Source organism: Streptomyces sp. LZ34 (assembly GCF_053890475.1).
In genome coordinates, this window is the sequence record NZ_CM132680.1 from 3,438,666 (window position 1) to 3,667,579 (window position 228,914).

At 71.2% G+C, this 228,914-nt stretch carries 192 protein-coding genes and 12 pseudogenes (2 of these 204 cut by a window edge); 88 read left to right on the top strand and 116 right to left on the bottom strand.

All coding sequences use genetic code 11. From position 1 onward, the window contains the following. On the top strand, positions 1-2,485 hold the 3' portion of the coding sequence (locus tag ACWY4P_RS13140) for an alpha-mannosidase (protein WP_456210723.1). 695 nt of this gene lie to the left of the window's left edge; only the last 2,485 of its 3,180 coding nucleotides appear in the window; its start codon lies beyond the left edge, outside the window; its stop codon occupies positions 2,483-2,485. A 28-nt stretch (positions 2,486-2,513) separates the two neighbouring features. On the opposite strand, the gene ACWY4P_RS13145 is transcribed toward ACWY4P_RS13140, so the two are convergent. The 5 genes and pseudogenes from ACWY4P_RS13145 to ACWY4P_RS13165 all read right to left on the bottom strand — a co-directional run bounded on the left by ACWY4P_RS13145 (position 2,514) and on the right by ACWY4P_RS13165 (position 8,475). Next, a complete protein-coding gene (locus tag ACWY4P_RS13145; RefSeq protein ID WP_456210724.1) occupies positions 2,514-4,256 on the bottom strand; it encodes a pyruvate dehydrogenase in 1,743 nt (580 codons plus the stop codon). Between the two features lie 87 nt (positions 4,257-4,343). After that, entirely contained in the window at positions 4,344-5,819 is a 1,476-nt protein-coding gene (locus ACWY4P_RS13150) for a protein phosphatase 2C domain-containing protein (RefSeq protein ID WP_456210725.1), read from the bottom strand. A gap of 90 nt (positions 5,820-5,909) precedes the next feature. Continuing rightward, positions 5,910-7,376, bottom strand: a complete 1,467-nt coding sequence (locus ACWY4P_RS13155; protein ID WP_456210726.1) for a dihydrolipoyl dehydrogenase family protein — start codon at positions 7,374-7,376, stop codon at positions 5,910-5,912. 214 nt (positions 7,377-7,590) lie between these two features. Next, a pseudogene (locus tag ACWY4P_RS13160) lies at positions 7,591-7,758 on the bottom strand (ribosome small subunit-dependent GTPase A); the annotation flags it as partial. 495 nt (positions 7,759-8,253) lie between these two features. After that, a complete protein-coding gene (locus ACWY4P_RS13165) occupies positions 8,254-8,475 on the bottom strand; it encodes a hypothetical protein (protein WP_456210727.1) in 222 nt (73 codons plus the stop codon). Between the two features lie 163 nt (positions 8,476-8,638). On the opposite strand from ACWY4P_RS13165, the gene ACWY4P_RS13170 reads away from it, so the two are divergent. Continuing rightward, positions 8,639-9,655, top strand: a complete 1,017-nt coding sequence (locus ACWY4P_RS13170; RefSeq protein WP_456210728.1) for a DNA-directed RNA polymerase subunit alpha — start codon at positions 8,639-8,641, stop codon at positions 9,653-9,655. Between the two features lie 202 nt (positions 9,656-9,857). Here ACWY4P_RS13170 and ACWY4P_RS13175 read toward each other — a convergent pair whose 3' ends face one another. Continuing rightward, positions 9,858-10,655 (bottom strand): AraC family transcriptional regulator, encoded by a 798-nt coding sequence (locus ACWY4P_RS13175; RefSeq protein ID WP_456212910.1) that lies wholly within the window; start codon positions 10,653-10,655, stop codon positions 9,858-9,860. A 199-nt stretch (positions 10,656-10,854) separates the two neighbouring features. Here ACWY4P_RS13175 and ACWY4P_RS13180 point away from each other — a divergent pair, with 199 nt between their 5' ends. After that, entirely contained in the window at positions 10,855-11,565 is a 711-nt protein-coding gene (locus ACWY4P_RS13180) for an alpha/beta fold hydrolase (RefSeq protein WP_456210729.1), read from the top strand. A 243-nt stretch (positions 11,566-11,808) separates the two neighbouring features. Here the strand turns inward: ACWY4P_RS13180 and ACWY4P_RS13185 are convergent, their stop codons facing one another. The 16 genes from ACWY4P_RS13185 to ACWY4P_RS13260 all read right to left on the bottom strand — a co-directional run bounded on the left by ACWY4P_RS13185 (position 11,809) and on the right by ACWY4P_RS13260 (position 30,540). Next, on the bottom strand, positions 11,809-12,948 hold the full coding sequence (locus ACWY4P_RS13185; protein ID WP_456210730.1) for a sugar phosphate isomerase/epimerase family protein: 1,140 nt from the start codon (positions 12,946-12,948) through the stop codon (positions 11,809-11,811). Then, positions 12,932-14,371, bottom strand: a complete 1,440-nt coding sequence (locus ACWY4P_RS13190; protein ID WP_456210731.1) for an alkaline phosphatase family protein — start codon at positions 14,369-14,371, stop codon at positions 12,932-12,934. The genes ACWY4P_RS13185 and ACWY4P_RS13190 overlap by 17 nt, the downstream gene beginning before the upstream one ends. Next, positions 14,368-15,537, bottom strand: a complete 1,170-nt coding sequence (gene eboE / locus ACWY4P_RS13195; RefSeq protein WP_456210732.1) for a metabolite traffic protein EboE — start codon at positions 15,535-15,537, stop codon at positions 14,368-14,370. Before eboE ends, ACWY4P_RS13190 begins: the two co-directional genes overlap by 4 nt. 3 nt (positions 15,538-15,540) lie before the next feature. Then, positions 15,541-16,389 (bottom strand): TatD family hydrolase, encoded by an 849-nt coding sequence (locus ACWY4P_RS13200; RefSeq protein ID WP_456210733.1) that lies wholly within the window; start codon positions 16,387-16,389, stop codon positions 15,541-15,543. Then, positions 16,389-17,042, bottom strand: coding sequence for an EboA domain-containing protein (locus ACWY4P_RS13205; RefSeq protein ID WP_456210734.1), 654 nt, complete (start codon positions 17,040-17,042; stop codon positions 16,389-16,391). The genes ACWY4P_RS13200 and ACWY4P_RS13205 overlap by 1 nt, the downstream gene beginning before the upstream one ends. Then, positions 17,039-17,929 (bottom strand): sugar phosphate isomerase/epimerase family protein, encoded by an 891-nt coding sequence (locus tag ACWY4P_RS13210; protein WP_456210735.1) that lies wholly within the window; start codon positions 17,927-17,929, stop codon positions 17,039-17,041. Before ACWY4P_RS13210 ends, ACWY4P_RS13205 begins: the two co-directional genes overlap by 4 nt. Further along, entirely contained in the window at positions 17,926-18,951 is a 1,026-nt protein-coding gene (locus ACWY4P_RS13215) for an SCO3242 family prenyltransferase (RefSeq protein ID WP_456210736.1), read from the bottom strand. Before ACWY4P_RS13215 ends, ACWY4P_RS13210 begins: the two co-directional genes overlap by 4 nt. After that, positions 18,948-20,075: an inositol-3-phosphate synthase gene (locus ACWY4P_RS13220; protein ID WP_456210737.1), complete on the bottom strand. Its 1,128-nt coding sequence runs from the start codon at positions 20,073-20,075 to the stop codon at positions 18,948-18,950. The genes ACWY4P_RS13215 and ACWY4P_RS13220 overlap by 4 nt, the downstream gene beginning before the upstream one ends. Before the next feature lie 149 nt (positions 20,076-20,224). Then, the gene (locus ACWY4P_RS13225) at positions 20,225-22,711 is read right to left on the bottom strand and encodes a PQQ-dependent sugar dehydrogenase (protein WP_456210738.1); all 2,487 of its coding nucleotides are present in this window, start codon (positions 22,709-22,711) and stop codon (positions 20,225-20,227) included. 336 nt (positions 22,712-23,047) lie between these two features. After that, positions 23,048-24,229: an ROK family protein gene (locus ACWY4P_RS13230; protein ID WP_456210739.1), complete on the bottom strand. Its 1,182-nt coding sequence runs from the start codon at positions 24,227-24,229 to the stop codon at positions 23,048-23,050. 242 nt (positions 24,230-24,471) lie between these two features. Next, on the bottom strand, positions 24,472-25,560 hold the full coding sequence (gene rsgA, locus ACWY4P_RS13235; protein ID WP_456210740.1) for a ribosome small subunit-dependent GTPase A: 1,089 nt from the start codon (positions 25,558-25,560) through the stop codon (positions 24,472-24,474). Positions 25,561-25,832: 272 nt separating this feature from the next. Then, the gene (locus ACWY4P_RS13240) at positions 25,833-26,786 is read right to left on the bottom strand and encodes a quinone oxidoreductase family protein (protein WP_456210741.1); all 954 of its coding nucleotides are present in this window, start codon (positions 26,784-26,786) and stop codon (positions 25,833-25,835) included. Next, entirely contained in the window at positions 26,783-27,601 is an 819-nt protein-coding gene (locus ACWY4P_RS13245) for an ABC transporter permease (protein WP_456210742.1), read from the bottom strand. Before ACWY4P_RS13245 ends, ACWY4P_RS13240 begins: the two co-directional genes overlap by 4 nt. Next, positions 27,598-28,446 (bottom strand): ABC transporter ATP-binding protein, encoded by an 849-nt coding sequence (locus ACWY4P_RS13250; RefSeq protein WP_456210743.1) that lies wholly within the window; start codon positions 28,444-28,446, stop codon positions 27,598-27,600. Before ACWY4P_RS13250 ends, ACWY4P_RS13245 begins: the two co-directional genes overlap by 4 nt. Beyond that, positions 28,443-29,444, bottom strand: a complete 1,002-nt coding sequence (locus tag ACWY4P_RS13255; RefSeq protein ID WP_456210744.1) for an ABC transporter substrate-binding protein — start codon at positions 29,442-29,444, stop codon at positions 28,443-28,445. Before ACWY4P_RS13255 ends, ACWY4P_RS13250 begins: the two co-directional genes overlap by 4 nt. 118 nt (positions 29,445-29,562) lie before the next feature. Continuing rightward, positions 29,563-30,540 (bottom strand): ABC transporter substrate-binding protein, encoded by a 978-nt coding sequence (locus ACWY4P_RS13260; protein WP_456210745.1) that lies wholly within the window; start codon positions 30,538-30,540, stop codon positions 29,563-29,565. 138 nt (positions 30,541-30,678) lie between these two features. On the opposite strand from ACWY4P_RS13260, the gene ACWY4P_RS13265 reads away from it, so the two are divergent. Then, complete coding sequence (locus ACWY4P_RS13265) at positions 30,679-31,728, top strand: LLM class flavin-dependent oxidoreductase (protein ID WP_456210746.1); 1,050 nt, start codon at positions 30,679-30,681, stop codon at positions 31,726-31,728. 85 nt (positions 31,729-31,813) lie between these two features. Here the strand turns inward: ACWY4P_RS13265 and ACWY4P_RS13270 are convergent, their stop codons facing one another. Beyond that, positions 31,814-33,385, bottom strand: a complete 1,572-nt coding sequence (locus tag ACWY4P_RS13270) for an AbgT family transporter (protein ID WP_456210747.1) — start codon at positions 33,383-33,385, stop codon at positions 31,814-31,816. After that, the gene (locus tag ACWY4P_RS13275; RefSeq protein ID WP_456210748.1) at positions 33,385-34,674 is read right to left on the bottom strand and encodes an amidohydrolase family protein; all 1,290 of its coding nucleotides are present in this window, start codon (positions 34,672-34,674) and stop codon (positions 33,385-33,387) included. Before ACWY4P_RS13275 ends, ACWY4P_RS13270 begins: the two co-directional genes overlap by 1 nt. Before the next feature lie 122 nt (positions 34,675-34,796). Between ACWY4P_RS13275 and ACWY4P_RS13280 the strand changes: the two genes are divergently transcribed. Continuing rightward, positions 34,797-35,882: an Lrp/AsnC family transcriptional regulator gene (locus ACWY4P_RS13280; RefSeq protein ID WP_456210749.1), complete on the top strand. Its 1,086-nt coding sequence runs from the start codon at positions 34,797-34,799 to the stop codon at positions 35,880-35,882. 212 nt (positions 35,883-36,094) lie between these two features. On the opposite strand, the pseudogene ACWY4P_RS13285 reads toward ACWY4P_RS13280, so the two are convergent. The 4 genes and pseudogenes from ACWY4P_RS13285 to ACWY4P_RS13300 form a co-directional block, all read right to left on the bottom strand. Then, positions 36,095-37,513, bottom strand: a pseudogene (locus ACWY4P_RS13285) (nSTAND1 domain-containing NTPase); the annotation flags it as partial. 121 nt (positions 37,514-37,634) lie between these two features. Next, a complete protein-coding gene (locus tag ACWY4P_RS13290) occupies positions 37,635-40,445 on the bottom strand; it encodes a family 78 glycoside hydrolase catalytic domain (protein WP_456210750.1) in 2,811 nt (936 codons plus the stop codon). Between the two features lie 146 nt (positions 40,446-40,591). Then, positions 40,592-42,634 (bottom strand): spermidine synthase, encoded by a 2,043-nt coding sequence (locus tag ACWY4P_RS13295; protein ID WP_456210751.1) that lies wholly within the window; start codon positions 42,632-42,634, stop codon positions 40,592-40,594. Positions 42,635-42,769: 135 nt separating this feature from the next. After that, the gene (locus ACWY4P_RS13300; RefSeq protein ID WP_456210752.1) at positions 42,770-44,059 is read right to left on the bottom strand and encodes a YihY/virulence factor BrkB family protein; all 1,290 of its coding nucleotides are present in this window, start codon (positions 44,057-44,059) and stop codon (positions 42,770-42,772) included. A 261-nt stretch (positions 44,060-44,320) separates the two neighbouring features. Between ACWY4P_RS13300 and ACWY4P_RS13305 the strand changes: the two genes are divergently transcribed. From ACWY4P_RS13305 to ACWY4P_RS13370, 14 genes are all read left to right on the top strand, one after another. Next, complete coding sequence (locus tag ACWY4P_RS13305; RefSeq protein ID WP_456210753.1) at positions 44,321-44,857, top strand: GNAT family N-acetyltransferase; 537 nt, start codon at positions 44,321-44,323, stop codon at positions 44,855-44,857. A gap of 138 nt (positions 44,858-44,995) precedes the next feature. Then, positions 44,996-45,079, top strand: a complete 84-nt coding sequence (locus ACWY4P_RS13310) for a putative leader peptide (RefSeq protein WP_456212911.1) — start codon at positions 44,996-44,998, stop codon at positions 45,077-45,079. Between the two features lie 226 nt (positions 45,080-45,305). Then, a complete protein-coding gene (locus tag ACWY4P_RS13315) occupies positions 45,306-47,003 on the top strand; it encodes a nitrite/sulfite reductase (RefSeq protein ID WP_456210754.1) in 1,698 nt (565 codons plus the stop codon). Positions 47,004-47,187: 184 nt separating this feature from the next. After that, positions 47,188-47,370, top strand: coding sequence for a hypothetical protein (locus ACWY4P_RS13320; protein WP_319694816.1), 183 nt, complete (start codon positions 47,188-47,190; stop codon positions 47,368-47,370). Continuing rightward, complete coding sequence (locus tag ACWY4P_RS13325) at positions 47,367-48,071, top strand: phosphoadenylyl-sulfate reductase (RefSeq protein ID WP_456210755.1); 705 nt, start codon at positions 47,367-47,369, stop codon at positions 48,069-48,071. The genes ACWY4P_RS13320 and ACWY4P_RS13325 overlap by 4 nt, the downstream gene beginning before the upstream one ends. 20 nt (positions 48,072-48,091) lie before the next feature. Then, positions 48,092-48,637 (top strand): adenylyl-sulfate kinase, encoded by a 546-nt coding sequence (gene cysC, locus ACWY4P_RS13330; RefSeq protein ID WP_456210756.1) that lies wholly within the window; start codon positions 48,092-48,094, stop codon positions 48,635-48,637. A 5-nt stretch (positions 48,638-48,642) separates the two neighbouring features. Then, complete coding sequence (cysD, locus tag ACWY4P_RS13335) at positions 48,643-49,596, top strand: sulfate adenylyltransferase subunit CysD (RefSeq protein WP_456212912.1); 954 nt, start codon at positions 48,643-48,645, stop codon at positions 49,594-49,596. Between the two features lie 2 nt (positions 49,597-49,598). Next, on the top strand, positions 49,599-50,942 hold the full coding sequence (locus tag ACWY4P_RS13340) for a sulfate adenylyltransferase subunit 1 (protein WP_456210757.1): 1,344 nt from the start codon (positions 49,599-49,601) through the stop codon (positions 50,940-50,942). Further along, the gene (locus ACWY4P_RS13345; RefSeq protein WP_456213387.1) at positions 50,930-51,061 is read left to right on the top strand and encodes a hypothetical protein; all 132 of its coding nucleotides are present in this window, start codon (positions 50,930-50,932) and stop codon (positions 51,059-51,061) included. Before ACWY4P_RS13340 ends, ACWY4P_RS13345 begins: the two co-directional genes overlap by 13 nt. Positions 51,062-51,187: 126 nt before the next feature. After that, complete coding sequence (locus tag ACWY4P_RS13350; protein WP_456210758.1) at positions 51,188-52,330, top strand: ABC transporter substrate-binding protein; 1,143 nt, start codon at positions 51,188-51,190, stop codon at positions 52,328-52,330. Positions 52,331-52,421: 91 nt separating this feature from the next. Further along, entirely contained in the window at positions 52,422-53,240 is an 819-nt protein-coding gene (locus ACWY4P_RS13355) for an ABC transporter ATP-binding protein (RefSeq protein ID WP_456210759.1), read from the top strand. Beyond that, a complete protein-coding gene (locus ACWY4P_RS13360; RefSeq protein WP_456210760.1) occupies positions 53,227-54,168 on the top strand; it encodes an ABC transporter permease in 942 nt (313 codons plus the stop codon). Before ACWY4P_RS13355 ends, ACWY4P_RS13360 begins: the two co-directional genes overlap by 14 nt. 75 nt (positions 54,169-54,243) lie before the next feature. Then, complete coding sequence (locus tag ACWY4P_RS13365; RefSeq protein WP_456210761.1) at positions 54,244-55,014, top strand: sirohydrochlorin chelatase; 771 nt, start codon at positions 54,244-54,246, stop codon at positions 55,012-55,014. 293 nt (positions 55,015-55,307) lie between these two features. Continuing rightward, positions 55,308-56,864 (top strand): phosphodiester glycosidase family protein, encoded by a 1,557-nt coding sequence (locus ACWY4P_RS13370; RefSeq protein WP_456210762.1) that lies wholly within the window; start codon positions 55,308-55,310, stop codon positions 56,862-56,864. A gap of 81 nt (positions 56,865-56,945) precedes the next feature. Here the strand turns inward: ACWY4P_RS13370 and ACWY4P_RS13375 are convergent, their stop codons facing one another. Beyond that, positions 56,946-57,671 carry a hypothetical protein gene (locus ACWY4P_RS13375; protein ID WP_456210763.1) on the bottom strand — a complete coding sequence of 242 codons (726 nt, stop codon included), beginning with the start codon at positions 57,669-57,671 and terminating at the stop codon, positions 56,946-56,948. A gap of 65 nt (positions 57,672-57,736) precedes the next feature. Here ACWY4P_RS13375 and ACWY4P_RS13380 point away from each other — a divergent pair, with 65 nt between their 5' ends. From ACWY4P_RS13380 to ACWY4P_RS13395, 4 genes are read left to right on the top strand one after another with little or no spacing between them, the layout of a single operon-like run. Then, a complete protein-coding gene (locus ACWY4P_RS13380; protein WP_456210764.1) occupies positions 57,737-58,264 on the top strand; it encodes a hypothetical protein in 528 nt (175 codons plus the stop codon). A gap of 47 nt (positions 58,265-58,311) precedes the next feature. Then, positions 58,312-58,902, top strand: coding sequence for an exonuclease domain-containing protein (locus ACWY4P_RS13385; RefSeq protein WP_456210765.1), 591 nt, complete (start codon positions 58,312-58,314; stop codon positions 58,900-58,902). A gap of 57 nt (positions 58,903-58,959) precedes the next feature. Further along, complete coding sequence (locus ACWY4P_RS13390; RefSeq protein ID WP_456210766.1) at positions 58,960-60,045, top strand: hypothetical protein; 1,086 nt, start codon at positions 58,960-58,962, stop codon at positions 60,043-60,045. Positions 60,046-60,075: 30 nt separating this feature from the next. Then, positions 60,076-60,663 carry a Uma2 family endonuclease gene (locus ACWY4P_RS13395; protein WP_456210767.1) on the top strand — a complete coding sequence of 196 codons (588 nt, stop codon included), beginning with the start codon at positions 60,076-60,078 and terminating at the stop codon, positions 60,661-60,663. A gap of 10 nt (positions 60,664-60,673) precedes the next feature. On the opposite strand, the gene ACWY4P_RS13400 is transcribed toward ACWY4P_RS13395, so the two are convergent. From ACWY4P_RS13400 to ACWY4P_RS13410, 3 genes are all read right to left on the bottom strand, one after another. Continuing rightward, positions 60,674-61,681 (bottom strand): hypothetical protein, encoded by a 1,008-nt coding sequence (locus ACWY4P_RS13400; RefSeq protein WP_456210768.1) that lies wholly within the window; start codon positions 61,679-61,681, stop codon positions 60,674-60,676. Positions 61,682-61,691: 10 nt separating this feature from the next. Further along, positions 61,692-62,327, bottom strand: coding sequence for an HNH endonuclease (locus ACWY4P_RS13405; protein WP_456210769.1), 636 nt, complete (start codon positions 62,325-62,327; stop codon positions 61,692-61,694). Between the two features lie 158 nt (positions 62,328-62,485). Next, positions 62,486-63,565, bottom strand: a complete 1,080-nt coding sequence (locus ACWY4P_RS13410; protein ID WP_456210770.1) for an AAA family ATPase — start codon at positions 63,563-63,565, stop codon at positions 62,486-62,488. A 238-nt stretch (positions 63,566-63,803) separates the two neighbouring features. Between ACWY4P_RS13410 and ACWY4P_RS13415 the strand changes: the two genes are divergently transcribed. Both ACWY4P_RS13415 and ACWY4P_RS13420 read left to right on the top strand, forming a co-directional pair. Continuing rightward, complete coding sequence (locus ACWY4P_RS13415; protein ID WP_456210771.1) at positions 63,804-64,655, top strand: helix-turn-helix domain-containing protein; 852 nt, start codon at positions 63,804-63,806, stop codon at positions 64,653-64,655. A gap of 12 nt (positions 64,656-64,667) precedes the next feature. Continuing rightward, positions 64,668-64,868, top strand: a complete 201-nt coding sequence (locus ACWY4P_RS13420; protein ID WP_456210772.1) for a DUF397 domain-containing protein — start codon at positions 64,668-64,670, stop codon at positions 64,866-64,868. On the opposite strand, the gene ACWY4P_RS13425 is transcribed toward ACWY4P_RS13420, so the two are convergent. Both ACWY4P_RS13425 and ACWY4P_RS13430 read right to left on the bottom strand, forming a co-directional pair. Further along, entirely contained in the window at positions 64,861-65,502 is a 642-nt protein-coding gene (locus ACWY4P_RS13425; RefSeq protein WP_456210773.1) for a mycothiol-dependent nitroreductase Rv2466c family protein, read from the bottom strand. The genes ACWY4P_RS13420 and ACWY4P_RS13425 overlap by 8 nt on opposite strands. 151 nt (positions 65,503-65,653) lie before the next feature. Next, positions 65,654-66,874 carry a S8 family peptidase gene (locus tag ACWY4P_RS13430; protein WP_456210774.1) on the bottom strand — a complete coding sequence of 407 codons (1,221 nt, stop codon included), beginning with the start codon at positions 66,872-66,874 and terminating at the stop codon, positions 65,654-65,656. Between the two features lie 430 nt (positions 66,875-67,304). Between ACWY4P_RS13430 and ACWY4P_RS13435 the strand changes: the two genes are divergently transcribed. The 3 genes from ACWY4P_RS13435 (at position 67,305) to erm (ending at position 70,821) form a co-directional block, all read left to right on the top strand. Further along, positions 67,305-69,518: an MMPL family transporter gene (locus ACWY4P_RS13435; protein WP_456212913.1), complete on the top strand. Its 2,214-nt coding sequence runs from the start codon at positions 67,305-67,307 to the stop codon at positions 69,516-69,518. Positions 69,519-69,639: 121 nt separating this feature from the next. Beyond that, positions 69,640-69,795, top strand: coding sequence for a hypothetical protein (locus ACWY4P_RS13440; RefSeq protein ID WP_456210775.1), 156 nt, complete (start codon positions 69,640-69,642; stop codon positions 69,793-69,795). Between the two features lie 192 nt (positions 69,796-69,987). Beyond that, positions 69,988-70,821: an ErmE/ErmH/ErmO/ErmR family 23S rRNA (adenine(2058)-N(6))-methyltransferase gene (gene erm, locus ACWY4P_RS13445; RefSeq protein ID WP_456210776.1), complete on the top strand. Its 834-nt coding sequence runs from the start codon at positions 69,988-69,990 to the stop codon at positions 70,819-70,821. 7 nt (positions 70,822-70,828) lie between these two features. Here the strand turns inward: erm and ACWY4P_RS13450 are convergent, their stop codons facing one another. The 5 genes from ACWY4P_RS13450 to ACWY4P_RS13470 all read right to left on the bottom strand — a co-directional run bounded on the left by ACWY4P_RS13450 (position 70,829) and on the right by ACWY4P_RS13470 (position 75,971). After that, a complete protein-coding gene (locus ACWY4P_RS13450; protein ID WP_456210777.1) occupies positions 70,829-71,824 on the bottom strand; it encodes a CDP-alcohol phosphatidyltransferase family protein in 996 nt (331 codons plus the stop codon). A gap of 136 nt (positions 71,825-71,960) precedes the next feature. Beyond that, positions 71,961-72,794 (bottom strand): putative RNA methyltransferase, encoded by an 834-nt coding sequence (locus tag ACWY4P_RS13455; protein ID WP_456210778.1) that lies wholly within the window; start codon positions 72,792-72,794, stop codon positions 71,961-71,963. Between the two features lie 71 nt (positions 72,795-72,865). Beyond that, positions 72,866-74,167 (bottom strand): ABC transporter substrate-binding protein, encoded by a 1,302-nt coding sequence (locus ACWY4P_RS13460; protein WP_456210779.1) that lies wholly within the window; start codon positions 74,165-74,167, stop codon positions 72,866-72,868. Further along, positions 74,167-75,012: a carbohydrate ABC transporter permease gene (locus ACWY4P_RS13465; RefSeq protein ID WP_456212914.1), complete on the bottom strand. Its 846-nt coding sequence runs from the start codon at positions 75,010-75,012 to the stop codon at positions 74,167-74,169. The genes ACWY4P_RS13460 and ACWY4P_RS13465 overlap by 1 nt, the downstream gene beginning before the upstream one ends. 65 nt (positions 75,013-75,077) lie before the next feature. Beyond that, positions 75,078-75,971: a carbohydrate ABC transporter permease gene (locus tag ACWY4P_RS13470; protein WP_456212915.1), complete on the bottom strand. Its 894-nt coding sequence runs from the start codon at positions 75,969-75,971 to the stop codon at positions 75,078-75,080. A gap of 313 nt (positions 75,972-76,284) precedes the next feature. Between ACWY4P_RS13470 and ACWY4P_RS13475 the strand changes: the two genes are divergently transcribed. Further along, positions 76,285-77,184, top strand: a complete 900-nt coding sequence (locus tag ACWY4P_RS13475; protein WP_456210780.1) for an aminoglycoside phosphotransferase family protein — start codon at positions 76,285-76,287, stop codon at positions 77,182-77,184. A gap of 81 nt (positions 77,185-77,265) precedes the next feature. On the opposite strand, the gene ACWY4P_RS13480 is transcribed toward ACWY4P_RS13475, so the two are convergent. Continuing rightward, complete coding sequence (locus ACWY4P_RS13480; protein WP_456210781.1) at positions 77,266-78,000, bottom strand: exonuclease domain-containing protein; 735 nt, start codon at positions 77,998-78,000, stop codon at positions 77,266-77,268. Between the two features lie 166 nt (positions 78,001-78,166). Here ACWY4P_RS13480 and ACWY4P_RS13485 point away from each other — a divergent pair, with 166 nt between their 5' ends. Both ACWY4P_RS13485 and ACWY4P_RS13490 read left to right on the top strand, forming a co-directional pair. Next, positions 78,167-78,901, top strand: a complete 735-nt coding sequence (locus ACWY4P_RS13485; protein ID WP_456210782.1) for a FadR/GntR family transcriptional regulator — start codon at positions 78,167-78,169, stop codon at positions 78,899-78,901. Continuing rightward, entirely contained in the window at positions 78,898-79,812 is a 915-nt protein-coding gene (locus tag ACWY4P_RS13490; protein WP_456210783.1) for an ABC transporter ATP-binding protein, read from the top strand. The genes ACWY4P_RS13485 and ACWY4P_RS13490 overlap by 4 nt, the downstream gene beginning before the upstream one ends. Here the strand turns inward: ACWY4P_RS13490 and ACWY4P_RS13495 are convergent. From ACWY4P_RS13495 to ACWY4P_RS13505, 3 genes are all read right to left on the bottom strand, one after another. Then, on the bottom strand, positions 79,761-81,038 hold the full coding sequence (locus ACWY4P_RS13495; RefSeq protein ID WP_456210784.1) for an SAV2148 family HEPN domain-containing protein: 1,278 nt from the start codon (positions 81,036-81,038) through the stop codon (positions 79,761-79,763). The two genes, ACWY4P_RS13490 and ACWY4P_RS13495, sit on opposite strands and share 52 nt — an antisense overlap. A gap of 65 nt (positions 81,039-81,103) precedes the next feature. Further along, the gene (locus tag ACWY4P_RS13500; protein ID WP_456210785.1) at positions 81,104-82,441 is read right to left on the bottom strand and encodes a copper amine oxidase; all 1,338 of its coding nucleotides are present in this window, start codon (positions 82,439-82,441) and stop codon (positions 81,104-81,106) included. Between the two features lie 55 nt (positions 82,442-82,496). Next, positions 82,497-83,303: a Tat pathway signal sequence domain protein gene (locus ACWY4P_RS13505; protein WP_456212916.1), complete on the bottom strand. Its 807-nt coding sequence runs from the start codon at positions 83,301-83,303 to the stop codon at positions 82,497-82,499. Between the two features lie 233 nt (positions 83,304-83,536). On the opposite strand from ACWY4P_RS13505, the gene glgX reads away from it, so the two are divergent. The 3 genes from glgX to ACWY4P_RS13520 all read left to right on the top strand — a co-directional run bounded on the left by glgX (position 83,537) and on the right by ACWY4P_RS13520 (position 89,552). Continuing rightward, a complete protein-coding gene (gene glgX, locus ACWY4P_RS13510) occupies positions 83,537-85,702 on the top strand; it encodes a glycogen debranching protein GlgX (RefSeq protein WP_456210786.1) in 2,166 nt (721 codons plus the stop codon). An 88-nt stretch (positions 85,703-85,790) separates the two neighbouring features. After that, on the top strand, positions 85,791-88,313 hold the full coding sequence (gene treY / locus ACWY4P_RS13515) for a malto-oligosyltrehalose synthase (protein ID WP_456210787.1): 2,523 nt from the start codon (positions 85,791-85,793) through the stop codon (positions 88,311-88,313). Positions 88,314-88,454: 141 nt separating this feature from the next. Next, a complete protein-coding gene (locus ACWY4P_RS13520) occupies positions 88,455-89,552 on the top strand; it encodes a lytic polysaccharide monooxygenase auxiliary activity family 9 protein (protein WP_456210788.1) in 1,098 nt (365 codons plus the stop codon). 197 nt (positions 89,553-89,749) lie between these two features. Here ACWY4P_RS13520 and ACWY4P_RS13525 read toward each other — a convergent pair whose 3' ends face one another. Further along, the gene (locus tag ACWY4P_RS13525; RefSeq protein ID WP_456210789.1) at positions 89,750-90,001 is read right to left on the bottom strand and encodes a hypothetical protein; all 252 of its coding nucleotides are present in this window, start codon (positions 89,999-90,001) and stop codon (positions 89,750-89,752) included. 125 nt (positions 90,002-90,126) lie between these two features. Here ACWY4P_RS13525 and ACWY4P_RS13530 point away from each other — a divergent pair, with 125 nt between their 5' ends. Together ACWY4P_RS13530 and ACWY4P_RS13535 are read left to right on the top strand one after the other, a co-directional pair. Further along, positions 90,127-91,407, top strand: a complete 1,281-nt coding sequence (locus ACWY4P_RS13530) for a sensor histidine kinase (protein ID WP_456210790.1) — start codon at positions 90,127-90,129, stop codon at positions 91,405-91,407. Next, complete coding sequence (locus ACWY4P_RS13535) at positions 91,404-92,162, top strand: response regulator transcription factor (RefSeq protein ID WP_456210791.1); 759 nt, start codon at positions 91,404-91,406, stop codon at positions 92,160-92,162. The genes ACWY4P_RS13530 and ACWY4P_RS13535 overlap by 4 nt, the downstream gene beginning before the upstream one ends. A 14-nt stretch (positions 92,163-92,176) precedes the next feature. Here ACWY4P_RS13535 and ACWY4P_RS13540 read toward each other — a convergent pair whose 3' ends face one another. After that, positions 92,177-92,980, bottom strand: a complete 804-nt coding sequence (locus tag ACWY4P_RS13540; protein ID WP_456210792.1) for an aminotransferase class IV family protein — start codon at positions 92,978-92,980, stop codon at positions 92,177-92,179. Between the two features lie 161 nt (positions 92,981-93,141). Here ACWY4P_RS13540 and ACWY4P_RS13545 point away from each other — a divergent pair, with 161 nt between their 5' ends. From ACWY4P_RS13545 to ACWY4P_RS13560, 4 genes are all read left to right on the top strand, one after another. After that, positions 93,142-93,486, top strand: coding sequence for a MerR family transcriptional regulator (locus tag ACWY4P_RS13545; RefSeq protein ID WP_456210793.1), 345 nt, complete (start codon positions 93,142-93,144; stop codon positions 93,484-93,486). A 192-nt stretch (positions 93,487-93,678) separates the two neighbouring features. Continuing rightward, positions 93,679-94,587 (top strand): GNAT family N-acetyltransferase, encoded by a 909-nt coding sequence (locus ACWY4P_RS13550; protein ID WP_456210794.1) that lies wholly within the window; start codon positions 93,679-93,681, stop codon positions 94,585-94,587. Positions 94,588-94,675: 88 nt separating this feature from the next. Further along, the gene (gene treZ, locus ACWY4P_RS13555; protein ID WP_456210795.1) at positions 94,676-96,421 is read left to right on the top strand and encodes a malto-oligosyltrehalose trehalohydrolase; all 1,746 of its coding nucleotides are present in this window, start codon (positions 94,676-94,678) and stop codon (positions 96,419-96,421) included. Between the two features lie 19 nt (positions 96,422-96,440). Then, entirely contained in the window at positions 96,441-96,599 is a 159-nt protein-coding gene (locus tag ACWY4P_RS13560; protein ID WP_456210796.1) for a hypothetical protein, read from the top strand. A 197-nt stretch (positions 96,600-96,796) separates the two neighbouring features. On the opposite strand, the gene ACWY4P_RS13565 is transcribed toward ACWY4P_RS13560, so the two are convergent. From ACWY4P_RS13565 to ACWY4P_RS13585, 5 genes are all read right to left on the bottom strand, one after another. Continuing rightward, complete coding sequence (locus ACWY4P_RS13565; RefSeq protein WP_456212917.1) at positions 96,797-97,057, bottom strand: helix-turn-helix transcriptional regulator; 261 nt, start codon at positions 97,055-97,057, stop codon at positions 96,797-96,799. Then, a complete protein-coding gene (gene msrB / locus ACWY4P_RS13570; RefSeq protein WP_456210797.1) occupies positions 97,054-97,461 on the bottom strand; it encodes a peptide-methionine (R)-S-oxide reductase MsrB in 408 nt (135 codons plus the stop codon). The genes ACWY4P_RS13565 and msrB overlap by 4 nt, the downstream gene beginning before the upstream one ends. 26 nt (positions 97,462-97,487) lie before the next feature. Further along, the gene (gene murC, locus ACWY4P_RS13575) at positions 97,488-98,918 is read right to left on the bottom strand and encodes a UDP-N-acetylmuramate--L-alanine ligase (RefSeq protein ID WP_456210798.1); all 1,431 of its coding nucleotides are present in this window, start codon (positions 98,916-98,918) and stop codon (positions 97,488-97,490) included. 194 nt (positions 98,919-99,112) lie between these two features. Next, positions 99,113-99,589, bottom strand: coding sequence for an indole-3-glycerol phosphate synthase (locus tag ACWY4P_RS13580; protein ID WP_456210799.1), 477 nt, complete (start codon positions 99,587-99,589; stop codon positions 99,113-99,115). 93 nt (positions 99,590-99,682) lie between these two features. Then, a complete protein-coding gene (locus ACWY4P_RS13585) occupies positions 99,683-100,558 on the bottom strand; it encodes a pyrimidine reductase family protein (protein WP_456210800.1) in 876 nt (291 codons plus the stop codon). 109 nt (positions 100,559-100,667) lie between these two features. Between ACWY4P_RS13585 and zapE the strand changes: the two genes are divergently transcribed. Together zapE and ACWY4P_RS13595 are read left to right on the top strand one after the other, a co-directional pair. After that, positions 100,668-101,747, top strand: coding sequence for a cell division protein ZapE (gene zapE / locus ACWY4P_RS13590; protein WP_456212918.1), 1,080 nt, complete (start codon positions 100,668-100,670; stop codon positions 101,745-101,747). 228 nt (positions 101,748-101,975) lie between these two features. After that, positions 101,976-103,370 carry a PhoX family protein gene (locus ACWY4P_RS13595; protein ID WP_456210801.1) on the top strand — a complete coding sequence of 465 codons (1,395 nt, stop codon included), beginning with the start codon at positions 101,976-101,978 and terminating at the stop codon, positions 103,368-103,370. 36 nt (positions 103,371-103,406) lie between these two features. Here the strand turns inward: ACWY4P_RS13595 and ACWY4P_RS13600 are convergent, their stop codons facing one another. Both ACWY4P_RS13600 and ACWY4P_RS13605 read right to left on the bottom strand, forming a co-directional pair. After that, positions 103,407-103,598, bottom strand: a complete 192-nt coding sequence (locus ACWY4P_RS13600; protein WP_456210802.1) for a hypothetical protein — start codon at positions 103,596-103,598, stop codon at positions 103,407-103,409. 1,507 nt (positions 103,599-105,105) lie between these two features. After that, positions 105,106-105,664 (bottom strand): annotated as a pseudogene (locus ACWY4P_RS13605) (ATP-binding cassette domain-containing protein); the annotation flags it as partial. Between the two features lie 68 nt (positions 105,665-105,732). Here ACWY4P_RS13605 and ACWY4P_RS13610 point away from each other — a divergent pair. Next, positions 105,733-106,539 (top strand): peptidyl-tRNA hydrolase, encoded by an 807-nt coding sequence (locus tag ACWY4P_RS13610; RefSeq protein ID WP_456210803.1) that lies wholly within the window; start codon positions 105,733-105,735, stop codon positions 106,537-106,539. 112 nt (positions 106,540-106,651) lie between these two features. On the opposite strand, the gene ACWY4P_RS13615 is transcribed toward ACWY4P_RS13610, so the two are convergent. Beyond that, complete coding sequence (locus ACWY4P_RS13615; RefSeq protein ID WP_456210804.1) at positions 106,652-107,947, bottom strand: MFS transporter; 1,296 nt, start codon at positions 107,945-107,947, stop codon at positions 106,652-106,654. Positions 107,948-107,973: 26 nt separating this feature from the next. Here ACWY4P_RS13615 and ACWY4P_RS13620 point away from each other — a divergent pair, with 26 nt between their 5' ends. Continuing rightward, positions 107,974-108,498 carry a CGNR zinc finger domain-containing protein gene (locus ACWY4P_RS13620; RefSeq protein WP_456210805.1) on the top strand — a complete coding sequence of 175 codons (525 nt, stop codon included), beginning with the start codon at positions 107,974-107,976 and terminating at the stop codon, positions 108,496-108,498. A 17-nt stretch (positions 108,499-108,515) separates the two neighbouring features. Here the strand turns inward: ACWY4P_RS13620 and ACWY4P_RS13625 are convergent, their stop codons facing one another. Beyond that, on the bottom strand, positions 108,516-109,460 hold the full coding sequence (locus ACWY4P_RS13625; protein ID WP_456210806.1) for a class I SAM-dependent methyltransferase: 945 nt from the start codon (positions 109,458-109,460) through the stop codon (positions 108,516-108,518). Positions 109,461-109,580: 120 nt separating this feature from the next. Beyond that, positions 109,581-110,705 (bottom strand): baeRF3 domain-containing protein, encoded by a 1,125-nt coding sequence (locus ACWY4P_RS13630; RefSeq protein ID WP_456210807.1) that lies wholly within the window; start codon positions 110,703-110,705, stop codon positions 109,581-109,583. A 175-nt stretch (positions 110,706-110,880) separates the two neighbouring features. On the opposite strand from ACWY4P_RS13630, the gene ACWY4P_RS13635 reads away from it, so the two are divergent. The 3 genes from ACWY4P_RS13635 (at position 110,881) to ACWY4P_RS13645 (ending at position 113,475) form a co-directional block, all read left to right on the top strand. Then, positions 110,881-110,937, top strand: coding sequence for a putative leader peptide (locus tag ACWY4P_RS13635; protein ID WP_456212919.1), 57 nt, complete (start codon positions 110,881-110,883; stop codon positions 110,935-110,937). Between the two features lie 237 nt (positions 110,938-111,174). Beyond that, the gene (locus ACWY4P_RS13640; RefSeq protein WP_456210808.1) at positions 111,175-112,050 is read left to right on the top strand and encodes a TauD/TfdA dioxygenase family protein; all 876 of its coding nucleotides are present in this window, start codon (positions 111,175-111,177) and stop codon (positions 112,048-112,050) included. Between the two features lie 162 nt (positions 112,051-112,212). Beyond that, a complete protein-coding gene (locus ACWY4P_RS13645; RefSeq protein WP_456210809.1) occupies positions 112,213-113,475 on the top strand; it encodes a hypothetical protein in 1,263 nt (420 codons plus the stop codon). On the opposite strand, the gene ACWY4P_RS13650 is transcribed toward ACWY4P_RS13645, so the two are convergent. Next, entirely contained in the window at positions 113,459-115,498 is a 2,040-nt protein-coding gene (locus ACWY4P_RS13650) for a transglycosylase domain-containing protein (protein ID WP_456210810.1), read from the bottom strand. The two genes, ACWY4P_RS13645 and ACWY4P_RS13650, sit on opposite strands and share 17 nt — an antisense overlap. Positions 115,499-115,873: 375 nt before the next feature. Between ACWY4P_RS13650 and ACWY4P_RS13655 the strand changes: the two genes are divergently transcribed. From ACWY4P_RS13655 to ACWY4P_RS13670, 4 genes are all read left to right on the top strand, one after another. Next, positions 115,874-117,208: a multinuclear nonheme iron-dependent oxidase gene (locus ACWY4P_RS13655; RefSeq protein WP_456210811.1), complete on the top strand. Its 1,335-nt coding sequence runs from the start codon at positions 115,874-115,876 to the stop codon at positions 117,206-117,208. 5 nt (positions 117,209-117,213) lie between these two features. Beyond that, positions 117,214-118,305 (top strand): TIGR04222 domain-containing membrane protein, encoded by a 1,092-nt coding sequence (locus ACWY4P_RS13660; protein ID WP_456210812.1) that lies wholly within the window; start codon positions 117,214-117,216, stop codon positions 118,303-118,305. 146 nt (positions 118,306-118,451) lie between these two features. Then, positions 118,452-119,315, top strand: a complete 864-nt coding sequence (locus ACWY4P_RS13665; protein ID WP_456210813.1) for a TIGR04222 domain-containing membrane protein — start codon at positions 118,452-118,454, stop codon at positions 119,313-119,315. A 135-nt stretch (positions 119,316-119,450) separates the two neighbouring features. Beyond that, positions 119,451-121,130, top strand: coding sequence for an alpha/beta hydrolase (locus tag ACWY4P_RS13670; protein ID WP_456210814.1), 1,680 nt, complete (start codon positions 119,451-119,453; stop codon positions 121,128-121,130). Between the two features lie 36 nt (positions 121,131-121,166). On the opposite strand, the gene hemQ is transcribed toward ACWY4P_RS13670, so the two are convergent. Genes hemQ through ACWY4P_RS13685 form a run of 3 tightly spaced genes read right to left on the bottom strand, consistent with a single transcriptional unit; the run spans position 121,167 to position 125,258 of the window. Continuing rightward, a complete protein-coding gene (gene hemQ / locus ACWY4P_RS13675; protein WP_456210815.1) occupies positions 121,167-121,904 on the bottom strand; it encodes a hydrogen peroxide-dependent heme synthase in 738 nt (245 codons plus the stop codon). Positions 121,905-121,909: 5 nt separating this feature from the next. After that, positions 121,910-123,433, bottom strand: a complete 1,524-nt coding sequence (gene hemG, locus ACWY4P_RS13680) for a protoporphyrinogen oxidase (protein WP_456210816.1) — start codon at positions 123,431-123,433, stop codon at positions 121,910-121,912. Between the two features lie 22 nt (positions 123,434-123,455). Further along, the gene (locus tag ACWY4P_RS13685; RefSeq protein WP_456210817.1) at positions 123,456-125,258 is read right to left on the bottom strand and encodes an IclR family transcriptional regulator domain-containing protein; all 1,803 of its coding nucleotides are present in this window, start codon (positions 125,256-125,258) and stop codon (positions 123,456-123,458) included. 122 nt (positions 125,259-125,380) lie between these two features. On the opposite strand from ACWY4P_RS13685, the gene ACWY4P_RS13690 reads away from it, so the two are divergent. After that, entirely contained in the window at positions 125,381-126,832 is a 1,452-nt protein-coding gene (locus tag ACWY4P_RS13690; protein ID WP_456210818.1) for an MFS transporter, read from the top strand. Between the two features lie 2 nt (positions 126,833-126,834). On the opposite strand, the gene ACWY4P_RS13695 is transcribed toward ACWY4P_RS13690, so the two are convergent. Further along, positions 126,835-128,379, bottom strand: a complete 1,545-nt coding sequence (locus tag ACWY4P_RS13695; RefSeq protein WP_456210819.1) for a hypothetical protein — start codon at positions 128,377-128,379, stop codon at positions 126,835-126,837. Between the two features lie 55 nt (positions 128,380-128,434). After that, a complete protein-coding gene (hemE, locus tag ACWY4P_RS13700) occupies positions 128,435-129,520 on the bottom strand; it encodes a uroporphyrinogen decarboxylase (protein ID WP_456210820.1) in 1,086 nt (361 codons plus the stop codon). Between the two features lie 91 nt (positions 129,521-129,611). Between hemE and ACWY4P_RS13705 the strand changes: the two genes are divergently transcribed. The 5 genes from ACWY4P_RS13705 (at position 129,612) to ACWY4P_RS13725 (ending at position 136,218) form a co-directional block, all read left to right on the top strand. After that, positions 129,612-130,367 (top strand): DUF3000 domain-containing protein, encoded by a 756-nt coding sequence (locus ACWY4P_RS13705; RefSeq protein WP_456210821.1) that lies wholly within the window; start codon positions 129,612-129,614, stop codon positions 130,365-130,367. Positions 130,368-130,511: 144 nt separating this feature from the next. Further along, complete coding sequence (locus ACWY4P_RS13710; protein WP_014175686.1) at positions 130,512-131,171, top strand: response regulator transcription factor; 660 nt, start codon at positions 130,512-130,514, stop codon at positions 131,169-131,171. A 268-nt stretch (positions 131,172-131,439) separates the two neighbouring features. Then, a complete protein-coding gene (locus tag ACWY4P_RS13715) occupies positions 131,440-132,714 on the top strand; it encodes an HRDC domain-containing protein (RefSeq protein WP_456210822.1) in 1,275 nt (424 codons plus the stop codon). A gap of 160 nt (positions 132,715-132,874) precedes the next feature. Beyond that, positions 132,875-134,092 (top strand): thiolase family protein, encoded by a 1,218-nt coding sequence (locus ACWY4P_RS13720; protein ID WP_456210823.1) that lies wholly within the window; start codon positions 132,875-132,877, stop codon positions 134,090-134,092. After that, on the top strand, positions 134,089-136,218 hold the full coding sequence (locus ACWY4P_RS13725) for a 3-hydroxyacyl-CoA dehydrogenase NAD-binding domain-containing protein (protein ID WP_456210824.1): 2,130 nt from the start codon (positions 134,089-134,091) through the stop codon (positions 136,216-136,218). Before ACWY4P_RS13720 ends, ACWY4P_RS13725 begins: the two co-directional genes overlap by 4 nt. Positions 136,219-136,272: 54 nt before the next feature. Here the strand turns inward: ACWY4P_RS13725 and ACWY4P_RS13730 are convergent, their stop codons facing one another. Then, the gene (locus ACWY4P_RS13730; RefSeq protein WP_456210825.1) at positions 136,273-136,581 is read right to left on the bottom strand and encodes a hypothetical protein; all 309 of its coding nucleotides are present in this window, start codon (positions 136,579-136,581) and stop codon (positions 136,273-136,275) included. A 292-nt stretch (positions 136,582-136,873) separates the two neighbouring features. On the opposite strand from ACWY4P_RS13730, the gene ACWY4P_RS13735 reads away from it, so the two are divergent. From ACWY4P_RS13735 to ACWY4P_RS13755, 5 genes and pseudogenes are all read left to right on the top strand, one after another. Further along, positions 136,874-137,680 carry a helix-turn-helix domain-containing protein gene (locus ACWY4P_RS13735; RefSeq protein WP_456210826.1) on the top strand — a complete coding sequence of 269 codons (807 nt, stop codon included), beginning with the start codon at positions 136,874-136,876 and terminating at the stop codon, positions 137,678-137,680. Positions 137,681-137,707: 27 nt separating this feature from the next. After that, entirely contained in the window at positions 137,708-137,920 is a 213-nt protein-coding gene (locus ACWY4P_RS13740; protein WP_456210827.1) for a DUF397 domain-containing protein, read from the top strand. Between the two features lie 332 nt (positions 137,921-138,252). Continuing rightward, positions 138,253-138,750: pseudogene (locus ACWY4P_RS13745) on the top strand (M55 family metallopeptidase); the annotation flags it as partial. 97 nt (positions 138,751-138,847) lie between these two features. Continuing rightward, positions 138,848-139,637 (top strand): annotated as a pseudogene (locus ACWY4P_RS13750) (IS5 family transposase). Positions 139,638-139,777: 140 nt separating this feature from the next. Then, positions 139,778-140,413, top strand: a complete 636-nt coding sequence (locus tag ACWY4P_RS13755; protein WP_456210828.1) for a DUF4352 domain-containing protein — start codon at positions 139,778-139,780, stop codon at positions 140,411-140,413. On the opposite strand, the pseudogene ACWY4P_RS13760 reads toward ACWY4P_RS13755, so the two are convergent. Continuing rightward, a pseudogene (locus tag ACWY4P_RS13760) lies at positions 140,340-141,132 on the bottom strand (IS5 family transposase). The gene ACWY4P_RS13755 and the pseudogene ACWY4P_RS13760 overlap by 74 nt on opposite strands. A 36-nt stretch (positions 141,133-141,168) precedes the next feature. Between ACWY4P_RS13760 and ACWY4P_RS13765 the strand changes: the two are divergent. Continuing rightward, positions 141,169-141,501 (top strand): annotated as a pseudogene (locus ACWY4P_RS13765) (M55 family metallopeptidase); the annotation flags it as partial. 97 nt (positions 141,502-141,598) lie between these two features. Further along, positions 141,599-142,291: pseudogene (locus ACWY4P_RS13770) on the top strand (phosphotransferase); the annotation flags it as partial. Positions 142,292-142,391: 100 nt separating this feature from the next. Here ACWY4P_RS13770 and ACWY4P_RS13775 read toward each other — a convergent pair. Continuing rightward, positions 142,392-142,487, bottom strand: a pseudogene (locus ACWY4P_RS13775) (IS5/IS1182 family transposase); the annotation flags it as partial. 140 nt (positions 142,488-142,627) lie between these two features. Here ACWY4P_RS13775 and ACWY4P_RS13780 point away from each other — a divergent pair. Continuing rightward, a complete protein-coding gene (locus tag ACWY4P_RS13780; protein ID WP_456210829.1) occupies positions 142,628-143,050 on the top strand; it encodes a hypothetical protein in 423 nt (140 codons plus the stop codon). Here the strand turns inward: ACWY4P_RS13780 and ACWY4P_RS13785 are convergent. Next, on the bottom strand, positions 143,029-143,808 hold the full coding sequence (locus ACWY4P_RS13785; protein ID WP_456210830.1) for a helix-turn-helix domain-containing protein: 780 nt from the start codon (positions 143,806-143,808) through the stop codon (positions 143,029-143,031). The two genes, ACWY4P_RS13780 and ACWY4P_RS13785, sit on opposite strands and share 22 nt — an antisense overlap. A gap of 86 nt (positions 143,809-143,894) precedes the next feature. On the opposite strand from ACWY4P_RS13785, the gene ACWY4P_RS13790 reads away from it, so the two are divergent. After that, positions 143,895-144,869, top strand: a complete 975-nt coding sequence (locus ACWY4P_RS13790; RefSeq protein WP_456210831.1) for an LLM class flavin-dependent oxidoreductase — start codon at positions 143,895-143,897, stop codon at positions 144,867-144,869. A gap of 106 nt (positions 144,870-144,975) precedes the next feature. On the opposite strand, the gene ACWY4P_RS13795 is transcribed toward ACWY4P_RS13790, so the two are convergent. Continuing rightward, a complete protein-coding gene (locus ACWY4P_RS13795; RefSeq protein WP_456210832.1) occupies positions 144,976-145,992 on the bottom strand; it encodes a hypothetical protein in 1,017 nt (338 codons plus the stop codon). Between the two features lie 17 nt (positions 145,993-146,009). On the opposite strand from ACWY4P_RS13795, the gene ACWY4P_RS13800 reads away from it, so the two are divergent. Continuing rightward, the gene (locus tag ACWY4P_RS13800) at positions 146,010-146,666 is read left to right on the top strand and encodes a hypothetical protein (protein WP_456210833.1); all 657 of its coding nucleotides are present in this window, start codon (positions 146,010-146,012) and stop codon (positions 146,664-146,666) included. 9 nt (positions 146,667-146,675) lie between these two features. Here ACWY4P_RS13800 and ACWY4P_RS13805 read toward each other — a convergent pair whose 3' ends face one another. After that, positions 146,676-147,719 carry a hypothetical protein gene (locus tag ACWY4P_RS13805; RefSeq protein ID WP_456210834.1) on the bottom strand — a complete coding sequence of 348 codons (1,044 nt, stop codon included), beginning with the start codon at positions 147,717-147,719 and terminating at the stop codon, positions 146,676-146,678. A 106-nt stretch (positions 147,720-147,825) separates the two neighbouring features. Between ACWY4P_RS13805 and ACWY4P_RS13810 the strand changes: the two genes are divergently transcribed. The 5 genes from ACWY4P_RS13810 to ACWY4P_RS13830 all read left to right on the top strand — a co-directional run bounded on the left by ACWY4P_RS13810 (position 147,826) and on the right by ACWY4P_RS13830 (position 152,418). Continuing rightward, on the top strand, positions 147,826-148,227 hold the full coding sequence (locus ACWY4P_RS13810; protein ID WP_456210835.1) for an NTP pyrophosphohydrolase: 402 nt from the start codon (positions 147,826-147,828) through the stop codon (positions 148,225-148,227). Positions 148,228-148,292: 65 nt separating this feature from the next. Then, complete coding sequence (locus ACWY4P_RS13815; protein WP_456210836.1) at positions 148,293-149,294, top strand: FecCD family ABC transporter permease; 1,002 nt, start codon at positions 148,293-148,295, stop codon at positions 149,292-149,294. Positions 149,295-149,412: 118 nt separating this feature from the next. Then, a complete protein-coding gene (locus ACWY4P_RS13820) occupies positions 149,413-150,468 on the top strand; it encodes a FecCD family ABC transporter permease (RefSeq protein WP_456210837.1) in 1,056 nt (351 codons plus the stop codon). Continuing rightward, positions 150,465-151,328: an ABC transporter ATP-binding protein gene (locus ACWY4P_RS13825; protein ID WP_456210838.1), complete on the top strand. Its 864-nt coding sequence runs from the start codon at positions 150,465-150,467 to the stop codon at positions 151,326-151,328. The genes ACWY4P_RS13820 and ACWY4P_RS13825 overlap by 4 nt, the downstream gene beginning before the upstream one ends. A 43-nt stretch (positions 151,329-151,371) precedes the next feature. After that, positions 151,372-152,418, top strand: a complete 1,047-nt coding sequence (locus ACWY4P_RS13830; protein ID WP_456210839.1) for an ABC transporter substrate-binding protein — start codon at positions 151,372-151,374, stop codon at positions 152,416-152,418. Between the two features lie 33 nt (positions 152,419-152,451). On the opposite strand, the gene ACWY4P_RS13835 is transcribed toward ACWY4P_RS13830, so the two are convergent. The 12 genes from ACWY4P_RS13835 to ACWY4P_RS13890 form a co-directional block, all read right to left on the bottom strand. Next, positions 152,452-153,912, bottom strand: coding sequence for an amino acid permease (locus tag ACWY4P_RS13835; RefSeq protein ID WP_456210840.1), 1,461 nt, complete (start codon positions 153,910-153,912; stop codon positions 152,452-152,454). 277 nt (positions 153,913-154,189) lie between these two features. Beyond that, positions 154,190-156,172 carry a 1-deoxy-D-xylulose-5-phosphate synthase gene (dxs, locus tag ACWY4P_RS13840; RefSeq protein ID WP_456210841.1) on the bottom strand — a complete coding sequence of 661 codons (1,983 nt, stop codon included), beginning with the start codon at positions 156,170-156,172 and terminating at the stop codon, positions 154,190-154,192. A gap of 224 nt (positions 156,173-156,396) precedes the next feature. Continuing rightward, a complete protein-coding gene (locus tag ACWY4P_RS13845; RefSeq protein WP_456210842.1) occupies positions 156,397-157,689 on the bottom strand; it encodes a sugar ABC transporter permease in 1,293 nt (430 codons plus the stop codon). After that, positions 157,686-158,474 (bottom strand): ATP-binding cassette domain-containing protein, encoded by a 789-nt coding sequence (locus ACWY4P_RS13850; protein WP_456210843.1) that lies wholly within the window; start codon positions 158,472-158,474, stop codon positions 157,686-157,688. Before ACWY4P_RS13850 ends, ACWY4P_RS13845 begins: the two co-directional genes overlap by 4 nt. Before the next feature lie 131 nt (positions 158,475-158,605). Further along, positions 158,606-159,706, bottom strand: coding sequence for a substrate-binding domain-containing protein (locus ACWY4P_RS13855; RefSeq protein ID WP_456210844.1), 1,101 nt, complete (start codon positions 159,704-159,706; stop codon positions 158,606-158,608). A gap of 237 nt (positions 159,707-159,943) precedes the next feature. Beyond that, the gene (locus ACWY4P_RS13860) at positions 159,944-161,143 is read right to left on the bottom strand and encodes an ROK family transcriptional regulator (protein ID WP_456210845.1); all 1,200 of its coding nucleotides are present in this window, start codon (positions 161,141-161,143) and stop codon (positions 159,944-159,946) included. Between the two features lie 390 nt (positions 161,144-161,533). Beyond that, on the bottom strand, positions 161,534-162,259 hold the full coding sequence (locus ACWY4P_RS13865) for a hypothetical protein (protein WP_456210846.1): 726 nt from the start codon (positions 162,257-162,259) through the stop codon (positions 161,534-161,536). A gap of 3 nt (positions 162,260-162,262) precedes the next feature. Beyond that, a complete protein-coding gene (locus tag ACWY4P_RS13870; RefSeq protein ID WP_456210847.1) occupies positions 162,263-162,520 on the bottom strand; it encodes an acyl carrier protein in 258 nt (85 codons plus the stop codon). Positions 162,521-162,537: 17 nt separating this feature from the next. Further along, positions 162,538-163,809, bottom strand: a complete 1,272-nt coding sequence (locus ACWY4P_RS13875) for a type III PLP-dependent enzyme (protein WP_456210848.1) — start codon at positions 163,807-163,809, stop codon at positions 162,538-162,540. Continuing rightward, positions 163,796-164,800, bottom strand: coding sequence for a 3-oxoacyl-[acyl-carrier-protein] synthase III C-terminal domain-containing protein (locus ACWY4P_RS13880; protein WP_456210849.1), 1,005 nt, complete (start codon positions 164,798-164,800; stop codon positions 163,796-163,798). The genes ACWY4P_RS13875 and ACWY4P_RS13880 overlap by 14 nt, the downstream gene beginning before the upstream one ends. A gap of 5 nt (positions 164,801-164,805) precedes the next feature. Continuing rightward, positions 164,806-166,032 (bottom strand): acyl-CoA dehydrogenase family protein, encoded by a 1,227-nt coding sequence (locus ACWY4P_RS13885; protein WP_456210850.1) that lies wholly within the window; start codon positions 166,030-166,032, stop codon positions 164,806-164,808. Then, a complete protein-coding gene (locus ACWY4P_RS13890; protein WP_456210851.1) occupies positions 166,029-166,877 on the bottom strand; it encodes an acyl-CoA dehydrogenase family protein in 849 nt (282 codons plus the stop codon). Before ACWY4P_RS13890 ends, ACWY4P_RS13885 begins: the two co-directional genes overlap by 4 nt. Here ACWY4P_RS13890 and ACWY4P_RS13895 point away from each other — a divergent pair. The 3 genes from ACWY4P_RS13895 to ACWY4P_RS13905 are packed head-to-tail and all read left to right on the top strand — an operon-like array spanning position 166,876 to position 170,228. Further along, positions 166,876-167,124: an acyl carrier protein gene (locus ACWY4P_RS13895; protein ID WP_456210852.1), complete on the top strand. Its 249-nt coding sequence runs from the start codon at positions 166,876-166,878 to the stop codon at positions 167,122-167,124. The two genes, ACWY4P_RS13890 and ACWY4P_RS13895, sit on opposite strands and share 2 nt — an antisense overlap. After that, a complete protein-coding gene (locus ACWY4P_RS13900; RefSeq protein ID WP_456210853.1) occupies positions 167,117-168,727 on the top strand; it encodes an AMP-binding protein in 1,611 nt (536 codons plus the stop codon). Before ACWY4P_RS13895 ends, ACWY4P_RS13900 begins: the two co-directional genes overlap by 8 nt. Continuing rightward, on the top strand, positions 168,714-170,228 hold the full coding sequence (locus tag ACWY4P_RS13905; protein WP_456210854.1) for a class I adenylate-forming enzyme family protein: 1,515 nt from the start codon (positions 168,714-168,716) through the stop codon (positions 170,226-170,228). Before ACWY4P_RS13900 ends, ACWY4P_RS13905 begins: the two co-directional genes overlap by 14 nt. Here ACWY4P_RS13905 and ACWY4P_RS13910 read toward each other — a convergent pair. The 8 genes from ACWY4P_RS13910 to ngcE form a co-directional block, all read right to left on the bottom strand. After that, positions 170,203-171,138: a hypothetical protein gene (locus ACWY4P_RS13910; protein ID WP_456210855.1), complete on the bottom strand. Its 936-nt coding sequence runs from the start codon at positions 171,136-171,138 to the stop codon at positions 170,203-170,205. The genes ACWY4P_RS13905 and ACWY4P_RS13910 overlap by 26 nt on opposite strands. Continuing rightward, a complete protein-coding gene (locus ACWY4P_RS13915) occupies positions 171,135-172,184 on the bottom strand; it encodes a glycosyltransferase family 2 protein (RefSeq protein ID WP_456210856.1) in 1,050 nt (349 codons plus the stop codon). The genes ACWY4P_RS13910 and ACWY4P_RS13915 overlap by 4 nt, the downstream gene beginning before the upstream one ends. Further along, positions 172,174-173,715 carry a condensation domain-containing protein gene (locus tag ACWY4P_RS13920; RefSeq protein ID WP_456210857.1) on the bottom strand — a complete coding sequence of 514 codons (1,542 nt, stop codon included), beginning with the start codon at positions 173,713-173,715 and terminating at the stop codon, positions 172,174-172,176. Before ACWY4P_RS13920 ends, ACWY4P_RS13915 begins: the two co-directional genes overlap by 11 nt. 50 nt (positions 173,716-173,765) lie before the next feature. After that, complete coding sequence (locus ACWY4P_RS13925) at positions 173,766-174,014, bottom strand: acyl carrier protein (protein ID WP_456210858.1); 249 nt, start codon at positions 174,012-174,014, stop codon at positions 173,766-173,768. After that, positions 174,014-175,522, bottom strand: a complete 1,509-nt coding sequence (locus tag ACWY4P_RS13930; protein WP_456210859.1) for a class I adenylate-forming enzyme family protein — start codon at positions 175,520-175,522, stop codon at positions 174,014-174,016. Before ACWY4P_RS13930 ends, ACWY4P_RS13925 begins: the two co-directional genes overlap by 1 nt. A gap of 488 nt (positions 175,523-176,010) precedes the next feature. Next, positions 176,011-176,970, bottom strand: coding sequence for a carbohydrate ABC transporter permease (locus ACWY4P_RS13935; protein ID WP_456210860.1), 960 nt, complete (start codon positions 176,968-176,970; stop codon positions 176,011-176,013). A gap of 61 nt (positions 176,971-177,031) precedes the next feature. Then, positions 177,032-178,063: a carbohydrate ABC transporter permease gene (locus ACWY4P_RS13940; protein WP_456210861.1), complete on the bottom strand. Its 1,032-nt coding sequence runs from the start codon at positions 178,061-178,063 to the stop codon at positions 177,032-177,034. A 58-nt stretch (positions 178,064-178,121) separates the two neighbouring features. Next, positions 178,122-179,558 carry an N-acetylglucosamine/diacetylchitobiose ABC transporter substrate-binding protein gene (gene ngcE, locus ACWY4P_RS13945; RefSeq protein ID WP_456210862.1) on the bottom strand — a complete coding sequence of 479 codons (1,437 nt, stop codon included), beginning with the start codon at positions 179,556-179,558 and terminating at the stop codon, positions 178,122-178,124. 344 nt (positions 179,559-179,902) lie between these two features. On the opposite strand from ngcE, the gene ACWY4P_RS13950 reads away from it, so the two are divergent. Both ACWY4P_RS13950 and ACWY4P_RS13955 read left to right on the top strand, forming a co-directional pair. Further along, complete coding sequence (locus ACWY4P_RS13950) at positions 179,903-180,430, top strand: hypothetical protein (protein ID WP_456210863.1); 528 nt, start codon at positions 179,903-179,905, stop codon at positions 180,428-180,430. Between the two features lie 232 nt (positions 180,431-180,662). After that, positions 180,663-184,550 (top strand): GH92 family glycosyl hydrolase, encoded by a 3,888-nt coding sequence (locus tag ACWY4P_RS13955; RefSeq protein WP_456210864.1) that lies wholly within the window; start codon positions 180,663-180,665, stop codon positions 184,548-184,550. Positions 184,551-184,611: 61 nt separating this feature from the next. Here the strand turns inward: ACWY4P_RS13955 and ACWY4P_RS13960 are convergent, their stop codons facing one another. Beyond that, a complete protein-coding gene (locus ACWY4P_RS13960; protein WP_456210865.1) occupies positions 184,612-184,947 on the bottom strand; it encodes a hypothetical protein in 336 nt (111 codons plus the stop codon). A 199-nt stretch (positions 184,948-185,146) separates the two neighbouring features. Here ACWY4P_RS13960 and ACWY4P_RS13965 point away from each other — a divergent pair, with 199 nt between their 5' ends. Both ACWY4P_RS13965 and ACWY4P_RS13970 read left to right on the top strand, forming a co-directional pair. Then, positions 185,147-186,001 (top strand): helix-turn-helix domain-containing protein, encoded by an 855-nt coding sequence (locus ACWY4P_RS13965; protein WP_456210866.1) that lies wholly within the window; start codon positions 185,147-185,149, stop codon positions 185,999-186,001. Between the two features lie 13 nt (positions 186,002-186,014). Next, entirely contained in the window at positions 186,015-186,281 is a 267-nt protein-coding gene (locus tag ACWY4P_RS13970) for a DUF397 domain-containing protein (protein ID WP_456210867.1), read from the top strand. 794 nt (positions 186,282-187,075) lie between these two features. Here ACWY4P_RS13970 and ACWY4P_RS13975 read toward each other — a convergent pair. From ACWY4P_RS13975 to ACWY4P_RS13995, 5 genes and pseudogenes are all read right to left on the bottom strand, one after another. Beyond that, positions 187,076-188,048, bottom strand: a pseudogene (locus tag ACWY4P_RS13975) (IS5 family transposase). A gap of 115 nt (positions 188,049-188,163) precedes the next feature. Beyond that, positions 188,164-189,414 carry a DUF6777 domain-containing protein gene (locus ACWY4P_RS13980; protein ID WP_456210868.1) on the bottom strand — a complete coding sequence of 417 codons (1,251 nt, stop codon included), beginning with the start codon at positions 189,412-189,414 and terminating at the stop codon, positions 188,164-188,166. Between the two features lie 1,400 nt (positions 189,415-190,814). Continuing rightward, positions 190,815-195,488 carry a putative T7SS-secreted protein gene (locus tag ACWY4P_RS13985; protein WP_456210869.1) on the bottom strand — a complete coding sequence of 1,558 codons (4,674 nt, stop codon included), beginning with the start codon at positions 195,486-195,488 and terminating at the stop codon, positions 190,815-190,817. Then, entirely contained in the window at positions 195,488-196,075 is a 588-nt protein-coding gene (locus ACWY4P_RS13990) for a hypothetical protein (protein ID WP_456210870.1), read from the bottom strand. Before ACWY4P_RS13990 ends, ACWY4P_RS13985 begins: the two co-directional genes overlap by 1 nt. Before the next feature lie 255 nt (positions 196,076-196,330). Next, the gene (locus ACWY4P_RS13995) at positions 196,331-196,924 is read right to left on the bottom strand and encodes a CGNR zinc finger domain-containing protein (protein WP_456210871.1); all 594 of its coding nucleotides are present in this window, start codon (positions 196,922-196,924) and stop codon (positions 196,331-196,333) included. 78 nt (positions 196,925-197,002) lie between these two features. On the opposite strand from ACWY4P_RS13995, the gene ACWY4P_RS14000 reads away from it, so the two are divergent. From ACWY4P_RS14000 to ACWY4P_RS14015, 4 genes are all read left to right on the top strand, one after another. Then, a complete protein-coding gene (locus ACWY4P_RS14000; protein ID WP_456210872.1) occupies positions 197,003-197,872 on the top strand; it encodes an alpha/beta fold hydrolase in 870 nt (289 codons plus the stop codon). A gap of 225 nt (positions 197,873-198,097) precedes the next feature. Then, a complete protein-coding gene (locus ACWY4P_RS14005) occupies positions 198,098-198,559 on the top strand; it encodes a peptidoglycan-binding domain-containing protein (protein WP_456210873.1) in 462 nt (153 codons plus the stop codon). Positions 198,560-198,747: 188 nt separating this feature from the next. Further along, positions 198,748-200,697: a peptidoglycan-binding domain-containing protein gene (locus ACWY4P_RS14010; RefSeq protein ID WP_456210874.1), complete on the top strand. Its 1,950-nt coding sequence runs from the start codon at positions 198,748-198,750 to the stop codon at positions 200,695-200,697. 314 nt (positions 200,698-201,011) lie between these two features. Further along, a complete protein-coding gene (locus ACWY4P_RS14015) occupies positions 201,012-202,037 on the top strand; it encodes an ArsR family transcriptional regulator (RefSeq protein ID WP_456210875.1) in 1,026 nt (341 codons plus the stop codon). Positions 202,038-202,133: 96 nt separating this feature from the next. Here the strand turns inward: ACWY4P_RS14015 and ACWY4P_RS14020 are convergent, their stop codons facing one another. The 3 genes and pseudogenes from ACWY4P_RS14020 to ACWY4P_RS14030 form a co-directional block, all read right to left on the bottom strand. Further along, positions 202,134-202,568 (bottom strand): S1 RNA-binding domain-containing protein, encoded by a 435-nt coding sequence (locus ACWY4P_RS14020; RefSeq protein ID WP_456210876.1) that lies wholly within the window; start codon positions 202,566-202,568, stop codon positions 202,134-202,136. 259 nt (positions 202,569-202,827) lie between these two features. Beyond that, a pseudogene (locus tag ACWY4P_RS14025) lies at positions 202,828-203,589 on the bottom strand (RHS domain-containing protein); the annotation flags it as partial. 83 nt (positions 203,590-203,672) lie between these two features. Next, positions 203,673-203,849 (bottom strand): putative T7SS-secreted protein, encoded by a 177-nt coding sequence (locus ACWY4P_RS14030; protein ID WP_456210877.1) that lies wholly within the window; start codon positions 203,847-203,849, stop codon positions 203,673-203,675. 248 nt (positions 203,850-204,097) lie between these two features. On the opposite strand from ACWY4P_RS14030, the gene ACWY4P_RS14035 reads away from it, so the two are divergent. From ACWY4P_RS14035 to ACWY4P_RS14050, 4 genes are all read left to right on the top strand, one after another. Beyond that, a complete protein-coding gene (locus ACWY4P_RS14035) occupies positions 204,098-204,619 on the top strand; it encodes a hypothetical protein (protein WP_456210878.1) in 522 nt (173 codons plus the stop codon). A gap of 8 nt (positions 204,620-204,627) precedes the next feature. Next, the gene (locus ACWY4P_RS14040; RefSeq protein WP_456210879.1) at positions 204,628-206,382 is read left to right on the top strand and encodes an alpha/beta hydrolase; all 1,755 of its coding nucleotides are present in this window, start codon (positions 204,628-204,630) and stop codon (positions 206,380-206,382) included. 14 nt (positions 206,383-206,396) lie between these two features. After that, complete coding sequence (locus ACWY4P_RS14045) at positions 206,397-206,885, top strand: hypothetical protein (protein WP_456210880.1); 489 nt, start codon at positions 206,397-206,399, stop codon at positions 206,883-206,885. A gap of 148 nt (positions 206,886-207,033) precedes the next feature. Then, positions 207,034-207,252 (top strand): hypothetical protein, encoded by a 219-nt coding sequence (locus tag ACWY4P_RS14050; protein WP_456210881.1) that lies wholly within the window; start codon positions 207,034-207,036, stop codon positions 207,250-207,252. Here the strand turns inward: ACWY4P_RS14050 and ACWY4P_RS14055 are convergent. Further along, entirely contained in the window at positions 207,234-208,463 is a 1,230-nt protein-coding gene (locus tag ACWY4P_RS14055) for an MFS transporter (protein WP_456210882.1), read from the bottom strand. The two genes, ACWY4P_RS14050 and ACWY4P_RS14055, sit on opposite strands and share 19 nt — an antisense overlap. Positions 208,464-208,528: 65 nt before the next feature. Between ACWY4P_RS14055 and ACWY4P_RS14060 the strand changes: the two genes are divergently transcribed. Continuing rightward, positions 208,529-208,939 (top strand): MerR family transcriptional regulator, encoded by a 411-nt coding sequence (locus ACWY4P_RS14060; RefSeq protein WP_456210883.1) that lies wholly within the window; start codon positions 208,529-208,531, stop codon positions 208,937-208,939. Positions 208,940-208,963: 24 nt separating this feature from the next. Here the strand turns inward: ACWY4P_RS14060 and ACWY4P_RS14065 are convergent, their stop codons facing one another. The 19 genes and pseudogenes from ACWY4P_RS14065 to ACWY4P_RS14155 all read right to left on the bottom strand — a co-directional run. After that, positions 208,964-210,418, bottom strand: coding sequence for an FAD-dependent oxidoreductase (locus tag ACWY4P_RS14065; protein WP_456210884.1), 1,455 nt, complete (start codon positions 210,416-210,418; stop codon positions 208,964-208,966). Beyond that, positions 210,402-210,716 (bottom strand): (2Fe-2S)-binding protein, encoded by a 315-nt coding sequence (locus tag ACWY4P_RS14070; protein ID WP_456210885.1) that lies wholly within the window; start codon positions 210,714-210,716, stop codon positions 210,402-210,404. The genes ACWY4P_RS14065 and ACWY4P_RS14070 overlap by 17 nt, the downstream gene beginning before the upstream one ends. After that, positions 210,706-211,929, bottom strand: coding sequence for an NAD(P)/FAD-dependent oxidoreductase (locus ACWY4P_RS14075; protein ID WP_456210886.1), 1,224 nt, complete (start codon positions 211,927-211,929; stop codon positions 210,706-210,708). The genes ACWY4P_RS14070 and ACWY4P_RS14075 overlap by 11 nt, the downstream gene beginning before the upstream one ends. After that, complete coding sequence (locus ACWY4P_RS14080) at positions 211,926-212,615, bottom strand: GntR family transcriptional regulator (protein ID WP_456210887.1); 690 nt, start codon at positions 212,613-212,615, stop codon at positions 211,926-211,928. The genes ACWY4P_RS14075 and ACWY4P_RS14080 overlap by 4 nt, the downstream gene beginning before the upstream one ends. 15 nt (positions 212,616-212,630) lie before the next feature. Beyond that, positions 212,631-213,632, bottom strand: a complete 1,002-nt coding sequence (locus tag ACWY4P_RS14085; RefSeq protein ID WP_456210888.1) for a proline racemase family protein — start codon at positions 213,630-213,632, stop codon at positions 212,631-212,633. Continuing rightward, positions 213,629-214,537, bottom strand: a complete 909-nt coding sequence (locus ACWY4P_RS14090) for a dihydrodipicolinate synthase family protein (RefSeq protein ID WP_456210889.1) — start codon at positions 214,535-214,537, stop codon at positions 213,629-213,631. The genes ACWY4P_RS14085 and ACWY4P_RS14090 overlap by 4 nt, the downstream gene beginning before the upstream one ends. Positions 214,538-214,664: 127 nt before the next feature. Further along, positions 214,665-216,194, bottom strand: coding sequence for an aminopeptidase P family protein (locus ACWY4P_RS14095; protein WP_456210890.1), 1,530 nt, complete (start codon positions 216,192-216,194; stop codon positions 214,665-214,667). Further along, a complete protein-coding gene (locus tag ACWY4P_RS14100) occupies positions 216,191-217,084 on the bottom strand; it encodes an ATP-binding cassette domain-containing protein (protein WP_456210891.1) in 894 nt (297 codons plus the stop codon). The genes ACWY4P_RS14095 and ACWY4P_RS14100 overlap by 4 nt, the downstream gene beginning before the upstream one ends. Continuing rightward, complete coding sequence (locus ACWY4P_RS14105; RefSeq protein WP_456210892.1) at positions 217,081-218,010, bottom strand: ABC transporter ATP-binding protein; 930 nt, start codon at positions 218,008-218,010, stop codon at positions 217,081-217,083. The genes ACWY4P_RS14100 and ACWY4P_RS14105 overlap by 4 nt, the downstream gene beginning before the upstream one ends. Further along, positions 218,007-219,002: an ABC transporter permease gene (locus ACWY4P_RS14110; protein ID WP_456210893.1), complete on the bottom strand. Its 996-nt coding sequence runs from the start codon at positions 219,000-219,002 to the stop codon at positions 218,007-218,009. The genes ACWY4P_RS14105 and ACWY4P_RS14110 overlap by 4 nt, the downstream gene beginning before the upstream one ends. After that, the gene (locus ACWY4P_RS14115) at positions 219,002-219,961 is read right to left on the bottom strand and encodes an ABC transporter permease (RefSeq protein WP_456210894.1); all 960 of its coding nucleotides are present in this window, start codon (positions 219,959-219,961) and stop codon (positions 219,002-219,004) included. The genes ACWY4P_RS14110 and ACWY4P_RS14115 overlap by 1 nt, the downstream gene beginning before the upstream one ends. 5 nt (positions 219,962-219,966) lie before the next feature. Further along, positions 219,967-221,664, bottom strand: a complete 1,698-nt coding sequence (locus ACWY4P_RS14120; RefSeq protein WP_456210895.1) for an ABC transporter substrate-binding protein — start codon at positions 221,662-221,664, stop codon at positions 219,967-219,969. A gap of 99 nt (positions 221,665-221,763) precedes the next feature. Next, complete coding sequence (locus ACWY4P_RS14125; protein ID WP_456210896.1) at positions 221,764-223,692, bottom strand: glycoside hydrolase family 127 protein; 1,929 nt, start codon at positions 223,690-223,692, stop codon at positions 221,764-221,766. A 149-nt stretch (positions 223,693-223,841) separates the two neighbouring features. Beyond that, positions 223,842-224,893 (bottom strand): annotated as a pseudogene (locus ACWY4P_RS14130) (LamG-like jellyroll fold domain-containing protein); the annotation flags it as partial. Positions 224,894-224,960: 67 nt separating this feature from the next. Beyond that, positions 224,961-225,173, bottom strand: a complete 213-nt coding sequence (locus ACWY4P_RS14135; protein ID WP_456210897.1) for a hypothetical protein — start codon at positions 225,171-225,173, stop codon at positions 224,961-224,963. A gap of 33 nt (positions 225,174-225,206) precedes the next feature. Then, positions 225,207-226,262 carry an alpha/beta fold hydrolase gene (locus ACWY4P_RS14140; RefSeq protein WP_456210898.1) on the bottom strand — a complete coding sequence of 352 codons (1,056 nt, stop codon included), beginning with the start codon at positions 226,260-226,262 and terminating at the stop codon, positions 225,207-225,209. 157 nt (positions 226,263-226,419) lie between these two features. Beyond that, positions 226,420-226,881: a cupin domain-containing protein gene (locus tag ACWY4P_RS14145; protein WP_456212920.1), complete on the bottom strand. Its 462-nt coding sequence runs from the start codon at positions 226,879-226,881 to the stop codon at positions 226,420-226,422. 329 nt (positions 226,882-227,210) lie between these two features. Next, complete coding sequence (locus ACWY4P_RS14150) at positions 227,211-227,990, bottom strand: class I SAM-dependent DNA methyltransferase (RefSeq protein WP_456210899.1); 780 nt, start codon at positions 227,988-227,990, stop codon at positions 227,211-227,213. Positions 227,991-228,076: 86 nt separating this feature from the next. Beyond that, positions 228,077-228,914, bottom strand: partial view of an LLM class flavin-dependent oxidoreductase gene (locus ACWY4P_RS14155; RefSeq protein ID WP_456210900.1) — the 3' portion only. 125 nt of this gene lie beyond the right edge of the window; 838 of the gene's 963 nt are visible here — the last part of the coding sequence; its start codon lies beyond the right edge, outside the window; its stop codon occupies positions 228,077-228,079.

The following is a 228,914-nucleotide window of genomic DNA, read 5'->3' on the forward strand; positions in this document are numbered from 1 at the left end:
CGCGGCCGGGCGCGCCGCGCTGGCCGAGGTGCTCAGCCGCCCGGCCAACGCCAGCGCACACCGCGTGTCGGCGACCGGACACGCCCATATCGACTCGGCGTGGCTGTGGCCGCTGCGCGAGACCGTGCGCAAGGCGTCCCGTACCTTCGCCAATGTCACCGCGCTCGCGGGCGACTACCCGGAGCTGGTCTTCGCCTGTTCGCAGGCGCAGCAGTACGCGTGGGTGAAGGAGCACCAGCCGCACATCTGGGAGCGGATCAAGAAGGCGGTGGCGGACGGCAACTGGGCCCCGGTCGGCTCGATGTGGGTCGAGTCGGACGCCAACATGCCCGGCGGCGAGGCGCTGGCCCGGCAGATCGTGCACGGCAAGCGGTTCTTCCTCGAGGAGCTGGGGGTGGACACCGAGGAGATCTGGCTGCCGGACTCCTTCGGCTACACGGCCGCCTTCCCGCAGCTGGCGAAGCTCGCGGGGGTGCGGTGGTTCCTCACCCAGAAGCTGTCCTGGAACCAGTCGAACAAGATGCCGCACCACACCTTCTGGTGGGAGGGCATCGACGGCACCCGGGTGTTCACCCACTTCCCGCCGGTGGACACCTACAACGCCCAGTTCCATGCGAGCGAACTCGCCCACGCCGAGAAGAACTTCGCCGACAAGGGGCTGGCCACCCGCTCCCTCGTCCCCTTCGGCTGGGGCGACGGCGGGGGCGGCCCCACCCGCGAGATGCTGGAGAAGGCGCGGCGGCTCAAGTCGCTGGAGGGCTCGCCGCGGGTCGAGATCGAGCGGCCGTCGGCCTTCTTCACAGAGGCGGAGCGGGAGTACGGGGCCAAGGCGCCGGTGTGGTCGGGCGAAATGTATCTGGAGCTGCACCGGGCGACGTACACCACCCAGGCCAAGACCAAGCAGGGCAACCGGCGCAGCGAGCATCTGCTGCGGGAGGCGGAGCTGTGGGCGACGGCCGCCGCGCTGCGGGCCCCCGGGTACGCCTATCCGTACGACGAGCTGGACCGGATCTGGAAGACGGTGCTGCTGCACCAGTTCCATGACATCCTGCCGGGCTCCTCGATCGCCTGGGTGCACCGCGAGGCGCGCGACACCTACGAGCGGGTCCGCACCGAGCTGGAGCAGATCGTCGCGGCGGCGGTCGGCGCGCTGGGCGGCGCGCAGGACGGGCCGGTGGTGCTGAACGCGTCCCCGTACGAGCGCGGCGAAGTCGTCACGCTCGACGCGCCGACGGCGGCGGCGCTGGCAGCCTCGGCGGCCCTGGCAGCCTTGTCGGGGGGTACGCCCGTCCAGCCGCTGGAGGGCGGGCGCGCCGCGGTCGCGGTGCGGCTGCCCGCGCTGGGCGCGGCGGCCGTGCACACCGGCACGCCGGACTCGAGCGTGTCCGAGGCACCGGTCAGCGCGCTGAGCGACGGGCGCACGATCGTCCTGGACAACGATCTGCTGCGGGTGGCCATCGACGGCGACGGGCTGCTCACCTCCGTACGGGACCTCACGGCCGACCGCGAGCTGATCGCGCCCGGCGCCCGCGGCAACCTCCTCCAGCTGCACCCCGACCACCCCAACGAGTGGGACGCCTGGGACATCGACCGGCACTATCGCCGGGTCCACACCGACCTCACCGACGCCGAGTCCGTCGAGCTGGTCGAGTCCGGGCCGCTGCGCGCCGCGGTCCGGGTGGTGCGCGCCTTCGGCGCGTCGGGGGCCTCCCGCGTCACCCAGGAGATCCGGCTCGGCCGCGGCAGCCGCCGGCTGGACATCACCACCGAGGTGGACTGGCAGGAGTCGGAGAAGGTCCTCAAGGCGGCGTTCCCGCTGGACATCCACGCCAAGGTATCCACCTCCGAGATCCAGTTCGGGCATGTGGACCGCGCCACGCACACCAACACCAGCTGGGACGCGGCCCGGTTCGAGATCTGCGCCCACCGCTGGCTGCGGGTCGCCGAGCCCGGCTACGGCGCGGCGCTGCTCAACGACTCGACGTACGGCCACGATGTGACCCGTACGGAACACACGGTGAATGAGGGCGGGAAGGTGCTGGGCACCACCGTCCGGCTGACCCTGCTGCGCGCCCCGCACAGCCCCGACCCCGAGACCGACCTCGGAGCCCACCGCTTCAGCTACGCGCTGCTGCCCGGCGCCGAGGTGGGCGACGCGGTCGCCGAGGGCCTGGCGCTCAACCTGCCGCCGCGCGCCCTCCCCGCCGGCCCGGTGCTGCCCTCCCTGATCAGCGTCGACGACCCGGCGATCACCGTCGAGTCGGTCAAGCTGGCGGAGGACCGCGGCGGCGATGTGGTGGTGCGGCTGTACGAGTCGCGCGGCGGGCGGGCATCCGCCACGCTCACCACCGGGTTCCCGGTGGTGAGCGCCCAGGTGACGGACCTGCTGGAGCGGCCGCTGCACGAGGCGGCCACCGGCGAGGGCGGGCTGGCCCTGAGCCTGCGCCCGCACGAGATCCTCACCCTGAGGCTCACGCCCGCGTAGGCCCGTAGGACCCGTCCGGGCGGCGGGGTCAGGGCCGGGGCAGGTTCCGCAGATTCGAGCGGGCCAGCTGCACCATCCGGCCCACCCCGCCGTCCAGCACGATCTTGCTCGCGGACAGCGCGAAGCCGGTCACCATCTCCGCGCGGATCTTCGGCGGGATGGACAGCGCGTTCGGATCGGTGACCACGTCCACCAGCGCGGGCCCCTTGTAGCGCAGGGCGGCCCGCAGCGCGGCCCGCAGATGCTTGGGCTTCTCCACGCGCTCGCCGTACGCCCCGGCGGCCCGGGCGATCTCCGCGAAGTCGGGGTTGAGGTTGGTGGTGCCGTACGCGGGCAGGCCCGAGACCATCATCTCCAGCTCGACCATGCCGAGCGAGGAGTTGTTGAAGAGCACCACCTTCACCGGCAGGTCGTACTGGACGAGGGTGAGGAAGTCGCCCATCAGCATGGCGAAACCGCCGTCGCCGGACATCGTGACGACCTGGCGGCGGCGGTCGAGGAACTGGGCGCCGATCGCCTGCGGCACCGCGTTGGCCATCGAGCCGTGGGTGAACGAGCCGATCACGCGGCGGCGGCCGTTGGGGGTCAGATAGCGGGCCGCCCACACATTGCACATGCCGGTGTCGACGGTGAAGACCGCGTCCGGGGACGCCTCCTCGTCCAGCACCGCCGCCACATACTCCGGGTGGATCGGGATGTGCTTGTCCACCCGGCGGGTGTACGCCTTGACCACGCCCTCCAGCGCGTCCGCGTGCTTCTTCAGCATCCGCTCCAGGAATCTGCGGTCGGTCTTGGCGCGCACCTTCGGCGTCAGACAGCGCAGTGTCTCGCGCACATCGCCCCACACGGCCAGGGCGAGCTTGGAGCGGCGGCCCAGGTGCTCGGGGCGGACGTCGACCTGCACGGTCTTCACGTCATCGGGCAGGAAGGCGTTGTACGGGAAGTCGGTGCCCAGCAGGATCAGCAGATCGCACTCGTGGGTGGCCTCGTACGCCGCGCCGTAGCCGAGCAGCCCGCTCATGCCGACGTCGTACGGATTGTCGTACTGGATCCACTCCTTGCCGCGCAGCGCGTGCCCCACCGGGGCCTTCACCCGCTCGGCGAAGGCCATCACCTCGGCGTGCGCCCCGGCGGTGCCGCTGCCGCAGAACAGCGTCACCCGGTCGGCCGCGTCCACCATTTGGGCGAGCGCGTCGATCTCCTCGTCGCCGGGGCGCACCGAGGGGCGGGTGGTGACCAGGGCGTGCTCCTCGGCCCGCTCGGGCGCCGGGAGCGCCGCGATGTCGCCGGGCAGCGCCACCACGCTGACGCCGCCGCGGCCGACGGCGTGCTGGATCGCGGTCTGCGGCACACGCGGCATCTGCCGCGGGCTGGAGATCAGCTCGCAGTAGTGGCTGCAGTCGCCGAACAGCCGGTCGGGGTGGGTCTCCTGGAAGTAGCCGGTGCCGATCTCGCTGCTGGGGATGTGCGAGGCCAGGGCGAGGACCGGGGCCATCGAGCGGTGGGCGTCGTACAGGCCGTTGATCAGATGCAGATTGCCGGGGCCGCAGGAGCCGGCGCAGGCCGCGAGGCGGCCGGTGAGCTGGGCCTCGGCCCCGGCGGCGAAGGCGGCGGACTCCTCGTGGCGGACCTGGACCCAGTCGATGGCCGCGTTGCGGCGGACCGCGTCCACGACCGGGTTGAGGCTGTCCCCGACGACCCCGTACAGCCGGCGCACCCCGGCGCGGGCCAGGAGGTCCACGAACTGCTCGGCCACGGTCTGCTTGCCCATCGCGCGCGCCCTTCCGTCCGGGTCATGGCTATGTATGCCGGTACGCCGGTGTGGATACGTAGCTCCATCAACCCATGGACCGCGCGCTCACGCCTCCCAGACGGCGGCCGCCGTACGGTCGTCGGCGTACCCGTTCACCCGCGTCCGGGTGTCCGCGAGGAACGCGGCGAGCCCCGGCGGCTCCCCCTCCGCCCAGCGTGCCGCCAGGTGTCCGGCGAGCTCGGGCCGGCCGCGCAGCGGCTCGGCGAGCCCGCCGCCGCACATCAGCAGCACATCGCCCGGCCGGGCTACGGAGGCCCGGAAGCGGAACGGGGCGGCGGGGACCGGGGCCGGGCCCGGGGCGGGGCCGGTGCCCGGCGTGGCGATCCCGAGGCTCATCGTCGGAGGCGCCACTGCTGCCTGTGCCGGGGGCTGTGGCGCGGGCTGTGCCGCGGGCTGTGCCGTGCCGCCGAACCCGACCACGGGGCCGCCCACGGTGTCCTGTTCCGGCCCGGCCGGCTCCAGGTCCTGCCAGGCACCCGCGCGCAACCGGAAGACGCCGCCGTCGCCCGCGCCGAAGAACACCCGGATACGGCAGGCCGGATCGGCGGGCAGCAGCAGACAGCGCAGCGCGACGGTGTACTGGGCCGGGTCCGCGCCCAGCTCGGCCGCGCGGGCCCGCAGGCGCCCCAGGCCGCGGTCGGTGAGCCGGTGCAGCCCGGACTTGAGCGCGCCGCGGTTTCCGGTGCGTATGTCGTCCACTAACCGCGCGTGGCTGCGGCCGACCGCGCCGCCGATCCACTCGCACAGCTCACGCGCCGCCCCGTGCGCCCCCTCGGCGGCCCCCGCACTGCCAGGGCCGGTCGTCAGCGCCACCAGCACCAGCGCGCCGGGCCCGGCCCCGAACCGCGCCGTGAGCAGCGCGTCCCGCCGCGGCTCCCCGCGCCGGCGGGCCGACTCGCCGCGGGAGGAGACGGCGCGCAGCGTGGCGGCTCCGCAGCGGGCGCCGTCCAGCACGGTGTCGGGCACGAGGTCGGCCAGCTCGTACGGATCGGCGAGGGGCAGCTCGACCGGCTCGTCGCCGTACGCGGAGGGCTGCGGCGCGGGCGGCGGTGGTGCGGAGGGGTACGGCGCGGACGGCTTCGGCGCGGAGGGGCGCTCCGTGGACGGACGCGGCACGTACGGCCGCGGCAGGGACGGCCGTTCGGCGGATCGCGGATCGGCCGCGGCGGGTCCGGCGCCGGGTCCCGCGAGGGGCTCCGGCCCCGGGGCCCGCTGGCCGGAAAACCACCCGAAGGGCCCATCTGGGGCAGGCCCGGCCGACCTGACCGGCTCGTCCGGCTCACCCGGCTCACCCGGCTCGTCCAGCCCTGGCCCCGGCCCCCAGGGGGCTCCGGCGGCAGGTACGGAGCCGGGCGGGGCCCCGGCCGGCGGCGGGCCGCCGCCGACCGTGCGAGAGACGGAGTCGAACCGGTCGTCGACGGAGTCCGCCGCGGAGGCGGGTCCCACGTCGCCCGTGTCCCGGCGGTACAACTCGCCCCACCAGTCGTCCTCGTGACGGTGCGCATCCCCCTGCTGGCTCATGCCGTTCATTGTTTCCCCAGCGCGCCCCGCACGGAACACCGCCTGCGGCGGCCACGCGGCAGAGCCGCAATCCGACAGCCCTGGACCGGCCTAGCCGCGGAAGGTCTCCAGCAGTCGCAGCCACACCTCGCTGATCGTCGGGAACGAGGGGACCGCGTGCCACAGCCGGTCCACGGGGACCTCGCCGGCGACCGCCACGGTGGCCGAGTGCAGCAGCTCGCCGACGCCGGGGCCGACGAAGGTCACGCCGATCAGGTGGCCCCGGTCCAGGTCGACGACCATGCGGGCCTGGCCGCGGTAGCCGTCGGCGTACAGCCCGGCGCCGGAGACCCGCGCGAGGTCGTGGTCGACGACCCGGACCCGGCGGCCCTCGGCCTCCGCCCGCGCCGCGGTGAGGCCGACCGCGGCGACCTCGGGGTCGGTGAACACCACCTGCGGCACGGCCGCGATATCGGCGGTGGCCGCATGGGCGCCCCACGGGTCCGTCTCCAGGAGCGGCACGCCCTGGGCCCGGGCGCCGATCGCGGCGCCCGCGATGCGCGCCTGGTACTTGCCCTGGTGGGTCATCAGCGCGCGGTGGTTGACGTCGCCGACGGCGTACAGCCAGCCGCCCTCCACGTCCTCCACCCGGCAGCTGTCGTCCACCCGCAGCCAGCGGCCCGGTTCGAGGCCGACCGTCTCCAGGCCGATGTCGTCGGTGCGCGGGGCACGGCCGGTGGCGAACAGCACCTCGTCGGCCTCCAACTGCTCGCCGCCCGCGAGGGTCAGCGTCACCGGCCCGGCGCCCGAGCCTGAGCCGGGCGGGCCGCCCGGCTCGGCCCGCCGTACGCCGGTCACGGAGGTGCCGGTGCGGACCTGTGCCCCGGCCTCGGCCAGCGACTCGGCGACGAGCTCGCCCACGAACGGCTCCATGCGCTCCAGCAGGCCGGAGCCCCGGACCAGCACGGTGACCTCCGAGCCGAGCGCCTGATAGGCGGTGGCCATCTCGGTGGCGACCACGCCGCCGCCCACCACGGCCAGCCGCCTGGGGACGGCGGACGCGCTGGTCGCCTCGCGGCTGGTCCAGGGGCGGACGTCGGCCAGGCCGGGCAGGCCGGGCAGCGCGGCGCTGCTCCCGGTGCACACGGCGACCGCGTGCCGGGCGGTGAGGTAGCGCTCCTGCCCGTCCGCGTCCGACACCGCGACCCGCTTCTCACCCACCAGCCGCCCGTGCCCGCGGACGAGGTCGATGCCCGCCGACTCCAGCCAGGCGACCTGGCCGTCGTCCTTCCAGTGCGAGACGTATTCGTCGCGGCGCGCGAAGACGGCCGGGGCCTCCAGCGGCCCGCCCACCGCTTGGCGCAGCCCGGGCAGGCGCCGCGCGTCGGCGCGCGCGATGGCCGGGCGCAGCAGCGCCTTGCTGGGGATGCAGGCCCAGTACGAGCAGTCGCCGCCGACCAGTTCGCTCTCCACGATCACCGCGGAGAGCCCGGAGGCGCGGACCCGGTCCGCGACGTTCTCTCCTACGGGACCCGCGCCCAGGACGACGACGTCGTACTCCTGCGTGGCGGCCATCATCGCAACTCGCTCTCTGCCCGGCTCCGGCGTGTGGCCGGGCTTTCGGTTCCTTGGGCCATCCTGGCCCCAAGGAACCGGTGCAGGCCACACGAGTCACGGAGCCGGAGCGGCGTCACGGCTTGCGCATCGGCCCCCGCTTGCGTGGTCCAGCACCACGGCCGAGTTCGTCGTTCCCCGTGATCCGACGAAGGTCGTGTGCACGGGGGACTGGGTTGCGCACGGTGCCGACCGGGGTGACGACGTCGCACTGGCCGCGGTCGACCCGTACGACGCGGCCGGGCAGGAGGCCCTGCTCGGCGTACGGGGCGAATTCCGGCTGCCGGCCCTCGTCCCATCCGTACGGGGCCAGAAGGTCCGAAGAAGCCGAAAGCCGCCACGCGATTGGCGACTGTGACGTCACGACGGCCAGACGGATGTGGCGCCGTAGCTGAGGTCCTGGTCTCTGCCGCCCACCCAGGGCCGGACAGGTGCATCCTCCGGCTCGACGTTCCTACGGGAAGGGCCCGGCACATGCTCTCGGCTGAACGCCGATGACCGTCGCTGAATGAGACGGGAACTGAGACGGCTGCACTCCTCACCGCAGCGCCGGAGACGGCCCGCGGCCAGCTGTCGAAACCACCGCACGCGTGGGAGCTAAGCCGCCTTGGGTTGTGCCGCACGCATGCCCGGGGCGGGCGCCTGTACCTCCTCGAGCAGGAAGGCCTCGTCTTCCCCGAAGTCCGGGGCCTGGAAGGGGTTTGTCGTCGGCGGCGGCGATGCTGGAGTGGCACAGCGGGGTTGCCCTTCCAGGGCGGAGAACAGCGACGTCAGTTCGATGAGAGGTCTCGCTTTCGTTACAGATCCTTGGCCTGGCGTGCCGTGACCGGGCACAGCGGTCCTACAGCCTGATCATTTTGGCGTACGGGCTCAAGATCCGCATTTGCCCCGAACTGAAATCCACGAGCGCTGCGATTCCATCCTCGATGCCGATCACCCGGCCGAGGCCGTACACGTCGTGTGTGACCTGGTCGCCCACGGCGAAGTGCTTGGGAGCCGGCGTGACCGGGGCCTTGAAGGGGCTGGTGGGCAAATGACGCTTCGGTGCAGCAGGCTTTGTCATTGCCCCTAGTATGCGCCTAAGAACTGCGCTGGTGGGCGCCTCGCTGATTGTTGGACTCCACTCCAGCAAGAGCTGAGCCTGCCGACCGGCCAGCAGACGCCCGTATCCTTCGTGGTGTCTACGGCGTCACATAGCGGGCGCCAAACACTGGAGGCAATACCTCGTGCTGATTGCTCAGCGTCCGTCACTGACCGAAGAGGTCGTCGACGAGTTCCGCTCCCGGTTCGTGATCGAGCCGCTGGAGCCGGGCTTCGGCTACACCCTCGGCAACTCCCTCCGCCGCACCCTCCTGTCGTCGATCCCCGGCGCTGCTGTCACCAGCATCCGCGTCGACGGCATCCTGCACGAGTTCACCACCGTGCCGGGCGTCAAGGAGGACGTCACCGACCTCATCCTCAACATCAAGCAGCTGGTCGTCTCCTCGGAGCACGACGAGCCGGTCGTGATGTACCTGCGCAAGCACGGCCCCGACCTGGTCACCGCCGCCGACATCGCGCCCCCGGCCGGTGTCGAGGTGCACAACCCCGACCTCGTCCTCGCCACGCTCAACGGCAAGGGCAAGCTGGAGATGGAGCTGACCGTCGAGCGCGGTCGCGGCTATGTCTCCGCCGTCCAGAACAAGCAGGTGGGCCAGGAGATCGGCCGGATCCCGGTCGACTCGATCTACTCGCCGGTTCTGAAGGTCACCTACAAGGTCGAGGCGACCCGTGTCGAGCAGCGCACCGACTTCGACAAACTGATCGTCGACGTCGAGACCAAGCAGGCCATGCGTCCGCGTGACGCCATGGCGTCCGCCGGCAAGACCCTGGTCGAGCTGTTCGGTCTCGCCCGCGAGCTGAACATCGACGCCGAGGGCATCGACATGGGCCCGTCCCCCACGGACGCCGCCCTGGCCGCCGACCTCGCGCTGCCGATCGAGGAGCTGGAACTCACCGTCCGCTCCTACAACTGCCTCAAGCGTGAGGGCGTCCACTCGGTGGGTGAGCTCCTGGCGCGCTCCGAGGCCGACCTGCTCGACATCCGCAACTTTGGCGCGAAGTCGATCGACGAGGTCAAGGCGAAGCTGGCCGGCCTGGGCTTGGCACTCAAGGACAGCCCGCCCGGATTCGACCCGACCGCCGCTGCCTTCGACGCGGACGACAACGCGAGCACGGGTTTCATGGAGACCGAGCAGTACTGAACGCTGCAACGCTCGGCCTGCATGGCATCCGTGCTTGGCACGAGGTGCGGCGGGCGCTTCAGGCGGGTCCAGGTGATCGCGCCGAGGAGCATGCCTCGCCGATGGTTGGTGCCGCCGCTGTAGTTGTGCGGGAATCGCGAGGCACACGGGGGTCATCTCTCGTCCGATCGCGGACCACATCGGCCCGGGGTGCGAGTACGAATCAATCCGAGAACCTGACCACCGTCGGGAGTTGAGATGCGCCGGCGGTGGTCTGGCGACTGGTTCGGTAGCGGCCCGGGGTCGTTCCGATGATGTTGGTGAACGCTGCGATGAAGCCGCTGGGGTTGGCCCATCCGCAGGCGTAGGCGGTTTGGGTGGTGTCGTGGCCGTCGGCGAGGAGCACGAGTGCGTGGTAGATGCGTAGCTGCGTGCGCCATTCATAGAAGGTCATGCCGAGTTCGTTGCGGAGCAGTCGGCTGAGGGTGCGGGTGCTGGCTCCGATCGTCTTCCCGAGTTCGGCGAGTGTGGTGTTGTCTGCCGGCTTCTCGTACAGCATCCGGGCAATTGCTTGCAGTCGGTCGTCCCGTGGCTCCGGCAGGTGCAGTGGCTGTTCGTGTGCTTCGCGGAGTTCATCGACGAGGACTCGAAGGAGGCGAGAGCGCGCGGAGCGGCTGTAGTCAGGCGCGGCGTCGTCGTAGTTGCGGGGGCCGGTCAGGGCGAGCAGGACCTCGCGGGCGAGGTCGGAGGCCAGGAACACGGCGGGATGGTCTGGTATGAGCCGGGCGAGGGGTGGCGCGAGAAAGACGATCCGCATGTCGGTGTCGCCGTGGGCGCGGTGGTAGTGCGTGAACTCGGCAGGGGTCCAGGCGACCCGGTTGGCGGGAACGATCGACGTGCCGCGCTCGGTGTGAACTGTCAAGACGCCGCTGGCTGCGTATACCAGGTGTCCCCGTGCGTGCGACTGCGCTGCGCTTGTTTCGCCGGATGGCCAGAGGTGGCGCCCGCCAGACGGCCACATATGTGACGTCACACCGGTGATCCGGCGAGGTTGGCGGCGAACAGGCATCAGTTGGCATTCTACCGGTAGCAAGCCACACCTTGATCTGGTGACACTGACTCCATGCGGAGTGGTCTTCAGTCGCGCAGAGCGCCCGAGCGAACCACATGTCATCGAGGCAGCGTGCCTCGATGCCGCGGCTTGAGAGAGGGAGATACGCATGGCGACGTTCGTTCTTGTGCCCGGCGGCTGGAAGGGCTCCTGGTCGTTCGAGGCGGTGGTTCCGCTGCTGGAGCGTGCCGGTCATGCCGTTCACGCCCTGACCCTGACCGGTCTGCGGCCGGACGACGACAACGCGACGGTGGCGACCGCCAACCTCGACACGCACGCCGAGGACGTATTGCGGCTCCTCGATCGCGCCCACCTCACCAACGCGACGCTGGTCGGCCACAGCTACGGCGGGATGGTGACCGCCGCCGCGGCCGATCGCGCCGGCGGGCGGATCTCACGGCTGGTGCAGCTCGACGCCTACGTGCCGCGCGACGGCGAGTCGTGCTGGTCGTCAACGAACGAGCGCTTCCGGGAAGTGTTCGCTGCCGGCGCTGCGGCCACCGGCTACGCCGTCCGGCCGCCGGACGGCGGCGATCCCCGCCGCCGTCCCCATCCCCTCGCCTCGTTCCTGCAAACGATCCGGCTCACAGGCACGCTCGCCCAGGTTCCCCGTCGGGAGTTCATCTACTGCTCGGGGTGGGAAGACCGGACGCCGTTCGCTGAACTCCGCACCCGACTCCAAGCCGATCCCGAGTGGCAGGTCCACGACCTCCCAACCGGCCACGACGCAATGCATGAGGCCCCGGAGGCGGTCGCTGCACTACTGCTCGGCGAATGCATCGCGGATGCATCGACGCTCAGACGACACGCTTGCCATTGAGGGCCACACAAGCCCAGTTCATCCGGCCTCCAATCATTCACGCCGATCAAGCTTCTCCGTGCGTAGCCGACCGGCGGCCATACCGCTGGGACCGTGCCATTCCTCGTCCCAGCCGTACGAGACCAGAGGGTGCGGGGAAGCCGAAGAAGCCGAAGAGGCAGCCGGAGACCGCGGGGACGGTGGCCGCCCGCACGGGCGGAGGGCGCCCGGGTTACCCGGAAACCCCTCCGCCCATGCCTGCTGCTAGCGGCGCAGGGCGGCCAGGTTGCGGTAGCCGATCGCCGCGTGTTCCAGGGACTGGCCCGGGTTGGTGGTGCTCGGCGCGTTGTCCTGCTCGACCATCGGGTTGTGGTAGTTGCGGTGGCCCACGCGGGAGAAGAACGTGGTGTAGTCGATGACGCCGGTGCCGAACGGGACCATGTCGTAGCCCATCCCGTTGGTGGTGTTGACGACGCCGTCCTTGGCGTGGAACAGCGGGTAGCGCTTGTTGTGGCGGGTGACGAGGCCGGCCGGGTCGAAGACGTCCGTCTGCGTGGAGCCGTCGTGGGCGGTGTAGGTGCGGAACTTGTACTGGGCGACATGCGCCCAGAAGACGTCCATCTCCAGCCAGATCAGCTTGGGGTCGGTGATGGACAGGAAGTACTCCAGCTTGCGGATGCCGGAGCTGCGGGTGGGGCGGCCCTGGTCGTCCAGCGGGCCGCCGTCGAGGAGGAAGCCGTAGGCCGCGTCGTGGTTGTGCGTGTAGAGCTTGAGGCCGGCGCGGCGGGCGATCGCGCCGAGGGCGTGCCACTTGTCGGCGGCCACGTCCCAGTCGGCCTGGTAGGAACTTCCGGTGGGGTCGCCACCGGTGCCCATGTGGGCCAGGCCGAGGATGTTCGCGATCTCCACATGCTTCTTGAAGGTGTCCAGGTCGGCGCTGGTCAGGGGCCAGGAGCCGGGGATGAAGCCGTGGTTGCCCTGGGCGCGCAGCCCGTTGTCGTCCAGCCAGCGGCGCAGCAGCTTGGCGCCCTCGACGGACTCCAGGCTCGCGCCGCCGGGTGCGTTGGCGTGCTGGCCGTAGCCGGCGAACTCGACCTGGCGGTAGCCGAAGCGGGCGAGCTGTTCGAAGACGGCGCGGAAGCCGGACGGGAGGGAGGTGGAGAGCGGGTCGCGGCCGATGGCGTCGCGGACCGTGTAGAGGATGATGCCGCGCTTGTCCTCGGGGACGAGCGCGTGCCCTCTGCCGGTGTCGGCGGAGCGGGGTGCGGCCTGCACGGGGCTCGCGCCGAGGACGGGCGCGGCGATCGCCCCGGCGGTGACGGCGGTGCAGGTGCTCAGGAAGCGGCGGCGGCCGATGCCGAGGCTGTGGCGCAGCTGGTTGTCGGTGTCAGGCGTGTGGTCCACGGGTGCCTTCTTTCGTTTCGTATGGGGCGTCGGTGCCGAGGCCGGCGAGGTGGAGCAGCAGGGACTTCACGTCGGTGGCCGCGATGCGGTCGCCGACGGCGCGGGGGGTGGAGCACAGCAGGAGCGGACCGTCGTCGTCGCTCGTGGGCAGGCGGCCGTGGCTGCCTCGGATCGGTGCGGGGTCGAGGGGGACGACCGCCATGCGGTAGCGCATCCCGAGCTTCTTGCGGGCGAGCGCGGTGGCGGCCTTGACCTTCACATAGGGGTCGAGCGGGTCCATGAACAGCTCGACCGGGTCGTAGCCGGGCTTGCGGTGGATCTCGACCAGGCGCGCGAAGTCGGGCGCGCGGGCGTCGTCGAGCCAGTAGTAGTACGTGAACCAGGCGTCCGGTTCCGCGACGGCGACCAGTTCGCCGGAGCGCGGATGGTCGAGGTGGTGGGCCTTCTTGCCCTCGTCGTCGAGGAGCCGCTCGATGCCGGGCAGTCCGTCGAGGGCGGCACGGGTGGCGGCCATGTCCTCGGGGCGACGGACGTACACATGGGCGATCTGGTGGTCGGCGACGGCGAAGGCGCGCGACGCCATCGGGTCGAGGTACTCCATGCCCTCCTGGGTATGCACCTCCAGCAGGCCGGCGCGGCGCAGGGCGCGGTTGATGTCGACGGGCCGGCTCACGCGGGTGATGCCGTACTCGGACAGCGCGACGACCGTACGGCCCTCCGCGCGGGCGTCGTCCAGCAGCGGGGCCATGACCGCGTCCAGGTCGGCGGCCGCCTTGAGGGAGCGGGGGTCGTCGGGGCCGTAACGCTGGAGGTCGTAGTCGAGGTGCGGGAGGTAGCAGAGCGCCAGGTCGGGTCGGCGGGTGCGGAGGATGTGGCGGGTGGCGTCGATGATCCACCGGCTGGAGACCAGATCGGCTCCGGGTCCCCAGAAGTGGAAGAGCGGGAACGTGCCGAATTTTTCCGTGAGTTCGTCGTGCAGGGCGGGCGGCCGGGTGTAGCAGTCCGGTTCCTTGCGGCCGTCGGCGTAGTAGACGGGGCGCGGGGTCACGGTGAGGTCGGTGTCGGCGCCCATGGCGTACCACCAGCAGATGTTGGCGACCGTGTAGCCGGGGTGGGCGCGGCGGGCCGCGTCCCACAGCTTGTCCCCGGCGACCAGGCCGTTGTGCTGTCGCCACAGCAGGACGTCGCCGAGCTCGCGGAAGTACCAGCCGTTGGCGACGATGCCGTGTTCGGAGGGCAGGGTGCCGGTGAGGAAGGTGGACTGGGCGGCGCAGGTGACGGCGGGCAGAACGGTGCCGAGGTGGGCCCGGGAGCCGGCTTCGGCGAGGGCCTTGAGGCGGGGCATGTGGGCGAGGAGCCGGGGGGTGAGTCCGACCACGTCGAGGACGAGGAGCGGGGTGGGGCGGCCGTCCGGCCCGGTCATGGCAGCTCCTTCAGGCCGAGGTCGGTCAGCGCGTCGCGGGCGAGGGCGAGTTCGGCGGCTATGCCGTCGGCGAGCCGGTCCCGGCCGCGGGGCCGCAGGTCGGGCGGGAGCGTCTGCCAGGTGTAGGTCTCGACCTCCAGGTGGCGGGTCATCGGGTGCGGGCCGCCGACGAGGCGGGCCAGGGCGGCCCGCAGGACCGGGAGTGTGGAGGTGAGAGGTGCGGCGGGGGCCGCGTGCAGCGGGACGTGGAAGTGGGCCCGCCAGGGGGCGGTGGCGGGCAGGGCCGAACCGCCTAGGGCCTCGTCGAGGTCGTCGGTGCCGCGCAGGCCGGTCGGGGTGAGCGTGCGGGTCTGGTGCAGGAAGCGGGGTTCGGCGAAGGCGGCGAGGGCCGCGCGGACCTCCGGCCGGTCGGGGTGTTCGGCGTGCAGGGCGGCCGACAGCTGGGACTTGACGACGGGGACGCGGGCGGTGGCGAGCGCGTCCAGGGCCGCCGTCGGGTCCTCGAAGGAGGTGGCGAGATGGCAGGTGTCGACACAGACACCGATGCGGGGGTGGCCGACGGCGGTGAGCGGGGCGAGTGCGTCGCCGGTGGTCTCCACGGTGCAGCCGGGCTCCGGTTCCAGGCCCACCCGCACGCTCCGGCCGGTCAGTTCCGCCAGGGCGTCCAGGCGCTCCGCGAGGGTCGACAGCGCCCGCTGCCCCGCGCGGGCGCGGTCGGCGCTCCACGTGGTGCGCCAGCCGAGCGGCAGGGTGGAGATGCTGCCCTCGGTGACATCGTCGGGCAGCAGGCCGGTGAGGATCCGGGCCAGTGCGGTGGTGTACTCCAGTCGCTCGGGATCGGCCCAGTCCGGCTTGTACACGCGGTACTTGACCTCGGCGGCGCCGAAGCCCTCGTACGGGAAGCCGTTGAGGGTGACGACCTCCAGGCCGCCCCGGTCGAGTTCGCGGCGCAGGGCGCGCAGCGCGGACGGGTCGGTGTCGAGGGCGCGGGCGGCGTCGCGGGCGAGCCAGAGGCCGATGCCGAGGCGGTCGCGGCCGAGGCGGCGGCGGACGGGTGCGCAGTGGTCGCGGAGCTGGGCGAGGACGCCGTCGAGGGTCTCGGCGGGGTGCACGTTGGTGCAGTAGGCGAGGTGGACGGTGGTGCCGTCCGGGTGGCGGAAGCGCATCGCTCACTCCCCTCCGCGCAGCAGGGAGTTGCCCTGGTGGGTGGCGTCCGGCACGGTGACCTCGAGTTCCAGGCGGCCGCTGAGCCCGTAGAAGGCGACGGGGTTGCGCCACAGCACCCGGTCGACGTCGTCCTCGGTGAAGCCCTCTGTGAGCATCAGGTCGGCCACCCGCCGGGTCTTCAGCGGATCGCTTCTGCCCCAGTCGGCGGCGGAGTTCACCAGGACCTTCTCCGGCCCGTACGCGCGCAGGATCGCCACCATGCGGCGCTCGTCCATCTTGGTGTCGGGGTAGACGGAGAAGCCCAGCCAGCAGCCGCTGTCCTTGGCCTCCTTGACCGTCGTCTCGTTGAGGTGGTCCATCAGCACCCGGTCCATGGGCAGTGCGGACTCACAGACGACGTCGAGGGTGCGGCGCAGGCCGGTGAGCTTGTCGCGGTGCGGGGTGTGCACGAGCGCGGGCAGGCCGTGGTCGGCGGCGAGCTGGAGCTGTGCGGCGAGGGCGGTGTCCTCGGCGGGGGTCATGGAGTCGTAGCCGATCTCGCCGACGGCCACGACCTGGTCCTTGACGAGGTAGCGGGGCAACGCGTCGAGGACGGGGACGCAGCGGGGGTCGTTCGCCTCCTTGGGGTTGAGGGCGAGCGTGCAGTGGTGGGCGATGCCGTACTGGGCGGCGCGGAAGGGCTCCCAGCCGAGCAGGGAGTCGAAGTAGTCGAGGAAGGAGGCGGGCGAGGTGCGGGGCTGGCCGAGCCAGAACGACGGCTCGACCACGGCGCGGATCCCGGCGGTGCGCATGGCCGCGTAGTCGTCGGTGGTGCGGGAGGTCATGTGGATGTGGGGGTCGAACAGGCGCATCAGGACTCCTTTCCGTGCGGGTCTTCGGTGGCCAGGGCCAGGACGCGGTGCAGGTCGGCGGGCACGGGCCGGTCGGCGGCGGTGCGCTCGGCCGCGTAGTCGGCGAGCATGCGGGCGAGTTCGGCGTCGCCGCGTCCGCGCGCCGTGAGGCCGGCCACCGCGTCCACGGGGACACCGGTGAACAGGCACTTCAGTACGGCGTGCCGCCAGCTGTGGGCGTCGAGGTGGCGGGCCGCGTAGGGGCCGAGGGCGGCGCCGAGGAGCCGGGTGTCGTTGGTGCGCAGGGCGTCCTCGACCAGGGGAACCGCGTCGGGGCCGGGCACGAGGTGCGGCAGGGCGGACAGGACGGCGCGGCGTTCGGCGGCCGTGCCCTGGTGGTAGACGCGGGCGAGGGCGGCGGGGTCGGCGCGGGCCGCGTACAGGATGAGGACGCGGGCGGCGTCGGCGTGCCGGCTGCCGCAGCGGCGGCCGGCCTCGGCCACGCGCAGCTCCCACGCGGAGGCCGACCCGTGCCCGCCGGGGTGTGCGGCGGCCTCGTCCAGGGCCTGCCGGAGCCAGGCGCGGGCGGCCGGATCGAGGTGGGTGTCGAGGTGGTCGCGGAGGGCGCCCGGGATGGTGTCCGGGCCTGTTCCCGTGGCGGGCGAGTGGGTCATGGGGTGCTCCCTTCCGGCACGGCGGCCGGGGCGGCGGTGGCCGCGCGGCGGAGGAACGGCAGAGAGGTCCCGGCGTGGTGGGGGCCGGCATGGGAGTGGCGGGGCAGCTCGACGACGGTCAGGCCCCGGTAGCCGGTCGCGGCGAGCGCCTCGAGGACGGGCGGGAAGTCGATCTCGCCCTCCCCGAACGGGAGGTGGTCGTGGACGCCGCGCCGCATGTCCTCGATCTGGACGTGCCGCAGCCAGGGCGCGGCGGCGCGCACACAGTCGGCGGGCGGCAGGGGTTCGAGGCACTGGCAGTGGCCGATGTCGAGGGTGAGGCCCAGCGCGGGAGGGTCGCCGAGGAGGCGGCGGAGGTGGTGGAAGCCGGCGAGGTCGGCGAGGAGGTGGCCGGGTTCGGGTTCGATGGCGAGCGGGATCCCGGCGGTGGTGGCGGCTTCCAGGACCGGGGTGAGGGATGCGGTGAGCCGCTGCCAGGCGGTGGCGGCGTCGCCGGCGGGCGGAACGGTTCCGCTGAAGCAGTGCACGGCGTGCGCGCCGAGGTCGGCGGCCACCCGGACCGCGCGCAGGAGGAGGTCCACGCGGCGGGCGCGGGCTTCCGGGTCCGGGTCGAGGAGCGAGGGGCCGTGCTTGCGGCGGGGGTCGAGGACGTAGCGGGCGCCGGTTTCCACGGTGACGTCGAGTCCGAGGGCGGCCAGGCGGTGGGCGACCCGCCGGGTACGGGCGGCGAGGTCGGGGGCGAGCGGGTCGAGGTGCATGTGGTCGAGGGTCAGGCCGACGCCGTCGTAGCCGAGGTCGGCGAGGAGAGCGAGGGCGTCGTCCAGGCGGAGGTCGGCGAGGCCGTTGGTGCCGTAGCCGAACCGGAGGGCTGTCCCCTGGGAGGTCATGTGACGCTCACCCGCCTGGAGAACCGCCGGGCCAGTGTGGTGAGGGCGGCCGTGCCCAGCGCGGTGGCGCCGGCTCCGGCGCGGGCGGCGAGGGCCGCCTGAAGCGGGATGGTGGCGCGGATGCCGGCCCCTACGGCGCGCTGGGTGAGCGGGGGTGAGGGATTGAGGGCGGCCTCGAGGTAGGGGCGGGCCGTGGCGGTGGCGTAGCTGAGGGCGAGGGCGGCGGTGAGGAAGGCGGGCGGCCGGTTGCTGCCCGGGGTGCCATAGGGAGTGGGCCGAGGAGCGGCGTCCGGTGCGGTCGGTCGCAAGGCGCCGGAAGGTCCTCGGGTGGGGTATCCCCTGCTCGAGCGAAGCCGAGAGCTTGGGGAATCGGCTACCAGGGCATGTCGGCGACGCCGCTCCCGCTCGCGCCCCGGGTCGTTCGACAACAGCCGGGTGAGGGTGGCCGTGGCGGCCAGCGCCGCGAGCGGGGCCAGAGGTGTGCCGTCGCGGGTCTCCTGGCGGGAGACGGCGGTGACCGCGAGGGTGTGGGTGGAGAGCAGGGCCGCCGAGGGCAGGGCCGGGCGGACGTGGCCGGCGGTGGCCGCGGCGCCGAGGAGCAGGTCGAGGCCGCGGGCGACGGCCATGGCGCCGGGCCCGGCGGGCGTGCGCTTCAGGACCAGGTCGTACGACCAGACGGTGGCCGCCAGCGGCACCGCGACCGCCAGCGCCGGGCGCCCCGCGCGGGCGGCCAGGGCGAGGCCCGCGGCCGTGAGGGCGCAGGCCGCGGCGAGGGCGGCGGCGGGACGGACCCGGCCGGACGGGAGCGGGCGGTGCGGGCGTTCGACGGCGTCCTCCGCACGGTCCGCCCAGTCGTTGAGGGCCATCCCGGCCTCGTACAGGCACAGGGAACAGCCGATGGCGAGCGCGGTACGGCGGTCGGGGCGGGCGGCGACGGCGGCGGCTCCGGCCAGCCCGTCACCGGGGACGGTGAACAGGGCGGGCAGGCGCAGCAGTTCGGCCCAGGCGCGCAGTCGGTTCACTCGCCCTCCCCCAGCCCTCGGGCGAACCGCACCAGTTCCGCGTACTGCTCCCCCAGCGCCGATGGCGCGTCGCCGACCGGATCCTTGAAGAAGAAGGCCAGTTCGGCGAGAGGGCCGCGCAGACCGGTCTCGTGGGCGCGGGCGACGAGCCGGGCCAGGTCGAGGACCAGGGGCGCGGCGAGTGCCGAGTCGCAGCCCTGCCAGATGGTCTGGAGGACCATGCGGGTGCCGAGGAAGCCGTCGAAGGCCACGTGGTCCCAGGCGGTCTTCCAGTCGCCGAGCGCGGGCACGTCGTCGATGTGGACCTCGCCCTCGGGGGTGGTGCCGAGGGTGTCCGCGAGGACGCGTTCCTTGCCGGCGTTCTTCGCCGCCGCGGCGGCCGGGTCGGCGAGGGAGGCGCCGTCGCCCCCGCCGAGGAGGTTGGTGCCGGACCAGGCCCGGACGTCCAGCGCCCGCTGGGCGAACATGGGGCCGAGAACGGAGCGCAGCAGGGTCTGTCCCGTCTTGCCGTCGCGGCCCGCGTACGGCAGTCCGCTGGACGCGGCGAGCGGGGCGAGCGCCGGGTGGTGCAGGCCCGTGGACGGGGTGAAGTTGACGTAGGGGCAGCCGGTGCGCAGGGCGGCGGCCGCGTAGAGCGAGCTGGGCGGGAGAGGGGGTCCTGGTGGCGGGGCCGGTTCGGTGGAGGCGACGTTCACGACCACCGCGCGCTCCAGGCCGTGCCGTCGTACGAAGTCCTGGAGGTCGGCGGCGAAGGCGGCGATCAGTGCTTCCTCGTCCCGGGTGTCGCCGGGGAGCGGGCCGCCTGGCCTGATCTCCTCGTCGGCTGCGGCGAGTTCGGCCGCGACGGCGGCGGGGAGGCCGGGCGGGAGGACGCCGCCCGCGGCCAGTTGCTCGGCACGTTTGGGCAGGGGGCAGTCCGTGGTGTCGTGGCCGCCGAAGACCAGGGAGGACAGGGCGGGCAGGCCGCTGCCGGCGAAGGCGGGCGCCTCGGTGACCAGGCCGGTCGGCGGGCGCAGCCCCGCGGTCACGGCGGCGCATCCGGCGACGACGGTGGTGGCGACGGAGCCGCGGGCCCCGACCAGCCAGACGCCGGTACGAGAGGGACGGGAGAGGGACGCGGACATGGGCAGCCTCCTTGTCCCGGGCACGAACTCCCGGAAGGTGTGTGGGGTGGTGACGGCGGGCGGGAGTCCGGCGTCTCCCGCCCGCCGCCGTTCAGTGGCCCTTGGCGGGCAGTTCCTTGCTCCGGACGTCGCGGAAGGACACTTCGGATCTAGCCGGTCGTGAAGGTGAAGTCGTCGATCTCATAGAGGTCACCGCTGCCGCCCTTGAAGACGAGGTAGAGCGTGGTGGTGCCGCGCGGTGCGCCGGACAGGTCGGCGGTGACGTCCTGGTAGGTCTCCCAGCCGCCGGTCACGGGCACGGTGGCCTTGCCGAGCAGGGTGCCGTTGGCCGAGCCGGCGCGGACCTCCAGGGTTCCGCCCGTACCGCCGGAGGCGACGCGCGCGGTGATCTTCTTGGCATCGCTCAGGACGTACGGCTTGAAGGCGATCCAGTCGCCGTTGTCGATGTCGCCGACCGCCTTGGCGCCATTGGCGGTGTCGTGGGCGACGACCGACACGCCGGAGTTGGTGCCGAAGTGCTCGGCCTGGCGGTGGCGGGGCTGCAGCACGCTCTGGTCGTGCGAGGTGAGCGGGGCCTGGCCGCCGCCTCCGGCGTCGGTGTACTCGGCGTCCAGGACGCCGAAGATGTTGGCGTCCTCGTCGTGGCCGCCGTCGGCGCTGGACTGGATGGTGCCGGAGCAGCCGTTGGCCGAGGTGAGCGGGTGGCCGTGGGTGTCATGGCCGAGGATCAGAGTGACCTTGACCTTGGAGCAGTCGATCGCCCGGCCGTCCTCGGGGTCGGTGACCGTCACCTTGAACGGGACGTCGTCACCGAAGCTGAACAGCTGCCCGTCCTTGGGTGTGTTGAGGACGACCTTGGGTGCGGTGTTGCCGACGACGATCTGCACACTGGCGCTGCCGGTGCGGCCGGAGGGGTCCTTGGCGGTGACGGTGGCGGTGTAGGTGCCGTTCTTCTTGTACTTGTGGGCCGGGTTGGCGGCCGTGGAGGTGGTGCCGTCGCCGAAGTCCCAGCTGTACGTGAGGGTGTCACCGTCCTGGTCGGTCGTGCCCGCCGAGGAGAACTGGACCTTCATCGGGGCGTGGCCGGAGGTGCGGTCCGCGGCGGCCTGTGGCGACGGGGAGTGGCCGTCGGTCGCGTTCTCGATGCGGTACAGCCCCGAGTGCTCGTCGCCGCCGAACCAGGCGGTGCCGTAGTCGAGGACGTACAGCGCCCCGTCCGGGCCGAAGGCCATGTCCATCACCTGGGTACCGCTCCAGGGGATGTCGTTGATCGCCTGCACCTTGCCGTCGGCGTCGCTGGAGACGCGCTTGATCCAGCGGCGGCCGAACTCACCGGCGAAGAAGTCGCCGTCGTAGGCCTCGGGGAACTTCACGGGCGAGTCGAGGGAAGGGTCGTAGTGGTAGACCGGGCCGCCCATCGGGGACTCGGAGCCGTCGCCGAACTCCGGCACGGACGGGCCGTTGTACGGGATCCAGGCGGCCTGCGCCGGGGGCAGGTCGGTCAGGCCGGTGTTGTGCGGCGAGGTGTTCTTCGGGGCGGAGCAGTCGAAGGCGGCGCCGGAGTCGCGGGTGGCGAAGTCGAAGTCGACGTAGGCCTCGTTGACGCCGGTGCAGTACGGCCAGCCGAAGTTGCCGGGGCCGGTGACGCGGGCGAACTCGACCTGTCCGGCCGGGCCGCGCTTCGGGTCGGCGGCGCCGGCGTCGGGGCCGTAGTCGCCGACGTAGAGGATGCCGGTCTTCTTGTCGACGCTGAACCGGAACGGGTTGCGGAAGCCCATCGCGTAGATCTCGGGCCGCGTCTTGTCGGTGCCGGGCGGGAAGAGGTTGCCGTCGGGGATGGCGTAGGAGCCGTCGGCCCCGACCTTGATGCGCAGGATCTTGCCGCGCAGGTCGTTGGTGTTGCCCGCGCTGCGCCGGGCGTCGAAGCCGGGGTTACGGTTCGCGCGTTCGTCGATCGGGGTGTAGCCGTCCGACTGGAAGGGGTTGGTGTCGTCGCCGGTCGACAGGTACAGGTTGCCGGCCGCGTCGAAGTCGATGTCGCCGCCGACGTGGCAGCACAGGCCGCGCGTGGCGGGGATGTCGAGGATCTGCTTCTCGCTGGCGGTGTCGAGGGTGCCGTCGGTCTTCAGCACGAAGCGGGAGAGGCGGTTGACGCCGTCGAAGGGTGCGAAGTCGGCGGCGGTGCCCGTCTCCGGGGCATCGCCCGCCGGGGTGTTCAGCGGGGGCGCGTAGTAGAGGTAGATGAACCGGTTGTCGGTGAAGCCCGGGTCGACGCCGACGCCTTGCAGGCCCTCCTCGTCATGGGAGTAGACGTCGAGCTTGCCCGCGAGCTTGGTGTTGCCCGCGGCGTCGGTCAGGCGCAGTTCGCCGTCGCGGGAGGTGTGCAGGACCGAGCGGTCGGGGAGGACGGCCAGCGACATGGGCTCGCCGACCTCCGCCTCCCCCTTGGCGAGGGTGACCTGCTGGAAGTCCTCGGCCGCGGCGGCCGTCTTCTGACCGGCGACGGCTGCGCCGGCCTGGGGGGTGGTGAGGGTCAGGCCGGCGCCGGCGAGGAGTGCGCCGCTCAGCAGCGCGATCGCCTTGCGCAGACGTGATCTGTGGGTTCGGGTGCGGGTGGTGCGGTCGGTCCCGTGCACGGAATGCCTCCAGTAATGGGGCTGCTTGTACGGTCGGGCTCGTACGCCGGGATGCGCCGTCATCCCGGAGCTGTGTCGACTGGCGCTCTATGCGTCAGCTGGTGAGTGCCGCGTCTGGGTAGGGGGGGTTGGTTCCCCTCGGCAAACGCGTGGGCCGGTGTCAGGGCGTGCTGCGCCCGCGTCCGGCGCGGCGCCGGGCGGGCAGTTCCTCGGGCTGGGCGGGCGTTGGGGGTGCACGGCAGAGCTGAGCGCCGTACTGGTCGAGCGGTCACGGAGGTGAGGTCTGCGGGGACGAGCAGGCTGTGATCGCTTGCGCAGGTGAGAAGAGGTGGTCGCTCAGGCGGGCGAGAAGAGGTGGTCGCTGATCAGCCGGGCCGCGCCGGTCACACCGGCGACGGGGCCCAACTCTCCCAGGACGATGGGTAGATTGCCGGTCGCAAGGGGCAGCGACTGGCGGTAGACCTGGGTGCGGATCGCGGCGAGCAGGGTATGGCCCAGGCCGGTCACCCCGCCGCCGATCACTAACAGGCCGGGGTTGAAGAAGGAGACGAGGCCGGCGACGACCTGGCCGACGCGGGTGCCGCCCTCGCGGATCAGCTCCAGCGCGGTGGCGTCGCCCGCGGTGGCCGCGGCCGCGACATCGACAGCGGTGAGGGTGCCCTTCGCCTCCAGCCGGGCCGCGAGTTCGGTGGACAGGCCCTGTTGGGCCGCCTGCACCGCGTCGCGGGCCAGTGCCGCGCCGCTGAAGTGGGCTTCCAGGCAGCCCCGGTTGCCGCAGGCGCAGGGCCTGCCGCCGGGCACGGCCTGGATATGGCCGACGTCGCCCGCGCTGCCGGTGGTGCCGCGGTAGACGTGACCGCCGACGACGATGCCACAGCCGATGCCGGTGCCGATCTTGACGAAGAGGAAGTCGGCGACGGTGCGGGCGACTCCGGCGTGCTGTTCCCCCATCGCCATGAGGTTCACGTCGTTGTCGACCATGATCGGGCAGCCGAGTTCCTGGCTGAGCACCTCCCGCACGGGGAAGCCGTCCCAGCCCGGCATGATCGGCGGGGCTACCGGCACGCCCTCGGGGAAGCGGACCGGTCCGGGGACGCCGATACCGGCGCCGTCGAAGCCCTCGGCGAGCCCGGTGGCCTTCAACTTTCCGACCATGTCCAGGACTTGCTCGAAGACCGCGACGGGGCCCTCACGGACGTCCGTCGGCTGGTTGAGGTGGCCGAGGACCTCCAGCTCCGCGTTGGTGACGGCGACGTCGACCGACGTCGCGCCGATGTCGACGCCGAGGAACCTCAGGCCCGGATTGAGCCGGATGTTGTGGGAGCGGCGGCCGCCGCGCGAGGCGGCCAGTCCGTCGGCCACCACCAGGCCCGTCTCCAGCAGCCGGTCCACCTCGACGGCCAGCTTGGACCGGGACAGGTCGACCTGGTCCCCCAGCCGGGCACGGGAGTTGGGGCCGCCGTCACGCAACAGCTTGAGCAGACGGGCCTGGTGCGGGTTCGCCGGTCGCGCCGTCATGCGTCTCACGATCCCCTCCCCACCCAGATTCGGCCATCAGCGTCGGGCTTTCGTAGGGAACGTAGCAGCGGCTGCCGAACCTGGGAAGAAGTTGTGCGCGGATTGCCACCAACTTTCTCCACTCACAGGACAAAGATCGGTGCAGCGCCTTGCCGGGGACGCAGGCCGTCTGCCCGGCTCCGGCGTGTGGCCGAGCATTCGGTTCCTTGGGGCGCCATCGCCCCAAGGAACCGATGTCAGCGTCACGGCTTGCGCTGCGGCCCCCGCTTGCGTTCCATCATGTGCCGGCCGAGGGCCTGCCGCTGCTTGAAGGTCCGCCGCAGCTCGGCCCGCAGCCGGTCGTCGGTGCGCGCGGCGAGGCGCTCGTTCTCGCGCAGCAGCTTGCGGTAGCTGTCGAGGCGGCGTTCGGGCAGCGTGCCGCCCTCGACCGCGGCGAGCACCGCGCAGCCCGGCTCGGCCTGGTGTGCGCAGTCGTGGAACCGGCACTCCTCGGCCAGCGCCTCGATCTCGGAGAACGCCTGCGCGACGCCTTCTCCGGCGTCCCACAGCCCGACCCCGCGCACGCCGGGCGTGTCGATGAGGACCCCGCCCCACGGCAGCCGCAGCAGGTCACGGGTGGTCGTGGTGTGCCGCCCCTTGCCGTCGCTGTCCCGGACCTCGTGCACGTTCTGCGCGGCCTCGCCCAGCAGGGCGTTGGCGAGCGTCGACTTGCCCGCACCGGACTGCCCGAGCAGCACCGAGGTGCCCGAGGAGAGCACGGCGCCGAGCACGTCCAGGCCCTCGCCGGTCGCGGAGCTGACGGTCAGCACCTGAACGCCGGGCGCGGCGGTCTCGGCATCCGTCAGGAGGTGACCCAGCACCACGGGGTCGGGCACCAGGTCCGCCTTGGTCAGGACGACCAGCGGCTGGGCGCCGCTCTCCCAGGCCAGCGCCAGGAACCGCTCCAGGCGGCCCAGGTCCAACTCGACGGCGAGGGAGACGGCCACGACGGCGTGGTCGACGTTCGCGGCCAGCACCTGTCCTTCGGAACGCTTGGACGACGTCGACCGCACGAAGGCGGTGCGGCGCGGCAGCAGCGTCTGGACGTACCGCGGGTCGCTGCCTTCAGGGTCGACGGCGGCCCAGTCACCCGTGCACACGACCTTCATCGGGTCGCGGGGGACGACGAACTCGGTGTCGGCGCGCACGCCGCCCTCGGGGGTGACGAGGTCGCACAGACCCCGGTCGACCCGCACGACACGCCCGGGCACCAGGCCCTGTTCGGCGTACGGGGCGAACTCGGCCTGCCATTCTTCGTCCCAGCCGTAAGCGAGGAGAGAAGAGAAATTCAAGGGGAACCCTTCACAAGGGCGGCCCCGGCGGTGCGCACAGCAGGCGCAAGGAAGGTGAAGAGGTCAGCCGGAGACCGCGGAGGTGGAGTGGATGAACTTCCGAATGCGGGCAGCGCCCATCGCGGAGACAGCCATCGGTCACACCTCCTGTTCCTCTTCCTCATACGGCCGAACGCGGTTGAATACGGCCGACGGCGGTGGCCGACAGCCACCGCCTGATGCGGGCTCAGCATAGAGGGGCACGCGCTCGGGCGCACCCGGTTATTTTCCGCTCAGCCGAAGTCGAGGACGACCTTGCCGATCGCCTCCCCGGAGCGCAACCGGCCCACCGCTTCCTCCAGCGCCTCCGGCGGGTGGCGCTCGATCGACATCGTCAGGTTTCCCGCCGTCAGGTCGGCCAGCAGCCGCTTCGCGTCGGCGGCGACCTCCGCGCCCCGCGACATGAGGTTGACGGGCTGGAGGGTGACGTCGGCGAGCAGGAAGTCCGCGAGATCCACGGTGAACTCCCGGCCCGCGGTGTAGCCGACGAGCGCGGCGCGTCCGCGTGGGCGGACGAGTCGCAGCGCGCCCTTCAGCACGGGGCCGCCCACGGTGTCGATGAGTACGTCGACCGGTCCGCCTACCGCCTCGGCGGACAGCTCGGCCGCCAGGACGGGTGTGGCGGGTGCCGGGACGTGGCCGAGCTTGGTGGCGCGTCCGACGACACCGACCACCTCGGCTCCGGCCCGCGCCGCCACCTGCACCGCCAGCGCGCCGACCGCGCCCGCCGCCCCGGTCACCAGGACGCGCTCCCCGGGCCGGACGCCGGCGACCGCGTGCACGGCGGCCCAGGCCGTACCCGCCGGGGAGAAGTAGCCGCAGGCGAGTGCGGGGTCCGTGCCCTCGGGCACCGGTTCGACGGCGGCGTCCGGCACCAGGACGTGATCGGCCCAGCAGCCGTCCCGCCGCAGACCGAGACCCTGGCCGCCGACGCGCACGGGGCTGCCCTCGGGAAGGGTGTCCGAGGCGAGGACGACACCGGCTCCCGTGGTGCCCGGGACCGTGGGCAGCTCCGGCAGGATGCCGAACTCGCCGTCGATGACGTTGAGGTCGAGGTGGGCCAGCTGCGCCGCCTGGATCCGTACCAGGGTGTGCCCGGGCCGCGACTCGGGCACCGCCCCGGCCACCAGCCGGGGCAGCGCGCCGAACCGGTCCAGGACCAGGGCGCGGGCTGACGTACCGCTCACAGTTTCACTCCGTATCGGCGCAGGACTCGGGACGCGACGATACGCAGGACGCGGTCGAAGACGAACCCGAGGATGCCCAGGGTGATGATGCCGACGAAGACCCAGTCGATCCGCCCGTAGTTGCGGGAGGTCCAGATCAGCGCCCCGAGGCCCACCTGCGCGGCGACGATCTCGGCGGAGACGATGGTCAGGAAGCTGTTGCCCATGGCCAGCCGGGCGCCGGTGACGATGTACGGGACCGTCGACGGAAGCACGATCCCCAGCAGGATCTGCCGTCTGCTCGCGCCCAGGCTGGCGGCCGCGCGCAGCTTCGACTCGTTGACCGCCATCACCCCGGCGCTCGTGTTCAGGGTGACGATGAAGACGGCCGTGTAGAAGATCAGGACCACCTTCGAGGACTCGCCGATGCCCAGCCACACGACCACCAGGGTCACGAAGGCGACCGGTGGGATGAACCGGAAGAACTCGATGTAGGGCTCCAGGAGTTGCCGCACGACCCTGCTCTGTCCCACGAGCAGCCCCACCGGCACCCCGACCAGGAGGCCGAGTCCCCAGCCGATCAGAATTCTGCGGCCGGAGGCGATGACGGAGTTGGTCAGCGTGCCGTCCCGGGCGAGATCGGCCGCGGCCGTCAGGGTCTCCTTCGGGGAGGCGACCAGGGAGGGGCCGTAGTGCACCGCCAGTAGCTGCCAGACGGCCAGGCCCGTGAGCACGGACAGTGTGTACAGGCCGGCCGCGCGCAGCCCGCGGGCCCCGGCGCGGGCCGGGCGGCGGGTACGGGCCTTGGCGGCGGTGCCGGTGGTCACGACGGTCATCGCGGGTCCTCCTCGGTGTCGAGGCCCTGGTCGCGCAGGGCCTTGCGGACTTCCTCGCCGATGTCCTGGCGCAGCCTGCGGCGGAGTTCGACGACGGCCGGGTCCGTCTCGTCTCGGGGCCGGGGCAGATCCACCGGGTAGAGGGACTTGATCGAGGCGGCGGGGCCGGCGGTCATCACCGCGATGCGGTCGCCGAGGAGGACGGCCTCGTCGATGTCGTGGGTGACGAAGACGACGGTGCAGCCGGACGCGCGCCAGATGCGTTCCGTCTCCTCCTGGAGCACCTGCCGCGTCTGGGCGTCGAGCGCGCCGAAGGGCTCGTCCATGAGAACGACGCTCGGTTCGTTCGCCAGTACGCGGGCGATCTGGACGCGCTGCCGCATGCCTCCGCTCAGCTGCCCCGGGAAGCGGTCCGCGCAGTGCCGCAGGCCCACCAGACCCAGGTACTCGTCGGCCAGCCGCGCCTGCTGGGCCCGCGGCACACCGCGCATCCGCGGGCCGAAGGCCACGTTCTGGCGGACGGTCATCCAGTCGAAGAGCGCCTCGCTGCTCTGGAAGACCATCCCGAGCCCGGGATTTGGGCCGGTGACGGGCGCGCCCTGGGCCGTGAGACTCCCCTCGCTCACGGCGACGAACCCCGCCATGGCCGACAGCAGCGTGGACTTGCCGCAGCCGCTCGGACCGAGCAGACAGAGGAACTCACCGGCCGCGATGTCGAGGGAGATGCCCTGGACGGCCTGGAAGGAGCCGAACCGGATGCCCGCGTCGTCGAGGCGCAGTGCGGCGCCACGGCCGGTCACCGGATCGCCCGGTCGTCGATCGCGCTTCTCGACAGCCCTGGTCATCGGGATCCCTTCGTGTGCTGGGACAGCCATCCGCGCAGGACGGCCCGGGTCACGTCCGGCTCGGCCTCGACCTTGCCGGTGTCGCGGTAGAACTCGGCGGCCCTGGCGTAGGAGTCGAGGTCCTTGTCGGTGATGTCGCGTGCGCCGAAGTCGATTTCCCTGATCGCGGCAGCGGTCTGGGCGGCCGGGATCTTCACGGCCTTCTGAGTCGCCCGCGCGGCCGCGTCCGGGTCGCTCTCGGTTTCCGCGGCGGCCTCCTGCAACGCCTTGGCGACCTTGGCCGCGGTCGGTGTGTTGCTCTTGAGCCAGGTGTCGGTGGAGAGCAGCCAGTGGGAGTACGTCACGCCGTAGTCGCCGGTCGTCTCCAGGACCTTCTCGCCCAGCTCGGCGCCCTTCTTGGGCCAGGGCTCCCACAGTACGTAGGCGTCGGCGTCGCCCTTCTGCGTCAGCGCGGGGATCTCGGGGGGATCGGCGGTGATGAACTCGACCGACTTGGTGGAGATGCCCTTCGACTCCAGGAAGCGCGTGGCCGCGTACTCGGAGAGGCCGGGCACGACGGCCATCTTCTTGATCTGCGAGGCGCTCTTCACCTTGGGGCCGAGGACCACCTTGAGGTAGCTGCCCGACTGCTCATAGACGAGCAGGGACCTGAGTCTGGGCCCCTGCGGAAGCACACCGATGGTGGTGGTGTCCGAATTGCCCGCCATCTGTACCTGGCCCGCGTTGAGGGCGTCGACGCCGTCGCCGCCCTTGCCGAACTGGACGAGCTGGACCTTCACCCCGTGCTTCGCCCACAGTCCCTTGGCGTCCGCCAGGAAGAACGGGGTGAAGGACGGGTCGATGCCGACAGCGATGCGGACCGTCGGGCCGGAGCCCCCGCCGCCGGAGCCGGCGGCGGAGTCGGTGGTCCCGGCGCCGCACGCCGTCAGGCCGAGCAGCGCGGCGGTGAGAAGGGCGGAGCCTGCGAGAGGTTGTCTCGGACTGAACGGTGTCTGCATGAGCACCTCGAAGGTTGATGCATGGACTGCAGGTCGTCGGGGTGCGGGCCCGCGAGTTGCCGAACCGTAGACCGCCTGTCGGTCGCGCCGCACCGTCGGGGGTCCGCTGAGCGGGACGTCAGCCGGCGTGTTTCTCGTACCAGCCCCGCAGCAGCGTCGTGTCCAGGTCCGGCGCCTTCTTGATCAGTCCCTGCTGGGTGAGGAAGTCGGCGATCCGGCGGGACGAGGCGACATCGGCGGCGGTCAGGCCACGGCTGCGGAAGGTGATGTCGCCCAGCGCCTTTCTGGTCTGCGCGACCGGCAGCTTGACCTGCTTGTTGGTCGCTTCCGCCGCCGCCTGCGGGTCGGCCGTGACCAGCTTGTCCGCCTCGGCCACCACCTTGAAGACCTTGCCCGCCACGGACTCGTGGTCCTTGAGCCAGCTCTGGTCGGCCAGCAGCCACTGCTGGTAGGTCACGCCGAAGTCCCCGCTGCGCCCGGCGAGGTGTCCCCCCGCCGCGACACCCCTGCTCACCCACGGGTCGAAGAGGACATAGCCGTCGACGTAGCCCCGCTGGAGCACGCCGGGAATCTCCGGCGGCGCGCTCAGCTTGATTTTCACGGACTTCGGATCGACGCCGTTGTGGCGCAGGTATTCGTGGGTCGCGTACAGGCCGAGGCCCTGGATCGACGCCATGGTCCGGATCCGCTTCGGGGTGTCGATTCCCTTGCGGAGTACGACCTTGAGGTAGCGGTCGGAGTACTGGAAGGCGCCCAGGGCCCGCAGGTCGGGGTTGCTCACCATCTGCGGCAGGGCGGTGGCGTCCGCGTTGGCCGAGATCTGGGCGGTGCCGGCGGTCACCGCCTCGGCGGCGGCCGGGCCGCCCTCGACCTTCATGAGCTGGACGTCGAGGCCCGCCTTGGCGAACATCCCGCGCTCCTCGGCCAGATAGAACGGGGCGTAGGAGGCGTCGACGCCGAGGGCGATGCGGACGACGGGTCCGCCCGCCGACCCCGAACCGTCGGAGTCCACCGTTCCCGCCATACAGGCGGACGACATCAGGAGGGCGAGGAGGGCGGCCGGAAGCCGCCCCGTTCCGAGGTGCAACCGGGCCATGAGATATGTCCTCCTCATGCTGAGCCATCGTGGTCCCGGTACGTTCCCACCCCCCGGTCCGGCTCCCAAAGGGGCGCGTCCCGGTGGGCGGACCGGTTCCGTTGGGCCAGGTCACGGCCCTGCCTACCCTCCGCGGGCATGAGCGCTATCACTGATGGGCCAAGCACACCCCTGCGCGTGGGCGTCCGGGTCCCGCCCTGCGACCGGGCGGACCGGGTACTCGACAGCGTCCGCGAGGCCGAGCGGCTGGGCTTCGACGCCGTGTGGTTTCCGGACTCCCAGCTGCTGTGGCGGGATGTGTTCACCACCCTCACCGCCGCCGCGCTGGGCACCGAACGCATCGGACTCGGGACCGCGGTGACCAACCTGGCAACCCGCCACCCCGCGGTCGTCGCGTCCGCGGCGCGCAGCGTGGCCGAGCTCGCGCCGGGCAGATTCGTCCTCGGCCTCGGCGTGGGGAACAGCTCCGTCGGCCCGGTCGGTCTGCGGCAGACCACCACCGCCGCCATGCGGGAGGGGCTCGCCATGCTCCGGGCCCTGCTGGACGGCCGGGAGTGGGACTTCGAGGGGAAGGTCCGCTCCCGGCTGCGCGACCCCCGTCCCGAGGTGCCGATCCATCTGGCGGCGAGCGGGCCGAAGAATCTGCGTCTCGCCGGTGAGGTCGCCGACGGCGTCATCCTCCTCAGCGGCGTCTCGCCCCGCACCCTGGCCGGCGCCACCGCCCGGGTACGGGAGGGCGCGCGGGCCGCGGGCCGGGCGGCGGACACGATTCCGCTCACCGTCTCCGCCTTCTGCGCCGTGACCGACGACATCGAGGCGGAGGCCCGGAAGCTCAAGCCGATCTGTGCCTCGATCGCCCAGAACGGCGGTGCGCCCTTCCTCGCGCTGGCCGGGATCGAGGTCGAGGTGCCGAAGACCGTCGAGGGCGTCTATCCGGACCTGGTCCACGCCGAGGACTGGGACGCCGCCGTCGATCTGTGCTCAGCGTGGATCAGCGATGCGGCGGCGCTGCGGTTCGCGGAGGAGTTCTGTCTGATCGGTTCCGCGGCGCACATCGCGGAGCGGCTGCGCGGCCTGCGGGCCGGCGGTGTCACCGGAGTCTTCCTCCAGCATGTGGGCTCCTACGACCCGCCGACCGAGCTGATCGAGGCGGTCGGCTCCGCGGTGCTGCCGACGCTCTCCCGCTGAGCCCCCCGTGCCCTCGCGACCCGCCCCCGCACCGGGCCGACCCCACCGGAATCCACCGGTGGGGTCGGCCCGTGGGGGGCGGGCGTCACTTCAGACCGATATGGGCACCCGGTCCGAGGGGCAGGTCGAAGCCGTAGAAGATCGCGACGATCATCAGCCACACCACGAGGAACGGCACGACGAAGATCGACAGCCGGGCGATAAGGGTGCCGAGGCGGGCCTCGGGCTCGTAGTTGCGCAGCAGCGCGAGCATCAGGAACAGGTAGGGATTCATCGGCGTGATGATTCCGGTGGCCGAATCCCCGATGCGGAACGCGGCCTGGCTGAGGGCCGGACTCATGCCCAGGAGCGCGAACGCCGGGACGAACACGGGCCCGACCAGCGCCCACAGGGCGGATCCGGAGACGATGAAGAGGTTGAGCACGGACGCCATGAGCACGAACGCGACGAGGGCCCAGTAGCCGGTCAGGCCGATGGAGTCGAGCCCCGCCGCGGCCTTCACCGCCATCAGGATCCCCACGTTGGACCAGTTGAACAGGGCGATCACCTGTGCGGCGACGAACATCAGCACGACGTAGCCGGCCATGTTCCTGACGGAGTCGGTCATGGCCGCCACCACGCCCTCCGTGTCCGTCAGCGTCTTGACCGTGAATCCGTAGGTGAGCCCGCCGAGCAGAAACGCGCCGAACAGGACGGGGACGATCCCGCTCAGCAGCGGGGACGGCACCAGGGCCCCGCCCTCGCCCCGCAGCGGGGCCCCGTCGGGCAGCCACAGTGCCAGGACCGCGCCCGCGTAGACCACGACGACCGCTCCGGTCAGCGCCAGCCCGCGGCGCTGGACCGGGGTCAGGGTGAGGTCCTGCTGCTCGGGCTCGCCCGCGGGGGCCTCGTACTCCCCGAGGCGGGGTTCGAGGACCCGGCTGATGAGCAGGCCGCCCAGCAGGCCCAGCACGATGCTGCTGGACGCGGTGAAGAAGTAGTTGACGAGCAGGTTCAGGTCGAGATGCGCGGAGGCCGGCAGGACGGAGGCCGCCTGCTGGGTGATGCCGATGTACAGGGCATCCAGCGAGCCGACGGTGAACCCCGCGGCGTAGCCCGCGGTGACGCAGGCGAAGCCGCCGATCAGGCCGGCGACGGGGTGCCGTCCGGCACTCTTGAAGACCACGGCGGCCAGCGGCGGCAGCACGATGGCGGCCGCGTCGCTCATCATGTGCGCCTGGCAGGCGACCAGGGCCACCAGATAGGGCAGGACCGCTCGCGGCGCGCGGGCCAGGGTGGCCCGCATCACGGTCTCCAGGAGCCCGGCCTTCTCGGCGAGGCCCACGGCCATGATCATGAGCAGTACGGCGGCGATGGGCGGGAACGTGGCGAAGTTGGGGACGAAGTTCTCCACCAGCCAGCGCACGCCGTCGCCCGTGAACAGCCCGCCGATCTGCTTGGTCTCGTCGGTGCCCGGGACGTCGACGGACACGTCCGCCATCGACAGCGCGGTCGAGACGACGGCCAGGAGCAGGAAGAGCCCGGTGAACAGGACGATCGGGTTGGGCAGCGCGTTGCCCGCCCGCTCGATCAGCGCCAGCGCCCGGTCGACGCCCCGTGGTTCGCCGGGGGCGTCGGGCGCGCGGTCGGGGGCCGGGAGGCCGGTCGATGACGCCATCAGCACGGCCCTCCCGTCGGGCTCTCCTGCGGCAGCAGGTCCTTGCGGACCACGCCGCCCTGGACCACACAGACGACGTTGGCGGGGTCGCCGAGGGTCCCGATGTCCGCGAGCGGATCCCCGTCGCAGACGATCAGGTCCGCGATACGGCCCGCCGTCAGGGTGCCCAGCCGGTCGTCCACGCCGAGGAGCTCGGCCGACGTACGGGTGCCGGCGACGATGGCGGCCATGGGGTCCATGCCCAGATCCACCAGGTAGGTGAGCTCCATCAGGTTCACCCCGTGCGGTCCGACGGCGGCGTCGGTGCCCATCGCGATGCGGGCGCCGCGCTCGATGGCGTGGGAGATGTTCTCCTTGGTGATGCCGGACCAGCGGATCTTCTTCTGGTAGTGGTAGTCGGGCATCGTGTCCTTGTTGATGCCCGCGTACACGGTGGACAGCGTCGGGACGACGAAGACGCCGCGCTCCCCCGCCATGTCCAGCGCGCGGTCGTCGAGCCCGTAGCCGTGCTCGATGCTGGTGACCCCGCCGCGGATGGCGTTGAGGATGCCGGCGTTGCCCTGGGCGTGCGCCGCGACGGGCTTGCCGCCGTGGCGCCGCGCCTCGTCCACGACGGCGCGGATCTCCTCCTCCAGCAGCCCCTCGTCGTCGGGCTGGTCGTAGGGGCTGCCCATGCCTCCGGTGGCGCAGACCTTCACCAGGTCCGCGCCCTCGCGCAGCACCCGGCGCACGGCGAGGCGCGCCTCGTCGGCGGTGTCGGCGATCTCGGACATGCCGGCGCTCAGATCCGTGCCGTCGGGCAGGCGTACGTCGGCGTGGCCGCCGGTGTGGCTGAGGATCCGCACGGCGGTGTGCAGCCGGGGGCCCACGATCCGTCCGGTCTCCACGGCCGTACGGTAACCCGCCGACAGACCGCCCAGGTCGCGTGCGCTGGTGATGCCCGCGTCGAGCGTCTGCCGCATGCGCGTGGCGGTGTCCAGTGTGACGAGGACCGGGTCGAGCTCGGCTCGCCGTCCGGGCGGCGAGCCGTGCGCGTACGCCAGGTGGACATGGCAGTCGAAGAAGCCGGGCAGCACGGTGCGTCCGCCGGCGTCCACGACCTGGGCCGGGGAGACGGCGTCCGGCGCTTGCGGCGCCGTCGCGGCGGCACCCGCGTAGGTGATGATCCCTTCGGCGTCGACCGTGACAACAGCGTCGTTGACGGGGGACGATCCGGTTCCGTCGATGAGTCGGGCGTTCTCGATCCGCAACGCGGTCCGGGTCGGCTCCGGGGTGATGGGGTGTGTCATGGGGCGCGGTCACTCCTCCGGTTGGGGCCAGGCGAAGGGAGTGTGGAATGCACAAGAAAACCAGGTGTCACCGTGCAGATATCTCGCGGGATCGCCCTGAGGCGCGCAGGGAAGAGCCGCCCATGGATGTGCAGGATTCTGCCGGAGTCGAGCTGGACGAGCTCGACCGCGCCGTCGTCCACGCGCTGCAGATCCATCCCCGGGCCCCGTGGACGCTGGTGGGCGAGGTGGTCGGGGTCAACCCGGTCACGGCGGCACGGCGCTGGCACCGCCTCGAGGAGTCCGGTCTGGCCTGGGTGACGGCCTATCCCCGGCTGTCCAACTCCCGGATGTGGGTGACGGCCGTGGTGGAGGTGGACACCGAGCCGGGCGTGGCCGAGGAGGTGGCGCTGGCCCTCTCGGCGGATCCCGCCGTACCGAACATCAAGCTCACCGCCGGCGGCCGGGACCTGGTGGCCTCCGTCCAGGCCAGAACCCTGGACCAGCTCTCCCGCATCACCACGGCCCTGTTCCAGAAGACGCCGGGGGTACGGGCGACGCGCACCCACGTCTCGACGGGCCTTCCGACCGAAGGCAGCCGATGGCGGCTGCGCAGCCTGGACGCGGCACAGAGCGCGCGCGTCGAGGCGGCGGCGGTCGCTTCGGCGGGCCCGCCCCCGCCCGTGGGCGAGACCCGCTGGGACGCGCTGGACGCGCACCTCCTGGAACTGCTGAGCGTGGACGGGCGCAGGTCTCTGCGCGATCTGTCGGTGGCGACCGGCACCAGCCTGACCACCGTCCGCCGCAGGCTGCAATCGCTGCTCGCCTCCCGGCTGAGCCTGCGCTGCGATCTGGCCCGTCCGCTGTCGGGGTGGCCGCTGTCGGCCGTGTACTTCGCCTCCGTGCCGGGCCAGTATCTGGAAGAGACCAGCCGGGTGCTGTCGAACGTGCGCGAGGTCCGCTCGTGCGCCATCACGGCGGGCCCGCACAACCTCGTGGTCGACGTCTGGCTGCGCGCTCTGGGTGATGTGCATACCTTTGAAGCACATCTGTCCCGGCACCTGCCCCGTCTCGTCATCACCGACCGTTCGGTCGTGCTGCGGACCATCAAACACATGGGGCGGATGCTCGACGACGACGGCCGGTGCAGGGACGTCGTGCCCCTCCGGTACCCGGAAGAGCAGGACCGGGAGAGCGGGCGGGCGGCCCGCGTAAGATCGCTAGGATGACGGGCGTCACCCCGTGTCGCACGTCCTGCGATAGGGCTTCTCCGGGATCAACTGCTTCCACTCCTCGCGGGTCAGATCGCGGGAGAGCGCCGTGCACAGTTGCGTCGCGGTGCGCCCAGGGCCGGTGTTCCACAGCCACGGTGCGGTCGTCCCCCGTGGTGGCCAGCGTGCGGCCGTCGGGGCTGGTCGAGGGCGCCGTCGCGCGCCGCCCACTCGCGCGCCACCGCCAGCCTCGTCCCCCGGTACAGCGCACCCGTGTCGCGCCGCAGCTCCTCCCAGGTGCGCGCGGCCTCGGTCAGCTGCCGGTGCAGACGCAGCCGCTCCCGGTCCTCCGCCACCCAGCCGCGCAGCCTCGGCCACGCCGTGATCAGGGCCTCATGGGCCAGCTCGACCGTGTCCTTGTGCAGGGTGATCAGCCGGGCGCGGGCCAGCCGGTCCAGGACGGCGGTGGTGTCGGCGGGGTCGCCCCAGTCGAGTTCGGCGCGGTCGGCGCCGCGGCGGGTGTCCTGCGCCCCCTCCCCCGGTGTGATCAGCCGGAGCAGGACACGGCGGGCGAGCACCGCCCGGGCGGGGGTGAGGCGGGCGTGGACGTCCTCGGCGGTACGGGCGACGGCCCCGCGCACCCCGCCGACCGCGTCGTACGCGGTCTCCGTCAGCGTCCGGCCCTTGCGCCGCCGCCAGGCCTCCAGCAGGACGTGGGACAGCAGCGGCAGCCCGCCCGGCTCGCCGGTGACCTCGGCCATCAGGCGTGCGGTCAGGGAGCGTTCGACGACCAGGCCCGCCGCCGTGGCCGGTTTGACGATGACGTCGCGCAGCTCGTCCGGGGCCATCGGGCCGATGAGCAAGGTGGCGTCGCGGCAGGCCTCGGCGAGCTCGCGGTGTTCGGCACAGTGCCCGAAGAAGTCCGCCCGCACCGCGACGACGACCCGCAACCCGCTCCCGGCGCGGCGGGCGTCCAGCAGCCGGTCGAGGAACGCCGTTCGCTCGTCCGGGTCGCGGCAGAGGGTGAAGACCTCCTCGAACTGGTCGACGACGACCACCGTGTCGCCCTCGCCGCCCTTCGGCGCGAGCGCTCGGGCGTGTGTGCGGGCGGGGTGTTCGCCCGGGGCGAGGATCCGGACGGTGGCCGGCCGCTCGTACGGCTCCTCGACGCGCCGCAGTCGGGGGATCAGGCCGGCCCGCAGCAGCGAGGACTTCCCGCTGCCGGAGGCCCCGACCAGCACCACGAACCGGCGCGTACGGACCAGGCCGGCGAGGTCGTCGACGAGCCGGTCCCGGCCGAAGAACCGCTCGTGGTCCCCCGGTTCGAACCGCGCGAGGCCCTGGTAGGGCGGCTCGGCGTCGTCGTCCTCGACGGGCCGCAGCGCCATCTCCTCGGACGTCTGCCGCCAGTGCCTCTCCCACTCCTCGCGGTCCCCGTCGCACGCGGCCACATACGCGAGGGTGACCTCCAGCGAGGGCAGTTGCTCCCCGCCGGCGGCCCGCGACAGGGTCGAGACCGTGTACGGCGTCCGCCGCGCCATCGCCCGGTACGTCGGTCCGCCGGCCTCGGTCCTCAGCTTGCGCAGCGCGTACGCGAACCGCTGCACCGGGCCCGCGCCGGGATCGAGCGGCCTCTCCTGACGGCCCATGACTCCCCCTCAGGTGGCCTGCCTGAGGGGGAACGTAGGCACATGGGACGGGTGGGACAAGGGTGGTTGACGCCATCTCGCGGCGCCGTGTCCGGCCCCCGCCGACGCGTGGCGGACCGCGTCAGGCGGCCGGGGTGAACGTGGAGTGTCCGGAGCCCACCGTATAGATGGCGTAGCCGTTACGGACGCCCTCGAAGCGCGGCGCGGACGCGCCGTCCGGGCCCGCGCCATGGGCCCCCGGGGCCCGGCCGCCGGCGAGCGGAACCTCCACTTCAGCGGTGACGTTGACCGGGATGTCGACCTTGACCGCGGTGCCGTGCGCGCTGGTGTTCCAGCGGACCCCGACGGTCCCGGCCTGGGTCCACACCGTGCCCTCGGCGTGGGTCAGGTCGGTGTCGCGCGGTGGCCGGATCCGCAGCGTGGTGGCGGCCGTGCCGGTGACGTTCAGGCCGAGCAGGTCCTGCTGAAGGTCCACCAGGGCGGTCGCGCCCCACCCGTGGGAGAGGCTCTGGCCGTCGTCCGGCGCCTCCCAGGACTCCCAGGTGAAGGTGCCGCCCCGGGCGAGGATGTTGGCCCAGCCGAGCGAGGTGCGGTCGGTGAGCCGGGCCAGCACCTGGTCGTCGCGGCCGGCCCGGTGCAGGGCGGTGAGCAGCCAGTTGGCGGTCATCGGGCCCATTTGCAGCTTCAGCGAGGCGAGGTGGTCGGCGACGGTGTCCACGGTCGCCTCGGGGGCGATCCCGAAGGCGACCGCGTAGGCGTTCGCGATCTGGGAGGCGTGTGCGCTCCGGGAGCCGTCCGCCTTCAGCCCGTCGGTGTAGATGCCGTCCGGGCGGCGCAGCCGGTCGTTGACGGCCTCGGCCAGCTTCGCGGCGTCGGCGCGCAGCGCGTCACTCTCGGCCTTCGGCCGGCCGAGGGCGGCGGCCTGGTCGGCGGTGCGCCGCAGGGCGTCCACGGCGAGGATGTTGACGGTGGTGCGGACCGTGGTGTCGGTGTCGTAGCCGTAGCGGTTGGGCCAGTCGATGATGCCGTACTCGTAGGCGCCGGAGCCCCCGGCGAGCTTGGTGACCAGCCCGGTCGCGGGGTCGATGTAGCGGCGGATGTAGTCGGCGACGGCGGCCGAGGCGGGGTAGGCGGCGGCGAGCGTGGCGCGGTCGCCGGAGTTCTGGTAGTACTCCCAGACCCAGCCCGCGAACATCTCGGTGTAGTCGGGGATGTCCCGCTTGCCGTCGCCGTTGGGGTAGACGGCGTTCAGCCGGCCGTCGGGCCAGTACCGCTTCTGCGACTCGGCGAACTCCCGGATCGCCCTGGCGGTGAGCGCGCGGTCGCCCGAGCCGGCCATCAGGGCGCGGGAGATGTCCACGGAGTCGCCGAGGAACTGCCCCTTCTCCCGGGTCGGAGTGTCCAGGAACTGCTCCTGCGAGTCGTACAGCGCGGAGCGCCGCATCAGCTCGGCCACCGCGTCCAGGGTGGGGTCGGAGCTGCGGAAGGTGGCGGTGCGGGCCGGGTCGGCGTCGGTGTGCTGGACCACGGCGGCGATCGACGACGCGCTCAGCGGCTCACCGGGGTCGTCGATCTGCAGATAGCGGAACCCCTCGTAGGTGTAGGCCTGGAAACTCTGCGCGCCGTCGTGCTGGATGTACTGGTACGACAGGTCGGTCTTCTGGTTGTCGTGGGCGGAGTCGGACACGGTGCCGTCCGCGTTGCGCACATACCCCGCCCGCATGTCGATCGTCCGGCCGGAGACGCCGTGGGCGAACCGCACCCGTGGCACCGCTGGGATGATCTTGCCGAAGTCGGCGACCATCGCGCCCGAGGCGAGCCGGGTCACCGCGACCGGGCGCACCGTCCGGTAGGCCAGCCGCGTCTGCTGGCCGCGCAGATGGGCGAAGACCCCGGCCGGGTGCGCGCCGACCACCTGCGGCGACTGCCAGGAGGCGGCGTCGAAGCCGGGCCGGTTCCAGCCCTGCTGGCGCTGGGCGATCCGGCCGTCGACGCCCTCGATGTAGTCACGGCCGTCGTTGTTGCGGTAGGGCATGGACAGCCACGGGCCGCGCGCGACGCGCCAGCTGCCGTCGGACACCACCACCTGCCGGGAGCCGTCGGCGTGTTCGACGACCAGCCGGGCCAGCAGTCCCGGCTCGCCGGCGGGGCGCCCCTGGCCCGGGCCGTACCAGTGGGCCAGCACGCCGATCGCGGCCGGGCGGCCCGCCTTCAGGTCCCGGGTCACATCGCTCGCCTGGTAGTAGCCCTCGTCGGGGTACGCGTAGGCGGCGCCCCGGTCCACCAGCCGGCCGTTGACGTACGCCCGGTACTGCTGGGACGCCGCTACGTAGAGCCGGGCGCGCACCACGGGGCTCGCGCCGACGCTGAACTCCTTGCGGGCCAGGGTGTAGTCGTCCTTGTCGTCCGTGGTGCGCCGGATCCAGCTCGCCTGCCACTGGGCGTCGGAGATGCCGGTGTCGAAGGCGGCCCGCGGGGCCCATGGCGAGGCGGCGCCGGTCCGGTCCCAGGTGCGCACGGTCCAGCTGTAGCCGGCACCGGCGGCCAGCTCCGGCCCGTCGTAGGCCACATAGGCCTGCCGGGCTGAGGCGACCTTGCCGCTGTCCCACACCTGGCGGGAGCCGCCCGGCCCGGCGCCGGTCCGGGTCACCCGGATCCGGTACGCGGCCTGGGTCTCCCCGGGGTCGACGTCGCGCGGCCGCCACCCGAACAGCGGGGCGCCCTCGACGTCGAGCGGCCGGGCGCGGTCGCCGACGGTGAGGTCCGCGGGGGCGAGGGGGGCGTGGCCACCGCGTGGTCCGGCGGCCACCGCATGGCCCGGGGCGGCCGCCGACACCACCGGGAGCAGGGCGGCGGCCAGCAGGACGCCGATCCGCCGCAGGCCGCTTCCGGTCTCCCGGCGTCTGGGGACTCTCCGTGTCGCCTTTGACAAGGTCGCCAATGCCGTCAACGTCGCCTCCGCGATTGAATCGATTCAACAGCGGGGATCATTCTTCCAGCGGGGATATGCGGATGAGAACCCTCCGGCACCCGGAAATCTGTCAGGTGCAGCTCAGGGCGCTCAGGGCCAGGTGCGGCTCAGGGACGTACGGTGGGCTCGATCGTGAGCCGTTCGACCGGCTCCGCCGGGCCCTGGGCACGGCGGGTGAAGCGCATCGCGACACACGCGCCCGCGTACAGCCCGGCGACCACGAGAAGCAGCGCATGGTAGCCGGTGACGAGGGCGAGGTATTCGAGCGTGCCGCCGGTGAGGGCGCCCAAAAGGTTCGCTCCGAAGGCGGCCGTCGGGTCGGAGGCCGCCGCCAGGCGGTCGGAGAAGATGAGATTGGCGCAGAAGATCGGGGCGAAGGCCAGGGCGATCGCCGCGGCCAGGCGCGCCGCGAAGGGCAGCCCGAGCACCAGGTGGGTCGGGACGAGCCAGGACACGGCCAGGGTGGCGAACAGCAGCAGCTGCAGAACGGCCTGGTTGACGCGGCGCATCCGGCGCCGGGTCTCGACGGCGCCGAGGACGGCCAGCATGACGCCGGCGAAGACGATGGCGTTGACCAGCCAGGTGGTGCCGAAGTAGAGGGCGAACCCGATCACGTTCTTGGTCTCGAGCAACATGAAGGCGGCGCCGAGCAGGAACATGTCGGCGTACCTGACGGTGCGCCGGACCCGGACCCCGGTCAGCCGCACCGACACCACGGTCACCAGCAGGATCGCGCCCAGCACCCCGAGGTAGAGGGAGGGGATGGTGCGGTGCAGCAGGTACGGGAAGGGGTGGTCGTCGGTGGCGGCCGCGGGCACCGGGCCCGAGGCCCGCCAGGCGGTGGCGCACCGCTGGTCGCCCGGGGTGACACCGGCGACGAGGATGGCGGCCTTCTTGCCGCCGTAGCGGGTGATGCAGGGCGCGTGTCCGAAGACGCTGGTGAGGGTGGAGCCGTAGCGGTCGATGAGCCAGTTCTGCCGGTAGTAGTTGTACATCGCGAACGCGCCGCCGGGAGCCAGGTGGCGGTGCGCCGCCTGGAACGCCTGCCGGGTGAACAGATAGCTCTCCAGACGGAGGTTGCTGGCGCCGGACACCAGGGTCAGGGAGTCCGGCAGCGCGAGGACCACCAGGTCGTAGCGCCCGTCCGTGCGCTCCAGGAAGGCCCGCCCGTCGTCGATGTGGACATGCACCCGGGGGTCGTCGTAGGGCCGGGCGGGGTGCAGGTCGGCGCCGATCTGCCGGAGCCTGGGGTCGATCTCGACGGCGTCCACCCGCCGGGCGCCGTGGGCGAGCGCCACGGCGACGTCATTGCCGTTGCCGGCGCCGATGACCAGGACACGGCGGTGCGGATTGGCCGGGGTCTCCCGGTAGGGCTCCTCGTACGGGGAGTCGGCGCGCCGCAGCACCTTCAGCGGTGCGATGCTCTGGTGCGGAACCCCATTGGCGGAGATCTTGTAGTCCCGGCTGCCCGAGGTCGCACGCTTGAGCTCGATCTTGTAATACGGGGACCAGGAGATGCCGCTCGCCAGCGACTCCAGCGTCAGCGCCGCCACCACCACGGCCAGCGGCACCGCGTACCGGACGGTGTTACGGCGCCCGCCCAGCGCCAGCAGCGCCATCGCGGCGAGGACCCCCCACACCACCGACGGGGCGCGCAGCCAGGACAGCGCGGCGAACGAGAGCGAGCCGGCCAGCGAGCCCAGCAGGTCATAGCGGTAGGCGTCCAGCGACGGCAGCTGCCGGAACAGGTCCGCCGTCATCTTGCCGATCGCCATCATGATGAGCGCGGCGAGGCCGAACAGGACGGGGAGGGTCACCCACTGGGGCAGTCCGGTGGTCTTCACGGCCGTGAAGTAGATGACCTCGCCGCTGGTCTGCCGCACCTGTACGGGGAACTCCCGCACCAGGACCACGAGGAGGGCGAGCGGCACGGGCGCCCAGCGGGTGAGCCACTGCCCGCGCCCGGCCGGGATCAGGAACCCCAGGCCGATCCCGAGGAACGAGCCCAGCAGGATGAAGTTCGAGAAGTAACTCAGGTGGACGATGTTGGCGCCGGTCCACCTGATCAGCGCCAGCTCCACGAAGAGCATGGTGGCGCTGGCGAGCACCAGCCTCGGGCGCAGGTTCCGCGTTCGAGCGCTGTGGTCCATGTCTGGACGGTGTCATCTGAGCAGGGGCAGGTCGAGCACCCCCGGCGGCACATGCGCCACCTGGCAGGCGCCTGTCACCTGATGGGCCCAACCGGGCGGTCGGTGGGCCATGACGCCGCCGAGGCCGGGCTGGGGCTACTGGCCTCCCGCATCTGGCACCGAGTCCTTGGGCCGGGAGTCCTGTGACGCGCCGTTCTCCGCCGCGAGTTTCTTCGACCCGCCGTTCTCCGGCGCTCTGGGCTCCGGCGCCCTCGTCTCCGGCGCCCTCGTCTCCGGCGCCCTCGTCTCCGGCGTCCTCGTCTCCGGCGTTCTCGGTTCCTGCCGCGGGGCGCGCCTGTGATGCAGCCGGGAGCGTACGTCGGCGTGCGGCAGGAACTGCGCCCAGCGCTCGGGGAACTCCGAGGGCGGGGTGATCTCCGCCGCCCCGTCGTCCGCGGTGCGCTGCTCCCAGGCCCGCCTCCTGGCCGACTCCTCCCGGGCCCGGGCGGCCGACTCGGCGCGCCCGGCGGCGGTGGCGACCGACGGCCAGACCCGGTCGATCGCGGCATTGACGGCCGCGCCGACGAGCACCGCGAAGGCGGACACACCGATCCACAGCAGCACGGCGACGGGCGCGGCCAGCGAGCCGTAGATCGTCGGCCCCTCGACGGTGTGGAGCAGGTAGATACGCAGCAGGAAGCTGCCGAGCACCCACATCGTCAGGGCGACGAGCGCGCCGGGGATGTCCTCCCGCCAGGGCGAGCGCACCGGTACGGAGACGTGGTACAGGGTGGTGAGGAAGGCGACGGACAGCACGATCACCACGGGCCAGTACAGGATCCGTACGAGGTCCCCGCTCGCGGGCACCAGGTCCACGACGGTCTCCGGGCCGATCACCATCAGGGGCAGCGCCACCGCCCCGATGATCAGCGCGACCAGATAGAGGAGGAAGGCCAGCAGCCGGGTCCTGACGATCCCGCGGCGGCCTTCGAGCCCGTACATGATGGTGATGGTGTCGACGAAGACGTTGACCGCGCGGGACCCGGACCACAGGGCGATGCCGAAGCCGAGCGAGATGACGTCCGGGCGGCCGCCCTTGATGACGTCGTCCAGGAGCGGCCGGGCGATCTCCCTGACCCCCTTGTCGGACAGCACAGTCCCCGAGGCGTCGAGGATGTTCTGCCGGATGGTGGCCACGGTGTCGGTGCTGGTCCACACGTCGAAGTAGCCGAGGAGCCCGATCAGGCCGAGCAGCAGCGGCGGCAGCGACAACAGGGTGAAGAAGGCGGCCTCGGCGGCCAGGCCGGTGACCCGGTACTCCATGCAGGAGTGGACGGTGTCCTTCAGCAGCAGCCAGGCCATCCTGCGCTTGGATACGTTGCGGTACAAGGCGCGGGCCTTGTTGAGCCGACCGGACGGCTTCGACGGTTCTTTCCCTGGCTGCACCTTCTCACGGTATCCGCCCCGGGGTGCCCGAGGGCGCCCGGAGTTTCCCTCCGTGACCAGCCGGTGACCAGGCCGGACGGGGGCGGCCGGGAGCCCCGGCAGACCCAGCAGCCCTGGAAAGGGGCCGAACGTCGGCGGAGGGGATGCCGCGCCGACTCGGTACCGCCCTCCGCCACGCCCACTGTCCGTGCCGGGTACAGCCATGCGCAAAGGTTGCGCGGCGTTGCAGCCGCCCGCCGCGGTCGTGATGGGATGTGCCGTATGAGCATCACGGTCACCACCTGGTCCCTGGAGCAGACCTCGCCCGCGGACCTCGCCCCGGCCCAGCAGCCCCCCGCCTCCGCGGAGGTGCGGATCGTACGGGCCGAGATCCCCTGCCCGGAGTTCAACCGCTTCCTCTATACGGCCGTCGGCGCGGATGTGGCCTGGACGGACCGGCTGGGGTGGACCGTCGAGCGGTGGCGGGAGTTCCTGGAGCGCCCCGGGGTGGAGACCTGGGTCGCGTATGAGCGCGGCACCCCGGCGGGGTACATCGAGCTGGACGGGCAGGACGAGGGCGTGGTGGAGATCGCGTACTTCGGGCTGCTGCCCGCGTTCCGGGGGCGCCGCATCGGCGGGCACCTGCTGACCTGGGGCACCGCCCGCGCCTGGGACCTGGCCGAGCGCTGGGCCGGGCGGCCGCCGACCAAGCGGGTGTGGGTGCACACCTGTAGCAAGGACGGGCCGCATGCGCTGGACAACTACCGGCGGCGCGGGTTCCGGGTCTTCGACACCAAGCTCGACACCGAGCCCGCGTGAGACCGAGTGAGCCGACCGCCCGGACCGCAAGTGACGCGACAGGTGACCAAGGACACAGCGTCTCACCATGCGGGACATAGTTGTCCAAATATTGGATGATGGTGGACTGCCCTGAGACCCCCATGCCACGCTTCCCTCATGTCTCGAGCTGGAATTGCCTTGGTGAGTCGGCGCCACGTCGATCTCGGCCGCATGTCCAGCGCGATCTGTCCAGTCGACTGAGGCTGTACCCATAGGCGGCCCCGACCCCGGGTAGCGCCGCCGGCACCGCCGCGTTCCCCGCCGCCCCCGACGTCGTGGGCGCCCGCGTATGTCTCGATCTCCCCGCCACCGCACCCCGCCCTCCGCCGCATCGCCGTGCCCGCCTGCGCAAAAGCGCGGGTCACCGAGGGCGTGCACCGAGCACCGTCCGACCGCACCAGAGCCGCTCAGAAGGACACACACCGCCATGGCCGCCACCCCGGACCGCCCCAGCGCAGCCACGCCCCGCCGCAAGGCCGGACGCCACCGCGGCGAGGGCCAGTGGGCCGCGGGCCACTTCACGCCCCTCAACGCCAACGAGCAGTTCAAGAAGGACGACGACGGTCTCAATGTGCGGACACGCATTGAGACGATCTACGCCCACCGTGGCTTCGACGCCATCGACGGCGCCGACCTGCGCGGACGCATGCGCTGGTGGGGCCTGTACACCCAGCGCAAGCCCGGCATCGACGGCGGCAAGACCGCCATCCTGGAGCCGGAGGAGCTGGACGACGAGTACTTCATGCTGCGCGTCCGCGTCGACGGCGGCCGGCTGACCACCGAGCAGCTGAGGGTCATCGGCGAGATCTCCCAGGAGTTCGCCCGCGGCACGGCCGACATCACCGACCGGCAGAACATCCAGTACCACTGGATCCGGATCGAGGACATGCCCGAGATCTGGCGGCGGCTGGAGGGAGTCGGCCTGTCGACCACCGAGGCCTGCGGCGACACCCCGCGCGTCATCATCGGCTCGCCGGTCGCCGGGATCGCCGAGGACGAGATCATCGACGGCACCTCGGCCATCGAGGAGATCCACCGCCGGTTCATCGGCAACAAGGAGTTCTCCAACCTGCCGCGCAAGTTCAAGACGGCCATCTCCGGCTCGCCGCTGCTCGACGTCGCCCACGAGATCAACGACATCGCGCTCGTCGGCGTACGCCACCCCGAGCACGGCCCCGGCTTCGACCTGTGGGTCGGCGGCGGCCTGTCCACCAACCCGAAGATCGGCGTCCGGCTCGGCGCCTGGGTCCCGCTGGACGAGGTCCCGGAGGTCTGGGCGGGGGTCATCGGCATCTTCCGCGACTACGGCTACCGGCGGCTGCGCACCCGCGCCCGGCTGAAGTTCCTGGTCGCCGACTGGGGTGCGGAGAAGTTCCGCCAGGTGCTGGAGGACGAGTACCTGAAGCGCAAGCTGGTCGACGGCCCCGCGCCCGAGCAGCCCGTGCAGCAGTGGCGCGACCACATCGGCGTGCACCGCCAGCAGGACGGCCGCTACTACATCGGCTTCGCGCCGCGCGTCGGCCGCGTGGACGGGGCCACCCTCACCAAGATCGCCGAACTGGCCGAGGCACACGGCTCCGGCCGGCTCCGCACCACCGTCGAGCAGAAGATGATCGTGCTCGACGTCGAGCAGGACCGGGTCGACTCGCTCGTCGCCGGCCTGGAGGCGCTGGACCTTCAGGTCCAGCCGTCGCCGTTCCGGCGCGGCACGATGGCCTGCACCGGCATCGAGTTCTGCAAGCTCGCGATCGTCGAGACCAAGGCGCGCGGCTCCGCGCTGATCGACGACCTGGAGCGCCGCCTGCCCGAGTTCGACGAGCCCATCACCATCAACCTCAACGGCTGCCCGAACGCCTGCGCGCGCATCCAGGTCGCCGACATCGGCCTCAAGGGCCAGCTGGTCATGGACGACAACGGCGACCAGGTCGAGGGCTACCAGGTCCACCTGGGCGGCGCGCTCGGCCTGGAGCCCGGCTTCGGCCGCAAGGTGCGCGGCCTCAAGGTCACCTCCGCCGAACTCCCCGACTACATCGAGCGCGTGCTGCGCCGCTTCCAGGAAGAGCGGGAAGAGGGCGAGCGGTTCGCGACGTGGGCGGCGCGGGCGAGCGAGGAGGCGCTGTCGTGAGCGACGCACGCGCGGCCGCCGGGCCGCAGACGACCACGATGCGCCCGCTGTCGCCGCGCGGGCGGAGAAGCGAACAGGAAAGCACAGCGAGCGACGCACGCGCGGCCACCGGGCCGCAGACGACCACGATGGCCGCACCTCTGCGCCGCGCGGGCGGAGAAGCGAGCGGTAATAAGGAGGCGCCATGAGTGAGCGTGCGGCGCCTTTCTACTGCCCGTACTGCGGGGACGAGGACCTGCGCCCCTCCGAGGAGGGCCATGGCGCGTGGGAATGCGCGTCCTGCAACCGCGCGTTCCGGCTGTCGTTCCTCGGGCTGCTGGCCAAGGGCCTGCGGCGCGACCACGGCGAAGGGGGCACGGCGATATGACCGAGCAGCGGCAGAACACCCTGGACCTGCAAGAGCTGGCCGAGCGGGCGGGGCGCGAGCTGGAGGACGCCCCGGCGCTCGAGATCCTGCGCTGGGCAACCGACACCTTCGGGCCGCGCTTCTGCGTCACCTCCTCGATGGAGGACGCGGTGGTGGCCCATCTGGCCTCCCGCGCACTGCCCGGCGTCGATGTGGTGTTCCTCGACACCGGCTACCACTTCCCGGAGACCATCGGCACCCGCGACGCGGTGGCGGCCGTGATGGACGTCAACGTCATCACGCTCACCCCCCGCCAGAGCGTCGCCGAGCAGGACGCCGAGTACGGCCCGAAGCTGCACGACCGGGACCCGGACCTGTGCTGCGCCCTGCGCAAGGTCAAGCCGCTGGAGGAGGGGCTGCGCGGCTACGACGCCTGGGCGACCGGGCTGCGCCGCGACGAGTCCCCGACCCGCGCGAACACCCCGGTGGTCGGCTGGGACCCCAAGCGGGGCAAGGTCAAGGTCTCCCCGATCGCCCGCTGGACACAGGCGGACGTGGACGCGTACGTCGACGAACACGGCGTGCTCACCAACCCCCTGCTGATGGACGGATACGCGTCGGTGGGGTGCGCCCCCTGCACCCGGCGGGTATTGGAGGGCGAGGACGCACGGGCCGGCCGCTGGGCGGGCCGCGCCAAGACCGAGTGCGGGCTGCACGGCTGATGGCTGACCAGGAGAACCAGATGAGCGTGACACAGCAGGGCGCCACGGTATGGCTCACCGGGCTGCCGAGCGCGGGCAAGACCACGATCGCCTACGCGCTGGCCGAGCGGCTGCGCGGCGAGGGCCACCGGGTGGAGGTGCTGGACGGCGACGAGATCCGCGAGTTCCTCTCCTCCGGCCTCGGCTTCTCCCGTGAGGACCGGGACACCAACGTCCAGCGGATCGGCTTCGTGGCCGAGCTGCTGGCCTCCAATGGCGTCAAGGTCCTGGTGCCGGTGATCGCCCCGTACGCGGACAGCCGCGAGGCGGTCCGCAAGCGCCACCAGGCCGAGGGCACGGCGTATCTGGAGGTGCATGTCGCCACGCCGGTGGAGGTGTGCGCCGAGCGGGACGTGAAGGGGCTGTACGCCAAGCAGGCCGCGGGCGAGATCGCGGGGCTGACCGGGGTCGACGACCCGTACGAGGCCCCCGACGCCCCGGACCTGCGCATCGAGACGCATCAGCGGGGCGTGCAGGAATCCGCCGCGGCGCTCAGGTCGCTGCTGAGTGAGAGGGGACTGGCGTGACGACCGTGGCTCAGAGCAACGGGACCGGACCCGGCTCGGAAGACGGCGGCGACGACGGCGACCTTTACGCGCTGACGCACCTGGACGCGCTGGAGTCCGAGGCGGTGCACATCTTCCGCGAGGTGGCGGGCGAGTTCGAGCGGCCGGTGATCCTGTTCTCCGGCGGCAAGGACTCGATCGTCATGCTGCACCTGGCGCTCAAGGCGTTCACCCCGGCGCCGGTGCCCTTCTCGCTGCTGCACGTCGACACCGGGCACAACTTCCCCGAGGTCCTCGAGTACCGGGACCGTGCGGTGGCGGCCCATGGGCTGCGCCTCCATGTGGCCTCCGTACAGGACTACATCGACCGCGGAGTCCTCAAGGAGCGCCCTGACGGCACCCGCAACCCGCTGCAGACGCTCCCGCTGACGGAGAAGATCCAGGCTGAGCGGTTCGACGCCGTCTTCGGCGGCGGCCGTCGCGACGAGGAGAAGGCCCGCGCCAAGGAGCGCGTCTTCTCGCTGCGGGACGAGTTCTCGCAGTGGGACCCGCGCCGCCAGCGCCCGGAGCTGTGGAACCTGTACAACGGCCGCCACGCGCCGGGCGAGCACGTCCGGGTCTTCCCGCTGTCCAACTGGACCGAGCTGGACGTGTGGCAGTACATCGCCCGCGAGAACATCGAACTGCCGGAGATCTACTTCGCCCACGAGCGCGAGGTCTTCCAGCGCAGCGGCATGTGGCTGACCGCCGGCGAGTGGGGCGGGCCCAAGGACGGCGAGACGGTCGAGAAGCGGCAGGTCCGTTACCGCACCGTCGGCGACATGTCCTGCACCGGTGCCGTCGACTCCGACGCGACCACGCTGGACGCCGTCATCGCCGAGATCGCCGCCTCCCGGCTCACCGAGCGCGGCGCCACCCGCGCCGACGACAAGCTGTCCGAGGCCGCCATGGAGGACCGCAAGCGCGAGGGGTACTTCTAAGCATGACCACGACCATAGAGCTCACCGAGACCACCCTCCTGCGGTTCGCCACCGCCGGTTCGGTCGACGACGGCAAGTCCACCCTCGTCGGCCGCCTTCTGCACGACTCCAAGTCGGTCCTCGCCGACCAGTTGGAGGCCGTGGAGCGCGCGTCGGCGAGCCGGGGCCAGGAGGGCCCGGACCTGGCACTGCTCACCGACGGCCTGCGCGCCGAGCGTGAGCAGGGCATCACCATCGACGTGGCGTACCGCTACTTCGCCACGCCCCGGCGGCGGTTCATCCTCGCCGACACGCCCGGCCATGTGCAGTACACGCGCAACATGGTCACCGGCGCCTCCACCGCCGAGCTCACGGTCATCCTGGTCGACGCCCGCAACGGCGTCGTCGAGCAGACCCGCCGCCACGCCGCGATCGCGGCGCTGCTGCGCGTCCCGCACGTGGTCCTCGCGGTCAACAAGATGGACCTCGTCGACTACCGGGAGGCCGTCTTCGCGGCCATCGCCGAGGAGTTCACGGCATACGCACTCGAGCTCGGCGTCCCCGAGGTCACCGCCATCCCGATCTCGGCGCTGGCCGGTGACAACGTGGTGGAGCCGTCCGCGACCATGGACTGGTACGGCGGCCCGACCGTCCTGGAGCATCTGGAGACCGTCCCGGTCAGCCACGACCTGGCGCACTGCCACGCGCGGCTGCCCGTGCAGTATGTGATCCGTCCGCAGACCGCGGAGCACCCGGACTACCGGGGGTACGCGGGCCAGATCGCGGCCGGCTCGTTCCGCGTCGGCGAGCGGGTCACGGTCCTGCCGTCCGGTCGTACGACCAGGATCTCCGGCATCGACCTGCTGGGCGAGCCGGTCGACGTGGCCTGGACGACGCAGTCGGTGACCGTCCTGCTGGAGGACGACCTCGACGTCTCGCGCGGCGACCTGATCGTGCCGAGCAAGGACGCGCCGCAGGCCACTCAGGACATCGAGGCGACGGTCTGCCATGTCGCGGACCAGCCGCTGACGGTCGGCCACCGCGTGCTGCTCAAGCACGGCACCCGCACCGTGAAGGCCATCGTCAAGGACATCCCGTCCCGGCTGACGCTCGACGACCTGTCCCTGCACCCGCACCCGGAGCAGCTCGTCGCCAACGACATCGGCCGGGTGAAGATCCGTACCGCCGAGCCGCTGCCGGTGGACTCCTACGCCGACTCCCGCCGCACCGGCTCGTTCATCCTGATCGACCCGGCCGACGGCACGACGCTGACGGCGGGCATGGTGGGCGACTCGTTCGCGACCGCCTCGACGGCCGCAGCCGGTGCCGGAGTCGACCAGGCCGATGACGACGGATGGGACTTCTGACCATGTCCCTGCTGAGCATGTCCGGTGATGTCTTCTCCACCTTCGCGAAGGAGGGCGGCCGCGTCGGCAGCGGCGCCCTGGGCAGCGGCCAGGGAGGGGTCGGCCGATGTGTGAGCTGACCTGGCACATTCCCGCTCCCCCGCCGCACCGCATCCGAAGACCTTCCCCCAGCTACCGCTGGGAGGGACCCCCTGACTGCCGGGCGCCCTGACGCTGTCCCCGGCCCTCCGAGAGGAACACCTCCCGTGTCCGTCGACCGCACCACGCACCCACGACCGGCCTTCCGCCGACGCACCCGCCTCCTCGCGGCGGCCGCCGCCCTCCCGCTGCTGATCGGCGCGCTGGGCGCCTGCGGCTACGGCTCCAAGAAGGACGACACGGGAGACAAGGCCGTCCCCGCCGCCGGCGGCAAGAAGATCGACGGCCTGGACAAGGTGAAGATCGGTTACTTCGCCAACCTCACGCACGCCACCGCGCTGGTGGGTCTGCGCAACGGCGGGCTGATCCAGAAGGAGCTCGGCGGCACCAAGATCCAGCCGTTCGTCTTCAACGCGGGCCCGTCCGAGATCGAGGCGCTCAACGCGAACTCCATCGACATCGGCTGGATCGGCCCCTCGCCGTCCATCAACGGCTATGTGAAGTCCCACGGCAAGAACCTCAAGATCATCTCGGGTTCCGCCTCCGGCGGGGTCAAGCTCGTCGTCAACCCGAAGAAGATCAAGACGCTTGACGACGTCAAGGGCAAGAAGATCGCCACCCCGCAGCTGGGCAACACCCAGGACGTGGCGTTCCTCAACTGGATCGCCGAGAAGGGCTGGAAGGTCGACGCCCAGAGCGGCAAGGGCGATGTCTCCGTGGTCCGTACGGACAACAAGGTGACCCCCGACGCCTACAAGTCCGGCTCGATCGACGGCGCCTGGGTGCCCGAGCCGACCGCCTCCAAGCTGGTCGCCGAGGGCGGCAAGGTGCTGCTGGACGAGTCCACCCTGTGGCCGGACAAGAAGTTCGTCATCACCAACGTGATCGTCCGGCAGGACTTCCTCAAGGAGCACCCGGACGTCGTGGAGGCCGTGCTGCGCGGCTCGGTGAACACCAACGCGTACATCAAGGCCAACCCCGACAAGGCGAAGGCCGAGGCCAACGCCGCGCTCGAGGCGGAGACCGGCAAGGCGCTCCCGGCCGAGGTGATCGACCCGGCGTGGAAGGGCATCCAGGTCACCGACGACCCGCTGGCCTCGACCCTGAACACCGAGGCGGACCACGCGGTGGCGGCCGGGCTCCTGGAGAAGCCCGACCTCAAGGGCATCTACGACCTGACCCTGCTCAACAAGGTCCTCAAGGCGGAGGGCAAGCCGACGGTCTCGGCCGCCGGGCTGGGCACCCAGTAGCCACCGAGCGCCCGCGTACGCACGCAACGCGTACGCGGGCGCCCCGTACGCACGCACACACGCACGTACGCACCCATCAGGAGGTGACCGGATGTCCCCGGCACTGACCACCGACAAGGCCGACCGGGCGGGCGCGGCAGCCGCGGCAGGCTCGTCGCATCCCACCGGAGCTGTCCGGATCAACCACGTCCACAAGGCGTTCGGCCGCCCCGGCGCCGCGCAGCCCGTGCTCGACGACATCAACCTCGATGTGCGCCCCGGCGAGTTCGTCTGCCTCCTGGGCGCCTCGGGCTGCGGCAAGTCGACGCTGCTCAACCTTGTCGCGGACCTGGACAAGCCGACCGCCGGGACCATCGAGGTCCCCGGCGGCCGGCCGGCCCTGATGTTCCAGGAGCACGCGCTCTTCCCGTGGCTGACCGCGGGCAAGAACATCGAACTGGCGCTGCGGCTGCGCGGCGTGCCGCGCGCCGACCGCAGGCCCGAGGCGGAGCGGCTGCTGGAGCTGGTGCGGCTGGGCGGCTCGTACGGGAAGCGGGTGCACGAGCTGTCCGGCGGTATGCGGCAGCGCGTCGCGCTCGCCCGCGCGCTGGCGCAGGACTCCCGCGTGCTGCTGATGGACGAGCCGTTCGCCGCGCTCGACGCCATCACCCGCGATGTGCTGCACGGCGAACTGACCCGCATCTGGAGCGAGACGGGCGTCTCGGTCCTGTTCGTCACGCACAACGTACGCGAGGCGGTGCGCCTGGCCCAGCGCGTGGTGCTGCTGTCCTCGCGGCCGGGGCGGGTCGTCCGGGAGTGGGCGGTCGACATTCCGCAGCCGCGCCGGATCGAGGACGCGGCCGTCGCGGACCTGTCCATTGAGATCACCGAAGAACTGCGTGGGGAGATCCGCCGCCATGGCCGGCACTGAGATCACCGGCGAGTCGCCGAAGACGACGGCCGCCGTCGAGAAGGCGGAAGAGCCGGGGAAGCAGACCAGCCAGGACCTGGCGGGCCTGGAGGCCGGGCTCGACGCGCTGGACGCGGTGCAGATCCGGCGCACGTCGCCGGCCGAGGTGCTGGTCCAGAAGGTGCTGCCGCCCATCGTGGCCGTCGCCCTGATCCTCGTCGTGTGGAAGGTGCTCGTCTGGGCGAAGGTCACCGACGACTACAAGCTCCCCGACCCCAAGCTGGTCTGGGACGCGCTGGAGCAACTGTGGCTCCGCGGCGAGCTGCTCGACATCGTCTGGACCAGCGTCTCGCGCGGCCTGTTCGGCTTCCTCATCGCGCTGGCGATCGCCACCCCGCTGGGGCTGGTCGTCGCCCGGGTGAAGTTGATCCGCGCCGGGATCGGCCCGATCCTGTCCGGGCTGCAGTCGCTGCCCTCAGTCGCGTGGGTGGCGCCCGCGGTGATCTGGCTGGGCCTCAACGACAAGATGATGTACGCCGTCATCCTGCTCGGCGCGGTCCCCTCGATCGCCAACGGCCTGGTCGCCGGCATCGACCAGGTGCCCCCGCTCTTCCTGCGCGCCGGACGCACGCTCGGCGCCCGGGGCCTGGTCAGCGCCCGGCACATCCTGCTGCCCGCCGCCCTCCCCGGCTATGTCGCCGGCCTCAAGCAGGGCTGGGCGTTCTCCTGGCGCTCGCTGATGGCCGCGGAGATCATCGCCAAGTCCCCCGACCTGGGGCTCGGGCTCGGCCAGTACCTGGAGAACCAGCGCAACAACTCCGACATGGCGGGGGTGCTGCTCGGCATCATCATGATCCTGTTCGTAGGGATCGCGATCGAGCTGCTGATCTTCGCCCCGATCGAGCGGCGGGTGCTGCGCAGCCGAGGCCTGCTGGCAAGCACCCACTGACACCCGCAGCCCTGCACCCGTAGCCCCGCACCCCCGCCCGTACCCACCCCCGTAAGGAATCCGGTAACGCCTCCCGTGACGTCCCCCGCCCCCACCCTGCTGGTCATCGCCCATGGCAGCCGCGACCCACGCCACGCGGCGACCGTCGCCGCGCTGTGCGCGCGGGCGCGGTCGCTGCGGACGGGGCTGCGGGTGGAGGCGGCGTTCCTGGAGTTCAACGCGCCGAGGGTGGGCCAGGTCCTGGACCGCCTAGCGGCGGAGGGCACCCGCGACATCGTCGCCCTCCCGCTCCTCCTCACCCGCGCCTTCCACGCGAAGGCCGACATCCCGGCGGTGCTTCGCGAGGCGACGCCCCGCCACCTGGGCCTGCGCGTCCGGCAGGCCGAGGTCCTGGGCCCCTCGCCGCTGCTGACCCAGGCCCTGGAGCGGCGCCTGTACGAGGCCGGGCTGCGGCCCGGCGACCGACGCTCGACCGGGGTCGTCCTGGCCTCGGCGGGCTCCACCGACCCGGAGGCGATCGCGGTGATCGCAGAAATCGCGCGGGAGTGGCGGCACACCGGTTGGTGCGCCGTGCGGCCCGCGTTCGCCTCCGCGGCAATTCCCGCGGGGTTCCCCCGCACCGCGGACGCGGTGCGCGCGCTGCGCGCCGAGGGCGCCCGCCGCGTGGCCGTCGCCCCGTACGTCATCGCCCCCGGCCGCCTCCCGGACCGCATCGCGCACGGGGCGCGCGAGGCGGGCGCGGATGTCCTGGCGGGCGTCCTGGGCCCGGCCCCGGAGCTGGCCCGGCTGCTGCTGCACCGCTACGACGAGGCACAGGCCCAGAAGCTCACGGCGCTCAGCGCCTGACGGCGGCCGGGCGCCGGCCCTCCCGAGGGGCGAGACCACCGCCGCCAAGGGATAATCCAGCTACTCATCACTCGGTCGGACCACGCTCCTTCCAACCGTTCACCACCCCTTCCGCGCCCCGTCCCGCGCCCTTGTCAACCCGGCCCCCGGACACCGCTGGACTTGCCTCCACCCACCAGGACGTCGCAGGACGTCGAGGCCCCCAGGGGGATGTCATGCGCAACCAACGCGACACTCGTACACTCGGAGCCGACAGAGCCCGTCGTGGCGCCCGTCAGCGTGTCGCGGTCGCCGTGGCATCCGCCGTCGCGCTGACGGTCATCAACCCCTGGCTGGTCCCCGGAACGGCACAGGCGGCCACCGCCGCCCAAGTCCGCTGGACGACACAGACGGTGGCCCCGGGCGTCGAATTGCGTACCGGCGTCATCCAGCGCCCCGACGCCAAGCCGGCCTGGACGGTCACCATCAACGCCCCCGCCGTCAACCGGCTCACCGGCGCCCCGACGTTCGCCCCGCTGGGCAGCCGCGCCTGGGCCGAGGACACCGTGCGGCGGCTGCGCGACGCGGGTCTCGAGCCGCGCGTGGAGCAGGTCGGCTGGCCCGCGTACGCGGACACGCCGCGCGGCACGATGGGCTGGCGGGTGCGCGTGGGCTCGTACGCCACCTCGGCCGAGGCGCAGCTCACGACCCCGAAAGTGACCCCGATCGGCCTCCAGCCGGCCGTGGAGTGGACCGGCTACGACATTCAGCAGCCGGCCGACCGGGAGAGCGTGCACGTCGCGGTCATCGATCCGGCCGCCTTCACCGGCACCGTCGAGAGCACGCACAACGGCGATGTCGCGGACCGCGAGACGACCTCCTCGGTCGCCGCGAAGACCGGGTCACTCGTCGGCGTCAACGGCGGCTTCTTCATCACCTCCGACACCGACGGCGTCCAGGGCACGGTGTCCGGAATCGGCGCCTACGGCGGCGAGCTCCAGTCGATGGCCGCCGGCTCGCGGGCCGCGCTGATCCTTGGCGACGGCGGCCGGCGCGCCCGTATCGCGGATCTGACCACCACGGTCACCGCGCGGGCCGGATCCGCCGCCTACCCGGTGCAGGGCATCAACCGGGTGCCCGGCAAGGTACGCAACTGCGGCCGCCCCGGCACCACCCCCACCGACCTGCCCCGCCAGGACCTCACCTGCTCCAAGGCCGACGACCTGGTCAGGTTCACCGCGTCGTTCCGCACCGACCTGCCCGCCGGTCCGGGCGTCCAGGTCGTACTCGGCGCCGACCACCGCGTGGTCTCCGTCGGCCCGCGCGGCGGCGAGGTCCCGTCCGGCGGCACGGTGCTCCAGGGCATCGGCGGCGCCGCCGACTGGCTGACCTCCCACGGCCGCCCGGGCGAGCGCATAGCCGTGCAGGAGGTCATCCGCGACACCGCCGGCCGACAGGTCCGGCTCGGCCCCGACGACAGCATCGTCAGCGCCGCGCCCACCCTGGTGGAGAACGGCCGGATCGTCATCGACGCCGCCACCGAAGGCATGCTCGACCCCAAGGACCTCTCCTTCGGCTACGCCTGGTCCAACGGACGGCAGCCCCGCACCATGGCCGGCCTCGACAAGCGCGGACGCCTGCTCCTCGTCACCGTGGACGGGCGCCAGCCCGGCGTCAGCGAGGGCTTCACCCTGGCGGAAGGCGCGGATTTCATGCACTCCTTGGGCGCGGAGCAGGCGCTCAATCTGGACGGCGGCGGCTCCAGCGCCATGGCCGTGGGCGGCAAGCTTGTCAACGCGCCCTCGGACGTGGCGGGCGAACGGGCGGTGGGCGACACGGTCCAGGTGCTTCCGGCGCGCGCCGGTCGGTGACTTTGTAGTGGATATGAGACGACGACACGCCGTGGCGTCGGCGTGTCGCTGTCCCAAATCCACTACAAACCGACATGCCTCCTACACGAGCAGATCCAGGCCCTTGTGCCCGATGCCCGGAGCGTTGAGGGCCAGCCAGCCGAGGCCGCGTATCCGCGTATCGGAGTCGATCTCCGTGGGGTCGACGGACAGCCGACCGCACGCGTAGGCCGCCCTCGCCATGCCCTCGTTCGGCTCGGCCTCGTCGTACTCCGGGTCGAAGTCCTCCTCGTCGATGCGCAGGTCCTCCCAGGACAGCGGCTCGCCGACCCACTCGGGGTCGCTCTCCGCCGCGTAACGCCGCCGGATCCGCCCCTTCTCCGCCACCACCCAGATGTCCGCCCCGGCCACCTGGTCCTCGAAGAACATCTGCGCCTCGCCGCAGTGCTCGCTCAGCCGCTCCACCGCGCCCATCCACTCGTCCCAGCCCTCACCGACCACGTCGATGAGGTTGCCGAAGATCAGCCGCCAGCCGTCCAGTTCCGGGGTGATGAACACGGGCAACGCCCCCCGGTGCCACGGCTTGTCCTCCACATCGGCGCCCTCCTCCAGCGTGACCGGGAACCGGTCGTGCAGCCCCAGCGCCTCGAAGACCCCCTCGTACGCGGCGCCGGGCACCGCGTACCACCAGCCGCGCGGCTCGAGTCGAAACGGCTTCTCCCCACTGGCCTTGATCCGCGCGCGCCGCTCCAGCAGTGTCTTGTCGCGGGCGTCGAGGCGGTCGATCAGTCCGGTGGCGAGAAGGTCGCGAAGCCGTTCGTACGTCATGGCCCAGACTCTAGGTGGCGGGGGTGACAACGCGGGTTTCGGCCACCTCGATTACCGTGCCACTCATGGCATCCATGGAGAGTCCGCTGCGCCGATGGTGGTCGACGGCGGCCGCCGTGGCCGTCGCGCTGATCGGCGCGCTGCTGCTGGCAGGCCAGGTCAAGCAGGTGTGGAACGGCCACGCCGAGCTGGCCGCGCTGCGCGCGCACGGGCTGCACGCACGGGCCCAGGCGTCCCTGACCACGACCTGCTCCCAGGGGCGTGGCATCAGCTGCACGACGTCATCGGTGTGGCTCGATTTCATCGACGCCGACGGCGATCCCGTCACCGTGCCGGAAAAGGCGATCGACGGCTCGCTCTACGTCCCGCACGGCCACCGGGACACGGAGGACCGCGTGGCGACGACCGTCGTCTACGACCGGGCAGACCCCTACGAGGCCCAGCCCGCCGGAGCCCTCGACCAGAGCGTCCTCGACCTGGCGGCCCGTCACTGGATCGCCCTCACCATCGCGCTCGCCCTGCTCGGCGCGGGCGTCACCGGCGCCATCGCCGCCTGGCCGACGCCCCGCCCGGCACCCCGGCGCCCCGCCTGACGACAATTGGCGTGCCTCCCACCCCGCCCCCGTGATTCGCTACCCGCATGGCAAGACTGCGACTCGACCGCGTGCTCGTCGTGGACATCGAAGCGACCTGCTGGGACGGCCCGACCCCCGAGGGCATGGCATCCGAGATCATCGAGATCGGCCTGTGCGAGCTGGAGGTGGCCACCGGCGAGCGCTCCGGCCGCCGCGCCCTCATGGTCCGCCCCGAGCACTCCACCGTCAGCCCCTTCTGCACCGAGCTGACCACCATCACCCCCGAACAGGCCGCGGGCGGTGTCGGCTTCGCTGAAGCCTGCGAGATCCTGCGCGAGGAACATGGTGCCGGACACCGTGTGTGGGCAAGCTGGGGCGAGTACGACCGCGCCCAGTTCACGCGCCAGTGCGCCGCCACGAACGTCCCTTATCCGTTCGCCACCCGGCATCTCAACGTCAAGAACCTCTACTCGCTGATGCACTCCCTCGACCGCGAGCTGGGCATGGCGGGCGCCCTCCGCCACGCCGGGCTCGAGCTCGTGGGCACACACCACCGGGGCGTGGACGACGCGTGGAACATCGCGGGGCTGCTGGCGGGGTTGCTGGGGCGCGGCACACAGACCCCGGCCGAGCGGCCGCCTTCCTCCGAAGGGTGACCGCCCGGGCCGGTAGGCTCTGTTGTGATCACAACCATGGACCTCGGGGGATGGGCCTTGACGGAGTCGGAGCTTGGCCACATCGGCCCGTTCGAGGCCGTGGAGCACCTGTTCGCGCTGTGGCTGCCGCGATGGCGCCTGGCGGTCGTCGGCGGCGAAGCTCCCGCGTCCTGCGAGGAAGAGTGGACCACCGCGCCCTCCCTGGCCGAGGTGTCGGAATACGGGGCGTTCCCGTCGACGTTCGCCGACCCCGACGGGCGGCGCCATCCGGTGGCTGTCGAGTGGTTCGACATCGAAGATCCCGGCGAGACATCCGACGGCCCCCTGCACGCCTCGTGGGGCCTGCCGGACGACGGTGCCGAGCAGGCGTTCGCGCTGCTCATGGAAGCACTGGAGGCGGAACCCGACAGCCTGGACCGACGAGGCCGGGCGCTCGCCGGATACCTGGCCGGTTACCTGGTGACAGACGGTACGGACCTGCTGCGGATCACGGTGGCCGCCGAGCCGGACGGCCCCGCGCTGGACGACGAGCTGCACCTGCTGGTGCGCTCCGGCAAAAGAACCACACGTCTGGCACTGGCCCCCACCCCGGTCGCCCCCACCGTCAACGATGCGCCCGAGTACCGGATCGCCTGCGTCACGACACTGCTGAGCGAATTCCTCCGGATCAACAACACCGACGCGGTGACCTTCGAGGTGACCTTCGGAACCCATGACGTCGACCTGAACGTCGCGGACCCCGACGCCGCCTTCCGCGCGGGCTGGTCCGGAGACGAACACTGGCTGATCGCGGAGGAGGGCGACGACGAAACCGACGACGTCCTCTGGGCGCTGGACGCCGCCTCCCTGAAAGCCGCGCTGACCCAGTCCGAACGGAACATGGTCGCGGCGGCCCGGGCCCAGACCCTGGTCTGGGAGTTCGACTCCACGACGCCCGAGATCCCCGGCGACGAGCTGGTCTCCTGGCTCGCCCGCGACCTCCTCGAAACGATCGTCACCGAGATCACCGGGGCGCCCGGAATCCCACCCGTTCTCGCCTACGCCAAGAACTTCCCCCTCGATTCGGTCCTGCACGGCGAGGGGGACTCGTGTCTTCTCCTGATCGGAGCACAACGCACCGCCCTCATCTACATCAGCGGTTAGCGGCAGAGAGAAATGCTGGAGTCCAGAAACATGAGCGCCGACGACATGCGCGTCGAAGATCACGAGGGCCCTTGGACGGTCGAGGACGTCCTCGCCCTCCCGGAGCACCCGGCACGCGCCCGCTATGAGCTCGTGGACGGTGCCCTCATGGTGTCTCCCGCACCCGGCTGGGATCACCAGATCGTGTCCTCGGAACTCCACCGCCAGATCAACACCGCCCTGACGCAATCCGCCGCGCCCTTCCTCTCCGCCGGGGCGGCGATGGTGACGGGAGAGTCGAGACTGTTCATCCCCGACATCGCCATCGTCGACCGCGCCGCCGTCCAGCGCGGGACGCTGGCCGTGCCGCTCGAAGCGGTCCTGCTGCTCGTGGAAATCGTGTCACCGTTCAACCGGTCCACCGATCGCATCCTCAAGCCCGCGCTCTACGCCCAGGCGAAGGTGCCGGCCTACTGGCGGGTCGAGCTCGAACCCGATGTGCGGGTTGTGGTACACGAGCTGTCCGTCGACACCTACCGCGAGGTGGCCACGGTCACGGGCAAGGAATCCATCCAGGTCGCCGGGGAGTTCAGCGTTGACCTGGACGTCGCCGCTCTGCTCGGCGATCTGGCGAGCTGAGCAACTGGCCCTATCGCAGCAAGGCAGGCAGGTCCCAGACCCGTATCGTGCCGTCCCGCCCCGTGCTGAGGACGACGTGCCGGCCCCGAAGCGTGGCGGTGAGGACGGCCTCCACGCCGCCTCGGTGGCCGATCAGCGGTGCGCCGACCTGCTCCCCCGCGGCGAGGTCCCAGATCCTCACCGTCTCGTCCTTGGCCCCGGTCACCGCGAGGGACCGACCGCCGGCCTCCACGGTGTCCATGGCGCGGACACGGTCCTCGTGGCCGGCGATCGGGTCATGGATCGGCTCGGCATCATCGTCGCCCTCTGACAGCTCCCACACGTACACCTCGTCGGAACCGGAGGCCGCCGCCACGATCGGGCGCTCATCGAGCCGGGCGAGGGAGACGGCCCGGACCTCGCCGTCGTACGGGGAGAACCGCGCCAACGGCTCGTTCCGGGCCAGGTCCCACACATCTATCCCCAAGCCGCCCGACGCGACCAGCGAGCGGCCCCCGATCCACGCGGTCGCGAGACTGGTGATGTCGTCTTCCTCGCCGGGCAGTTCGACCGGAGACGCGTCGCCGGACACACCTCGTACCACGACTTCGCCACCGTATTGCGAGCCCGTCACGAAGCGCGGTGGCCCCTCCCCTCGAACGGTGGCGACGGCACCGAGGTAGTCCGCGTCATAGGTCGTCCCGCAGAGCAGTGCGCCGCTCTCCAAGTCCCAGATCGCCGGGGCCTGTTCGTCGCCGCCCGCGGCCAGCACGACACGCCCGCCGGAGACGGCCGCGGCCACCGAGCCGATCTCGTTCTCGGCGTCGGGGTACTGCGCGGCACGCGGATCCTCGGCGAAGGCGTACGCCAGTGGCCGCTTCCGCCACTCGTCCCGCAGCGGATCCCAGGTCCACACGGCCCCGTCGAAGTCGGCGCAGACCACCACCGGACCGCCGCCGCCCGCCTCGACCAGCGCGAGGTCTGTGATCGGGCATGCGGAAGGTATGTCGCTGCTGAGGAGCAGCAGTGCGTCAGACATGCGGCAGAGACTAGCCGCCCGATCGGACATCAGCCCACGACCGGCAGTTCGGCTCGTGACGCCCCTGTTTGGGGATGGATACGGGCTTGGCCGTGAGGGGTTCGTACAGGCTGTGCAGGGCCACGAGAGCGGCATCGTTTCCGAGCACCAAGGGGGCCGAGGGCCGGTCGGCGATCCGTCGGAGTTCTTGGAGCACGTCCGCGAAAGGCTGCCGCCCGAGTCGCCGCACCCGGCTGTCCACTTCGGCCTTGTCGCCCGTCGCCAGGTATTCGGCGCACTTCGCCAGGGTGTCGAGACACTGCCCCACCGCGTCCAGCCTGCCATGGCGCAGGGAGCCGCGATTGAGCCGGAAGACATCGATGGAAGCGCAGCCTCGCGCGGTCAGGCAGTGATACTCCCCGCTGGTGAGAGAAAGCCGGAAGTGGTCCGCCCGTTCGTCCGCCGTGGGGTCGACGAGCAGGGGATTCCCGGCCGCGTCTCGCGGGAACGCACCGCCCTTGGCGTGGGTGTTGCAGAAAGCGCAGGCGAGCAGGTGGTTGTACCAGTCGAAGACCCGTCGTGGCGCATGGTTGAGGGGCTCGTGGTGGTCGATCGCCGTGCCGAGGCTTTCCGAGCAGTACATGCAGCGCTCGATGCCGCTGGCCATGGCGCGTAACGCGTCGGCGACCCTCCTGCGCGTGCCGCTGGCGGCCTTCCAGGCGCTCCGGGCAACGGCTTCGGTGAGGCCGACTTCGGGTAAGCGCTCATGTGCCGTGGCAAGGAGACCGGCAGTCCGGTTGTCGAGCGGCGGCCGTTGCAGTGGAATCACTCGTCACGCCCCAGATGGGCGGCCACTTCGCTCACTCGGGCCGACAGGGAGCTGTTCAGCTGCGTGCTCAGCCTCCGGTATTCCGCCAGCTCCTCCTCGCTCGCCTGCTCGTCCAGGATCCTGAACTCCATGGCTGCGAGCCGTCGCCTCAGCTCATCCGCCCGCTCGGAGTACGGAGAGTCCAGCCCGAAGAGGTCGGAGAGGATCGCGTCGTCCCCGCTGCCGTACACAACTCGCTGGTACAGCTCCTCGTCGACCACCTCGGGCGGCCGCTCCTCGGTCGGGCCCGCCAGCCGGATCAGGCCGCCGGGGTCGGCGGCCTGGCAGATGTACGGGCTGTGGGTGGTGACGATGAACTGGATCCCAGGAAAGTGCTGCTTCATCCAGTGACCGATCCGCTTCTGCCAGCTGACGTGCAGATGGGCATCGACTTCGTCTATAAGCACGACGCCCGGCATGGGGATGACGGGACGTCCCCCGCGATCCTCGACGCGGAGCTCACCATAGGCACCCTGAAGGTGTCGCACGATGTCGATGACGAGCGCCGTGACCGAGCGGTAGCCATCGCTCATACTGCGCAAGGCGAGGACGCCGCGCGGGGTTTTCACCCAGAGCCCGTCGGAATCGACCCCGGTCACTTCGTGGTCGTCGGGCAGCAGCCCATCGCCGAGTAGGAGTTTCACGGCGTCTACGAGCTCGCGTGCGCCGGTACGCCCTTCGAGGCTGCGCAGATGTTGTTCGATCAGCCAGGTGACGCCTTCCGCCAGGCAGACGTTCTCGTCGAAGAGCGTCGCCAGCCGCTCTGCGCGCTCAGAGCCCCCGGACCGAGCGGACGCTCCGCCGTTGAGACGGCGGTAGGGGCCGTAGCCGAGGCAGAGCCACCCCTGCGGAGTCTCCTGCCAGGGGCCCGACTCGGCCCTCCGCTGCAGTTTGAACCCCTTCGCCGTCGAAGGGCGGCGCAGGCGAACATGGCTCTCGCCACGGTTGGTCACCCGCTCCCAGACCAGCCGGACGCTCCCTGTCTCCGGAAACCAGTCGTCGGTGAGGGTGTCGGTGCTGACCCATCGGGCATCCACGTGTGTAGGCCTCCGAGAGGTATCGGTCCCCCCGCTTCGGGCATGCCGGTGCCGAGGCAGCAGGCATGAGGGGGTAGCGCGCTTCCGGTTCACACCGGTCATCGCAGTGTGATGAGCGCGTCACTCACGGTACGCCACAATTTTGTGCACCACAAGTTTGTGGCGATGTCCGGGCCGTCTGGTTGGATGGCGGAACGAGCGACTGTCGGGCTCTCAACGGATCGGAGGGAACGGGCTCATGGCACTGAGGAGTCAGCCCACCGCGTTCCAGGCGCGACTGGGCGCCGAACTGCGCAAGTTGCGTGAGGCGGCGGGCATCACCGCCCGGGAGGCGGCTGAGCGAGTCGGCACGACCTCGGCCCAGATGAGCCACGTGGAGTCGGGGCGTGCGGGCATCAGTGCGGAACGGGTCCGGCAGATGGCGACTCAGTACGCGTGCCTCGACGAGGAGCTGATCGCTGAGTTGGTCGCGATGGCCACGGATCGCGGCAAGGGATGGTGGGAGGAGTTTCGGGGAGTCCTCGCCCACCGAGCGCTCGACCTTGCCGAGCTGGAGCACAGGGCCACCTCGCTGCGTACGTTCGAGGGCGTCTACATTCCCGGGCTCTTGCAGATCGAGGATTACACGCGGGATCTGATGGGTTACGGAATCCCGCAGCCGTCATCAGGCTACCTGGAAGCGCTGGTCACCTTCCGTCTGCGGCGGCGCGCAGCGCTGACACAGGACTCGCCGCCCGGATACCACGCGGTCATTCATGAGGCCGCGCTGCGCACGCGTGTTTCCACCCGGGATACCGCACGCAAGCAGCTCGAGTACCTCCTGGTGCAGTCCGAGCAGTCGAACATCACCATCCGGGTAGTCCCCTTCGACACCGACAGGTTCGGGGGCGCGGGAAACTCCCTGCTCTACGCGGCGGGACCGGTACCGAAGCTCGACACCGTGTACATCGACGCACTGCACGGCCCTGGCATGCTGGACGCGGAGTCACAGCTCGTGCGCTATCGAGCACTTCTCGACAAGGCCGCGACGTTCTCGCTCTCCTCCGAGGAGTCGCGCGATTTCATCCACAGCATCGCTCAAGAGCTTTGAAGGGGCCGCACCATGACGAAGTCCGTCGCTTGGCGAAAGTCGTCGTTCTCCGGGCACGGCGACGCTGACAACTGCGTCGAACTGGCCGTCATGGACGGCAAGGTCCGGCTGCGGGAGAGCGACGCCCCCGCAGCCACCATCACCGCCACCCCCGGCCAGCTCGCCACCTTCATACGCACCGTCAAAGCCGGCGCGCTCGACCACCTCAGCTGAAGTCCAGGCCCCCCGTGCGCGTCCGCTTGAGCTCGAAGAAGTCGGGGTAGCCCGCGAGCAGCCGGGCGCCGTCGAAGATGCGCACCGCATCCTCACCACGCGGGATGGAGGAGAGCACCGGACCGAAGAAGGCGACGCCGTCGACGTGAAGAGTCGGCGTGCCGACGTCTTCGCCGACGGGGTCCATGCCCTCGTGGTGGCTCTTGCGGAGGGCGTCGTCGTAGTCGGTGCTGGTCGCGGCCGAGGCGAGGTCGGCGGGGAGGCCGACTTCGGCGAGGGATTCGCGGATCACGGCCTCGGCGTCCTCGTTGCCCTGGTTGTGGATGCGGGTGCCGAGCGCGGTGTAGAGGTCGCGCAGGACCTCTTCGCCGTGGTGCTGCGCGGCGGCGACGCAGACGCGGACGGGGCCCCAGCCCTTGGCCAGCAGGTCGCGGTAGCGCTCGGGGAGGTCTTCGCGGCCCTCGTTGAGGACGGACAGGCTCATGACCCGGAAGCGCAGGTCGAGGTCGCGCCGGCCCTCGACCTCGAGGATCCAGCGCGAAGTGATCCAGGCGAAGGGGCAGATGGGGTCGAAGTACAGGTCGACCTTGGTGGGGGTCGTGGTGGCGTCCGCGGCGTTCGAAGATGTGTTCACGCGTGGGAGATTAGCCCGTTGACGACCCGAGGCCCTGGGCCATTCCCAGCCGCGCCCGGTGGGCCATTCCCGGTGGGCCATTCCCGGTCAGGAAAAGAGGCCGCCGCGCTCCATGGGGGACGAGCGCGGCGGCCACGGGGTCGTGCGTGTCCTACTCGACTATCTTCAGGAGCTTGTTCGGCGTGCCCGCGCCCGGGTTGGAGATCTTGTCCGAGGTCGCGCCCTCGGTCAGCGCCTTGGCCACGTCGGCCGGGGTGGCGTCGGGGTGACCGCCGAGGTAGACCGCCGAGGCGCCGACGACGTGCGGGGTGGCCATGGATGTGCCGGAGATGGTGTTGGTGGCGTCGTCGCCGGTGTTCCAGTCGGAGGTGATGTCCGAGCCGGGGGCGTAGATGTCGACGATGTCGCCGTAGTTGGAGAAGTCGGACTGCTCGTCGGTGTCCGTGCTGGAGGCGACGGTGATCGCGTCCTTGACGCGCGCGGGCGAGCCCTGGCCGGCGTCGGTGGACTCGTTGCCGGCCGCGACGCCGAAGGTGACACCGGAGTCGATGGCCTTCTGGACGGCCGCGTCGAGGGCGTCATCCGCCGTTCCGCCGAGGCTCATGTTGGCGACGGACGGGCCCTGGTGGTTCTCGGTGACCCAGTCGATGCCGGCGACGACCTGTTCGGTGGTGCCGGAGCCCTGGTCGTCCAGGACGCGGACGGCGACGATCTTGGCCTTCTTGGCGACGCCGTGGTCGGTGCCGGCGATGGTGCCCGCCACGTGCGTGCCGTGGCCGTGGCCGTCGTCGGCGTTGTCGTCGTTGTCGATGGCGTCGTAGCCGGAGGTGGCGCGGCCGCCGAAGTCCTTGTGGCTGATGCGTACGCCGGTGTCGATGACGTACGCGGTGACGCCCTCGCCCGCGCTGTCGGGGTAGGTGTACTTCTTGTCGCCTTCGGTGTCGGCCTGGTCGATGCGGTCCAGGCCCCAGGACGGCGGGTTGTCCTGGGTGGCGTCGATCGAGAAGCGGTGGTTCTGGACGACCTTGGCGACGGCCGGGTCGGCGGCGAGCCGCTTGGCCTCGGTCTGGGTCAGGCCGCCGGCGGAGAAGCCGTTGACCGCGGAGTCGTAGCTGCGGCGCAGCGTGCCGCCGTACTGCTGGGCGAGGTCCTTGCCTGTGCTGTCCGCCTTGATGCTCTTGCCGCCCTTGAGCAGGACGATGTAGCTGCCCTTGACGGAGTCCGCGGACTGGGTGCCGTAGACCTTGCCTTCGGCCGGGGAAGTGGTGGACGCGCCGGCCGGGACGGCCACGAAAGCGCCGGCTGCCACGGCGGCCGCGACGGCCGTGGCCAAGGTGAGTCGACGCGCGTTGAGTTGCTTGTGAACTGCCATGACGAGGGTTCCTCCTCGTGTGGTTGTGGGGGGAAAGTTCGCGTTGCAACGGCGCCGGAGCTTCGGTGGGGACCCGCTCCGGCCTGACTGGAAACCCTGACTGATTGACGCGTTCAATTCAAGATCCTCGGCCACGTGTGACGTAGGCAACTTCCGTGTACGGCAGCAGGCGTTGGCGGTTCCGGGCGGGCGGTCGCGGGATTTTTACGTGTAAGGGGTCTCCTCTGCGGAGGTAGGGATATCCCCCCTCCTCCGGGTGGAGAAAGCCGCCCGACGGTTCACCGGTCAGCACGATGGGATGGCGCCCCCGCACCCCATAGCGTCATGCCGAGGTCGGCGGCAGCGAGTCCGTCACCGGGAGATCTGGGGAAAAGGGGACGTCGTGGCGGACACAGGCCGCTTGGACAGGCCGCAGGGGATCGCGGCCCGCATGGGCAGTTGGAGTGCCCGGCACCGGTGGACCGCGGTCGGGGGGTGGGTGCTGCTCGTCATCCTCGCCCTCGCCGTCGGGTCGATGGCGGGCCGGGTGGACGTATCGGACGGCGAGGGAATGCCGGGCGAGTCCGGGCGTGTCTCGAAGCTTCTGGACGACGTCGGCATTGACGACCCGGCCGGTGAAACCGTGCTCGTCCAGGCGAAGAGCAAGGGTGTCACGGCGACCGATCCGGCGTTCCGCTCCGCCGTCGACGGGGTGATCAAGGCCGTACGGGGCACGGGTCAGGTCACCGACGTCACCTCGCCGTACGACACGAAGACGATCTCTGCGGACCGGCGCTCCGCGCTGGTCCAGTTCGATATGCGCGGCGATCCCGACAAGGCCACCGACCATGTCCAGCCCGTGCTGGACGCGGTGGAGAAGGCGCAGGGTGAGCACAAGGACCTGCGGATCGAGCAGTTCGGCGACGCGAGCGGCCAGAAGGCGTTCGACGACGCGTTCGGCGACGACTTCCAGCAGGCCGAGTTCTCGGCGCTGCCCGTGGCCCTCGGCATCCTGCTGATCGCCTTCGGCGCGCTGGTCGCCGCCCTGCTGCCGGTCCTGCTGGCGATGACCGCGTTCCTGGCCACCACCGGTCTGGTGGCGGTGGTCAGCCACGCCGTGCACATGAGCGACACCGCCAACTCCGTGATGCTGCTGGTGGGCCTCGCGGTGGGCGTGGACTACTGCCTGTTCTATCTGCGGCGCGAGCGCGAGGAGCGGGCGGCGGGCCGGGACGCGCAGACCGCGCTGCGGATAGCCGCCGCCACCTCCGGCCGGGCCATCCTCGTCTCGGGCTTCACCGTGATCGTGGCGATGGCGGGCATGCTCTTCACCGGCATCGCCGAGTTCAAGGCGATGGGCCTGGCCACTCTGCTGGTGGTGGCCGTGGCGATGCTCGGCTCGGTGACGGTGCTCCCGGCGCTGCTGTCGCTGCTGGGCGAGCGGGTCGAGAAGGGCCGGCTGCCGTTCGTGGGGCGCGCCAAGCGGCAGAGCAACGGCGAGAGCCGTTTCTGGCGTGCGGTGCTGGGCCGGGTGCTGCGCAAGCCCAAGCTGTCGGTGGCGCTCGCGAGCGGTGTGCTGATCGCCGTGGCCGTCCCGGCCCTGGGCATGAACACCGCGGAACTCACCCTGGACCAGGAGTTCGGCGACTCGCTGCCCGTCGTGGCCGCGTACGAGCACATAGACGAGGCGTTCCCCGGCGGGCCTTCCCCGGCCCAGGTGGTCGTCAAGGCCGACGACATCAACGCCGCGCCGGTGCGCGCCGCGATCGACGGCTTCCGCGACGAGGCCGTCGCCAAGGGCGCCTCCAAGGGCCCGGTGAAGGTGGCCTTCCACGACCGCGAGAACCTCGCCGTCATCGAGGTGCCGCTGGTCGGCGGCTCCGACGAGGCCAAGAGCGAGAAGAGCCTCAGCATCCTGCGCGACACGGTGCGCCCGGATACGCTCGACAAGGCGGACGGCATCGTCGACGCCCCGATCGGCGGGTCCACCGCCGCCTCCAAGGACTTCAACGACAAGCTCGGGTCGGCCGTGACACCGGTCTTCGCCTTCGTGGTCGTCTTCGCCTTCCTGCTGATGCTGATGTCCTTCAGGTCGCTGACGGTGGCCATCACCTCCATCGTGCTCAACCTGCTGTCGGTGGGCGCCGCGTACGGTGTCCTCACCGCCATCTTCCAGCACGGCTGGGGCGCGGGCCTGGTCGGCGCGGAGGGGGTCGGGGCGATCGTGTCCTGGCTGCCGCTGTTCCTCTTCGTGATCCTGTTCGGGCTGAGCATGGACTACCACGTCTTCGTGGTCTCCCGGATCCGCGAGGCGCGGATGGCCGGGAGGACCACCAAGGACGCGGTGGTGCACGGCGTGGTCACCACGGCGGGCGTGGTCACCAGCGCCGCCGTGATCATGGTCGCGGTCTTCGCGATCTTCGGAACGCTGTCGATGCAGAGCATGAAGCAGATGGGCGTGGGCCTCGCGGCCGCGGTGCTCATCGACGCCACCGTGATCCGCGGGGTGCTGCTGCCGGCCGTGATGTCGCTGCTCGGCGAGCGCAACTGGTACCTGCCGCGCTGGCTGCACTGGCTGCCGGACCTCACGCACGACGAGTCGGCCGTGACGGCGGCGCCGGCCGCCGGGGCGGAGCCGGAGCGTAAATCGGTTGCGACCCGGTAGGACGGGTCCTTACGGTGAGCCGGTCGCGTGGCCCTCGTGCCGCGCGGCCGGTTCGTGCTTTGGCGGTACGGACGGCACGACGCACACACGCAATACGCACACGCGCGGAGGGCACTCGCTGATGGGATCTCTGATCTTCGGCGCGTTCATCCGCGACTCCCGGGGCCTCGCCCGGGTGGCGTGTGTGTACGCGTCTGTCCTGCTCACCCGCCGCCCGCGGCGCGGCCCCGGTGCCCTGGCCGGCCCGGACGCGCCCAGCGCCTTCCCGAGCCGTTGACCGCTCACTGAGCGCTCGACGACAGCTCGTCGCTGAGGCTTTGAAGGTTTTCTGACCCCACCGCCTCACGGCTCGTTTCCGCATGCCCTCGGCCAGGGCCCCCGCCAGTCCAGGAATCACTCACTCCGGGACGGGCGGCAGGGCCCGTTCCGTGCTGCTGCCGCCCGCCCGGCTCCGAAAGGACCGCCGGCTGTGGCCCGCAAGCGAAATCCATCCCCCGTCCCGCGTCGCACCAAGCCCCCTACCGAACGCGATCTGGCGCGCCGTACCCTCTCGCAGAACTTCCTGGTCGACCCGGCCGCCGTCGCCCGCGTCGTCCGGGCCGCGCGGCCACGCCCCGACGGGCTGGTGATCGAGGTCGGCATGGGCAAGGGAGCGCTCACCGAGGCGCTCGCGCCGCGCTGCCGCGAGCTCATCGGCTACGAGATCGACCGCCATCTCATCCCCGGCCTGCGGCTGCGTCTGGCCGACCACTCCCATGTGCGCGTGGTGCGCCAGGACTTCCTGACCGCCCGGCCCCCGCTCGAGCCCTTCGCGGTGGTCGGCAATGTGCCCTACGCCCGCACCGCCGAGATCGTCGACTGGTGTCTGCGGGCGCCCCGGCTGACCTCGGCCACCTTCCTGACGCAGCTGGAGTACGCCCGCAAGCGCACCGGGGACTTCGGCCGCTGGAGTCTGCTGACCGTACGGACCTGGCCGGACGTCGACTGGCAGCTGTGCGGGCGGGTTCCGCGCGCCGCCTTCCGGCCGGTGCCGCGGGTCGACGGCGGGATCCTGCGGCTGACGCGGCGCCCGCGGCCGCTGCTGACGGGCGCGGGCGAGCGGGCCGCGTACGAGCGGTTGGTCGAGCTCGGCTTCTCCGGCGTCGGCGGCACGCTCTACGCGTCGCTGCGCCGGGCGCACCCCGCCCGGCGGCTGGATCGCGCGTTCCGGCGGGCGGGGCTCGGCCGGGACGCCGTGGTGGCGTATGCGACACCGCGGCAGTGGCTCGTCCTGTTCGAGGAGTTGAGCGGCACCCCCGGCTGACCGGTGCTCAGGCGGTCGTGTCGAAGGAGTTGAGGGTGCGGGTGAAGTCCCGGGTGGACAGCAGCAGCTTGTAGATGAGGGCCAGCTCGAAGACGAGCAGCAGGACGCCCGAGACGACGGTCCCCGCCACCACCGCGTCCAGGAGGGGCCCGATGATGAACACGCCCATCTGGAACTCGATGCCGCTGATGAGATGAGCACGGACGCGGTGCCGCTGAAGGAACGAGCGGCACCGTGTCCACCAGGGGAAGCGGCGGCGGAACTCCTGCTGGAGATCGACGACTGTGGGTCGGTCGGAAGCGTCCGGCGCGGTCGCCACCGCCGTGGCCTCGGCCGTCGCCGTCGCTGTCGTCGTCTCTGTTGTCGTACCGCGCGCCGCTTCGGCCGCGACGGCGCGGTCGTGCTCCACGTCGGCCTCGGGGTTCTCCCGGAGCAGGTCCTCCATGAAGGCCAGTTCGGCCTCGTTGTGCGCCTCGCGGGCCGCGTCCATCCGGGCCTTGATCTGCTCGCGCATCCCGTGCCGGATCTTGAACGTCTCGAGCGAGTTGATGTAGCGCAGCGCGTCCAGGGACGTCACGGCCAGCGCGAGCCAGACGTAGAGCACCTCCCCGGTGCGCTCGTACTGGCCGCCCATCAGCGCGGCCGCGCAGACCAGGACCCGGATCCGGTCGAAGACGAAGTCCAGCCAGGCGCCGAAGACCGAGCCGGTGCCGGTCAGCCGGGCCAGCTTGCCGTCCATGCAGTCGAAGATGAAGCTGACGTGGTAGAGCAGGGCGCCGAGCAGCAGCCAGCGCCAGTCCCCCTGCGCGAAGCAGGCGGCGGACCCGAGGCCCACGAGGAACGCGCCCCAGGTGAGCTGGTTCGGGGTGACGCGGGTGTGCATCGCGGTCCAGCGGACCAGTGGCGTGGCGACCGGGTCCACCAGCATGACGGTCCACCACGCGTCGCGCTTCTTCTCGGTGATACGGCGTACTTCGGCGAGTGGCGGTATGTCTGGGCGCATGTCCAACTTCCCGGCGTCAGTCAAGAGTTCACCCGACGGTAAGAAGCCGTTAAGAAAGGACACAAGGTCGGCCGGACACAACCTTTGGCCCGGGGTATCGGTCTCCTGGAGGGAGCGGGTCCATGGCACTGCCCTGTCAGCCCGGCCGGTAGACCGACAGCAGGAAAGACGCGGTCACCCGCAGCGGGGCGGGCAGCCGGGCGGCCCGGCAGCGCACCTCGGCCTCGTCGAGGTGGTACGCCGAGGGCCCCATGGAGACGGCGTTCGCCGCGTCCTCGGCGGCCAGCGCGACCGTACGGTCGTAGGTCGCGGTGCGCTCCAGCCGGAAGTGGCCGTCCAGCGCACGGCGGAGCCGGGCCTCCTTGGCCGCGTCGACCGACAACAGGCCCATAGAAGGCCTGAGTTCGGCCAGATGGCGTTCCGTGGGGGTGACCACCAGCAGCGCCCCGCCGGGCCGCAGCACACGGCGGAACTCACCGCCGTTGCGCGGCGCGAACACATTGAGCAGCACATCGACCGAGCCGGTCCGTACGGGCAGCGGCCGCCGGAGGTCCCAGCGCGCGGCGCCCGCGCGCGGGTGGGCCCGCCCGGCGCGCCGCAGCGCGTGCTTGGAGGTGTCCAGCGCCAGGCCGACCGCGCCGGGGGCGGTGTCCAGCACGGCGGACAGGTAGTAGCCGGTGCCCGCCCCGGCGTCCAGCACGGTGCCGCCGGGCGGGCACAGCGGCGCGGCGAGCTCCGCGAGGGCGCCCGCGAGACCCGCGTAGTGACCGGCCCCGAGGAACGCCGCCCGGGCCCGGACCATGGCGGCGGCGTCGGCGCTCGCGGTGGACGCGCCGCCGACGAGCAGGCTGGCGTATCCCTGGCGGGCGATGTCGAAGGCGTGGCCTCGGGCGCAGCCCAGCGCCCCGGTGCGGGGCCGGAGGCCGTCGCCGCACAGCGGGCACAGGAGGGCGTCGAAGGGTTCGGCCACGGCCGTGACATTAAGCGAGACGAGACGTCTCGTGCAACTTGACCGCGATGCCGCCCGCCCCGCCGCCGCGCTTACCGCTGGTAGCGCGCCAGTACCAGGTTTCCGTCCTTCACCAGCCGGTCTCTCAGCTCCTCCATCCCGATCTCGCCGCCGTAGTACTCCTGGAGCCCCGGCGTGGCGATCTTGTCCTTCCACTCCGGATAGCCGCGCACCGTCTGGGCGGGCGCCGGGCGCAGCGCGGGCGCCAGGGCCGTGCCGGTCGCCCAGCCGTGCTCGCGGGTGCGCAGCGCCGGGTCGGCCAGTGCGCGGGTGCCCGTCGGCAGCAGCCAGTCGCCGCGCGCGAGCCGCACCATGTTGCGCGGCCGCAGGAAGAAGTCGATGAAGCGGACCGCCTCCTCCTTGTACGGGCAGTCCTCGGCGATCGACAGCGTCTGCGGACTGACGCCCTGCCGCTGGTCTCCCCCCGGCCCCGCGGGCGCCGGGAGGACGGTCCACCTGAAGCCCTTGGGTGCCTGCTGCGCGAGCTGCTGGCGGTACGAGAAGCCGAGCGGCACCATCGCGTACTTGCCGCCGAAGAAGCCGGGCAGGGTGTCCGAGCCGCCCATGCCGAGGGTGGTCCGGGAACCGGTGCGGTCGGCTCCCAACTGCCGGTGGATGACGGCGGGGACCGCCTGGTCGGCGGCGTCGAAACGGATGGTGACCTTGCCGTCGGCGCCCCGGTGGAAGATCCGGCCGCCGGTGGACAGGGACAGGTTGAGGGTCGCGGAGACCGGCTCCTTGAGCGGCCAGGCCACCCCGTAGGCGCCCTTGCGCGTCAGCCGCTTCGCGGCCTCCTCGAACTCCTCCCAGCTCCACGGGTCCCGCGCGGTGGGGATGCGCACCCGCGCCGCCTCCAGCAGGGCGCTGTTCGCCATGATCATGCGCGGCTCCTGGAGGAACGGCACGCCATAGACACCGCCGCCGAACGTCGCGGTCCCCCAGCTCTCCTGCGGGATGTCCTCCATGAGGCGCCGGGGCAGCAGATCGCTGAGGTCGGCGAGCGAGCCGCCGTACGCGAAGTCCGCGAGGTCATCGGTGGCGTCGTGGATGATGTCGGGCGGCTCGCCGCCCTCGAAGGCGGTCAGCAGCTGGTCGTGGACGCCGGTCCAGCTGCCCTGGACGTACTCCACCCGGATCTTCGGGTGGGCCGCGTTCCACTCCGCGACCAGCTGCTTGTTCACGGCGACGGACTCCTGCTGCCAGGCCAGCGACTGGAAGCGCAGGGTGACCGTGCCATCGGCCGAGCGACGGCGCCGGCCCGCCGAACAGGCGGGCAGCAGCGCGGCGGTGGCGGGCGCGGCCAGCGCCCCGGCGAGGAAGTGCCTGCGACGCATCAGTGCTTCACCGCCCCGGCCAGCATCCCGCCCGTGATCCGCCGCTGGATGACGGCGAAGAGGACGAGGGAGGGGATCGTGGCGAGCAGCGCGGCCGCGGCGAGCGGACCGAGGTCGGCTACCCCCTCCGCGCCGATGAAGTGGGTGAGGATGACCGGCATGGTCTGCTTCTCCGGCGACTTGAGCAGGACCAGGGCGAAGAAGAACTCGTTCCAGGAGGTGATGAAGGCGAAGAGGGCGGTGGCCACGATGCCCGGGGCGAGCAGCGGGGCGGTCACCGAGACCAGGATGCGCGCCTTGCCCGCGCCGTCCACGGCCGCGGCCTCCTCCAGCTCGCGCGGCACGGCGCGGACGTACCCGGTGAGCATCCACAGGGCGAACGGCAGCGCCCACACCACGTACACGGCCACCAGGCCGGCGAGGGAGTCGATGAGGCGGAGCTCCTTGAGGATCAGGAACAGCGGGATGATCACCAGGACCAGCGGGAACGCCTGGCTGACCACGACCCAGCCGGTGGCCGCGCGGGACAGCGGGGACCGGTGGCGGGCCATGACGTACGCCATCGGGGTCGCGAGGGCGACGGCGAACACGGCGGCGCAGGCGGCGGCGATCAGGCTGTTGGCCGCGGCCTGGAGGAGCGGCTGCTCGTCGAACGCCTGGCGGAAGTTGTCCAGGGTGGGGTGGTCGGGGATCCACTGGGGGTCGAGGGTGGCCAGCTCGCGGGGCGGCTTGAAGGCGGTGGACATCAGCCACAGGAGGGGCAGGACGAGGAAGCCGAGATAGCACAGCAGCGCGAGGTACTGCCCGGCGCGGGCGGTGCGGTTCGCGGTGCGCCGACGGCTCAGGGACGGCGGGTGCGCGGATCGCCGGTTCGGGGATTGCCGGTTCGCGGACGTCACGGTTGGCCGCTTCACCGGTCGTCTCCCCTCAGCCGCCCGGCCAGATACACCGCGAGCAGCACGGACACCACCGCGACCAGGACGCAGCCCATGGCCGCCGCATAGCCGAACTGGCCGTAGCGGAAGGCCTCTTCGTAAGCGAAGAGCATCGGCAGACGGGTGCGACCGCCGGGGCCGCCGTTGGTCAGGACGTAGACCAGCGCGAAGGAGTTGAGGTTCCAGATGAAGCTGAGCGCGCTGATCGCGAGGGCTATCGGCCTGATGGCGGGCCAGGTGACGGTGCGGAAGCGGCGCCAGGCACCCGCGCCGTCCACCGCCGCGGCCTCGTGCAGCTCACGCGGCACGTTGGCGAGACCGGCCAGCAGCGCGACGGTCACCTGCGGCATGCCCGCCCAGACACCGACCACGATGACGGCGGGCAGAGCGGTCGCGGGGTCGCCCAGCCAATCCTTGCCGGTGCCCAGCGCGTCGTTGAGGAGGCCTGCGTCGGGCTGGTAGACCAGCCGCCACATGATGCCGACGACGATCTCCGGCATGGCCCAGGGGACGATCGCGAGGGCCCGCGCCAGCCAGCGGAAGCGGAGGTTCTGGTTGAGCAGCAGTGCCAGTCCGAGCGCCAGCAGGAACTGCGGGACCGTCACCCCGACCGCCCACTGGAGCCCGATGCGGAAGGACTCCCAGAAAAGCCGGTCCTGGGCCAGGTCCTGGAAGCCCCGCAGGCCGGTCCACTGGGTGGGGCGGGTGCGGCCCGACTGGGAGTCGGTGAAGGCCAGCGCGATCCCGTACAGGAGGGGGCCGACGCTGAGGACGAGGATCGGTATGAGTGCCGGCAGGATCAGGAACCACGCGCCGCGATCGGTCCTCCCGTCCGGCGGTCTGTTGTCCGGCCGCGCCATTGCGGCCATCGATGTCACGGCGAGGGGCTCCTTCGGGCGCATCTCGATACGGCGGAACTGGGGCGCCCGGTGCGGAGGCCCACGTCATCGTGCGGAGGGCACGCGGCGCAGTCAAGGTTTCGGATCGTGTGGGAGCGGTGCGGGAGTTGGGGGCGCCTACCGCTGGGGGGTGCCCGCCCCAGCGGCAGGCGGGGCGCAGGCCGGCCGATCAGGGCACGCCTCGGCCGGCGGCAGGGGCCGCCCGCCGTCGGCGCCCTGTCGGACGGCATGATGGGCAGGCCCGGAGGGTGAGCCCGGCGCGGGCGGGCGGAGGAGGCACGACATGGGGAACGCGGCGCTGACCGAGGCGCGGGCGCGCGCGGTGCTCGCCGCCGCGCTGCCGCCGTACCGGGCGGGCACCGCCGAGGCGCGGCTGCTGGCGCTCGGCGAGAACGCCGTGTTCGCCCTCGACAGCCTGTCCCTCGTGGTACGGATCAGCCGGGATCTGGAGGTGTGGGACCGGGCCGCGCGGGAGCTCCAGGTCGCCGACTGGCTGGCGCGGGAGGGCCTGCCCGCGGTGCGCCCGGACCGCCGCTACGGCTCGGAGCAGCCGCTCCCCTTCGGCGGCCATCTCGTCACCTACTGGCAGCAGCTCCCCGAGCCCGTACGCCCCGCCGGCCCCCGTGACCTCGGCCGGCTGCTCCAGCTGGTGCACGCGCTGCCCGACCCGCCCTTCGAGCTGCCGGGCCGCGATCTGCTGGGCGGCGTCGAGCGCTGGCTGCGGCTGGCCGGGCGCGCGATCGCCCCGGCGGACGCGGCGTATCTGCGCGCCCGCCGGGACGAGGCCGCGGCGGCCGCCGCGGAGCTGACCCCGCGGCTGCCGCCCGGCCCGGTGCACGGCGACGCGCTGCCTCGCAATGTGCACATCGGCCCCGACGGCCCGGTGCTGGTGGACCTGGAGACGTTCTCCTACGACCTGCGCGAGCACGACCTCGTCGTCATGGACCTCACCCGGGACCGCTACGGGCTCGGCCCGGCCGCGTACGACGAGTTCGTGGCGGCGTACGGCTGGGATGTGCGGGAGTGGGACGGCTGCGCGGTACTGCGGGGCGCGCGGGAGATCGCGAGCTGCGCCTGGGTCGCCCAGCACGCGCCGGGAAACCCGGCCGCGCTCGCCGAATTCGGCCGCCGGGTGGCCTCCTTGCGGGACGGTGATCCGGCGGTCCGCTGGTACGCGTTCTGAACGGCCGCCCTGGGGGGGCGGCGTGCCGAACGGTCGCCGCCCTGCCAGGGCCCGCCGCACTGTGGGGCACAGTGGAGGCTGTCAGCCCGCCACCGGCTCGGCCTCCGCCTCGACCTCGTGGAGCGGCCAGCTGCCGTCGACCACCGCGTCCGGCGTGCCCTTGCCGCGCAGCCAGGCCTGGAAGTCGGCCGCCCACCGGGCGTACCAGACGACCTGCTTGCGGTGCAGATCCCACAGATCCAGACCCGCCACCTGCCCGTGGCGCTCCGCGACCGCGCACGCGACGCGGACCGCCGCCAGCGCGTCCGCCCCGGCCTCGTGGGCGCGCTCATGGACCACCCCGTACTCCCCGCACACCGCCTCCAGTGTGCGCTTGCCCTTGCGGTACCGGTCGACGGCCCGGTCTATCGTGTACGGGTCCACGACCGGGCCGGTTTCGGCGCCGCCCAGCCGCTCGCCCAGCGAGGGCAGCCCGTGACGCCGCAACTCGGCGGCGAGCAGGCTCAGGTCGAACGCCGCGTTGTACGCCACCACCGGCGCCCCCGCCCGCCAGTGGGCCACCAGCACGTCCGCTATCTCGTCGGCCACCTCGGGCGCGGGGCGTCCCTCGGCCGCCGCCCGCTCGGTGCTGATGCCGTGCACGGCCACGGCGTCGTCCGGAATGGCCACGCCCGGATCGGCCAGCCACTCGCGCCGCCCGACCGGCTCCCCGCCCCTCACCTCGACCACGGCCGCCGTCACGATCCGCGCCTCCCCCGGGTCCGTGCCCGTGGTCTCGAGGTCGAATCCGATCAGCAGCTCCCGGTGCCAGCCCATACCGGCCCTCCTTTACTTCCCCCTGGTGTGAACCACCCTCCCACGCACCACTGACAACGCCCCGATCCCGCCTGGGCGATGAGCCCGCCAGCGCGATAAGTCCTCAGACGTCTGAGGACTCGTGTTAGAGTCCCCGCCGTCGGACATGATCGGAAGGGGTGGGGGCATGGCGGAGCTGGCCCGGCTGCGGCACGGGCGTGTCGTACCGCAGGTCGAAGGCGCGCTGCGGGACATGCTGCGCGAGGGGCGCTGGGAGCCCGGCGAGCGGCTGCCCAACGAGGTGAGGCTCGCGGCGGAGCTGGGCGTCGGCCGGTCCTCCGTGCGGGAGGCCGTACGGCTGCTGGCCCGGGACGGCCTGCTGGACGTGCGCCACGGCTCAGGCACCTTTGTCACCCGGACCGAGCCCGAACAGGCCGGCGCGGCCGGCGAGCCGGACCTGCGGCACCTGCTGCGCCGCGCCCGGCTGCTGGAGGTCTACGAGGTCCGCAGGGCCCTCGAGGTGGAGGCCGCCCGGCTGGCCGCGCGACGGACGCGCCCCGAGGACGTCGCCCGGCTCGCGGCGGATCTGAAGCGGCGGCAGGAGGCCGCCGGGGCCGGTCCGGCCGCCTTCGTGGACGCCGACCTGGAGTTCCACCGGACGGTCGTCGAGCTGTCGGGCAACGCCGTGCTGCTCGGCCTGTTCACCTCCGTACTGCCGGTGCTGCGCGAGGCGCTGGTCGAGATGGTGACGTACGAAACCGGGCTGCCCGATCTGTCCTGCGCGCACGCGGATCTGCTGGACGCCCTGGCGCGCGGCGACGCCACGGCCGCGATCGCGGCCACCACCCGGCACCTGGAATCCGTCATGACCCTGGTCGGCCTGGCCGGCCCGGACGGCCCAATCGAAGAGGTGGCGCGATGACCGGCTCCCCCGTACTGCGGGCCGAGGACGTCGACGTCGTACGCGACGGCCGGTATCTGCTGCGGTCGGTCTCCCTGACCGTGCGCGAGGGCGAGCACTGGGCGCTGCTCGGCGCCAACGGCGCGGGCAAGAGCACCCTCCTCGGCCTGCTCGGCGCGCTGACCCACCCCACCCGGGGCACGGTGCAGGTCCTGGGGCACACGCTGGGCCGGGTGGACCTGCGGGAACTGCGCACCCTCGTCGGCCATGTCAACCCGCGCCATCCGCTGCGCTCCCCGCTGCGGGTGCGGGACGTGGTGCTCACCGGGCTGACCAACACCGTCGAGACCGTCCCGCGCCGACGGCCCGAGCCCGGCCGGCTGGAGCAGGCCGAGCGGCTGCTCGACACGCTCGGGGTGGGCGCCCGGCGCGACGCCCTGTGGCCCACCCTGTCCCAGGGCGAGCGCGGCCGGGTCCTGATCGCCCGGGCGCTGATGCCCCGCCCGCGCCTGCTGCTGCTCGACGAGCCGGCCACCGGCCTTGACCTGGCGGCGCGCGAGCAGCTGCTGGACAGCCTGGACGCGCTGCGGCGCGACCATCCACGGCTGGCGACCGTCCTGGTGACGCACCATCTGGAGGAGCTGCCGGCCAGCACCACGCACGCGCTGCTGCTGCGCGAAGGGCGCGCCCTGGCCTCCGGGACGGCCGACGAGGTGGTCACCACGGAGCGGATCAGCGTGTGTTTCGGCCACCCGGTCCGTATCACCCGCACCGACGGCCGCTGGGCGGCGCGCACCGGCCGGGCCCGTACCGGCGGCCCGGTTCGGCCGGCCACCGGCGCGGCCACGGCCGCCACCGACAATCCCGGTGCGCGCGAGCCTCAGGACACCGGCCGGGAGTCCGCCCACACGCTCTCGAACTCTTCCCGGTAGGTGCCGAACAGCCCGTTGTCGCCGTCGCGGCTCATGTCCTGCCCGTCCCGCACCACGTCGCGCCCGCGCCCCCCGCCGCGCAGCACCAGCACCGGGGCCTCGATGCCCCGGGCCTTGCGCAGATACGACTGGACGACGGCCAGGCCGTCGGCGCCGTCGCCGTTGACCAGGTAGGCGGTGAAGCGCGGGGTCTCGTCGAAGACGTGGATCTCGAACGCGCCGGGGTCGCGCAGCCGGGCGCGGACCCGCCGCATGTGGAGGATGTTCATCTCCACCGACCGGCTCATCTCGCCCTTCTTCAGCCCGAGCTCACGCTCGCGCCGCCGCACCGCGCTGCTGGCCGGGTTGAGGAACAGCAGCCGGGCCCGGCAGCCGGCTTCGGCCAGCCGGACCAGTCGGCGGCCGGAGTAGTTCTGGACCAGGAGGTTGAGCCCGATGCCGACGGCGTCGAGGCGGCGGGCGTTGCCGAAGAGGTCCTCGACGGGCAGCTGCCGCTGTAGCCGCACCCGGTCGGAGTGGACCCCCACGACGTCCGCGTACCGGTCCCCCACCAGGTCCTCGACGGCGTCGATGGGCAGCCGGTCGGCGGAGGGGGTGCCGGTGCCGCTGCCGAGGATGTCCAGGAGCCGGGCGGAGGCGCGCTCGGCCTGGGCCAGGACGGTCACGGACAGGGCCCGGTTGCGGGAGACGACGTTGCGGGCGACCTCCAGCTCGTCCAGGGCCAGTTCCACCTCGCGCCGGTCGTCGAGGTACGGCTCGAAGCACGGCCAGTGCTGGACGAGGAGTTCGCGCAGCTGCGGCAGGGTGAGGAAGCTGAGGACGTTGTCGTCCGCCGGGTCCAGCAGATAACCCTTGCGGCGGCTCACCTCCCGTACGGCGACGGCGCGCTGCACCCACTCCTGCCCGGCGGGCCCGGCCGCGGCGACGACCCAGTCGTCGTCGTGGACCGGCTCGTAGATGGGGCGGAGCACGGCGGCCACGACCGCGCGCAGCCGCTGCTCGACGAGGTTCAGCCAGATGTAGGCCCGCCCGGCCCGGCGTGCGCGGGTGCGCACCTCGGCCCAGGCGTCGGCGCCCCAGTCCAGTTCCGCTCCGATCTCCACCGGCTGTACCAGGGACACCGCACCGGGGGGTGTGTCGGTGGCGCTGTCACTCCCGGGAACCGCGTCCCCAGAAGGCAGCTCCAGCCCGCCCGAGCTCACCTGTGCACCGCCTCCCGCCCCCATCCAACGATCACCGCAGACTACTGCGGCGGACGGGGGCGGTGCAGCTCGATCGATCGACCTTACGGTCAACCTTCCCCTTCTGTATGGCCGTTGTGATCAGACAGTGCAGAAGGCGTGAGCGGATTCATAGCGGTGACGTCCCGAGGGGAGAGCTGGAAGCCCTGCCAGTGCACCGGCATGGGCTCCTGGTCCTCATCGCGGGCGATGTGGTGGAACCCGATGTTGACCCACACGATGGGGTGCTTGAGGGTCTGGCCGTTCACCCACTTGTCGACGCTCTTGCCCGCGCCCGTCGCGCAGCCGCGCGGGTTGTGGCTGGCGAACTGCTCGCACTTCTTGTACTCGGTGAAGTACACGTCGTGCTTGGTGTAGCTGCGGCCGGGGAACTTGCTGGTGTGGCCGGGCACGATCTCGTAGCTGCGCGGGTGGCCGTCCTTGTTCTTGCCCGCGGTGGACACGACCCGCCACCAGCGCTGCGCGGCGGCGTCCCCGGCCAGTTCCTTGGTGACCTGGGTGCGGGTGGTCTTGGTCTTGGGCTTCTGTCCGGTGGCCGTGGTGGTCTTGGAGTCGTACTGCTCGACCTTGCTCTTGGGGGAGCCGTCGAGGCCGAAGTTCAGCCGCCAGAAGACGTTGTGGGCATGGCTGGTGGCGTAGTCCTTGGCGCCCTTGCCGATCGGCCAGCCGCGGCCGTCGCCCGCGTCGTAGTCCATCGGGGAGAGTGTGCCGGTGGCGCCGACCTGCATGGTCATGGTGCCGTCGCCGGAGAACCGCCACTCGGTGATGTACTCGTACCAGCCGACCTGGTTGACGGTGTAGAGGAGCAGGTCCTTGCCCTGCGTTTGGTAGACCTTGTTGCCGTCCGGACCGCCGCCGCCCATGCGGTAGGCGTGGCCGCGGGCGCGGGTGGTGGCGCACAAACCCTTCACATCCGGGTGATCCGGGTCCCATGCGCCGGGGACCCGGACGGTCTTGATGGTGCCGCCGGGGCACTCGGCCGGGTCGAGCTGCTGCAGTTCCTGGGCGAAGGGCTGCCCGGTGAGGTCGTCGTACTCATTGCTGCCGTCGTCGTACGGCACATGGATCTGGGCGAGTTTCGCGCTGGTCAGCACCTTGATGGGGGCGGCCTCGCCCTTGGGCTGGTACGAGACGTCGTCGAGCACGAGCCCGGCCTTGCTCTCGTAGTGCCAGCACATCCGCCAGGTGGTGCCGCCGTCCAGCTTCTGTTCGATCCGGTACGCGGCCGAGCAGTCGGCCGCGGCGGCGGGGGCCTTCGCGGGCGCCTTCGGGGCGGCCTGGGCGGATCCGGCCGGACCGGCCGCGACGCCCGTGACCCCGATGAGCGCCGAGGCGCCGAGGGCCGCCGCGACCCGGGCACGAGCACGGCGAAGCCTTCTTTCAGGCATGGAGGTACTCCTGTGATGAGCGTAAAGGTGTGCGAAAAGGAGCGCGCCGGGGCCGTCAGCCCAGCCGGTGGACGGTGCGGTCGCTCAGGTCGACGACCAGCTGCCTGACGTCGATCCACTGCCCGTTGACGACCCTGGTGAACAGCCGTACGCAGCGGTGCTTCCCGCAGTCCGCGAGGGCGGCCGGCCCGGCGTTCTCCTCGTCGACCCGGTAGACGAAGCCCGTGACGGTCAGCTGGTCGGGGCCGGTCAGCGCGCTGCCGGTGGCGTCCTTGTAGTCCCGCTTGAGGCCGTCGCCGAGCTTGTCGGCGATCAGCAGCCGGGCGGCCTCGCGCGCCTCGTCGCGGGTCGGCGGCGGCTGGACGCCGTGCTGGGTTTCGGTGTGTTCGACCTTGCCGGAGGCGAGGTCGACGGTCTTGATGACGTAGGCGTCGTCCTTGTAGTCGTAGTACGAGACCTCGGCGCGGCGCGGCGGGTCGGCCTGTGCCACCTCCTCGGGAGACAGCTCCGCGAGGTCGGTGGCCAGCCGCTGCGGGCCCTTGCCGCCGGTGACGTTCTCACCGCTGTCGCGGAGGCTCCGGCCGAGCGCGAGCTGCTCGGCGCGCTTCATCTCGTCGTCCGTGAGCGGATCCCGGCCGGTGCCCGTCTTCCCCTGCACGGGGGCGGACTCCACGACGGCGGGCTGCTGCCGGGCCGACCGGCCCTGCTCGGCCGTCGAGCTCTGCGGGCCGCCGTCGCGCCCCGCTGCCGCGCCTTTCTCCTGGCCGGACGCGTCGCTCGGCAGCGTCACTCCCACCATCACCGCCGTGGCGGTGACCGCGATGGCCGCACCGGCCACCACCTTGCCCAGGTGGCGGTGCATTATCGTGCGCACATTCTCCCCCAAACACCCCTCAGGTCGCATGGGACCGCATACCGGGAGATCCAGTATGCGGAGTCACCCCGTAGGACGAACCGATTCGGTCGCAGGTTGCCTCCGTTTTCAGGAAGTTGTGGCGAAAGCGCTACGCCAGGGCGCCAGTTGGGCAAGGATTCCTCCTCGTCCGGCGCCAGGGGTGCTCGCGGGCCCCGGGGAAGAAGTGGAAGAGTCGACGCATGCAGGTCTGGCCGGGACAGGCTTACCCCCTGGGCGCCACCTACGACGGCGCCGGAACCAACTTCGCGGTCTTCTCCGAGGCCGCCGTGCGGATCGAGCTGTGCCTCCTGCACGAGGACGGCTCGGAGACCGCGGTGGAGCTGCGCGAGACCGACGCCTTCGTACGCCACGCCTATCTGCCGGGGATCATGCCCGGGCAGCGCTACGGATTCCGGGCCCACGGCCCGTACCAGCCGGAGCGCGGCCACCGGTGCAACTCCGCCAAGCTGCTGCTCGACCCGTACGCCAAGGCGCTCAGCGGACAGATCAACTGGGGCGAGGAGGTCTACGGCTACCACTTCTACCGGCCCGAGAAGCGCAATGACCTCGACTCGGCCCCGCACACCATGGCCTCGGTCGTGGTCAACCCCTACTTCGACTGGGGCGACGACCGGCCGCCGCGCACCGACTACCACCGCACCGTCATCTACGAGGCCCATGTCAAGGGCCTCACCATGCGCCATCCGCGGCTGCCGGACGAGCTGCGCGGAACCTACGCGGCGCTCGCGCACCCCGCGATCATCGAACATCTGACGGAGCTGGGCGTCACCACACTCGAACTGATGCCGGTGCACCAGTTCGTGCACGACCACCGGCTGGTCGACGCGGGCCTGTCGAACTACTGGGGCTACAACACCATCGGGTTCTTCGCCCCGCACAACGCATACGCGTCGTGGGGCGACCGGGGACAGCAGGTCCTGGAGTTCAAGTCGGCCGTACGCGCCCTACACCAGGCCGGCATCGAGGTGATCCTCGACGTCGTCTACAACCACACCGCCGAGGGCAACCACCTGGGCCCGACGCTGTCCTTCCGGGGCCTGGACAACGCCTCGTACTACCGGCTGGGCAACGACCGGCGGTACTACACGGACACCACCGGCACCGGGAACTCCCTGCTGATGCGCAGCCCGCACGTACTGCAGCTCATCATGGACTCGCTGCGCTACTGGGTGACCGAGATGCGGGTCGACGGCTTCCGCTTCGATCTGGCGGCCACGCTGGCCCGGCAGTTCCACGAGGTGGACCGGCTGTCCTCGTTCTTCGACCTGGTGCAGCAGGACCCGGTGGTCAGCCAGGTGAAGCTGATCGCCGAGCCCTGGGACGTCGGCGAGGGCGGCTACCAGGTGGGGAACTTCCCGCCCCTGTGGACCGAATGGAACGGCAAGTTCCGCGACACGGTCCGCGATCTGTGGCGGGGCGAGCCGCGCACTCTCGCCGAGTTCGCCTCCCGGCTGACCGGCTCCTCCGACCTCTACCAGGGCGACGGGCGGCGGCCGCTGGCCTCCGTCAACTTTGTCACCTGCCACGACGGCTTCACGCTGCGCGACCTGGTCTCGTACGACCGGAAGCACAACGAGGACAACGGCGAGGGCAACCAGGACGGCGAGAGCTACAACCGCTCCTGGAACTGCGGCGCCGAGGGCGAGACCGACGACCCGTCGGTACGGGCGCTGCGCGAGCGCCAGATGCGCAATTTCATCGCGACGCTGATGCTCTCCCAAGGCGTGCCGATGCTCAGCCACGGCGATGAGTTCGCGCGCACCCAGCACGGCAACAACAACGCGTACTGCCAGGACAACGAGGTGTCCTGGGTGCAATGGCCGGGCACCAAAGCCCAGGGGGCCGAGGGGGCCGAGGGGGCCGCGGCGGACGAGGCGGACGCCGCGGCCCTGGAGCTGCTGCGCTTCACCCGCTCGCTGACCTGGCTGCGCCGCGACCACCCGGTCTTCCGGCGCCGCCGCTTCTTCCACGGGCGGCCGGTGGAGGGCACGCACGACGAGCTCTCGGACATCGCGTGGTTCACGGCCGAGGGCGAGGAGATGCGGCAGCGCGACTGGCAGGCGGCGCACGCCAAGTCGCTGACGGTCTTCCTCAACGGCAGCGCGATCTCCGAGCCGGGGCCGCGCGGGGAGCGGATCGCCGACGACTCCTTCCTGCTGATGTTCAACGCGCACCACGAGCCGCTGGACTTCACGGTGCCCGTCGACCACGGCAAGCAGTGGCAGGTGATCGTGGACACCTCCCTGCCGGAGGGCGTGGAGCCCGGCAGCGGGGCGAAGGTGGCGGCGGGCGACCGGCTGACGCTGGTGGACCGGAGCCTGCTGGTGCTCCAGCGGCCGGGGTAGGGTTCCCGTTTGGGCGCAGAAACCCTCGTACGAGTGTTTGGCCGGTGCTTCGATCTGATGCCGTGCGGGTTGTGGGTACGTACGTTCTATGACGTCCGACCGCACCGTGCCCGGGTCCGCCGCGCCGACCGCCACCTACCGGCTTCAGCTACAGCCCGCCTTCCCCTTCGAGGCGGCGGGCGAGGCCGTGCCGTATCTGGCCTCGCTCGGCGTGTCGCATCTGCACCTCTCGCCGGTGCTGGAGGCCCGGCCCGGCTCCGCACACGGCTATGACGTGGTCGACCACTCGGCCGTGCGGGCGGAGCTGGGCGGCGAGGAGGGGCTGCGCGCCCTGGCCCGCACGGCCCGTGCCCACGGGCTCGGGCTGATCGTCGACATCGTTCCCAACCACATGGCGGTGCCCGCGCCGGAGCGGCTCAACAGACCGCTGTGGGAGGTGCTGAAGGACGGGCCGACCTCGCCGTATGCGCGGTGGTTCGACATCGACTGGGGCCGCCACGGCGGCAAGGTGCTGCTGCCGGTCCTCGGCGGCCCGCTCGGCGACGAGCTGGCGGAGCTGCGGGTGGCGGACGGGGCGCTGCACTACCACGACCACGAGTTCCCGCTGCGGCCCGGCACCGAGGGGATGCCGCTGCCCCGGCTGCTGGACCGGCAGTGGTACCGGCTGGGGTGGTGGCGGCTGGCCCGTACGGAGCTGAACTACCGGCGCTTCTTCACCATCTCCGAGCTCATCGCGGTGCGGGTCGAGGACCCCGAGGTGTTCGCGGCGACCCACGGGAAGCTGCTGGAGCTGATGCGCGACGGGGTGATCGACGGGCTCCGGGTGGACCACCCGGACGGCCTCGCCGACCCGGAGGGGTATCTGCGGCGGCTGGACCGCGAGGTGCGGGCCGCGGCGGGGGGCGGCCGGTGGACCGTCGTGGAGAAGATCCTCGGCCGGGGCGAGCGGCTGCCCGCGCACTGGCCGGTCGCCGGCACGACCGGCTATGACGCGCTGCACCACATCGACGGCCTCTTCGTCGACCCGGCCGGGCTGGCGGAGCTGACCGCGCTGTACCGCGGCTTCGCCGCGCCCCCCGAGGACCTGGGCGGCGACTGGCCGTCGACCGTGCGGCGCGCCGCGCGGCATGTGGTGACGCATGAGCTGGCCGCCGAGGTGGAGCGGCTGGTGCGCACCGCCGTGCGGATCTGCGCCGCCGAGCCGCGGCTGCGCGACCACGCACCCTGGGCGCTGCGCACGGCGATCCGCGAGCTGCTGGTGCGGCTGCCGGTCTACCGCCCGTACGTCTCCCCCGACACCCCGCCGACCCGGACGGACGCCGAGATGCTGATCCTGGCGGCGGGGGACGCGCGGGCGGCGTTCGCGGTGCGGGAGGAGGCGTCGGTGGTGTTCACGGTGCGGGACGCGGCGCTCGGCAGACTGGGCGACGGTCCGCACCACCGCGACTTCTGCGCGCGCTTCGCCCAGACCGCCGCCGCGCTGCGCGCCAAGTCGGTCGAGGACACCGCCTTCTACCGCTACGCCCCGCTGCTCTCGGCGGCGGAGGTCGGCGGCGACCCGGGGCAACCGGCCGTCTCCCCCGACCGGTTCCATGCCTTCGCTGCCCGGCTGCGGGCCGACTGGCCCTCGACCGGCACCGTGCTGTCCACCCACGACACCAAGCGCAGCGCGGATGTGCGGGCGCGGCTCGCGGCGCTGACCGAGTGCCCGGACCGGTGGGGGCAACTGCTGAAGGCAGTGACAGTGGCAGCGGCAGTGGCGGTGGAGGCGCGGGAGACGGCGTCGGGCACCGCGGCGGCGCCCGATGCCCATCTGGCGTGGACGGCGTGGCAGACCGTGGTGGGGCTCGGGTCCCCGGACGGCGAGCGGCTGGTCCCCGCGGTGCTCAAGGGGGTGCGGGAGGCGGGGCTGCGGACGACCTGGACCGAGCAGGACCCGGCGTACGAGGACGAGGTCGCCGCCTTCCTCAAGGCGGGCCCGTGCGACCCCGGCCACCCGGCGTGGGCGGCGCTGGGCGGCGCGCTGGACGCCCCCGCGCGCGCCAACGCGCTGGGCGCGGCCCTGCTACAGCTGACCATGCCGGGCGTGCCGGACCTCTACATGGGCACCGAGCACACCTACGCCGCGCTGGTCGACCCGGACAACCGCCGCCCGCCCGAGCCGCGCCCCGAGCTGCTCGCCCATCTGGACGCGGGGCGCGAGCCGGACGGGCCGTCGGCCGAGAAGCTGCTGCTGACCGCGGCGGCCCTGCGGCTGCGGCGGCGCCGTCCCCGGTGGTTCGGACCGTCGGGCGCGTACACCCCGCTGGCGGCCGAGGGCCCGGCGGCCGCGCACTGTGTGGCGTTTCTGCGGACGGACGGCCGGGGCGAGGGCGAAGGCGGGAGCGGGGGCGGGGGTGGTGGCGCGGAAGGTGCCGGGGGCGGCGGGGCGGTCACGGCCGTCACCCGGCTGTCGCGGCGGCTCGCGGAGGCGGGCGGCTGGCGCGGCACGGCGCTGCCGCTGCCGCCGGGTCGCTGGCGGGACCTGCTGACCGGGCGGACGGCCGAGGGGGCCTGCCGGTTGAGCGACCTTTTCGACCGCCTCCCGGTGGCGCTGCTGGTCCGGACCTGACGGCCCGCCAGAACTGATGCTGTGTTCGCGGCCTAAAGCATTTACAGGTACTGCGGACGGCGCTACCTTCACAAAGTAACTTGGGAGCGCTCCCATACGACGGTTCCTGACCCGTTCGCGTCGAAGGGAAGAAGAAGCGCAATGCCACGACGATTGATGGCTCTCGCACGTCCCGCTCAACCGCCGGGCCGCTCCCGCGCCCGCCGGTCCGTACTGCTGGTCCTGCTCGGTGTGCTGCCCGCCCTCGGGCTGGTGTTCTTCGGCGGCGGCAGCGCCTCCGCGCACGGCGCGCCGATGGCACCGGGCAGCCGCACCTATCTGTGCTGGAAGTACAGCCTGTCCAGCACCGGGGAGGTCAAGCCGACCAACCCCGCCTGCAAGGCCGCGTTCGACAAGAGCGGGGCCACGCCGTTCTACAACTGGTTCGCGGTGCTGCGTTCGGACGGGGCGGGCCGGACCAAGGGCTTCATCCCGGACGGACAGCTGTGCAGCGGCGCGGCCACCGTCTACAACTTCTCCGGCTTCGACCTGGGCAGCAAGGACTGGCCGGTGACCCATCTGACCGCCGGTAAGTCGATGCAGTTCACCTACAACGCCTGGGCCGCGCACCCCGGTTCGTTCCGCAGCTACGTCACCAAGAACGCGATCGACCCGACGAAGCCGCTCACCTGGAACGACCTGGAGGACCAGCCGTTCAACACCGTGACGAACCCGCCGCAGACGGGCCCGGTCGGCACGGTGGACGGCAAGTACACCTGGACCGCCAATCTGCCCTCGGGCAAGAGCGGCCGCCACATCATCTACACCGTCTGGACCCGCTCGGACAGCCAGGAGACCTTCTACAGCTGCTCCGACGTGGTCTTCGACGGCGGCAACGGTGAGGTGACGGTGCCGGGCGCCTCCAGCGGCGGCAGTGACCCGACCGACCCGCCGACGGCCAAGTGCACCGCCACCCAGAAGACCACCAGCACCTGGAACGGCGGCTACCAGGCCGAGGTGACGGTGGCCAACACCGGCGCCACCCCCATCTCCTCCTGGATGGTCGACTGGACACTGCCGTCCGGGCAGCGGGTGGACAGCGCCTGGAACGGCAAACTGACCGCCACGGGCTCAACGGCATCGGTCACCAACGCCGACTGGAACGGCTCATTGGCGGCCGGAGCCTCGACGACCTTCGGCTATGCGGCCAGCGGTGGCTCACCCGACGCGACGGCCGCGCCGATCTGTATGGTGCACTGACTGTATGGCGCACTGACCCCATCCGCGCAGCGCGCTGACCCGCACAGCGCGCTGCCCCGACCCCCGATCCACGTGGTGCCCTGATCCGCTCCTCCGCCCTGTCAGGTGCACCTCACCCTGCCGGTCTGCCGCCCCCTTCCCCCTCGTGGGCGGCAGACCGGCCTTTCGGTGTCCCGAGGCGGTCGGCGAAGCCTTCCTCACTCTCGCGGGGCGCGGTCCGCATCAGATATGAGCGGACCGGACGGGCGCTTGCCCGCCTCCTCGGCGACGGCGACCATGACGAAGCCGACCACGGCCAGGGCGGCATTCGCATACAGCTCATAGCCGTCCAGGAACGGCACATAGCGGACCACCGCCCACTTCCCGAACCAGCCGATGAAGTGGTGGACAAGTCCGCCGAGGCCCAGGACCAGCAGCACGCTCCCCACCAACTCGCATGCTTTTCTCATGTGTTCGAGGCTAGGCGGCGGACCGGCGGGGGCGAGTCGGCCAAAGGTCTATGGCCCTGCGACTTTGGTCGATGCCCGCGTCCGAGGCGGCGACCGCGCCCCCGCTCGTCAGTAGATTCGTCGATATGGGCAGCTCAGACGCCGCGCGAACGGCGGACATCGAGGCGTGCGACAGCAAGCGCGTCAGGACGCGCCGCACCATGCGCGACTGGATCGTGGACGTGTGCTGCATCTCGGTGGCGGCCCTGTTCTCGCTGACGACCTCCGAATCGATGGCCACCGACCCTTCGGTGTCGGACGAGGCGCTGTTCGCCGACCTGATGGCCGGCGTCGTGGCCTGTCTCGCGCTGTGGCTGCGCCGCCGCCGGCCGGTCGAGCTGGCGCTGGTGCTGCTCGCCGCCGGCGTGGTCTCGTACTACGTCTCGGGGCCGCTGCTGGTGGCGCTGTTCACGGTCGCGGTGCACCGGCCACTGCGTACGGTCGCGCTGGTCGGCGGGGTGGCGCTGGCCCAGATCTTCGCCGCCCCGGCGGTGCACCCCGATCCCGACCTCGACTACGCCGGAGACGTGATTCTCGGGGCTCTGCTCGTCAGCGGCGCCATCGGCTGGGGCATGTTCGTACGCTCCCGGCGCCAGCTGCTCGAATCGCTGCGCGAGCGGGCCTCGCGCGCCGAGGCGGAGGCGGCGCTGCGCGCCGAGCGGACGCAGCGCCTGACGCGCGAGCGGATCGCTCGGGAGATGCACGACGTGCTCGCCCACCGGCTCTCCCTGCTGAGCGTGCACGCGGGCGCGCTGGAGTACCGGGCCGACGCGTCCCCGCAGGAGGTGGCCGAGGCCGCCGGGGTGATACGCAGCAGCGCGCACCAGGCCCTCCAGGACCTGCGCGAGGTGATCGGCGTGCTGCGGGCTCCGGACGCCGATGCCGACTCCGCCGCCGAGGGCAGCCCGCCCGACCAGCCGCAGCCGACCCTCGCCGATGTGCCGCGGCTGGTGCAGGAGTCGCGCCGGGCGGGCATGCGGGTGACGCTGTCGGACGAGGCGGGCGTCGCCGGGGCGGGCGCGGCGGCCGTGCCGGGCGCCACGGGCCGTACGGCCTACCGGATCGTGCAGGAGGGGCTGACCAACGCGCGCAAGCACGCGCCCGACGCGGAGGTGACGGTGACGGCGTCAGGGGCGCCCGGAGAGGGGCTGACCGTGGAGGTGCGCAATGTCGTACGCGCCCCGGTGCGCGCCCGCACCCCGGATGCCTCGCCGCGTGACGAGGACCGGCCGGGGGCGATCCCCGGAGCAGGCCAGGGCCTGGTCGGGCTGGCCGAGCGCGCGGCGCTGACGGGCGGCCGGCTGGAGTGCGGCCCTTCGGACGCCGGGGACTTCCGGCTGTACGCCTGGCTACCGTGGCCCGCATGAGCTCATCCCCACCGGAAGCCACCGACCCAGCCCCCGCCCCCGCGCCCGAACCCCCGCCCGCGCCCGCGCCCAGCCCCGGACCCGCGCCCTCCCCCACCCCGATCCGCCTGCTGATCGTCGACGACGACCCGCTGGTCCGCGCCGGGCTGCGGCTGATGCTCGGCGGCGCCTCCTCCGGTATCGAGATCGTCGCCGAGGCGTCCGACGGCACGGAGGTGGCCGCGCTCGTGGACCGCCACACCCCCGATGTCGTCCTGATGGACATCCGCATGCCGACGGTGGACGGGCTGGCCGCGACCGAGCAGTTGCGGCGGCGTGAACCGGCCCCCGAGGTGGTGATCCTGACGACGTTCAACGCGGATGAGCATGTGCTGCGGGCCCTGCGCGCCGGAGCGGCGGGCTTCGTGCTCAAGGACACCCCGCCGGCCGACCTCGTCGCGGCCGTGCGGCGGGTGGCGGCGGGCGAGCCGGTGCTGTCCCCCGCCGTGACCCAGCAGCTCATCGAGCATGTGGCGGGCCCCGGCCGGGACGGGCGGCGGGAGCGGGCCCGGGCGCTGCTCGGCCGGCTGAACGACCGGGAGCGCGAGGTCGCGGTCGCCGTGGGCCAGGGCAAGTCCAACGCGGAGATCTCCGCGGGCCTGTTCATGAGCGTCGCGACCGTCAAGACGCATGTGTCACGGATCCTGACCAAGCTGGATCTCAACAACCGGGTGCAGATCGCGCTGCTGGCCCATGACGCCGGCCTGCTGGAATGACGTCCCCCGCAACCTCACGGCGCGGTGAGCGGTTCGGCCCGGTAGGCCCGGTGCAGCAGGTCCAGGAAGGACGACGCCTCGGGCAGGGGCACGGAGCCGATCCGGCGCACCGCCACACCCGGCGTCCACGAATTCATGACCACGCCCCCGGCCAGCGCCGGCAGGCCGGCGAGCGTGACCTCCTGGACGCGCTGGGGGACGCCGAGGCGGTCCAGTTGCCGGCGGACGATGCTCATGGTGATCCCGCCCAGCACCTCGGCCCTGGGCCACACCACCGAGTCGCCGTCCCAGAAGGCGAGATTCCAGATCGTCGCCTCGCTGAGCCGCCCCCGCCGGTCGACGAAGGCGGCGTCGTCGAAGCCCTGTGCGACGGCCTGCCGGAGGAGATACGTCTTGGCCACCTCACCGACATGCTTCACCGCCGGGAGATACCGTTCGTGCTCGACCGCCGTCAGCGCCAGGGGGCCCTGCGGGCCGGAGGCGGGCGGTCCGGTACGGACCAGCACATCAGGCTCCGCCTCGGCCCCGGCCACGGTGAACTCGCCCGCCCGGGAGTAGACCGTGGCCGTCAGCGAGAGGTCGGCGGGACCGGCCTCCAGCGCCGCCCGCAGATACGACCGCACCAGGTCGTCGGGCAGTGCCCGGCCGAACAACTCCACCGAGGCGGTCCGCAGCCGCTCCAGATGGAGGTCAAGGCCCCGGACCTGGCCTGCGCGCACCTGCATGGCGGTGAAGTGGGCATGGCCCGCGAAGGCGAGCGGCGCCAACTCCTCGGCGGTCGCCGCCCGGCCATTACGGTGTACGACAAAAGAAGTCACAATCGCTCCAGCAGTACGAATCAGCAGTACGGATCAGCAGTAGGAATCAGCCGTACGGGCCAGCCCGTACGGAATCGGCCGAGCCGGCGAAACACTCGCTCGCGGGGCGACGTTATGGCTTCACATCGATGGGAAGGTCAAGCTCGGATGGGACGGGCCGCATGCTGATCGGGGAGTTGTCCCGGCACACCGGGGTCAGTACGCGGATGCTGCGCTACTACGAGGAGCAGGGCTTGCTCGAGGCCGGCCGCGGTCCCAACGGCTACCGCGAGTACGACGAGGACTCGGTGGTCACCGTGCGGCAGATCCGCGCCCTGCTGAAGGCGGGCCTGTCCACTGAGGTGATCCGTAAGGTGCTGCCGTGTGCCCGGGGCGAGCAGCCGGGCTTCGACTGGTGCGCGGACCTGCGGACCATCCTGCAAGGGGAGTTGGCGGCCATGGACGACCGTCTCGACGAGCTGCGGCGCAGCCGAGGCACGCTCGCCGACTATCTGGCGCAGCCCTGAGCCGGCTCGGAAAAAACGCCTGGACACGGATCCGCCGGCCCGCATACAGTGCGGGCACGCCCATGATCGAGGAAGGAGGCGAGAGCTATGGAAACCACCACGTTCACGCGCTCCCGCCCCTTGTCCACTGGGCGTACCTCCGTCTGATCACCGATCCGACCGGGAGCGCATCGCATTCCCGGAAGGAATCTCATGACCGATCTGGTCATCCGCGCGCTCACCGAGAGCGACGCACATCTCTTTCACACCCTGCACGACCCCGCGCTCGTCGGCCGCGCCCGCTTCGGCCACACCTACCGCACCCGCGCCGAGGGCGGCGAATACCGCCCCGACTGGACCTGGGTCGCCCTGCGCGACGGCCGTGTGGTCGCCCGCGCCGCCTGGTGGGGCGCGGCCGATGACACCAAGCCCGTTGCGCTGGACTGGTTCGACTTCGCCGACGGCGAGGCCGACGCGGCGGCGGAATTGCTGCGCACCGCCCCGTTCCACGCCGAGTACAGCCTGCTGGCGGCGCCCGGCTGGCGCGAGAGGCCCGAGGAGCGGGCCGCGGTGCGGGCCCGGAGCGACGCCGCCGTCGCCGCCGGGATGGAGCCGCTGGTGGAGCGCTACCGCTACGAGTGGACGCCCGAGTGCGGGCTTCCCGAGCGGCCGGGGCGGCTGGAGTTCCGGCCGGAGCCCGACGACGTGGTGATCGCCGACGTGCTGCGCCGCGTCATGCCGGGCACGCTCGACGCACACGACCTGCGGGCCATCGCGCTAGGGGGCGTCGACGCCCCGGTGCGCGAGCTGATGGACTTCCTGAACTGGTGCCCGTCGCCGCGCGAGTGGTGGCGGCTGGCGTGGACGCCCGAGGGGGAGCTGGTCGGCATCCAGGTGCCCGCGCACAACCCGAGCGGCCCGTGCGTCGGCTACATCGGAGTGGTCGAGGAGCAGCGCGGCCACGGCTACGCCTACGACCTGCTGGTCGAGTGCACGCACGACCTGGTGGAGCGGGGCGCGACAAAGATCGCGGCCGCCACCGACCAGGCCAACCTCCCGATGGCCGCGCACTTCGCCAAGGTGGGCTATCCCATCACCCAGGAGCGCATCGACCTCGTCTGATGCCCTGACCCGGCGGCGTCCTGCTGCGCGGCGCACCCCGCGTCGCGCAGCATGGTCCCTCAGGCACCGCTGAGGTGAGGAGACGTCAGTGCTGTTCGAGGTGTGGGCGCCGCGCGCCGGGCGGGTCGAGCTTCAGCTGGAGGGCCGTACGCACCCCATGGAGCGCGATCCGGCCCGGGAGGGGTGGTGGCGGGCGGTGGCCGAGGCCGGGCCCGGCGCGCGCTACGGCTTCGCGCTGGACGGCGGCGCGCCGCTGCCCGACCCGCGCTCCCGCCGCCGGCCCGACGGTCCCGAGGGCCTGAGCGCGGTCGTCGACCCCGCGGGCTTCCCGTGGCGGCGGGAGTGGCGGGGGCGGCCGCTGCCGGGCGCGGTCCTGTACGAGCTGCACATCGGCACGTTCACCCGCGAGGGCACCTTCGACGCGGCGGCCGAGCGCCTGCCGCACCTCGCCGGCCTGGGCGTCACGCACGTCGAGCTGATGCCGGTCTGCCCGTTCCCGGGGACACACGGCTGGGGGTACGACGGCGTGGCGCCGTGGGCGGTGCACGAGCCGTACGGGGGGCCGGAGGGGCTCGCGCGCTTTGTGGACGCCGCGCACGGCCTCGGCCTCGGCGTGGTCCTGGACGTGGTCCACAACCATCTGGGTCCCTCCGGCAACCATCTCCCGTCGTTCGGCCCGTACTTCACCGACACCCACCACACGCCCTGGGGGGCGGCCGTCAACCTGGACGCCCCCGGCTCCGACGAGGTCCGCGCGTACTTCCTGGGCAGCGCCCTCGCCTGGCTGCGCGACTACCGCCTGGACGGGCTGCGGCTGGACGCGGTGCACGCGCTGCGCGACACCCGCGCGCGCCACTTCCTCGCCGAGCTGTCCGCCGCCGTGGACGCGCTGGCCGCCCAGGTGGGCCGTCCGCTGTTCCTCATCGGCGAGTCCGACCTGAACGACCCGCGCACCACCACCCCGCGCGAGGCGGGCGGCCATGGATTGCACGCGCAGTGGAACGACGACTTCCATCACGCCCTGCACACTCTGCTCACCGGCGAACGGCAGGGCTATTACGCCGACTTCGCCGCCGAGGGGGCACATGCCCTCGCCAAGACCCTGATCGGCGGCTTCTTCCACGACGGCACGTACTCGGCGTTCCGCGGCCGCGGCCACGGCGCCCCGCTGAACACCCTGACCACCCCCGCGTACCGCCTGCTCGGCTACGCCCAGACCCACGACCAGATCGGCAACCGCGCGGTCGGCGACCGGCTCTCCGCCAGGCTCTCCCCCGGGTTGCTGGCCTGCGCGGCCGCCGTCGTGCTGTGCTCGCCCTTCACTCCGATGCTCTTCATGGGCGAGGAGTGGGGGGCGCGCACACCCTGGCAGTACTTCACGGACCATCAGGACCCGGAGCTGGCCGAGGCCGTACGCCGCGGCCGGCGCCGGGAGTTCGCCGCCCACGGCTGGGCGGAGGAGGACATCCCCGACCCGCAGGACCCGGCGACGCGGCTGCGCTCCTGCCTGGACTGGACCGAGCCGGCCCGCGAGCCGCACGCGGAGCTGCTCGACTGGCACCGGCGGCTGATCGCCCTGCGCCGCGCCGAACCGGCCCTGACCGACCCCCGGTGGTCCGCCACCCGCCTTTCCGTCCCCTCGGACGGCTGCATCGGCTTCCGGCGCGGCCCGCTGTGCGTCGTGATCAACCCGCACGACCGCCCGGCCGAGGCCCGGCTCGGCCCGCACGCCGCCGACTGCACACAGGTCGTCGCCGCCTGGCGGCCCACCGACCCGCCCACCGCGGACGGCACCCTGCGGCTGCCGCCGGAGACGGCCGTGGTGCTGCGGTGAGGGGGCCGGCGGGGCCGCGGTGTCGCTGCTCACCCCTCCCCGCCATACGCACCCCAACGCCACCAGCACCCCGCGGCAGACCCGCTCCATCCACCGCGCGGCGGCCCGCCTCACCAGCCCCGCACGGTACGCGCGCCACCCCGAGATCCTCACCGCTGCGGCGGCGCCGAGTGTCTGATGCTCAGGACGGTACTCGGACCGGGCGCGGCGGCGACCAGCCTGTCCACAGGCCGCGCCAGTCAATTCCTCTCCTCAGACGGGCCGCACCAACGAAGATGCGCTTCCCCTATGTGGCTCGGAGACGACGATCTCGTGGCCGCTTCCCGCGACGATCTCGCCCTGCGGTCCGAAAGCGATGGCTTCCACCAGGTACGGTCAGGCGGCACCCAGGGGCCGGTCGCCGTACTCGATGGAGACGGTAATCCTGGCGCCCAGAGCAGCCGCGTAGGTACGCATGGTCTCCAGGCTGTGGATCTCGCCCCGCTCGATCTGGGAGACCCGCGCCTGGGAGATCCCCGCAGAGGCCGCGACCTGAGCTTGGGTCAGGCCTTGCTCCTCCCGGATCTCACGCAGGTGGACCTTCAGCTCAACGAGTGGATGAGTGAGCGATCGGTTGACGGAGCGCGGCCGGATCAGCCCTCCTTAGGCTCCAGGCGCAGCGAGATCGAGTTGATGCAGTAGCGCTGGTCGGTGGGGGTCGGGTAGCCCTCGCCCGCGAAGACATGGCCGAGGTGGGAGCCACAGCGGGTGCAGCGGACCTCGGTGCGGACCATGCCGAGCGAGTGGTCCTCGATCAGTTCGACGGCGGAGGAGTCGGCCGGGTCGTAGAAGGACGGCCAGCCGCAGTGGCTCTCGAACTTGGTATCGGAGCGGAACAGCTCGGCCCCGCAGGCCCGGCAGGAGTAGACGCCGGCCGTCTTGGTGTCGGTGTACTCGCCCGTGAAGGCGCGCTCGGTGCCGGCCTCGCGCAGGACGTGGTACTCCTGCGGGGTCAGCTCCGCACGCCACTGGTCTTCCGGCTTGTCGATCTCGTACGACATGGACTCTCTCCTAGCTCTCCGGGCCGTTAGCTCTCCGGGCCGTCGAGGCTCCGCAGGCGGGCGAGGATCTCCGGACCGAGATCGGTGACATCGCCCGCGCCCATGGTGAGAACAAGGTCACCGGGCTTGGCCATTCCAGCGATCAGCTCGGGGATCGCGGTCCGGTCATGCTCGGCGGTGACGTCCGCGCCGTGCCGGGCGGCGGCGTCGATGATCAGGGCGCTGGTGATGCCGGGGACGGGGTCCTCACGGGCGGGGTAGATGTCGAGGACGACACTGGCGTCGGCGAGGGCGAGCGCCTCGCCCATCTCGGCGCCCAGCTCGCGGGTGCGGCTGAAGAGGTGGGGCTGGAAGACGACCAGCACCCGGCCGTCGCCGGCGCCGCCGCGGATCGCCTCGAGGTCGGCGGAGATCTCGGTGGGGTGGTGTGCGTAGGAGTCGATGACCTGCACTCCGGCCGCGACGCCCTTGAGCTGGAGGCGGCGCTTGACGCCGGTGTACGAGCCGAGGGCGGCGGCCAGCTCGCGGGCGGGGACGCCGAGGGCGGCGCCGGCGGCCAGGGCGGCGACGGCGTTGAGGGCGTAGTGGCGGCCGGGGACGGAGACGGTGAAGGTCAGCTCGCCGCCGACCGGGTCGTCCGCGAACAGGACGGTGACCTCGCTGGTCAGCCCGTGCTGCGCGATCTCCAGGACGCGTACGTCCGCGCCCGGGTCCTCGCCGTAGGTGAGGACCCGCAGGCCCGCGCGGCCGGTGACGCGGCCGGTCAGCTCGCGGGCGCCGGGGTGGTCGGCGGAGACGACCAGGGTGCCGCCGGGCCGGATCCGCTCCACGAAGGTCTGGAACGACTCGTGGATCTCGTCCATCGAGGCGTAGTTGGCGTGGTGGTCGAGCTCCACGTTGAGGATGATCGCGACCTCGGGCGCGTACTTGTGGAAGCTGCGGTCGCTCTCGTCGGCCTCGGCGACGAAGATCTCGCCGCCGCCGTGGTGGGCGTTCGAGCCGGGGGCGTCCAGGTCGCCGCCGATCGCGTACGACGGGTCGAGGCCGAGGGCGGTGAGGGAGACGGCCAGCATGGAGGTGGTGGTCGTCTTGCCGTGGGTGCCCGCGACCGCGATCGGGCGGGCGCCGTCCATCAGGCCGGCCAGCGCGTCGGAGCGGTGTATGACGGGGATGCCGCGCTCGGCGGCCGCGGCCAGCTCGGCGTTGTCGGCGCGGATCGCGCTGGAGACCACCACGCTGGTGGCGTCGGCCGCCAGGTGCTCGGCGGCGTGGCCGATGTGCACCGTCACCCCGAGCGCGCGCAGCGCCTCGACGGTCGGGGAGTCCTTGGAGTCGCTGCCCGCGACCCGCGAGCCGCGCATGGCGAGGATCTTCGCGATGCCCGACATCCCGGCGCCGCCGATGCCGATGAAGTGCGGTCGGGCCATCGCGTCGGAGGCAAAGCCGGCCGGTGCCATGTGCGGGTCTCCCCTGGGTCGCGGTTCGTCGCTGTCGGCCCTGATTCTCGCACCCTGCGGGGGCGGGTCCGGCGAAGGCCCGTCCAGCGCACCGGCGGGGGCGGGTGCGGGGTGCGTGCGCGGGGCGGGTGCGCGGGGCGGGTGCGCGGGGCCGGGTGCGCGGCGCGGGTTCAGGGTGCGGGCTCGCCGCGCACTCAGGCGCCCGTTGTCGGCTGCTCCTCGTCGGCCGCGTGCGCGAAGAGCTTGAGCACCGGGACGCCCACCTTGTGCCGCGCCCGCGACGCCCAGTCCCGGTGGAAGAACTCCTCCACGAAGTGCGGTGCGGTCAGCACGATCACCTCGTCGGCGCCGGCCTGCTCGACCACGCCGCGCAGCGCGTCCAGCGGGTGGCGCTCAACGACCTCCCCGCGGGCCTCGCTGCCCGCGGCGCGCAGGGCGGCGAGGGAGTGTCTCAGGGCGCGCTCGGCGGGCTCCAGCGCCTGCTGCCCCTCCGGTTCCTCCCGTTCCTGGACGGCGTGCTCCAGATCGCCGAGCGCGATGTCGTCGATCGCGCGCAGCAGCCGGTCCTTGCTGCCCCGCGGCTGCATGAGCACGACGAAGGAGACCGGGTCGTTCCCGTGCAAGGTGGTGACGAATTCCACGTCGTCGGGGCTCAGGGGCTTCTCGATCATCAACACGCTCGTGAACACTGCCGGCACCCTTTCCTGCGATTTACTCCGCACATTCCCTTATTTTCTCTTTTTTAACTAAACCCAATTATCGCCTTATTGCCGCTTCCGACGGTAGCTGGTGAAAAGAAACCCGGCGTCCTCCAGGACAGAAAAGAGAGTGAACCGTTCCGGTTCCACCAGCGCGGGGCCGTTGAGGATCCGCGCCGCGTCGCCCGCCGCCACCAGCGGGGCCAGCGACAGACACAGCTCGTCCAGGACCCCGGCCGCCGCGAACTGCCCGAGCAGCCTCGGCCCGCCCTCCAACAGCAGCCGGGTGAAGCCGCGCTCGGCGAGCGCGGCCACCACCCGCGCCGGTTCCACCCCGGTCTCCTCCCCCGCCAGGACCACCTCGGCGCCCGCCTCCCGGGCCGCCGCCAGGCGGTCCGCGGGGGCCTGCGCGCCGGTGACCACGAGCGTGGGCACCAGCGGCTCGGTGAACAGCGGCAGCGAGAAGTCGAGGTCCAGGCTCGCGCTGACCACGGCGATCGCGGGCACCGGTGGGCGCCCCCGCGCCGCCCGGCGCGCGACGAACGCCTCGCGGGCGCGGGCCGGGCGGTAGCCCTCCCGGCGTACGGTCTCGGCGCCCACCACGACCGCGTCGGCCAGCCCCCGCAGCACCCCGAAGATCCGCATGTCGGCGGCGGAGGACAGCGGCTGCGACCGCCCGTCGTGGTGGGCGGCCCCGTCCAGCGAGGACACCATGTTGGCCCGCAGCCAGGCCCCCGCGGGCCGCCCCGGCCCGGCGGGGAGGTCCGGGTAGGCATACGCCTCGGCCAGCTCGTCAAGACCCCACTCGCGGTCCTCCCATGAGGACGGTCCGGTGAGCGATTCGGCGGACGCTCCGCCAGACGTTTCGACGGACGACTCGGCGGACGACTCGGCGGACGACTCGGCGGACGTTTCGACGGGCAGGGGGAACAGGCGTCGCATACGCCGCAGTGTGACATGCCTCCCTATCCGGCGGTGACCTCCCCAGAAGCGACTACGCTGGGAGTTTGTGTCATCGCGAACCACACCGTCCGACAGGCCCGCGGGCCCGATAGCCGAGCAACCCCTCGCCATCCCCGCCGCCCCCGCCGCCCTCTCCTCCCGTACGCCGCACGTCCCCGCCGAGCGTCTGGTGGCGGAGATGGTCCCGCCGCCGCGCTTCTCGACGGTGAGCTTCGACAACTACATCCCCGACCCGGGGCAGCCCAGCCAGACCACGGCCGTGAAGGAGCTGGCGGCCTTCGCCACCTCCATCAGCGGCGGCCCGGGGACGGCGGAGCCCCGCCGCAAGGCCTGGTTCCGCCGGGAGGCCAGGCCCGCCGCGCCGCGCGGCCCGCGCGGGATGTATCTGGACGGCGGCTACGGCGTCGGCAAGACCCATCTGCTGGCCTCCCTGTGGCACGCCACCGCGGCCCCGCCCGAGCGGAAGGCCTTCGGCACCTTCGTCGAGCTGACCAACCTGGTCGGCGCCCTCGGCTTCCAGCAGACCGTGCGGACCCTCAGCGGCCACCGGCTGCTGTGCATCGACGAGTTCGAGCTGGACGACCCGGGCGACACGGTGCTGGTCTCCACGCTGCTCGGCAAGCTCGTCGACGCGGGCGTGGCGCTCGCCGCCACCTCCAACACGCTCCCCGGCAAGCTCGGCGAGGGCCGGTTCGCCGCGGCCGACTTCCTGCGCGAGATCCAGGGCCTGTCCGCCCGCTTCCGGACGCTGCGCATCGACGGCGAGGACTACCGCCACCGCGGCCTGCCGGAGGCCCCCGCCCCGTACTCGGACGAGACCGTCACCCGCGCCGCGCAGCGCACGCCCGGCGCCTCGCTGGACGACTTCCCCTCCCTCCTCGATCACCTCTCCCGGGTCCACCCGAGCCGCTACGGCGCGATGTGCGACGGGCTCGAGGCCGTCTGCCTGACCGGGGTCGGGCCGGTGCCCGACCAGTCGACCGCGCTGCGGCTGGTGGTGCTCGCGGACCGGCTGTACGACCGCGAGGTTCCGGTGCTGGCGTCCGGGGTGCCGTTCGACCGTCTTTTCAGCGAGGAGATGCTTCAGGGCGGCTACCGGAAGAAGTACTTCCGGGCGATATCGCGGCTCACCGCGCTCGCGCGGGACGCGAAGCGGCTGGCGGAGTAGCGCGGCGCCGGCGGCGGGCGAGTGAGCCGAAGGGGCGCGACCCTGTCGAAAGGGAGAGAGAGCACGGTCGACCGTCGACAGGGGCTGAGGCGCCCCGGAGGCGAACCGAGCCCTAATAAAGAGGCGCCGACGCGCGGCCGTGGCCGTCGATCAGATGGTTCCCGCGCGCGAATCCGCGTGATACACACGTGCGGTCACATTTCCTGTCCGCCAGCAGGGAGTTACCGCATGTCAGTAACGCGACGTCAGGTCCTGGCCCGCAGCGGCGCGGCCGGGGCCGCCATCGCTTTCGCAGGCAACATCTCCGAACTCTTCGCCGGTACGGCCGCGGCCGCCGAGCCCAGTCAGGAGGCCACCGCCGGCTCCGGCGGCTACGGCCCGCTCGTCCCCGACCCCGACGGCCTGCTCGACCTCCCCGAAGGCTTCCGCTACCGGGTGCTGTCCCGAGAGGGCGACGAGCTGCGCTCCGGCGAGGGCAAGGTCCCCAGCAACCACGACGGCATGGCCGCCTTCCCCGGCCGGGCCGGCGCCCGGGCCCGCACCCACCTGGTCCGCAACCACGAGAACCGCCCCACCGCCGCGATCCGCGTCCCCGCCGTCAAAGACCTCACCTACGACCCCATGGGCATGGGCGGCTGCACGGCCCTCGAACTCGACGCCGGCAACCGCGTCCTGGCCGAACACGTCGCCATCGCGGGCACCGCCGTCAACTGCGCAGGCGGCCCCACGCCCTGGAACACCTGGCTGACCTGCGAGGAGACCGAGGACAAGGCCGGCACCAACGGCTACACCAAAGACCACGGCTTCATCTTCGAAGTCGACCCGTACGACCCGCGCCGCACCGGCGCCGTGCCGCTGACCGCGATGGGGCGCTTCCAGCACGAGGCCATCGCGATCGACCCGCGCAGCGGAATCGTCTACGAGACCGAGGACGCCTTCGAGAAGCCCTTCGGCCTCTTCTACCGCTTCCTGCCGCGCAAGCCGCTCGGCGGCAGGGGGTCGCTGCGCGCGGGCGGCGAGCTGTACGCGATGCGCGTACCCGGCGTACGGGACCTGTCGACCGTCCAGGAGACCGGCACGTCCTTCCACGACATCGAGTGGGTGCCGGTCCCCGATCCGCTCGCCGAACAGACCCCCGTCCGGTTCCAGGACTTCGGCCCCAAGGGCATCACCCACGCGCAGAAGCTGGAGGGCTGCTACTGGGGCGGCTCGTCCGTCTACTTCGTCTCCAGCTTCGCCAAGAGCGCGGACGGCTCGGCCGCCGACCACTACGGGCAGATCTGGCGTTACGACCCGGAGCGCCGCCGCCTCACCCTCGTGATCGTCTTCGGACCGGGCACGGACATCCAGCTGCCCGGCGAGTCACCGGACAACATCACGCTCGCGCCCAGCGGCGGCCTGATGGTCTGCGAGGACGGCAACGGCGCGCAGCATGTCTTCGGGCTGAGCAGGCGCGGGGAGGTCTATCCGATGGCGCGGGGGCGGCAGAACCTCGGGACCCCGGAGGAACCCGAGTGGGGTGAGTTCGCGGGGGTGACCTTCTCGGCCGACCGGCGCACGATGTACGTGAACTGCTACACCCCGGGCACGACCTTCGCGGTGACCGGGCCCTGGCGCCACTGAGTCCCCGGCTGCGGCCTGCGCGGCCTGCTGCGGCGCTCAGCCGGAGCAGGCCGTGCGCTGGGCCTCCTGCCACTCGCAGACGGGGCACAGCGTGACCCCGGGCCGCGACGCGGGGTGCTCGGTCGGCTCGCCGCACAGCACGCAGTCCGCGTACGGCGGGCCGACGGCGTCGTCGTGCGGGCGCGTGCGGCGCGTGGGGCGCGTGGGGTCGTCCGTACGGTCGTCCATGCGCCCGACCCTACGCCGGGGCAGCCCGAGCGCCGGTCGGAACGTCAGGACCGCCGTGAGCTGAGCGCGCAGGCCAGCGCGGTCGCCCCGGCGGCGGCCGCGCCGGTCATGGCGAGCGGCAACAGGGGCAGCGTCACGGTGCCGGTGTGCGAGTCGCTGACCAGGTCGGACACGGCGGCGTTCGCGGGCGAGGCCGAGACCACCAGGACCAGCAGCGAGGCGAGCGCGGTGGCCAGGATGCCCCAGCCGGTGCTGAGCAGCAGCGGACGGCTGAGCAGCGCGCCGATCGCCGTGCCCAGCAGGACACAGGTGAGAGCCGCGAGCAGACCGGCGGCCGTCGCGTCCAGGCGCGAGACGTCGATCCGCTGGTCGGAGGTCTTCGGATCGCTGATCAAGGCGATGAACAGCGCCCCCACGACGCCGAGCCCGGCCGCCGCGGACACCCCGGTGAGCACGGAGCCGAGGTGGACCCGGGCGGGGCTGGTCGCCGCGGCGGCGCAGTTGCGCGCCGCGGACGGCTCGTTACTGACGCACACGCGCACCAGCCACGCCGCGATGGGCAGCAGGGCGGCCGCGGCGTACCCGAGGGAGTCGAGGATCGGCTGGCCCGCCCTCAGGCCGATGGCCATGAACGCGCCGTAGAGGACGACCGGCGGCACCCAGCGCTGCGAGCGGGCCAGCAGCGCGGCCTGATAGCGCAGCAGCGCGGGCAGCGCGCGGCCGGCAGCCTCGGCCCCGGCCGGCAGCGGTACGGGCGCGGGCCCCGCGCCGGATCCCAACCCGGATTCCCGCCCGGGCCCCCACCCAGGTCCCCGTCCGGGCCCCCGCCCGGATCCCCACCCGGGTCCCCGCCCGGGTCCCCGCCCGGTTCGCTCCTCCGACCCGCCGCCGGCCGCCCGGTCAGGGGCGTGCCCCGGGGCCCGCTGCTCCTCGGCCGCTACGGGCGTCACCGCGCGGATGTGCCACGGCGGACGGGCGGTGAGGAGCGCGCGGAGCAGCGCGTCGGAGTGGGCGGCGGCGACCGTCAGCCGGACGACGTGGGCGGCGCCACCCCGGCCCGGCTCGCGGACCGGGGCGCCCGGCAGGTCATCCGGCACCGCGCCCCCGGGCAGGCCCTCGGCCTCCACGCATACGCGCGCCTCGGCCTCGGCCGCCTCGGCCGCCTGCCCGCGCGGCGGTGCGGGCCACGAGTCCGCGAGGCGCCACGCATCGGCGGCGGACGAGTCACACACCGCCGCGGGCCCGGGCTCTCCGGACTCATCCGGGCCGGGGGCCACCCGGCCGCCCGACGACGGCGTGCCCTCAGGACCCAGCACCCGGACCGCACCGTCCGGCAAACCCCCCGGGACCGGGCCCGGCCCGGACTCCCCCGGCCCGTACCCGTCAGCGGCCCCCGGCTCCCCCAACCCCTGCGGCCGGGTCGGCGGGGCGCTTGGGAGCGGTGCGGCAGGCGTGGCCGGCACCCGTGCGAGCCGCGTGTCCGTGATGCTGAGGACCTCGTCGGCGGTGGCGGCCAGGCGGCGGGGGTCGTGGTCGACGTAGACGACCGTGGCGCCGGCGGTGACGCGGGAGCGGACCGCCTGGTCCAGCGTGGCGCGGGCGGCCTGGTCGAGGCCGGTCCAGGCCTCGTCGAGGATGAGCAGGTCGGGGGCGGCCAGGAGGGCCTGGGCGACGGCGACCTTTTGGCTGGTGCCCTTGGACAGCTCGGCGAGAGGGGTACGGGCGTGTCCGGCCGCGTCGAAGCGCTCCAGCCACTCGTCGGCCCCGCGGGCCGCCGCGGCGCGGCCGAGGCCGTGGAGGCGGCCCAGGTGGGTGAGGTAGCCGAGGGCGGTGAAGGGCAGGTCCGCCGGGAAGCGCTCGGGGACGTACGCGGTGCGCGGCCGGGCGGTGATCCGGCCGATGGTGGGGGCGTCGATGCCGGCGAGGAGCCGCAGGAGGGTGGACTTCCCGCTGCCATTGCTCCCCATCACCCGGACCAGCGAGCCCGGCCGTATCTCGAGGTCGACGCCGCGCAGCACCCAAGCCCCGCGCAGGCCGTAGCGGCGGCCAACTCCGGTCAGTCTCATGACCGTTGAGCCTATGCGGTCGCAGCCGTTCCGGGGGCACGGGTGGCGCGGGTGGCACACTGGGGCGCGTGACCAGCTCCGACACCCCTCCGGACACCCCCCTCAGCTCCGGCGACCGCGTCCGTACCAGCCCGTTCCGGCACGCGGAGACCGACCGGGACGCCGCGCCGCAGTTTGTGCTGCCCCTGGTGGTGCGCATCGAGAAGGCCGCGCCGCCCGCCCGTACGGACGCCCTGGAGACGGCGGCGCGCGCCGTGCTGGTCCTGTTGTCGGACGAGCGGGCGACGGCGCCGGACGGCGAGTGGGCCGAGGCCGTACGGAGCTGGCAGGACGCCCGGATCCGCAAGGTCGTACGGCGGGCGCGGGGCGCGGAGTGGCGGCGGGCCGAGGCGCTGCCGGGGATCACGCTCGCCGGCCGGGCGGCCGTGGACGGCGGGCCGTCGGCGGCGGAGGTGCGGGTGTTCCCTCCGGTGCCGCTCGACGGCTGGCCGAAGGATCTGGCCAAGCTACAGGTCTCGGGCACCGACCTGGACGACCCCGAGCCGCCGCCCGCGCCGGACCTGACCGCGCCGGTGCTGTGGCTGAACCCAGAGGTCTCCATGTCGGCGGGCAAGGCGATGGCGCAGGCCGGGCACGGCGCGCAGCTCGCATGGTGGGAGTTGGACGACGCGGCCCGCGCGGCCTGGCGCGCGGCGGGCTTCCCGCTGTCGGTGCGCACCCCGCCGGCCGAGCGCTGGGCCCGGCTGGTCGCCGGCGGTCTGCCGGTGGTGCGCGACGCGGGGTTCACCGAGATCGCGCCCGGGCCGACCGTCGCGGTCGAGGGATACGAGCGCGTCGGCGCCCTGCCCGAACACGCTCATCGACCGGTAATCTGATCCGCCGCCGGCCGGAGACGGAGAAAGCCGCCTCCGGTGGGGGCCACGGCGGCACGGCGCGTGGCTCCGAGACGGGAGAACCGACATTGCGCGCCCAGCGCCTTATGCCCGACTATCGCACGCCGCTTCCCGAGCGCCTCGGGTCAGGCGCTGTGCGGCGGCCGCGGTGGGCGCGGCGCTCCGCGCCGGCCGTGATCACCAGGGCGGCAGCGACCATCGTGCACAACAGTCCCCAGGCCGGCGTGAAGCCGTCGGTGAGGTCCACGAGGAGACCGAGTGCGGGCGGGACAGCGATGATGGCCGTCTGGTTGACGGACATCGCCAGGCCCAAAGCGAAGCCCGTCCTGTTCCGCGGGGCGACTTCGGTGACGTAGGCGACCCACGGGCCGTACCAGCCGAAACCGAAGAAGCCGAGCCACACGAGGAGGGCGCCGGCGCCGACCGGCGACCGTCCGGCCGGCGTCATCAGCGCCGCCAGCCCGGCGATCACCGCGACCATGCAGACCATGACGGTGACATAGCGCCCGGCCTTGATCCGGTCGCTCCAGGCGGCCAGGCAGACGCGGCCCGCGACGCCCGCGCCCTGGACCGCCACCAGGACCAGGGCCGCCTGCCCGACGCCGACCGACGCCACCCGGTGGAGGTGCAGCACCGTCAGGAGGCTCACGCCGGACTGCACCGAGATCAGACTGGCCCCGGACAACATGATCTTCGTCATGGACGGTTCGCGGAGCATCCGCAGCCGGGCGCGGAGCTGTGCCGCGAGCCCGGCCCGCGGCTCCCTGTCCTCCGGGCCGGGCAGAGCGGGCGGGTGACGGTAGTACCCCACGAAGGCGCCCGCCCCCGAAAGCGCGACAAGGCCGCCGGTGAGGAGCGTCGCCCGCCAGCCGAACTCCTTCGCGACGAGCGGGAGCAGAGCCGAGGCGAGCGCCGCTCCCAGCGGCAGTCCGGCCTGCCGGATGCCCATCGCGACGCCTCGCTGGGACGCGTCGAACCAGGACGCCACCGACTTGCTCCCGCCCGGCTGCACGGTGCTGTAGCCCGCGCCGACCACGAGCAGCACGATCAGCAGCGCCGCATACCCCGACGCCAGACTCCCCACGCACAGAGCTGCGGCGACCACACCGGCGCCGATCCCGACCACCCAGCGCTCGCTGTAGCAATCCAGCAGCTCGCCGGCGACCAGCAGCCCGACCAGCGGCACCAACTGAGCGGCCGACACCAGCAGGCCCAGCTGAGCCGTGTCCAGGTCCAGGGCGCGCTGGAGGTGGACGCCCAGCGCTCCGATGCCTCCGGTGAAGAAGCCGGACGCGGCCTGCGTGAAGGTGGCGACACCCAGAACGACCCAGCGATAGCGCCACGGGTCCCGGTCCGGCCGCGTGGTGGGTCCGGTGAGGTGTTGTGTCATGCCAGGCAGATTGTTGTAATAGTCTTATGCATCTCAACCCTTACGGCGAAGATGCGGTGAACCTGGCCGCGGATCTGGCCAACCGCCGCCCGCACAGCGCGGACGAGCTCGCTCACCGATGCCGTGCGGCCGGACTCATGCCGGAACGTCCGGTGACGGCGCGCGACCTCGACCTGGCCCAGGACGCACTGGACACCTGGGAGAAGATCGTCGATGCCACCGGGGAGCAGGAGCGCGCCGAGGTGCTGAACCGGATGCTGGCCGACGCCGCCGCATATCCGCGGCTGACCTCCCACACCGACGCGGGGTGGCACCTGCACTACCGCGACGCCGAACAGCCGCTCGGTCCCACGCTCCGCACGCTGTTCGCCGTCGGCACCGCGCTGCATCTGGCCGGTCGCGGCATGCACCGGCTACGGCGCTGCGAAGTGACCGAGTGCGACACGATCTTCGCCGACACCTCGCGCACCGGGCGACAGCGCTACTGCTCCCAGCGGTGCGCCAACCGCGACGCCGTGCGTCGGCATCGCGCGCGGGCCACGGTCACCTGACAGGCAAGTGGCATCTGCTACCTGCCGCCTCGGCGGCGGATCGCGCGGGTGACGACCGGCGGGAGGACGTCGGCGGCGAGCCTGCGCACCGGGCTGCGGCGGCGCGGCACGGACTGCTCGGAGGGCGCGGACGGGGCGGCACGGTCCGGCTTCGGGCGCTCGGGGCCCGGCTCGGCGGCGGCGTCGGGCTCGCGGATCTCGTCGGCGTAGCGGGACCGGGGCGCGGCCGGGTTGGGCGGGCGGCCCGAGAAGCGCAGCACCCGCTGCCCGGCGATCTCCTGCACGCTCAGGTGCATCCCGGCGCGCCACTCCTCGTCGGCGAGCAGTTCCTCCTGGAGCGGCTCGGGGTCGCCCCAGGTGCCGTAGAGCTTCTGGGTGCTCAGGCACACCGGTCGCAGCCCGCGCAGGAACACCGCCTCCCAGGTGGCGGCCGCCACGCCCGGGGTGTGCTCGGAGCGGAAGTCGTCCAGGACCACCACGCCGGTCGGCACCAGCGCGGTGCGGGCGGCGTCGATGTCGCCCGCCACGTGCTCGTACAGATGCGAGGCGTCGACGTGGACGAAGCGGCAGCTGTCGGGGGCGACATGGCGCGGAACGAGGGAGGTGGGGCCCTGTACGACGTCGGGCAGTGCGTCGTGGAAGGCCAGGTAGTTCTGTTCGAAGGCGACCCGGGTCAAGGTGGCGTACGACTTCCTGGCCTCCGCCGCGTTCCGCTCGTCGGGCGCGGGCGCGTCGAAGAGGTCACAGACGGTGAAGCGCTCGTCCCTTCGCAGATAGCCGGCGGTGAAGATGGCGCTCTTGCCCAGGTAGGCGCCCATTTCCAGCAGGTCGCCGCGCTGTCCCAGCCGTTTCTGCCGGGCCAGGAAGCGGTTGAAGAGCACTTGGTCCAGGCTGGGGAACCAGCCTTTGACCTCGTGGAGATCGCGGGGGCGCTGCGCCGCGCGGGGGGCGGTTGCCGTCATGGTCTGTCCTCGGTCGCTTGCGGTGGGGGGAACCGGCCGCCACGTTGGCAGCGGCAGGCAACACCGCGTCGTACCCGCTGTGAGCGTTCTGTGACCGAAGCACCGTCAGCAAGTGCTCCCTCAGAAGCGCAGGACCGCCACTATGCGCTCGTACCCCGCCAGGGAGTCGTCCGGGACGAAGGCGATCTCCCCACCCCGGTCCAGCGTGGTCTCGATGATCTCGTCCACGATGTCCTCCAGCACCGCCGTGCCCAGCTCGGCGGGCGAGGTCTCCTCCGGGTCGACCGGGGTCAGGTGCTCCCCGGTGACCTTCACCGTCCGCTGGTAGTTCTCCTCGACGGCGAGCAGCTCGATCCGGCCTTCCTTGCACACCTGCCACACCTCTTCGAGACCGGCGGCGAAGGCGCGGCGCCCCTGCGCCTGCCCGATGCGTTCGAGGACGCGCTCGGTGTGCCGCTCCGCCTGCTCCCGCAGGGCGGGGCGGAGCGCGTCGGTGAGGGCGCGGGCGGGGCCGTTGGTCAGCCCGCCCTTGACGACCTTGCTGACGGCCGCCTTCGCCGCCGAGCCCACCTCCTCCAGGAGGCTCAGCGCGGGCGCGAGGCCGACCAGGGAGAGCGGGCGCGGGTCGGTGGCCAGCAGGGAGTCCAGGGCGGTGTCGACCTGCCGCAGATAGGTCCGGGTCCCCTCGTCGTCGTACGGGCCGGGGACGTCGCCGATCCGCTCCTCGCGCTCGGCGTCCTCGTTGTGCGTCGGCTCGGGCGCCAGAGGGAAGCCCGCGGCCCGCTCCTCCTGGAGTGTGCTGTCGCTGCCGCTCCACAGCGCCGTACGGTCCACGGAGACCGCCAGCACCCAGTAGGGGCGGGTCCGCTCCCGCGCGGCGACGAGGTTGCGGGTCAGGAAGGTGTCGCTGAAGACGACGCGCTCGGGCGCGGTCCTCGGCAGGGTCCACACCTCGTTCTCGCCCTTGGCCGCGAAGATCACCAGCGAGTCCAGGGCGTGGCGCAGGTCCACATCGGCCATGGCCCGGTCGAGCTGCCCGCTGACGTCGTAGCGGGCCTCGCGCGGCACGTCCGGATCCGCCTCCAGGCGGCGCTTGGCCTCGGCGACGAGGTTGCGCAGACGTACGGTGTCCGCCGGGCGGTAGGGCTCGCGGCGGTGGGTCGGCAGGGTGATGGTGACCGCGGGGTAGGGGCGCCTGGCGCGGAGGGCTGTCAGCGTGCGGGATGTCAGTCCGGTGGTACGCATCCGTTGCCTCTCGCCTTTTGACGTGTTTATCCAGCATCACCCAGGACCGGCGGCGGCGCATCGCGGGGCTTGTCCGGCTGCGGCGCGGCGCCTCCACACGTCTCATCATGCGAATGTCGTCTTGGCCGGCTCCGTATGGACTGGTACGAATGGCGTTGTGCAGCTCACACCTCTCGTGGCACGCCTCCACGTAGACCTCCGGCGCACCGCCAGCGCCACTTGTCGCGCCTGACGGCGTCCCTGAGCGATCGCGCATTCTCTTTCTTCTGGTTCTTCTGGTTCTTCCGGTTCTTCCGGTGACGCCTGTCCGCGTCTCCGTCCATGCCGTTGGTTCCCCCGGCCCTGCCGGAGCGCCCATGCCCGCCCTGTTGAAAGGCCGACGGCCCGCCGTGCGTGCGGCCGCGGCCGCGACCTGACGAACCTTCCGCACTTTTCTCTCTTACCGGAGTCTGTCTTTCAGGAGGCATGGATGACCGTCACAGACCTTCAGTCCGCCACCGCGGTGGCGCTGTCCATCGAACCGCTGGGGCCCTCGTTCGGCGCCCGGGTGCACGATCTGGATCTGACCGCCGCGGGCGACCCGGAGATCGCGGCGGTACGGCGCGCCCTCGTCGCCCACAAGGTGCTGTTCTTCCCCGGCCAGCGCCTCGACCCCGACAGTCAGGTGGCGCTCGGCCGGAGGCTGGGGGAGACGACCGCCTCGCATCCGGTCGTGCCCGGGATCGACAAGGGCCACGCGGAGATCTACGCGTTGGACGCGGCCGAGGACGGGTACGCGGACGTGTGGCACACCGACGTCACCTTCGTGCGCAGGCCGCCGATGGCTTCGGTGCTGCGCGCCGTTCAACTGCCGCCCACCGGTGGGGACACCAACTGGGCCGACCTGCAACTCGCGTACGACTCGCTGTCCGCCCCGGTGCGTGATCTGGCCGACCGGCTGACCGCGGTGCACGACGGCAGCCGCGCGTTCGGGTACTACCTCGCCCAGCGCGGTGGCGAGGGCAGCGAGTGGGAGGGCGAGCGGTACCGGTCCCTCGACCCGGTCGAGCACCCGGTGGTCCGCGTACACCCGGAGACCGGGCGCAAGGGCCTGTTCGTCAACCCCGGCTTTACCTCTCACATCGTTGGTGTGTCGGACGCCGAGAGCCGGGGCATCCTGGACCTGCTGTACGCACATCTCCAGAAGCCCGAGCACATCGTGCGGCATCGCTGGCACCCCGGTGACGTGGCGATGTGGGACAACCGGTCCACCGCCCACTACGCCAACCGTGACTACGGCGACTTCCGCCGGATCATGCACCGCATCACCCTGCGCGGTGATGTGCCCGCCGGGCCGACAGGTTGATGAGAGGCCCGTGTGAAGAGAAGGTGATTCTTCAGTGATACTGGGGAGCCGTACGTTTGTACTGTCTCCAGTGGGGCGGGACCCGTGAAGGTGCTGAAGACCTTGAAGACCTTGAAGACCTCGCAGGCTCTGAAGGCGTTAAGGCCGAGGAACGCCTATGGAGTGACGGGCCCCGTGGGCGCGCTGGTCGCAGTGGCCGTCGTCGTCGCCGTGCTGCTGACCGTTCTGCGGTCGGGCGGCGAGGCCGACGGCTCGCCCGGGGTGAAGACCCCGGTGGCCGGCGAGGCCCCCGCGCCGGGCGGGGGTGTCCCCGGCACCAAGAAGAAAAAGAGCAAGTACGCCGACTGGGACGGCAAGGTCAAGGTGCTCGGGGACGGCTCCACCTCGTACACCGGGCCGCAGCCCAACCAGCTCAAGATCAAGAAGCTCAAACCGGGGGAGAAGCCACCGCAGTTCGTGGTCTTCTCCTGGGACGGCGCGCTGGAGAACGACGACCATCTCTTCTCCCACTTCCGCGACGTGGCCAAGGAGAGCGGCGCCACGATGACGTTCTTCCTGAGCGGCATGTATCTGCTGCCCAAGTCGAAGAGCGACCTCTACCAGCCGCCCCAGCACAACCGGGGGTCCGCCGCGATCTCCTACCCGACCGACGAGCACGTCAGGGAGACGCTGGAGCAGCTGGGCGGGGCGTGGCAGGAGGGCAATGAGATCGGCTCCCACTTCAACGGCCACTTCTGCGGCTCCAAGGGCGGCGAGGACTGGAGCACGGAGGAGTGGAAGAGCGAGACCGAGCAGGCGTACTCGTTCGTGAAGAACTGGAAGACCAACACCGGCTTCACCGATGTCGCCCCGCTGCCCTTCGACTACGACGTGGAGCTGGTGGGCGGCAGGGCGCCCTGCCTGGAGGGGCAGAAGAACCTCATACCGGCCATCAAGTCGATGGGCTGGCGGTACGACGCGAGTTCGCCCGGCGACTTCCAGATCTGGCCGTCGAAGATCGACGGGATCTGGAACTTCCCGCTACAGCTGGTGCCCTACCCGGAGAGCGAGAAGCAGGTCCTCTCGATGGACTTCAACTTCCTCTACAACCAGTCGGGCGACAGCACCGAGGGCGACCCGGCGAAGTACCCGGAGTGGGAGCGGCTGACCCGCGAGGGCTATCTGAACGGCTTCGAGCGCGTCTACAACGGCAGCCGGGCGCCGCTGTTCATCGGCAATCACTTCGAGACCTGGAACGGCGGCATCTATATGCAGGCCATCGAGGACGTGATGCGGGACGTATGCCCCCGCGAGGGCGTCGAGTGCGTCTCGTTCAAGCAGCTCGCCGACTGGCTGGACGCCCAGGACCCGAAGGTCCTGGACAAGCTCCGCACGCTGGACCCGGCCCAGGCGCCCGACTGGCCCACCTTCACGAAGACGAAGTGACGGCCTTCATATAGCGCGTCCAGATGTCGATGGCGTAGGTGGATCCGGTGTCCGAGGTCCCGGTGGGCCCTGAGATCCCGGGGGTCCCGGAGGTCCCTGATCCGCCTAACCCGTCCAGCGGCAGCAGCTCCTGGGTCTTCGGATCCACCCGCGACAGCGAGACGGCCGTCGACATCTCCTTCGTATACCCCACAAACCACGACGAGGTGTTGTCCTGCGAGGTACCCGTCTTGCCCGCCACATCGGAGCCGACCGCCGCGGCCGACCGCGCGCTCCCGCCCTGCACCGCCCCGTGCAGCGCGTCGTCCACCTGCGCCGCCACCGCCTGGCTGAACGGCCGGGTCGCGGTCGGCTTTTCGAGGGGCACCCGCTCGCCCTGGTGGGTGAGTCCGGTGACCGAGTACGGCGGGGTGTGCCTGCCCTTGGCCGCGAACGTCCCGTAGGCGCTGGCCATGCGGATGGAGCTGGGGGTGGCCGTGCCGAGCGAGAAGGCGGGCACCCGGGCGCCGAAGCTGCTGGGCAGCAGGCCCGCGTCGACGGACGCCTTGCGCACCCGGTCCAGGCCCACGTCCATGCCCAGCTGCATCATCGGGGTGTTGATCGAGTCCACGACGGACTGCCGCAGGGTCACCTGCCCCCACGAGCGGTGGCCGTCGTTGGCGCCCCGCACGATCTGTCCGCTGCGGTCCCAGTACGGGCCCTCGGGCGTGCGCACGGCCACCTTGTCGTTGCCGTCGTAGACGCTGGTCGGGGAGACGGGGGTGCGCGCGCCGCCGCGTTCGAGCTGGACGCCGTCGCGCAGGGCCGCGGCGTAGACGAAGGGCGTGAAGGACGTGCCGGCCGGGACGGTGGAGGCGTTGGCGTCGTTGAAGCCCTGTTCGAGATAGCCCGGGCCGCCGTAGAGCGCGGCGATACGGCCGTCCGGCGAGACGGACGCGGCGCCGACCCGTACGTACCGGTCCTCCTTGCGGCTCTTCGGGTCGAGGCTGTCGCGCATCTTGTCCACCGACTTGGCGAGCTCATTCACCTTCGGCTTCTCGAAGGTGGTGTGTATCTGATAGCCGCCCAGGTCGAAATCGGCGTCGGATATCTCGGTGTGGGAGGACACATACACCCTCGCCGTCTCGACGAGATAGCCGACCTGGCCGGTCAGCCCTTCCGGTTTCGGGGGCTCCTTGGGTTCCGGGAATTTGGTGTACTTGGCCCGCTCGGACTTGGAGAGCTTGCCGATCTCGACCATCCGGTCCAGGACCCATTTCCAGCGCTCCACCACCCGGCGGTGGTTCTTGGCGCTGATCGCTGGGTCGAAGGTCCCGGCACCCTTGAGCAGGGACGCCAGCATCGCGCCTTCACTCGGGTTGAGCTGGGAGACGTCCTTGCCGTAATAGGCGTAGGCGGCCCGCTGGATGCCGTAGGTGCCGCGGCCGAACCAGCTGGTGTTGAGATATCTCGCGAGAATGTCCTCCTTGCTCATCTTGTCATCCAGCTTGATGGCGATGAACATCTCGGTCAGCTTGCGGGAGAAAGTCTGCTGCTGATTCAGATAGGCGTTCTTCACATACTGTTGGGTGATGGTGGAACCGCCCTGCGTCTCACCCCCCGTCACCATCCGGGTCAGGGCGCGCATCACGCCGCTCGGAGATACCCCGCTGTCGGAGTAGAAGCTGGCGTTCTCGGCGGCGAGCACCGCCCACTGCACCTTCTCCGGCACCTTGGTGAGCGGGACCTCCTGCCGGTTGACCGGGCCCGTGCGGGCCATTTCCGTACCGTCCGCCCAGTAGTAGACATTGTCCTGCTGGGTGGCGAAGTCGTTGAGGTCATCCGGAATGTCGGTCTGAAGATACAGATAGCTCAGCACGCCGGTCAGGCCGCCGACACAGAAGAGGAAGAGCATGGCCAACTGCCGCCACGAGGGCAGCCAGCGCAAGGGGCCGCGCCTGCCCGCGCGGGGGTAGTCCAGCCTGGCGCCGCGGACGGCCCAGCGGCGCAGCGTCCACCACGTCGATCCCGAAGGTGCCTTCAAGGTTGGCGACTTGAGACTTGGCGCCGTGCGGCTCGGTGCTTTGCGGCGGTGTCGGCCCCCGGCGTTGTTGCTGCCCTGCACGTGTCCCCCACGATCCGCGCGCGGGGCGCGGCCAAAGATCTGATGGTCCGTCCCCCCGAAGACGACACGACCCTATGATGCTTTCCGAACATCTGTCGCCTCAGAGCACCAAATTTTTGTAACAGTGATGATATTCCGCGACGTGAATCACGTGGCCCACAACGCCGCGCGCGGTGAACCCCCGAAGCTCAAATGAACCTCTGAACCGCACCGCTCCTGGGTTCGTCCCCTCCCAGCGGGGTCATCACCCCGACACGACCCCTGGATGAGGGGACGGACGAGGAGGGGGAAGCCATGAGGCGCCTCGGAACCGGTATGGGATGGCGCCCGGAGATCGCCGATGACATCGAGCGGCTGCCGGGTATCGACTGGGTGGAGGTGGTGGCGGAGAACATCTGCCCGGGCCACCTCCCCGACGCACTGCTGCGGCTGCGGGAGCGCGGGACGACGGTCGTCCCGCACGGAGTCTCGCTCGGCCTCGGCGGCGCCGAGCGGCCGGACAGGGGGCGGCTCGCGGCGCTCGCCGAGCGGGCGGAGGCGCTGGACTCGCCCCTGGTGACCGAGCACATCGCGTTCGTACGGGCGGGCGGCCCGCGCACCGCCTCGCCGACGGCGGAGGCCGGGCATCTGCTGCCGGTGCCGCGCACCCGCGACGCGCTGGACGTGCTGTGCGAGAACGTGCGCATCGCCCAGGAGTCGCTGCCGGTGCCGCTGGCCCTGGAGAACATCGCGGCGCTGATCGCCTGGCCGAACGAGGAGCTGACGGAGGGGCAGTTCCTCGCCGAGCTGGTCGAGCGGACGGGCGTGCGGCTGCTGATCGACGTGGCCAACCTGCACACCAACCACGTCAACCGGGGCGAGGACCCGGCCGCGGCCCTGGACGAGCTCCCGGCCTCGGCCATCGCGTATGTCCATGTGGCGGGCGGGGTCGAGCGGGACGGGGTGTGGTACGACAGCCACGCCCACCCGGTGACCCAGCCGGTGCTCGATGTGCTGGCCGAGCTGTGCGCCCGTACGACGCCGCCCGGCGTGCTGCTGGAGCGGGACGAGAACTTCCCCGCGGCCGAGGAGCTCGCGGCCGAACTCGACGCGATCCGCGCCGTGACGGCCAAGGCGGCCCCTGAGGCCACCAAGGCCCCTGAGGCTCCCGTGGCCCCTGAGGCCCCTGAGGCCCGGGTGGTGGCCGTGTCGGCGCCCGCGCCGCAGGCCGTGGAGGGCGCCCGGGAGCGGGTCGCGCTCGCGCAGACGTCCCTGCTGTCCTCGCTGGTCGCGGGCGCCCCCGCGCCGGAGGGGTTCGACCGGCGGCGGCTGGGGGTGCAGAGCCGGGCGCTGGCGGCCAAGCGGGCCGATGTGGTCGGGAAGGTCGCCCCCGAGCTGCCGCGGATCCTGGGCGCTGGCTACCGCCCCGCGTTCCTGGACTATGCGCGGGGCCGCCCGATGACCGGCGGCTACCGCCGCGACGCCCTGGCGTTCGCCGAACATCTTCTGGCCGCCGAGCGGCCCGAGGACCTCGCGGCGCGGCGGGAGTTGACGCAGTGGTGGCGGGAGCGGTCGGGGCCCGCTCCGGTACGGCCCGGCCCCACGGCGCGCCTGGCTCGGGCCGCCCGACGCGCGCTGCTCGGAAGGTGATGGAGATGGAAGCGGAACTGGTTTACGTGGCGTTCGCCGCGTCGTCGGCGGTGCTCATCACGGGGACGGCCCGCTGCCGGAAGGGGGCGGGCCCGGTGACGGACGGCCGGGCGCACGATCTGCTGGAGGCCGCCTTCCTGGAGGCGGGCCCGGGCCGGGTGGCCGACACAGTGATCTGCGCGATGCACACCGACGGGCGGCTGGCGGTGGGCGGCCCCGGGGTGGTCTCGGTGCGGCAGCCGGTCGCCCGCAACGCGGTGGAGCAGGCGCTGCTCGAGGTGCACGCCCGCGCGCCGCATGGCGGACTCACCCTGCTGCGCTCGGAGCTGATGCGCCATCCGGCGGTGCAGTCGATCGGCGACCGGCTCGCGGAGCGCGGGCTGATGGTGCGGCCGGAGAAGATGCGCTTGTGGCGGCGCCTGGCCGCCGCCCAGACGCTCGCCGCGGTGGCGGGCGTGTTCCTGGGCATCTGGGCGAGCACAGAGGACTGGGGAGCGTACAACGGCCTGCCGTTCATCTTCAGGATCTTCCCGGCGCTGTTCGGCGGCTTCCTGATCGCCGTCATCTGCGCCGCCTCGAACATGAAGCGGATCACCTCGGCCGGGAAGCGGGCGCTGAAGGCGTTCCGGCAGGACCTCGCCTACGCCTCGGCCGAGCCGCAGGACGGCACCCCGCACCGGACCGGTGTCCGGGTGGCGTCCGTGGCCGAGACCGTCGCGCTGGCCGGGGTGGGCGCGCTGGCCGCCGACGAACTGCTGCGGGACCAACTGCTGGAGGCGCATCGCGTCCATGCCGCCTCGGCGGCCACGTCGGCCGGGTCGGCGTCGTCGGCGTCGTCGGCGTCGTCGGCGTCGTCGGCGTCGTCGTCCGGGGGAGCGTCCAGTTCCTCGGGGACCCCGACGTACTGCGGGAGTGGGGGCTCCAGTTCGTGGTGCGGCGGCTCCGGGGGCGGATCGAGCTGTGGCAGCTCCAGCTGCGGCGGCAGCGGAGGCGGGGGCGGCGGCTCAAGCTGCGGAGGCGGGGGCGGTGGCTCCAGCTGTGGCGGCGGAGGCGGCTGCGGCGGAGGCGGCGGGGGCGGCGGCTGCGGAGGCGGCTGACCGGCCGGGACAGCCCCGGGGCCCGGGTGGCCGGCACCGGGCCGGCCCCCGGGTGGTCGGCACCGGGCCCCTCCGTCCGCCCGTCTTCCGCGTTCATCTGGTGAAATGCCTGGCGGCAGGCGGGTCGGGTCGAGTACAACTCGGCCATGTTCTGGCTGTTGTTCCTGCTCGTCGCCTGTGCCGCGGCCGTCGCCTCCTGTGCCCGGCTGTGCGCGTGCGCCGTCGCCGCCGCCCGGGAGCCCGAGGGCACCGGGGCCGGCCGCGACTGCCTGAGCCTGTACGAGGCGGCGTTCCTGTCCGGCGGTCCAGGGCGGGTCGGTGACCTGGCCCTGGTGGCGATGGACCGGCAGCGCCGGCTGCTGCTGGCGCACACCGGCTGGGTCACGGTGGTCGACCCGGACGGCCGGGACGAGTTGGAGCGCTCCGTCATCGCCGCGATAGGCCCGCGCGGCCAGTCGCCCGTCCCTCCGGTGCGGGCCGCGCTCGCCGCCGCGGCGCCGGTGCGGGCGCTCGCCGACCGGCTGGTGGCCGCCGGGCTCGCGGTGCCCGCGGCGGCGCGTACGAACGTGGCGGCCGCGGTCCGTCAGGTGCGGGCGGCGGCGGGGCTGGTCCTGCTCATGGGGGCGGCGGCGCTGCTGATCGTGCCACCGGAGTCGGGACGGGAGCAGGCGGCGGCGTGGTTCGCGCTGCCGCTGCTGCTGACCCTCGGCTGCCTGGCGATAGCCCGCGTCGAGGTGCACCCGTACACGCGGTGGGCGTCGCCCGCCGGGCAGCGGCTGCTGGGCCGGATCGAGACGCCCCGACCGCGTCCCGCCCGTCCTGCCCGTCCTGCCCGTCCCTCCCGTCCTGCCCCTCCGGCCCAGCGCGCCGACGACCGGGGCAGTGGCGCCGACGGGTACGGCCGGGAAGGCGCCGATGCCGAGATCCTCACCGCGCTCGCGCTGCACGGCGCCTCGGCCCTCCCCGATCCCGCGCTGCGCGCGGCCTTCAAGGCGCATTGGGGTCATTGACCCCGACACCTCGGCACGGTGCTTTACATGGCCGACCACCGGGCCAAGTATCCCTTTCGTCACGGAATGACACATCGTCGCGGAACGCCGAGCGGAACGCGAACGGAAGACGAACGGAATACGAGGGGACGGCCCGTGAGAGCAGTACCGCTGTACGGCGTCCTCGGGCCGCTGTCCCTGGCCCTGGCCATGGCCGCGCTGCTCGCCGCCCCGGCGCCCGCCGCCACCGCCGCCACCGCCGCCGCCACCGCCGCGGTCCGTGGCAAAGGCACCGCCGAGGACCGGGGCGTGGCGCTCGCCGCCCGGCGCGCCGCCGCCCGCGGCATCGACTTCGGCCGCTGCGCGCCCGGCGAGGAGCTGCCCGACGCCGCCCGGTGCGGCACCGTCAAGGTGCCGCTGGACTACGCGCACCCCCGCTCCACCCAGCTGTCCCTCACCGTCAGCCGGCTCCGCGCCACCGGCCCCCGGGAACGTCACCAGGGCGCGCTGGTCTACAACCCGGGCGGGCCCGGCGCCTCCGGCATGGCGTTCCCCGCGTACGCCGGCGTGGCGGGGTTCCGGAAGGCCGCCGAGGCGTACGACTTCGTCGGGTACGCACCACGCGGGGTGGGCCGCTCGGCGCCGCTGTCCTGCGCGGACCCGGCCGCCTTCGCCAAGGCGCCGACGAACTTCCCCGTGCACCCCTCCGCCGCCTTCAAGCGGAAGATGGTGAAGCGGGCCCGGGCCTACGCGGGCGGCTGCGCCCGCCGCGCGGGCCGTGCGCTGCGCCACTACACGACCCTCAACAACGCCCGCGACCTCGATGTGCTGCGCGCCGCGCTCGGCGAGAAGCGGCTCAACTTCGTGGCGGCTTCCTACGGCACGTACTACGGCGCGGTCTACGCCACGCTCTTCCCCGGGCATGTGCGGCGCATGGTCTTCGACAGCGTGGTCGACCCCGCCCCCCGGCAGATCTGGTACCAAAGCAACCTGAAGCAGTCGCTGGCCTTCGAGAGGCGCTGGCGCGACTGGCGCCGCTGGGTCGCCCGGTACGACGAGGTCTACCACCTGGGCGACACCGCGGCCGAGGTGTCCGCCTCGTACAAGAAGGCCCGGCGGCGGCTGGCGCGCCACCCGGCGGGCGGGAGGGTGGGCACCGCGCAGCTACAGGACGCCTACGCGCGCAACGTCTACAACGACACCTTCTGGGATCCGAGCGCGCACGCGCTCGCCGCCTATCTGCGCGGCGACGCCGGGCCCCTGGTCGCGCTGGCCGCACCCGACCCGGCCGAGGCGGTGTCCGAGGAGAACGGCAACGCCGTCTACACGGCCGTCCAGTGCAACGACGCGCCCTGGCCGCGCCGTTGGACCAGGTGGAACCGCGACAACACCGCGCTGGCCCGCCGCGCGCCCTTCGAGACCTGGGACAACGTGGCGATGAACCTGCCCTGCGCCTACTGGTCCGCGCCGCGGCAGCGGCCGCTGACGGTGGGCCCCGGGGGCGGCGCGGGGCGCGGGACGCCGCCGCCGGTGCTGCTGCTGGCCGCCGAGCGGGACGCGGCCACGCCGTACGAGGGCGCCAAGGAGCTGCGGCGCAGGCTGCCGGGCTCGTCGCTGGTCACCGAGCGGAAGGCGGGTACGCACGGACTGTGGGGCGGCCCGAACGACTGCGTCAACCGGTACGTCGACACGTACCTGCTGACCGGGCGGACGCCGGGCCGCGCCGTGTCCTGCGCGCCGCGCGCGGCGCCCGAGCCCTCCGTCTGGTCGGCGCCGGGCCTTGAAACGGAACCGGAACCGGAAGCAGAACAGGCTGTGGGCGCGGCGCGCTGGTGACCGGCGGCCGCGCCGCGGCGAGGGCGGTGCCGCCGGTCAGGCCAGCCCGGCGACCAGCTCGGACACCGCCTTGCGCCGCCCGGTGAAGAACGGCACCTCCTCGCGCACATGCCGACGCGCCTCGGAGGCGCGCAGATGCCGCATGAGGTCGACGATGCGGTGCAGTTCGTCGGCCTCGAAGGCGAGGATCCACTCGTAGTCGCCGAGCGAGAAGGACGCGACGGTGTTGGCCCGCACGTCCGGGTAGCCGCGCGCCATCTTGCCGTGGTCCGCGAGCATCCGGCGGCGGTCCTCGTCGGGCAGCAGGTACCACTCGTAGGACCGGACGAAGGGGTACACGCTGACGTAGTCGCGGGGGTTCTCGTCGGCCAGGAACGCCGGGATGTGCGACCGGTTGAACTCGGCGGGGCGGTGCAGCGCCATGTTCGACCACACCGGCTCCAGGGCCCGGCCCAGCCTGGTGCGGCGGAAGAGGTTGTACGCCTCCTGCAGTGCGTCGGAGGTCTCCGAGTGCCACCAGATCATGACGTCCGCGTCCGCGCGCAGCCCGGAGACGTCGTAGGTGCCGCGCACGGTGACGTCCTTGGCGGCGAGCTGCGCGAACAGCTCCTCGACCTCGTCGGCGTAGCCGGTGCGGTCCTCGGGCAGGACGTCGCGCAGCTTGAACACCGACCACAGGGTGTAGCGGATGACCTCGTTGAGGTCCTTGGCCTTCTTGCCGGCGTTGGGAGCCTTGCCGGACGGGCCGGTCTCGGGAGCGGGTGCAGCAGTCATGGTCCCTATTCTCGCTCTCCGCTCCCGGCGCCCCGCGCCAGGGTGGCGGCCATCAGTTCCAGCAGTTCGCCGGCGGCGGTGCGGGCGCTCGCGACGCACGCCGGGATGCCCACGCCGTCGTACACCGCGCCGCACACCCGCAGGGGCGCCGGGAGCCCCGCGACCCCTGCACGGATGCGGGCCACGCGGTCGAGGTGGCCCACGGGGTACTGCGGCAGCCCGCCCTCCCAGCGGTTCACGCGGGTGGCGACGGGGCGCGCGGCCAGGCCGATGGCCTGGCCGAGGTCGGCGAGCGACAGCTTTACCAGATCCTCGTCGTCGCGGCTCAGGTCCTCCTCGTCCGCAAACCGCCCGATCGAGGTACGCAGCACGAAGAGATCGGGGTCGGCCTCCCCCAGCCAGCCCCATTTGCGGCTGGAGAAGGTGGCGGCCTTGATGGTGTGGCCGTCGACGGGCGGCACGAGGAATCCGCTGCCCTGGGCGAGCCCGGCCACATCGGCACGGCGGAAGGCCATGGTGATCAGCGCCATGGAGGCGTAGTCGACGGTGGCCAGCTCGGCGGCGGCGGCCGGGGAGTCGGCGGCGAGCAGCCGGGCCGCGACGGGCGCGGGGGCGGCGAGCACGACGGCGTCGGCCTCCAGCGCCTCGCCGCGCTCGGTGACCACCGTCCACCGGGTCATCCGGCCGGCTGTCCGGCCGTCCCCCGGGCTGTCGGAGCCGTCGGAACTCTCGGGGGCGGCGGAGCCGTCGGGGGCGGCGGCCGGGCGCAGCTCCCGTACGGGCTCGCCGGTGCGGATCTCGCCGCCCGCGGCGCGCACCGCGTCGGCGACGGCGAGCGGGAGCCGCCCGATCCCCCCGTCGATGCCGGTGAACACCGGGCCGGCCGGCGCCGCCGCGGCCCGCGCGGCGAGCGCCCGCGCGCCCTCGGTCAGCGAGCCGTGCGTACGGGCCGCCTCGAAGAGCGTGGGGACCGCCGCCCGCATCGACGTCCGGTACACATCGCCCGCGTACACCCCGCCCAGCAGCGGCTCGACCAGCCGGTCCACGACCTCCCGGCCCAGCCGCGCCGCGACGAACTCGCCGAGGGCCACGTCCTCGCCCAACTCCGCCGGCGGCAGCCGGGGCTCCTCGGCGATTCGCGCGAGCCCCTCCTCCGACACCACCCCGGACGCGGCCAGCGGGGCCAGCTCCCCGGGCACGCCCATCACATGGCCCTTGGGCATCGGACGCAGCCCGCCGCGGGTCCACAGCGAGGCGGAGGCGGTCGCGGGCGGCTGGAGCCGGTCGCCGAGCCCGACCGCGCGCGCGAGGTCCACGGCCTCGGGGCGGCGCGCGAGCATCGACTCCGCGCCGAGGTCCACGGGGACCCCCGCGATCTCGCCCGCGTGCAGCTTGCCGCCGAGCCGGCCGGACGCCTCCAGCACGGTCACCCGGGCCCCGCCGGTCAGGAGGTGGTGGGCGGCCGCGAGCCCGGAGATCCCGCCGCCGATGACCACGACATGGCCCGTACGGCCGTTCGCTGCGCTCATGACCCCACTCTCTCAGACTCGCTCAGACGCCCGACGGACGTCTGGCGCCCAGGCCACGGGGGCGGTGGGCCGAGGACGTGCGGAGGTCGGCTTCGACGCGGGCCGCGGTGGCGCGCAGGGGCGGCAGGAGGGTGCTCAGGGTGTTCTCCGGGGTGCCTTGGCCCGCGTGCACCGCGAGGTTGAGGGCCGCCGCCACGCGCCCGTCCGCGTCCCGTACGGGCACGGCGAGGGACCGCAGCCCCTCCTCCAACTCCTCGTCGACCAGGGCGTATCCGCTCTCCGCCACGCCCTCCAGGACGCGCGCGAGCCCGGGCACGGAGGTCAGGGTGCGCCGGGTCAGCGGCCGTGGGTCGAGGCCGGCGAGATACGCGGCGCGCGCGTCCGCGTCCAGGCCCGCGAGCAGCACCCGGCCCAGGGAGGTGGCGTAGGCGGGGAAGCGGGTGCCGATGGTGATGTTGACGCTCATGATGCGGACGGTCGGCACGCGCTCGACGTACCGGATGTCGCCGCCGTCGAGTACGGCCAGGGACGCCGACTCGTGGACGGCGCCGACCAGTTCGCGCAGATGCGGCCGTGCGATATCGGTGAAGCCGAGCCCGGCGAGCGGGGCATAGCCGAGCTCCAGGACGCGGGGGGTGGGGCGGAAGAGGCGCTCTCCGTCGGTCTCGGCGTAGCCGAGCTCCACGAGGGTGAGGAGGGAGCGGCGGGCGGTGGCGCGCGCCAGACCGGTCGCCTCGGCGACGGCGGTGAGGGTCATCCCGTGGTGGGGCGGCGGGCCGTCCGGGGCCCGCTCGCCCAGCGCCCGCAGCACGGCGAGCCCGCGGGCGAGCGACTGGAGAAAGCCCGCCCCCATCTCCCGCTTGGCCAGCCGGGCCGGGTCCTCGCCGAACGCACCTCCCTGGGCCGGGGACCCTCCTTGGGCCGGGGCACCTCCCTGAGCCGGGAACGGCTCGCCGCCCGTGCCCGGCCCGGCCTCCGCGGGCGCGGCGAGCGCCGCCTCCATCGCCGGGATCCGGTCCCGCAGGGCGGCGAGCGCGGTCCGGCCCAGGGACGCGATGTCGTGGCGGCTGGTGTGGCTGACCACGTTCACCGCGCAGGCGATACGGCCCGCCGGGTCCCGCAGCGGAACGGACACCGCCACCAGGCCCGGCTCGATCAGCTGGTCGTCGGGGGCCCAGCCGTCGCGGGCCGCCGCCTTGGCGCGCCGTGCGAACTCTTCGAGGTCCGGGGCCCCGGCGGGGCCGGGCCGGGGTGGGACGGCGGGGAAGGAGGCGGCTCCAGCTGTGGGGGCGGCGGCGCGGCGGGCGCGCCAGGCGGTCCAGGTGCGCTCGTCCCACTGGGCGGCGAAGAGGGCGCCGGGGGCGCAGCGTTCGGCGGGGAGCAGGTCGCCGATGCGGAAGGCGAGGGACATCGTGCGGCGCCGGGTGACCTGGACGACGAAGCGCACGCCGTCGCCGTCCGGGACGGCGACCGAGACCGACTCGTCGAGGGAGTCCGCAAGCCGCTCCGCGAACGGAAGGAGCGCGTCCGGCAGGCCGCTCGCCGCGAGGTAGGCGTTGCCCAGCTCCATCAGCCGGGTCGCCAGGCTCACCTCGCGCCCGTCCAGCCGTACGTATCCGAGCTGTTGGAGCGTGCCGAGCACGCGGTCGACGACGGAGCGGGCGAGCCCCGTGGCGCGCACCAGGTCGCCGGGGCGGACACCGCCCGCACCAGGGGATTCCGCGCCGTGCGCGGACAGGGCGGTCAGCGCGCGCAGCACGGCGAGGCCGCGCTCAAGAGGGCCGACCGCACCATTGACAGTCGGTGCGGCCGGGCTGAGACTCATCACCACTCCCATTATGAACCAACCTTCACTGGACGAACAGGCCCGACTCCTCGCACCACTCACCTCACAACCTCGCGCCACCGACGCCATGAACCGCCGCGCCCAGAGGGGGACATGAGGCCATGCCCGAAGCGACCGCATCGACCACCGGCCAGGAGCCGGAGGCCGCGTCCGGAGGCTGGAAGCCGTACCACACCCTGTGGGCCATGCTGCTCGGCGGCTGGCTCTTCTCGTACGCCGACCGCACCATCACCGGCCCGGTCGTCACCTGGCTCATCGACAACGACCACGGAATGCTGGGTTCCGCCAGCCACCCGCACGCGCTCGGCGGGCTGATCGGCAGCCTCTTCTTCGCGGGCTACATGCTGACGCAGTTCCCCGGCGGCTATCTCGGGGACCGCTTCGGGCACCGCGCGATGCTCGCCATCTCGCTGCTGTGGGCGGGCGTGGCGACCGTCGCCAGCGGGCTGGTCAGCGGGCTGATCGCCTTTGTGGTGCTGCGCGTGCTGACCGGGCTCGGCGAGGGCGTCTTCTACTCCAACGACCGCACTCTGATCGCCCAGCGGACCCCGCCCGCCAAGGCCGGCCTGGGGATGGGCGTGGCGATCACCGGTCTGGCCATCGGGCTGACGATCGCGACCATCAGCGCCCCGTATCTGATCGACTGGGGCGCGGACGTGTTCGGCCATGAGGACGCCTGGCGGATGCCGTTCCTGGTCCTGGGCGGCGCGACGCTCGTGTTCGGCGTGGTCACCGCCGGCTATCTGCGCCGGATCGGCGGCCCGCTGCGGGCGACCGGCTCGGCGCTGCGGCTCCTGGGCATCTCGGGGGTGCTGTGCGCCGCGGTGCTGGCCGTCTATCTGATCGCCGACGGGGCGGGGCTGCCGAGCTGGGGCGTGGCCATCCTGGAGTGCGTGCTCGCGTTCGTCCTCATCGGGGCGATCTTCGCCCGGCGGGGCTCGCGGCTCGGCGCCGTCTCCCGCAACCGCAACGCGCTGCTGCTCAGCTTCGCCTTCATCGCGGTCATGTGGAACCTGTGGTTCTTCAGCTTCTGGTCGGTCTCGATCGTCGCCGACGCCGCGCACAGCTCCTTCCAGAACGCCGCGCTGGTCGCCACCTTCAACGCGGGCGCGGGCATCCTCGGGTTCCCCGCGGGCGGCTGGCTCTCGGACCGGGCGAAGCACCGGGGCTGGGGGCGGCGGCCGCTGCTGGTCGCGTTCACCGTGGTCCAGGGGGTGCTGGTGCTGGTCTTCGGCGCCTACCTACAGGCCGACGAGACGCCCTCGCTGCTGGTGATGTCGGTCCTCCTGTTCGTCACCAGCCTGTTCTTCAACGCCCTGCAGCCCATGGCCCACGCGCTGCTGAACGACGTGGTCGACGCCGCCGAGCGCGGGGCCGCCTTCGGGATGTTCAACCTCGTCGGCGAGATCGGCGCGGTGATCAGCCCGGCGCTGAGCGGCACCCTCTTCGACCACTACGGCACCTGGACGCAGGCCATCTACATCGACGGCGCTCTGATGCTCGCCAGCGCCGTGCTGTACTACCTGATCCGCGAGGAGGTCCGGCGCCCGTAGACTCAGTCGTCCTCCTCGCCGCTCTCCTTCACCTCGCGGAGAACGTCCAGCGCGTCCCGGACCCGCCCGGCCAGGTGGCGGGGGCAGCTCCAGGCGTCGGCGGCGAACGGCTCGTCGGGGGCCTCGAAGTCCTCGGGCGCCCAGAAGTGGTTCAGATGCGCGCCGATCAGCGCGTCGGGGTTGCCCGCGACGGCGTACCCGCGGCCCGCGATGCGCTCCAGGCCCTGCCAGGGGTGGACCGCGGGGTGCGGGCAGGGCTCGTCCAGGGGGGCGAGGTCGACGGCCTCGAAGATCTCCTCCAGCACGCCGAGAACGCTGGTCGGCAGGTCGACGACCATCCCGTCCACCGCCCAGCAGGCGAGCAGCAGCAGAACGGCCCGCTCCCGCTCGCCCCCGGCGCCGGCCGCGTACCGGCGGGCGGCCCACAGCGCGGCGTTCTGCACCAGCTCGTCGTGCTCGGTCACCCAGGACTGCCGGTAGGTGGCGGTGAGGGTGTCGATGTCGATCCGCCCGTCGGGGAGCAGATACTCCGCGTCGAGGTGGGTGGTGTCGCGGCTGCCGAAGAGCTTGTCGCGCCCGGCCAGCAGCTGGTCCAGCGCCTCGCGGGCCAGTCCGGCGAGGAAGGCCGGGCACAGCCACCCCTCCAGGGGGGTGTGCCACCCCTCGATGCCGCCCCGCCGCCGGTATACGCCCCGCCCGCCGGGGCTGAGCAGGTGGACGCCCACGGTGGCCAGCGCCGCCGGGTCGTCGCCGGTCTCGGGGTGCTCGCCGTCCCGGTGCGCGCAGGGCTCGTCGCCGAGCCCGGGCAGTACGGCCTCGAGGGCCCCGATCATCTCGTCCAGCACCCACTTGCCGCGGATGCGGCCGCTCACCGCGTACCAGCAGGCGGCGTGCAGGATGACCACGAGCCCGGCGCGGCTGTCGCCGTCGGGGTGGGCGCGCAGCGCGGCGGCGTAGTCGGAGAGCTCGTACGCGGGGTCGACGCGGGGGTGGTCCCAGAGGACGGACCGCAGGTGCCCGGCCTTGCGCGCGTCGATGAGGGGCAGCCGGGGCGGGATGTCGGCCACATGGCCGGGGTCGATGATGTCGATGGCCACGCGCGCGTATCCGGCGATGTTGCGCGGGCACAGCCACTGCTCCTTGGTGGCCGCATCACGCCACTGCTCGTCCTCGGCCTCGCTCCGGCCGTTGCGCAGCAGCGGCAGCAGCCGCGCCAGGTGGTCGTGGCGCTCGTCCAGGTCGTCCTCGTACGGGTGCCGCTGATGCCCGCAGGCGCGCTCGCGCAGGGCGCTGTCGGCGGCGTCGAGCGCCACCAGGGCGCCGCCCTCGACGACGTCCCCGGTGAGCCAGCCGGTGTGTTCGGCCGTCATCAGCAGGCCGAGCGTCCACAGGTAGGCGTGCTCACCCGCGGGCTCGGCGGTCAGCCGCTCGGCACAGTCGCGGACGAGCCGGTCGGCCTCGTCCTTGGAGCGGCCTTCGCGGACGGCGTCCCACTGGTCGGCGAGTTCCCGGACGCGGTCGGCGGTGATGGCAGGGAAGTCCCTCATGGTCTCCCAGACGATGAGGGACCCCGTGCGGGTTCCGAACCCCCGGCGGGAGGGCTCAGCGGGCGGTCTGGGTGTGGACGTACTCCACCAGGCGGGTCAGGGCGTCGGGGTCGGTGCTGGGCAGCACGCCGTGGCCGAGGTTGAAGATATGGCCCTCCAGGCCCCGGGCCGCGTCCAGCACCTCGTCGGCCTTGGCCTCGACGGCCTGGCGCGGGGCGAAGAGCACGGCCGGGTCGAGGTTGCCCTGCAGCGCCTTGCCGGGGCCGATCCGCCGGGCCGCCTCGTCCAGCGGCACCCGCCAGTCCACGCCGACGACGTCCGCGCCCGCCTCGCCCAGCAGCCCCAGCAGCTCGCCGGTGCCGACGCCGAAGTGGATGCGCGGCACCCCGTATCCGGCCACGGCGTCGAAGACCTTCGTGGAGGCGGGCATCACGCGGGCCCGGTAGTCCGCGGGGGCCAGGGCGCCGACCCAGGAGTCGAAGAGCTGTACGGCGGAGGCGCCCGCCTCGATCTGCACCTTCAGGAAGGCGGCGGTGATGTCGGCGAGCCGGTCGAGCAGATCGGCCCACAGCTCGGGGTCGCCGTACATGAGCGCCTTGGTGCGCTCGTGGTTGCGCGAGGGGCCGCCCTCGACGAGGTAGCTGGCGAGCGTGAAGGGCGCGCCGGTGAAGCCGATCAGCGGGGTGGCGCCGAGCTCCCCGGTGAGCATCCCGACGGCCTCGGTGACGTACTTCACATCGTCCGGGTCCAGCGGACGCAGCCGGTCCAGATCCGCGCGGGTGCGGATGGGCTCCGCGATGACCGGGCCGACGCCGGGCTTGATGTCGAGGTCGAGCCCGATGGCCTTCAGCGGGACCACGATGTCGCTGTAATAGACGGCCGCGTCCACATGGTGGCGACGAACCGGCTGCAGCGTGATCTCGGTGACCAGGTCCGGCCGCATGCACGAATCGAGCATCGCGATGCCCTCGCGGACCTTGAGGTACTCCGGCAGCGAGCGGCCTGCCTGTCGCATGAACCACACCGGAGTATGCGAAACCGGCTCACGTCGGCAGGCGCGCAGGAAGGCCGAGTCGGCCGTGGTGCTCGCCGCGGTGCGGCCGGTCTGCTGCTGGCCCGAGGGCCGCTCGTTGGCGCTCATGACCCAAATCTTCGCACGGGCCGAACGAGTGACCCGCCAACCCGGGTGTTCTTCCCCGGTTGAGGCCCCCGTTGCGCCTACTCTTCCGAGCATGGCAGCGGTTCAAGGACACCTCTCGAACGGTGCTGACGGCGCTGAGAGCGCGGACGGGGCGGACGCGGCGGGCGGGGAAGGGGCTCCGGCCGTCTTCCGGCATGCCGTCGCCGGGCTGTGCGCCGTACGGCCGCGGCCCGAGGTGGAGCTCTCTCCGACCCCGCCGCCGCGGCGGCTCGCGCCGTTCTCGTACGCGCTCGAGGCGGCGGTCACGGCGGACGCGGCGGACGACGACGAGGAGCTGGCCGAGGGGCGGCTGATCCTGCTGCACGACCCGGCCGGGCACGACGCCTGGGCGGGTACGTTCCGCCTGGTCACCCTGGTGCACGCGGACCTGGAGCCGGAGATGGCGGCGGATCCGCTGCTGCCCGAGGTGTGCTGGTCGTGGCTGACCGGCGCGCTGGAGGCGCGCGGGGTCGAGTACCGGCAGCCGAGCGGCACGGTGACCCGGGCGAGCTCGCACTACTTCGGCGGGATCGGGGAGCGCGAGCCGTCGACCCGGATCGAGATCCGCGCCTCTTGGACGCCGTCCGAGCGGCCCGCCGCGGAGCCGGCCCGGGGGGAGCACCCGCGGCCGGAGCGGCCACACCGGGCACCCGCCCCGGGTGACGGACCGGCCGGGGTGCCCGACACCGCCGCGCACCTGGCCGCCTGGTGCGATCTGCTGTGCCAGATCGCGGGCCTGCCGCCGGCCGGGGCGGCCGAGGCGGGGGTCGTATCGCTGCCACAGCGGCGCGGTCCTCAGCCTCGCTAGGCGCCCGCTGATCAGGCTTGATCGATCAGTCGTCCTAATTGCCCGAATTGTTACTCACCAAATCGTGATCATTCCCTAAAGCCGGGCCGTATCGGTGCCGAAGGACGTGGTGACCCGTCCCACCACTTCCCCCCAGGAGGCCTGGTGTCTGTTCTCCTCGAGCAACCTTCCAGCCTGGTCGCCTATCGCCCGAACAAGCCGACGGCCATGGTCGTCGTCGCCGACCCCCGCGTCCGTTCCACCGTCACCCGTCACCTGTGGGCCCTCGGGGTGCGCGACGTCATCGAGGCGTCGTCCATCGCGGAGGCCCGTCCCCGTATCGGCAACCCGCGCGACATCTGCGTCGCCGACGTCCACCTCCCCGACGGCTCCGGCCTCACCCTGCTGTCCGAGACCCGCGCCGCGGGCTGGCCGAACGGGCTGGCCCTCTCCGCCGCCGACGACATCGGCGCCGTCCGCAACGCCCTGGCCGGTGGCGTCAAGGGCTACGTCGTCACCGGCACCCGCACCAACCTGGGCATCCCGGGCCGCCCCGGCGCCGCTCCCCTCGGCGCCGCCGCCCGGATGCACCGCCGCCCGCCGGGCGCCCCCGGACACCCGGGCGGCTACCGCGAGCTGTCGGGACGCGAGGTCGAGGTGCTGCGGCTGGTTGCGGAGGGCCAGTCCAACAAGGCCATCGGCGTCTCGATGGGCCTGTCCGCACTCACCGTCAAAAGCCACCTCGCCCGCATCGCCCGCAAGCTGGGCACCGGCGACCGGGCCGGAATGGTCGCGGTCGCACTGCGTACGGGGATCATCCACTGACCCCCGCCCCACCCGTCCCCTGAGCCCGTACAGAAGCCCGTACAGGCCCCGCACAGACCCCTTACCGGCCCGGCACAGACCGGGCACAGACCCGGCACAGACCCCCTACGAGCCGCCCCCAGACCCCTCCCAGACCCCCGTACATCACCCGTACACCCCCTGGCTCCCGCCCAGGCCACCACCGTCCACCCACCGCCCGGCGCCCGCCGACGGAACGTTCCGTCGGCGGGCGCCCTGCGTACCCGGTATGCACAGCTACCCTTGACAGGTGACCGACGCCCAAGAGACCGCAGCAGAGACGACACTGCGAACCACCGGGGGCGCTCCCCCGGACGACCTTCCCTCGGCGCCGGTCCCCTTGCTGGAGCCGCGCGAGGGCATCCCGCCCGTCACCGCCGACCCTGACGCGCTCGCCGAGGTCATCGCCGCCTTCGCCGCGGGCCACGGCCCGGTCGCCGTGGACGCCGAGCGCGCCTCCGGCTACCGCTACGGGCAGCGGGCCTATCTCGTCCAGCTGCGCCGCGCCGGCGCGGGGACCGCCCTGATCGACCCCGTCGGCTGCCCCGACCTGTCCGGCCTGGGCGACGCCATCGCCGACGCCGAATGGGTGCTGCACGCCGCCACCCAGGACCTGCCCTGTCTGCGGGACATAGGCATGCTCCCCGGCCGCCTCTTCGACACCGAACTGGCGGGCCGGCTGGCCGGGTTCGCCCGGGTGGGCCTCGGCGCCATGGTCGAGAACATCCTCGGGTACGCCCTGGAGAAGGGGCACTCCGCCGTCGACTGGTCCACCCGCCCGCTGCCCGACCCGTGGCTGCACTACGCCGCGCTCGACGTCGAGCTGCTGGTGGACCTGCGCGACGCGCTGGAGGAGGAACTGGCGCGGCAGAGCAAGCTGGAGTGGGCGCAGCAGGAGTTCGCCGCCATCGCCTCGGCCCCGCCCGCCCCGCCCCGCAAGGACCCCTGGCGGCGCACCTCGGGGATGCACAAGGTCCGGCGGCGCCGGCAGATGGCCGTGGTGCGCGAGCTGTGGACGGCCCGGGACAAGATCGCGCAGCGCCGCGACGTCTCGCCGGGCAAGGTGCTGGGCGACGCGGCCATCGTCGAGGCCGCGCTGGCCCTGCCGACAACCGCGCGCGCCCTGGGCGCGCTGGGCGGCTTCGGCCACCGCATGGGCCGCCGCCAGCTGGAGCAGTGGCAGGCCGCGGTGGACCGGGCGCGGGCCCTGCCGGAGTCGGAGCTCCCCCAGCCGGGCCAGCAGGTGGCCGGCCCGCCGCCCCCGCGCGCCTGGGCCGACAAGGACCCGGCCGCCGCGGCCCGGCTCTCGGCGGCCCGCACGGCGGTGACCGCCCTGGCCGAACGGCTGAACCTGCCTCAGGAGAACCTGATCGCCCCGGACACGGTGCGACGGCTGTGCTGGGAGCCCCCGGCCGAAGCGACCGCCGACTCCGTCGCGGCCGTCCTGCACGGCTACGGCGCCCGCCCCTGGCAGATCGAGCAGACCACCCCGCTCCTGCTGGCGGCCCTGGGCGCGACGGCCTGAGCCGCCCGCGGCCAAGACGGGGGGCACGGGTGTGAACTTCACCCTTCCCGGAGCGGGGGCTGGGCACCGTGGTTACTCATAAGTAGCATAAGGTCGTGGAGGCACGCCCCGTGGGCGTGCCCGCAGCAGTGCCATCCCGCGCACCTGGAGGAGAGCCAACGTGCCTCGTACCGCTAGGGACGTCGTCTTCGTCGACGGCGTCCGGACCCCGTTCGGCAAGGCGGGTCCGAAGGGCATCTATCACGAGACCCGCGCCGACGACCTGGTCGTCAAGTGCATCCGGGAGCTGCTGCGCCGCAACCCGGACCTGCCGCCGGAGCGCATCGACGAGGTGGCCGTGGCCGCGACCACGCAGATCGGCGACCAGGGCCTGACCATCGGCCGCACCGCGGGCATCCTGGCCGGGCTGCCCCAGTCGGTGCCCGGCTACTCGATCGATCGAATGTGTGCCGGCGCGATGACCGCCGTGACCACGACCGCGGGCTCCATCGCCTTCGGCGCGTACGACATCGTCGTCGCGGGCGGCGTGGAGCACATGGGCCGCCACCCGATGGGCGAGGGCGTCGACCCGAACCCGCGGTTCGTCTCGGAGAAGCTGGTCGACGAGTCGGCCCTCTTCATGGGCATGACGGCGGAAAACCTGCACGACCGCCTGCCGCACATCACCAAGGCGCGCGCCGACGAGTACGCGGTGCGCAGCCAGGAGAAGGCCGCCAAGGCCTACGCCAACGGCAAGATCCAGCAGGACCTGGTGCCGATCTCGGTACGGCGCACCAGCCCAGAGGGCGGCGAGCTGGGCTGGGGCCTGTCGATCGCGGACGAGCCGATGCGCCCGGGCACCACGCTGGAGGGCCTGACCACCCTGAAGACCCCGTTCCGCCCGCACGGCCGGGTCACCGCGGGCAACTCCGCGGGGCTCAACGACGGCGCGACCGCCTCGCTGGTCGCCGCCGAGGACGTGGCCCGGGAGCTGGGCCTGCCGGTGAAGATGCGGCTGGTCGGCTACGCCTTCGCGGGCGTCGAGCCGGAGGTGATGGGCTACGGCCCGATCCCGGCGACCGAGAAGGCCCTCGCCAAGGCGGGGCTGACGATCCGGGACATCGGCCTCTTCGAGATCAACGAGGCCTTCGCCGTACAGGTCCTGTCCTTCCTGGACCACTACGGCATCGACGACGACGATCCGCGCGTCAACCAGTACGGCGGCGCGATCGCCTTCGGGCACCCGCTCGCCTCCTCCGGGGTGCGGCTGATGACGCAGCTGGCCCGGCAGTTCGAGGAGCAGCCCGAGGTCCGCTACGGCATCACCACCATGTGCGTCGGCTTCGGCATGGGTGGCACCGTGATCTGGGAGAACCCGCACTTCGAGGGGAACAAGTGAGCACTACGGAAGAGCTTCTCAAGGGGGCGGCCGAGCTGTTCCCGGACGAGGTCGTGACGCAGGCGCACGTCCGCCATCTGGACCTGCCCCAGGGGGCAGGCCGGTTCGCCCTCATCACCCTCGACAACGGCCTGGACCACACCAAGCCCACCACCTTCGGCCCGGCCTCGCTGGCGAACCTGAACGCCGCGCTCGACCAGGTCGAGAAGGAGGCCGCCGAGGGCGAGATCGTCGGTGTCGGCGTGACCGGCAAGCCGTTCATCTTCGCCGTCGGCGCCGACCTCAAGGGCGTCGAACTGCTGAAGCGCCATCCGCACGCTTTGGCCATCGGCAAGGGCGGCCACGACGTCTTCAAGCGGCTGGCGGGCCTGGCCGTGCCCACCTTCGCGTACTACAACGGCGCGGCGATGGGCGGCGGCGTCGAGGTCGGCCTGCACTGCGCCTACCGCACCGTCTCGGCCGCGCTGCCCGCCTTCTCGCTGCCCGAGGTCTTCCTGGGCCTGGTCCCCGGATGGGGCGGCTGCACCCTGCTGCCGAACCTGATCGGCGCGGACCGCGCGGTCACGGTGATCATCGAGAACTCCCTCAACCAGAACCGGCAGCTCAAGGGCAAGCAGGTCTACGAACTCGGGATCGCCGACGCGCTCTTCGAGGGCGCGGACTTCCTGGAGCAGTCGCTGATCTGGACCGCGTCCGTGCTCCGCGGCGAGGTCGAGGTGGTACGTCCCGAGGTGGACCGCGGCGAGGCCTGGGACGCGGCCGTCGAGCGCGGCCGCGCCATCGCCGACAGCAAGGTGCACGGGGCGGCCCCGGCCGCGTACCGGGCGCTGGACATCATCGCCGCCGCCAAGAACGGCGACCTGGGCCAGGGCTTCGACTCTGAAGACATCGCCCTCGCCGACCTGATCATGGGCGGCGAGCTGCGCAGCGGCATCTACGCCTTCAACCTGGTCCAGAAGCGCGCCAAGCGCCCGGCCGGCGCCCCGGACAAGTCCCTGGCCCGCCCGGTCACCAAGGTGGGTGTGGTCGGCGCGGGCCTGATGGCCTCGCAGCTGGCGCTGCTGTTCGCGCGCCGCCTGGAGGTGCCGGTCGTGCTGACCGACATCGACCAGGAGCGCGTCGACAAGGGCGTGGGCTACGTCCACGACGAGATCGACAAGCTGCTGCTCAAGGGCCGCGTCAACCAGGACAAGGCCAACCGCCTCAAGGCCGCGGTGACCGGCTCCCTCGACAAGGCCGCCGCCTTCTCCGACGCCGACTTCGTCATCGAGGCCGTCTTCGAGGAGATGGGCGTCAAGCAGCAGGTGTTCGCCGAGGTCGAGGCGGTGGTGCCGGAGCACGCCATCCTGGCCACCAACACCTCCTCGCTGTCGGTGAGCGAGATGGCCGCCAAGCTCCAGCACCCCGAGCGGGTCGTCGGCTTCCACTTCTTCAACCCGGTCGCGATCCTGCCGCTGCTGGAGATCGTCCGCGGCGAGAAGACCGACGACGCCTCGCTGGCCACCGCCTTCGGCGTGGCCAAGAAGCTGAAGAAGACGGCCGTCCTGGTCAAGGACGCCCCGGCGTTCGTCGTCAACCGGATCCTGACCCGCTTCATGGGCGAGATCCAGAACGTCATCGACGAGGGCACCCCGGTCGACGTCGCCGAGCGCGCCGTGGAGCCGCTGGGCCTGCCGATGTCCCCGCTGGTGCTGCTGGAGCTGGTCGGCCCGGCGATCGGCCTGCATGTCTCGGAGACCCTGCACGGGGCGTTCCCGGACCGCTTCACGGTCTCGGAGAACCTGCGGCGCGTGGTCGAGGCCGGTAAGCGCGGGTTCTACGTCCACGATTCCGGAAAGCCGGAGCTGGACCCGGAGGTCGCCGCGCTGCTGGAACAGGGCGACTCGGTCCTGACGGAGGAGCAGGTGCGGACGCGCGTCCTGGAGACGGTCGCGCAGGAGATCGGCCTCATGCTGGACGAGGGCGTCGTCGCCGAGGCACAGGACATCGACCTGTGCCTGATCACCGGCGCGGGCTGGCCCTTCCACCTGGGCGGCATCACCCCGTACCTGGACCGCGAGGGCATCTCGGAGCGGGTGATCGGCCGCCGCTTCCTCGCCCCGGGCGTGGCGAGCGTCCCGGCGTAACGCGTTGTTTCCCGAGTGCCGGACGGGCTGGGAGCCCGTCCGGCACTCGCGTTCTCAATCGTCCGGCTCGTCCATGTCGGCGGGCGCGGGAAGGCGTCTGCCCCGGCTGTCGGCGACCCGCAGAGCGTCGCGCAGCGCTTCGCACAGCCGGTTTGCCAGATACCGGAGTTCCCCGGCGCCCGCCTTCCTGTCAGCGAGCAGTTCACCTGCGTGGCCGAGCAGTTGGTTACCCATACCGAGCTGCACCGCTTCGATATCGTCAGCCATGCGCGCGAGGTAGCCGCGGCCGTCCTCGTCCGTCACGAGGTAGCAGGGCTGGCCGCTCGGGCCGGACCACGGCAGCAGACGGGGCTGTGCACTCACCGGACAGCCGCCTTCATGCCATGGATGATTCGGGGTCCGGCATCGAGACGGTCATCAGCCGCCCGGTGTCGGCTCGACGGCGGCAGCAGTAACCGCAACAGCGCCTCAACGAGTTGCGCGATATTTTGGGTCATGTCGTCAACCTTCCAGTGGTTGAGGGCCACAGCCCCGGACGTCCGGCAACGTCGCGGGGTTCTTCGCTGTCCGCGTCACTCGCCCGTGCGGTCCGCCCTCTACCGGTGTGTGGGTGGCTGGTGCACGTCCGACGGTTCGGCGCCGACGCGTTGCGGCGTTGCTCGTCAAGTTCAGGAAGGAAGCGGGCAAGTCACTGGATGAGGCGGCCGACCGGATCGGGTGCCACCGTACGAAGATCAATCGCATCGAGAACGCACACCTCGGCATCTCGCTCGGAGAGCTGCGCGACCTGCTGACCTTCTACGGAGTGGACGACCCGGCGCAGGTCGACGAGATGGTTTCGCTCGCGCGTCGCGGCAGAGAGCCCAATTGGGTACGGCGTGCCAGCATCGCCAGGCCGTCGTACCCCGACTTCATCGACTACGAGGAATCGGCCGAGTACATTCGCACCTTCCAGTCCTCCCTGGTCACCGGGCTGTTGCAGACTCCCGACTACGCGCGGGCGGTCATTCAGACGGCGCCCTCGACACTGGGGCCCGAGGGCGTCGAGGCATTGGTCACCGCGCGCATGGAGCGGCAGGAAGTGCTGAAGCGGGATCAGCCGCCCCGCCTGTGCGTGATCGAGGGCGAGGCCGCTCTCCGGCTCCGGGTCGGCGGGCCGGAGATCATGCGCAAGCAGCTTGACCACCTTGTGGAGATGGCCCAGCACCCCAGCGTCGAGTTGCAGGTCATCCCGCACAGCGCGGGGGCTCATGCCGGACTCTTCGGCGCGTTCGTGCTGTTCGCCTTCCCCAACCCGGCGTTCTCTGATGTCGTATGCGTGGAGCACAGGACGGGGACCCTGTACATGGAGACACCCGAAGAGACGGCAGAATATACGCTGATCTTCGATTCTCTCCGGTCGATCGCCTTGAGTCCGCGCGAGAGTCTCGACCTGATCGCCCGGATACAGCACGAGCTGTAGCACCAGCAAGCAGAGAGGCAGCGAAGGATGTGCCCGCCGTACCGTGACAGCGCAGATTGGCGCAAGAGCAGCTACAGCGGGCAGGGCGGCAACTGCCTGGAAGTGGCCGATCGCCTCCTCCCTGGCAACGTCCCCGTCCGTGACAGCAAGAACCCGCAGGGGCCGGTGCTGGTCTTCTCGCGGGACGGCTGGTCATCGTTCGTCTCCGCGGTCAAGCGCGGAGAGTTCCCCGTCACCTGACTCACTCGGAGGGCGGATCGGACGCCGTAGCGCTCGCCCGGGATTCCGGTGTGATGAGGCGTCTGGAGCTGTGGGGCGATGTGACGTTACTCAGACGACTATCCCATCGGTCAGGTCAGCGGCTCAGGGCGGCTTCGCCGCCCGCCGTGGGACGGGTAAACGGCACACCAAACACCCCGTAGCCCTTGATCAACCCTGCTGGCGCGAAGTGGCACCACAGGTGGCAAGGTCAACTACCTGCGGTTTTGCCTGCCCGCGTCGGTATTTACGCGTCAGAGGTCATGTTGTGCGGTGCCCAGGCGTGGTATGCACGGCCGTAGACTCCGTGAACCATGAAGGTGCTGATCTCTGTTGACATGGAGGGCATCTCGGGGCTCGTGCATCCCACCGAGACGAATCCGGATCGATACGACTACGAGCGCGGCCGGGGATTGATGACGGCCGAAGTGAACGCCGTGATAGCTGGCGTCCTGGACGCCGAGCCCACTGCCGCGGTTTGGGTCGCCGACGCGCACGGGCCTTTCCGTAACCTGCTTCCGGAGGAACTTGACCGACGGGCGCATCTGATTCGTGGCAAGCCGCGCCCGCTGGGCATGCTCGGCGGACTCGACGAACACACCGACGCGGTTATGCTCATCGGCTACCACGCCCGTGCTGGTGGCGGGCCAGCCGTGCTGGCGCACACCATGAACGACGGCATCCTGGATGTGCGCGTGGCCGGACGTTCCATGGGCGAGATCGGTCTCAACGCCGCCATGGCCGGGCATTCGGGTACGCCGATCGTACTGCTCAGTGGCGACGACACAGCCTGCGCCGAACTGTGTGATCTAGGCCGTGTCGTTTGGATCATCGGATCGTTGGTCTGATGTGTCGTTGACTGATGCGCAGTGGGCACGGATCGAGCCGTTGCTCCCGGACCGGACGCCGATGCGGGGCGGTCGCTGGAGGGATCACCGGGAGGTGATCGACGCGATCGCCTTCAAGTTCCAGACGGGAACGCAGTGGGTGCACCTGCCGGAGAAGTACGGAAACTGGCGCGGCGTCTACAACCGGCTGCGGATGTGGGCCGTCGACGGCACCTGGGAGCGGGTGTTCACCGCTCTGATGGCTCAGGCCGACACCGATGAGGACCTCGACTGGGCGGTTTCGGTGGACTCCACGATCGTGCGAGCCCACCAGCATGCGGTCGGGGCCCGCAAAAAGGGGCCCCGGCCGGCGAACCGACGACCATGCCATCGGACGGTCCCGCGGCGGACTGACCACCAAGATCCACCTCGCCTGCGACGGCCGCGGGCGTCCCCTGGCCATCCTCGTGACACCGGGCCAACGACACGACAGTATCTGCGCACGCACCCTGCTGGAGCGCATTCGGGTTCCTCGTCTCGGCCTTGGCCGACCACGCTGCCGACCCGGCCAGATCATCGCGGACAAGGCGTACAGCTCCCGCGGCCTCCGCGCTTACCTGCGTAAACGCGGCATCGCACACACCATCCCCGAGAAGACCGACCAGCAAAGGCACCGTCACAATCGCGGCAGCCGCGGCGGGCGGCCGCCAGTCTTCGACCGCGAGACCTACCGCCGACGCAACACCATCGAACGCTGCTTCAACCGGCTCAAGGGCTTCCGCGGCATCGCCACGAGATACGAGAAGACCGCCACCTCCTACGAAGCAGCGGTCACACTCGCGTCTTTCCTACTCTGGGCAAGATCCGTTTGAAGACGGACCCTAGTGCAGTTCGGTTACAGAACGGCCGTTCCCCGCACCACCGATCTGTACAAGGATTCCAGGCATCGACACACTGACCTGGATCAGTCGTCATACTGACCTGGTCCATCGGGAATGTACGGGGGGATTCCATGCGCCGTTCCACCGCGGCTGCCGCCGCAGTCGTCACGCTCACCGCCACCCTTGTGGCATGCGGGGGTTCGGACGGGGGCAGCGACAAGGCCGGGCCCACGGGGCCCACGAAGGGTGCCGGCTCCAGCAGCACCGCCCAGCCGGCCGGCGAGCAGTCGCCCGGCGCCACCGCCGGCAGCACGCAGGCGCCGGTCGGCAAGCTCGGCGACACCCTGAAGCTGGTGGGGATGGAAGGCAGCCTGAACGGCACGGGCACGATCGAGGCCGACTTCACGTTGGAGAAGTTCGAGAACCACGCCAAGTCGGCGATCGGCGTACTCGAACCGGCCACCGGGAACCGCCTCGTGGCCGCCAAGTTCACCATCGTCGAGACCGGCACCGGCACCTACCAGGACTCCGGGTTCGCGGAGGCGATGGTCTACGACGCGAACGGGCAGGGATATCAGGGCAAGGCCGGAACCCCCACCGTCGGCAAGTCCCTTGGCGGCCTCCAACTGATCGTCAAGCCGGGTCAGCGGGTCTCCGGCTGGATCGTCTTCGAGGTGCCGAAGGACGCGAAGATCACGTCCGTGACGTACGTGATGGAAAAGGTCGGGCCGGACCCCGAGCGCACGGGCAAGTGGACCCTCGACTAGGCGGTTTCGTTTGGATCATCGGGCGGACCAGAGTGAAGATGCCGGCGATGTGGAGTCCGGCCAGGTAGATGGTGGCTGTCTTCTCGTAGCGGGTGGCGATGCCTCGCCACTGCTTGAGGCGGTTGATGCACCGCTCGACGGTATTGCGCTGCTTGTAGGTCTCGCGATCGAAGGCCGGTGGTCTGCCGCCTCGGCTGCCGCGTCGCAGTCGGTGGCCGCGTTGGTCCGCCGGAACGGGGATCACGGCCCGGATGCCGCGTCGGCGCAGGTGCTCGCGGATCGCGCGGGACGAATACGCCCTGTCCGCCAGGACCACGTCCGGTCTGGTGCGCGGCCGGCCCCGTCGGCGGGGAACACGCAGGCGGGCCATGACCTCGGTGAAGGCAGGTGCATCGCCTGCCTGTCCGGCGGTGAGGACGAAAGCCAGAGGCCGACAGCCGACATCGGCAGCCAGGTGGATCTTGGTGGTCAGTCCGCCGCGGGACCGTCCGATGGCATGGTCGTCGGGTTCGCCGGCCGGGGCCCCTTTTTGCGGGCCCCGGCCGCATGCTGGTGGGCTCGCACGATCGTGGAGTCCACCGAAACCGCCCAGTCGAGGTCCTCACGAAGGCGATCGCGTCGATCACCTCCCGGTGATCCCTCCAGCGACCGCCCCGCATCGGCGTCCGGTCCGGGAGCAACGGCTCGATCCGTGCCCACTGCGCATCAGTCAACGACACATCAGACCAACGATCCGATGATCCAAACGACACGGCCTAGTCCCCTCTGCGATCACCGTCGCGGTCAAACAGGCCCTCGGTCAGGCTGCCGCTATCGCTCTGCACCCCCAAGAGGCCCGGGAGCGTCTGCGCCGGGCGGCCGCCGAAGCCATCACGCGGCGTGCACTGGTTTCGCCGCTGGCCCTTGCCGGACCGCTTGATGTCGAGGTCGACCTTTACAGCCCGTCCACGGTCGATCTGGCGACACTCGTGCCAGGTGTCTCACGCGCTAAGGGCGGCCGCACAATCGCCTTCACCGCCTCCGACTTCGCCGATACCTACCGACTGGTCCTGCTACTCGCACAGCTCGCCACTATCAAACCCGGCTAGCTAAAGGGCAAGGCCATGAAGTTATGGGCTGATGGGTCCTGTCAACAGGATGTCGATGCTGATGGTGGCCTTGTAGGTGCGTCGGTCGACGCGGAGGCGCCTGGTCGACCGTGACCGCACCCATTACCCGGCCGACCTCGCGATCGTCGAGGACGTGCCCGGTGAGGACCTGATGGACCTGCGCAACCGCGATGCGCGCGCCGCGGAGCCGACCATGATGCGCCTCGCTGAGAGCCTGGCGATGATGCGTGGCCACCGGGCGCCGTCCTTCGGCAAGGTGGCCCTGATCGACGCGGGCGGCACGTCAGGTTCGGCCTCGTGCGAGCAGGCAGCGCTCGCCTTCGCGCTACGCTGCCTCGCCGAGGCGACCGCGCGCGACCACAGGATCGCCGACGCCCGCGATCAGTTGGAGGAGCGGCTGCGTCAGCTGACCGCGGCGGTGCGGCCGCGCGCCGAGTACTCCGTCGTCCACGGCGAGCTGGGCCTGGACCACGTCATGGTCGACCGAGACGGCCATCCCGTCGTGATCGACATCGAGAACCTGCTGTACTTCGACGTCGAGTGGGAGCACGTGTTCCTACGCCTCCGCCATACCGACAGCCAGTATCAACAGCTGGCGGTGGACGGCCTCGACGAGGACCGCCTCGCTCTCTACAAACTCACCCAGCATCTGTCGCTGACGGCCGGCCCGCTGCGCCTGCTCGACGGGGACTTCCCCGACCGGGAGTTCATGCGGGGGGTCGCCGAGCATCACCTGAACGAGGCGCTGGCGCTGGTCCCGGCAGGTTGAAGACGCGACTTGCGTGTTTGTGCCGGTCAGCTGACCGGCGTGGTCAGGCCACTGCGGTGAGCGAGACGTGTGACCAGATGCCTCACAAAGACCGGGACTGCCTCAACTTCGCAGAGACAGGACAGAAGGCCGGCGGGCTCAGCCCAGTGAACGGAGCTGTCCAGGACGGTCCCGACGTCGTAATCACACCACTCACGTAGTGATCATTTCACTGAGACAACGCATGGCCGCTGTTGCCTCTGACTTGAAAGGCCCATTCCCTACAGGGAATTGCCGGTCTCCACCGCGCCCCGCAGGATCTGGTCCGAATGGACCTGCCCGGGCAAGGAGACGAAGATGATCGAGATCGACCCGCAGCAGCTGGCCGACCGCTACATGGCTCAATGGAATGTGCCCGACGCCGCAGAGCGCCGCGCGGCCATCGAGCGACTCTGGGCCGAGGACGGCACCCACATCCTTCACCCGCCTGCGGAGATACGGGAGACCGCCGCGGAACTCGGCTTCGACCACCCGACTCTGGAGGCTCAGGGATACGACGCCATCGAGACCCGAGTGGCGCGAAGCTACGAGCGGTTCGTCGAGAAACAGGGATTCGCCTTCCGGGCGCGCCCCGGTGCGATACGTCTCAATGGCGTGGTCAGGATCGGCTGGGAGGCGGCGTCCACCGCAACCGGCGACGTGGTGGGTGGTGGTTCGGACATGCTCGTACTCGACGACAACGGCCGCATCAAGACCGATTACATGTTCCCGGGCTCCTGACCGGCGGCAGCGCAAGTCATTGCCCCGGCGGCTGCTGAGAGAGCCTCGGCCGTCGCCGGGTCGGCCGGCAGGAACGCCTCCAGCTTCAGCTCGGCAAGCGTCACGTCGACGGCGGTGGCGAAGGTCGTCACAGTCGTCATCAGGCGCAGCTCACCGTACGAGGACCGCAGGCGGAGCGGCACGGCGAAACCGAGTTGCCCGGCGGACGGCTCCAGCTCGGGAACGTACCCGGTGAGCTCGGCGCGCAACTCCTCCAGGTGGCCAAGGCGCACCAGGATGTGGCGCGCCCACTCGGCGAGGTTGAGGATACGGGGGGCCAGGCCGTCGGGATGCAGCGCAAGGCGGTAAATGTTCGTGCCCGGACCCACCAGCTCGGCGGCCACACCCTCGGTGATCAGGTCGAATGCGGTGTTCGCGGCGATCAGGTCACCGCCCCGGTCCACGACCAGCGCCGGATACGGCAGATGCCCGCGGAGGATGTGGTCGATCGCCGTGCGCACGGGGGCCAGCACCGGATCGTCCAGTGAGCTCTCCGGGTAGGCGGGCGCGTACCCGGCGGCCAGCAGCAGCTCGTTGCGCTCCCGCAGCGGCAGCTCCAGCGACTCGGCCAGGCGCACGACCATGTTCCGGCCCGGGACAGACCTGCCAGATTCAATGAAGCTGAGGTAGCGCTGGGTGGTGCCCGCTCGCAGCGCCAGGTCGAGCTGGCTGACATGACGGCGGGTACGACGTTCACGAAGCGTACGAGGAAAGTCCACGGGCCTGTTGTAACGGCGGCGGTGGGTCCCAGGCCATTCCCCGCAGGGAATTGTCGCCACTCGTACCGGTCGTGAACATTGCCGACATGGACATCGGTGTACTACTTCCGACCGGAACCGCCCAGTGGGGCGCTGCCGACGACCCCCGCGAGCTGATTGCCTTCGGCCGGTACGCCGAACGCTCGGGCTTCTCCTCGCTCTTCGCCAACGATTCCCTGATCAGCCCGCGCATCGAGGCGCTCACGATGCTGGCCGCACTCGCCCCGGTGACCGAGACCGTGACGCTGGGCACAGCTGCACTGATGCCGTTCCTCCGTCGGCCGATCCAGGCCGCGCAGTCACTTGCGTCGATCGACCTGCTGTCCGGTGGCCGACTCACCGTGACCGTCGGCGCCGGCTTCCCCGGCCGATTCGGGCGGCCCCTCTACACGCTGTCCGAGCTGCCGTGGGAAAGGCGCTTCGCCCGCCTGGACGAGACTGTCGCGCTGTGGCGGGCCCTGTGGGACGGCGCCGACGCCTTCCACGGCGAGATCCTCCGGTTCGATGACATCCCGCCCACGACCAGGCCGTCCCGCGCTGGCGGCCCATCCATCTGGCTCGGCGGCGCGACACCCGCAGCGCTGGCCCGCACTGGCCGACTGTACGACGGATGGCTGCCCTACCCGCCTGACCCCGCCGACTACGCATCCGGCCTCCGCAACGTCCACAAAGCGGCGGCCGACGCCGGACGTGCGACCGAGGACATCACCCCCGCACTATTCGTCTCGGTACGGATCGACAACGACATCGAGAGCGGCCGTCGGGCACTGGACGACTACGCGCGGGCCACATACGGAATGCCACTGGAGGAGCTGGAAAAGATCCAGGCAGTTGTCACCGGCTCCGCGGACCAGGTGCTTGAGCACCTAGGACGGTACGTCGCCGCCGGTGCTCGGCACATCGTCGCCCGCCTCGGTGCCCTGGACCTGCACTCCCAGCGCGACCAGCTCGAACGGATCGCAGACCTGATCCCCGCTGTCCAGGGGGCGGCTGATCACGCCTCCACCTCGGAAAGCTCCTGAGTCTGGCCCAGCCGGCACGAAGCGACGACGGTGATCAACCTTTCCGAGCTGGATCTCAACGGGCTGGCCCGGTGGCTGTCGCCCCGTTTCCAATCCCCGACCCTGCTCAGACCTGGTCCGCCCAGACGGGACGGCCGTCGGCTTGGATGTGCACCGTGGGCGAGTGCTCCCGATAGCCCCAGGCGGAGGCGTTCTTCTCGGCCACGAAGACCCTGGCCTGGAACGCCTGGGCGGGGACGAGGGGGGTGGTACAGCCGTCGAGGGGGCTGGTCCTGGTCGCGCCGGCGGGGATGGTGACGTCCTGTGCGGTGCCCCATGGCGCGGGACAGTCGTGCACGGTCCCGGCCTGGACGTAGGCGATCCTGACCTTCACGGTCATCGCCCGGGTCGAGGAGTTGCCGAGCTGTACGACGAAGGACAGGGAGTCCTTGCCGAGGCTCGTGCAGGGCTTCCATGACACGGCGCCCACCGCCCGTATGTGACCGCAGCGGTGATTCCCCTTCAGGTCCGCCGCCTGTGTGCCGTCCCCACCCGATGCCCCGGCTCCTTCCGAGGCGCCGCTGCGCAGCGCCATGGTGCCGGTGATCAGGCCAAGGGCGAGCGCCGTCGCCACGGCGAATTGCCACCCTTTCCGCCTCCGCCGTGGCGCCGTCGGAGTTTCGGAAAGGGCGCGCGTCTCAGGAATGGTGTGCGTCGCGGGCGCGAGGCTGGAGAGGACTTCATCCCTCCAGCCGGGACCGGCCTCCTCTTTCAGGCGCCGTGCGAGATCGGCGATTTCGAGGCCGATCTTCGGCAGTTCTTGAGCGCTGTGCGGCGCCTTCCGCGAGAGCGCCCGGGCGATCGCTTCGCAGTCCTCTTCGCTGGGCAGTCGGTTCTTCTTGCTGCCGGGCAGCAATTGATCGCGGCCTTTGAGCCAGTACGACAGAAGCGGCAGATCGATTTTCTTACGGCTCCGGCCGATGCGCTCGAACTCCAGGCGTTCTCCCTCCAGTTCCGCGACCAGGCCGGCGCGGGTGGGGCGCCGGGCGGTGTCGGTGGCCTGGCCAACCGTGGTCGCCCATGCGTCGAGGGCCTGGACCAAGGTGTGCGCCAAGTCCCTGAAGAGCCCAGTCGGTTCCTCCATGAACACCCCCTCAGTGAATGCCGTTAACGATAGAACAGCACGTCATCGCAGGCCAACTAGAGGCGGAGGAAGCGGTTCCCGTTGCAGTGCAACGCAAGGATCCGCAGGTCACAGCGGTGCACCTGGCAGTCCAACGAGCCACCCCATTGCACCGCTGCCCTGCCTTCCCCGACCGGTGCACGGTGGTTTCCGGCGGCGCGGTTCGCACCGTATGGAAGTGCGACAGCTGCCGCGGCAGCGGTGACTGCAAGGCCTGCGACGGCCGCGGCCAGCCATTCCCGCGTACCACTGAAATCCTGGAGCATTTCATGATCTGCGACGACGCACTGCTGGAAAAGCTCGTCCGCCGGACCGACGACGAAGACTGGGAAGCCCCGCTTCCCATCACCCTCGTGGTGGGCGGCGTCATCATCACCGGCGCCATTCTCCCCCGGGACGAATGGCTCAGGCAGCACATGAGCCTGCTGTCCGAGAAGAGTTCGCTGACCGAATTCGCCAAGGACTTCGCCGGGGAAATGCTGCGCCACGAGCCCGAGACCACCCACATTCACCTGACCTGGGCACGGATCGTCACCGGTGGCCCCGCCGTTCCCATCGACGATTACGGGTTTCTGCGGGTGCCGCTGTCCGAGGTGGGGGCCTGGACGATCGGCGATCTCAACCCCATCGGCTGAACGTCCGCCTCACTCCCCCACCCGCCCCCACGCCCGCAGGGCCAGCCCCGCCTCGTCCGTCTTCTGGCGGGCCACCAGCAGACCGCCGTCCGCGGCCGGGGCGGCGAGCACGACCAGGCCCAGGCCGTCCAGGGCCAGTGCGGGCCATCCCGCGCCCGCCTCGCCCGAGGGCGTCCACCACACCCCCGCCGCCTCGTTCTCCGTCGGGTGCGCCGCGACGCCGAGACGTCCGCTCTTGGCGTCGCGGTGGGCCAGCACCGTGCAGTCGTGGCCGTCCACCGTCGTACGGACCACCGTGACCGGCCCGGTGCCGGTCTCCCCGCCCAGGGGCGCCGCCTCGACCGCCCCGGGCCGCCAGGCCAGCACCCCGCGTCCCTCCGCGTCGCGCCAGTAGTGCGTGACCGTGTCGCGGCCGCCGGCGACCGCGGCGGCGGAGCCCGCCTCGGGGCGGGCGGGGATGTCCTCGGCGCGCTCGTACGCGGCGCCGGGCTCGGGCTGGTACCAGCGCAGCGCGCCGCGGCCGGCGGGCGCGAGCAGTTCGACGCGTCCGTCGGCGGTCGCCATGGCGGACAGTCCGTCCAGTACGTCGGTGCCCTTGAGGTCGGTCCACCCGCCCCACTTGCCCTTGGCGTCCTGCCGCCGCGCGCTGACCCCGCGCCCGGCGTTGCGTACGAAGACGTGCACGGCCCCCGAGGCATCCACGGCCGCGGCCGGGGCCCCGGTCCGCTGGGCCTTGCGGCGGTCCTTGGGGTGCGGGGTGCCCAGCGAGTGCCAGGCCGTCAGGGGCCTGCCGGTCTGGAACTGGGTGGCGTGTACGACGTCCACGTCCGGTCCGTCCCCGCCGCCCTGACGGTGCCGCAGCCCCAGCAGATGCACATAGCCGTCCGCGCCCTGGGCCACCGTCAGCGCGGTCAGGCCCGGCACCTCGATCAGCCGCGGCCCGGTCCACCGCGGGCCCCCGGGCCGCTCCTCCGTCCAGCGGGCGATACCGCCCGCCACCGGTGCGTAGGCCGTGAGCCTGCCGTCCTTGCCGCGGAGCAACCGCAACGCCATGGCCCGATGCAACCTTCCGTGACGTCGTTCCCCCTGGGTGAGCCTTCACGAGGCTTGCGCGTCACCCCTGCTGACGCGGTGCCACCCATAGTATTTTGCCTGTCCTATGGAAGGCCTGGTCGTCGTGGACGCGGCGAATGTCATCGGTTCGGTGCCCGACGGCTGGTGGCGGGACCGGCGCGGCGCGGCCGAGCGGCTGCGGGACCGGCTCGCCGCCGTCGCCGAGCGCGGGCTGCCGGGGCGGCCCGGGGTCCCGGAGTGGGCCGGGCGGCCGCCCGTGGACATCGTGCTCGTGGTCGAGGGCGCCGCGCGCGATATCGCGCCCGTGCCGGGGGTGCGGGTGGAGCGGGCGACGGGGAGCGGGGACGACCGGATCGTGGAGGTGGTGGCGGCCCGCGAGCCGGGGCGGCCGTGCCTGGTGGTGACCGCCGACCGGGAGCTGCGGACGCGGGTGCGGGCGCTGGGGGCCGAGGTCACGGGCCCGCGCGCGGTGCGCCCCGCCGACTGAGCGGCTCACCGGCGCCACGTACTCTTAGGCAAGCCTTGGCTAAGAGTACGGAAGAGAGAAGGCGAATGTCGGGAGTCGCGCGCCGCCGCGTCGGCTGGATATCCGCGGCGGCGCTGCTGCTCCTGGTCGCCGTGGCGCTGAGCCTCGCGGTCGGCAGCCGCCAGATCGCCCTCAGTGAGGTCTACGACGCCCTGCTGCACGGCGGTACGAGCGACAACGCCCAAGTCGTACGGTCCCTGCGGGTGCCGCGGACCGTCATCGGCGTCATGGTCGGGGTCGCCCTCGCCGTGGCCGGCACCGTGTTGCAGGGGATCACCCGCAACCCGATCGCCGAGCCCGGCATCCTGGGCATCAGCCAGGGGGCCTCGCTGGGCGTGGTCTGCGCGATCGCGTTCTTCGGAGTGCACACGCTGACCGGGTATGTCTGGTTCGCGTTCGCGGGCGCGGCGCTCGCGGCGGTGTGCGCCTACGCGGTGGCCAGCAGTGGCCGCGGGGGCGCGTCCCCGGTCAAACTCGCCCTGGCCGGTGCCGCGATGAACGCGTTCATCGCCTCGGTGGTCTCGGCGATCGTCACCACCAACGCCCGGGTCCTGGATGAATTCCGCTTCTGGGACGTGGGCTCGCTCAGCGGGCGTGACGCCACGATCGCCGGCCAGACCTGGCCGTTCCTGGCCGCCGGGCTGCTGCTGGTGCTGGCGATGGCCCGCGGGCTCGACGCGCTCGCCCTCGGCGACGACGTCGCCCGGGGGCTGGGCCGCAATGTCGCGCTGCTGCGGATGGGTGGCACCGTGGGCGCGACCGTACTGACCGGTGTCGCGGTCGCCGCCGCGGGCCCGATCGCCTTCACGGGCCTGGCCGTTCCGCATATCGCGCGCGCCCTCGTCGGCACCGGCCACCGCTGGCTGCTGCCCATGGCCGCGCTGCTCGGCCCGGTCATGATCCTCACCTCGGATGTCATCGGCCGTATCGTCTTCCCGCCCTCGGAGGTGCCGGTGTCCGTGATGACCGCCCTGGCGGGCGTGCCGTTCCTGATCGCCCTGGTCCGCAGGAAGGCGGTGACAGCGTGAGCGTGTCTTGGCGCGCTGCGCGGGCTGGACTGAGGAGCCGCGCAGCGACGGAGGAGCGAGCAGTGACGAGGGAAGCCCGCGCATTGAAGCGCGCCGAGACTGAGCGGGGGCAGAGCGCGTGACCACCACCACCCGCGCCGCCGGATACACCGTGGTCAGGGCCGGGCGGGGCAGCTTCCTGGTGCATCGCAGGGCCGTTGGGGCGGCCGTCGCCCTCGCCGCCACCCTGGCCGTGGCCGTCGTGGCGTCGCTGTGCGTCGGCGAGTCGTTCGTCTCGCCGACGGAGGTCGTCCGGGTGCTGCTGGGGCAGCCCAGCCCCGACGAGCTGGTGGTGGGCACCCTCCGGCTGCCGCGCCTGGTGACCGGCCTGCTGGTCGGCGTGGCCTTCGGGCTGGCGGGCGCGCTGATCCAGACCATGGCCCGCAACCCGCTCGCCAGCCCCGATGTCATCGGGGTGACGCATGGTGCGGGCGCGGCCACGGTCGCCGCCATGACCTTCGGCGTCACCTCGTACACCGCCCTGCCGTATGTGTCGGTCGGCGGCGGTCTCGCGGCCGCCGCGCTGGTCTATGTCTTCGCCTGGCGCAAGGGGCTGAGCGCCTCCCGCTTCGTCCTCATCGGCATCGGGATCTCGGTCGCCCTCGGCTCGCTGTCCCGGCTGTTCCTGACCAAGGGCGACTATCTGGTGGCCCAGCAGGCCAAGGTCTGGCTCACCGGGTCGCTCAACGGCCGGGGTTACGACCAGGCCGCGCCGCTCGCGACGGTGCTGCTGCTCCTGGTGGTGCCGCTGCTGTGGGCGGCCCGGGCGCGGCGCGGGGTGTCGCTGGACGACGACACGGCCACCGCGCTCGGCGTCCGGCTGGACCGGGTCCGGGTGGGGCTGAGCGCCCTCGGGGTGGTCCTCGCGTCCGTCGCCACCGGCGCCGCGGGGCCGGTCGACTTCGTGGCGCTGCTCGCCCCGCAGATCGCGCGCCGGCTCGCCCGTACCGAGCAGCCGCCGCTGCTGTGTTCGGCGCTGACCGGGGCGCTGGTCGTGGTCGTCGCGGATCTGCTGGCCCGCAGGCTCTTCTCGCCGATCGAGCTGCCGGTCGGCGTGTTCACCGCCCTGGTGGGCGCCCCGTATCTGATGTGGCTGCTCATCCGCACCCGTAGCCGTTCCGGAGGCACCGCGTGACCGACAACCGCCTGACCGCGCGGGAGCTGACCCTCGCGTACGAGGACCGCACGGTCGTCGACGGCCTCGACCTGGAGATCCCGCACGGCAAGGTCACGGTGATCGTCGGCCCCAACGCCTGCGGCAAGTCCACCCTGCTGCGCGCGCTCGGCCGGCTGCTCAAGCCGCGGCGCGGCGCGGTGCTGCTGGACGGCGCCGAGCTGTCCCGTCTTCCGACCAAGCGCATCGCCCAGGCCATCGGGCTGCTGCCGCAGACCCCGGTGCCGCCGGAGGGGATCACGGTGGCGGATCTGGTCTCGCGCGGGCGGCAGCCGCACCAGAAGTGGTGGCAGCAGTGGTCGGAGGCGGACGAGCGGACCGTCAGCGAGGCCATGGAGCGCACCGGGACCGCCGAACTGGCCGACCGCCCGGTCGACGAGCTCTCCGGCGGCCAGCGGCAGCGCGTGTGGATCGCCATGGCCCTGGCCCAGGACACCGATCTGCTGCTGCTCGACGAGCCGACGACCTACCTCGACATCGCCCACCAGGTGGAGGTGCTGGACCTGGTCCGGCAGCTCAACCACGACCGGGGCCGCACCGTGGTCGCGGTGCTGCACGACCTGAACCAGGCGGCGCGCTACGCCGACCACCTGATCGCTATGCGGGGCGGCCGGATCGTGGCGGAGGGCGCGCCGGGCGAGATCGTCACCGCGGATCTGGTGCAGGACGTCTTCGGGCTGGCCTCGGTCGTCGTGCCGGATCCGGTGACGGGCGATCCGCTGGTGGTGCCGGGCGCTCCGCGGTCGGCGGCCGGAGGCGGTACTGACAGGAGTGGTGCTGACGGGGACCTGGTGCTACCGCCACGCCCGCGCGCCACATAAGGTAAGCCTCGCCTAAGAACTTGCATGTGACAGGAGCCTTCCCATGTCCTATCGACGTCGCGGTACCGCCGCCGTCGCCCTCGCCGTCGCCGCCGCGCTCTCCCTCACGGCCTGCAGCGGCTCCTCCGACAGCGGAAACGGCGGGAAGGAAGCCGGCAGCGGGCAAGGCGACAAGAAGTCCGTCTCCAAGGACGGCAAGGACTTCGCGAGCGCGGCCAAGAAGACCGCCGCGATGGGCACGGACGCCAAGGCCGGCCAGTGGCCGCGCACCATCAACCACGCCATGGGCAGGACCGAGCTCAAGGCGCAGCCGAAGCGGGTGGTCGTGCTGGACGTCGGCGAGCTCGACAACGTGGTGTCGCTCGGCATCAAGCCGGTCGGCCTGGCGCCCACCGAGGGCTCCCCCGAGCTGCCGTCGTACCTGAAGAAGGAGGCGGGCGAGCCGAAGAACGTCGGCACGATCAACAACCTCAACCTCGAGGCGATCGCCGCCCTCAAGCCCGACCTGATCCTCGGCAGCCAGCTGCGCGCCGCGGACAAGTACGACGAGCTGTCGAAGATCGCGCCGACCGTCTTCTCCATCCGCCCCGGCTTCACCTGGAAGCAGAACTACCTCCTCAACGCCGCCGCCCTGGACAAGACGGCCGAGGCCAAGGCGGAACTCGCCGACTACGACAAGAAGGTCAAGGCGCTGGACACGAAGCTGGGCGCCAAGAAGCCGACCGTCTCCATGGTCCGGTTCATGCCGGACGGCGTGATCCGCCTCTACGCGAACGCCTCGTTCATCGGCACGATCCTCAAGGACGCGGGCATCCCGCGCCCGAAGAACCAGGACATCGAGGACCTCGCCGCCGAGATCAGCGCCGAGAACATCGACCAGGCCGACGCCGACTACATCTTCACCGGCGTCTACGGCAACCCGAAGGCCACGGACCGCTCCAAGGCGCAGGGCAACCCGCTGTGGAAGAACCTGAAGGCGGTCAAGGCCGGCCGCGCGTCCGACGTTCCGGACGAGACCTGGTACCTCGGCCTCGGGGTGATGGCGGCGAACGAGGTCGTGGCGGACCTGGAGCAGCGCCTCACCGCGTAGGGCGGCGCCCGCGGCCGGGGCAGGGGCGGGGCCTCAGCGCCGCTCCGCCTCGGCGCCCTGGCCCATCCGGCTGTGGCGGCGCCCGTAGAGGAAGTAGACGACGAAGCCGATCCCCATCCACACCCCGAACCGCACCCAGGTCTCGGTGGGGAGGTTCAGCATCAGCCACAGCGAGGCGGCGACCGAGGCCATCGGCAGCACCGGCACCCAGGGGGCGCGGAAGGCGCGGTGCAGGTCGGGGCGGGTGCGGCGCAGCACGAGGACGCCGAGGGCGACCACGACGAAGGCGAAGAGCGTGCCGATGTTCACCAGCGCCGCCAGCTCGGAGATGCTGGTGAACCCGGCGACGACGGCGATGACGACGCCGAGCACGACCGTCGAGCGGTACGGCGTGGCGTACTTCGGGTGCACCTTTGAGAAGATCCTGGGCAGCAGGCCGTCGCGGCTCATGGCGAAGAAGACGCGGGTCTGCCCGAGCAGCAGGATCAGACAGACGGTGGTGAGCCCGATCGCCGCGCCGAAGCTGATGAGGCCCGCGTAGAAGGGGTGTCCGGTCGCCTTGAAGGCGTCGGCGAGCGGGGCGTCCACCGACAGCTCGGTGTACTTCTGCATGCCGGTGACCACCACGGACACCGCGACGTACAGCACGGTGCAGATGAAGAGCGAGCCGAGGATGCCGCGCGGCATGTCCCGCTGCGGGTTTCTGGTCTCCTCGGCCGTGGTGGCCACGATGTCGAAGCCGATGAACGCGAAGAAGACCACGGCGGCGGCGGTGAAGATGCCCTGGACGCCGAAGGACGTCGGCTCGTACCCGAACAACAGCTGGATCAGCGGGGCCTTGAGCCCGGCGCTGGTGACCGTCCCCCGGGCCTCGGGGATGAAGGGGTGGTAGTTCTCGGCGTTGATGAAGAAGGATCCGGCGATGATGACCAGCAGCACCACGGTCACCTTCACCGCGACCACCACGGCCGTGATGTGCGCGGACAGCTTCATGCCCAGGACCAGGATCCCGGTCAGCAGCAGCACCAGCAGGAAGGCCAGGATGTCGAAGCCGAATCCGTGTGCCACATCGGGGCCCGACAGCACATCCGGCAGATGCCATCCGGCGTTGTCCAGCAGCGAGCGGACATAGCCGGACCAGCCGACCGCCACCACGGCGGTGGCCAGGGCGAATTCCAGGACCAGGTCCCAGCCGATGATCCAGGCGGGCAGTTCGCCGAGCGAGGCGTACGAGAAGGTGTACGCGGACCCGGCCACCGGCACCGTGGAGGCGAACTCGGCGTAGCACAGCGCGGCCAGCGCACAGGCGATCCCGGCGGCCACGAAGGCGAGCGCGGTCGCGGGCCCCGCCTGTTGCTTGGCCACGGCTCCGGTCAGCACGAAGATGCCGGTGCCGATGATCACGCCGACGCCGAAGACGGTCAGATCGAGGGCGGAGAGCGTCCTGGTCAGGGCGTGCTCGGGCTCCTCGGTGTCCTGGAGGGACTGCTCCACGGACTTCGTCCGGAAGAGGCCTCCGCGGCCCCTGCCTCCGGCCCTGTCCCCGGCGCCCCCGCTGCTGGGTTCTCTCACGTTCACCGCGCCACCTCCACGCCTGCCCGTGCGCGCCATGGTTCTGGCAACCGGGCATTCGGGATGTATGCACACTCTCCGGCGTTCCCGATTCACCCGATGGGGGCGGAGCAGCCGGAAAAGCACTGGGCCGGTCGGAGCACCGCGCGTGTCGCGCGGCGGCCCCGACCGGCCCGGCTGGACGTGGAGGTGCGGGAGATCAGTCCCGTACGGACTCGGCCGCGGCGGACGCCTGCGGCGCGGCGCCGGTCCCGGCCGGCTCGGCCGCCGCGGCCGGCTCACCCGCCTCGCCCTCGTAACGTCCGCCGATCCTGGAGACCAGGCCGGTGACCTGGCGGGCGATGTCCGGGGCGGTCAGCCCGATCTCCGCCATGACCTCCTTGCGGGAGGCGTGGTGGAGGAAGCGCGGCGGGATGCCGAAGTCGCGCAGCGGCATGTCCACTCCGGAGTCGCGCAGCGCCTGCGCGATGGCGGAGCCCACGCCGCCGACCCGGATGTTGTCCTCGACGGTGACCACGACGCGGTGGCGCTCGGCGAGCGCGGGCAGCTCCTCGTCCACGGGCTTGACCCAGCGCGGGTCCACCACTGTGGTGGAAATGCCCTGTTTGTCGAGAAGGTCGGCGACCTCCAGGCACATCGGGGCCAGCGCGCCGACCGAGACCAGCAGCACATCCGGCCGGTCCGCGTCCGCCGGGGCGGGCTCGCGCAGCACATCCATGCCGCCGATCCGGCCCACCGCCCGGACCGCCGGGCCGACCGCGCCCTTGGAGTAGCGCACCACCGTCGGGGCGTCGTCCACCTCCACGGCCTCGCGCAGCTGGGCGCGGACCTGGTCGGCGTCGCGCGGGGCGGCCATCCGCAGACCCGGGACGACCTGAAGGATGGACAGGTCCCACATGCCGTTGTGCGAGGCGCCGTCCGTGCCGGTGATCCCGGCCCGGTCGAGGACGAAGGTCACCCCGCACCTGTGCAGTGCCACATCCATCAGGACCTGGTCGAAGGCGCGGTTGAGGAAGGTGGCGTAGACGGCGAAGACCGGGTGCAGACCGCCCGTCGCCAGACCCGCCGCCGAGACCGCACCGTGCTGCTCGGCGATGCCGACGTCGAAGACCCGGTCGGGGAACCGCTTGGCGAACTTGGTGAGGCCCACCGGGTGCAGCATCGCCGCGGTGATCGCGACGATGTCCTCGCGCTCCTCACCGAGCTTGACCATCTCCTCGCCGAAGACCGAGGTCCAGTCGGCACCGGACGCGGAGATCGGCAGCCCGGTGTCGGGGTGGATCGGGCCGATGCCGTGGAAGCGGTCGGTCTCGTCCTGCTCGGCCGGGGTGTAGCCGCGGCCCTTCTCGGTGAGGCAGTGCACGATGACCGGCCCGCCGAAACGCTTCGCCCGCTGGAGCGCGGACTCCAGCGCCTCGATGTCATGGCCGTCGATCGGGCCGACGTACTTCAGCCCCAGGTCCTCGAACATGCCCTGCGGGGCGATGAAGTCCTTCAGCCCCTTCTTGGCGCCGTGCAGCGTCTCGTACAGCGGACGGCCGACGACCGGGGTGCGCTCCAGGAGGTCCTTGCCGCGGGCCAGGAAGCGCTCGTAGCCGTCGGTGGTGCGGAGCGTGGCCAGGTGGTTCGCCAGCCCGCCGATGGTCGGCGAGTACGACCACTCGTTGTCGTTGACGACGATGACCAGCGGGCGGTTCTTGGCCGCGGCGATGTTGTTCAGCGCCTCCCAGGCCATGCCGCCGGTCAGCGCGCCGTCACCGATGACCGCGACCACATGGTCCTGCTTGCCCAGCAGCTCGTTGGCCTTGGCGAGGCCCTCGGCCCAGCCCAGCACGGTGGAGGCGTGGCTGTTCTCGATGACGTCGTGCTCGGACTCGGCGCGCGAGGGGTAGCCGGACAGGCCGCCCTTGCTCTTGAGCTTGGAGAAGTCCTGGCGGCCGGTGAGGAGTTTATGGACATAGCTCTGGTGGCCGGTGTCCAGGAGCACCTTGTCCCGGGGCGAGTCGAAGACCCGGTGCAGGGCGATGGTGAGCTCCACCACGCCGAGGTTGGGGCCCAGATGCCCACCGGTCTTGGAGACGGCGTCGACGAGGAAGGTGCGGATCTCCGCGGCCAGCTGGTCCAGCTGCTCCGGAGTGAGCCGGTCCAGATCACGCGGTCCCCTGATGTGGGTCAGCAGCACCCGTGCCTCCTTGCTTTCGAGTTTGCCGTCGAGCGTCTTCGCCGAGCCTTGCCGGTCCGCCTGAGTCTAATGTTCTGTTCCGGCGGCGATGGCCCGGTCCCTGCGATCCGCGTCACGCGTTCGGTGGCAGAACACCCGTGCCCGGCACCGCCTGCGCGAGGCGGTGCCGGGCACGTGAGAAACGGCACAGCGGGTACGGCCCAGCGGGGGCCGGGCGGCCTGGATCAGCCGCGCCCCGCCGAGCGCTGGGTCTTCCGCGAGACCGAGTCGATCACGACAGCGGCCAGCAGCACCGCGCCGGTGATCATGTACTGCACGGAGTTGGCGACGCCCAGCAGGCTCATGCCGGACGCGATGGAGCCGATGACCAGCATGCCCAGCAGCGCCGACCAGACCGAGCCGCGCCCGCCGAAGAGGCTGGTGCCGCCGATGACCGCGGCGGCGATCGCCTCCATGAGCAGGTTGCCGGTGCCGGCCTGCTGGCTCGCGGAGCCGATCCGGGAGGCGATCATGATGCCGCCGAGCGCGGCCATCAGCCCGGACAGGGCGTACACCGAGATCCGCACCGCATCCACGTTGATGCCCGCGCGGCGGGCCGCCTCGACGTTGCCGCCCAGCGCGATCACCTTGCGCCCGTACGACGTGCGGCGCACCACGAAGTCGAGGACGAGCAGCACCACCACGAAGATGACGAGCGCCAGCGGCAGGCCCTTGTACTCGTTGAGCCGCCAGGCCGCGGCGTAGCCGATGACGGCCAGCACCGCGGTGCGCACCAGGATCTCGCTCAGCGGCCGGGAGGGTATGCCGGCCGCCTTGCGCCGCCGCGCGCCCAGGAACTGGGCCAGGAAGAACCCGGCCACGGCGACCGTGGCCGCCCCGTACGCGGCGATCAACTGCGTGAAGTAGTGGCTGGACAGGGTCTGCACAAAGCCGTCGTCGTCGAGGTCGATGGTGCCGGTGGTGCCCAGCACCTGGAGCATCAGCCCGTTCCAGGCCAGCAGGCCGGCGAGGGTGACCACGAAGGCCGGGACGCCGATCTTGGCGAAGAAGAAGCCGTGCAGCGCGCCGAGGGCGGCGCCGAAGGCCAGCGCGATGACCACGGCGAGCCCTTCGGGCACCCCGTGCCGGGCGTTGAGCACCGCCATGGTGGCCGCGGCCAGACCGCTGAGCGAGCCGACGGACAGGTCGATCTCACCGAGCAGCAGCACGAAGACGATGCCGACCGAGATCAGACCGGTGCCGACGATCAGGATCGACAGGTCGGAGAGGTTCTTGGGCGAGAGGAAGGCGTCGTCCTTCCACTGGTAGACCACCCAGATGATGGCGATGCCGACGATGACCGGGAGCGCGCCCAGCTCACCGCTGCGCAGCTTGCGGCCGAACTCCTGGAGGTAGCCCTTGAGGCCCTCCTGGCGCACCAGCAGCCGGGGATCGACCGCGGTGACCGCGTCCTTGGCGACCGGGGCCGCGTCCTGCAGACCATCGCCGCCATCGGTCTTGTCGGTCTTGGTGGTCACTTGGCGACCTCCGCGTTACGCGCCTTGCGGCGGGTCACGGCGTTGTCCGTGGCGCCGGTGATGGCGGAGATGATCTCTTCTTGAGAGGTGGTCTTCACATCGAAGGTGCCGTTGTTGCGGCCGAGACGCAGCACCGCGACCCGGTCCGCCACGGCCTTGACGTCGGCCATGTTGTGGCTGATGAGGATCACCGCGAGGCCGCGCTCACGCAGCCGCTCGACCAGGTCGAGGACCTGCGCGGTCTGCTCGACGCCGAGGGCCGCGGTCGGCTCGTCGAGGATCACCAGCTTGGGCTCGCCGAGCATCGAGCGGGCGATGGCGACGGTCTGCCGCTGGCCGCCGGACAGCGAGGCGATCGGGATCCGCACGCTGGGGATGCGGATCGACAGGGTCTGCAGCAGTTCGCGCGAGCGGCGCTCCATCTCGACCTCGTCGAGCACCCCGGCGCGCATGATCTCGCGGCCGAGGAAGAGGTTGCCGACCACGTCGATGTTGTCGCACAGGGCGAGGTCCTGGTACACGGTCGCGATGCCCAGCTCCTGGGCGTCGTGCGGGCGGCTGACCTGGACCGGCCTGCCCTCCCACTCGACGACGCCCTCGTCCGCGGGGCCGACTCCGGCGATCGCCTTGACGAGGGTCGACTTGCCGGCGCCGTTGTCGCCGACCAGGGCGACCACTTCACCGGCGTGGACCTCCAGATGTATGTCCGTCAGCGCCTGGACGGCGCCGAACCGCTTGGAGATCCCGCGCAACGCCAACACGGGTTCGTTCGGCACGATGGCCATCTCCGATCTGAGCAGGGGCGGGCCCCTGCGGTGTAACGGAGGGGAGAGAGCGCTCTCTCCCCTCACCTTCTTCGGGGGGGTGGTGTCGACAGCAGGGGGCCGCCCGTGAGCCACGGGCGGCCGGTGGCGCGCTACTTGATGCCGAGCTCGTCGCACGCGGCCTTGTACTTGGCCGTGCAGATGTCGGAGACCTTGTACAGGCCGTCCTTGACGACCGTGTCCTTGATGTTGTCCTTGGTCATCGACACCGGCGGGATCAGCGTCGACGGGATCTTCTTGGTGGTCGGGCTGTCGGCCGTGGTCTCCGCCGGGACCTTCTCGCCGCGGCCGAGCGCGAGGGCCATCTTGGCCGCGGCCACCGCCTCCTGGCCGTAGGGCTTGTACACGCTCATGTACTGCGTGCCCGCCAGGACCCGCTGGACGCCCGCGAGTTCGGCGTCCTGGCCAGTGACCGGGGGCAGCGGCTTGACGCCGCCGGCCTTGAGCGCGTTGATGGCGCCACCGGCCATGGTGTCGTTCGCCGAGTAGACACCGATGATGCTGTCCTTGCCGAGGGAGTTGATCGCACCGGTCATGGCCTTGTTGGCCTCGTCCGCCAGCCAGCGGTCGATGTCGTACTTCTTGGCGATGTCGACCTTGCCCTCCAGGACGGAGAGCGCGCCCTTCTTGAACAGAGCCGCGTTCGGGTCGGCCTCCCAGCCGTTGAGCATGACGACCTTGCCGTCCTTGGCCTTCTTACCGAGCGCCTTGAGCAGCGCCTCGCCCTGGACCTTGCCGACCGTCTCGTTGTCGAACGAGGTGTACGCGGAGACCGGGCCCTCGGCGAGCCGGTCGTACGCGACGACCGGGATACCGGCCTCGTCGGCCTCCTTGACCGACTTGCGGATGGCCTTGGAGTCCACCGAGTCGAGGATGATCACGTCCACCTTCTTGGTGATCATCGAGTCGACCTGCTGCTGCTGCACCGAGGTGTCCGACTTGGCGTTGGCGTAGATCACCTTGCAGTCCGCACAGCCCGCCTTGATCTCCTTCTCGATCAGGGGGTGGTCCATGGCCTCGTATCTGGCGGTCTGGTCTTCCGGCAGGAGCAGGCCGATGGTGAGGGGGCCGGTCTTCTTCTTGTTGTCGTCCTTGCTCTTGTCGGCTTCCTTGGCGGAGCCGCAGGCGGCGAGCGAGACCGCCATCGAGACGGCGGCCGTGGCGACGACGACGCGACGCATCGTTGCGTTCATGTTGGGGGTGACCTCCCTGACGAGGCCGCGTCATTGCGGCCGAGGTGGCTGGAAGTCAACTCGGCCGCCCGCATGGCGTCAAGAAGTAAATCCTTAACGAGATGGCAACGGTGCCATTCGTTATCTGAGTGAACGCAGCGTGATCCGGGCCAAGGCAGGCAGAAAAGCCGGGGCTTCGGGCGCGTACAGCGCCCGAAGCCCCGGCTCATCGGCGGTTCGGCGGTTCGGCAGCTCCGCTCAGGTGAGGGCGGGGGTGCCCGCCGACAGGGCGCCGTCGAGCAGCGTCGAGTCGCCCATCTCGCTCAGGACCAGCGCGAGCGCGCCGAGCACCTCGGCCCGGCCGCCGAGCGCCCCGGGCATCACCGACAGCCTGCGGGCCGCGCTCGGGATGGCGTATCGCGCGACCGACTCCCGGATCGGGCCGAGCACCAGCTCCCCCGCCTCGGCGAGATGGCCGCCCAGCACCACCCGGCTCGGATTGATCAGGTTGCACAGGTTCGCCACGCCGCTGCCGATGTGCCGCCCCACGTCCGCGATCACCCGGCGGCAGCCGGGGTCGCCGTCCCGGGCGAGCTGCACCATGCGCTCCACGGTCAGGTCCGCGCCATGGCTGGAGTACAGCAGCGGCAGCACGTACCGGGCCGCGGCGAACGTCTCCAGGCAGCCTCGGTTGCCGCAGCGGCACACCGGGCCCGACTCGTCCAGCGTGATGTGGCCGATCTCGCCGGCCGTGCCCCCGGGCCCGCGGTAGATCTGCCCGCTGATCACCAGCCCCGCGCCGACACCGTCGGCGACCTTGATGTACGCGAGGTCGGCCACCCCGCGCCCGGCCCCCCACACCAGCTCGCCGAGCGCGCCGAGGTTGGCGTCGTTGTCCACGTGCACCGGCACGCCGAGGCGCTGGGCCAGGTCGTCACGCGGATTGGTGCCCGCCCAGCCGGGCAGGATCGCGGTCGAGCCGAGCGTGCCGGTCTCCACATCGATCGGCGCCGGCACGCCGAGGCCGACGCCCACCACCTTCTCCTGGCTGATGCCGGTCGCCGCGATCAGCCTGCTGACCAGGTGCTCTGCCCGGTCCAGGCCCTGCGACGCCGAGGCGTCCACGTCCAGCGGCTCGGACTCCTCGGCCAGCACCTGGTGGGCCAGGTTGCCGATGGCCACGCGCAGGTGCGTATGCCCGAAGTCCACGCCGACCACGATGCCCGCGTCACCGCTGAGCGAGACGCTGCGCGCCCGGCGGCCGCCCGCCGAGGTCGGGGTGACCTCGACCGTGCCGCCGTCCTTGAGCTCGCGGACGATGTTGGAGACGGTGGCCGCGGACAGCCCGGTGGTCCGGGCGATCTCCGCCTGGGTCAGCGAACCCGCCATGCGCACCGCGCGTACCACCCGCTCGAGGTTGGCCCGGTGCAGCGACGACTGCGATCCCGGAGTCTCCACGTCTATCCGCTCCTGTCTCCACGCCTCCGCGGGCGACACGACCGCCGCTCCGCCGGCCGGGGCCGCAGCAATGAGGCCCGGCTTGTCTCCAACATGTGAACTCTAAGCTGAGCCGCCTCGGTTGTCCCCCGTCAAGTCCTTGACGGACCATGTACGGAGCCAAGCCGGACTCATTGATCGCGAAAATGTGTACAAGGCCGGACCGTGGGTGATCGTCCGGTTGATGCCGGTCACGCCCGCCGCCGCGCCGCGGACCGCGCTCCGCCATGCCGGTACGACATGAGACTTCCCGTGCCCTGCACGCACAATCCCGATATCGCGCCAGCGTACGACGGGCGCCGCCGCGAGGTAGGAGGTGTCCAGCACCTGAGCGGTGGCGCGGCCAGGGAGTCACACCCGGGCGAACGTGGCGATGTGCAGCCGGCCCAGCCCCCGGTCCCGGTCCGCGACCACCAGCCGCTCGGCGCCCTCCCCCGCCGCGTCCGCCGGCGCCTCGCGCAGCGCCCGCCACACCCCGGCGCAGCCGTGCCCCGCCCCGGCGGGCCGCACCGTGGCCCCCGCCGCCTCCAGGGCCCCCGCCAGGTCGCGCAGGCCGTCGCCCAGTACATACGAGGTGCCCGGGGCCGGCCGGAGCAGCGGCAGGCAGTCCGCCGCCTCCGCGGCCCGCTCCTCCGCCACCGCCTCCAGGCCCCAGCCGCCCGTCCCGCCGAGGGCCAGCACCGCCCCGGCCGCCGGGTCGAGCACGAACAGCGCGGCGTGGCTCAGGCCCCCGCCCCGGTGGATGCGGTCGAGCACCTTCAGGCCGCTGAACGGGGCGCCGATCCCCTGGTCGGCGACGGAGAAGGCACGCGGCTCGCCGGGGCAGGACTCGGCGAGGAAGCCCGCCGCCAGCCCGGCGGGGGCCGCGTCATACGCCTCGTAAGCCACCACCAGATAGTCCAGCGGCCGCGACAGCGGCGGCGCCGCACGCCCCGGGGCGTGCGGTTCGTCGTCGCCGGGCGCTGCCGCCAGCAGCTCGCCGCCCATCGCGACGTAGGAGCGCCCGCCGGGCCGCTCCGGGAAGTCCAGCCCCCAGGCCGCGCCCAGGCGCAGCCCCGTCACCCCCGCGTCCGCCATCCCTCACCGCTCGGCCGGGCGGCTGCGCATCAGGAAGTCGACCAGCGAGCCGACGGTCTCGAAGACGTCCGGTTCGATGGCGTCCGTGTCGACGACCACACCCGCGTTGTCCTCCAGGTCGATCATGAGCTCGACGATGCTGGTGGAGTCGAGCCCCAGGTCCTCGAAGAGCCGCTTGCTCTCGTCCACCGGAGCGTCGGCGTACGGCACCATCGCGGCCACCGACTTGCCGATCGTCTCGACCATCTGTGCGCGGTCCATCCCGGGTCTCCCGTCACTTACTGAACGAACTGGTGGTGTCGCTGCTTGCGCAGCAGGTCGTCGGCGGTGTCCCGGTCGCGGACCAGCAGCGGGCGGCCCTCGTGGACCAGCACCTCGGCCGGGAACCCATGGCTGAGGAAGAGGCCGGGCGAGGCCGTCGGGCCGTACGCGCCCGACCGCAGCACGGCCAGCACATCGCCCGGCTCGAGGCCGGGCAGGGGCACGCCGCGGGCGAGGGTGTCCTCCGGGGTGCACAGCGGGCCGGTGATGTGCCACCGGCGCTCGGGTCCCGCGCAGTCGCCCGCGACCGCCGCGACGGGGAAGTTACGGCGGGCGTACGAGCCGACCCCGACCGCCGCCATGTGGTGGTGCGTACCGCCGTCGGTGACGGCGAACCACGTGTCACGGGATTCCTTCACGTACTGAACCCGCACCAGATAGGCCCCGGCGCGGGCGGTGAGGAAGCGCCCGGACTCCAGCAGCAGCCGGGTGCGCGGATGGCGGCGCGCGAAGTCGCCCACGACGGGCGCGAGGCCCGTGCGCAGCGCGCCGAGGTCCAGGTCCCGCTCGCCGTCGAAGTACGCGACGCCGAGCCCGCCGCCGACGTCCACGGCCTCCAGCTCGATGCCCGTGGCCGCCGCGACGCGTTCGGCCAGCGCCAGCACCTGAGCGGTGTTCTCCACGACGGCCGCCGCGTCGAGGATCCGGGTGCCCAGATAGACGTGTACGCCCAGGGGTACGGCGTGCGTGAGCCTGCTCAACCGGTCCTTGCCGTCGAGGAGTTGTTCCTCGTCGATGCCGAACTGCCGGGGCTTGCCGCCCATGGCGAGCCGCGAGCCGGCCGCGCCGAACGAAGGGTTGACGCGCAGCAGCACCCGCTGCCGCAGGCCCGCCTGACGCGCCGTCGCCTCGATGAGCTCCAGCTCCTCCCAGGACTCGCAGACGATGGCGTACACCCGGCACTGGACGCAGGCGCGGATGTCCTCGGCGGTCTTTCCGGGGCCGAGGAAGATGATGTTCTCGGGGCGGGCCCCCGCCGTGCGGGCGGTGCGCAGCTCGACGAGCGAGGAGACCTCGGCGTGGGCGCCGTGCGCGAACAGCAGTGAGCAGACGCTGCTGTTGGGGTTCGCCTTCAAGGAGTAGAAGATCTCCAGGGGGTGCGGCAGCGACTCCGCGAGCGACCGGACCGCGTCCGCCAGCAGCTCGCCGTCGTAGACGTACAGCGGAGTGCCGTAGTGGTTCGCCAGGTCCGCGGCCCGGATCCCCTGGACGGCCTCAAAGCTCTCCATCACTCGCTCCCTCGCTCCCGCGCCCGCCTTCTCGTTGCAGCACCACCGCGCCGAAGGTCGCGCCGAGGCCGACGGCGGCCATCACATACCGGTCCCCCGGCTCGAGCCGCCCGGAGGCGCGCAGCGAGGCGAGGTTGAGGAACGGGTCGGCGCAGTTGGCGTGGCCCAGGCGCGGCAGGTTGTCGAGGAAGATCTGGGAGTAGGGGATGCCCAGCTCTTTGGCCACGCCTTTCCAGGACAGGCGGTTGACGTTGTGCGGGACGATCCACCGTACGCCGTCGAGCCCGGTGCCCGCCTCACCCAGCGCCTCCTGGATCACGGCGGCGAGGGTGGGCGCGTAGAACCGGCTGTACTCCCGCTCCCGGTCGGGGTCCGCGCCGCCGAGGCTGCGGTGGAACCGCCCGTACGTACGGAAGGCGGAGCCGAGCAGCCGGTCGCCCGGCACCCGCGGGCCCACCACACACGCGGCGGCGGCGTCGGCGACGACCGCGATCCCGGGGATGATGCCCTGCTCCGGCCGGGCCACCCGGTCGCCGACGAGCAGCAGCGCACTCCCACCGGCCCCTTCTTCAAGGCTCAGTTCGCCTCCGGGCGCGCACAGCTGTCCGGCCAGGAAGAGCGCGAACAGCCCGGCGGCGCAGTTCATCTGGCCGACCGAGAAGGCCGGGGCGTGGTCGAGGCCGAGGGCGGTAAGGACGCCGTCGAGCAGTTGGGCCCCCGCCGGGCCGGCCCCCGCCGGGTCTGCCTCCTCGCCGATGCGCGCGTACAGCACCTGCCGTATGTCGCGCGGGTCCATGCCGCGCAGGGCCGCACGGCCCGCCGCCGTGAGCATGTCGGCGAGCGAGTGGCCGGGGCTTCGGCGGATGTCGCGGAAGCCGAGGTAGTCGCGGTAGAAGCGGGCCTTGGCGTCCGGGAGCCCGGCGCCCGCGGTGACCTCCGCGACCGTGAGCGCGGTGTCCGGGACGAAGGTGCCGACGGGCCCCAGACGCATCGGCGTCACCCGCCCTCGCCCGCGGGCACCGCATCGCTGCCCGCGGGCACGGCGCCTGACCGGGCGTAGTCCTGGGCCAGCCGCAGCCGTTGGATGTCGCTGGTGCCCTCCATGATCTCCAGCGCGGCGGCGTCGCGGGCCCACTTCTCCAGCAGCGGGTGGTCCAGCAGCGCACCGCGCCCCAGGAGGGCGGGCAGCCGGTGGGTGACGTCCCGGACCAGGCGGACCGCCTCCAGCTTGCACAGGGCGGAGGCGTCGCCGCGCCCCTGGTCCGCCTCGACGAGGAGCGCGGTGCGGTGGACGAGCCGGGCGGCGGCCGCGATGCGCAGCGAGGCTGTCTCCAGCGTCCGCCGCTCGGCCGGGGCCGGGGTCCGGCGCTCGGCGCGCACGTAGTCGTGCACCGCCGCGGCGAGCCCGACGGCGGTCGCGGCGATCTGCACCCGCGCGCCGTAGAAGGCCGTGACCGCGCCCCACATCCCCCGCCGGGTGGCGGGCAGATGGGCGCCGAGCAGCCGGTCCCGCGCGATCGGCACCTCGTGGAAGGTCATTTCGCTGATGCGGGCGCCTCGTAGCCCGATCATGTCGAGCGCTTCGCCGTGCGCGCCGGGCGCCGGGAGTTCCAGGAGCACGGCGCGCACGCCCAGCGGCGAGGTGCCGGTCTGTGCGAAGACCACCCCGATGCCGCCGCGCGAGCCGTTCCCGACGTACTTCTTGGCACCGTTGAGGAGCCAGTCGCCGCCGCGGTCGGCGGGGTCGGCCGGGGTGAGCGTGGTCCGCATCCGCGTGGCGTCGCTGCCCGCCTGCGGTTCGGTGATGGCGCAGAAGGCCCAGGTCGCGCCGCCGATCACGCGCTCGTAGAACGCGGCCTGCTGCGCGGGGTCGCCCATGGAGCGGACGACCACGCCGGCGAGGGCGGCCCCGGGGCCGGCGAACATGGCGCCCGCGTCGCCGCGTGCCAGCTCCATGGAGCAGATCATCTTCGCGAGGAAGTCCTGTGGCAGGCCCTTCACTTCGGCCCGGGCCCGCTCGTCCTGGAACCGCTTCGGGATGCCCATGGCGCGGAAGAGGCGGAAGGCGGGGTTGTCGAGGTGCTCGTCCATGCGGGCCGGGTCGGCGTCGATGGCGAGGGCGGCCTCCCGCAGGGCGGGGGCGACCTCGCGCGCACGGGCGCGCAGGCGTCCGTACGCGGCGTCCAGGGCCGGGTCTGCGGCGTCCAGCGCCAGGGCCGTCACGACCACTCCTGTTCGGTGCCTTGCGGCGGCGTCACCCACAGGCTGCCGACGTACGCCGCGACGTACAGGGAGCGCACGGGGTGGTCGGCCAGATAGCCGGCGCCGCCGAAGAGGTTCGTCAGGGCCGCGTCGGCCACATCGAGGCGCCGGTGCAGCTCGTGCGCGGCGTACGGATCGGCCCCGGACGTGGTCAGCAGGAGCTCGCAGGCGCGGACGGCGGCGACACAGTCGGCGATCTTCGCGCGCACCAACTGCCGTTCGAGCAGGGGCCGGTCGCCGGAGCGCCGCCCCGCCGCATGCGCCACCGCCTGCTCGAGCAGCGCCTCGGCCAGCCCGGCGCGCAGTGCGGCGAACAGCGTTCCGGCGAGCGCGAGCCGGTCCCGGGCCTCGGGCCCCGGTCCGTCGGCAGCATCAGGGACGACCTGAAGGACCTTCAGACCCTCGCGCTCGGCCAGTTCGTGGCGCGGGCCCGGCCGCACCGTGACCCGCTCACCGGGCACCGCGCGCCCCGCCATCAGCCAGCCGCGCATTTCCGGGGAACTGGCCGCCGACCCGTCGGGCAGGACGCAAAAGCCCCTGTCGGAGCAGGGTGCGGTGAAATCCAGGTGCCGCACGGCAGCGGTCAAAGCCGCCGAGAAGCCGCTCTCGCGGGCCGTGCGCAAGACGTCGACGGCGGCGGAGAGGGGATCCGCGGAGGACAATTCCGCAGCTTTTGCCGTCATATCCCCCAGCCCCATATCCGACAGCCCCCGTGACGGCCAATCGTGCGGCAAAACCCTAGGAGCCACCAAGATCCACGTCAAGGTCTTGACACCTGATGCCGCATCCACTTCGATCCGGAGCATGCGAAAGTCCTCCGCCGAGCAGAGCGTTCTAGCGGCGCTGCGACAAGTATTGGGACCCGGCGAGCCGCCCGGCCTCGACTCCGGCACCCAGCTCTTCGAGGACCTCGGTCTCGATTCCACTTCAGTTATTGAGCTGCTCATGCTCATCGAAGCCCAGACGGGCGCCGAATTCGATACGGAAAGCCTGGAACTGGAGCATTTCGCCACCGTCGGAACGCTCACGGAGTTCGTGAGCACGCATGGCTGACGAGAGCGGGCCGGACGCCTGGCAGAGCCTGCACGGCCATTTCCTGGCCTCGGCGCGGGCCCACCCGGACCGGGTCGCGCTGCGGGTGGGGAAACGGACCTGGACCTACGGCGAGGTGCACCGGACCGCGCTGTCCTGGGCCTCGGCCCTGGTGGACACGGCCGGGGGCAGGCCGGCCGCGGTCGGCGTCCTCGCGGCGCGCGGCGAGGCGGCGTACATCGGCGTCCTGGCCGCGCTGTACGCGGGTGCCGCGGCGATGCCGCTGAATGTGGAATTCCCCGCGGCGCGCACCGACGCCATGCTGCGGGCCGCCCGCACCACCGTGGTCCTCGCGGACGACCAAGGTGCGCGGATCCTTGAACAGCTGACCGATCACCCGCCCGTGGTGCGTACCGGAGGCGTGAATACCGGCGGTGTGAATACCGGAGATGGCGCCGAGGGCGGCGAAAACACCCCGGCCGGAAACGCCCCGGCCGGAAATCGCCCGGCGGAAAATCCGGGCGCGACCGTGCCGTTCGAACCGTGGTGCGTCGAACCGGACGACCGTGCATACATCATGTTCACCTCCGGCTCCACCGGCCGCCCGAAAGGCGTGCCCATCTCGCACAGGAATGCCGGGCACTTTCTGCGGTGTGTGCGAGACTTCTACGGCTTCGGGCCGCAGGATGTCTTCTCACAGACTTTCGACGTCACCTTCGACCCCCTGATCTTCGATCTGTTCGGCGCCTGGAGCGCGGGGGCGAGCGTCGCCCACGTCCCCGGCCTCGGCTACGCCGATCTCCCCGCGCTGGTGAACGAGCTCGGCATCACGGTCTGGTTCGCCGCCCCCAGCACGATCTCCACGGTCCGCAGGACGCGGCGGCTCACCGACGGGGCCATGCCCAGCCTGCGCTGGAGCCTGTTCGCCGGTGAGGCGCTCATGGAACACGACGCGGCCGACTGGCAGCGGGCCGCCCCCGGGTCCACCGTGGTGAACCTGTACGGGCCCACGGAAGTCACCATGAGCTGTACCGTCCACGCGTGGCGCCCGACGGACGCCCCACACCCCGAGCACCACGGCGTGCCCATGGGCCGGCTCCACCCCGGGATGCACGGCATGCTCCTCGACGCGGAGGGGAACCGGCATCCGGAGCGGGGCGAACTGTGCGTCGCCGGACCGCAGTTGTTCGCGGGCTATCTCGATCCGGCGGACGACGCCGGGCGCTTCTTCCAACGCGACGGCGAGCGCTGGTACCGCACCGGCGACCTGGTCACCGCGGCCTCCGACGGCACCCTGCTGTACTCGGGCCGGCTCGACCACCAGGTGCAGATCCGGGGCGTACGGGTGGAGATCCCGGAGGTGGAGTGGGCGCTGCGGCGCTGCTCGGGGGTGGACGAGGCGGTGGTGGTCGCGGTGTCCGCAGGCAACAGCCATGCCCTGCACGCCTTTTACACCGGGACCGCGACCGAGCGGGGGCCGGTCGTCGAGGAACTCGGCAAGCTGCTCCCCCGGGCGGCGATTCCGCGCGTCCTGAAGCGGGTGCCGCGGTTCCCGCTGAACGCCAACGGCAAGATCGACCGCAAGGCGCTGGCTCAGGAGGCGGAGCGACTTGCCGGCCGGTGAACCGGCACCGCCGTCCGTGCTGCACGGCCTGCTCGACGCGGCGGCCCGCCGCCACCCCACCCGCCCGGCCCTCACCCACGCCGGGCGGACCTGGGACTACGCCCGGCTGCGCGCGGCCTCGCTGCGCGCCGCCGCGTGGCTGCGCGAGCGGGGCGTCGGGCGCGGCGACCGGGTCCTGCTGGAACTGCCGTCCGGCCTCGCCACGGCGGCGTTGGTGTACGGCTGTTCGCGGGTGGGGGCCGCGTTCTGTGTGCTGCACGAGCAGGTCCGCGGCCCGGCCCTCGCCCATGTCCGCGAGGACAGCGAAGCCGTCCTCCTGGTCACCGCGGACGACGGACTGCCCCCCCTTGATGAGGGCGATGAGGGCGATGAGGGCGACGAGCACGGCGAGGACCCCCCGGAGACCGGGCCCGCCGGAAAAGAGGCCGCGCGGGAGACAGCCGGCCCGCTGTCCGTCGACCCCGTCTGCCTCATCTACACCTCAGGCTCCACCGGACCGCCCAAGGCCGTCGTGTCCACCCACGCCCAACTGCTGTTCGCGGCCCGGGCCGTCCACGGCGAGCTGGCGTACCGCACCGAGGACGTCGTCTACTGCGCCCTTCCGCTCTCCTTCGATTACGGCCTCTACCAGCTCTTCCTCAGCACCCTGGCCGGCGCCCACCTGTGGCTCGGCGGCGCCTCGGACGTGGGTCCGATCCTGCTGAAGAACCTCCGGCGCTCCGGGGCCACCGTGCTGCCCGTCGTCCCGTCGCTGGCGCAGGGCCTGGCCCGGATGCTGCCGCGCTACGGCGCCGACGGCGTACGGCTGCGGCTGCTCACCAACACCGGCTCCGCGATGCCCCCGCAGGTGCTGGCCGAGCTGCGCGCCGCGCTGCCCGGGCTGCGGGTCCAGCTGATGTTCGGCCTGACGGAGTGCAAGCGGGTGGCCATCATGCCGCCGGACGAGGATCTGCGCAGGCCGGGCGCGTGCGGCCGGGCGCTGCCCGGTACGGAGGTCCTCGTGGTCGACGAGCGGGGGCGGCGGGTGGCGCCGGGCACCATGGGGGAGATCGTGGTGCGCGGCCCGCATGTGATGGCGGGTTACTGGCGGCGCCCGGAGCAGACCGCGCAGCGGTTCCCGCGCGCCGAGGGGCTCTTCCCCGAGCTGCGCACCGGGGACTTCGGCCGTCTGGACGAGGACGGCTATCTGTATTTCTCCGGGCGCCGCGACGATCTGTACAAACAGCGCGGGTTCCGGGTGAGCGCCGAGGAGGTGGAGACCGCCGCCCGCCGGGTGCCCGGGGTCCGTGGCGCGGCCGTCCTGCCGCCGGCGGAGGACGGCGGGGAGGCGGTGCTGTGTGTGGCGGGCGCGCTGGACCCCGGGGAGGTGCTGACCGCGCTCAAGCGGGAGATCGAGCCGTACAAGGTCCCCGGCCTCTGTCTGGTGGTCCCCGAGCTGCCGCTCACGGGCAACGGCAAGACGGACCGCAAGGCGCTCAGGACGATCGCCGCAGAATCCTGACGGAGGTCTTCGCGGGCCGGCCGTCGCCCGCCAGGAACCACAGGTCCGCGTGGGGGCCGCAGATCTTCCATACCGTCCCCGCGACCGACCGGTGCGGCGGCCACCGCTCGCCGTCGAGCAGCCCGTATCCGGCCATGCTGACGAGGTAGTACGGGTCGGCGGGCAGCCAGCGATCGCCGCGACGCACCTCGAGCCAGGCGTGCGGCAGCGGGAACGCGCCGGCCAGGAGCAGCCCCCCGGCCGGCCGCACGGCCGCCCCGGCGTCCGCCGCGACGCGCACCAGATAGGTGGTGCCGGCGCGGCAGTCGGCCAGCCGGGTCTCCCGTACGAACCCGACGTCGTCACGCAGTTCGCCGGGCACGAGGTAGTACTCCAACCGGGCGGCTTCCGGCAGTACCGGCCCCAGTTCCCGCGCGCAGTCGGCCGCGTCCGCGGCTGCGGCTGCGGCTGCGGCTGCGTCCTCGGCCGGCGCGTTCTCGTCGGCGGGCACATGGATGTCCGCCTCGAACACATCGGGCCCCATCCGCCGCAACGTACCGTCCACCACGCCGGACATCAGCTGCGGCGAGGGCTCCAGCACCCCGGCCACCCGCCCCTGGAACCGCGTCCGGTAGGTGGCCGTCCGGACCGCCGCCGCGTTGAAGGGCTGGGCCGACAGCCGCACCTGAAGCCACGCGGGGGACGGGATGCGCAGGCCGAGCCCGAGGTTCTTCAGATCGAGGTCGTCGAAGCGGCGGTCCGCGCCGCTCCCCTCGTACGCGAGACCCAGGTCCAGCGCCTCGCCCAGCAGCGCCTCGTCGATCCGGTGCACCCGGGCCGCGGTCTCGGCGCTCACCTCGAACCGCCGGAAGCGGTGCGGGATCCGCGCGGCCCGCTCCAGCACGTCCTTGACCGCCTGCTCGCGGCTCATCGCTCACCTCGCAGGATGTCGCGCAGCGAGGACGCGTCGCGGCGCATCAGCGGGTCGGCTATCTCCACGGCCTCGTAGTTCCCGTCCTTCTCGGCCACGTGCACGATCACCCGCGCCTCGTCGTCGGCCACGACCACCTCGCAGCCGAAGTCGCCGGAGGCGAAGCAGAGCACCCAGCCCAGGTCCGGGTCGCGGTACGCCCGCGCCAGGGGCCGTTCGTGCCCGGCGGCGAAGACCCGTACGGGCTCCGGCAGCGGGCCGCTCACCGGGGTGAGCGCGCCGAGCGCGGCGAGACCCGTCCGCTGGAGCAGGGCCACCTTCACGGCCTGCCGGTGGACGGGGTGCTCAGCGTCCTTAAGGAATCGGTTCAGCACTTCGGTCTCCGCCTCGTTCCGGGCGAAGCCCCCCGCATAGCTGGAGGCCCGCACCCGGTAGACATACGACGGCTCGTCCGGCTTGCTCACCCGGGCGCCCGCCGCCACCAGCCGCAGCCACAGGTCCCACTCCTCGCCGTACGCCACCTGGCGGTAGCCGCCGACCCGCTCGTACAGCTCGCGCGCGAACAGCGAACCCACCACGACGTAGTTCTGCGCCAGCAGCTGGATCAGCTGGTCGCCCGGGAGCGGCAGCCCGCCCTTGGTGTACGTGGCGGGGCGGAAGGGGCCCTGGCCGGTCCAGGTGAGCGGGCGCGGGCTGACCAGGCCGGGCGAGGCCGCGTATGTCTCGCTCATCGCGGCGACGTGGTGCGGCAGTACGAGGTCATCGCCGTCCAACTGGAGGACCAGGTCCGTCTCCAGCGCCTCGATCGCCGTCCGCCGCGCGCCCCACACCCCCAGGCGGCGCGGGCCGTGGTTGCGCAGCAGGGTCAGCGGCAGGATGGCGCGCCAGCGCTCGACGAGCCGTACGGTGTCGTCGTCCGAGTGGTCGTCGATCACCACCACCTGGTCGGCGGGCGTGGTCTGCATGGCCAGGGAGCCGAGCGCCTGGTCGATGAACGCCGCGGAGTTCATCGCGGCGATCACCACCCCGACCGTGTCACGAGACATGGGCCGACAGCCGCTCGTCGATGTCCCGGTCCCGTCCCGCGGCTCCCAGCTGCTCACGCGGCCCGCCGGCCGCGTTCACCACCAGCTCCTCCACGCCGTAGAGCAGCTCGCGGAGGTCGGGCCCGGGCAGATACCGGGTGTCGGCGGCCAGGCCGATCACCCGCTCGCCGCTCTCCACGGTGCGCACGCTGTAGTAGAGCTTGACCGAGGGGAGCCGGAAGGGCTCGGCCCAGCGGAAGGAGGTCTCCACTCCGCTGGGGCCGCGCGCCGGGCGGCCGCCGCCGTCCTCCTCGGGGGCCGCGAGGGCGCCGAGGTCGTTGTGCAGCACCGACAGGTCCAGCTGCTCACCGCGCTCCCGGCCGACCTCCGCCACCAGCCGCTCCAGGCGGGCGGGGTCGTACTGGGCGCGGGCGTATCCGCGCAGCTTGGCGAGGTGGGCGGCGCGGACGCAGGCGTCGAACGAGGGCCCGGAGACGTCGAAGCAGAGCAGCACATCCGAGGCGAGCGGGGTCACCATCGCCTGCCGCTCGGCGCCGATCCGGTTCGCGAAGATCGTCTTGAGTACGCACTGGGAGAGGCCCGCCCGGCGCGCGAGCAGCGTGCCGACGGCCGCGAGGTACACGGTCTCCTCACCGGCCCGGCAGCGCCCGGCCACCTCCCGCGCCGCCGCCTCCAGCCGCCCCGACCGGAACTCGCCGTGGGCCCACTCCTGCGGCCCCGCGGTGTGGGCGGGCGCGGAAAACGTCGGTGGGTGGGTGGGAGATGTCGCCGGGTGGGCGGGAAGCATCGCCGGGCGGGCGGGAAACATGGTCCGGGGCGCGCGCCGCAGCAGCGAGCGCTGGTACGCGTCGGCGCGGCGGTCCGCGGTCCGCCCGGCCTCGGACCGCTCGGTCTCGGCGAGGTCGGCGGGCTGCGGGCCGGGCGGGCCGGGGGCGGCCTCGGCGCGTACGGCGGTGCCGTCCGCCAGGAGGTCCTTCAGCCGGCGCACGACCAGGCCCATCGCCCAGCCGTCCACCGCGACATGCGAGACGTACAGGGCGAGGTGGCGCGGCCCGCCGCCGCGCCCGGTCAGCACCGCCACGCGGATGCCCCACTCCCGGGACAGGTCGAAGTCCGTCGTGGCCAGGGCGTCCAGCGCCGCGGCCGGGTCGTCGCCGTCGACGACACGGACCGTCAGCCGCCCCTCCCCCCGCACCTCCTGGTACGGGGCGGAGTCGGCGGTCCCGTCCCGGTACACGGTGCGCAGGCTCTCGTGGGCGGTGACAAGCGCCCGTACGGCGTCGATCACCTCGCGCAGCGAGCGGCCCTCGGGCACCGGCAGCGACATCCGCTGGTTGTAGTCGTAGTGGGCCCGGTGGGCGCGGCTCTGCAGCGCGCGGTAGATGACCTGCTGGCCCCAGGTGAGCGGGGCGCGTACGGCGCGCAGCCCGCCGAACTCGACGACCTCCTCGCCGACTCCCCCTTCGCCAAGGATCGCCTCGCCCACAGCCTGCTCGCCCACAGCCTCCCCGCCCACAACCTTCTCGCCCACAGCCTCCCCGCCCACAGCCTTCGTACCCGCGCCTTTCTCGTCCGCGCCGGTCAACGCTGCCTCAGCACGAAGTCCGCCATCCGGCCGACGGTCGAGAGGTTCTCCGGCGAGACCTCCCCGTCGGGGACGTCGATCCCGTAGTTCCCCTGGAGCCAGACCAGCAGCTCCAGCATGGCCATCGAGTCGAAGTCGGGGATCTCCAGCAGGTTGGTGTCGGGGCCGGGCGGGGCCTCGGCCAGCGCGGGCACCACCACGGTGATATGCCGGGCGATCTCCTCGACCAGGCTCTCGCGGTCCATCACGCGCTTCCTTCCTTCTCAGGCTCTGGCTCGGCCTCGGGCTCAGGTGCGGCGGGACGCGGGCGGAGGACCTTGCCGGTCGCCGAGCGGGGCAGTTCGGCGGTGATCTGGATGCGCCGGGGGATCTTGTGCTCCGCCAGCCGCTCCTGGCACCAGCCGATGAGCTCGTCGGCCGTCACCGGCCCGGGGGCGGCGACCCGGGCCACCGGCACCTGGCCCCGGCCGCCGTCCTCCGCCGCGAAGACCTGCGCGTCGGTGACGGCGGGGTGCTCGGCGAGCACCCGCTCCACCTCCACCGGATTGACCTTCTTCCCCCCGACGTTGATCATCCGGGCGAGCCGGCCGATGAGCCTGATGGAGCCGTCGGGGCCCAGCGTCGCCAGGTCCCCGGTGCGCAGCAGGTTCCCGTTCAGGGACAGCGGGCGCACCCCGTCGGCATGGGCGTAGCCGTCGGCCAGCGTCTCCGTGGCGAGCTGGAGTTCGCCCGCGCCGTCGTCGCTGTCGGCATCCACCTCCCGCAGGGTGGCCACGATCCCCGGCAGCGGCCGCCCGACGTCCCCCGGGCGGTCGCCCTCCGGGTCGACCGGATTCACGGTGATCGCCCCGGCCTCCGAGCACCCGTACATGTTGAGCAGCGCGAAGTCGTGCGCCTTCATCACCGCCGCCGCGGCGCCGCCGGGGATCGGGGCGCCGGCGGACAGCGCGCGTTCCAGGCCGTCGAAGCGGGAGGTGGTGTCGGCCGCCATGAGCCGGTAGTGGAAGGGCAGGGCGATCAGGACCCGCGCCCCGCTGTCCCGGACCGCGGCCGCGATCTGGGAGGGCACCACGCGCGATCCGCACAGCGTCACCGGCGCGCCGCTGAGCAGCGGGGCGAGCAGGCCCAGGGTGTGTCCGTACAGATGGAAGACCGGCGCCGCGCACACCACGGGGGTCGTGGGGTCGTAGCCCATGGCCGCGGCACACCGCAGCGAGTCCACGATCTGGGCGCGCGCCGACCGCACGGCGCCCGAGGGCTCGCCCGTCGAGCCGGAGGTGAGGAAGATCCCCGAGCGCGGGGAGTCGAAGCCGGCTCCGGCTGCGCTGCCCCCGCCCTCGCCCCCGCCCTCGCCCCCGCTCGCGGAGACGGCCAGCAAGAGCCCGTGACGTTCCCACACGGGCCCGGCGCCCGCGCCCGTGTGGGGCTCGGGACCGGGGTCGGCCAGCAGCAGGTGCGGTCCGAAGGCGGCGGTGACGCGGGCGTACTCCGCCTCAGGCTGGCCGGGGTCCATGTGCATCAGCGGCACCTGGAGCAGATCGCAGGCGAGGGTCGCCACGAGGGTCAGTACGGGTCTGCTCGTCCGCACGGCCGCCAGCCGCAGCGGCCCCCGCCGCCCCAGGTGCCCGGCCAGGTCCTCGGCCGCCCGCAGCAGCCCGTCCCAGCTCCAGGTGTGACCGGCCTGCTCCCTGACGGCGACGCGGCCCGGATCGGCGATCCGGCTCGCGATCTCCTCGCACAGCCCCGTGGACACCGCGGCTCCTCCCCGTTGTACGCGTTGTCGCGCCCGGCCGCCTTCGCTTCTACGGCGCCACGGGCCCGGCCCCCGGAATTCCGCCGCCGGACGCGCAAGGCCGCCATTGAGGAATTGCCGCCCGGAAACGGCGACTTGCCGCCCGGGTCAGCACCGGGAAACTACCGGCACCATACAGGCGCGTACCGCGCGGGCGAGAGGGATTGGCAGCAACATCATCGGTGAATCAGTACGGAGACAAGCGGCCCATCAGATGTACACGCACCGCGCGCCTTCCCGCCCCTACCGTCCGTCGCGCATACGTTACCCCTGGCGATAGGGGCTCCCCCACGCTCGCGGAGTCCGTGGCGAATTCCGCAGACATTGCGCCAACAGGACCGATTTCCATGAGCGCATCGCGGCAGACCGCGGCCCCGCCTCCCCCGTGACGGGGAAGGCGGGGCCGGGTCGTCGGGGTCACGAACCCCCCGGGTCACGCGAACGCCTGGTTACTTGAGCGCCCCCGCCGTCAGGCCCGACTGCACCTGCCGCTGGAAGACGATGTACACGCCGAGCACCGGCAGCATCGCCAGCACCAGCCCCGCGAAGAGCGCGGACCAGTCCCCCTTGTACTGCTGGCTGGCCGCCAGCTGCACCAGGCCCTGGGTCAGCATCCGCTTGTCCTCATCGGTGACCAGCACGGTCGGCAGCATGTACTGATTCCACTGCCCGAGGAAGTTGAAGATGCCGACGCTGATCAGGCCCGGCTTCGCCATCGGCAGCATCACCTGGAAGAAGGTCCGGGTCTGCGAGGCCCCGTCGATCAGCGCCGCTTCGGCCACCGACGAGGGCAGCGTCTTGAAGAAGGACGTGAGGAAGAAGACGGTGAACGGCAGCGAATAGGCGATATAGACCAGAATCAGCCCATGGAACGTGTTGAGCAGGTCCATGTTCCTCATGACGAAGAACAGCGGCACCAGCGCCAGGATGACCGGGAAGCTCATTCCACCCACGAACATGAAGTAGATGAAACGCTTGCCCGGGAATTCGAAGCGGGCCAGGACATAGGCCGCCATCGACCCCAGCAGCATCGTCCCGATCAGCGAGCACCCCACCACCAGGACGGTGTTGAGGAAGAAGTCGCCGATGTTCGACTTGCTCCAGGCCCGCGACCAGTTGTCGAAGTGCAGGCTGGCCGGCAGGCCCCAGGGAGAGGTGAAAATCTCCTTGTCGGTCTTGAGGGAGCTCATCACCGCCCACAGCAGCGGCAGGGTGACCAGCAGCCCCCAGACCACCAGCATGCCGTGCGAGAAGACGTTGAGGACCTTCCCCTCACTGCTGATGCGGCCCTCGGGGGTGAAGCCCGGCACCTTGCCCGGCACCTTGCCCGGCGCCTTGGGCGTCGCGCCGGGCGCCTCGTCTTCCTTGGTGGCGCCCGGGAGCTCCGAGGGCTGTGCTTGCGCGGTCACTGTGCTACCCCCAGGTCGGCGGCGATACGGCGGTTCCGGTGTGCGAGAGAGAGCCTGGCCATCAGTACTCCAGCCGCTCGCGCCGGCCGAGCCTGCCCACGATGACCGCGAAGATCAGGGTCACGATCAGCATCGCGACACCGATCGCCGTCGCACGCCCGGCCTGCCCGTCGCGGAACGTCTTCGTGTAGACCATGTAGCCCAGCACCTGGGTGGAGTCCGCGGGTCCCCCCGGCCCCACGGTCATGATCTGCACGACGGCGAACGCGTCGAGGGCGAGGATGCCCATGTAGATCCAGCCGGTCTGGACCGTGTCCCACAGCAGCGGCAGGGTGATCCTGAAGAAGGTCGTGATGCGGTTGGCGCCGTCCAGCAGCGCCGCCTCGTAGAAGTCCTTGGGAATGGCGCTCATCCCGGCGGAGAACAGGACGACGTAGAAGCCGACGTTGCACCACACCATGACCACCATGAGGCACCACAGCGCGAGCTTCGGATCGGCCAGCCACTCCTGCTGCAGCGAATCCAGCCCGATGCCCCCCAGAAAGGCGTTGAGCGCGCCGTTCCGCGGGTTGTACGTGAACTGGAACAGCAGGGCGACGATCGCGATCGAGAGCACCTGCGGGAAGAAGTACACCACCTTGTAGATGCTCGACCCGCGCACCCCGGAGACGGCCGCGTTCTTCTTGCTGCGGCCGCCGACATTGAGCATGAAGGCGAAGAACAGGCCCAGGCCGAGCGTCACCAGCGGCACGACAAGCAGCAGGAGCACATTGTGCCCCACCGCTGTCCAGAAGAGGTCGTCGTGCAGAAGCCAGTCGTAGTTCTTGAACCCGACCATCTTGAAGTCGGAGCTCAGTCCGGTCCAGTCCGTGAAGGAGTAATAAATGGACTGGGCGAACGGCGAGATCACAAAGATCGCGTAAATGACCACCGGCAGAGCCAGGAATCCCAGGGGGAACCCGTACTGGTGGTACGCGCGCTCTATCTTCTGCCGCTTGGACAGCTTGACGTGCGGTCGCCCGACGCCCGGGTGCTTGCCACCCGGGACCTTCGCGACCACCGCCGTAGCCGACTGGTGCTTACCGTGCTGCATCTCTACCGACCTCGGTCTTTCCCTGCGGAAAAAAGCCGCTGGTAACGCTCGGACCTCATCAGGCGTGCTTGTACTTCTTCACGGCGTCGTCCTTGGCCGTCTCGTCGGCGAACTTCTGGATCTTCTTGATCGCCTCGGCCGGGGTCATCCGGCCCGCCATCATCTCGCCCAGCGCGCCGACGCCGATCTGCTGCTTCTGGAGCGCCACGTACCAATCCTGGAGGCGCGGGTTGACGACGTTCGTCCCGGCCTTCTCCAGCGCCTCCTGGGCGGACTGCAGGCCCGGGGGCAGGCTCAGGCCCTGGGTGCCGCCGTTCAGCGAGGTGAGCGAGGAGACCTGCTTGACGAAGTTCTTGGTGGACTTCTCGCCGAGCATGATGCGCAGCAGCTCCATGCCGCCCTCGGGGTTCTTCGCCGACTTCGGCACGATGAAGGGTTCACCGCCCGAGGCCCAGATCGTGCCGAACGGCATCTTGTCGCTGCTGTCCAGGCTGGAGGGCGCGCCGACGGACATCTGGAAGTTGTCCGGCGTGGTCTTCTTCGCCTCGTTCTCCACCCAGGAGCCGTTCGGGATGAACAGCGCCTTGCCCTGGTTCCACGCGGTCTGCGACTCGATGTGGGTCAGGCCCGGGCTGCCCTTGAGGATGTAGCCCTTCTTGTAGAGCTCGTAGTACGCCTCGAAGGCGGCCTTGACGGCCGGGTGCTTCCAGGCGTTGGGCTCCAGGTTGTCGATCGCGATCAGGGTCTCCGGGCCGCCGATCTTCGCGATGAACGGGTAGAGGCTGAACGGCATGTAGTACGGGAACTTGCCCGGGTAGGTCCAGCCGGCGATGTTCTTCTTCTTCGCCTTCTCGCAGAGCTTGAGCATGTCATCCCAAGTCTCCGGGTACTCCGCGTCCAGCTTCTCCAGGTTGCTCTTGGAGTACCAGACGCCGTAGACGGTGTAGGCGTAGTACAGGATCCACACCGGCTTGCCGTCGAACTGACCCATCTCCACGACACCGGGGCGCAGCGTGTCGCGCACCTTCTTGCTCGGGTCGTCCACGGAGGGTGCGTCCAGCAGCGGCGTCAGGTCGGTCAGCTGGTTCTTGGCGACCAGGGTGCCGAAGTCCATCTGCTCGGCGCCGGAGTTGTCGATCAGGTCCGGCGGGGTGCCACCGTTGAACCGCGGCTGCAGCACCGTCTGGATCTTCTGGGTGGCGGAGTGCTTGATCTTGCCTTCGGTCTTCGGGTACGCCTTCGCGTACTCGGCCTCGGCGTCCTTCGCGTACTTCTGGCCGAAGCCACCATCGAAAATGACAACGTCGAGCGCGGCGCTCTCATTGACGGCGAGGGGGTTCTTGTCGCTCTTCTTGCCCTTGTCGACCTTGTTCCCGTCGTCGTCGCCGCCGCTCGCGCAGGCGGTCAGGGTGCTGATGGACGGCACGGCAACCAGTCCGAGCGCCGCAGACCGCTTGATCAGGTCACGACGGCCGAAATCTGGGGTGGATCCCATGCTCAAGTCCTCGCCTTCGTCAGGACTCAGGCGGTGTAGCGGTTTCCCGTACATACTCGCCTCCGGCGAGGGGCCCGACACCGCGGGTCAGTTGAAGCGTAAAACGGAGTATTACTGAGTGTGCTCCGGGGAGCACGGAGGCCCGCTGAGGCGGGCACGACGTGGGGCCGCACAGCGGCCTCCCCCCGGGGCGACAGGTATAGTCCACTGGGCCTCAGGTGGGCAAGATCGAATGGTCATTGGGCCACAGTCTTTCCCGAGTTGAGACCTGTCCGACATACCGTAGGGGACACAGCCCGTACGGCGTGCCGCCGTGCGCGTGAACGAACAGAAAGGCGGCCCCTGTGGTCCGGAAGCAATTCCCCTTCGCCACCGCGCTTGTCGTGGTCGCGACACTCGCGTCGATATCTGCGTGCGGCTCCGAAGGGGGCGGATCCTCCAGCGGCGACACCAAGGGCGGCGCGGCGCTCGGAAAGGGCATGGCCCAGCTCCCGGTGGAACCGACCGAGTCCCCCAGCCCCACCGAGGACCCGACGGACTACCCGACGGACGACCCCACGGACACGCCGACCGGCGGCGGCGGGCTGGTCACCTCGGACGCCAAGATGGGCACCTGCGGATGGGGCTCGGACGGCATCCCGTACGCCAATGTGAAGATAACCAACCCCGATTCGACCACGTCCTACTACTCGCTGCTGGTCGGCTTTGTCGACTCCAACGAGGATGTGGTGACCACGGGCATCGAGTCGGACGCCTCGGTGGCCGGAAAATCCAGCAAGACCATCAAGGTGGTCGGGCTGAAGGCGGACTCGTCCAAGAAGGCCAAGAAGTGCCGGCTCTCCCTCGGCACCAAGTCCAAGACCGCCTCCTGAGCCGCCGATCACCGCATCCCGAGCCGCGGACGACCGCGCCCTGAGCCGCCGATGAGGACCTGGAGGCGGGAGCGGCCCCACCCCCACCGCGGCCGGTCCCGCCCTCCCGGCCCACTTACTCACCCGGGTTCGGATTCCCCCAGGCATCCTTGACACCGCTGGGGCGCAGCCTCCCTACTTAACTCTGCGCTACGGAACAGACAACGTTGTCTAGCTCGTGGAGACGCGGAGCATGCGACTGAGACGCCCCAGCCCCAGACCATGGCACGCACCCCGACGACCGGCCGCCCTGGTGGCGGCCGTTCTGCTGACGCTGACGGCCCAGGGCGCGGCGGTCGCCGCGGCGCGCGGCGAGCCCGCCGCCTCGTCCTCAAAGTCGTCCCCCAAGTCGTCCTTCGAGTCGTCCTTCGAGTCCGGCGACCCGCAACCCGACTGGCGCGACACCGTCGAGACCGGCCCCGACGGCGAGAAGAAGGCCTCCGGAGTCGACGGCGACTACAGCACCGGCATACCCGGCAATGTCACCGACAAGGTCAGCACGGTCCGGGCCAACGGGGAGAACACCGGGGGCGGCGAGGTGAAGGAGAACCTCGTCGACGGCGATACCAGCACCAAGTGGCTGGTCTTCGAAAAGACCGCCTGGCTGGAATTCGACCTCTGCGACCCGGTCAAGGCCGTCCGCTACGCCCTCACCTCCGCCAACGACGCCCCCGGCCGCGACCCCGCCGACTGGACCCTCAAGGGCTCCGCCGACGGCTCCGACTGGAAGACCCTCGACACCCGCGAGAACCAGTCCTTCGCATCGCGCCACCAGACCCGCGAGTTCAGCTTCGACAACGAGACGGCGTACCGGCACTACCGGCTGGAGATCACCCGCAACGCCGGCGACGACATGGTGCAACTCGCCGAGCTGCAGCTCGCGACCGCCGACACCACCCCGCCCGCCCTCGCCGACATGCGCACCCACATCGACTGCGGCGGCCCCGTCGGCTCCCCCACCGCCAAGGCGAAAGCCGGCTTCACCGGCACCCGCGCGCTGCTGTACGCGGGCACCCACAAGCCGGACGGCCGGGCGTACTCGTACAACAAGATCTTCGACGTGAACACGGCCGTCACCCGCGACACCCTGCTCTCGTACCGGATCTTCCCCTCGATGCCGGAGACCGACCTCAACTATCCGGCCACCCATGTCTCCGTCGACCTCGCCTTCACCGACGGCACCTACCTGAGCGACCTGCCCGGCGCCGTCGACCAGCACGGCGCCCGGCTGAGCCCTCAGGGCCAGGCCGCCTCCAAGACGCTGTACGTCAACCAGTGGAACCACAAGGAGTCGCGGCTCGGCGCGGTCGCGGCGGGCAAGACCATCGACCGCGTCCTGGTCGCGTACGACTCCCCCAAGGGCCCGGCGAAGTTCCGCGGCTGGGTCGACGACATATCCATCGCCCCCAAGGCCCCCGAGAAGCGCCTGAAGCACCTCTCCGACTACGCCGTCACCACCCGCGGCACCAACTCCAGCGGCAGCTTCTCCCGCGGCAACAACTTCCCGGCCACCGCCGTCCCGAACGGCTTCAACTTCTGGACCCCGGTGACCAACGCGGGCTCGACCAGCTGGCTCTACGAGTACGCCCGCGCCAACAACGCCGACAACCTCCCCACCGTCCAGGCCTTCAGCGCGAGCCACGAGCCGAGCCCCTGGATGGGCGACCGGCAGACCTTCCAGGTGATGCCCTCCGCCGCGTCCGATGTGCCCGACGCCGGGCGCACCGCCCGCGCCCTCCCCTTCCACCACACCAACGAGACCGCCCGGCCGCACTACTACGGCGTGACCTTCGAGAACGGCCTCAAGACGGAGATAGCCCCCACCGACCACGCCGCGATCATGCGCTTCACCTACCCCAGCGACGACGCGAGCGTCATCTTCGACAACGTCACCGGGGACGGCGGGCTGACGCTGGACGCCGAGCACGGCGTCGTCAGCGGCTACTCGGACGTCAAGAGCGGCGGGAGCACGGGAGCGGGCCGGCTCTTCGTCTACGGCGTCTTCGACGCACCCGTCAGCGCGGGCGGCAAACTGTCCGGCGGAGGGGGCAAGGACGTCACCGGATACTTCCGCTTCAAGCCCGACGCGGACCGTACGGTCACGCTCCGGATCGCCACCTCCCTGATAAGCCTGGACCAGGCGAAGACGAACCTGGACCGCGAAATCCCCGCGTCGACTTCGTTCGCGCAGGTCAAGGAGCGTGCGCAGACCGCCTGGGACGACATCCTGGGGCGTATAGAGATCGAGGGCGCGAACCGCGACCAGCTCACCACCCTCTACTCCAGCCTCTACCGGCTGTACCTGTATCCCAATTCCGGTTTCGAGAACACCGGGACCGTTGAGAAGCCCAGGTACCAATACGCCAGCGCGTTCTCCAAGCCGGTAGGCGAGAACACCCCGACCCACACCGGCGCCAAGGTCGTCGACGGGCAGGTCTACGTCAACAACGGCTTCTGGGACACCTACCGCACCACCTGGCCCGCGTACTCCCTGCTGACCCCGGGCCGGGCCGGGAAGATGGTCGACGGCTTCGTCCAGCAGTACAAGGACGGCGGCTGGATCTCCCGCTGGTCCTCCCCCGGCTACTCCGACCTGATGACCGGCACCAGCTCGGACGTCGCCTTCGCCGACGCCTACCTCAAGGGCGTCCGCTTCGACGCCGAGGCCGCGTACGAGGCCGCCCTGAAGAACGCCACCACCGTCCCGCCCTCGCCGGGGGTCGGCCGCAAGGGCATGGACCGGTCGGTCTTCCTCGGCTACACCACCACGGGCACCCACGAGGGCCTGTCCTGGGCGCTGGAGGGCTACCTCAACGACTTCGGCCTCGCGAAGATGGGCAAGGCGCTCTACGCGAAGACCAAGAAGGCCCGCTACAAGGAGGAGTCCGAGTACTTCCTGCGCCGTGCCCAGAACTACGTCGAGCTCTTCGACGACAAGGCGGGCTTCTTCCAGGGCAAGGACAAGGACGGGCAGTGGCGCGTCGAGTCCGACAAGTACGACCCCCGGGTGTGGGGCTACGACTACACCGAGACCAACGGCTGGGGCTACGCCTTCACCGCCCCCCAGGACAGCCGGGGCCTCGCCAACCTCTACGGCGGGCGATCCGGCCTCGCGAAGAAGCTCGACACCTACTTCTCCACCCCTGAGACCGCCTCCCCCGACCTCGCCGGCTCCTACAACGGCGTCATCCACGAGATGACCGAGGCCCGGGACGTCCGCATGGGCATGTACGGCCACAGCAACCAGGTCGCCCACCACGCGACGTACATGTACGACGCGGCCGGCCAACCCTGGAAGACCCAGGAGAAGGTCCGCGAGGTCCTCTCCCGCCTCTACACCGGCAGCGAGATCGGCCAGGGCTACCACGGCGACGAGGACAACGGCGAGCAGTCGGCGTGGTACGTCTTCAGCTCGCTCGGGTTCTACCCGCTGGTGATGGGCGGCTCGGAGTACGCGGTGGGGTCGCCCTTGTTCACCAAGGCCACGGTGCACCTGGAGAACGGCCGCGACCTGGTCATCAAGGCCCCGAAGAACAGCGCCCGGAATGTGTACGTCCAGGGGTTGAGGGTCAACGGCAAGTCGTGGGGCTCGACCGCTCTCCCCCACTCGGTGCTCGCGCGGGGCGGGACGCTGGAATTCGACATGGGCGCCAAGCCCACCAAGTGGGGTACCGGGAAGGGCGCAGCGCCTACGTCGATCACAACGGACGGCAAGGTCCCGACGCCGCGCCGCGATGTGACGGTGCCGCCGAGCGGGGGTCCGGCGCCGCTGCTGGACGACACGTCGGGGACGGAGGCGTCGTTCGAGTCGCTCGACCTTCCGGTGGCTGAGGCCTCGCGGGTGGTGCAGTACACGCTGACGTCGTCCGGGGACCGGGCGAAGGCCCCGTCGGGGTGGGTGCTGGAGGGGTCCCGCGACGGCGAGAAGTGGACGGAGGTGGATCGGCGGTCGGGCGAGTCCTTCGCGTGGGACAAGCAGACGCGGGTCTTCTCGGTGAGTTCGCCGGGGTCGTATGGCCATTACCGCCTGGTGCTGGACGGCGGCAAGGCGACGCTGGCGGAGGTTGAGCTGCTGGCGTAGATGGTTTGTGTTCGGCACGGGCCGCGTCGTCCCTGCGGGGGTGGCGCGGCCCGTGCGCGTTTCAGGCGGCCTGGGCTGGCTGGAAGGTGGGGCCGGAGGGTGCGGCGAACCAGAGCAGCCGGGCCGTGGTGTTGTCCCGGCGCCCGAACCACCAGGCCGCCCGCTCGGCGGACTTGAGACTGAGCCGGTGCCGGCCATCCACGGTGACGACGTGAGCGCTCCCGTCGTCGTAGGCCAGCCCCCAGGCGGCGATCTCGCCGTCCGGCTCGCCTGGGGCCACGTCGTACTGGACGGTGACGGCGAAGACGCGGGGAGCGTTGTCCAGGGCGAGTTCGCACAGCTCTTTGTCGACGTCGTACGGGGCGAGTTGGGTGTTCTGCGGGGTCTCGTTGGCCATGGAAGTCTCCCGATCAGGAGGGGAATTGGACCAGGGCGAAGCCGTGCGCATACGGTGGCGCGACACCGCCAGCCGAAGTGGCTTAGGTCACACCGTAGCGTGAAATATGGACTGCATCCCATGCTTCTCACAGATGGAGCCCAAGTACGCCCGTTAGGGTGACCCCAGCACGCCTCGACCGATCAGGGAGAGATCGCTCATGGCCCCGACCAGCCGCCCACCGACCGTCCGGCAACGACGCCTTGGCGCCGAGTTGCGCAGGCTCCGCGAACGCACGGACATGTCCGCCACCGAGGCCGGTACGCACTTCGGCGCCAGCCAGTCACGCGTCAGCAGCATCGAGGCCGGACGCTACGCGGTGAGCGCAGACCGCGTCAGGGCGCTGGCCAGCCTGTACAACTGCGCGGATCAGGAACTGATCGAAGCGCTCACCCAGATGACCGGGAGACAGACCCGGGGGTGGTGGGAGCAGGACCGGGAGGTGCTACCAGCGGGGCTACTCGACATGGCCGAGCTGGAGCATCACGCCACCTTCGTGCGCGTCGCCACCATGGTCCACATCCCCGGACTACTCCAGACCAGGGACCACGCCCGCGCGCTCTTCGACGCCACGGTTCCTCCGCTGCCCCCACACGCCGTGGAGCACCGCCTCTCATTCCGTATCAAGCGGCAGGGGATCGCGTTCGAGGGCGAGCCGACGCCACTGACCGCAATCATCCACGAAGCCGCCTTGCGCATGGGACTGGGCGGGCGAGCCGTGACCCGCGCCCAACTTCAGCATCTCGTCGACATGAGCGAACGCGAGAACATCACCATCGTGGTGATCCCGTTCGGCACGGGACCTCTCCACGGCTCCGGTCATCCCATTGACTACTTCGGCGGCTCGGTGCCGCAACTCGACACCGTCCAACTCGACACGGATCACACCACCGTACTACTCGATGCCGAAGCTCACCTCGTAAAGTATCGGAGCGTGCTGGACCGTCTTGAAAGTTACGCGCTCAAGCCAGCAGCATCCCGCGATCTAATTCACCATGCCACCCAGACTCTTTGAGAGGGAACACACCATGCCCGTCAAGGACTGGCAGAAGTCCACCCACAGCCAGGAGGGATCCGCTTGCCTCTACGTAGCCAGAATGCCCGTTGACTGGCAGAAGTCCTCGTACAGCGGCGAGGCAGCCAACTGCGTTGGCGTCGCCGCACCCACCCCCGACGTCATCAAAATCCGCGAGAGCGACGACCCCGGCATCATCCTCACCGCCACCCCCGCCGCCCTCGGCGTCTTCATACGCGCCGCCAAGGAAGGCCAATTCGACCACCTCACTGGTCAGTAGATGTCACGGCACCCCACAGGGCCACGCGGGCTCAAGCAAACAACATGGGGACACTCTGCCGCACGCAGACCTCGAGGACCGATACGAGAGCATTGGCCTCCTCGAGAAAATCCTGATCGAAGTCTCTAAGCCCCTCAACGACCCAACAGGCCACAATCTCCTTGAGCCTCAGCAATACTTGTACACATTCCACTGCCGAGAGCCGACCACTATCATCCGGATGATCGAGCAACGGCCTGAGCGGGCTTGCGATCCCGCTCCACGATCGGTCGCCCCCAAAGCCCTGCATGATCTGGAGGTCGATACCCTTGGCAGCGCCAAGCGCGATTCAGAATACGTCGAAACCGGAGTAAGACCAACAGGACTCAACATCGCCTGCGTCACTGCTGTCCGGGTAAAGGATCAATCCCATTATTCACTCAGAACTTCGTCAATTGCTGTCGCTACGGAAATTGGCGTCTTCTCATCATGTGAATCGTCCACACCGGGAAGCGGTAGATCAAGTAGGGCCGCCACCTCGTTGCCGAACTCACATCTGATCGCCTTAAGGCTTTGGAAAATCACGAAATATGCGGGACTCACCGTCGCGAAGTCCTCGCGAACTATGATCCGCTTGCCTTTCCGTGTTAAGGGTCGATACGGAGGAATGGTCACCCACAGGGAAAATCCATCCCGTTTCGTTCGGCACGATCTGACCCTGATCACGAGACGGCCACCCACCATAACGTTCAAAAGCCCAGGCGCCAGCCATCACGATCACGTCCGCCTCCACTAGGGCCTGTGTGATGTCGCCATCAATCGGATGCTCGCAAGAGATCTTCGAGCCAGATCATCGAGGCACGAACTTCGAGGCCGGCGAGGTAGCTCTCGGGCGTCTTGTCGAAGCGTGTGGCGATACCGCGCCAGTCCTTCAGCCGGTTGATCAGACGCTCGACGGCGTTTCTCTCCTTGTAAGAGGTCGGCGTCGTGGCTGACGGGTCTGCCGCCTCGGCTGCCTTTCTTCTTGCGGTTGGCGGCCTGGGCCTTCTTCTCCGGGATGACCGCCTTGATATGGCGTCTCCGCAGGTAAGAACGGCTGGCGCGGGCGGGACGAGTACGCCTAATAGGCACATGGGTGGGCCGCTGGGCCGGGTGCGGGGCCGGCCGACAGGCGGACGCGGATCTTCTTCAGCACGGGGATGAACCGCGGGCTGTCCGCGGCCTGCCCGGCGGTCAGGACGAACGACAAAGGCCGACGCTTCCGATCGGCGGCGAGGTGAATCTTGCTGGTCAGCCCGCCGCGGGGCCTGCCGAGCAGGGCTTCCTTCAGGCGGAGCCTGCGTCGGCGATGAACACGCCGGCGTTCTTCCCGCTCAGGCTCGTTTCCGCCGTCCTGCCCGTTCTGTTCCGCCCCGCTGCCCCCTTTTGCCGAGCCTGTTCCTGCTCAGCGGCGGCTTCCTCAAGCGCCTCCAAGATGTCCTTGCCGACGAGCATCCCGGCGGCGTCGTGGTGAGCGCGGGCGGTCGTGGAGTCCACGCTGACCAAAGACAAGTCCGTCTTGCCCTGGCGGGCGGCTTCGGCGATCAAGCCCTCCAGCAGGGCGGTGAAGACACCGGCGTTCCACCAGACCCGGAAGCGTCCGTAGACGGTCGGCCAGGGCCCGAACTCGCCCGGCATCTCACGCCACTGCGCGCCTGTCCTGAACCGCCAGACCACCCCCTCGAACTGATCCCGCAGCCGCCCGGGATAGGGGCCGTACTCGCCAATCGGCAGGAACGGCTCGATCAACTTCCACCGCTCGTCCGAGTCTGCGCGTCACGATCGCCTTCCTACCGGATCCGCCCGCCAGACGGATCCGGATCGGCAAGATTGATCACGACATCACACAGGCCCTTAAATGCCGTTACGACGCAGGGGGCTGCTGCTGGGGCTGTTGTGGCTGGGGCTGTTGTGGCTGGGGCTGTTGTGGCTGGGGCTGTTGTGGCTGGGGCTGTTCCGGCGGCGGTTGCTGCGACGGGGGCTGTTGTGGCTGTTCCGGCGGTTGCTGCGACGGGGGCTGCTCAGAGGGGGGCTCCTCAGACGTAGGTTGGTCCGTTGGGAACTGCTCGGACGGCGGTTGCTCGGACGGGGGCTGCTCCGTCGAGGGCGGGCTGGTTGGCTCAGGCGAGGAATCGGTTCCAGACGGAGCCGTCGACTCGGATGTGGGCTCAGTTCCGGGGGGAGTCGTCGACTCGGATGTGGGCTCGGTCTCGGACGGGGATGTCGACTCAGGCTGCGGAGTCGACCCGGGAGGGGACATGGTCTCTGTATCGGCTGGGCTCGGCGTTACATCCGGCGGGGGTGGCAGGTCTTCGACACCTTGCTCGCCCCCCATCGCGACATGATCAGGATAATCGTCCGACGGCAGGACCTCGTCTTGGGCATTCTCGTCGCCATTGATATCGCCAACGCCGCGCTCGAATAGAACGTTTTTGTTGATCTCGACCACGACGACCTTATTAACCACGGTCGGGGATGAGTTGACAACAGTGACCGTGTTTTGCGAAAAACTGGGCCAAGTGGGTCCGCTGAACTTCGGTTGGGTATCTTGTGGTGGAGCTGTCACTCTCACCGGATTTCCGCAGTTGCACTTCACGACTGGAGCGCCGCGCTTGTCGACGAATACTGCGGTACCCGCCTGGAGGACAACACCGTCGTACGTCACCTCACCGCGATAGCCATACGACGTCACATAGGTGTCGGACCGCAAGATAACGCTGGACAGTTGATTGACGTAGGCTGGTATTTCGGTCGACCGAATTCCCTGGACCTGACTCCAAGCCGCCGCTTTCGCCTGGTCAGCCTGCAGGTTGCTGATCAAGGCTTGCCGATCACAAGGTGGCCGGTCAGTGGATCCAGCATATAGTCCAGGCGTATTGCCTTGAAAGGCCCTACCTCCATTGGAGGGAGACGTAACGTTTCTCTGATCAATGCCAACAGGACGAGTGAATGCCGGTACTGACGTTGTCCCGACCGGCTCACGGCGATATTCGGCTGCCGAAGCTTTTCGCGACGTGTAGAAGATCAAGTAAACGGCCACGACGGCTACAGCGACGATGAGCGTAATGATCAGTACGGAACGACGCGAGGTGAGGCGCCATGAGTGCATGCTCATATCTCCATCCTTCCCTCGCTCCTACTGTGCAGCGGCAACACACCTCACGCCTCCCCCGAAGGCCTGGAATTCACCCCTACCTTTGGGGGGACTCGACTACATATGGTCGGGATTCACGCCGAGCCGAGGACAGTTGCGAATGCACCAAATTACGCAGCATTTTTACATACCATCGCTCCAGCCGACCGGTTAAGGCAATTTTTCGGCATCCGCTCGAGAAAAGACCATGTCCCTCTCTTCGGTGACCGGCCCACGCCAACGCACCGGTACTACCGGGGCCCGCCGCAATACGGCGGGGTAGCTGCCCGCCGTGCGTAGTTATCGGCCAGGCGGTATGACCGCCGGGCAGGCCGCGGACAGCCCGCGGTTCATCCCCGTGCTGAAGAAGATCCGCGTCCGCCTGCCGGTCGGCCGGCCCCGCACCCGGCCCCAGCGGCCCACCCATGTGCCTATTAGGCGTACTCGTCCCGCCCGCGCCAGCCGTTCTTACCTGCGGAGACGCCATATCGAGGCGGTCATCCCGGAGAACCGCCGTCGAGCGTCTGATCAACCGGCTGAAGGACTGGCGCGCGTTGATCGCGACATCACACAGGCCCTAACACAGCTCGGGACTCAATCAGCTCCACATCATCCATCCGGAAAGCCTTCCTCCACGATTCCGCGGTCCGGAAGTTATTTGTCACCACCTAGATTTCCATAACCTCTCCGAGGAACTGGCAGGTCGTAGCGGCGGAAGGGGAGTGCAGACGGCGCACCCCAAGAGCACATCAAACCAGCCACCACGGCCCGCGCGCCAGGCATTTGTCAAAATCCCATAGGGTTAGGGTGGGGTGTAAGGGTTGAGTCATCCGACCAAACCAGACGTACTTCGAGGTCATCGCCGAGAAGTTCCCTCAGGCGGTCCACTGCCCACCCGTTCCAATAGATTCCACCTCGGTATTCCGGCACCCGGAATGCGGGTAGGTGAACCGGCAGGGCATCTACGCGGAAGACTGCCTTCTTGATCTGTCCATCTGCTTTTTTCGGCTTCGACGACCTCCGAGTGTCCAAGCAGTCGACCACTTCCTCCACGAGGTAGAGGAAATATTCTTCCGTATCGGCGTCATCGCAGAGTACTGGCACGAAGCTGCCAGCCACCGACAGGTCGCCTTTGAGGAGGTCAGCGACGCGGCGACTGAAAACGGGAGCTCCCGGGTACCCGGATGGAAAATCCGCCTTACGCAGCCGCGGGTCGCCGTCCCATTCGGCTCGAACAGCGGCAGGTCGATCCGTTGGGGCATCGGTGCGTTGCCAGCGCATAACCTTCCTGATTGAGCTACCAAAAAGGATCGTCTGAAAGCTTCCCAAACTTGGCAGTACGCGGTATACCGAATTCTGGCGCTTCGGGGTGCTAGACATTGCTAAGCCGTCCAAAATGCGCTCGGGCCTGGAGCCCCGCCGACAAGTTCGCTCTCGATCTCCCGGCCGATGACGCGCAACTCTCTGCGGAGTGCGGTGCGAATGGCGCTCGCACCATAACCTTGGTCCACTCTGGTTTCCACAAACGTCTCCAAATGTTGATTGACGCGTTGCATGAAGTCTCGGCGATGAGTGTAATTGTGGGGCCGCGAGTGACCTAGTCCGACGCCATTTGCTGCGTCGTTGATGTCAATTCCGTACCGTTCTAGCAAGGCGCGGCTTCGGGCGCCAGGTGCCCAGTGGCCGTGGGTGCCGCCGGAAGGAACTATGTGTGCCGCAGCTTGCTTGGGCTGTGGCGCTCGCCCCTCTCGGGCCATATTTTTGCGAAGTTTGTCCGCGTTTTGCTTACAGGTGTACAGCCCCAAGTGGTCTGCCGCAATCAGGGGGTTGAGTACGTAGCGGCAGGGGTTGGGGCCCGCGTCCAAGCCGAGGGGGTCGGGGGTGAGGTAGCGGGCGGTGGCGGGGTCGTAGTAGCGGTAGTGGTTGTAGTGGAGGCCGGTTTCCTGGTCGTAGTACTGGCCAGGGAATCGGAGGGGCATGTAAGTGGTGCTGCTCGTGGCCCAGGTGGTGGTGCCCCAGAGGGTGGCGCGGGTGTGCCAGGCAATAGCGCCGGACTCGTCGATGAGTTCGGTGGGCGTGCCAACGAGATCCGTGACGATGGCGAAGAAGCGCTGGTCGATCTCCTGCTGGGTGGTGGCCTCGGTGATGCGCTCCGTCTGAGCGATGGGGTGCAGGCCGTCGTGGTCCCAGGTGAGGGTGACCGGGTGAGGGAGGTCAGGCGTGGTGGCCGTCTGTTCGACGAGGGTGGAGCCGTCCCAGGTGAAGTCGACCTGTTCGACCACCGTTTCGGCGTCGTCCGCGAGGCGTTGTTTGGCGGTGCGGCGGCCGAAGGGGTCGTACAGATAGCGCCACACCGTGCCGTCGGGGGTGGTGACGGAAGTGAGGCGGTCCTCGGCGTCCCAGGTGTAGTGCCAGGTGTCGGGCTTCTTGGACAGGCGGGTCTTCTGGCGGAGGATGAGACGGCCCGCGTCATCGTGCTCGTAGCGGATGTTTCCGGCGCGGGTGATACGGGTGCCCGTGTAGGCGCGGGTGCCGGTTGATTCCTGGGCGGTGTGGGTGGCGGGCCACGAGGCCTGGGTCTGGTTGCCTGCCTCGTCGTACGCGTAGCTCTCGGTCCAGCCCCGCGCCTGAACCGTGGTGACGCGGCCTGCCGCGTCCAGATCGAAGGCGCGGCGGCCGGTGCGGTGGTCGTCGATGGCGGTGACGTAGCCGTCGGCACGGTAGGTGTAGGCGCGGCGCTGGACCGTTCCGACGGTCGGTCCTGTCACGGCCTGTTCGGTGAGGCGGCCGGCTGGGTCCCAGATCTGGGAGAGGGACAGCTCGTCCCCGATGCGACGGTTGATCTCGCGGCCTGCGGCGTCGTGGTCGAAGGCGACGGTGTGGCCGGAGGCGGTGAGGGTGGTGCGGTTGCCTGCGGCGTCGTGGGTGTAGGTGGTGGCGGCGCCGGTGGGGGTGGTGCGACGGGTGCGGCGGCCTAAGGCGTCGTAGGCGTGGGTCAGGACCCGGCCGTTGACCATTTCGGCCTTGACTCGGCCCAAGCGGTCGCGCTGGTAGACCACCTCGGCATCAGGGCTGGTGGCTTGGAGAAGGCGGCCTGCCGGGTCGTACGTGTAGCGGGTGACTCGGTCGTCCGCGGCCTTGCTGGCGATGCGGCCCGCCGCGTCGTGCTCGTAGCGGGTGGTCTGGCCGAGCGGGTTGGTGTGAGTGGTGAGGCGGCCTGCCGCGTCGTGGGTGTAGGTGAGGGTGCGGTCGTCGAAGTCCGTTTCAGCGACCAGGCGTCCCGCTGGGTCGTAGTCGTACGACCAGGTCAGGCCCTGGGGGTTGATGACCTGCGTCAGGCGTAGGTGAGCGTCGTGCGTGAATTCGTAGCGCACGCCGTCCGGGTTGGTGCGGGCGGACAGCAGGTCGAAGTGGGTGTACTCGTACGAGGTCACCCCACCTGCCGCGTCGACGCTCGTGGTGCAGTTGCCTTCGCCGTCGTACGTCCAGGTTTCCGTTGTCCCGTCCGGGTTGGTGCGGGCGGCGAGCTTGCCCTCCACCGTCCACCGCAGGTGCGTGGCGTTGCCCAACGGGTCGGTGAGGTCTACCGGGCGGCCGAAAGCGTCGCGCTGGTAGCGGGTGGTGGCGTCCAGCGGGTCCATGATCTCGACCGGCAGGCCCGCCGGGTCACAACGCACACCTGTGGTGTGGCCCAGTGCGTCAGTGATGGCGATCAAGTGGCCACGGTCGTCATAGGTGTACCGGGTGGTGTGGCCGGTCGGGTCGGTGACGCTGGTGCGGTGGCCCGCCTCGTCGTAGGCCTGGCTCCAAGTGGCGCCGTCCGGGCCGGTCACGGACGTTGGCAGGCCCAGGGCGCTGTACGCGGCAGAGGTTTCGTGGCCATCCGGGGCTGTGATCTTTGTGAGGTGGCCTGCTTCGTCGTAGGAGTAGGTCGTGGTGTGGCCCAGCGGGTCGGTGTGGGTCAGGGGGCGGTCGTGGCGGTCGTACGTGGTGCGGGTGGTGTGGCCAAGGGGGTTGGTCTCGGCGACGATCTGGCACTCGTCGTTGACCAGGTATCGGGTGGCGTGGCCGTCGGGCGTGGTGACGGTGGTGAAGCGGTGGCCGGTGGCCTGGTCGATGCGGTCGTAGTCGAGACGCAGGGCTATGTGGCCTGCTTCGCCGCCTTGGGCGATGCAGCGGTCGCGGTTGTCGTAGACGTAGTCGTAGCGGCGCTCGTTGGTGTCGGTCCAGGAGATGACTCGGCGCTCGTCGTCGTACTCGAACCGCAACGGCAGGCCGGAGGAGTTGATGACCTCGGTCAGGTTGCCGTCGGTGTACCTGTAGCGGAGTAGCTCTTGGTCTCCGCCATCGGAGGTTGCGGCTGCCAGGTGTAAGGCCGTGATCCGGCCTTCGGCGGTGGTGAGTTTGAGGTGGTAGCCGGCTGAGTGGACGATCGCGGCCGGTGTGCCCTCAGGGGCGTATTCGAAGGTGATGAAGTTGCCGGAGCGGTCCGATATCTGTTCCAACCGCGCGACCCCGTCGCCTCCGCCGCTCGGGCCGCTGAAGTGGAGGGTGTGGCCTGCGGAGGGGGTGGTGATGGTGTAGGCGCCGCGCTCGTCCCGCTCCAGCGGCCAACGCGGGCCCGCGCCAGGGAGAGTCGGCAGACCCGGGGCAGGGTGGGGGTAGGACAGCAGCATGCCGTCCTCCGTCAGGAAGACGACACCCTCCGCGTCGATCTCCAGGCGCTGATCGGCGGTGCTCGACCATGACGGGCCGAACCAGCGGCCTTCGGTATAGCCCGACTCCACGCGACGCGTGAACACCAGCGGGAGCACACCGGGCAGCGCCACATCCGTCTGCGGCAGGAACATCTTTCCCGTCGCCAGATCGATCGGGTCCGTGTCGCCGCATTCCTTCTTCTTGCGGCCGAGCGCCTTGTTCCCCCACTTGCGCAACGAGTCGCGGGCCCTGCCCCGCGGCCGACCGTACTTGCCCGCCGTAGCCCCCCTGCGCGCCGCGCCGATCCTCTTGGCGCCCACCACCTCGGGGACGAGCCTGCCCAAGCCCTCCCCGGGGTCCTTGGCGAACCCGTTCAGCATCTGCTTGCCCGCGCCGAAGGGATCGCTGGCCACGTTGACCAGCCCCGCCGCCGTGTTGTTCAGGCCCGTCGCGTACTCGGCCGGGTGCAGGATGTTGTACGGGTCCAGCGGGTTGACGCTGCGCGCGAACCCGATGACCCCCGCGCCCCCCTTGATCACACCCGCCGTGAAGTGCGTCGCGTCCAGCTTCAGGCCGGTCAGGCCGTCCTCCGCCTGCTCGAAGTACGACGGCTTCGGCGGCGCCGCATCCCGCGCGGCCTTCACGGCCGTACGGGCCGTATCCGCCGCCTCGTTGCGCTGGCGGCGCGCCTCGTCCAGCTTCTGCTGCGCCAGCTTGGCCTTCGCCGGGCCCGGATCCTGGAACTTCCCCGGCTTACAGACTTCCTTGCCGTCCTCGACCGCCTCGTTGTACGCCACGACCTGCTCGTTGTAGGCCGACACCGCATCGCGCGACGCCTTCTTCGCGGCCTTGTAGTCGTCGATGGCCTCCTGCGCCTGAGTCTGCGCCCACTCCACCGTGCCCGCGAAGGTGTCCATCGCCGTGGCGGCCTTCTCACACGCGTCGGCGGCCTTGAACCACTTCTTCGGCTCGACCGCCACCTCCTCGCGGAACGCGTCCGCCGCCTTGCCCTTCCAGTGCGCCGAGTCCAGCCGCTTCAGGCCGTCCCCGACATCGTTGAACGCCTTCTTGAAGTCCCGCAGATGATTCGCCGTCGAGCGGATCTTGCTCGCGCTGCCGTAGATCAGCTTCTTCGGGTTCTCGGTCTCGTCCAACTGCATCTCGGCGACATCCGCGCCCAGCGTGTTCGCCGCCGAGCGGGACTTGTCACGGACCCAGTCCGCCCCGCCCTCCAAGCCCACCTTGTCCAAGCCGTCGGCGACCTTGTTGCCGCCCCACTCGACGCCGTTACCGACGAACTCCGTGCCCTTTTCGACCGCGTCGTCAACCCAGTCGGGCGTCAGATCCAAACCACCCATCAGCCCGCACCCCCGTCCTGCTCAGGGGTCTGCTGCTCGGGCGGCACGGCGTACTCGGCGATGCTGCTCTTGTGCGAGATCTCGTCGCCCGTGGCCTGCCAGGTGCCCTGGATCTGCTCGCCCGCCTTCTCGTACGACTCCTTGCTGTAGTCCGGGCGCCAGGTCTCCCCCGAGAACAGCTCACCCCAGCCCTTCTGAGTGACCTCCTCCTCACTCAGATGTGGATTCCCGGCCACCGAGTTCGCCACGACCTTGAACGTGCCGTCGATGTACCGGTCCTCCTCCCACTGCATGCCGGCCGCCAGACCCACCTTCTTGGCCAGCTTGTTCGCGTCCTGGATCAGGCCGCGAACTCCCCACTCCCACCGCTCGCAGAAATCCTCGAAGTCCTTCGCAAGACCGTTGTGCCCGGCCTCCATCGACGTCAGCGACAACTCGTCAAACCCCGACCCCATCACCGCGTCCGTCGCCGACCCGATGTCCTTCAACTCACTGATCGCCGCCCGTAACCCCTTGGTGATGTCCTGTAACGCCTCCTTGTCCACCACCAGATCCGGGTCTTTGCCACCGCCCCCACCGCCGCTCATCGGGCGCCTCCCCCGGGCGAGGCGATGCACAGGACGCGTCTGAGTTCCCCTACGCGCGTAGCGGGTTCACGGCAGTCGGCCCTTCGTATCGCGATCTGCCCAGGCAGGCTCATCACGCCCCTCGTCCCTCCCTCGTCGAACCCCCGTGCTACGCAACGGTATTCGATGAGCAACGGAGTGTCACCGCCATTTGCGGGCGTGTCGCAGGTGCCGCCGGTGCCGTCCGGCGGCACTCACAACCGGGGTTACCGGGCGCTACCCGCGCTGCCGGAGTTGATGGACTCGCACCTTGGTCCGGTTCCCGCACCGTTCCATCGAGCACCAACGGCGGTTGCGGGCCGGCGACCGGTCGACGAAGCGCAGGGCGCAGCGGTCGGCGCCGCAGATGCGGACCCGGTGGATCTCGGCCGACAGCAGCAGCTCCACCGCGTCTTGCGCAACCAGGCCCAGTCCCGCGGCCGCGCCCTCGGCCCGCCCCGAGGCATCCCCCGGTGACAGACGGCCGTGCACGATGGCGACCTGGGGCGCCGGACGCGGGGCGGCGAGGGCCGCGGTGTTGATCACGGATAGGTCGTCCGGGGTCGGCAACCTGTCAGCGGCCGCCGCCAGGACCGCGCGGTCGACCGCCTCGCGCAGCCGCCGGGCGGAGCCCAGCAGGGCATCTGGCTCGGCCGGCGTCTGGGGCGTCCTGGCCTCGTCGCCGATCAGGTCGGCGGTGCTCAGCCAGCGCGCGACGTCGCCGGGGGTGCGGAGCGTCTCGCGGGGTTCCTTCCATCGGTCGCGCAGGGTGTTGACGTAGTCCAGGCACACCCGGCCGCCGTACCAGAGCCACTCATCGTCCGCGTTCACGGGGCCATTGTGCACGACCCGGCCGCAAGCTAACCTCCTAAGCCGGTTAGTCACGGATGGCGGGTGGAGGAGATGAGGATGGGGACGGCAGCGGTGACGACAGGCGTGGCGCAGGTGGACGGCGTACGGCTGCACTACACGCGCGCCGGTGATGGTCCGCTCGTGGTCCTGCTGCACGGATGGCCGCAGACCAGCCGGTGCTGGCAACCAGTGCTCGGACAACTGGCCGCCGACCACACCGTCGTCGCTCCCGACCTGCGCGGTTACGGGCTGAGCGACAAGCCGACCACCGGCTACGACAAGCGCCGGATGGCCGCGGACATCGCCGGGCTGGTGACCGCGCTCGGCTTCGAGCACGCCGCTGTGGTCGGCCATGACCGCGGGGCGCGTGTCGCCCACCGCTGGGGACTCGACCGTCCGGACCAGGTCGAGCGGATCGCCGTGCTCGATGTGGTCCCCACCCGTGAGATGTTCCGCCGCCTGGACGCCTCGATCGCCTCCGGCTACTGGCACTGGCTGTTCCACCTACAGCCCGACCTGCCCGAGCGTCTCGTCTCGCAGGATGTGCGCGGCTACCTCGAGTACTTCTTCGAGCGCTGGACCTACAACCGCCACGGGCTGGCCCCGGAAGCCGTGGACGCCTATGTCCGAGCGTTCTCCCGTCCTGGCGCCCTGCGCGCCGGGTTCGATGACTATCGCGCCCAGGAGCAGGACCTCGCCCTCGACGACGCGGATGCCGCCGCCGGCCGCCGTCTGACCATGCCGGTGCTCGCCCTTTGGGGCTCGACCGGCCTGCCGGCCCGGCTGCCCACTCTGGAGATCTGGCGTGCGTACGCCGACGACGTCACCGGTGCCGAAATCCCCGAATGCGGCCATTTCATCGCCGAGGAACGCCCCGACGCCCTTCTCGACCATCTCCGCGACTTCGTCAAGTCGCCCTGCGCCTGACGGACTTGGGTCAGCCGCTTCGCCCGTCTTGGCCAGGAACTGGCCGCCTGAACACCGAATCCACCAACAGAGCCCTTCAGGCCCGGGGTTCCTCGCCAGACCCCGCTGAACTGGGCTTTTGCGGTGAGACTCAAGTGCGTTGCCGCTGCTGGTCATGAACTGTGAGGCTGCTACCGCCACGGACCGACGTCGAAGTGGTCCGCACACGATCCCGGGGGAATGATCATGAAGAAGGCCAGCACGCGTCACAGCAGCGTCGCCCCGTCCGTCGCCACCGTCGCGCTGTCGGTACTCGGCTTCGGCATGGCCAGCGCACCCGCAGCCACCGCCGCCTCCTCGGCCGGGTGGTGCAATGGCAGGACCTATGTCACGTTCCCGAGCGGCGCCAAGGGTTACATACCCACCTACAACGGCAAGTGGAACTGCGCCATGTCCCGCGGTGCCGGCGGGCAGCATGTCGAGGTGCTCCAGCAGACCCTGAAGTACTGCTACGGCCAGCCGATCGACATTGACGGCGACTTCGGCCCCGCGACCCAGACAGCCCTCAAGTACGCCCAGAACATGACCGACCCCATGTACCCGGCGGACATCGAGGGGGACGGCATCTACGGGCCGATCACCGCGGAATACCTCTCGCACAACGCCACGAAGTCCGGCAGCCGTCACTGCAGCCCTCTGCACTCGTAAGCACTGCGTCCAGAAGGAGACGAGGAGTTCGGATGAGCGCTGTAATCGTAAAGAGAGCGAAGTGGGCTCAGCGCATCTGGGTTGAGAACGACATTCTGCTGCACACCGGGAAAACGAATCAGTGGTACATCGATTACTACGGGCAACCGCCCAGGGCGTCGGGGCCCTGGCGACCCTGGGAAGGAGGTGTGTTCATTCACTACATAGGCAGCTTCCTTTCATTCTCTCCGGACAATGAAGTGGACTGCCAGACGAAGATTGCCGAAATCTGGAAAGACCACACCCTTTTCCAGGGTTTGGACGATATCGAGTACAACTTCCTCGTCTGTCCGCATGGCGTCATCTATGAAGGCCGCGGCTACGAGCGAGGCGAGGCGAACGGTGGCGCCTCGATCAAGGTCGGTAACAGTACGGTGGGGTACCGCTTCGTAGGGCGGAACACGGGTTTCTACTCGATCCAGGGAATGCTGGGCAAGAACGACGCACCCACATCCACGATGCTCACCTCGATGCGGAATCTCATCTACCACCTGCGGTATGAGCTCAGCTCCACTCGCAGAGCCGGACCGTACATCCTCCCGCACAGTGCGGGTGGCTGGGACACGGAATGCCCAGGGAGCAAGCTCGGCCCATACGCGAAAAATGGATCAACGATCGATCCTGCTCCGCCGGTAGACGGCGGGGGGCGTCCGGTACCCTCGACGCCCGACCCCGTCCTGAAGATCATCTCCCGGGAGAGGTGGGGAGCCCGTCCGCCCTGGGATGTGGTGAAGGTGCCCGCTTCAGAGCGCACGGGATTCGTGGTGCACTACTCCGCCGCGAGCCCCACGCAGACCGTGCGGGCGATCCAGAACTACCACATGGACAGCAACGGATGGTCGGACATCGGCTACAACTTCCTGGTCGACCAGGCGGGCCGGCTGTACGAGGGCCGGGGCTGGCAGAACGAGGGTGCGCATACGCTTCACTACAACCGCACTCATATCGCGGTCTGTTTCATCGGCGCTGACGGTGACGCGACGCCGGAGGCCAAGAGGTCGATCCGCAGCCTGTACGCAGCCACGAACAACAAAATCGGCAAGACTCTTTCCACGACGTACCACAGCGCTCTCGGCTCAACGGCCTGCCCGGGGAACGATCTGCGCTCCTGGGTGCAGGCCGGTATGCCCACGGACGGTCTCGCTGAGGTGGACTGGGGAGCCGGCACCCCCGGACTCACCCGCTCCGTCGCTTCTCAGCAGTCGGCGGTGAACGGTCTGGGGTATTCCCCGGCGTTGGCGGTGGACGGCATCTTCGGGCCGAAGACCGAAGCCGGTGTCACATGGCTACAGGCGAAGGTGGGGGCCACAGCTGACGGTATCTGGGGGCCGCTGACGGAAGCGGCGTACCGCGCGTATATCGGTGTCGGCAGCAGCACGAACGGTCTGACGTCGATCCGGACTGTCGCTTCTCAACAGTCGGCGGTGAATGGTCTGGGGTATTCCCCGGCGTTGGTGGTGGACGGCATCTTCGGGCCGAAAACCGAAACGGGTGTCAAATGGCTACAGACGAAGGTGGGCACAACAGCCGACGGTCTGTGGGGGCCCGACACGGAACGGGCTTACGCCGACTACACGGGCAGCGGAGCGTACTCCGACGGCGGGCTCACGACGATTCGCCCGGTGACCTATCAGCAGAGCGCGGTGAACGGTCTGGGGTATTCCCCGGCGCTGGTGATGGACGGCATCTTCGGACCGAAAACCGAAGCCGGTGTCAAATGGCTACAGACGAAGGTGGGCACAACGGCCGACGGTCTGTGGGGGCCCGACACCGAGGCGGCATACGGCCACTTCTCGGACGGGTCCCGGCTGACGGTGGATGGTGTGTTCGGCCCGCGGACCATCACAGCGACCCAGGAGGCCATCGGGGTCTCGGCGGACGGCGTCTGGGGAACTGAGTCCAAGCGAGGTCTTCAGAGGCATCTGAACACCTGGGCCGATGCCGCTCTGGTGGTGGACGGGGATGCCGGGCAGGCCACGGTGAAGGCCATGCAGAAACACCTGAACCGTATGACGGGCGCCGGGCTCGACGTCGACGGCGACTGGGGCACGGGCACGACCAGGGCTCTGCAAACCTCCCTCAACCAGGGGGCTTTCTGATGCGTCAGGAGGCGACGAACGCCGTGTACCACCGAATCGCCGGCCCGTCGCGCCGGAGCGTCCGGGTCCCCGGACCGGACGCGCTGACGGCCTGATACGGACGCCGGGAGCAGAGCCGCCTGCTCCCGGCGCACCACCGGTGTACGTGAAGCCCGCTTTTCCATGCGCAGGCCCCAACAAGCCTGCGCCTCAAGCTCGTTGATTCCCCGTTTATCGCATCTTGATCGCAGCTTCCTACGATCGTCCGGCCGGTCCCGCGCCGAACGAACACCGGTGCGCTGTAGAGCAAGAGCCGAACTCAACGGGGGAACGACATGCTCCGCATTCACTTCACCGACGCGGATCTGGCAAGGACCCGGCTCGCCTCCGCTCCTGATCCGCTCTGCGAGATCGCCGCGAGCCTGCACCGGCTCCAGTCCCGGAGGGGAAGGTGGGCCTTCGCCGGGTGGTATCGCACAGCACGGGAACAGCTGCGCGAGAAGGGGCTGGAGCGCGCCCTGCGGACTGTTTTACTGCCCTTGTATCCAAGGGCCGCGTACTATCCGGACTTCCTTACTCCGGTCGATGCGGTAGACGGCCTGGACGCAGGACTGGAGTCGATTCTGGCCACGCCTGCGCAACGGGTCATGGAGGAGATGGCCATCCTCGACCGGACCGTCGGAGCACCCGCGTGGGCCGGGCAACTGGCCGGCCCGGAAGCGCGCAAGGAGTTCGTGGGGGTGCTGCGCGCGTACTACGAGGCCGTCGTCGTTCCCCACAAGGAGCAAGTGCAGGCGCGCATCGAGGCCGAGAGAGCGGCACGCTGCCGCGGGCTGCTCGACGGCGGAGTGGAGGGCATGCTCGCGGGATTCGGGTCCATGCTGCGATGGCGTCCTCCCGTCCTGGAGGTCGCCTACCCCAGGCAGGCTGATGACCGGGACCTGCACCTGAACGGCCGCGGGCTCACGCTCGTCCCCTCGTATTTCAACTGGGGCGAGCCGGTTGCCTTCGCCGACCCGGGACTGCCGCCCGTGGTCTGGTATTCGTTGCTCCACGAGCCCGAGGCCCGCTCCGTGCGTGACGGCGCCCCTGAGCGGTCCCTGACCAACCTGCTCGGCCGCGCCCGTGCGGTCGCCCTGCACGCCGCATCCGGTGGCGCCACCACGGGCGAGATCGCCCGTGCTGCTGGAGTTTCGGCCTCCGCCGCCAGCAGACACGCCACAGCATTACGTGACGCGGGACTCATCACCACCATCCGGAACGGCCCGACCGTGCTGCACACCCTCACGCCCACGGGCGCGTCCGTGCTGCGCGCCGCCATACGCAAGGCCGACGAGGACGTCACGGGCACCGTCGTCTGAGCCGATGGCCCGGTACTCGGGGCAGTTCACACCAGCGCCGTCTGCTGACAACGCGGCGCTGAAAGGGGGGTGGAGTGCCGTCGGCCGGTCACCGGATCACAGCGTGCCCGCACCCGCGAATGACAGGATCACCTGGCGCCGCTCTACGTTGATGTAGGCGACCGTGACGGTCAGGGTGTCACCGGCCTCCGGGGCACTCACGTGGCCCTTGAATTCCGCGACTGGCAGGAAGCCCTCGATTCCTTCCTCCAGTCGGACGAACACCCCGACAGGAGCGGCCTTCGTGACAGCCCCCGTCACCGTGGAGCCGAATCGGGTCAGCGCGAAGTCGAGCAAAGGGTCCCGCTGTAGATCCTTGAGCGAGAACGACGCCTGCTCGCGGTCCAGATCAACGCTCAACACCGCGCCCACGACCTCTTGGCCCACGTGGGCCACCTGCGAGGGGTGATCGATCCGCCGCCACGTGAGGTTGGGTACGGTGATGAAACCCACGCCCCCGCCCAGGTCCACGAACACCCCGAAGTCGGCCACTGAGGTGACGACCCCTGTGCACACCTGTCCGGGCCGCAACGACTCGAGGAACTCGCGGGGAGAGCCGTGGTCAGAATTCTGCATGGAGGTCACCAATCCGGGAGCTCGCCGTCTCTCCACGTGAGGCCGGCCTGGTAGTTGATCCAGTTGACCTCTTGGATGTACGAATTGAATTTCGGGATGTCATCCCTGTCGATCACCCACTGGTACTCGCCGGGTTTGTTGTCATGCGTACACCGGATCGCTGGTGACGCATCCTGCGGTGGACGTTGTAGTGCAGGCCGCTTTCCGGGTCGTGGTACTGGCCGGGGAAGCGCAGCGGGGTGTACGCCGTGCTGTCCCGGGGCCAGGTGGTGGTGCCCCACAGGGTCGCGCGGCTGCGCCAGGCGATTTCCCCGGCCTCGTCGACCAGCTCGGAAGGCGTGCCGACCAGGTCGGTGACGATGGCGAAGAAGCGCCGGTCGATCTCGCGCTGCCCGGTGGCATCGGTGATGCGTTCGGACTGGGCGACCGGACGGAGGCCGTCGTGGTCCCAGGTCAGGGTCACCAGGTGGGAGCGGCCGGGGATGGTGGTGGTCTGCTCGACGAGGGTGGCGCCGTCCCAGGTGAAGTCGGTCCGCTCGAGCGGCGTTTCACCGTCCGCGGCCAGGCGCTGTTTGGCGGTGCGGCGGCCCAGGGGGTCGTAGAGGTAGCGCCAGATGGTGCCGTGGGGGGTGGTGACGGAGGTCAGCCGGTTCTCGGCGTCCCAGGTGTAGCGCCAGATGTCCGGCTTCTTCGACAGCCGGTCCTTTTGCCGTAGCGTGATCCGCCCGGCGCCGTCGTGCTCGTAGCGGACCCGGCCGGCGCGGGTGATGCGGGTGCCGGTGTACGCGCGCTCGCCGGTCGCCTCGGCGCCGGGGTGTCTGCCGGGCCAGGTGGCGTGGGTCTGGTTGCCCGCCTCGTCGTAGGCGTAGGTCTCACTCCAAATCCTGCCGCGGGCCGTGAGACAGCCCGTCATATCGGCGAAGAAGTGTCCCTGTCCCAGCTCTGGGACCCGGCGGGCCGGCTGGCCGAACAGTCCCTGACCGGGCCGACCGCCGGGACCGTGCAGCGTCGTGCCTACACCTACCGGGCCGACGGAGTCCTCTTGTCCCGGACCCAGTCAGCACCGCTCTCCCAGCCGACATCATCCAGCCGGTCCGCCGTCCAGTCCCCCACATCATCGACGACCTCACCGACATCCTCGACCCGGTCCTCGACCCAGTCCTCGACGCCATCCGGTATGAAATCCCCGAGCCCCATAAACGCTTCTCCCCCGATCAGCGGTCGTACCAGCCATGTCCCATGGCCCTCGTGCCCTGTTGCCGCTGCGCGGACCTGGTGCACCTGCACGACTTGCAGCCTTTGGGACGATACGGCCGCTCAGCGCCGTAATCGGCGCGCATGACGCCCTCTGTTGCAAACCCCGTACAAACCACACCCGCCTGTGCCAGTGATCACACGGGCGGTGGTCGTGCGTTATTGCGCTCTGTTATTTTCCTTGTTCTGCCATGAAGAACATGGCGCAGCGGGTGGAGGAAGGCAGTATGGGGGACACAGGACTGTCTGAGCGTTGGCAGGCGTATTACGACGCGGCGGGCGGAACGGATACCGGCGGCAAAGACGTCCAAACCAGGCTCGCCAGTGCGGACGGGGATAAAGGGGGCGGCAAGGGCGGCTCCGACGGCGATCTGAAATCGTCGAAGGGACCGTGGAATGCCGCGTCAACCGCCCTGGACGAGCTGCGCCGGAATGCCGTGACCGCGCTGGGTGACCTCAAGCACGGCCAGGAGGGCGCGGGGGTCGGCAGCCCGGGCGTCGAGGGGCTGGAGAGCGCGTCCATGCAGCAGCGGGTCTTCAACTCCTGGGAGGCGCGGCTGACGGTCGTACGCGATGAATGCGCCGAGCTCATGGGGAAGTTGCAGAAAGCCGGTAAAGACCTTGCCAATCAGGACGATGCGATAGAGGCGCTCTTCAAGGCGCAGGATACGAGGCCGATACCCCCGCCGGGCGGCCCGTCGGGGAGTTGGTGACCCGCGTCATGGTTACTTTCGCACAGTTGAAGGCGATCGACCCCGCGCAGTTCGAGCAGGCGGCGGATGGCTGGCACAAGGTGAGCAGCAGCGCCAGCGCGGCCAAGGACCGGCTGAACAATGAAATCCAGGCAAAGCTCCGCGGGGGACTGAAGGGCCAGGGGGTCGGTGCGGCGCTGGGCCGGCTGGAGCGGCTGAGTGAGAACTTCCACTACATGCAGGTGGAGTGCGCGCTGATTCTTACGGCGTTGAACGGGCTGGCCGGGGAGTTGCGCGCGGCGAAGAAGAAGATGGACAACGCCGTCCAGGACGCCCAGGACGCGGGGATGACCGTCAAGGAAGACGGTTCGGTGGAGTACAAGCCCCCGTTGGTGCTGCTGCCGGGCCAGGAGTACGAGCCGGCCGGGAACGGCCTGACGCCGTACGTCACCACGACGCCCAAGCAGCAGGCTCAGGGGTTCGCCGACCGGATCGGTGACGCGCTCAAGGACGCGACCGACGCGGACGGCAAGTACGCGAAGACGCTGGGCAAGCTGATCACGGTGGCCGATCTGTCGGTCACCAAGGAGGACTGGACCGACGCCGCGCAGGACCGGGGGGACGTCAAGAAGACGGTCGGGAACTATCTGCGGGATATCCCCAAGGACAAGTCCCCCAAGGACAACGCGGCCTGGTGGAAGAGCCTCAGCAAAGAGGAGCAGGCGGAGTACATCTCCCTGTATCCGGCGAGCGTGGGCAAGCTGGACGGCCTTCCCGTCGAGGACCGGGACGAGGCGAATCGCGTCTGGTTCAACGAGCAGCGGGCGAAGTACCAGACCGAGCTGGCCAATCTGCCGCCCGAGCCGAAGCCGAAGTACACCCTGGCCGGACGCTCTTCCGTGCTCAACCCGGAATGGACCAAGTGGGACAACCATAAGAAGCATTTGGAGTCCTCCCTCAACGGCATGAAGCGCATTCAGATGCGTTTCGATGACACGGGGAAGGTCAACGCCTTCGACAACACCCGGCCCTCCGGTTACAAGCCGACCGGCGACGGGCTGCCGCCCGCCTATCTGCTGGATTTCGACCCCGAGAAGAACGGCCGCGCGATCATCGCGAACGGCAACCCGGACAAGGCCGATCACACCGCCGTGATGGTCGGCGGCACCAACGGCACGCTCGGCGGTATCAACAAGCCCGTCATCGCGGGCACCAACCTCTGGCAGGCCGCCAGCGCGATGCCGGGCGAGCCCAAGGTGTCGACCATCACCTGGCACGGTTACGACGCTCCGCAGAATTTTTTCCCGGAAGCCATGAAGGACAAGTACGCGGACCGGGCAGCGGGAGATTTCAACGATTTCCTGTCGGGGCTGCATACCTCCCATGACCCGTCGGCCAATGACCACCTGTCGGTGCAGGCGCAGAGCTACGGCACCGTGGTGGTGGGCTCCGCCGCCCGCCAGGGCACCCTGGAGGCGGACGACGTGATGCTCAGCGGCAGCCCCGGCGTGCAGGTGGGGCGGGCCGAGGAGATGGACGTACCCTCGGGGCATGTGTGGAACCAGAAGGCACAGGATGACTGGGTGCCCAAGTGGGGGGCGCCCACCCATGGGCACCACGAGGGGCTGACGCAGTTCATCACCCCCAGCGACCCCATCTTCGGTGCCAATCAGATGTCCACCGACACCAAGGGGCACGGAAACTACTGGCTGGCCGGGTCGGAGAGCCTGGAGAACCAGGCGAGAGTCGTGGTGGGACGCTATGACGAGGTCCGGTTGAAGTAGCGGGGTGGTTTTCGATGTCCGACGCCGATGAGCCCGGTCTCGGCTACACCCCCGAGGTGCGGGAGGTCTCCGCGCCCCGGGAGGAGGCCAGACAGCTCTCCAGCGAGCTGTACGACCTGCTGCGGGTGAAGGGGAAGACGACCGCGCCCGGCCCGGGCATGGACGTATGCGGCGACATGGACCCGGAGACGTTCTACGTCATCCGCCATCTGTGGTCGGTGTACGGCCTGCCGGCCGGGGACCTCGAGGCCGCTTGGCAGGGCCTCAGGGACGATCTCCCCCGGCACGGCTGGGAGATCGTCCACGAGGGCCGGGAGCCGACCGTCGCGCAGTCCCCTTATCTGATGGCCGACTCCACCCGAAAGAAGTTCACCCTGAAAGCCACTTTGCTGATCCCGACCGAAAGGGACGCGGAGAGGAGCGGCGCGGAGCCCGGGATCATGTTCCATCTCGTCTCCGCCTGCTTCCGGGTCCCCGAGGGCACCACGGTGGACGAGTACTGAGCCCCGTGGTGTGTCGGGCATCATGGACGCCATGACCTCTCGGACCCCGGCCACCTGGGTCACCATCGCGTCCTACGAAAACCTGTCCGGCTGTCCGCGGCCTCTGGCGGCCGCGCGCGCTTGACTGCGCGACCGCGGCATCGACTGGATGCCCTTCACGCCGGATGACGAGATCCGCTGGGACGTGATGTGCGGCCTCGGGCCCGACGGCCGTCGGCGCGGCTGGATCTACGTCCACGTCCACCCCGACGCGCTGCGACGCCTCGGGCTGCATCCCGACCAGCCGACCGCGGCGGTCGAGGGACCGCCCCCGCCCGGCTGGTGGCATGCCGCCGCGGAGCGCCACGCTCACCGGGGTGTTCCGTAGGGCGATCGTTCGGCGGGGAAGCCGTGCGCGCGGGCGGCGATCACCACGGCCGCCACGGGCGCCAGGAGCGCCAGGACGCTCCAGGGGAAGGCGTCGGAGCCGTGGAGGTCGAGGAGGATTCCGCCGAGGACTCCACCGCCGGCCATGGCCGCGTTCCACAGAGTGACCAGCATGGCCTGCGCGGAGTCCGCCGCGTCGCCTCCCGCGTCGGCCACGGCGGTCTGGAGAAGCGTGGGGACGCCTCCCCAGCCCAGGCCCCACAGCGTCGCCGCGAGGTAGACCAGGGCGCGGCTGCCGGCCGGGACCGCGAGGACGGCGGCCGCGGCGGCGAACAGGATCGTGGCGGCGATGGTCAGGGCCCGCAACTGGCGGTCGATCCGGGCACCCACGATCCAGATGCTGGCCATGGAGGCTGCGCCGAAGACCAGCAGGACGAGGTCGGTGGAGCCGCCCATGCCGAGCCCGTCGAGGAAGGTGGCGATGTAGGTGTAGAGGATGGTGTGGGCCAGCACATAGACCAGCGTGACGAACAGGACCGGTGCCACGCCGGGGACGGTCAGGGCCCGCAGGATGGGGGTGCGGCCGTCCCGCCGCTGCCCGGGGTGGTCGGGGACCAGCGCGGCGATCCACCCGATCAGGACGGCGGCGAGCGCGGTGATGAGGGTGAACGTCACCCGCCAGCCGAGCGCTTCGCCGAGGAAGGTGCCCGCGGGCACCCCCAGCGACAGGGCGATCGGAATGCCGGTCATGACGACCGCGACCGCCTTGCCCTGGAGCGGAGCGGGCACCATACGGCGGGCGTATCCGGCCAGCAGCGCCCAGGCCAGGCCCGCGGCCACCCCCGCGACGAACCGGGCCGCCATGGTCAGGGGATAGCTCGCCGAGGCCGCGGTGACCGTGTTGGCGACGGCGAAGCCCGCCATCGCCGCCAGCAGCAGCCGCTTGCGGCGCCACCCCGCCGTGGCCGCGGACAGCGGGATCGCGGTGAGCGCGGTGCCGATCGCGTAGATCGTCACCGACTGCCCCATCGCGGATTCGCCGACCCCCAGGTCGGCGCCCATCGCGGGTAGCACGCCCGCGGGCAGCGTCTCGGTCAGGCTGGTGATGAAGACGGCGGTGGCCAGCGCCAGCAGCGCGGGCAGGGGGAGTTTCCGGTTCTGGTCCTCGGTTCCGGAGCGGGAACCGGCTTGTGGTGTGGTGTCGTTGGGCACGCTGCGTATGCTCGAACCGTCACATTGATGTGAAGGTCAAAGCGACTGTGTGTGAGGTGGAGCACATGCGCATCGGAGAGCTGTCGGAACGCACCGGCACGCCCCGCCGGCTGCTGCGCTACTACGAGGAGCAGGGGCTCATCGCCGCCGACCGCTGCCCGAACGGCTACCGCGACTACGACGAGCGGTTCGTGGACCGGGTCTTGCAGATCAGGGGGCTGCTCGACGCCGGGCTGCCGACCCGGATCATCAAACAGATCCTCCCCTGTCTCGACAAGCCCCGGGTCATCCACTTCTCGGACGCGACACCCGAGATGATCGCCGCGCTGGAGCACGAACGCGACCGGATGACCGAGCGCATCGACTGCCTGGCGCGCAACCGGGACGCCATCGCGGAGTACCTGGAGACGGTGCTCAGCAACGACCGCGCGCGGGCCGCCGCCCGTCAGGCGTCGGCCGAGGCGTCGGGGGGCTGAGACATCAGAGAGCTGAGTGCCGCGTCAGGACTCCTCCTCCACGGCGGCGATTTCGCCGAGCGTCACCGGTGTGGCCAGCGGGCGGCGGGCCAGCGGAAGGAGATCGTCCGCACTGGGCGCACGGGGTGATCCGCCGGTGAGCGCCGCCGCCACCTGGGCCGTCGCGAAGCCGCACACCCGGCCCTGGCACATCCCCATGCCGGGGCGGGCCAGCGACTTCAGTGTCCGCGGGTCCTCCGCGCCGAGTTCGCGGGCCGCGTGGCACAGGTCGTGGTAGGTCACCTCCTCGCAGCGGCAGATGACGGTGGACCCGTCGAGCCAGTCGGTCCAGCCCGGCGGAACCGGACAGGCGGCGTGCAGCGCGGCGGCGAAGCGCCGGCCCCTGCCGATCGCGCGCTGGAGCCGGCGCAGCCGGCGCTCGTCGACGGCCTGTCCCAGGTCGGCGGCCGCGGCGAGCCCGCTCAGCCGGCCCTCGCGGACGGCGAGCGCCGCGCCGCCGACCCCGGTGGCCTCTCCCGCCAGGTAGACGCCGGGGACATCGGCCCGCTGCCGGGAGTCGACCACGGCGACCAGCGAGCCGTCGGTGTCCAGCCGGGTGCGCGCGCCGACCATCAGCGGCAGCTCCAGCGACGGGGTGAACCCCCAGCCCAGCGCGACCAGATCGGCGTCCACCTCGGTCCGTACGCCGCTTCGCGGGCGTCCGTCACGATCCAGCGGCGCGATGCGGACGGACCGCACCCGGTCCTCCCCGCGGATCTCGGTGACCGCCGTCCTGGTGCGGTAGGGGATGCGGTGCCGGGCCAGGAGCGCGGCGTACTGGGCGCCCTCGACCCCCTTGGCCGGTTCCCGTAGCGCGCCGCCCGGGTCGCGCAGCCAGCCGCGCAGCGGATTGGCTTCGCAGACCATGACGATCTCGGCGCCCGCCGCGGCGAGGCCGGTGGCCACCGGCAGCAGGAAGGGTCCCGTCCCCGCCACCACGGCCCGCCTCCCGGCGAGGGTGCCGCTCCCCTTGAGCAGGGCCTGCACCCCGCCGGCCGCCATGACGCCGGGCAGGTCCCAGCCCGGCACGGGGAGTTGGCGGTCATACGCGCCCGGGCACAGGATCAGCGAACGCGCGGTCAGCGTCCGGGTCCCGGGCCCGCGGCCGTCGTGCGTGGGCCGCAGCCGAAGGGTGAACCGGTCGGTGTCGCGGCGGATGAGCCACACCTGGTGCCCGAAGAGCGTACGGGTCCCCGTGCGGGCCAGGCCCGCGCGCAGGGCGGCGAACGTGCGGCGGCCGTGCTGTCCCGGGAGCGGGCCCTCGTCGTGCGGACCGTGCCGCCAGTACTGGCCGCCGGGCCGCTCACCGGCGTCCACCAGGGCCACGGTCAGCCCGGCCGCCGCCGCCTCGACCGCGGCCGCCATCCCCGCCGGGCCGGCGCCGACCACCGCCACATCGGCCACCGCCCCCTCGAACACCGTGTCACCGTTCCCGCGCATCGGTGGCCCTCCCCGCGAGTCCGGACTCGAGCCGCATGCCGTCGGCGGCGGGCACCAGACAGGCCCGCTGGTCGGGACGGCCGTCGACGGTGATCAGGCAGTCGTAGCAGACGCCGATCCCACAGAACAGCCCGCGGGGCCGGCCCTCCCCACGGGTGGCGCGCCAGGCCAGCACCCCCGCCGCGACCAGCGCCGCCCCCACGCTCTGGCCCGGCCGGGCGTGGATGGTCCGTCCGTCGAAGGACAGGCGGCAGGGCAGGGTGCCGGGGGGCATCTCAGCGGCCGTCTCAGGGGGCATCGCGCGTCACCTCGTCGCCGGGCAGGGCCCGTTCGAATCGTTCGGGCGAGAAGGGGGTCAGGTCCAGGTCGGTCGGGCGGTCCGTCAGCGCCTGCGCGAGCAGCTTGCCGGTCCCCACCGACAGGCCCACCCCGGCGCCCTCGTGACCGCAGGCGTGCCACAGCCCGGGGGCCCGCGGATCGGGACCGATCACCGGCAGGTGGTCGGGGCAGTACGGCCGGAAGCCCAGATAGCTGCGGATGGCCTGAACGGAGGCCAGGAAGGGAAAGAGCTCGATCGCGTTGCGGGCCAGGGCCGCGAGGAGGGACGGCGGGACCTCGCGGTCGAAGCCGACCCGCTCCCGGGACGAGCCGATCAGGACGGTGCCGGCGCGGGTGCCCTCGACGACGGGTGAGGTCTGGAGCGCCGCGTCCGAGCTGGCCACGTCGCTCACGTACTCCGCCGCGTAGACCTTGTGCCGGATCATGACCGGCAGCGGCTGGGTGACCAGGACGCAGCCCCTCCTCGGCAGCACCGGCACCCGCACCCCGGCCAGCTCGGCGACCGCACCGGCCCAGGTGCCCGCGGCGTTGAGCACGGCGGGTGCGCTGAGCGGGCCGCGGCTGGTGCGGACTCCGGTGATCCGCCCGCCGGCCCGGAGGAACCCGGTGACCTCGGTATCCGTTCGCAGCCGGGCGCCCGCCCGCCGCGCCATACGGAGCAGATGCGCCACCACCAGCATGGGCTGGACCTGCGCGTCCTGCGGGTAGTAGGCACCGGAGGCCAGCTTGGGCGACAGCTGGGGCTCGTAGTCCCGCAGCTCGTCCCACGGCACGTCGACGGCCTCGATCCCGCGGCCGCGCTGCGCTCGGACGAGCTCGGCGAGCGCGCCCGCGCCGTCCGGGGAAGCGGCCACCACCAGGCCGCCCTTGGACTCGAACTCCCACAGCCCGGCGTGTTCGGCTAGATCCTCGCGCCAGACCCGCTGGGAGAACAGGGCCAGGTCGAGTTCGGGCCCGGCCTCCTTGTCGGAGACCAGCAGATTGCCTTCGCCGGCGCTGGACGTGCCGCCGGCGAGCGGGCCCCGGTCGACGACGGTGACGCGGAGCCCGGCGCGGGCCGCGAAGTACGCGGCGGCGGCGCCGACCACCCCGGCTCCGATCACCACCAGGTCGGCGGTGTCGGCGCGCGCCGCCGGGCCGCTCAGGACAGGGCCTGGGGTGGGCGCGGTCATGTGCCGCCCGCCCAGATGCCCCGTACGTGTCCGATGTGCCGGTGCATGAAGAGCTCGGCCGCCTCGGCGTTCCCGGCCTCGACGAAGTCCAGCAGCTGGTGGTGTTCCGCCGCGGACTCCACCAGGGTGCCGTTGCGCACCAGCGGCGCCAGCCCCAGCAGTCGGGTCTGGGCCCGGAGGTTGGACACCACCTCCAGCAGGCGCCGGTTGCCGCCGTGCGCCAGCAGGGCGAGGTGGAAGACCCGGTCGGCCTCGACATAGCCGATGAGGTCGCCCTTCTCGGCGGCCACGACGATGCGCTGGGCCAGCTCCCGCAGGGCGGGGAAGTCCGCCGCGGGGACCAGCGGCACCACGGCCCGGACCGAGGGTGGTTCCACCAGCAGCCGCACCGCCGTCACCTCGTCCAGGTCCTGCTCGGAGACCTCGGTGATGAGGAAGCCCTTGTTGGGCTGCGCCACCACCAGTTCCTCCTTGACCAGGTCGATCATCGCCTCGCGCACCGGGGTGGAGGACACCCCGAACTTGGCGGCCAGCGTCGGCGCTGAATAGACCGTGCCGGGTGTCAGCTCTCCGGAGATGATCGCGGCGCGGAGCGCGTTTCTCACCCGGTCACGGAGGATCTCACGCTTTCCCACGGTGCGGAGGTGCGTCGTCGACGCCCCCGTGACCGGCCGTTCGCCGTCCAACTGGGTTGCCTCTTTCTAAAGCAGGAATCCGGCCGGAAACGGGTCGTCCGGATCCAGGGTGAACTGGGCGGTGCCGGTGACCCATGCCCGCCCGGTGATGGTGGGCACCACGGCGGGTCGGCCGGCCACTTCAGTCTCCTCGATCAGCCGCCCGATGAAGCGCGTGCCGATGAAGGACTCGTTCACGAACTCCGCCCCCAGGGCCAGTTCACCACGGGAGTGGAGCTGCGCCATGCGGGCACTGGTGCCGGTGCCGCACGGCGAGCGGTCGAACCAGCCGGGGTGGATGCCCATGGCGTGCCGGGAGTGGGCGGCGGTCGAGCCGGGCGCCTTGAGGTAGACGTGGTGGCAGCCGTGGATGTCGGGGCGCTCGGGGTGGACCGGCTCGTCCTGTTCATTGATCGCGGCCATGATCCCCATGCTGGCCGTCAGCAGTTCGCCACCGGCCCGCCGGTCGAACGGCAGGCCCAGCTCCGCCAGATCGACGATGGCGTAGAAGTTGCCGCCGAAGGCCATGTCGTATTGGACCTTGCCGAGGCCGGGCACGTCGACCACGCGGTCCAGCGCGTGGGCGAAGGAGACGACGTTGCGCAGGGTCACCGAACGCGCGTGGCCGTCGGTGACCGCCACCTCGGCCGTCACCGGCCCGGCCGGCGTGTCCAGGCGGATGACGGTGACCGGCTCGCGCACCTCCACCATGCCGGTTTCGACGAGCACGGTGGCGACTCCGATGGTGCCGTGGCCACACATCGGCAGCAGGCCGGAGACCTCGATGAACAGCACGCCCCAGTCGGCCTCGGGGGTGGTCGGCGGCTGGAGAATGGCGCCGCTCATCGCCGCGTGGCCGCGCGGCTCGTACATCAGCAGGGTGCGTACGTCGTCGCGGTTGGCCTTGAACCACGAGCGGCGTTCGGCCATCGTGTCACCCGGGATGACGCCCACGCCGCCGACCACGACCCGGGTCGGCATGCCCTCCGTATGGGATTCGACGGTGTGGAAGACGCGGGTGGATCTCACTTGTATCCCTTGGCGACGGCGGCTTCGGTGTCCCGGACGACCCGCTCGGTGATCTCGGGCGGGAGCGGGGTGCGCGGCGGGCGGCAGGGGCCGCCGCGCAACCCGACGACGTCCATGGACAGCTTGATGGACTGGACGAACTCGGTCTTGGAGTCCCAGCGCAGCAGCGGGTGCAGATCGCGGTAGAGCGGCAGGGCCTTGGCGATGTCGGCGGGTTCACCGGAGGTGGCGAGCCGGTAGAGCTCGACACAGCTCTCCGGGAGGACGCCCGGGTAGCCGGCGATCCAGCCGACCGCCCCGGCCAGGCCCAGTTCGAGCAGGACGTCGTCGGCGCCGATGATCAGGTCGAGGCCGGGGGCGAGTTCGGCCAGCTCATAGGCGCGGCGGACGTCTCCGCTGAACTCCTTGACGGCGACGATCAGGCCCTCGCCGTGCAGTTCGGCCAGCAGGTCGGGGGTGAGATCGACCCTGGTGTCGTGGGGGTTGTTGTAGGCGACGACCGGAAGGCCGACCGCGGCCACCTCGCGGTAGTGCGCCACCACGCCTTCGCGGTCGGCGCGGTAGGTGTTGGGCGGCAGCAGCAGCACCGAGTCGGCGCCCGCCTCGGCCGCCTGCTCGGTCCACCGGCGGGCCTCCAGCGCGCCGTACGCGGACACGCCGGGCATCACGGTGTGGCCCTCGGGGGACGCCTCGACGGCGGTGCGCACCATGCGGGCGCGTTCCTCGTCGGTGAGGGTCTGGTACTCCCCGAGGGAGCCGTTGGGGCAGACGCCGTCACAGCCGCCCTCGGTGAGGAAGCGGACATGCTCCGCGTAGGCGTCGTAGTCGACGGAGAGGTCGCTGCGCAGCGGCAGCGGTGTCGCGACGTGAACACCACGCCAGGGCTTGTCGGGGCGAGCGGTCATGGATCCTCCTAGAGAGTGCAATGTTACATACGACTGGTGCACATACGACTGGTGCACATGCGAATAAGCAGACGGCTCGTGACCGGCTCCCCGGCCGATGGTCCATCGGCCGGGGTCCGGCCGGCGGTCACCGGGTCGTCATCCAGCGCTCCAGACCCGCCGCGTCGAGCGGCAGGGCCGCGGACAGCACCTCCGCGCCCTCCTCGGTGACCAGCAGATCGTCCTCGATGCGCATCCCGATCCCGCGGAGCTCCGGCGGGAGGGTGCGGTCGTGCTCGTGGAAGTACAGTCCGGGCTCCACGGTGAGCACCATGCCGGGCGTCATCTTCGCCCCCTGGTAGGCGGCGTAGTCCGCCCGCGCGCAGTCGTGCACATCGAGACCCAGGTGGTGCCCGATGCCGCAGACCAGGTAGCGCCGGTGGTGCTGGCCCTGCGGGGACAGCGCCTCGTCGACGGAGACCGGCAGCAGCCCCCAGTCGGCGAGGCCCCGCGCCACCACCTCCATGGCGGCGGTGTGGAAGTCGGCGAAGTCCCGGCCCGGGACGACGGCGGCCAGGCCCGCCCGGTGCGCCCGCTCCACCAGGTCGTGCACGGCGCGCTGGGCCTGGCTGAACCGGCCCGAGGCCGGGAAGGTGCGCGTCACATCGGCGGTGTAGTAGCTGTTCGTCTCCACACCCAGGTCCAGCAGCACCGGCTTGTCCTCCGCCACCGCGCCGTCGCACCGCACCCAGTGCAGGGTGGCCGCGTGTCCGCCGCTGCCCACGATGGACGCGTAGCCGGGGCCGTTGCCGTGGGTGCGGGCGTAGCGGTCGAAGGTGCCCTGCAGCCAGCGCTCTCCGCCGCCGGCGATGGCCGTCGGGAACTCGCGCACCACGGCGGCGAACCCCTCCACGGTGCGGTCCACGGCCTGCCGCAGCTGGCCGATTTCCCAGGCGTCCTTGATCATGCGCAGTTCGGACAGGGTGCGGCCCAGATCGGCGGACGGGCCGAGGCCGTGGCGGTGTGCGAGGTCGGGGTCGAGCGCGCCGGTCAGCAGCGGCTTGGTGAGTCCGGCGAGCGCGGTGTCGAGCTCGCCGAGCGGGCGGACGTCCAGGCCCAGCGCACCGCTCCACTCGTCGAGCCCAGGTGCGCCGCCGACCCACAGCTCGCCGTGCGCGGCGTCGGCGAAGAACCCCGGATCGCCGGGGCGGGCCGGCGCGGGCAGGTGGAGGGTCGCGTCATGACCCCCCGGTACGGGGCGCATCACCAGCACGCCGTGCTCCACTCCGCACCCGGTCAGCCAGAAGAAGTCGCTGTCCGGGCGGAAGTCGTAGTTGGTGTCGTTGGAGCGCACCGGAGCCCGCCCGGCGGCCACCACGACCGGCTGTCCCGGGTGGGCGGCGCTGAGCCGCGCCCGGTGGTGCGCGGCGGCGTCCGCGGCTCCCGGCACGGTCCGGGCGCTGCGGTCGGGGGTGTCCCAGCCCTCCGCCATGAACGCGGCGAAGGAAGGCAGCTCGGCCAGCCGGGGCATGCGCGGGTCCAGCCCCGTGGACCGCGGCGAGGACTGCGGCGCGGGCTGCGCGGCGGGGGCGGGGGCTTCGGTGGCGGGGGCTTCGGTGGCGGGGGCAGGGGCAGGGGCGGGGGCGGTACGGGAGCGGGGGGACAGGTCGTCGGTCATAGCGGCTCCTCGTGTGAGGCGGTGGTGGACGCGTGCTTGTCGGCGCCCTCGCGGCGCCTGCGGTCCCATTCCGGGTCGATGCGGGGTATCGCGGCCAGCAGGGTGCGGGTGTACGGGTCCCGGGGGCGCTCGAAGACCTCCGCGCAGGGGCCGGACTCCACGATGACACCCTGCTTCATCACCGCGATACGGTGCGAAATCCGGCGCACCACGGCGAGGTCGTGGGCGATGAAGAGGTAGGAGAAGCCGCTCTCCCGCTGGAGGCGCAGCAGCAGGTCCATCACCTGCGCCTGCACCGACACATCGAGCGCGGAGACCGCCTCGTCGCAGATCACCAGCTTCGGACCGACCGCGAGGGCGCGGGCGATGCCGATCCGCTGGGCCTGTCCGCCGGAGAACTGGGCCGGGTAGCGGTGCAGATGGTCCGGGTTGAGACCGACCCGTTCCATCAGCTCCCCGGCGAAGGCCCGCCGCCCTCCGGGGATGGGGAGTCCCTGGTAGACCAGGGGCGCGGTGAGGATGCGCTCCACGGTGTGGCGGGGGTTGAGCGACGAGAAGGGGTCCTGGAAGACGACCTGGACGTCGTTGCGGAAGCGGGCCAGCTCCGGCCCGCGCGCATGGGTGACGTCCCGCCCGGCGAACTCGACGGTGCCGTCGGTGGGTTCCATCAGCTTCGCCACCAGCCGCGCGGTGGTGGACTTCCCGCTGCCGGACTCGCCCACCATGGCCAGCGTCTCGTGGGGATACACCTCGAAACTGACCGAGTCCACGGCGGTGAACACCGACTTGCGCCCCAGCGGGCCGCCGGCCCGCGTCGTGAAGCGCTTGGTGAGATCGCGGGCGCGCAGCAGGGGCGGTACGTCAGCTTGGCTGCCTCGGCTGCCGGTCACCGGACTTCCTCCTGTGCTGGGGCGGGATCCTTCGGTCGGGTCGTCGGCGACCCGACGCCCGGCGCGGCCGGCTCGTCGTCGATGCGCGGGATGCTCTCCAGCAGCATCCGGGTGTAGGGGTGGCCGGGCGCGGAGAAGACCCGCTCCGTGTCGGCGTATTCGAGCTGCTCCCCGTCGCGCATCACCAGCACCCGCTGGGCGATCGAGGCGATCACCGCCAGGTCATGGGTGATGAAGAGCATGCCGGTGCCGGTCTGTCGCTTCAGTTCGGCCAGCAGATCGAGGATCTGGGACTGCACCGTGACGTCCAGCGCGGTGGTGGGCTCGTCCGCGATGAGCAGGGCGGGTTCGCAGATCAGCGCCATCGCGATCATGATGCGCTGACGCTGCCCGCCAGAGAACTGGTGCGGGTAGCGGTCGACCCGCTCGGCCGGCTGCGGGATGCCGACCCGGCCGAGCGCGTCGATGGCCATCCGGTGCGCGGCGCGGCGCGAGCCGCCGCGGTGGCACCGGTAGACCTCGGCGATCTGGAGGCCCACGGTGTAGTACGGGTTGAGCGAGGACAACGGGTCCTGGAAGACCATGGACATCACGTTTCCGCGCAGCCGGCGCAGCTCCGCGTCCGGTCGGCCGAGCAGTTCGGTGCCCCGGAACCGGATGCTGCCGCTGGTCCGGGCGGTCCGCGGGAGCAGCCCCATGACGGCGAGCGCCGTCATGGACTTGCCCGAGCCGGACTCGCCGACGATGCCCAGGGTTTCGTTGCGCCGCAGGGCGAAGGTGTTGTTCCGGACGACGTCCACCGGTCCGCGGGTGGTCGGGAAGGTCACGGTCAGGCCCTCGACCTGAAGCAGGTCCGCGGAGTCGTCCGGCCCGTCCGGTCCGTTCGGCCCGGCCGGCCCGGCCCGGTGGGCTGAGGATTCGGTCATGACGCGGTGATCCTTACGCGCGGGTCCAGCGCGGTGTAGAGCAGGTCGACCACGACGTTGCCGATCACGACGAAGAACGCCGCCAGCAGCGTGACCGCCATGATCACCGGCTGGTCGTTCTTCGCGATCGCGTCCGAGGCCATCTTGCCCACGCCGTTGAGGCCGAAGACGGTTTCGGTGATGAGGGCGCCGCCGAGCAGACCGGCGAAGTCCATCCCGAAGATGGTGACGATCGGGGTGAGCGCCGGCCGCAGCGCATGCCGGCGGAGTATCAGGACCGGCCCGAGCCCCTTGGCGCGGGCCGTGCGCATGAAGTTCTCGGCCATGGTGTCGATGACGTTGGCCCGCGTCATCCGGGCGTAGAGACAGGCGTATCCGATGGCGAGCACGATCCACGGCATCAGGTACGACTGGAACCACGCCGCCGGATCGTCGCCGAACGGGATCGCGGCGGGAAACGGCAGCACTTGCCACTTGACCACCAGCAGGTACTGGAGCGCCAGGGCGAGTACGTACGGGGGGATGCTGGAACCGCCGAGCGCCAGCGCCATGGTGGAGCGGTCCCACCAGGTCCCCTCCTTGACCCCGCTCAGCAGCCCGACGGTGATCCCACCGAGCAGCCAGAGCACGGCCGCGCCGACGGCGACGGTGACGCTCACCGGGAGCCGCTCCAGGACCATCTCCCACACCGACTGGCCACTCTGGAAGCTGTAGCCGAGGCAGGGGGCGGGGCAGTGGACGAGATTGGCACCCGACCCGTAGTCGCGGCCGGCCACGATGCCGCGCAGGAAGTCCCACAGCTGCTGGAAGAAGGGGCGGTCGAGGCCGAGGGAGGTCCGGATGGTGTCGATACGCTCCTGAGTGCAGGTCTTGCCGCAGATCATCACCGCGGGGTCGGGCGAGAGCTGGAAGAAGATGACATAGGTGAACACACAGACGGCCAGCAGGATGACCAGCACCCAGGAGAGCCGGCCGGCGACGTAGCGGAGCATCAGGAGGCCTCCCCCGCGTCCAGGGCGTGCCGCAGCCGGTCGCCCACCACGGTCAGGGAGAGCACGGTGCCGAAGAGGAAGGCCCCGGGGATCACGAAGTACATCGGGTCCACCTGGTACCAGCTGACCGAGTTGGCGATCATCTGCCCCCAGGACGCGGTCGGCGGCGTGACCCCGACGCCGAGGAAGGAGAGTCCGGCCTCGGTGCCGATGTATCCGGGCACGGCGAGCGTGGTCATCACGATGATGGTGCTGCGCAGATTGGGCAGGATCTCCGCGAAGATCAGCGCCCGGCTGCCGGCCCCGGAGGCCCGCGCCGCCTCGACGAACTCACGCCCCGTCAGGGTCAGCGTCTGGCCGCGCACCACACGCGCCAGGTAGGGCCAGCCGAAGCCGCTCAACACGACCACCAGCAGCACCGGACGGTTGCCGGCCGGAAGCGCGGACAGCACCGCGATCATGAAGATCAGGGCCGGAAAGGCCATCAGGAAGTCCATCAGCCGGCAGATGACCTGGTCCACCCACCGGCCGTAGAACCCGGCCAGCAGGCCGAGCACCACGCCGATGACGGTGGTCAGAACGGTGGCGGAGACGGCGATCAGCATCGAGATCCGCGCCCCGTAGGCGATCCGGACCAGGATGTCCCGGCCGTTCTGCGGTTCCACGCCCAGCCAGTGGTCGCCGCTGATGCCGCCGAGAGACCCCTTGGGCAGCCCGCCCAGGTCCTTGTCGACGGCCGCGCTGTCGAAGGTGTCCGGGCCGTGCCCGGTCAGCGTGCCGATCAGTGGCGCGAAGAGGGCCATCAGCACGATCAGGGCGAGAAACGCGGTGCTGAGCACGGCCCCGATGTCGCGCCGCAGCTCGCGCAGGACGCGTCGCCCGGTGCCCCCGGGTGGCGCTGCGCCGGTCTTTGCCGAGGGCAGTCCCGGCTGCGCCTCGTGCAGGGTGGTGGTCGCCATGCCGGTTACTTCTTCGGGTCCGCGAGGCCGACGCCGACGTAGTCGATCCCGCCGCTGTACGAGATCGTCGTGTGGGCGCCCGCGATGTTGGAGCCGACCACGAGGACGTTCTTGCTGTAGTTGAGCGGCACGATCGGGGCGAGCTTCATGATCTCGGCGTCGAGCTTGCCGTAGGCCTCGTTCTGCGCCTTCTCGTCGCTCATCCCCGCGATCTCGTCGATGCGCTTCTGGATCTTCTTGTCGTCGAGCATGGAGAGCACCGAGTTGCCCTTGTCGGAGATGTTGCGTCCGTCGAACAGCGGCGGCAGGAAGGTGGTGCCGCCCGGCCAGTCCGGGCACCAGCCGGTGAGCGCCGCGTCGTGCTGCTGCGAGGGCGTGCCGATGACCTCGTAGAAGGTCGAGGTGTCAATGGTGTTGATCTTGACGTTGATGCCCACCCGCTTCAGCCCCTGCTGGACGGCCACCGCCACCGCCTGCTCGGTGGCGTTGGCACGGGTGTCCACGGTGAGGGTGAAGCCCTTGGCCAGGCCCGCCTTCGCCAGCAGTTTGCGGGCGGCGGCCGGATCGCCGGTGCCGTCCTTGGAGGGATACACATCCGTGGCGTCCCGGCCGGGGATCGACGGCGGCTCGATGGAGGTGGCCGCGGTCGCCAGGGCGGAGCCGCCGAGCGCGTCCACCGTGGTCTGCTTGTTGACGGCGTACTCGATCGCCTGGCGCACCCGGATGTCCCGGAGCGGCCCCTTGGTGGTGTTCAGGCTCATGTACGTGGTGCAGCCGGTCACGGAGGAGAGCGTGCGCTGCTTGAGCTGCGCCGTGCGGAGCCGGGCGATGGTCGCGGGCTGCACCTTGGGGCCGATGGCGTTGATGTCCTTGCCCTGCCCCGCTATCAGGCGCTCGTCGATGGTCGCCGCGTCCAGCCCGAAGGTCCAGACGAAACTGTCCGGGCGGGCGGCGCGCACCGTGTCGGAGGAGCGCTTCCAGTGCTTGTTGCGGACCAGCTTGAGCGAGGAGCCCCGCCGGTAGCTCGCCACCTGGTACGGGCCGGACGCGATCGGCTTGGTGTCGAAGGCGGCCTTGGTGCCGGTGCCCTTGGGGAAGGGGGTGAAGTTCGGCTGTGCGGTCACGCTCGAGAACTGCGGGTAGGACTTCTTGAGATGGAAGACGATGGTGCGCTCGTCGGGGGTGTCGATGGTGTCCAGATCGCCCGACCGGTAGGGGCCCTCATAGTTCGCGGGTGCGGCGATGACCTGCTTGGCGTAGGGCGAGCCGATGCCCGCGTCGGGATCCCAGGCCCGCTCCACGCCGAACTTGACGTCCTGGCTGGTGATCGGGGCGCCGTTCTGGAAGAACAGCCCCTTCTTGAGAGTGAAGGTCCAGGTCTTGTTGTTGTCGGACGGCCGGCCGGTGTCGGTGGCCAGATCGCCGACGATCTTCGTCCCGTCGCTGTTCGGACCGGCCGCCTCCCGGGTGGTGAGGGTGCGGTAGATCAGACGGTAGAAGTTGTTGACCCCGCCGTCGAAACCGCGTGCCGGATCGAGATGCGAGAAATCGGGCTTCTCCAGGAACTGCACGGTGCCGCCGGTGGCGGGGTCCGCGGTGGGCTTGGCCTGGCCGGAGGCGGCGGGGCCGCCTCCGCTACAGGCGGTGAGGGTCAGGGGGATGGCGGTACACAGGGCGGCGCAGGACAGGACGGCTCTTCTCATGGGCCTTCTCCGGAAGTGAGGAACGTACGGACAAGGGCGTACGCGGGGGGACGTACGCGTGGGGGAGTTACAGGTGGGGGGAGTTACGGGCGGGGGTGATCAGGTGTTTCTGATCCACACCCGCATGGGGCCGGGCTCTCGGTTGCCCCACGCGAAGTACGGAACGAGGGTCAGCTCGGCGGTATCGGAGCCGGTGCCGGAGCCGGGAGGGGCCTGCCGCGGACCGGCCGTGAGCACGGGATACAGCTCGGGTGAGGGTGGCGGTGCGACATCTGCGGTGATCTCGATCAGCACCGCCCCTGCCGGGGCGACGGCTGTTTGGGCGGCCGCGATGTGCTCGGCGCCGATCACCACGTCGTCGACGCCGGCCGTGCAGTCCTGCTGCTCCACGCAGTAGACCAGCGGCCCCCGGGCCACCGCGACCGTGCCGCGCGTCGCGTCCAGGTAGGGGTGGGAGACATGGCCACGGACCGGCATGGGCAGACTGAGCCGCAGTTCGTCACCCGGGCGCCAGCGCCGCTCGACGGTCAGCCAGCCGGCCGACACCTCCCCGGCCGGGGGCTCCTCGCCCACCGTGAGCCGGACCTGCCCGGCGTCCGCCCAGCCGGGCACGCGAAGCGAGATCCGGTACGGCCGGTCGGGCGCACGGCGCACGGTGAGCCGCACCTCGCCGTCCCACGGATAGCCGGTCGCCATGTCCAGCGCGACTTCCTCGCCGTCCACATGAGCCTGCGCATACCCCGCGACCAGCAGCTCCCCCGCGCGTTCGGCGACGAGGAAGTCGGCGAGCTGGGCCATCCAGCGCACCACGTTGGGAGGGCAGCAGGGACAGCCGAACCAGGCCCGGCGCAGCGGCTCGCCGCCCTCCTCGGCCCCGCTGCGCTGGTCGTGGTCGGCACGCCGCTGCAACGGGTTGTCGTAGAAGAAGGCGCGCCCGTCCGCTGACAGACCCACGGCGAACGCGTTGTACAGGACGCGTTCCAGGACGTCGGGATAGCGGGCGTCGCCGGTGGCCAGGAACATCCGCCAGGCCCACTGCATGGTGCCGATCGCCGCGCAGGTCTCGCTGTAGGAGCGCTCGGAGGGAAGTTCGTAACGGTCCCCCACGGCCTCGTCGGAGTGGCGGCTGCCCAGCCCTCCCGTCACATACAGCTTGGTCGCCACCATGTCGTCCCACAGCCGCCGCAGCGCGTCGAGCAGTTCCTGGTCTCCGGTCTCCTGGGACACATCGGCGGCGCCCGCGGCCAGGTAGGCCATCCGCACCGCGTGTCCGGTCACCGACGGGAGTTCGCGCAGCGGCACGTGGTCCTGGAAGTAGTGGGAACCGAAGACCCGCGACTCCAGGGTGCCCCGGCCGCGGCGGTCGACGAACAGCCGGGCCTGGGTCAGATACCGCTCGTCGCCGGTCTCCCGGCACAGCTCCACCAGAGCCATCTCGACTTCGGGGTGGCCGCAGACCGCTTCCTCGCCCCGCGGTCCGTAGCGCTCCACCACCAGATCCGCGAAGCGGATGGCCACGTCCAGCAGACGTCTGTCCCCGAGCTGCCGGTGAGCGGCGACCGCGGCCTGTATGAGGTGACCGAGGTTGTACATTTCATGGCCCCAGGCAAGATCTTCCCAGGGGGCCTTGGCGCAGTCGGGGTCCTGGAAGAAGGAGTTGAGGTAGCCGTCCGGCGCCTGGACCCGCTCCAGCAGGCCCACGGTCTCCTCGTAGAAGTCCCGCATCGCCTGCCGGCCGCCGCCGTCCGGCAGCGCCAGCTCGTAGGCCAGGCCCTCCAAGGTCTTGTAGAGGTCGGTGTCCAGGAAGGGATACCGGCCGCGATAGGGCGTGTCGTGCCGCTTCTCCCCGGGCGCCCCGGGCACTTCGGGCAGCAGGCGGCTCAGGTTGTCGAGATTGCCCGCCTTCCTGAGCTGCTCCATCGTGTGCGGCACGGTGGCCTCGCGGTTGCGCCGCTGCCAGTCGGCCAGCAGCCCCCCGGTGATACGCACGCGTGAGCCGCCCAGGGGCGTCACGGTCCGCTGATCCATCCGACCTCCAGTGCTGTGTAGCATTGCACTGCACCATAAACACAGTTGAGCGCCTTGCCAAGGGTCGTGCGGAAGGGAAACTTCCGTGAAACCTGGTGACCGCCAGATGGGCTGACGCCAGGTCGGTTGACGGCAGCCTGCTCGTTCGCTCAGGCGCACATGAAGTCGCGCACCGGCAGCGCTCGGTCCACGGCCCGGACGTCGCCGATCCAGCCGTTCATGACCTGGTCGATCTTCCCGCCGTACTCATAGCCGCCCAGCAGCCAGGGCAGCCCGAGGGTGGTGAGTCCGGTGGCCACGGTCGAGGGGTTGCGCGCCACCGGGCAGCCGTCCACATACATCGTGGTGTGCCGTCCGTCATTCACCACCGCCGCATGCCACCAGGTGTTCAGCGGCAGCCCATGGCCGTCGGACAGCGAGAGGGTGACCACCGGCTCGTCCGTGTCACCACCGGTCTTTCCGGCCTCGCCGCTGCGGCCCCGTCGGCTGAGCAGTCCCGACCAGGCGTTGCGCCCAGCGTCCCAGTCGGCGGGCAGTTTGAGGAACGCCTCGACGGTGTAGCCGGAGCGGAAGGTCGCGCCGTTCAGCGGGGCGCCGTCGGCCGTCCGCAGACAGGCGCCGCGCAGCGGGGGCTTGTCGCCGTGGAAGGCCAGGCTGCCGTGGCCCGGCTGGTCCGGGTGGTATTCATCGGACCAGGTGAGGGCGTCGGCGGGGCTGCCGGGGACGGTGACCTTGGTGAGGTGGTTGCCGCGGCCGGAGTGGTCGGTGATCCGCACGGAGTCCTCGACGGGCGCGCCGTTCCGGTCCCCCTGGTCGAACCGGTAGAGGCGGATCATCCCGGCGCCGCCGTAGTAGCGGTCCTGATAGTTGGGATGTGCAGATGGACGTCGTGGCCCGCGGTGTTCTCGCGGATCGTGCGGGCCGGCGGCCAGTAGTGGCCGTTGAGCGTCAGGAATATCTGGTCGTGGTCCGCGATCAGCTCGTCCCACAGCCACTGCCCATGGTCGGAGAACCGTGCCTCCTCACCCTCCCGGTCCGCGTAGACCAGCTCGTGCGTGGTGAGGAGGACGGGAGTTCTGGGGTGCTCCGCGATGACCTCCCGCGCCCAGGCGATGCCCTTCGCGGAGGGCCGCCAGTCCAGGGCGAGCACCAGCCACTCCCGGCCCGCGGCGCGGAAGGTGTGGTACGTGTTGTAGCCGTTTATGAGCCCCGGGAGTGCGACCACAGGACGGTGTCCGGTAACGGACGGGGAAGAGCAAATGAATGGCTCAGAGGCCCAGGTCGGCGGCCAGGCAGGAGAAGGACATCCACGATCCTTCGGGGTGATGGGCGTCGCTCGCCGAGCCGTTCGGCGTCGCCTGCTTCTCTTCGACCATGTCCTCGACGCGAACGCGCTCGGGCAACGTGCCGAACCGTACGTGACGTGCCGCGGCGGCACTGTCGCTGGCACTGGCATTGTCTATGGTTCTCTGAATTTCCATCGCCAACCTCCGCTCAGTCGCTGACCGATCCGGTCAGAAGTGGTCCACGTCGACGACGGCCCGGGCGAAGGCCGTGGGCGCCTCCTGGGGCAGGTTGTGACCGACTCCCGCCAGGGTGCGGTGCTCGTACTCGCCGGTGAACCTGTCCCGGTACGAGGTGCCGTTGCCCGGTGCCGTGAAGGGGTCGCGCTCGGGGTCGAGGGTGATGGTGGGCACCTCGATGAACGGTCGTGCGGCGAGCCGCTTCTCGAGATGGTCGTAGCGGCGCTCACCGTCGGCGAGGCTCAGCCGCCAGCGGTAGTTGTGGATGACGATGTCCGCGTAGTCGGGGTTGTCGAAGGCCGCCGCCGTGCGCTCGAAGGTGGCGTCGTCGAAGTCCCAGGTCGGGGAGACGGTCTCCCAGACGAGCCTGGCGACCTCGCGGCGGTGGGTCTTGTCCTCCATGGCGAGCCGGCCTCGCTCCGTGGAGAAGTAGTACTGGTACCACCAGGCGTACTCGGCCTTCGCCGAAATGGGCTTGAGGTTGGCCTCGAGGTTGGTGATGAGGTACCCGCTCACCGACACCAGGGCCTTGCACCGCTCGGGCCAGAGCGCCGCGATGATGTCGGCGGTGCGCGATCCCCAGTCGAAGCCGGCCAGGACGGCCCGCTCGATCTTGAGGGCGTCCATCAGGGCGACGATATCGAGGGCGACGGCCGACTGCTGGGCGTTCCGGAACGTCCGGTCCGAAAGGAAGCGCGTCGTGCCGTGGCCGCGCAGATAGGGGACGATCACCCGGTAGCCCTCCTCGGCCAGCAGGGGAGCGACGTCGACGAAGCTGTGGATGTCGTAGGGCCAGCCGTGCAGGCATATGACCGCAGGCCCGTGGGCGGGGCCCAGTTCGGCGTAGCCGACGTTGAGCAGACCGGCCCTGACCTGCTTCAACCGCGGAAAAGTGGCGTGCGCGCCGGCGTCGGCCGTGGGCCCGGCCGACGCCGCGGCCCCGTTCGGTGTGGCGGCGGAGGCGGCCGGGATGCCTTGCGTGCCGACCAGGGAAACAGCCGCCGCGCTCGTGCCCAGGGCCTTGCTGAAGGCGCGCCTGTTGATCATGTGAAACCCTCCGCGTTTTCCGGTGCCGAGCGTGCTCGATGACTGTCGCACAGGACTCGTCACCGGTCAAACAGGTGACGCTCCGGCCGCCGACATGACGGAGCCCGGGACCCGGACGAGGGCCCCGGGCTCCGCCACCCCGGATCGAACGCGCGGGTCAGCCCGCGGAGGGACGCGGGGCACGCAGGTGCGCCCGCTGCGCCAGTTCCTCCTCGTCGACGAATATGAGCATCGGCTGGCCCGGCTCGCAGATCATGTTCACGACGAACTTGGTCGACGCGTCCGGCAGGGCGTTGCCGTCCTGATAATGGATCACGTCACCGCCCGGCTCCCAGAACGTCCCACCGGCCTTGACCACGCGCTCCGGCTCGCCCTCGAGCTCGAAACGGACCGCTCCCTCGATCACGTAGCCGAAAGCCGGCCCCGAGTGGCGGTGCGGAGCGGCCCCGGGGTCACCGGGAGGCCACTCGACGACGACGGTCATCACCGAAGCATCCTCGGGAATGAAAATTACCGAAGGCGCCGCCTGATCCGTTCCTGATCGCGCAGGGCTCCCGCGGCCGACACCAGCTGACCCGCTTCTTCGAAGTACGGGATCGCCGGCGTCGTATCGGCCGATGTCCCAGGGCCAGCGGCCTGCCGGTGCTCCGGTAACCGGTGATGGCGGACGCCAGGGCACGGGGACCGCCGTGGATCAGGCCGCGCAGTGCGCCGGACACGGCCTGCGCGACCGACGGTTCCTCGCCACGGAGTGCGATGCGCACGATCCCGGGCCCGTGGGATGGAGCCACCGCGTCGGCTCACGGTCGCCAAAGCTGCCCGTGAGTGCCACTCCCGCCGCGGCGTCCCGGCCCCGACCCGCAGGGCGGCGCCATCGCCCTCGGGTACCCCCTCGGCGCCCGGTCGGCCACGTACTGCGCCAGATGTTCACGGACGGCGGGCGAAAGCTCATGCGGCAGCGGGTTTCACGGCGCGGTGCAGGGTGCGGCAGGGGACGCTGGTCCGGGAGCAGGAACCCGATTCGCAGTTGAGGTAACCGGGCTCGAATTCGTGCCCGACGGGGACCAGTCCGGCAGCGGTGAGCGCCTGCGACACCTGGTCCGCGTCGTACTCCCAGCTGCGCAGGGTCTGGTCCACGCGCACGCATCCGGGGCCCGTCCCGAGGACGCCTGAGACGCGCAGCATGCCGGTCCTGGCCTCGTCGTCCCAGACGCCGCGCTTGACGACGACCGCGTCGGGGCCGTCCGTCAGCGTGACGTTGTTCCAGTGGCGGAAGTGGGACGCGGTGAACAGGTCGAAGACGAACTCCCCGCCATCGACGAGCGCCTCACGCACCGCCGTGAAACAGCGCGTCAGTTCTGCCGTCGACTCAAGGTGGTTGAGAGCACCGTCCAGGCTGACGCAGGCGGTCACCGGGTCGGGGATGCGGAAGCTGCGGGCGTCCGCCTCCAGCAGGGTCACCGCTCCGCTGTCGACTTCTGGGGCGAGCTTCTTGCGCGCGATGTCGAGCATGGCGGCGGAGCCGTCGACCCCGGTGACCTTCCATCCGGCGGCGGACAGGACCGAGGCGGTCACCCCCGTGCCGCAGCACAGGTCGAGGACCGAGCGGTCCGGCAGCAGCTGCCGGTCCAGGTGGTCGGCGAGCCGGGGCGAGAAGGTGTGCGTCCAGCCCGTGTACTGACCGTCGAAGAAGTGCGCGAAGCCGTCCTCGTAGTAGTAACTTCCCATGTCATCCTTCCTGTTCGTGGGGTGCGGAGATGCGGGCGGTGCCGGGCGCCGGCCCGGGTCGTGACATGACGGGGCCGGCCGTGGTCTCAGCCGGCCCGGTGGGCCCGGAGGGCGGGTGCGACATGCCGGGCGAAGAGTTCGCATGTGCGCCAGTCGACCGGCGGGCGTGCGCCGAGCAGGAAGTCCCGCACACCGAGGGCGAGGTAGGGCCGCAGACGCTCGACGCACTGCTCGGGTGTGCCGACGACCACGTACTCCGACCAGACGGGTGAGTCGGCTCCGATGCGCCGCCGCAGTTCCTCGGCGCGCTCCTCGGCCTCACGTGGGTCTTCGCCGAGGACCGCTCGGAAGGTCACCGACTTGCGGATGTCCTGCGGGTCGCGTCCCACCGCGGCGCAGTGGCCCTCGAGGCTGCTCAGTGTGGAGCGGTAGGCGTCGGGGGTGCCGGCGAGGGTGTTCCAGATGTCGGCGTGCTCGGCGACGATGCGCAGCATCCGCTTCTTCCCCTCGCCGCCGATCACCAGGGGCAGGCGGCGCTGAACCGGCTTCGGTTCCAGATGGGCGTCGGTGAGCCGGAAGTGCGTGCCTTCGAAGGTGGTCGACTCGCCGGTCCACAGGCCCCGCATGACGTGGCATGCCTCGTCCAGCATGTCCAGCCGCGTCCCGGCGGACGGGAAGGGTATGCCGTACTGCTCGTAGGCGAGGTCGGGTCCGGCCGCGCCGAGCCCGAACTCCAGGCGGCCGCCGGAGACATGGTCGACGGTCGCCGCCGCGGCGGCGGCGAGCGCGGGGTGCCGCCACGTCACCGCCGAGACGAGCACGGCGCAGCGGATGCGGGTGGTGCGTGCCGCCAGCGCGGAGAGCAGCGACAGCCCCTCGAAGCACGGTCCGGCCGGACCGCCGAGGGGCGGCCGGAAGTGGTCG

Bases quoted from the DNA above. Each gene is read 5' to 3' on its own strand.
- ACWY4P_RS13980 (WP_456210868.1), bottom strand. From the start codon at position 189,414: ATGAGCATGCACTCATGGCGCCTCACCTCGCGTCGTTCCGTACTGATC.
- hemQ (WP_456210815.1), bottom strand. From the start codon at position 121,904: ATGACTGCTGCACCCGCTCCCGAGACCGGCCCGTCCGGCAAGGCTCCC.
- hemE (WP_456210820.1), bottom strand. From the start codon at position 129,520: ATGAGCGCCAACGAGCGGCCCTCGGGCCAGCAGCAGACCGGCCGCACC.
- ACWY4P_RS13230 (WP_456210739.1), bottom strand. From the start codon at position 24,229: ATGACGGCGCGACCGGCGAACCCGCACCAGGCCCGTCTGCTCAAGCTG.
- ACWY4P_RS13490 (WP_456210783.1), top strand. From the start codon at position 78,898: ATGACCGGCTCCCCCGTACTGCGGGCCGAGGACGTCGACGTCGTACGC.
- ACWY4P_RS13915 (WP_456210856.1), bottom strand. From the start codon at position 172,184: ATGTCTCGTGACACGGTCGGGGTGGTGATCGCCGCGATGAACTCCGCG.
- ACWY4P_RS14035 (WP_456210878.1), top strand. From the start codon at position 204,098: ATGAAGAACATGGCGCAGCGGGTGGAGGAAGGCAGTATGGGGGACACA.
- ngcE (WP_456210862.1), bottom strand. From the start codon at position 179,558: ATGGGATCCACCCCAGATTTCGGCCGTCGTGACCTGATCAAGCGGTCT.
- ACWY4P_RS13220 (WP_456210737.1), bottom strand. From the start codon at position 20,075: ATGTCCGCGTCCCTCTCCCGTCCCTCTCGTACCGGCGTCTGGCTGGTC.
- ACWY4P_RS13165 (WP_456210727.1), bottom strand. From the start codon at position 8,475: ATGACAAAGCCTGCTGCACCGAAGCGTCATTTGCCCACCAGCCCCTTC.
- ACWY4P_RS13985 (WP_456210869.1), bottom strand. From the start codon at position 195,488: ATGGGTGGTTTGGATCTGACGCCCGACTGGGTTGACGACGCGGTCGAA.
- ACWY4P_RS13965 (WP_456210866.1), top strand. From the start codon at position 185,147: ATGGCCCCGACCAGCCGCCCACCGACCGTCCGGCAACGACGCCTTGGC.
- ACWY4P_RS13295 (WP_456210751.1), bottom strand. From the start codon at position 42,634: ATGGACCACAGCGCTCGAACGCGGAACCTGCGCCCGAGGCTGGTGCTC.
- ACWY4P_RS13395 (WP_456210767.1), top strand. From the start codon at position 60,076: ATGAGCGCCGACGACATGCGCGTCGAAGATCACGAGGGCCCTTGGACG.
- ACWY4P_RS14110 (WP_456210893.1), bottom strand. From the start codon at position 219,002: ATGCTCCGCTACGTCGCCGGCCGGCTCTCCTGGGTGCTGGTCATCCTG.
- ACWY4P_RS13780 (WP_456210829.1), top strand. From the start codon at position 142,628: ATGATCGAGATCGACCCGCAGCAGCTGGCCGACCGCTACATGGCTCAA.
- ACWY4P_RS13320 (WP_319694816.1), top strand. From the start codon at position 47,188: ATGAGTGAGCGTGCGGCGCCTTTCTACTGCCCGTACTGCGGGGACGAG.
- ACWY4P_RS14065 (WP_456210884.1), bottom strand. From the start codon at position 210,418: ATGCGCGGGAACGGTGACACGGTGTTCGAGGGGGCGGTGGCCGATGTG.
- ACWY4P_RS13385 (WP_456210765.1), top strand. From the start codon at position 58,312: ATGGCAAGACTGCGACTCGACCGCGTGCTCGTCGTGGACATCGAAGCG.
- ACWY4P_RS13360 (WP_456210760.1), top strand. From the start codon at position 53,227: ATGGCCGGCACTGAGATCACCGGCGAGTCGCCGAAGACGACGGCCGCC.
- ACWY4P_RS14030 (WP_456210877.1), bottom strand. From the start codon at position 203,849: ATGGGGCTCGGGGATTTCATACCGGATGGCGTCGAGGACTGGGTCGAG.
- ACWY4P_RS13270 (WP_456210747.1), bottom strand. From the start codon at position 33,385: ATGGCGTCATCGACCGGCCTCCCGGCCCCCGACCGCGCGCCCGACGCC.
- ACWY4P_RS13800 (WP_456210833.1), top strand. From the start codon at position 146,010: ATGCCGTTAACGATAGAACAGCACGTCATCGCAGGCCAACTAGAGGCG.
- ACWY4P_RS13585 (WP_456210800.1), bottom strand. From the start codon at position 100,558: ATGCGACGCCTGTTCCCCCTGCCCGTCGAAACGTCCGCCGAGTCGTCC.
- ACWY4P_RS13275 (WP_456210748.1), bottom strand. From the start codon at position 34,674: ATGACACACCCCATCACCCCGGAGCCGACCCGGACCGCGTTGCGGATC.
- ACWY4P_RS13435 (WP_456212913.1), top strand. From the start codon at position 67,305: ATGGGCAGTTGGAGTGCCCGGCACCGGTGGACCGCGGTCGGGGGGTGG.
- ACWY4P_RS13480 (WP_456210781.1), bottom strand. From the start codon at position 78,000: ATGGGCTGGCACCGGGAGCTGCTGATCGGATTCGACCTCGAGACCACG.
- msrB (WP_456210797.1), bottom strand. From the start codon at position 97,461: ATGTCGTACGAGATCGACAAGCCGGAAGACCAGTGGCGTGCGGAGCTG.
- ACWY4P_RS13180 (WP_456210729.1), top strand. From the start codon at position 10,855: ATGGCGACGTTCGTTCTTGTGCCCGGCGGCTGGAAGGGCTCCTGGTCG.
- ACWY4P_RS13345 (WP_456213387.1), top strand. From the start codon at position 50,930: ATGGGACTTCTGACCATGTCCCTGCTGAGCATGTCCGGTGATGTCTTC.
- ACWY4P_RS13260 (WP_456210745.1), bottom strand. From the start codon at position 30,540: ATGGCCCGGTTGCACCTCGGAACGGGGCGGCTTCCGGCCGCCCTCCTC.
- ACWY4P_RS13665 (WP_456210813.1), top strand. From the start codon at position 118,452: ATGTTCTGGCTGTTGTTCCTGCTCGTCGCCTGTGCCGCGGCCGTCGCC.
- ACWY4P_RS13150 (WP_456210725.1), bottom strand. From the start codon at position 5,819: ATGAGCCAGCAGGGGGATGCGCACCGTCACGAGGACGACTGGTGGGGC.
- ACWY4P_RS13375 (WP_456210763.1), bottom strand. From the start codon at position 57,671: ATGACGTACGAACGGCTTCGCGACCTTCTCGCCACCGGACTGATCGAC.
- ACWY4P_RS13910 (WP_456210855.1), bottom strand. From the start codon at position 171,138: ATGAGCCGCGAGCAGGCGGTCAAGGACGTGCTGGAGCGGGCCGCGCGG.
- ACWY4P_RS13415 (WP_456210771.1), top strand. From the start codon at position 63,804: ATGGCACTGAGGAGTCAGCCCACCGCGTTCCAGGCGCGACTGGGCGCC.
- ACWY4P_RS13550 (WP_456210794.1), top strand. From the start codon at position 93,679: ATGACCGATCTGGTCATCCGCGCGCTCACCGAGAGCGACGCACATCTC.
- ACWY4P_RS13310 (WP_456212911.1), top strand. From the start codon at position 44,996: ATGTCTCGAGCTGGAATTGCCTTGGTGAGTCGGCGCCACGTCGATCTC.
- ACWY4P_RS13815 (WP_456210836.1), top strand. From the start codon at position 148,293: ATGTCGGGAGTCGCGCGCCGCCGCGTCGGCTGGATATCCGCGGCGGCG.
- treY (WP_456210787.1), top strand. From the start codon at position 85,791: ATGACGTCCGACCGCACCGTGCCCGGGTCCGCCGCGCCGACCGCCACC.
- ACWY4P_RS14045 (WP_456210880.1), top strand. From the start codon at position 206,397: ATGTCCGACGCCGATGAGCCCGGTCTCGGCTACACCCCCGAGGTGCGG.
- ACWY4P_RS14005 (WP_456210873.1), top strand. From the start codon at position 198,098: ATGAAGAAGGCCAGCACGCGTCACAGCAGCGTCGCCCCGTCCGTCGCC.
- ACWY4P_RS13470 (WP_456212915.1), bottom strand. From the start codon at position 75,971: ATGGCCGCAATGGCGCGGCCGGACAACAGACCGCCGGACGGGAGGACC.
- ACWY4P_RS13805 (WP_456210834.1), bottom strand. From the start codon at position 147,719: ATGGCGTTGCGGTTGCTCCGCGGCAAGGACGGCAGGCTCACGGCCTAC.
- ACWY4P_RS14000 (WP_456210872.1), top strand. From the start codon at position 197,003: ATGGGGACGGCAGCGGTGACGACAGGCGTGGCGCAGGTGGACGGCGTA.
- ACWY4P_RS13880 (WP_456210849.1), bottom strand. From the start codon at position 164,800: ATGCGTCTGGGGCCCGTCGGCACCTTCGTCCCGGACACCGCGCTCACG.
- hemG (WP_456210816.1), bottom strand. From the start codon at position 123,433: ATGAGCGCAGCGAACGGCCGTACGGGCCATGTCGTGGTCATCGGCGGC.
- ACWY4P_RS13210 (WP_456210735.1), bottom strand. From the start codon at position 17,929: ATGACCTCCCAGGGGACAGCCCTCCGGTTCGGCTACGGCACCAACGGC.
- ACWY4P_RS13640 (WP_456210808.1), top strand. From the start codon at position 111,175: ATGACCGTCACAGACCTTCAGTCCGCCACCGCGGTGGCGCTGTCCATC.
- ACWY4P_RS13420 (WP_456210772.1), top strand. From the start codon at position 64,668: ATGACGAAGTCCGTCGCTTGGCGAAAGTCGTCGTTCTCCGGGCACGGC.
- ACWY4P_RS13790 (WP_456210831.1), top strand. From the start codon at position 143,895: ATGGACATCGGTGTACTACTTCCGACCGGAACCGCCCAGTGGGGCGCT.
- ACWY4P_RS13405 (WP_456210769.1), bottom strand. From the start codon at position 62,327: ATGGCCAGCGGCATCGAGCGCTGCATGTACTGCTCGGAAAGCCTCGGC.
- ACWY4P_RS13600 (WP_456210802.1), bottom strand. From the start codon at position 103,598: ATGGACGACCGTACGGACGACCCCACGCGCCCCACGCGCCGCACGCGC.
- ACWY4P_RS13970 (WP_456210867.1), top strand. From the start codon at position 186,015: ATGCCCGTCAAGGACTGGCAGAAGTCCACCCACAGCCAGGAGGGATCC.
- ACWY4P_RS13450 (WP_456210777.1), bottom strand. From the start codon at position 71,824: ATGCGCCCAGACATACCGCCACTCGCCGAAGTACGCCGTATCACCGAG.
- ACWY4P_RS13900 (WP_456210853.1), top strand. From the start codon at position 167,117: ATGGCTGACGAGAGCGGGCCGGACGCCTGGCAGAGCCTGCACGGCCAT.
- ACWY4P_RS13705 (WP_456210821.1), top strand. From the start codon at position 129,612: ATGGCAGCGGTTCAAGGACACCTCTCGAACGGTGCTGACGGCGCTGAG.
- ACWY4P_RS13485 (WP_456210782.1), top strand. From the start codon at position 78,167: ATGGCGGAGCTGGCCCGGCTGCGGCACGGGCGTGTCGTACCGCAGGTC.
- ACWY4P_RS13830 (WP_456210839.1), top strand. From the start codon at position 151,372: ATGTCCTATCGACGTCGCGGTACCGCCGCCGTCGCCCTCGCCGTCGCC.
- ACWY4P_RS14040 (WP_456210879.1), top strand. From the start codon at position 204,628: ATGGTTACTTTCGCACAGTTGAAGGCGATCGACCCCGCGCAGTTCGAG.
- ACWY4P_RS13380 (WP_456210764.1), top strand. From the start codon at position 57,737: ATGGCATCCATGGAGAGTCCGCTGCGCCGATGGTGGTCGACGGCGGCC.
- ACWY4P_RS13280 (WP_456210749.1), top strand. From the start codon at position 34,797: ATGGATGTGCAGGATTCTGCCGGAGTCGAGCTGGACGAGCTCGACCGC.
- ACWY4P_RS13475 (WP_456210780.1), top strand. From the start codon at position 76,285: ATGGGGAACGCGGCGCTGACCGAGGCGCGGGCGCGCGCGGTGCTCGCC.
- ACWY4P_RS13690 (WP_456210818.1), top strand. From the start codon at position 125,381: ATGCCCGAAGCGACCGCATCGACCACCGGCCAGGAGCCGGAGGCCGCG.
- ACWY4P_RS14115 (WP_456210894.1), bottom strand. From the start codon at position 219,961: ATGGCGACCACCACCCTGCACGAGGCGCAGCCGGGACTGCCCTCGGCA.
- cysC (WP_456210756.1), top strand. From the start codon at position 48,092: ATGAGCGTGACACAGCAGGGCGCCACGGTATGGCTCACCGGGCTGCCG.
- ACWY4P_RS13655 (WP_456210811.1), top strand. From the start codon at position 115,874: ATGAGGCGCCTCGGAACCGGTATGGGATGGCGCCCGGAGATCGCCGAT.
- ACWY4P_RS13855 (WP_456210844.1), bottom strand. From the start codon at position 159,706: ATGAACGCAACGATGCGTCGCGTCGTCGTCGCCACGGCCGCCGTCTCG.
- ACWY4P_RS14075 (WP_456210886.1), bottom strand. From the start codon at position 211,929: ATGACCGCGCCCACCCCAGGCCCTGTCCTGAGCGGCCCGGCGGCGCGC.
- ACWY4P_RS14050 (WP_456210881.1), top strand. From the start codon at position 207,034: ATGCCCTTCACGCCGGATGACGAGATCCGCTGGGACGTGATGTGCGGC.
- ACWY4P_RS13795 (WP_456210832.1), bottom strand. From the start codon at position 145,992: ATGGAGGAACCGACTGGGCTCTTCAGGGACTTGGCGCACACCTTGGTC.
- ACWY4P_RS13890 (WP_456210851.1), bottom strand. From the start codon at position 166,877: ATGCTCCGGATCGAAGTGGATGCGGCATCAGGTGTCAAGACCTTGACG.
- ACWY4P_RS13400 (WP_456210768.1), bottom strand. From the start codon at position 61,681: ATGTCTGACGCACTGCTGCTCCTCAGCAGCGACATACCTTCCGCATGC.
- ACWY4P_RS13265 (WP_456210746.1), top strand. From the start codon at position 30,679: ATGAGCGCTATCACTGATGGGCCAAGCACACCCCTGCGCGTGGGCGTC.
- ACWY4P_RS13630 (WP_456210807.1), bottom strand. From the start codon at position 110,705: ATGCGTACCACCGGACTGACATCCCGCACGCTGACAGCCCTCCGCGCC.
- ACWY4P_RS13535 (WP_456210791.1), top strand. From the start codon at position 91,404: ATGAGCTCATCCCCACCGGAAGCCACCGACCCAGCCCCCGCCCCCGCG.
- ACWY4P_RS13505 (WP_456212916.1), bottom strand. From the start codon at position 83,303: ATGCACCGCCACCTGGGCAAGGTGGTGGCCGGTGCGGCCATCGCGGTC.
- ACWY4P_RS13850 (WP_456210843.1), bottom strand. From the start codon at position 158,474: ATGGCCATCGTGCCGAACGAACCCGTGTTGGCGTTGCGCGGGATCTCC.
- ACWY4P_RS14015 (WP_456210875.1), top strand. From the start codon at position 201,012: ATGCTCCGCATTCACTTCACCGACGCGGATCTGGCAAGGACCCGGCTC.
- ACWY4P_RS13145 (WP_456210724.1), bottom strand. From the start codon at position 4,256: ATGGGCAAGCAGACCGTGGCCGAGCAGTTCGTGGACCTCCTGGCCCGC.
- ACWY4P_RS13305 (WP_456210753.1), top strand. From the start codon at position 44,321: ATGAGCATCACGGTCACCACCTGGTCCCTGGAGCAGACCTCGCCCGCG.
- ACWY4P_RS13545 (WP_456210793.1), top strand. From the start codon at position 93,142: ATGCTGATCGGGGAGTTGTCCCGGCACACCGGGGTCAGTACGCGGATG.
- ACWY4P_RS13695 (WP_456210819.1), bottom strand. From the start codon at position 128,379: ATGAGGGACTTCCCTGCCATCACCGCCGACCGCGTCCGGGAACTCGCC.
- ACWY4P_RS13530 (WP_456210790.1), top strand. From the start codon at position 90,127: ATGGGCAGCTCAGACGCCGCGCGAACGGCGGACATCGAGGCGTGCGAC.
- ACWY4P_RS14135 (WP_456210897.1), bottom strand. From the start codon at position 225,173: ATGGAAATTCAGAGAACCATAGACAATGCCAGTGCCAGCGACAGTGCC.
- ACWY4P_RS13875 (WP_456210848.1), bottom strand. From the start codon at position 163,809: ATGGAGAGCTTTGAGGCCGTCCAGGGGATCCGGGCCGCGGACCTGGCG.
- ACWY4P_RS14060 (WP_456210883.1), top strand. From the start codon at position 208,529: ATGCGCATCGGAGAGCTGTCGGAACGCACCGGCACGCCCCGCCGGCTG.
- ACWY4P_RS13440 (WP_456210775.1), top strand. From the start codon at position 69,640: ATGGGATCTCTGATCTTCGGCGCGTTCATCCGCGACTCCCGGGGCCTC.
- ACWY4P_RS13495 (WP_456210784.1), bottom strand. From the start codon at position 81,038: ATGGGGGCGGGAGGCGGTGCACAGGTGAGCTCGGGCGGGCTGGAGCTG.
- ACWY4P_RS14120 (WP_456210895.1), bottom strand. From the start codon at position 221,664: ATGAGAAGAGCCGTCCTGTCCTGCGCCGCCCTGTGTACCGCCATCCCC.
- ACWY4P_RS13430 (WP_456210774.1), bottom strand. From the start codon at position 66,874: ATGGCAGTTCACAAGCAACTCAACGCGCGTCGACTCACCTTGGCCACG.
- ACWY4P_RS13940 (WP_456210861.1), bottom strand. From the start codon at position 178,063: ATGCAGCACGGTAAGCACCAGTCGGCTACGGCGGTGGTCGCGAAGGTC.
- ACWY4P_RS13925 (WP_456210858.1), bottom strand. From the start codon at position 174,014: ATGGACCGCGAGAGCCTGGTCGAGGAGATCGCCCGGCATATCACCGTG.
- ACWY4P_RS13255 (WP_456210744.1), bottom strand. From the start codon at position 29,444: ATGCAGACACCGTTCAGTCCGAGACAACCTCTCGCAGGCTCCGCCCTT.
- ACWY4P_RS13525 (WP_456210789.1), bottom strand. From the start codon at position 90,001: ATGAGAAAAGCATGCGAGTTGGTGGGGAGCGTGCTGCTGGTCCTGGGC.
- ACWY4P_RS14140 (WP_456210898.1), bottom strand. From the start codon at position 226,262: ATGATCAACAGGCGCGCCTTCAGCAAGGCCCTGGGCACGAGCGCGGCG.
- ACWY4P_RS13155 (WP_456210726.1), bottom strand. From the start codon at position 7,376: ATGATGGCCGCCACGCAGGAGTACGACGTCGTCGTCCTGGGCGCGGGT.
- glgX (WP_456210786.1), top strand. From the start codon at position 83,537: ATGCAGGTCTGGCCGGGACAGGCTTACCCCCTGGGCGCCACCTACGAC.
- ACWY4P_RS13865 (WP_456210846.1), bottom strand. From the start codon at position 162,259: ATGGCGGACGCGGGGGTGACGGGGCTGCGCCTGGGCGCGGCCTGGGGG.
- ACWY4P_RS13205 (WP_456210734.1), bottom strand. From the start codon at position 17,042: ATGACCCACTCGCCCGCCACGGGAACAGGCCCGGACACCATCCCGGGC.
- ACWY4P_RS14125 (WP_456210896.1), bottom strand. From the start codon at position 223,692: ATGGATCAGCGGACCGTGACGCCCCTGGGCGGCTCACGCGTGCGTATC.
- ACWY4P_RS13340 (WP_456210757.1), top strand. From the start codon at position 49,599: ATGACCACGACCATAGAGCTCACCGAGACCACCCTCCTGCGGTTCGCC.
- ACWY4P_RS13175 (WP_456212910.1), bottom strand. From the start codon at position 10,655: ATGTGGCCGTCTGGCGGGCGCCACCTCTGGCCATCCGGCGAAACAAGC.
- ACWY4P_RS14090 (WP_456210889.1), bottom strand. From the start codon at position 214,537: ATGACCGCTCGCCCCGACAAGCCCTGGCGTGGTGTTCACGTCGCGACA.
- ACWY4P_RS13810 (WP_456210835.1), top strand. From the start codon at position 147,826: ATGGAAGGCCTGGTCGTCGTGGACGCGGCGAATGTCATCGGTTCGGTG.
- ACWY4P_RS14070 (WP_456210885.1), bottom strand. From the start codon at position 210,716: ATGCCCCCTGAGACGGCCGCTGAGATGCCCCCCGGCACCCTGCCCTGC.
- ACWY4P_RS13245 (WP_456210742.1), bottom strand. From the start codon at position 27,601: ATGACCGTCGTGACCACCGGCACCGCCGCCAAGGCCCGTACCCGCCGC.
- eboE (WP_456210732.1), bottom strand. From the start codon at position 15,537: ATGCGCTTCCGCCACCCGGACGGCACCACCGTCCACCTCGCCTACTGC.
- ACWY4P_RS13620 (WP_456210805.1), top strand. From the start codon at position 107,974: ATGCATCTCAACCCTTACGGCGAAGATGCGGTGAACCTGGCCGCGGAT.
- ACWY4P_RS13955 (WP_456210864.1), top strand. From the start codon at position 180,663: ATGCGACTGAGACGCCCCAGCCCCAGACCATGGCACGCACCCCGACGA.
- ACWY4P_RS13190 (WP_456210731.1), bottom strand. From the start codon at position 14,371: ATGACCGGGCCGGACGGCCGCCCCACCCCGCTCCTCGTCCTCGACGTG.
- ACWY4P_RS13355 (WP_456210759.1), top strand. From the start codon at position 52,422: ATGTCCCCGGCACTGACCACCGACAAGGCCGACCGGGCGGGCGCGGCA.
- ACWY4P_RS14105 (WP_456210892.1), bottom strand. From the start codon at position 218,010: ATGACCGAATCCTCAGCCCACCGGGCCGGGCCGGCCGGGCCGAACGGA.
- murC (WP_456210798.1), bottom strand. From the start codon at position 98,918: ATGGCACCGGCCGGCTTTGCCTCCGACGCGATGGCCCGACCGCACTTC.
- ACWY4P_RS13460 (WP_456210779.1), bottom strand. From the start codon at position 74,167: ATGCGTCGCAGGCACTTCCTCGCCGGGGCGCTGGCCGCGCCCGCCACC.
- ACWY4P_RS13685 (WP_456210817.1), bottom strand. From the start codon at position 125,258: ATGAGTCTCAGCCCGGCCGCACCGACTGTCAATGGTGCGGTCGGCCCT.
- ACWY4P_RS13315 (WP_456210754.1), top strand. From the start codon at position 45,306: ATGGCCGCCACCCCGGACCGCCCCAGCGCAGCCACGCCCCGCCGCAAG.
- ACWY4P_RS13520 (WP_456210788.1), top strand. From the start codon at position 88,455: ATGCCACGACGATTGATGGCTCTCGCACGTCCCGCTCAACCGCCGGGC.
- ACWY4P_RS13895 (WP_456210852.1), top strand. From the start codon at position 166,876: ATGCGAAAGTCCTCCGCCGAGCAGAGCGTTCTAGCGGCGCTGCGACAA.
- ACWY4P_RS14095 (WP_456210890.1), bottom strand. From the start codon at position 216,194: ATGACCGACGACCTGTCCCCCCGCTCCCGTACCGCCCCCGCCCCTGCC.
- ACWY4P_RS13740 (WP_456210827.1), top strand. From the start codon at position 137,708: ATGTGCCCGCCGTACCGTGACAGCGCAGATTGGCGCAAGAGCAGCTAC.
- ACWY4P_RS13325 (WP_456210755.1), top strand. From the start codon at position 47,367: ATGACCGAGCAGCGGCAGAACACCCTGGACCTGCAAGAGCTGGCCGAG.
- ACWY4P_RS13660 (WP_456210812.1), top strand. From the start codon at position 117,214: ATGGAAGCGGAACTGGTTTACGTGGCGTTCGCCGCGTCGTCGGCGGTG.
- ACWY4P_RS13755 (WP_456210828.1), top strand. From the start codon at position 139,778: ATGCGCCGTTCCACCGCGGCTGCCGCCGCAGTCGTCACGCTCACCGCC.
- ACWY4P_RS14150 (WP_456210899.1), bottom strand. From the start codon at position 227,990: ATGGGAAGTTACTACTACGAGGACGGCTTCGCGCACTTCTTCGACGGT.
- ACWY4P_RS13580 (WP_456210799.1), bottom strand. From the start codon at position 99,589: ATGATCGAGAAGCCCCTGAGCCCCGACGACGTGGAATTCGTCACCACC.
- ACWY4P_RS13615 (WP_456210804.1), bottom strand. From the start codon at position 107,947: ATGACACAACACCTCACCGGACCCACCACGCGGCCGGACCGGGACCCG.
- ACWY4P_RS13990 (WP_456210870.1), bottom strand. From the start codon at position 196,075: ATGAGCGGCGGTGGGGGCGGTGGCAAAGACCCGGATCTGGTGGTGGAC.
- ACWY4P_RS13625 (WP_456210806.1), bottom strand. From the start codon at position 109,460: ATGACGGCAACCGCCCCCCGCGCGGCGCAGCGCCCCCGCGATCTCCAC.
- ACWY4P_RS13960 (WP_456210865.1), bottom strand. From the start codon at position 184,947: ATGGCCAACGAGACCCCGCAGAACACCCAACTCGCCCCGTACGACGTC.
- ACWY4P_RS13200 (WP_456210733.1), bottom strand. From the start codon at position 16,389: ATGCGCCTGTTCGACCCCCACATCCACATGACCTCCCGCACCACCGAC.
- ACWY4P_RS13870 (WP_456210847.1), bottom strand. From the start codon at position 162,520: ATGGACCGCGCACAGATGGTCGAGACGATCGGCAAGTCGGTGGCCGCG.
- ACWY4P_RS13500 (WP_456210785.1), bottom strand. From the start codon at position 82,441: ATGCCTGAAAGAAGGCTTCGCCGTGCTCGTGCCCGGGTCGCGGCGGCC.
- ACWY4P_RS13595 (WP_456210801.1), top strand. From the start codon at position 101,976: ATGTCAGTAACGCGACGTCAGGTCCTGGCCCGCAGCGGCGCGGCCGGG.
- ACWY4P_RS13250 (WP_456210743.1), bottom strand. From the start codon at position 28,446: ATGACCAGGGCTGTCGAGAAGCGCGATCGACGACCGGGCGATCCGGTG.